This is a genomic window from Ramlibacter ginsenosidimutans, assembly GCF_016654015.1.
Lineage (GTDB): Bacteria > Pseudomonadota > Gammaproteobacteria > Burkholderiales > Burkholderiaceae_C > Ramlibacter > Ramlibacter ginsenosidimutans.
Genome location: NZ_JAEPWM010000006.1, coordinates 53924 through 279436, shown reverse-complemented (window position 1 = coordinate 279436; position 225513 = coordinate 53924). Strand labels below are relative to the sequence as shown.

Here is a 225513-nt window from a genome sequence, read left to right as displayed (position 1 = left end):
CGCCACCGATGCGATCCAGCAGGCGAACGAGCGAAATGCGCACGCGTTCGACTTCGTCGTCCGCATGCATCGGCAGCTCGGCGACCGAAAGGTAGCGGCGCGTCAGGCGCACGTGGCGCGCCTCGTCGGAACGGATGCGCGCCGCGATGTCCCGCAGCCGCGGCGCCTTCTCCAGCGCGGCCCCGGACTGCAGCAGCGCGCTCAGGATCAGGCAGACCGCGGAGTCCAGCTCGCGGATGCGCAGGAAGTGCAGGCGGGGATCGCTGCTGGCCAGCCGCAGGTAGAAGCCGCGTGCCTCCAGGCGCAGTTGCTCGCGCTCAGCGCACACGGGCAGCAAGGCACGAAGCGCGTCGATGATGTCGCTGTGCACCTCCTCGTCGCGCGCGATCGCAAGCATCGTCTTGCCCGCCGAGGGCGCACCTCTCGCAAACGAGGCCTGCGACGCGGTCGAAAAGACGTGGATCGCCGACTCCTCGCCGCATGCGAGCACGGGGAGAATGCGCGCGAGCGCGTCCGCGGCTGCGCTGCCGAGCCCGACCATGCAGCCCTCGTCGATGACCGGACGGACCGGTTCCCACGCCGCATTGCGCGGCCCCTGCGCGCGGGCGCTGCGAACCGGAAAGCAGACCGCGGACGTCATACCGTCTGCGCCGGCGAGTGGACGTCGACGAACCGCAGGACGGCGTCGCCGTAGAGGGCGGGACACTCGAACATCGGGGAGTGGCCGCAGCCGTCGATCGTGCACAGGCTGTTCCAGACCGCGGGCAAGGCGCGCAAGCGCTCCACCGGCGTGACCTGGTCCTGGCCGCCCCATACGAACAGCGTCGGGCACGCGAGACGCCGCACCGCATGTTCACTGTCGTAGGTTTCGAGCGCGAGCACGTAGCGCGCGATGTTGACGATCGTGCGCGTCTGCTGGAAAGGTGCGAGGCACCGGGTCACCACCTCATCCGTCACGAGATCGTGGTTCACGCACAGGCGCCGCGCGACCTCGAGCGCATCCTCGCGCGTGTAGCGGAGTTTCGGCCGGATGCCCAGTCGCGCCGGTCCGCCCAGGCCGGGCACGCCGCTGAGCAGGAGACCCGCAATCCGTTCCGGGTGGCGCCGCGCCGCTTCCAGCGCGACGACGCCTCCGACGGAGTTCCCGGCCAGGAACACCGATGAGAGGGCGTGCTGGTCCAGGGTCTCCAGGAGATCGTCGACGAGCGCGCCGAAGGGGTCGTCGATGTGGGCCTTGCGCTCCGCATAGGCATCACGCAGGACCAGGCAGTGCTGGCCTGCCTCGGCCAGCAGCGTGGCGGCGGCGGACCAGATCCAGTCGCCAGCGAACAGGCCCGGCAGCATCACCAGCGACGTGCTGGTCGACTCCGCAACTCCGAAAGCCTGGACGCTGGATTTCAACGCTACCTCCATCGCCGCAACGAGCACGGCAGGGCGCACGCGAACGCACATCTTATGGAGCGTCGAAGTGGCCTCCAGCGCATTGATCCATCACCTTGTGGAGGGAATCCACCTAAGCCCGCAGGTCCGAAACGGCCGCACGCGGCCCGGCCTTGACTTCGACCGCGAACGGCAGCAGCCTTGTGCCGCTGTTGCAGCCCTTGCCCCAAATGCGGCGTCCAATGCTCTCGTCCCACAGCGTGGGCCACCGGCTCGTGCGCCTGCTGCCGCGCGTGGTCCTCTTGCTGCTGGCCATCACCGGCGCGCGCATCCTCCTGCGGTTCGGACGCATGACGCCGGCCGAGTTCGACCACTATGTCGGTCGCGAGCTGCGCGACAACATGATGCGGGCCTCCGGGGTCTTCGTGAAATTCGGCCAGATCCTCTCGATGCGACCCGACGTGCTGCCTTATGCCGTTTGCCAGGAGCTCGCCCAACTACTCGACAGCGTGGCACCGGAACCTTACGAGGAAAGCGCAGCGACGCTGCGGGAGAGTTGGGGCGGAACGCTGCGCACCAATGAAATCGTCAGCATGGAAGTGCGGCCCCTCGCCGCGGCATCCTTCGCGACGGTGTATCGCGCCGTGCTCGCGAACGGGACGCGCGTGGCCGTCAAGGTGCAGCGGCGCCACATCGAAGGCGTGGTGCGTGCGGACCTTCGCATCCTGCACCTGATCGCGCTCGTGCTGGACTCGCTCACCACGTTCGGGCGGCTGTCCATCACGGCGCTGGTCGAGGACTTCGCCGCCTGGACCCAGGAGGAACTGGATTACACCCGGGAGGCGGCGCAGATGTCCCGCATGCGCGATGCGCTGGGCGATGACAGCGCCTGGATGGTGATCCCCCGCGTGCACTGGGAGTTCTGCTCCACGCGCGTGCTGGTGGTCGATCTCCTCGAAGGCACCTGGCTGAGCGAACTCGTCGCGCACCGGGACCGCGAGCGGGACGACCGCGACCGCATCGCGCGGGCCATCTTCAGCTTTCTCATGCGACAGGCGTTCGAACTCGGCTACTTCCACGCGGACCCGCACGCAGGCAACCTCTGCCTGCTGGACGACGGCCGCATCGGCCTGGTCGACTTCGGGATCATCGGCCACATCGGGAAGGCCTTCCAGGAGACCCAGGTCACGCTGCTCAGCTCGATCGAAACCAACGACATCGATTCGGCGTTTGCCGCACTGAGCCGGATCCTGGAGATCCCGCCGGATGCGGACATGGACCGCTTCCGCACGCTCGTCGAGCGCAACTTCAACTCGTGGGTCCTGCGGCAGCACCAGCCCAACCTGCCCACCGTCGACCGCAGTGCGTCGCAACTGCTGATCGCCAACTTCCGCGCCGCACGGGAATGCAACCTGGCGTTCAGCCAGCCGGCGGCCCGCTACTACCGCGCGTTCATCGTGCTGGACTCGGTGATCGTTTCGCTGTCGGATTCGTTCAATCACCGGGAAGAGATCAGCCGGTACTTCCGCGAGCGATCCACCCGTGTCACGCGGCAGATCCGCGACCGGCTCGGAACGGCGGAAGGACGCGACTTCGCGCGCGCGCTGCTGACACGCCTGACCGGGCTTGCGCCCCAGCTCGCGACCCGCATCGAGCAGGAGCTGCAGCAGAAGCAGCAACCGGACTGGAGCACCAGCCAGTCGCGACTCGGCTGGTCCAACTTCCTGCGGGTCGCGGGATGGAGCGTGGCGCTGTTCGGCGTGCTCGCTTTGGCCAGCGCGATCGTGGACCGGACGATGGGCGTGCCGCCGCCGCTCGCGCTGCTGCCCGCTCTTTTTCTCAGCCTGCCGATGGCGGCGCTCCTGGCCGGTGCCGGACTGTTGCTGCTCTGGGCCAGCCGGTACATGCGCGTGAATGCGTTCCGCCACGGCTAGCGCGAACGCCGGGAACCTGCATGGCTGCACCTCGCTTCCCGACCGGCTATCACGCCCTGCATCCGGACGTCGACTTCAACTTCCAGATGAATCGCTGGTACAACTGGATCGGGGAGGCGGCGGCGCTGGAGGACATGCAGCGCGTCGCCGGACGCATCCGCGATCTCTCCGACTGGATACGCGAGTTCGTCGCGCTCGCGGCGGCAGCAAGGCAACAGGGCCGCACCCTTGCCGCGGCCTTCTATGAACGGGCCGCCAACTTCTACATGCTGCCCGGCGACCCGGAGCGCAGCCGCGCCCGCAGCGCCTTCCTGCGCGACCTCACCGAGGTTTACGGCGATGCCCTGTCGGACCGGCACGCCGTCCCTTATGACGACGGACGCGAACGCGGCGTGCTTCCCGCCTACCGCTTGCGCCATCCCTCCCCGACTTCCACCGTGCTGGTCTTCGGCGGCTTCGATACCTACATCGAGGAGCTCGTGCAGGCCTTGCTCGCCGTGCGCGACGGCGGCTACGAGGTGATCGCCTTCGACGGGCCGGGACAAGGCGGCGCCCTGCTCGACTCCGGCCTGCACCTCACGCCCGACTGGCACCGGCCGGTCGGCGCCGTGCTCGACCACTTCGGTGTCGACGACGCGGTCCTCGTCGGCGTCTCCCTTGGAGGCGGGCTGGTCCTGCGCGCGGCGGCGCGGGAGCCGCGGATTTCCCGCGTCGTCGCCTACGACGTCCTCGACGACTTCTACGAGGTGGTCACCGCGCGGGCCGGACCGACGCAGCGGGGCATGCTGCGCCGCCTGCTCACGGCCCGGCTCGACCGCGCAGTGAACGGAATCGTCGGCAAGACGGCCCGCAGCGACCCATCCTCCCTGTGGGGGCTGCAGCAGGGAATGGAGGTGACGGGGACCGGATCGCCCGCCGCATTCCTGCGGGCAGCGCGCGCGCTGAACACGTTCGACGTCTCCGCGAGTGTCTCGCAGGACGTGCTGATCCTGGCCGGCGCGGAAGATCACTACGTGCCGGTCGCACAGTGCTGGAGGCAGTCGGCCGCCCTGACGCAAGCCCGTTCGGTCACCGCACGCGTGTTCACCGCGGCGGAAGACGCGGCCAGCCATTGCCAGGTCGGGAACTACGGCCTCGTGCTGGACACGATTCTCGCCTGGCTCGCCGTACTGCGAACGCGAGTGGAGGCTACGCCCGCCGCCTGATCGACTCTTCCCCGGGAGTGCTGGAGCATCGAACGTTTTGGTGACGCGCACTCGTCATCGAAAGTTCTCTGTGCTACAAGGGATACGCTCGACATCGGCAACAAGCCAGCGTGCCTCGCAGCTCAGCAATGCCTGGGCAGTGGGAAGGGGGGATGATGTGGACCAGCAAGACCTGAGCTCGATCGGCATTCACGTTGATGGACGCGGATCTCTTTCCAGGGATGGCTTCGCGCTGGCGCTGATCTTCAACGAGCTCGCCCACGGCGTGGTGCTCGCTGCCGGCGATGGTCGCGTGATCAGTGCCAATCCGGCGGCGATCGAGGAATTCCGAAAGCAGAAGGCACTGCTCCTGCGCGACGGCGTCGTGTGCGGCCCCGATTCGCGCCAGGGCGCGAAGTTGTCGCAGGCCCTGCGCAGCGCACGCGAGGGCAAGCGCACCCTGATCACCCTGGGCAACCGCGAACCGGAGCGCCTGATCGTGCTGGCCATCCCGGTGCCGCGGAGCTCGACCGCTCGCACCGTCGACTGCGTTGCCTTGTTCCTGTCGCGCGGCTCGGTGTGCGAGAACCTGATGCTCGCTTCCTTCGCCTGCGCGCATCGGCTCACGTACATGGAGGTGGAAGTCCTCACCATGCTGTGCCAGGACCTCACCGGACCCCAGATCGCGTCGCGGTTGAACATCCAGGTGTCCACCGTCCGCACGCACATCCGCAGCTTGTGCTGCAAGACCCGCAGCAGCAGCGTGCGGGCGCTGGTGTCGACGATTGCGATGCTGCCGCCACTGCGCGGACGCGCGGCGGTGGATAAGCTTCAGTGATCGGCTGGCGGCCAATCCCATGAAGCAGGGGGGCGGATATGGAACGGCGCCGGTTTGCTTCCGTTCTGGGTGGCACTGCGATTGCCGCGCTCACCGGGATCCCCGCGTACGCGGACCGACCGGAAAGCTGCGGTGTTCCGCAGGCGGGAGTGGACGGCTGGCCGGTCGTCTTCCCGGATGAGGACACATTCATTGACCGGGCTGCGTTGTGCAGGATGGCCGACGGCCTCGTGGCCTCGGGCGCGAACATTCACGCCGTGCTGGTTGCCCACCGAGGGAAGCTGGTGTTCGAGCGGTACTTCACCGGCCTCGACGAGGTCCCCGGCTACATCTTCGGCGAGCGCATCGCCAATGTCACGTTCGACGCCGCCACCTTGCACAACGTGAAGTCGGTCTCCAAGAGCGTCGCCTCGCTCGCGCTCGGAATCGCGATCGACCAAGGGCTGGTTCGCAGCATCGACGAACCGGTGTTCAGCTTCTTCCCCGAGTTCTCGGACCTGCGCACGCCGCAGAAGGATCGCATCCTGCTGCGGCACGCCCTCGACATGACCATGGGTCTCCAGTGGATCGAGGCCACTCCGGCCACCGGCGATGCCAACGACGAGGTCCGCATGCACCTGTCGCCGGACCCGTGCCGCTACGTCCTCGGCCTGCCGGTGGTCACGCCTCCGGGACAGGCATTCCATTACAACACCGGCGCGCTCGCGCTTGTGTCGGCGGTCGTTCGCAAGGCTGTGGGGCGGCCCCTCGACGAATTCGCGCGTGCCAACCTGTTCGAACCCCTCGGAATTTCTTCGGCGAAGTGGAACCGGGTTGGCGGCGATACGGACGCTGGCGGCGGATTGCGCTTGCGCCCCCGCGACATGGCCAGGATCGGACAACTCGTGCTCGCCGGGGGGCGCTGGAACGGCCGCCAGGTCGTTTCCAGGTCCTGGATCGACGCCTCCACGGCTGCGAACATCCAGGCGACGGACGATCAACTCTATGGCTACCTGTGGTGGCTGGGCCGGGCCCGGGCCAACCGGCGCGTGATCCAGTGGATAGGCGCGCTCGGTCGCGGCGGCCAGTCCATCCGCATCGTCCCGGAGCTCGATCTCGTCGTCGTGGTGACCGCGGGCTATTACCAGGACTACAGCCCCAAGGCTTTCCGCGTGCAGTTCGGTGTGTTCCGGGACGTTCTGCGGGCGGTTCGGGACCTGTGAAACCCGGCCGCGAATCGTCGCCTTTCACGCGGTCTCCAGCCCGGCGCCCTCGCGCCTGCTGCGGCCCTGGGCGACTTGCTCCTGCAGCAATTTCCCCAGGAGCTCGATCCCTTGTTCCTGTTCCGGACCGCACTCGCCGCTGTAGTTGAGCCGCATGCAGTTCCTGAACAGGCGGGTCGGTGAGAACATGGGTCCCGGAGCGAAGCAGACGCCGTGGGGCGCCGCTTGCCAGTACAGCTCCAGGGCATCGTAGCCTTCGGGTAGCTCCACCCACAGCTGGTAGCCGCCTTGGGGCTGCGTGGCAGTCGTGCCCTCGGGGAATTGCCGCGCCACCGCTTGCGCGAGCGTGGCCTGCCGGTTCTTGAGCTTGGTGCGCATTTGCCGCAGGTGCTTGTCGAAGCCCCCGTGCGCCAGGTACTCGGCCAGGGCCAGCTGCGCCGGCAGCGAGGTGCCCAGATTCAGGGACAGCTTTTTGCGCGTCACCTCGGAGACGAAACGGCCGGGCGCGACCCAGCCGACACGGAAGCCCGGCGCCAGCGATTTCGAGAACGACGAGCAATGCATGACGAGCCCCGACCGGTCGTAGGCCTTTGCAGGCGCGGGCCGCTGATCGGTGAAATACAGCTCCGCATAGACGTCGTCCTCGATCAGCGGCACCTGGTGCCTGTCCAGCAGGTCCACCAGCGCCTGCTTGCGTTCTGGATTCATCAAGGTACCGAGTGGATTCTGGAACGTCGTCATCATCCAGCAGGCCTTGGGCCGGTGCCTCAGGATGGCAGCCTCCATGGCGTCGAGCTCAACTCCATCGCGCGGATGCGTGGCGACCTGCACGGCGCGCAGGCCGCGCGCCTCGAGCGACTGCAGCGCGCCGTAGAAGCTCGGACACTCGATCACCACAGCGTCGCCCGGCCGGGTCACGGCGTCCAGGCAGAGGTTCAGTGCTTCCAGCGCCCCGTTGGTGACGATCACCTCGTCCGCATCGACCGCCAGGCCGTCGGCGCCATAACGGATCGCGATCTGCCTGCGCAGCTCGGCGCTGCCGGGAGTGATGTCATGCAGGATCTGCTCCGGTCGCAGCGAGCGGCTCGCCACCTGCAGGGCCTGTGCCAGGCGAGGTAGCGGGAACAGGTGCGGACTCGGAAAGGCGGATGCGAACCAGGCGTCGTCGTGCACGCGAGCGCCCTCCAGGATCTGGAGGATCAGGTCGCTGACGTCGAGGGACACCGCTTCCGATGTCGGCCGGGACGCACGCGCAGGTTCCCCCGGCAGCTTTTGTGCCGGTGCAACGAAGTAACCCGATCGCTCGCGGGCCCGGATCAATCCTCTCGCTTCAAGGAGGTAGTAGGCCTGGTACACCGTGGACAGGCTGACGCCCCGGCTGCGGCTCGTGTACCGCACGGAGGGCATCCTCTCGCCGGCGCGGAGTGTGCCGTTGCGAATCGAGAGTTCCAGGTCCGACGCAAGCGACTCGTAGAGGGTCATCGACCGCCTCCTTGCGCCCAGTATGCGGCCGCCACGGCACTCTGACCAGAGCGCAGGGACTCATGCGACGATCGTGCGTGTCACGGCGCCCTGCTGTACGAGCTGCTCGAGCACGCGCTGCGCTTGAGTCGGCGCCATGCGCGAGTGATGCAGGAAGCTGTCATGCGTCATGGGCCCGATGGACATTCGCGACAAGGTACGCAACAGGGGTGCCGTCCTCCAGGTCGATGGAAGATCCGGCCACGAGCGGAGCCTGTACACCGTGGTCATGCGTATGCCTGTCCCTGCGCGACGGCCAGAGGCTCGCTGTGCGAGGCAAACGTGAAGAAGAAGCTGGCGCCGTGGCCAGGGGACGAAGTGGCCCAGACGCTGCCGCCATGGCGTTCCACGACCCTGCGCACGATGGCGAGGCCCACGCCGCTGCCGTCGAAGTGGTGGCGTTCGTGCAGGCGCTCGAACGGCGTGAACAGGCGCGTCGCATCGCGCATGTCGAAACCGGCGCCGTTGTCCTGCACGCAGTACACCGCACCCTGCGCGCCGTGCAGGCAGCGCAGGGAAATCCTGGCATCCGGGCGGCTCTGCGTGAATTTCCAGGCGTTGCCCAACAGGTTGGAGAGCAGCAGCCGCAGCAGTTCGGGGTCGCCTGCAACCGTCAGGCCCTGCTCGATTTCGACGTGCACCTCGCGATCGGCATCGCGGGACCGCAGCAACGCGATGGCCTCGGATGCGAGTTGCGACACGTCCACCGTCTCGCGTTGCACGGGGCGCGTGGCAAGAGGCGAGAACTGCAGCAAGGCATCGAGCAGGTCGCCCAGCTGGCGCTGCGCATTGAGCACTCGCGAAAGGTACAAGCGCCCCGTGTCGCTCAGGGCGCCGCGCTCCCGATCGTGCAGGGCTTCGGCGAACCCGTTCGCGATGCCGAGCGGAGCCTTCAGTTCGTGCGGAATCGCCCGCCCGAAGATCTCCCACTCGAGCAGCGCGGACAGCAGGCGCTGCGCCGTGGCGTCGTAGTCGCCGGACCCCGGACTGATACCGGGGAGTTCCTGGATGGTCCCTTTCAGCGAAGGCGTGCCGTCCGGACCTTGAGAAGCCAGGAAGGCGGTGAGCCGCACGCGCTTGCGGCGTCCCGTACTGGCCGTGAGACCCACGACGATGTCGAGCGGCTCCCCCAGGCGGAAGCACTGGAGCGCGGCGTCGAACACGCGAGGCCGGTCCTGCAGGTCGATGAAGTCCAGGGCTTCCCAGATGCTCACCGCGCGATCGGCTGAGAATTCGTGGATCCGCCTGGCTTGAGGGGACCACATCACACGCCAGCCGTCCACATCGACGGCGAAGGCGCCGGCCAGTTCCGCCTTCGGTTCCTCGAGGTTCACTTACGCTCCCAACGATCCAATCCCGCAAGGTTAGGGCCGCTGCGCGTCGCGCAAAAGAAGCAGATGGCCGGCGAAGAACCGGTCCAGTTTCAGGCTGCGGAAGCCCTTCGGCGAGGCCGCGCGAGCGGAAGGAAAACGTGGCGCAGGGCGGCCAATGCGCCGCCCTGCCCTACGGCGTCGGATGGAAGGCGGCCGCGCGGAACATCACTCCTTCGAAACGGTCCGGGCGATCGCCTCGTACGCCTTGCGGTCCTGGTCGATCTGCCGCGTCCATTCCGCGCCGCCCAGGAAGGACAGGAAGGGCGCGTCATTCGGAGCTGCCTTGATGTACTCAGGATCCTTCATGGCTTCCTGGATGGCCTTCTCCAGCCTCGCCACGATGGGCGCGGGGACGCCGTTGGGCGCCGCCAGGCCGCGCTCGGCCGTCATTTCGACGGGCAGGCCCAGCTCGAACGTGGTGGGAACGTTCGCGATGCGCTGCACCTTGTTCTTGGAGAACTGCGCGAGCAGGCGGACCGGCGTCGCCTCGGTCTCCGGATCCTGGATCTCCGATGCCGCCAGGAAAGCGATGTCCAGGGTGTTGGATCCCAGCGCGACCTTCTGCTGAGCCGTGCCGTTGTAGGGGATCCCGTTGAATTTCACGCCCGCCACGCCTTCCAGCCGCGCCATGGCCAGGTGCCCGTTCGTGCCGACCCCGTTGTGCCCTGCGGAGATCGAGTTCGGCTTCGCCTTGAGGGCGGCGAGCACCTGCTTGAGATCGGTGATCTTGCTGTCCTTGCGCACGACCATGATGGTCGGATCGCTCACCACGCGCGCGAGCAGCGTGAGGTCCCGCATCGTGTAGGACGACTTGCGGTACATCGGCACGAAGAAATAACCGGGCAGGTTCACCACCACCAGCGAGTAGCCGTCGGGCTTGGCGCGCATGACGGTATTGATCGCGACCTCGCCCGAGGCACCGGGCCGGTTCTGGATGATCAGGTTGGCGTTGCCGCCGAGGTGCTTGGCGACGAAGGGTGCGAGGGTGCGAACCATCACGTCGGTGGCGCCGCCCGGGGCGAAACCGACCGTGATCGTGATCGGCGCGTCCGAGGGCCAGGCGGCATGGGCAACCGTTGCCGCCGCGAGGGCGCCGGCCGCGAGGCCCGCGCGCAGGAAGGAAGGGAAGGAAAAGTGCATCGTTGTCTCCGTTGTGTCGTGAAGGGTCAGGCCTCGTTGCGTTGCACGATGGCCAGGGCGAGGTTTGCGAGGGGCGCCGCCCGGGCGCCGACTTCCACCGCGTCGTGCGCGGCCGCGGTGCCGTCGGCGGCGCGCTGCGCGATGCCGTGCAGGATCGCCGCCATGCGGAACAGGTTGTACGCCATGTAGAAATCCCAGTGCGCGATGGCGAGGCCCGTCGCCTTCGCATAGGCGGCGACGTACTCACGTTCGCCCGGAATGCCCAGCGCAGCGAGGTCCGCGCCGGCCATGCCGCGCCACACCTGCGGCGCGACCCGCCACGCCATGCAATGGTAGGAGAAGTCGGCCAGCGGATCGCCGAGCGTGGACAGCTCCCAATCGAGGACGCCGATGACCCTCGGCTCGCTCGGATGGAACACCAGGTTGTCGATGCGGTAGTCGCCGTGCACGAGGCATGTCCGCGCATCGGCAGGGACGTGCGCCGGCAGCCATGCCATCAGCTCCCGCATTCCGGCGGGCAAGGGAACCGTGGCGCGTGCGCACTGGTCCACCCAGCGCGTCACCTGGCGCGCCACGTAGTTGCCCGGCTTGCCGAACGAAGACAGCCCCAGCGCCTCCGCGTCCAGGGAATGCAGGCAGGCGATCACGCGGTTCATGTCGCGGTAGATTCCGGAACGCTCCTCCCGCGGGCACTGCGGCAACGCGGGATCGGCGAGCACGCGGCCCTCCAGGAATTCCATCAGGAAGAATGGCGTGCCGGTCACGGCTTCGTCCGCGCACCAGGCCAGCATGCGCGGGACGGGCACGCCGCTGGCCGCCAGCGCGTGCATCACGCGGTATTCGCGGTCGATCGCATGCGCCGACGGCAGCAGCTTGCCCGGCGGCTTCTTGCGCAGTACGAAGTCGCCGCGGTCGGTGCGGATGCGGAAGGTCGGGTTCGACTGGCCGCCCGCGAGCGCGTCGATCCGCGGTTCGGCTGCGCCGGCGAAATCGTGCTCGCGCAACCAGGCGCGCAGCGCGGGAACGTCCAGGCCGCCGGTCACAGCGAACTCACCAGGTGCGCGCCGTCCACGGCGACGGTCGCGCCAGACATCGCGCTGCCGGCGTCCGACGCGAGCAGCAGCAGCGGTCCGTCGAGATCCTCCAGCTCGCCGAAGCGCCGGCTCGGGATGCGCGCGCGCAGCTTCTGCCCGGGCTCGCTTTCGAGGAATTCGCGGTTCAGGTCGGTGACGATGTATCCGGGCAAAAGCGCGTTCACGCGGATGCGGTGCCGCGCCAGCTCCAGCGCCATCGCCTTGGTGGCCTGCACCACCGCGGCCTTGGAGATGGCATACGGCGCCACGCCGCCGGCCACGCGCTCGCCGAGGATCGAGGCCACGTTGACGATGGCGCCGCCCTCGCCTGCCTGCACCATCCGGCGCGCCGCTTCCGTGGCCACCAGCCAGCATCCCTTCAGGTTGGTGTCCAGCACGAGGTCGAAGTCCTCCTCCGTCTGCTCCAGGAGCGAACGCGTGACCGTGACGCCGGCGTTGTTCACGACCACCTGCGGCGCTCCCCACGCGCAAACCTCGTCGAGGCACGCGCGCACGCTCGCCGACCGGGTCACGTCCAGCGCGACGGCGCGCGCCTGCCCGCCCTGTGTCCGGATGCCGTCGACCAGCGCCTGCAAGGGCTCCGTGCGCCGGGCCGCGACGACGACGCGTGCGCCGACGGACGCGAGCAGCTGCGCGAAATGCGCGCCCAGGCCACTGGACGCTCCGGTGACCAGCGCGACCTTGCCGTCGAGGCGGAAGCTGTCGATGCCCTTCACGCGCGCTCCCCGCCGCCGCGCACCAGCTTGCGCGCCATGCTCCAGCGGTGCACCTCGCTCGGGCCGTCGTAGATGCGGAAGGCGCGCATGTCCATGAAGATGCGCATCACAGGCTTTTCCGCCGTGACGCCCTGGCCGCCCAGGATCTGCACGCAGCGGTCCACCACGCGCCATTCCGCCTCGGAACACGCCACCTTGGCGCGGCTCGATTCGAAGCCGCCGCGCTCGCCGCGATCCAGCAGCCAGGCCGTATGCCAGATGTGCAGGCGCGCCGTCTGCAGGTCGATGTCGTTGTCGGCCAGCATGAAGCCGACGCCCTCGTGCTCCGCCAGCGGCTTGCCGAACGCTTCGCGCTGGCGCGCATAAGCGAGGGCCTCGTCGTGGGCGCGGCGCGCCTGCCCGAGCCAGCGCATGCAGTGGGTGAGGCGCGCGGGTGCCAGGCGCACCTGCGCGTAGCGGAAGCCCTGCCCCACCTCGCCCAGTACGTCGGCGGCGGGGACCCGCAGGTTCTCGAAGACGAGCACGCCGTGGCCGCCGGCGAAGCAGCTGTCCATCGCATCCATGTTCCGCTCCAGGCGGATGCCGGGACGGTCCATGTCGGTGAGGAACATGGTGGCGGAGCCGTCTTCCATCTTCGCCATGACGATCGCGTAGTCGGCGCCGTCGGCCCCGGTAATGAACCACTTGCGGCCGTTGATGACGTACTCGTCGCCATCGCGCACCGCGGTGGTTTGCAGCATCGATGGGTCGGCACCCGCGCCCTCCGGCTCCGTCATCGCGAAGCACGAGCGCGTGTGGCCGGCCACCTGCGGCTTCAGCCAGCGCTCCCTCTGGGCGGGCGTGGCGACTTCTTCCAGCAGGTGGATGTTGCCCTCGTCGGGCGCGTGGATGTTGAGCGCGGTCGGGCCCAGCCAGGAGTAGCCGGCCTCCTCGAAGACCAACGCCTTGCCGAAGTGGCTCAGGCCCAGGCCGCCCATCGCGCGCGAAGCGTGCGGCGTGAGCAGGCCGGCGGCGCGACCACGCGCCACCAGTTCCATGCGCAGCTCGGCCGAAGGTCCGTGCCCGCCTTGCGGCACTTCGCGCTCCAGCGGCAGGATCTGCTCGGCGACGAAGCGGCGCGTGCGTTCCTGCAGCTCGCGCAGGTCGTCGGGAATGGCGAAGTCCATCAGTCGGGGATCCGGTTCGGGTTCATGGAAAGCTTCTCTCGATCTGCGGGCGAATGTTGAAGGCGTTTCCGCAAGGACAAAAGCGATATTTATTCATCGGCGCATAGTCGTTTTTTCGAAGCCGCGCGGGCCGGCCGTCATTCCAAAAGCGACTGCGCGCCCATGCGGAAATGTCGCTTTCCATCGTCACGGGGGCTCCCTACACTGCCTGTCGATCCGACGACGAGGAGCTTGCATGAGTGGATATCTTCTGTACGACCAGACGGCAGAAGGCGTGGCGGTGGTGACCATGAACCGGCCGGAAGAGCGCAATGCGCTCACCGAGGAGCACCAGATGCTCGAGTTCGTGGAGCTGTGCGCGCGCATCCGCCGCGACCGCAGCGTCAAGGCCCTGGTGCTCACCGGCGCGGGCTCCGCCTTCTCCGCCGGCGGCAACCTGAAGAACATGCGGGACAAGAAGGGCTTCTCCGCCGGCCAGCCCGCGGACATCCGCGACGCCTACCGCAACGGAATCCAGCAGATCCCGCTCGCGCTGTACGAACTGGACGTGCCGACGATTGCCGCCGTCAACGGCCCGGCGATCGGCGCCGGCATGGACCTCACGTGCATGTGCGACATCCGCATCGCCTCCGAGCGCGCGAGCTTCGCCAGCAGCTTCGTCAAGCTGGGCATCGTGCCGGGAGACGGCGGCGCGTGGCTGCTCGCGCGCACCATCGGCCAGCCGAAGGCGATGGAGTTGATGCTGACCGGAGACACGTTCGACGCTGCCCGCGCGCTGGAACTCGGTCTGGTCTCGCGGGTGGTGCCGCACGACGAGCTCATGCCGCAGGCGCTGGCGCTGGCGGGCCGCATCGCCGCCAACCCGGCGCGCACCGTGCGCCTCACCAAGCGGCTGCTGCGCGAGAGCGACCACATGTCGCTGGCGACCTCGCTGGAGATGGCCGCCGCCTATCAGGCACTGGCCCACTACACCCCCGACCACGACGAGGCCGTGCTCGCCTTCCTCGAGAAGCGCAAGCCGGCATTCACCGGCCGGTAAGGAAAGCCATGATCGATTTCAATGGCCAACCGGCCGACCTCTCGGTCTACGAGCCCACGCGACGGCGCGTGCGCGAGTTCCTCGCGTCGGAACTGGCCCGCGGGTCCTTCAAGCCGTGGCAGGTCACCTGGACCACCTTCGACCGGGAGTTCAGCCGGCGCGCGGGCGCCGCCGGCTTCATCGGCATGACCTGGCCGCGCGAGTACGGCGGCCAGGAAGCCTCGGCGCTCGAACGCTATGTCGTCGTCGAGGAAATGCTTGCGGCCGGCGCGCCGTGCGGAGCGCACTGGATCGCGGACCGCCAGTCCGGCCCGCAGATCCTGAAGCACGGCTCGGAGCGCGCCCGGCGCGAGATCCTCCCGCGCATTGCCCGCGGGGAGTGCGCCTTCGGCATCGGCATGAGCGAGCCCGACTCCGGCTCCGACCTCGCCGCCGTGCGCACGCGCGCCGACAAGGTCGACGGCGGCTGGGTCATCAACGGCACCAAGGTGTGGACCACCAATGCGCACCAGGTCGACTACCTGATCACGCTGGTGCGCACCGCGCCCGCCGGCGAGCGCAAGCACGAAGGCCTGACGCAGATGATCACGCCGACGAACGTCCGCGGCATCACGGTGCGGCCCATCCTCGACCTGTCCGGCCACCACGAATTCAACGAGGTTCACTTCGAGGACTACTTCGTTCCCGACGACATGCTGGTGGGCGAACCCGGTTCGGGCTGGGCCATGGTCACGGCGGAACTCGCCTACGAACGCAGCGGCCCGGACCGCTACCTCAGCGCCTGGCAGCTCCTTGCCGCGCTGGTCGATCGCATCGGCCCGCAGCCGGACCGCCACCAGTCGGTGCAGGTCGGCCGGCTGGTGGCGCACGCGATGGCGCTGCGCCGGATGTCGACGGTGATCGCGGGCATGCTCGATCGCGGCGCCAATCCGCAGGTCGAGGCCGCGCTCGTGAAGCACGCCGGCACCGGCTTCGAGCGGGAGATCCCGGAGATCGCGCGGCTGCTGGTCGAGCGGGCTGGCGGCAGCGGCGACGCCGCGGCGACGCGTTTCGACGAGGCGCTGCGGCAGGTCACGCTGACCGCGCCGAGCTTCACCTTGCGAGGCGGCACCCGCGAGATCCTGCGCGGCGTGATCGCCCGCGGACTGGGACTGAGATGAACATGGACGACGGCTTTTCCTCCATCATTTCGGAACAGGCGGACCGCCAGTTCCGCGACCTCCTCACCGGAGAAGCAGTGCACGCCGCGAGCGCGGGCCGGTGGCAGCAGCCGCTCTGGGACTCCGTGGAGAGCTCGGCGCTGTCGCTCGCCCTGGTGCCCGAGGAGCAAGGCGGCGTGGGGCTGGCCGCGACCGATGCCTTCGGCATCGTGCGGCTCTCCGGTTATCGCGGGTTGCCGCTGCCGCTGGGTGACACGATGGTCGCCAAGGCGCTCTGGAGCGTCGCCGGCGGCGACCTCGAGCTCGCCGGCGACAGGCCCGTCCTGCTGGGATCGCAGGCAGCAGGCGAGCCATTGCCGCTGCAGGAAGGCCACGGTGGCCTGGCCGTCAGCGGCGTCGTGGATCCCGTCGTGTTCGGCGACGTCGACGGCAGCCTGCTGGTGCACGCGCGATCGGAAGTGGGCGAGGATTTCCTCGTGCTGCTGGACCTGAAGGCGCTCGCGGGCGAGCGCTGTGCCGGACCGGCGCTCGAAGCGCAACACGCCTTCCGCCTGGAGCGCGTCGCGGTGCCCGCGGAGCGCCGCCGCCGGTGGCGGGCTGGCCACCCGCTCGCCCTGCATGCGCACGGCGCGCTGCTGCGCAGCGTGCAGATGGTCGGCGCCATGCAGCGCTCGCTGGAGCTGGGCCTGCAGTACGCGGGCGAACGCGCGCAGTTCGGCAAGGCCATTGCCCGCTTCGCGCCGGTGCAGGACATGCTGGTCGAGGCGGCCGCGGAAACTGCGGCCGCCGTGACCGCCACGGGCCTGGCGCTCGCGCACTGGCAGCCGGAGTGCGACGAAGACATGCTCTTCTGCATTGCGGCAGCCAAGTCGCGCAGCGGCGAGGCCGCCGGCAAGGTGAGCGCGCTGGTGCACCAGGTGCACGGCGCGATCGGCTTCACGCAGGAACACTCACTGCACCAGTACACGCGCCGCCTCTGGGCCTGGCGCGACGATTTCGGTGCCGAGTCGTTCTGGAACCGATGGCTCGGCGACCAGGTGTGCGCTGCGCCGGGCAGCGATCTGTGGCAGCGCATCGCGAGCATCTGAAGGCAGACACATGAGCAAGAGCCGCTTCAAGAATGGCCCGCTGGAGGGAGTCCGGATCGTCGATCTCACGACCGTGGTGCTCGGGCCTTATGCGACCCGGATCCTGGCGGACCTCGGCGCCGACGTGATCAAGGTGGAGACGCTCGCCGGTGACCAGACGCGGCACTACAAGCCGCTGAAGCATGCCGGCATGGCTGGCTACTTCATCAACCTGAACCGCAACAAGCGCAGCATCTCGGTGGACCTGAAGACGCCGCAGGGCATGGCGATCCTCAAGCGCCTGATCGGCAGCGCCGACGCGTTCATCCACAACATGCGGCAGCAGGCCGCGGACCGGCTCGGCCTCGGCTACGAAGGCGTCCGCGCCCTGCGTCCCGACATCGTGTACTGCGGCGCCGTGGGCTTCGGCTCGGCCGGCCCGTATTCCGGCCGCGCGGCCTACGACGACGTGATCCAGGCGGCCTCGGGTCTCGCCGGCCTGCATGCGATGGTGCACGGCGAGCCGGCGTTCGCCCCCACCGTGCTGTGCGACAAGATCACGGGGCAGACCGTCGCCTACGCCGTCCTCGCGGCCCTGCTGCAGCAGGCCAAGGGCGGCGGCGGGCAGGCGGTGGAAGTGCCCATGCTGGAGACGGCCGCGGAATTCGCGCTCGTCGAACACCTGCACGGCGCGACCTTCGAGCCGCCGCTGGGAGAGATCGGCTTCAAGCGGGTGCTGAGCAAGTACCGCAAGCCGTTCCGCACGGCCGACGGCTACATGTGCATCCTGCCGTATTCGGACAGCAACTGGGCCGACTTCTTCCGCTTCACCGGGCGCACCGAGTTGCTGGGCGACGCGCGGTTCCGCGTGCTCGCGGATCGCGTGCAGCACATCGACTTCCTGTATGCGGCGGTGGAGCAGGAGGCGCCGCGCTTCGCGAATGCCGAATGGCAGGCCTTCTGCGATCGCGTGAGCATCCCTTGCATGCCGGTGAAGAGCCTGGACGAAGTGCTGGACGACGAGCATCTCGCGGCCGTCGGCATGTTCCCGCTGCACGAGCATCCGACGGAGGGCCCCTACCGCGTGGTGCGCAGCCCGGTGCAGTTTGCGCAGCCCTTCCAGGTGCGCCACCATGCGCCCCGGCTCGGGGAGGACTCCGTGGGCATCCTGGAAGAGGCGGGCTTCTCCAGCGCGGAGATCGAAGGCTTCGTGCGCCACGGCGTGGTCCAGGCCCCGCTGGAGATGGCGGCCGACTGATTCCTGCGCGGGGGGAGCGCGCAATGCGCTCGGGTAAACTGGTCGGTTCCCGAGGACTCCCCATGACCCTGAAGCAGCTCGAGGCGTTCTACTGGGCGGCGAAGCTGGGCACCTTCGCGATTGCAGCCAGGCGCCTGCACGTCACCCAGTCTTCGCTGTCCAAGCGGATCGCGGAACTCGAGACCGACCTGGGGCAACTGCTCTTCGACCGCCACAGCCGGCGCGCGACGCTCACCGCCGCGGGGGAGATCCTGCTGCAGAAGGCCGGCACGATGCTGGAGTTCGAGCGCGAGATCCGCTCCAGCCTGGCCAGCCAGGAGCTGCAGGTCCGCGGCGTCTGCCGCTTCGGCCTCACGGAGCTCGCCGCCACCACCTGGTTTCCCGCCTTCGCGGCGCGGCTCGAGCAGGGTTACCCGGATGTCGTGCTGGAACCGACGGTAGCGCTCTCCAGGCCGCTCGAAGTGGCGATCGCCCGCGGCGAGCTGGACGTCGCGAGCATCGCCGGCCCCTTCAGCGCCTCGGAAGTCCAGGGCCGGCCGGTCGCCGACATCGAGTTCGTCTGGACCAGTTCGCCGTCGCGCCTGCGGCGCCGCACGGTGCTGTCCCCCGGGGACTTCGAGAAGCATCCCGTCATCAACAACACCCAGGACTCGGGCCTGTCCGCGGCCTTCGAGAGCTGGTCGCGCGCCAACGGCATCCGCGTCGGCAAGACGATCCAGTGCAACAGCCGCGCGGCGATCATCGCCCTGACCATCGCGGGCGCCGGCATCAGCTTCCAGCCGCGCGACTACGTGCAGCCCCTCTTCGACCACGGCTCCCTGATTCCCCTGGAAAGCGATCCGCCGATGCCGCGGCTGACCTACAACCTGATCTGGCGGCGCGACGACGAGCGCCCGCTCATTCGAACCATCGTGAACCTGGTGCAGGACGAGGCGGATTTCGGCGCAGCCAACGTCATCTGGACGACCGGCGAGTCATAGAGGCCGGCTGACCCGGACGATGCGGCGAGTCGAGTTGGCCAGCTGCGCGCCCTTCTCAAAGCCCCCGCTTCAGAGATCGCGCCGAAGGCCCTTCCCTCTTGGCATTCGAGTGCCAGCCGACGTAAGCACATCGACATTGACTCGCGAAAGTACAGGATGATCACCATCGAATTCCTGATCACGTCGCTGATCGTCGTGCTGATTCCCGGCACGGGCGTGATCTACACCGTCTCCACCGGATTGATGCAAGGCCGCCGCGCCAGTGCTTTTGCGGCGCTGGGCTGCACCGCAGGGATCGTCCCGCACCTCCTTGCCACCATCTTCGGCCTGGCAGCAGTCATGCATACCAGCGCGTTGGCGTTCCAGGTGCTCAGGTATGCGGGGGTCGCCTATCTCCTGTACGTCGGATTCGCGACGCTTCGAAACAGGTCTCAGTTTGCCGTCGACGACAGCGGCGGCGCGCCTACGCCTGCGGGGGTCGTCGTGAAGGGATTCCTGCTCAACATCCTGAATCCGAAGCTCACCATCTTCTTCCTTGCATTCCTGCCGCAGTTCGTGGACGCGAGCTCGCCCGACACGATGTCGCAGCTGCTGCTCCTGAGCGCCGTATTTATGGCCATGACCTTCGCGGTGTTCGTCGTGTACGGCTCCATTGCCCACGGCTTTCGCCGGAAGATCATCGAGTCACGGCGAGCACAGGCCTGGTTGCGCTATGGGTTCGCAGCAGCATTCGTAGCCCTCGGAGCGAGACTGGCCCTCAGCGAGCGATGATCTGCATGACAGACTGGCTGGCGGAGAGATGGGGCCGGGGGGCGGTCACCGGGGTGTGAGGACGGCCGTTCGACGGGGCCCCTCGAGGCCCCGCGACGTCTGTTCTACACGCGCGCCTCGCTGACGCGCCCGTCCCGGATCAATCGAGCGAGATGTTGGCCGAACGGATCACTCCGCCCCAGCGCGCGACTTCCTTCTGGATGTACTCGTTGGCCATCGCCGGGCTACCGGTCATGGTCTCCGCGCCCAGATCGCCGAGGCGATTGACGAAGGCCGGATCGTTGACCACCGCGTTGAGTGCCGCGTTGTACTCGCGGACCAGCGAGGGCGCCGTGTTCGCCGGAGCCAGCAAGGCGAACCAGCCCTGGATCTCGTAGCCCGGAAGCGTTTCGGCGACCGCCGCCACCGACGGCAGCAACGGCGAGCGCTTCTCGCTGGTGACGCCCAAGGCCCGCAGCGCACCCGACCGGATGTGCGGAACCATGAGCGCGACGTTATCGAACATGATGGGCGTGCGACCGGCAATCAGGTCGGGCAGCGCCGCAGAACTGCCCTTGTACGGGATCTGCGTCATCTCGACGCCAGCCAACTTCTTGAACAGTTCGGCGGCCAGATGTTGCCCGGTTCCCGGGCTCGCGGTGGCGTACTGGAACTGCCCCGGTTGCGCCTTCAGCAGCGCGATGAATTCGGCCACCGACCTTGCGGGGATTCGCGGATGCACCACCAGGACATAGGGGGTTCGCGCGACCATCCCGATCGCCGTGAAATCCTTTTCCGTGTCGAAGGGCAGCTTCTTGTAGAGGCTCGCGTTGGTGGCGTGGCTGCTCGGGACGAACAGAAGGGTCGCGCCGTCGGGAGCGCTCCTGGCCACCATTTGCGCGGCGATGTTGCCGCTGGCGCCGGGCCGGTTCTCCACGATGACGGAGCGTCCGAGCTTCTGGCCCAGGTTGGCTGCGACGATGCGGGCGAGGACGTCCGTCGTGCCGCCCGGTGGAAAGCCGACCGAAATCCGGATCGGCTGGTCCGCCGCATACCCGGGAAAGGCTGCCGCGGCGGCGGCGGTGGCCAGCAGCGACCTGCGCGTGAGCTTCAGGGCCATGTCAGTCGTGGAGCGTCGAAACGCCCGCGGCGATCTCGTGGCTCGTGATGTTCGCCGCCTTGTGCGCTGCTTCCGCGGCTTCCGGATTCTCGTAGCGACCGTAGTAGTCGCCCATGGTGGACGTGCGGATCATGTGCCGGAACTCGTTGGGCGCATAGTCGCCGACGGCCAGGTGCGTGAGGCAGCGGTTGTCCCACAGCACGAGGTCGCGCACCTCCCAGCGATGGCGGTACACGAAGCGCGGCTGCACGGAGTGCTCGCACAAGAACTTGATGATCGGCTTGCTCTCGGCGTCGCTCATTCCGACGAAGGTCCGGACCCGGTCGTTGACATAGAGCGCCGGCTTGCCTGATTCCGGATGGATGCGGACGGCCGGATGCACGACCGGCGGATTCAAGCGCTTGAACGCTTCCATGATGGCCGGGTCGCGCCGGGCCGAGATGAGGCTGACGTCGTTCACGGCTTCCAGGTCGTCGAGGAAGGCGCGCATCTTCGGCGAAAGCGATTCGTAGGCCGCGTACATGCTGGCGAACATCGTGTCGCCGCCCACGGAGGGCTTCTCGATGCAGTACACCATCGTCGCCTTCGCGGGACGGATGGTGTACGAAAGGTCGGTGTGCCAGTTCTGCCCGTTGTTCGCCCCCGGGGGAATCTTGCCGTTGAGCGGCTTGTTCGACAGCAGCATCACCTGGTCGTACTCGGGATGCCGGTTGAAGGGCTGGCTGTCGTAGTTGTCCAGTTCGCCGAAGTGCTTCGTGAAGGCGATCAGCGACTCCGGATCGAGCTGCTGGCCGGGAAACACCAGCACGAGGTGCTTCGTCCAGGCATCCTTGATCTGCTGGATTTCGTCGGACTTGAGCGGCCTGGAAAGGTCGACGCCCGTGACCTTTGCACCGAGTGCATAGCCGACCGGTTGGACTTCAATCATGAACAATCTCGCAAGTGGGGGGAGTGAACTGACGACGCCTCAGGCGTCCATCTTGATGTGCGCTACGCGGACCACCTCGCGCCAGCGCTGGATCTCGGCCAGCTGGAACTCGCGCAACTGCGCGCCGGCCGGACCACCGGGCTTCGCACCGAGCTCCACGATGGCCTTGCTGATGCGCGGCTGCTTGAGGATGTCGACGACCTCGGTCTGCAGCGTTTGCAGCAGGGGACCCGGTGTCTTTGCCGGCGCGAAGAGCCCGTACCAGGCCGACGACGAATACCCGGGTACGCCCGATTCGCTGATCGTGGGCACGTCGGGCAGTGCCGGGCTGCGCTCCGGGTCGCACACACCGATCGCGCGCAGGGAGCCGCCCTGGATATGCTGCAGCACGAGCGGCAGGTCGGCGAACATGATGGGCACGCGGCCGCTCAGCAGATCCGCCAGCGCACCGGCGCTGCCCTTGTAGGGGACATGCTGCATGGAGGTGTGCGTGGTGTACTTGAACATCTCCGCCGCGAGATGCTGCGAGGCGCCCACCCCGCCCGAGGCGTAGCTGAACTCCTGGGGACGGCTCTTGAGCGCCTGGATCAGCTCACCGACCGTGCGGACCGGAAGCGACGGATGCACGACCAGCACCAGCGTCGCGACGCCCACCAGCGCGATCGGTGCGAAGTCGCGCACCGGGTCGTACGGCATGCTGGTGTAGATCAAGGCATTGGTCGCATGGGTGCCGATCGACCCCATCACCAGCGTGTGGCCGTCGGGCGCGGACTTGGCGACCACGTCGGCGCCGATGTTGCCGCCCGCGCCCGGGCGGTTCTCGACCACCACCGCCTGTTTCAGGCGCTCGGACAGCGGCGCGGCCACGATGCGCGCCAGCAGGTCGGTCGAGCCGCCGGGCGCGAACGGGACGACCAGCCGCAGCGGCCTGGCCGGAAACGCCTGCGCGTGCACGCTCGCGGCGGCCTGTGCGCCCACCGCGAGCGAAGCCAGGGTACGCAGGATCGCGGAACGACGGGAGAAACTGCTCATGCGACGCTCTCCATGTTGGCGACATGCCCGCTCGCCGTACCCAGCACGGTGGTGCGCTCCAGGTGCCGGCGCTGGCGCGGGTCGTAGTTGCCCAGTGCCAGGTGCGAGGTGCAACGGTTGTCCCAGACCAGCAGGTCGTCGGCTTGCCATTTGTGACGCAGCAAGAACTGCGGCCGGGTCGCATGCCGCACAAGGAACTCGACGAGGGGCAGGCTCTCCTCGGGCGTCATGCCCTCGAAGCACTTGACCTTCTCGCCGATGTACAGCGCCTTGCGGCCTGTCTCCGGATGCACGCGCACCACCGGCTGCGCCACCGGCGGATTGAGCCTGCGGTTCTCTGCCTCCCACCGGGTCGAAAGGCCGGAGTTCTTGCGCTCCGGCAGGTGGATCCCGTGCAGGTCCTCGATCAATGCCTTCATCCGCTGCGAAAGCGCCTCGTACGCCAGGTACATGTTGGCGAACAGCGTGTCGCCCCCCACCGGAGGCACGGCGACGGCGCGCAGCAGCGAGCCCAGCGCGGGCGCCAGCGTGAACGACATGTCGGAGTGCCACATCTGCCCGGTGAAGCGCGAGTTGGACGGGCTGCCATCCGGCTTCGCGTCGTTGCTCACCATCAGGAGTTCCGGATGCGTGCCATCGCGGTCCAGCGGCAGCGACTCGTGGCGATCCAGCTCGCCGAAGCGGCGGCTGAAGGCGATGTGCTGCTCGCGGGTGATCTTCTGCCCGCGGAACAGGAGAACGCCGTACTGCAGGAAAGCGGCATGGACGGCACGCCAGTCGGGGTCGGAACACGGGCTCGTCAGGTCCAGTCCACGGACCTCGGCGCCGAGGGCGTAGGAAAGGGGACGTACTTCTATCGTCATGCGGGTCTCCTGCCGCGATTCCAGCATAGATGACACGTTTCGATAATCGGTAAGATCGGAAGGACTTATCAGCTGGGCTGAAGAATGCAACTGCGGCGCATCGAGAGCTTCATGGCGGTGGCGGACCTTGGCAGCTTTTCGGGGGCCAGCGCCAGGCTGCATCGTTCGCCGGCGGCCGTGAGCACGCACGTGCAGCAGCTCGAGGCCGAACTCGGCGTGCGCCTGTTCGACCGGACCACCCGCCGGGTGGCGCTGACCCCGGAGGGCAGGCTGCTGCTGGGGCGCTGCCGCACCGTGATGGCGGAACTGGACGATGTGAGCCGGGAACTCGGCGACCGCTCGCAGCTGCGCCGCGGCCATGTGTCGCTTGGCACGGTCCCCTCCATCTCCGGCCTGCACCTGCCGGCTGCGCTGGCCGAGTTGAAGACGCGCCATCCGGGCATCACGCTGGAGTTGCATGAAGGCTCGATGAGCAGCATTCATCATGACCTGCGCGAGCGCACCACCGATTTCGCCATCGCTGCCGAATTCGGCGATGCCCGGGACCTGAGCCACCAACCCGTGCTGTCCGATCCGTTCGTTGCGGTGCTGCCGAAGAACGCCCGATTCGAGGGGCGCAGCATCTCGCTGCCGGAACTCGCGCGCTACGACCAGCTGGCCCAGCCCCGCGACACCGCTGTGCGCGCCAGCGTCGAACAGGCCTTCCGCGCGGCCGGCCTCGCGTTCTCGCCCACCATCGAAGTGGCGCACCACCAGACAGTGCTGAACATGGTGGCGGCCGGCCTCGGCGTCGCGGTGTTGCCTATGATCTGCGTCCCCACCGGCCCGCAGCGCGGCTACCGGGTGGTGGCGCTGCGTCCGCGCGGACTCGCCCGCGAGATCTGCATCATCACCGTGCGCGGCAAGATGCTGTCGCCGGCCGCCGCGGAATGTGCGCGTTTGATTGCGGGGACGCTGAAGACACACGGGACGCATCGAGCGGCCTGACCATTCGCGTCGCGTGAAGGCCCTGGACTCAAGGGCGACGGCTGCGGTGCGCTTCTGTGCGTAGTGGTGAGGGATTCGCCCTCCCGCCGCATCGCCTCTTCCATGCGTTTTTCATACCCCAAAGCAACTGGCCCGCAGCAGATCTTCGTTCATCGCATGCAAAGTCTTCTGCGCTGACGAGCGTTCGTCGAGCAGCTTCAGGGCTTCATCACGGAAGGTCGCTTCGACGCCACCCGAGCTTGTCCTCCCCCAAGCACCTGCAAGCCGCCAAGTTTTCCCTGAATGTCCAAGCGTACCGAACGCGCCCCGGGCCCCGCCCCGCACTCCGGGTGCCCCGGCGATCGGAGCATCGGCGATGCATCGGCCAAATGGCCTAGAACCGGCGTTTTAAGGTGAAACACCGTCGCGCTAGCCACTGCTGACGAGCAAGGTGGCTGCGCGATCTAACGTCTTGGGATCATCCTCGGGAGAAACCATGTCGAACCTCTACACGCGCCAAGCCGCCGCCTTTCGCAACGAAATGCGGCAGTCATGTGCCGCGCTAGTTGGCATTGTGCAAGGCATCCTCTCAGACGGCGAGCTGCAGGATCGCGAGATCCACTTTCTCCAATCGTGGTTGCGGGGGGCTGAGAACGTGTCGCTCACCTGGCCCGGGTCAGTCATCTACGCGCAGGTGAACGACGTGTTGGCCGACGGGGTGATCACCGCCGAGGAGCGTGATCATCTAACAGACACGCTCCTCAAGTTGGTAGGCGGCACATTGGAGGAACTGGCCGAGTCGCAGCACGTGACCGGGCTGGCGTTAGACAACGTCGCGGAGATCGAGGTGCAAGAGAGGCTCTTCTGCTTCACGGGCGACTTCGTTTTTGGGCCTCGCTCGACGTGTGAGCAGTTCGTCATCCGCCGCGGAGGTTTGACCTCTGCATCAGTCACCAAGAAGCTGCATTATCTGGTGGTCGGCGGCTTGGGGAGTGACGAATGGAAGCACGGGAGCTTCGGAACCAAGATCGAAAAGGCCATGGAACTGCGTCAAAGCGGTCTTCCGATCAAGATCGTGCATGAGGACACTTGGGCCTCATCCCTTAGGCCAGCTGGTTAGGCAAGCCGGCTCACCAGCGATACGCGTCTCTTCGCTTCGTCATCGAGAGCCCATACTCGCGCGGTGATCGCCGGGGGCACCGGTGAGGGCGTCGGCACCGCGGGTGCAGGTATGGGTGAGGTCGCGGCGGTGATGCTCACACGCGCCGGAGTCGGCGCTGCGCCTGGTGGTACGAGCGGGTTAGCGCGGCATCGGCGAGCGTTTTGGCGGTATCGTCATGTGACCGCCCAACCCACCCGTGAGGTGCGCACTCGTGGCCTACGACATCTTTCAAAGTTGCATGCTGGTTCCCGGCTTGTCCCGAAGCGAATGCGCAAGCTGGGTTCAAGCCTGGGGCTCGCTGATCGCAATAGGCGCTGCATTCATTGTGGGCAACAGCCAGATCCGAGTGGCCAGGAAGCATGCGAGCATTGCCGCGCGTCCGCACCTTGACTGGGGAACAGATCGCGTTCCCGGGCGGCCCGTTCGACTGTACATTGTGAACTCTGGCCTCGGTCCGGCGATCATCAATTCGATCGTCATGACCTACAAAGGTCAGGCCTACCCAGTGGAAAGCCTCGATCTGCCAGAGCGAATCGAACAGGAAGCGCGGGAGGTCGTCGGATGCGCCGAGTGGAACATGTTCAGCCCAGGCTCCGTGATTCCCGCCGGCGCTCGCATTGCCCTCTTCATCTTCGAACGTAAAGACATAGGCTTCACAACGCACGAGGATGCCCTGTCGTTCTTGGACCGCTTGGGCCTAGAGATCAGATATTCGTCCCTTTACGGCGACTCGTTCGCGATGACGCGCACCGCGCGCCCCGAATAAGATGGCGGGACGAATCGACAGCAGGCACCGGCAGCGCTCGATCGTTGTGAGGAGCTCTCGAAGGGCTTCCGGTACCCACATCACGACGGACTGCGCGAAGTGAAAACGATCATCTTCGCCCTGCGTACCAGCCCTCTCCAAGAACCTTTCTTCCAAGAGAAGCTCTCGCAGATCGAGCGCCGCTCCGAAGAGGGGTTCAGCTCTCGGAAGTTCGCCACGTATTCTGGCGGCGGTGATCAGGTTCGTGTTTGGCTTCTAGCCGCAGTTGACTCTGCTCGATCGTGCGTGAGCGAGGACTGGCCCGATTAGGACAATCCGACTCGGGGCGCGCGACAAGCGCGGCCCCGGGGCTAGCGTTAGAACGTTGTTGCTACCTGCTGCGACGGAAGATTGAAATGGAAGTTGAGACCATTCGACTCAAACTCCTCGTTATCCATCGTGACGTACATTCGCAGCACACCTGCCTCGCTCACAGCAAAGGGCTGCAATACAAGAGCGGCCTGCACATTCCAAACTTTCGCGTCCGGCGGTCCCTTCATCTTCTGAATCTCCGCAAGCCAATTGACCTCCGGTTCAACCCTCTGAAGAACTGCGCCGTTCCATCGGGCGTCTATAGCGAGACGTTTGAAGGGTGAAGTCAGCGGCGTGAAGATATGCGTGACGACACACATCCTCGGGAGAATGAGAGGCGGTGCTTGGTTTATCTCTACTTGTGCCCCTGAGTAGACACCGACAAGAGTTTGCTTGCCGCCCACCTCTTGGCGTAGATCGTCACAAAAAAGGCTAAAGGCAGTGCGGCCCGCGTCTTGCAAGGTTCTCACTCGTCGGCCCCTACCGCTACCAGAACATCGTGTACAGACACGCCCAATGCAGACGCAAGCTTCTTAAGCGTAGCAACCTCTAGATTGCCTGGATTCCGCTCCCATCTGGCCACATTTGGCTGCTGCGTACCCAGCGCAGATGCGAGCTGCGCCTGCGACATTCCGGCACGCAATCGGAGCGATGCAAGCGTAGGCCGCTGCCCTGGCGCACTTAGGGCTTGCGCGTTCCTCATTCTTGCTCGTTCGATTGCGCTCTTCTTCTTCGGATCCGCATCTCTCCGTGCAAGGTACTCGGAAGCTTCCAAGTCACCCAATCGCAGATCAGAAACGACGAGAGCAGATTGCAGCTGCTCGTACCGGTAGACGGTCGCTCGAAAGCCAACAATCCCCACTTGGCATACACCAGCCACTTCAACGGTAGGTTGGAATACCAGCGTCGTCATATCGACGGAGTAGCTCGGCGAAGTGGGGGTGTCGGGTGTCGTAAGCGTGATTTCGGTGTGCGATGCTGAGGACATGGTAGCGATCTCTCTGAGCGTCGAAGCCCACAAGCAGCCGGTATGGGATCACTGAGTTGTCGGCCGTGCTTCGTAGCTTGGCCGAATAAACGTTCTTGCCCAATCTCTGGGCAGCGCCGAACCGCTTGATCTCGAATGCTGGCTCGAAGTCAAAGTGGTCCCGTGGAAGGCACAATTCCTCCAACGTGCGATGGTCTTCGAACAACTGCTCGATAAGGAAGTCGATGTCTGCTGCCGCATCCTCATCGCTCTCGTACAGGGCATCGATCTCATCTGCGGCTTCCCTCGCAACGATCAGAACTGCCATCGTATATCACCAAAGATATTGTAAGGGCACTTTGCAGCGAGGATCTGAGTAGGCTGTTCCCTACTGCGCGAGGACGCGTGCGGCAGCCATTTGCCCGGTTCTGGACACATATTGGACAGCCCAAACGCAACAAGGACCTAGGTTTTGGCCTAAGTCCTTGTCCCATATCACAAATCTGGTGGGTGATACATGGATCGAACATGTGACCCCTGCCGTGTGAAGGCAGTGCTCTACCGCTGAGCTAATCACCCATTTCCCTGTTCGGGAAGCCCCCAATTATGCCACAGGCGAAATCGGCAGCTGACGCCAGACTGTCTTGCCGCCCGAGGCCTTGTCCAACTGCTTCAGCAGGTCCTCGTGCGCCGCGGCTTCCTGGTCGTTGGCCAGCAGCACCGGCAGGGTGAACTGGCGCAGGTCCACGCGGGTGACGATCGCGCCGACCGCATGCGCGTCGGACTCGTCGATCAGCAGCGCGTCCTGGCCGCGCGTGAGGTTGATGTAGACGTCGGCCAGCAGCTCCGCGTCCAGCAAGGCGCCGTGCAGCGTGCGGCTGGAGTTGTCCACGCCCAGCCGGTCGCACAGCGCGTCCAGGCTGTTGCGCTTGCCGGGGTACATCTCCTTGGCCATCGCCAGCGTGTCGGTCACCTTGTGCACGTGGCCGGTGAACGCGGCGCGCCCGAGCAGTTCCAGTTCCTTGTTCAGGAAGCCGATGTCGAACGCGGCGTTGTGGATGATGATCTCGGCGCCGGCGCAGTACTCGATCAGCTCGTCGACGATCGCGGCGAACTTCGGCTTGTCGCGCAGGAACTCGTTGCTGATGCCGTGGACCTTCAGCGCATCCTCGTGCGAGTCGCGCTCGGGATTGAGGTACCAGTGCTTGTTGTTGCCGGTCAGCTTGCGCGCCACCAGCTCCACGCAGCCGATCTCGATGATGCGGTCGCCGCCTTCTGCGGACAAACCCGTGGTTTCGGTGTCGAGGACGATCTGGCGCATCGCCGCGATTATGCTTGAGCGGACGGTCGATCTCACCGGCAGGATCGCCCCCGGCAACGTGGCACCTCGTCGACGGCGGCTACCCGGTCGCGTAGCGCACTTGTCCCATCGCATGTCCTATTGACAGGACATTGCGCCGGATGGACCATCCGCGCCCATGGCGGACGCCCTCCCGGTCCCGAAGTACCACCAGATCTACCTCGTGCTGCGCGAGCAGTTGCACGAGGGCCGCTTCGCGCAGGGCCTGCCCGGCGAGCTGGCGCTGATGCGGCAGTTCAGCGTGGCGCGGGTCACGGTGCGCCGCGCCTTGCAGGAGCTCGCCGGCGAGGGACTGATCACGCGCGAGCGCGGACGCGGCACGCGCCCGCTCGGTGCGACGACCGCTGCGACGGACGCACACGGCCAGACCAAGACGACGCAGCTCGCGGGCCTGCTCGAAAACATCGTCAGCATGACGCAGAACACCACCGTGCGCGTGCTCGAGGTGAGCAAGGTCGGCGCGAGCGGCGAGGTGGCGCAGGCCTTGAAGCTCACCGCCGGCGACGCCGTGCAGAAGGCCGTGCGCGTGCGCTCCACCCGCGAAGGCCCGCTGTCGCACATCACGACCTGGGTGCCGGGCGATCTCGCCAGCCACTTCGGCCGGCGCGAGCTGGCCCGCAAGCCCATCCTGGTGCTGCTGGGGGAAGCCGGCGTGCGCGTCGGCGGCGCGCGGCAGACTATCTCCGCGCGGCTGGCCGATGCGCAGGTGGCGCCGCACCTCGGCGTCGCGGTCGGCTCGGCGCTGCTCGCCGTGCGCCGGCTGATCCAGGACGAAGACGGGCGCCCCGTGCAGTGGCTGCACGGGCTGTACCGTCCCGACCGCTACGAGTACCAGATGCAGCTGTCCCGCGTCGGCGACATCGCCGCGCAAGTGTGGGTCAGCCGCGAGTTGTCCGCGCAGTTCCACTGAACCCCGAAGGAGAAACTCGATGAGTCGTGCCCCGTCCCTGAACCGCCGCAGTTTCGTCGCCCACGCGGGCGCTGCCGCGTCCGCGCTGGCGTTCCCGCTCGTGGCAGGCGCGCAGCCGAAGTCCGTGAAGGTGGGCGTGCTGCACCCGGTGACGGGGGCCCTGGCCTACTCGGGCCAGCAGTGCCGCGAGGGTGCGCTGATGGCGATCGAGGACATCAACAAGGCTGGCGGCATCAAGTCGCTGGGTGGCGCGAAGCTGGAGCCGCTGCTGGGCGACGCGCAGTCGACACCGGCCGCGGGCAGCGCCGAAGTCGAGCGGATGAACGAGGCCGGCGTGAGCTGCATCGTCGGCGCCTACGCCTCGGCCATCTGCCTGGCCACCACGCAGGCCGCGGCCAAGTACAACCTGCCGCACATCGTGGACGTCGGCGTGGCCGACCAGATCGTCGAGCGCGGCCTGAAGAACACCTTCCGCTTCGCGCCCGGCTACAAGAAGGTGGCCGAGATCGCGATGAACAACCTGTTCGTGCTGAACACGGCCGCCGGCAAGCCGGCGCGCACGGTCATGATCATCCACGAGGAGTCGCTGTTCGGCACCGGCACGGCCAACCTGCTCGCGCACGAGCTGCCCGGGTTCGGCTTCGAGGTGAAGGAGATCATCAAGCACGCCAACCCGACGCGCGACTTCAACAACATCGTGCTGCGGATGAAGGCGGTCAACCCCGACATCGTCATCCCGGCCAACTACTACAACGAATACGCGCTGCTGGTGCGCACGATGCAGCAGCAGAAGGTGATGCCCAAGGCGATCTTCTCCGTGCTGGGCGGCGCGGCCTCGAGCTACAAGTTCGTCAAGGAGTTCCCGGAGCCGGCGAAGGGCATCATCGACTGCAACCACTGGTTCAACCCCAAGGACAAGCGCGCGTTCGAGCTGAAGAAGCGCACCGAGGCGAAGAACCTGTTCTACAGCTACGAGGTGTTCCTCACCTACACGGCGATGCGGCTGCTGGCCGATTCGCTGGAGCGCGCGAAGTCCGCCGATCGTGCGGCCATCATCAACGCGCTGGAGACCAGCACGTTCAGCGACCACTTCCTGCCCTACGGCCCCACGAAGTTCGTCAACGGCCAGAACCAGGGCGCGCAACCGCTCATGACGCAGGTGCTGGACAACGACATCAAGGTGATCGTGCCGCGCGAGTACCGCCAGGCCGAGCCCGTCTTCCCGCTGAAGGCCTGAGCGCGCGCGGGACGGGAAAGCCATGTTCGAGTTCGGCATCCTGTTCCCCGCCGTGTTGAACGGCCTCACCACCGGCGCGGTGTACGCGCTGGTGGCACTGGGCCTCACCCTCATCTACGGCGTGCTGCACATCATCAACTTCGCGCACGGGGCGGCGCTGATGATGGCGCTGTACGGCGTGTACTTCCTCAAGGCGTCGTTCGGCCTCGATCCCTACCTGGCGCTTCCGATCATGGTGCCGGTGATGTTCGTGGCGGGTTACGGGCTGCAGCGCGGCATCATCAACCGCGCGAGCCACGGCAAGGACGAAAACATCCTGCTGGTCACGCTGGGACTGTCCATCGTGCTGGAGAACGTCGCGCTGCTCGCGTTCAAGTCCGACACGCGCACCATCGACACACCGTACTCGCTGGCGACGGTCGCCATCGGCCCGGCCATGATCGCCGTCACCAAGCTGGTCGCGTTCGCGGGCGCGCTGGTCGCCTCCGGGCTGCTGCTGTGGGTCGTGCGCGGCACCGACCTGGGCCGGGCGATCCGCGCCGTGGCCCGCGAGAAGCAGGGCGCGCGGCTGGTCGGCATCGACGTGGACCACGTGTACGCGATGAGCTTCGGCATCGGCCTGGCCTGCCTGGGCGCGGCGGCCTGCTTCCTGCTGCCTGCGTACTACGTGAACCCGCTGGTGGGCAACGGCTTCGTGCTGGTGGCGTTCACGATCGTCGTGCTGGGCGGCATGGGCAGCTTCGCCGGCGCCCTCGCGGGCGGACTGTTGATCGGCGTCGTCGAGTCGCTGGGCGGCCTGTGGTTCGGCGAGTCGCTGGGGCAGATCGGCGTCTTCCTGCTGTTCATCGCGGTGCTGCTGTTCCGGCCGCAAGGGCTGTTCGGGGCGAGGACATGAGCGCGCGCCGGGACCTGTTGCAGATCGCTGTGTTCACCGTCGCCGTCGCCGTGCTCGCCGTCACGGCGCGGTCCGGCGTGGTCCTCAACTTCACCATGATGGCCTTGTACGCCTGCCTCATGGCGCAGTCGTGGAACCTCCTGGGCGGCTACGGCGGCCAGTTCTCCTTTGGCAACGCCCTGTTCTTCGGCACCGGTGCCTATGCGCAGGCGATCGCCCAGTTGCAGGGGCACCTGAACCCCTGGCTCGCCCTGCCCCTCGCGATCGCGGCGGCGGCGCTGGTCGGCGTGATCGTGGGCGCCCTCTCCTTCCGCTACGGCCTGAAGGGCTCGTACTTCGCGCTCGTGACGCTGGCGTTCGCCGAGGTGTTCCGCATCCTCGCGCTCTCCGTGCCCTTCACGGGCGCCGGCGTGGGACTGATGGTGCCGCTGCACGAAGGCATCGGCAACATGCAGTTCGCCGATCGCCGCGGCTTCGTGCTGCTCGCGCTGGCGCTGGTGGTGATCGCGCTGCTGGTCACCAGCACGATGCGGCATGCGCGCTTCGGCGCCTGGCTGCAGGCCGTGCGCGACAACGAGGACGCCGCGCGCGCCATCGGCGTCGACCCGTTCCGCGTGAAGCTGGGCGCGATCGCCCTGTCCGGTGCCTTCATGGGCGCGGCCGGCGCGCTCTACGTGCAGGTCTTCCAGTACATCGACCCGGGACTGGCCTACGGCCCCACCACCTCGGTGGAAGCGCTGGTGGCGGCCATCGTCGGCGGCCTCGGTACGTTGTGGGGGCCGGTGCTCGGCGCGCTGGTGCTCAACCTGCTGGCCGAAGTGACGCGCGGCCTGTTCGGCTCGCTGCCCGGAATCAACATGGTGATCTATGGCGCGGTGCTGATCGTGATCGTGATGTTCGCGCCGCGCGGCATCCTGGGCCTCGGCCGGTCGGTGCGCGGCCTGTGGTCGCGCGGCACGGTGCCGCCGCCGCCGCAAGAGGTTGCCCGTGGCTAGCGCGCTGCTGCAGGTGCAGGACGTGTCCAAGTCCTTCGGCGGGCTGGCGGCCGTGCGTTCCGTCTCGCTGGAGTTGCAGGCCGGCGGCATCAGCGCCCTCATCGGGCCGAACGGCGCCGGCAAGACGACGCTGTTCGCGCTGTTGTCGGGCTTCCTGCGTCCGGACAGCGGCCGCATCGTCCTGGACGGTACCGATATCACGGGACAGGCGCCGCACCTGAACGCCCGCCGCGGCCTGACCCGCACCTTCCAGATCGTGCAGCCGTTTGCCGCGCAGACGGTGCGCGAGAACATCGCCGTCGGCGCGCACCTGCATTGCGCCTCCCGGCGCGAAGCGCTCGCGGCGGCGGACGCGGTCGCGCAGCGCCTCGGCCTTGCACCGCAACTCGACAAGCCCGCCGGCGACCTCACGGTGGCGGGCCGCAAGCGCCTGGAGCTTGCCCGCGCGCTGGCCACGCGGCCGCGCCTGCTGCTGCTCGACGAGGTGCTCGCCGGCCTCAATCCGCAGGAAGTCGGCGAGATGGTTCCGGTGGTGCGCGCCATCGCGGCCGAGGGCGTGACCGTGCTGATGATCGAGCACGTGATGCAGGCGGTGATGAACCTGGCCGCGCACGTCTGGGTGCTGGCCCAGGGCGAGCTGATCGCCACCGGCACGCCCGGCGAAGTCACGCGCGACGTGAAGGTGATCGAGGCCTACCTGGGCCACGGCACGGCGCGCCGGCTCGCGGAGGCCACATGACCGAAGCGCTGCTCTCCGTGCGCGGCTTGCGCAGCGGCTACGGCCCGGTCGAAGTGCTGCGCGGCATCGACCTCGACCTGCACGCCGGCGAGATCGTCGCCCTGCTCGGAAGCAATGGCGCCGGCAAGACCACCTTCAACCAGACGGTGAGCGCGCTGGTGATTGCACGCGCCGGGACCGTCCACTTCGACGGCGCGGACATCACGCGTGCGCACTACCGCGACGTGGTCGCACGCGGCCTGATCCACGTGCCGGAAGGCCGCAAGATCTTCCCCAACCTCAGCGTGCGCGAGAACCTGGAGCTCGGCTCCTTCACGCGCGCGCGCGCGAACCGCGCGGTCAACCTGGAGCGCGTGTTCGCGCTGTTCCCGCGCCTGCTGGAACGCACCGGCCAGCACGCGGGCACGCTGAGCGGCGGCGAACAGCAGATGCTCGCGATCGGCCGCGGCCTGATGGCCGAGCCGCGCCTCCTGATCCTCGACGAGCCCTCGCTCGGCCTGTCGCCGCTGCTGGTCGAGGAACTCTTCGGCCTCATCGCCGACCTGCACCGGCAGGGACTCGCCATCCTGCTGGTCGAACAGAACGTGGCGCAATCGCTCGCGATCGCGCAGCGCGCCTACGTGCTGGAGAACGGAGCCATCCAGTTCTCCGGCACCAGTGGCGAACTGCTCGCAACCGATCGATTGCGCCAGGCCTACCTTGGTGTCTGACCTTTCCATGAACTCTCCTCTCCTCCGACGACGCTCCCTCCTCCTCGCCGCCACCCTGCCCGCTGCCGCGCGCGTGTTCGCCCAAGGCGCGCCCGCCACGCTACGCATCCTGGTCGGCGCACCACCCGGCGGCACCACGGACACGATGGCGCGCGCGATCGCACCAGAACTCGGGCGCGCTCTCGGGCGCACCGTGGTGATCGACAATCGGCCGGGCGCCGGCGGCAATCTCGCCGCCGAGGCGGTGGCCCGGTCGGCTCCCGACGGCAGCACGCTCCTCATGAGCTTCACCAGCCACGCGATCAACGCCACGCTGTACCCGCACCTGCCTTTCGATCCGGAGAAGGACTTCACGCCACTGACGATGGTGTCGAGCACGCCCGCGGTGCTGGTGGCGAATCCCTCGCTGCCCGCGAACAACCTGCGCGAGCTGATCGCGCTTGCGAAGGCGAAGCCGGGCAAGCTGAACTTCGCGATCGGCGCGCTGGGCTCCTCGGTGCACCTTGCGGGCGAAGCCTTCAAGATGATGTCCGGCACGTATATCGTCAACATCCCGTACAAGGGCACCACGCCGGCCATCCAGGACGTGCTGGCCGGGCAGGTGGAGATGATGTTCGCCAACGTGGGCAACGCGCAGGGTTACATCAAGGCCGGCCGGCTGAAGGCACTCGGTGTCACCAGCCCGAAGCGGCTGCCGCAGTTCCCCGACGTGCCCGCGATCGCGGAAGTGCTGCCCGGCTACCAGTCGAACGCGTGGTTCGGCCTGTTCGGGCCGGCGAAGATGCCGCCCGAGCTCGCCCGGCGCATCAGCGACGCGGCGCGCCAGGCGATCGCATCGCCCGAGGTGAGGAAGCGCATCGAATCCGACGGCGCGACGCCGGTGGGCGACTCGCCCGAGGAATTCGCGCGCTTCGTGCACGAGGAGATCCTCCGCTGGGGCAAGGTGGTGAAGTACTCGGGAGCGAAGGCGGAATGACCGCGATCCAGTCCCTCGCGCAGAAGCTGATCGCGCGTGCAGCCGGGCGCGAGGAGGTGCGCGTGGGCGAGGTCGTCACGTGCCAGGTGGACCTGGCGATGTTCCACGACTCTTCGGGACCGCGCCGCCTCAAGCCCATGCTGGAGCAACTGGGCGCCGGGATCTGGGACAAGGACAAGGTCGTCCTGGTGATGGACCACTATGTTCCCGAGCGCAACGAGGACTCCAGGCGCATCGTGCGCATCGCGCGCGAGTGGGCGCGCGACCAGCAGCTGCCGCACGTCTACGACTCGGTGGGCATCTGCCACGTCGTGGTGCCGCAGCACGGGCACATCCGGCCGGGCCTGTTCTGCGTGGGCGGCGATTCGCATTCGCCCACGGGAGGCGCCTTCGGCGCCTACATGTTCGGGGTCGGCAGCACCGAGATGCTGGGCGTGGTCACCACCGGGGCGATCTGGGTGCAGGTGCCGCGCACGATGGGCATGCGCTGGGACGGCCGCCTTGGCGCCAGCGTGACTGCCAAGGACATGATGCTGGCCATGATCGGCCGCTTCGGCATGAACGGCGGCGCCTACCAGGCCGTGGAGTTCGCGGGCGAAGCGGTGCGCGCCCTGCCCATGCAGGAGCGCATGACGCTCGCCAACATGAGCGCCGAGCTCGGCGCTCAGGTCGGCCTGGTCGCTCCCGATGCGGTCACGCGGGACTGGCTGGCGGCGCACGGCGCGCCCGGCGTCGACGTCGCGCCCTGGCATTCCGACGCGGGCAGCTGGGCGGAAGAGCACGTGTTCGATGCCGCTGCGCTGGCGCCCCAGGTCGCCGCGCCCTTCAGTCCGGCGAATGCAGGCGACGCCTCGCAGTTCGCCGGCACGCAGATCCAGGCCGCCTACATCGGCGCCTGCACCGGCGCCAAGCTGGAAGACCTGCGCTTCGCAGCGCAGGTGCTGCGCGGCAAGCGCGTGGCCGCGGGAGTGCGGCTGCTGGTCGCGCCCGCGAGCCACGCCGACCGCGATGCCGCGATCAGCGAAGGCGTGCTGCAGGTGCTGCAGGACGCGGGCGCCCAGCTGCTGCCCAGCGCCTGCGGCATCTGCGCCGGCTACGGCGACAGCCTGGACGCCGACGAGACGGTCATCTCCAGCACGGCGCGCAATTTCAAGGGACGCATGGGGCCGCCCAGCACGCGCGTGTATCTCGCCTCGGCGTACACCGTGGCGGCGTCCGCGATCGCCGGCCGCATCGTCGATCCGCGCGAGGTGCTGGCATGAACCGCCGGGCCGCTCCCAAGGTGAATCCGGCAGCGCGTAGCGCGGAGGGTAGTCCTGTGACCCATCGCGTGTGGCGCCTCGGCGCGCAGGTCGACACCGACGCACTGGCACCCGGCAACTGGATGCAGCACGGCGTGGACGTGATCGCGCAGCACTGCCTCGAAGCCTTGCGGCCCGACTTCGCGCCCAACGTGAAGCCCGGCGACGTGGTGGTGGCCGGACGCGACTTCGGCATCGGATCCTCGCGCGAGCAGGCGGCCGCGGCCTTGCGCCACCTGGGCGTGGCCGCGGTGATCGCGCCGTCGTTCGCTGGCCTCTTCTTCCGCAATGCCTTCAACCTCGGACTGCTGCTGCTCACCTGTCCCGGCTGCGAGGCCATCGTGGAAGGCGAACGCATCGCCTTCGATGCGCGCGCGGGCACCGTGACGCGCGCCGACGGCCAGGTGCTGGCCACCGAACCCATCCCCGCCTTCCTGCTCGACATGGTCGAGGCCGGGGGGCTGCTGCCGCAATTGCAACGCCGATTCCAGGAAAGGACGACCCCGTGACCGCTCCGCTCTACGACCTCCTGATCAAGAACGTGCGCGTGGTGCGCCCGCACGGCAACGTGGTGCACGAGGGCGACATCGCCGTCAAGGACGGCAAGTTCGCCCGCGTCGCGCCCGGCATCACCGTGTCCCTCGCCAAGCAGGTGCAGGACGGCCGCGGCCTGCTCGCCTTCCCGGGCGTGGTCGATGCCCACATGCACAGCGGCATCTACTCGCCCCTGGCGGAAGACGCCGTCACCGAGTCCAAGGCTGCGGCCATGGGCGGCGTGACCTCGAGCCTCAACTACTTCCGCACGGGCCAGTACTACCTGAACAAGGGCGGCCCTTACGCCGACTTCTATCCCGAGGTGCTGGAGCTGTCCAAGGGCCGCTTCCACGTGGACTACGGCTACCACCTGGCGCCGATGGACAGCACGCACATCGAGGAGATCCCGATGCTGATCGCCAAGCACGGCGTCCCCAGCTTCAAGATCTTCATGTTCTACGGCTCGCACGGCCTGCACGGCGCCAGCGACGCGCAGCGGCAGTTCCTGATGATCGGGGACGACCAGCGCTACGACTTCGCCCACTTCGAGTTCATCATGCGCGGCATCCAGGCGGCGCGCGAGAACATGCCCGAAAAGGCGCACCAGATCTCGCTGTCGCTGCACTGCGAGACCGCGGAGATCATGACGGCCTACACGAAGCTGGTGGAGAAGGACAAGTCGCTGTCGGGCCTCGCCGCCTACAGCGCGTCGCGGCCGCAGCACTCCGAAGGGCTTGCGGTTTTCATCGCGAGCTATCTCGCCAACGAGACCGCGCTGCCCAACATCAACCTGCTGCACCTCAGCTCGCGCAAGGCGGTGCAGGCGGCGCTGATGATGGCCGACGTGTTCCCGCACATCGACTTCCGGCGCGAGGTCACCATCGGCCACCTGATGCTGGACATCAGCTCGCCGGCCGCGGAGCTGGCGAAGGTGAATCCGCCGATCCGCCCGCGCGCGGACGTGGAATACCTCTGGGAGGCGCTGCTCGCGGGCGAGCTGGACTGGGTGGTGTCGGACCACGCCTGCTGCCGCCACGAGACCAAGGTGCCCAAGCACTACTTCGGCAATATCTGGATGGCCAAGAGCGGCTTCGGCGGCACCGAGTACCTGCTGCCCTCGCTGGTGAGCGAAGGGACACGGCGCGGCATGGGCTACAACCACATGGCGCGCGTGACGAGCTGGACGCCGGCCCAGCGCTTCGGCCTGAACCGCAAGGGCGACATCGCCGAAGGCTTTGACGCCGACCTCGCGCTGGTGGACCCGGCGAAGACCTGGACCATCCACGCCAAGGACTCGCCCTCGACGCAGGGCTACACGCCGTTCGAAGGCCTCGAGTTGTCGGCGCGCGTCGAAGCGACCTACCTGCGGGGCGAGCAGGTGTACGCGAGCGACCGCGGCGTGATCGGGCAGCCGCGCGGCGAGTACCTGTTCCGCCCCACCGCGTGAGCGCATGACGCGCGTCGTCCGCACGGCTCGCTTCGACGCACCGGTGCACGTGCCCGTGGCCATCGTCGGCGCGGGCGCCTGCGGGCTGGTCGCGGCCATCGCGCTGCGCGACCTCGGCATCGACTGCGTCCTGCTGGAGCGCGACGCGACGCCCAGCGGTTCGACCGCCCTGTCCTCGGGCTTCATTCCCGCGGCCGGTACGCGCGTGCAGCGGGACCAGGGGATCGCCGACAGCGTCGCGCTGTTCGCGGAAGACATCGCGGCCAAGAGCAAGGGACAGGCCGCGCCGCATCTCGTGCAGGCGTACGCGCAAGCGTGTGGTCCGGCGATCGACCGGCTGGGCGAGCACGGGCTGCACTTCGAGGTGCTGGCGAACTTCCTCTATCCCGGCCATCGCGTGCACCGCATGCACAGCCTGCGCGAGCGCACCGGCGCCGCGCTGGTCGCAGCGCTGCACGCCGCGGCCATCGATGCAGGTGCGGACCTGCTCACATCCGCCCGCGTGGTCGATCTCTACGTGGACGACAGCGATCGCGTGCTCGGCGTCGCAGCCGAACGTCCCCGCGGCGTGGTGGAACGCATCGCCTGCGACGTGCTGCTGCTCGCGTGCAACGGCTTCGGCGGCAGCCCCGCGCTCGTGCGCGAGCTGCTGCCGGAGATGCGCGATGCAACCTTCGCCGGGCACCAGGGCAATGACGGCAGTGCCATCCTGTGGGGACGCGCGCTGGGCGCCGGTCTGGCCGACCTGGGCGGCTACCAGGGCCACGGCTCCTGGGTGGTTCCGCAAGGCGCGCTCATGACCTGGGCCGTGATGATGGAGGGCGGCGTGCAGCTGAACGCGAAGGGCCAGCGCTTCCACAATGAGACGCATGGCTACTCGGAGGCGGCGGTCGACGTGCTTGCGCAACCGGGCGGCACCGCGTGGAACGTCTTCGGTGACCGGCAGCTGGCGCTGGCGCGGGAGTTTCCCGACTTCCGCGAGGCCGAAGCCGCCGGGGCGCTGCGCACCGCGAGCGACCGCGAGGGACTGGCGGCCATCATCGGCTGCGATCCCGCGCAACTCGCTCCCGAGCTCGAGCGCTTCGGGCCGCCCTTCCACGCCGTGCGTGTGACCGGCGCCCTCTTCCACACGCAAGGCGGCCTCGCCATCGATGCATCCTGCCGGGTGCAACGTGTCGACGGCAGCCTCTTCCCCAACCTGCTCGCCGCCGGCGGCGCCGCGCGCGGTGTCAGCGGCAATGCGGTGTGGGGCTATCTCTCCGGCAACGGGCTGCTGAGCGCCGTGGCCGGAGGCTGGGTAGCGGCGCACACCGCCGCGAATCAATTGCAAGGCTGAACGATGTCTTTGAAGAATCTCCTCGCGCGAGCGCAGCCGCTGCTCGCACCCGGTATCTACGACGCGCTGAGCGCGCTGGTGGCCGAACAGGCCGGCTTCGAGGCGCTGTACCTCTCCGGCGCCTCGATCGCCTATACGCGGCTCGGGCGCTCCGACGTCGGCCTCACCACGGCCACCGAAGTCGCGCAGACGCTCGCGCACATCACCGATCGGGTGCGCCTGCCCGTGATCGTCGATGGCGACACCGGCTTCGGCAACGCGCTTAACGTACAGCGCACGGTGCGCGACTTCGAGCGCGCCGGTGCGGCGATGATCCAGCTGGAAGACCAGGGCTTTCCCAAGCGCTGCGGGCACCTCGATGGCAAGACGGTGGTCCCGGCGGCGGAGATGGCCGGCAAGCTGCGCGCGGCGCTCGATGCCCGGCGCAGCAGCGAGACGCTGATCCTCGCGCGCACGGACGCGCTCGCCATCGAAGGACTCGACGCGGCGCTGGAGCGGGCCGAGCGTTACCTGGAGACCGGCGTGGATGCGCTCTTCATCGAGGCCTTGCGCAGTCCGGAGCAGATGAAGGCCGCATGCGAGCGCTTCGCCTCGCGCATCCCGCTGCTGGCCAACATGGTCGAAGGCGGCAAGACGCCCATCCTGAGCGCGCAGGAACTGGGCCGGGTCGGCTTCCGCATCGTCATCTTCCCCGGCGGCACCGCGCGCGCGGTGGCACACACCCTGCAGCGCTACTACGGCACGCTGCACGAGGACGGCACCACCGCCGCATTGCGCGGCGAGATGCTGGACTTCGACGGGCTCAACGCCGTCATCGGCACGCCGCAGTTGCTGGCCGAGGGCCGCAAGTACGAATGAGCCGCCCGGGGTTCACGCCCCGCGCGTGAACCCGTCGTCGCTCCAGGCTTCGCTTCCCACGCCGTGGTGCACGGTGAACAGGCCGCCCGGGTCGTACTGCGTCTTCACCGCCAGCAGGCGCTCGTAGTGGCTGCCCCAGAACGCATGCTGCCAGTCCGGCTCGAAGAAGTCGCTCTCCGAGACGTAGGAGCCCGGCTTGGGCACGAGCTTGCGCAGTTCCCCCATGCAGGCGCGCACCCGCCCCGCCTGCTGCCGTGCCACTGCGATGTCGGGTTCGTGGCCGGCCACGCCAGGATAAGCCGCAGGACCATGGGCCGCGCTGATCGCCAGCGCGAACGCGTCCAGCGCCGCCGGGTTCATCGCCGTGTCGCGCGCGGCCGCGATCGCTTCCGGCGGCGCGCCGGCCAGTCCCTTGTTGAAGTGCAGCGAAACGCCCCATTGCGCGGCCGCGGCGACGAGCGCATCGGCGAGCGACGCGCGCTGTGCCGGCTGGAGCAGCGAAGCGGGCAGCCAGGTGGATGCGTAGCCGTGCAGGACCTGGCCCGCCTGGCCCTCGTCGCCGGGCCAGTACACGTTGCCCTCCGGCGCACCCGGCCGCGCGTCGCGCTTGATGAAGCCGAGCGCGCGCTTCACGAAGGTCGGTGACCAGAACTCGCGCGCGGAGGTCGACACGATCTTCAGCGGTGCGAAATCCACGCTGAGATCCGGCAGGCGGGCTATCGCGTCGAGGAAGGGCTGCCACACCGCCACCGCCTCGCCGCGCTCCATGCCCTGGAACACCATCTGCACGCGCATCACGTGTCCTGGCAGGAAGCGGATCTGCTCGCCCCAGTGCGGGTTCATCAGCGATGCAGCGTAGAAGTCCAGCGTCATCGCGGCGAGGCGGCGGAACGCAGCAGCCGAATCCGCGCGCACCGTGAAGTTGACGGCGCCGAAGGTCTCGGGCAGCTCGTGCGTGCGCACGGTGATGCGGGTGACGACGCCGAAGCTGCCGCCGCCGCCGCCCTTCAGGGCCCAGAACAGGTCCGGGTTCGTGCAGGCATTTGCGATCCGCGTGACGCCATCGGCCGTGACGACTTCTGCTTCGAGCAGGTTGCCCGACGCCGTACCGAAGCGCTTGGAGAAGCTGCCGAAGCCGCCGCTTTGCACCAGGCCCGCGACGCCCACCGTCATGCAGCCGCCCCCCTGGACATAGCGCCCGCCGCGGGTCGTGACCGCGTCGTAGGCATGCACCCAGAGCGCGCCCGCGCCTAGGCTCGCCGCCTGCGTCGGTGCGACCCGGCCGGCGCACCCTTGCGGAACGAAGCCGTCGTGCAGCCGGATGTCGCGCATCCCGTGCGTCCACACCAGCAGCGAGCCGGGCGCGCTGGAGGTGCCCTGGTAGCTGTGGCCGCCGCCCTTCACGACCAGGCGCAGGCGATGCTCGCGCGCGAAGTTCACCGCCGCCGCGACATCCGCGCTGTTGCGCGCTTCGACCGCGTAGGCGCTGGGCGCCGAGGTCCACGCGTCCACCCAGCCCAGCGCCTGCGTGAGCGCCGGATCGTCGCTGATGAAATACGGATTGCCGACCTGCCGGAACAGGCGCGCGCACTCTTCGCCCGCAGGCGCGGCGACGCAGGCCGCCCAGGGCGACTGCAACTGTACGAGCCGACCGCCCAGCTGCGCACGCAAGCCTTGCCACTGCGCCGGCGATGGCCAGCCAAGGGCGCCGGGACGCACGCGCGCGACGCCGGCCTGCGGCTGCGCAGCCGCCATGCCGGCGAACGGAAGGGCCGCAGCAGCCTGCAGCAAGCGCCTGCGCTGCTGCGAATGCGGCGCGGTGGAGGGGGTGTCATCGCTCATGGCCGCGCATCTTGCACGAAGCCGCCACGAGCAAGGAAGCGGTGCGACGAAGCGCACGCGGTGCGGCGCGAAACGACGGCTCGGCGCGCGAACGAAAGGGCGCAGTACAGGACCGCGAGCCAGCGTGCTCCACGGCCAGCGGCGATCCAGACGAGAAAGCGGCCCCCGGCCGCTTCATTGCACGAACTCCGCGCCGCCCGGGCGCCACGCCTCAGTGGTTTTCCTTGGCGTGGTTGATGGAGTACTTGGGAATCTCCACCACCAGGTCCTTCTGGTCCAGGATCGCCTGGCAGGACAGCCGCGAGTTGGGTTGCAGCCCCCACGCTCGGTCCAGCAGGTCTTCCTCGTTCTCGTCCATCTCGTTGAGGGAGTCGAAGCCCTCGCGCACGATCACGTGGCAGGTCGTGCAGGCGCAGCTCATGTCGCAGGCATGCTCGATCGCGATGCCGTTGTCCAGCAGCGCCTCGCAGATGGAGGTGCCCGCGGGCGCCTTCACCTCCGCGCCGTTGGGCGCGTACTCTGGATGGGGAAGGATCTTTATCGTGGGCATTTCATTCCAGTGCCACCGCGGAACCGGCTTTGCCGGGCCGCTGGTGGCGCCCCCTTGAGGGGGAGGCGCCGCAGGCGCTTCGGGGGTGGGTCATATCGCCTCGAGGTTTTTGCCGGCGAGGGCCTTGCGGATGCCCTCGTTCATGCGGCGGGCGGCAAAGGCTTCGGTGCCCTTGGCCAGCGCCTGCACCGCGGCTTCCACCACCGCGGCGTTTTCGCTGGCCTTGACGGTCTCGCGCAGGCTGGCCACCAGGGCGTCGATGTTCCTGCGTTCTTGCGGCTCCAGCAGGTCGCCATCCGCATCCAGCGCGCTCTGCGTGGCGATGATCATGCGTTCCGCATCCACACGGGCTTCCGTGAGGGCGCGGGCCTTCATGTCGGCCTCCGCCGTCGTGAAGCTCTCCTGCAGCATCTTCGCGATCTGCTCGTCGGAGAGACCGTAGGACGGCTTGACGTCGATGCGCGCCTCGACGCCCGAGCCCTGCTCGCGCGCGGACACGTTCAGCAGGCCGTCGGCGTCCACCGTGAAGGTCACGCGGATGCGCGCTGCGCCCGCCGCCATGGGCGGGATGCCGCGCAGCTCGAAGCGCGCGAGGCTGCGGCAGTCGGCGACCAGGTCGCGCTCGCCCTGCACCACGTGGATGGCCATCGCGGTCTGGCCGTCCTTGAAGGTGGTGAAGTCCTGGGCCTTGGCCGTGGGGATGGTCTCGTTGCGCGGCACGATGCGCTCGACCAGGCCGCCCATGGTCTCGATGCCCAGCGACAGCGGGATCACGTCCAGCAGCAGCAGCTCGCCTTGCGGGTTGTTGCCGGCGAGCTGGTTGGCCTGGATCGCCGCGCCCAGCGCGACGACCTCGTCGGGGTTCAGGTTCGTCAGCGGATCGCGGCCGAAGAACTCCGCGACGGCATGGCGCACCTGCGGCATGCGCGTCGACCCGCCCACCAGCACGACGCCCTGCACTTCGTCCTTCGTGAGCTTCGCATCGCGCAGCGCCTTGCGGACCGCGCCGATCGTGCGTGCGGTGAGGTCGCCCGTCTCGAGCTCGAAGTCCTTGCGCGCGACCCGCACGTCCACCGAGCGGCCGCCGAGCGTGACCGGCACGGTGAGCGCCTCCACGTCCGAGAGCTGCTCCTTGACCGAACGCGCGAGCATCTTGACCTGCGCCTTCTCGGAGGGCGACTCGGGCTCGATCTTCGCCTGCTTGAGCAGCCAGTCGGCGAGCGCGCGGTCGTAGTCGTCCCCGCCCAGCGCCGAGTCGCCACCCGTGGCGACCACCTCGAAGACGCCCTGCGACAAGCGCAGGATCGAGATGTCGAAGGTGCCGCCGCCGAGGTCGTACACCGCGTACAAGCCTTCGCTGCCGTTGTCGAGGCCGTAGGCGATCGCGGCTGCCGTCGGCTCGTTGATCAGGCGCAGCACGTTGATGCCGGCCAGCTGCGCGGCGTCCTTGGTCGCCTGCCGCTGCGCGTCGTCGAAGTACGCGGGCACGGTAATGACCGCGCCATAGAGATCGTCGTCGAACGTGTCCTCGGCGCGCTGGCGCAGCGTGGCCAGGATCTCGGCGCTCACCTCCACGGGCGACTTCTCGCCTTCGCGTGTGTGCAGGGTGACCATGCCAGGATGATCGGCAAATCGGTACGGCAGCTTGGTGCGGTTGGCGATGTCGGCCAGGCCGCGGCCCATGAAGCGCTTGACCGAGGCGATGGTGTTCTCGGGATCCTCGGCCTGCGCGGCCTGCGCCTCGAAGCCGATCTGCCGGCGACCTGCGCCCAGGTAGCGCACCACCGACGGCAGCAGCACGCGGCCCTCGGAATCGGGCAGGCACTCGGCGACCCCGCTGCGCACGGCGGCCACCAGCGAGTGGGTCGTGCCCAGGTCGATGCCGACCGCGATGCGGCGCTGGTGCGGGTCGGGCGAAGCGCCCGGTTCGGAAATCTGCAGGAGGGACATGGTGAGCCCTCTATTGTCCCAGTTGTGCGAGGCGCGCCTCGATGTCCTCGGCAAAGCGCTCGATGAACATGAGGGCTCTCACCTGCTGGGCCGCGGCCGGCGCGTCGCCTTCGAGGTCCAGCAGTTGCTGGATGTGCGCAAGCATGTCGCGGCGGCGCTTCATCACGCGATCGGAGAGCTCGCTCAAGGCGTCCTCACCTTCCGCCTCGTCCAGTGCCTCGCGCCATTCCATCTGCTCCACCAGGAACTCGGTGGGCATCGCCGTGTTGTTCTCGGCGTCGATGGGAGCGCCAAGCAGCTGGCAGAGATAGGCCGCCCGCTTGAGCGGGTCCTTCAGGCGCCGGTAGGCCTCGTTGATGCGCACGGACCATTGCAGCGCCGCCCGCTCGGCCGCGGCACCCTGGCCGGCGAAACGATCGGGATGCGCGTTGCGCTGGAGCTCCTTCCAGCGGGCATCGACCTCGGAGCGCTCCTGGGCGAAGCGCTGCGGCAGTCCGAACAGGGCGAAGTCGGTGGCGCTCAGGTTCACCGTCAAACCCTGAACGATTCTCCGCAGCCGCAGCGGTCGCGCTCGTTCGGGTTGTTGAACTTGAAGCCCTCGTTGAGGCCTTCGCGCACGAAATCCAGCTGCGTGCCTTCGATGTAGGCCAGGCTCTTCGGATCGACGAGCAGCTTCACTCCATGGTCCTCGAACACGATGTCCTCGGGCGCGACCTCGTCCACGTACTCGAGCTTGTACGCGAGCCCCGAGCAGCCGGTGGTTTTCACGCCGACGCGCACCCCCACGCCCTTCCCGCGCTTCGCGAGATACCGGGTGACGTGCCGCGCCGCGGCTTCGGTCAAAGTCACTGCCATCGCCTTCAGTTCGTGTGCTTCTTCTTGTAGTCGGCCACGGCCGCCTTGATGGCGTCCTCGGCCAGGATGGAGCAGTGGATCTTCACCGGCGGCAGCGCGAGTTCTTCCGCGATCTGCGCGTTCTTGATCGAAGCCGCCTCGTCCAGCGTCTTGCCCTTCACCCACTCGGTGACGAGCGAGCTGGAGGCGATGGCCGAGCCGCAGCCGTAGGTCTTGAAGCGCGCGTCCTCGATGACGCCCGTGGACGGGTTCACCTTGATCTGCAGCTTCATCACGTCGCCGCAGGCGGGCGCGCCCACCATGCCGGTGCCGACGCTCTCGTCTCCCTTTTCGAAGGATCCGACGTTGCGCGGGTTCTCGTAGTGTTCGACGACTTTCTGGGAATAGGCCATTTCGTACTCCTGATCTTTCTCTCGTTCCTTAATGAGCCGTCCACTGGATGGTGCTGATGTCGATGCCGTCCTGGTACATCTCCCACAGCGGGCTCAGCTCGCGCAGCTTCGCCACGTTCTGCTTGATCGTGGCCACGGCGTAATCGATTTCTTCTTCGGTCGTGAAGCGGCCGATGGTCATGCGCAGGCTGCTGTGCGCCAGCTCGTCGCTGCGGCCCAGGGCGCGCAGCACATAGCTGGGTTCCAGCGACGCCGAGGTGCAGGCCGAGCCCGACGACACGGCCAGGCCCTTGATACCCATGATCAGCGACTCGCCTTCGACGAAGTTGAAGCTGATGTTCAGGTTCTGCGGCACCCGGTGTTCCAGGTTGCCGTTGATGAACACCTGCTCCACGTCCTTGAGGCCGTCGAGCAGCCTCTGCTGCAGCTTGCGCGCATGCTCGTTGTCCTTGGCCATTTCTTCCCTGGCGATGCGGAACGCCTCGCCCATGCCGACGATCTGGTGCGTCGGCAAGGTACCCGAGCGCATGCCGCGCTCGTGGCCGCCGCCGTGCATCTGCGCTTCCAGGCGGATGCGGGGTTTGCGGCGGACGTACAGGGCGCCGATGCCCTTGGGACCGTAGGTCTTGTGCGATGCCAGGCTCATCAGGTCGACGGGCAGCTTCTTCAGGTCGATGTCCACCTTGCCGGTCGCTTGCGCGGCGTCGACGTGGAAGATCACGCCCTTTTCGCGGCAGATCGCTCCAAGCGCGGGGATGTCCTGGATCACGCCGATCTCGTTGTTCACGAACATGACCGACGCCAGGATCGTGTCCGGCCGGATCGCCGCCTTGAACTTCTCCAGGTCGAGCATCCCGTCTTCCTGCACGTCGAGGTAGGTCACCTCGAAGCCCTGCCGCTCGAGCTCGCGCATGGTGTCCAGCACGGCCTTGTGCTCGGTCTTCACCGTGATCAGGTGCTTGCCCTTGCTCTGGTAGAAGTGCGCCGCTCCCTTGAGGGCGAGGTTGTCGGACTCGGTGGCACCGGAGGTCCAGACGATCTCGCGCGGGTCGGCGCCGACCAGGTCGGCGACCTGCTGGCGCGCCTTCTCCACGGCCTCTTCCGCTTCCCAGCCCCACGCGTGGCTGCGCGAGGCCGGGTTGCCGAAGTGCTCGCGCAACCACGGGATCATGGCGTCGACCACGCGCGGGTCGACCGGCGTCGTCGCGCCGTAGTCCATGTAGATCGGGAAATGGGGCGTCATGTCCATTGCTGGCGTCTTCTGCTGGCTGGTTGGTTTATTGCTTCGCGAGCGTGTTGCCCAGGGCGAAGACCGAGTTCGGCGCGTTCACGCGGATGGGCTTCACGACGGGCGCACTCGAGATCGCGCGCTTGGGCGTGGGCTTGTCTTCGATCTGCACGCCCTTGGCGAGCTGGTCGTCGACGAGCTTCTGCAGCGTGACGGAATCGAGGAACTCCACCATGCGCTGGTTCAGCGCCGACCACAGCTCGTGGGTCATGCACTGGCCGCCCTCGCCCTGGCAGTTTTCCTTGCCGCCACACTGGGTGGCGTCGATCGGCTCGTCCACCGAGACGATGATGTCCGCGACCGTGATCTCACCGGCCTTGCGGCCCAGCGTGTAGCCGCCACCCGGCCCGCGGGTGGATTCGACGAGTTCATGGCGGCGCAGCTTGCCGAACAGCTGCTCCAGGTACGACAGCGAAATGTGCTGGCGCTGGCTGATCGCCGCCAGCGTGACGGGACCATTGTTCTGGCGCAGTGCCAGATCGATCATTGCAGTGACCGCAAAGCGGCCTTTGGTCGTGAGACGCATCGCTAGCTCCTTGTTGCTCGCTTGCTTGCCTTGCCTGCCGCGGCACCCGCCGCGCCAGGCCGTCTCCACCCATGTTCCGGCTTCGTGCCGGCCCTCTTCCGGCCAGGCAAGCGTCGCCCGGCGGTGTTCTGACTCTCTTCTTGGGTTTCCTGACTATTTCAGTCAAGTATACCAGAAAACCCGGCGTGGAGCTCGGGTACTCGGGTTTTTCTGCAGTGCAGCAGGCCGTTCAGGCGCGGTCGGACCGGATGTGCCGCACCAGCCCATCGCACGCGGCCTCGACATGGTCGAGCACTGTCTCGAAGCCCTTCATCCCACCGTAGTAGGGGTCGGCGACTTCGTCCGCAAGCCCTGCCGGAGCGAACTCCATCAGCCGCCTGAGCTTGTGCCGGTGCTGTGGCGGGCAGGCGTCCTGCAGTTCCTCGAGGTGCCCGCGGTCCATCGCCAGCAGCAGGTCGAAGCGCTCGAAGTCCGCGGCGTGGACCTGGCGCGCGCGATGGCGGGACAAATCATAGCCGCGCAGATGCGCGTGCCTTGCGCTGCGGTCGTCCGCCGGCGCCCCGACGTGGTAATCGGTCGTGCCGGCCGAAGCGACGTGCACGCGCTCCGCGAGGCCGGCGTGCTCGAGCTTGTGGCGCAGCACGACCTCGGCCGTCGGGCTGCGGCAGATGTTGCCCGTGCAGACCATCAACACGGAAAAGCGCTGCTTCATTTCTTCTTGGCGGCTTCGATGGGAACGACGTTGTCGTGCACGGAAGCACCGAAGGCCTGCTCCTTGAGCAGCGCCAGCTGGTCGCGCACGCGCGCCGCCTTCTCGAATTCGAGGTTGCGTGCGTGTTCGAGCATCTGCTTTTCGAGCTGCTTGATGCGCTTGGAGACGTCCTTCTCGGACATGTCCTCCACCATCGCGCGCTGCAGCTCCTGCTTCTCCTGCTCCTTGCTCGCCTTCTCGCTGTAGACCCCGTCGATGAGGTCGCGGATCTGCTTCTGGATGCTGCGCGGGGTGATGCCGTGCGCCTCGTTGTGCGCGATCTGCTTGGCACGCCGCCGTTCGGTCTCGCCGATGGCGCGCTTCATCGAGTCGGTCATGTTGTCGGCGTACAGGATGGCCTTGCCGTTGAGGTTGCGCGCCGCCCGCCCGATCGTCTGGATCAGCGAGCGCTCGGCCCGCAGGAAGCCTTCCTTGTCGGCGTCGAGGATGGCCACCAGCGACACCTCGGGAATGTCCAGGCCTTCGCGCAGCAGGTTGATGCCCACCAGCACGTCGAACTGGCCGAGGCGCAGGTCGCGGAGGATTTCCACGCGCTCGACCGTTTCGATGTCGCTGTGCAGGTACCGCACCTTCACCCCGTTGTCGCTGAGGTAGTCGGTCAGCTGCTCCGCCATCCGCTTGGTCAGCGTCGTGATGAGCACGCGCTCGTTCTGCTCCACGCGGATGCGGATCTCCTGCAGCACGTCGTCTACCTGGTGCGCGGCGGGGCGCACCTCGACGACCGGGTCGATCAGGCCGGTGGGACGCACCAGCTGCTCCACGACCTGCCCCGCGTGCGTCTTCTCGTAGTCGGCGGGGGTCGCCGAGACGAAGATCACCTGACGCATGCGCGCCTCGAACTCCTCGAACTTGAGCGGCCGGTTGTCCATTGCCGAAGGCAGCCGGAAGCCGTATTCCACCAGCGTTTCCTTGCGGGCCCGGTCGCCTGCGTACATGCCATTGAGCTGCCCGATCATCTGGTGGCTCTCGTCCAGGAACATCAGCGAGTCCTTGGGCAGGTAGTCCGTCAGCGTGGACGGCGGCGCTCCCGGCGGCGCCCCCGAGAGATGGCGCGTGTAGTTCTCGATGCCCTTGCAGTGGCCGAGCTCGCTGAGCATCTCCAGGTCGAAGCGCGTGCGCTGCTCCAGCCGTTGCGCCTCCACCAGCTTGCCCTGGGACACGAAGAAGTCCAGCCGCTCTTTCAGCTCCAGCTTGATGGACTCCACCGCCGACACGACCTTCTCGCGCGGAGTGACGTAGTGGCTGGACGGATAGACCGTGAAGCGCGGCACCTTCTGGCGGATGCGCCCGGTCAGCGGGTCGAACAGCTGCAGCGTCTCGATCTCGTCGTCGAACAGCTCGATGCGGATCGCCAGCTCGCTGTGTTCGGCCGGGAAGATGTCGATCGTGTCGCCCCGCACGCGGAAGGTCCCGCGGGCGAAGTCCTGCTCGTTGCGGTTGTACTGCATGCGAATGAGCTGGCCGATGATGTCGCGCTGCCCGATCTTGTCGCCCACACGCATGATGAAGCGCATCTGCGTGTAGTCCTCGGGTGCGCCGATGCCGTAGATCGCGGACACCGTCGCGACGATCACGGTGTCGCGCCGCTCCAGCACGCTCTTGGTCGCCGACAGCCGCATCTGCTCGATGTGCTCGTTGATCGAGGAATCCTTCTCGATGAACAGGTCGCGCTGGGGAACGTACGCTTCCGGCTGGTAGTAGTCGTAATAGCTCACGAAGTACTCCACGGCGTTCTTCGGGAAGAACTCGCGGAACTCGGAGTACAGCTGCGCGGCCAGCGTCTTGTTGGGCGCGAACACGATCGCAGGACGCCCCAGCCGCGCGATCACGTTGGCCATGGTGAAGGTCTTGCCCGAGCCGGTCACGCCCAGCAGGGTCTGGAACACCTCGCCGTCGTTGACGCCCTCGACCAGCTTCTCGATGGCCTGCGGCTGGTCACCCGCCGGCGGGTAAGGCATGAACAGCTCGAAGGGCGAGTCGGGGAAGGTGACGAACTCGCCCTTGGGCTGGTCCTGCTGGGCCTGTGCGGCCTCGGGTATTGCGCTCATTCGGGATGTCCCTGATACGACAGACTAAAATTGCGGGCAGCCGGCCAGCGTACAACAGGCCGGGCGTTCTTGCCACTGCATCCAAGGAACCCCATGTCGTCCCTCTTCCACGCCGTCGAAATGGCGCCCCGCGACCCGATCCTGGGCCTGACCGAGCAATACGTCGCCGACACCAACCCGAAGAAGGTGAACCTCGGGGTCGGCGTCTACTACGACGACAACGGCAAGCTGCCGCTGCTCGAGTGCGTGCAGAAGGCGGAAGAGAAGATGATGGCGGCCCACGCCGCCCGCGGCTACCTGCCCATCGACGGCATCGCGGCATACGACGCGGCGGTCAAGTCGCTCGTATTTGGGGCCGATTCCGAGCCGGTCAAGAGCGGCCGCGTCGCCACCGTGCAAGCCCTGGGCGGCACGGGCGGCCTGCGCGTCGGCGCCGACTTCCTCAGGAAGCTGAATCCTTCCGCCAAGGTGCTGATCAGCGACCCGAGCTGGGAAAACCACCGCGCCCTCTTCACGCAGGCCGGCTTCACCGTGGAGACCTACCCCTACTACGACGCGGCGAAGAAGGGCATCAACTTCGACGGCATGCTGACGGCGCTCAACACCGCACCCGCCGGCACGGTGATCGTGCTGCATGCCTGCTGCCACAACCCGACCGGCTACGACCTCACGGCCGCCCAGTGGGACCAGGTGGTCGCGGCGGTGAAGGCGCGCAAGCTGGTGGCGTTCCTGGACATGGCGTACCAGGGCTTCGGCCAAGGCATCGCCGAAGACGGGCTGGCGGTGCAGAAATTCGTGGCTTCCGGCGAGGACTTCTTCGTCTCCACCTCCTTCTCCAAGAGCCTGAGCCTCTACGGTGAGCGCGTCGGCGCCCTGTCCGTGCTGTGCGCGGACAAGGACGAAGCCGCGCGCGTGCTCTCGCAGCTGAAGATCGTGATCCGCACGAACTACAGCAACCCGCCCACGCACGGCGGCCAGATCGCCGCGACCATCCTCAACACGCCGGAACTGCGTGCGCTGTGGGAGCGCGAGCTCGCCGGCATGCGCACGCGCATCAAGGAGATGCGCACTGCCCTGGTGGAGAAGCTCAAGGCCAAGGGCGTGCAGCGTGACTTCAGCTTCATCACGCAGCAGGTCGGCATGTTCAGCTACTCCGGGCTGACGAAGGACCAGATGGTCCGCCTGCGCAACGAGTTCGGCGTCTACGGCATCGAGAGCGGCCGCATCTGCGTCGCCGCGCTCAACACGAAGAACATCGACTACGTGACGGAGAGCATCGCCAAGGTGGTGGCCTGAGGGCGATTCGGCTCGCGAGGCCGACACGTAGGCTGGCGGTGAGCGCAGCGAACCCCAGCGATCCGGCGGCGCTGGCAACATGACCGCCCGCCAGGCACAGCCGCCGGCCCGCGCCGCCGTCATCGGCGGTGGCCCCGCCGGGCTCATGGCCGCCGAGGTGCTCGCGGCCGGCGGCGTCGCCGTCGACCTGTTCGACGCCATGCCTTCGGTAGGGCGCAAGTTCCTGCTCGCGGGCCGCGGCGGCCTGAACCTCACGCACTCGGAATCCACCGAGCGCCTGCTGGGGCGCTACGGCGAGCGGCGCGGCGCCCTCGCCGCGGCCATAGCCGCGTTCGACGGCAGCGCCGTACGCGCGTGGGCCGACGCGCTGGGCATCGGGACCTTCGTCGGCACCTCGGGCCGCGTGTTTCCCAAGGACATGAAGGCGGCGCCGCTGCTGCGCGCGTGGCTGCACCGGCTGCGCGAAAGCGGCGTGAAGCTGCACGCGCGCCATCGCTGGACCGGCTGGGACGCGCACGGCGCCCTGCGCTTGCACACACCGGGCGGCGAAGTGCTCCACGCCGCCGACGCCACCGTGCTCGCCCTGGGCGGCGCCAGCTGGTCGCGCCTCGGCTCCGATGGCGCGTGGGTGCCGTGGCTGGAACAACGCGGCGTCGCCATCGCGCCGCTGCAGCCCTCGAACTGCGGCTTCGACGTGCAGCCGACCGGTCCCGGCCGCAGCGGCTGGAGCGAGCACCTGCGCCAGCGCTTCGCCGGCCAGCCGCTGAAGACCGTTGCAGCATTCACCGACGCGCAAGGGCGCACGGACCTGCAGGCCGGCGAGTTCGTCGTGACCGACACCGGCGTCGAAGGCAGCCTCGTGTACGCATTCAGTGCGCGCCTGCGCGATGCCATTGCCAGTGACGGCGGGGCGACGCTCTACGTCGACCTGCTGCCCCAGCACAGCGAAGCGCAGGTGCTGGCCGAATGCAGCCATCCGCGCGGCCCGCGCAGCCTGTCCACCCACCTGAAGAGCCGGCTCGGCCTGCACGGGCTGAAGATGGCGCTGCTGCACGAGCTGCTCACACCCGGGCAGCTGGCCGACGCGGCGCAGCTCGCGCGGGCGATCAAGGCTCTGCCCTTGCCGCTGGCGCGGCCGCGCCCGCTCGACGAGGCGATCAGCACCGCGGGCGGCGTGCGCTTCGACGCACTGGACGAGCACTTGATGCTGCGCGCGCTCCCCGGCGTGTTCTGTGCCGGCGAGATGCTGGACTGGGAAGCGCCCACCGGCGGCTACCTGCTCACCGCCTGCATGGCGACGGGGCGCGTGGCTGCGCAGGGGGCCTTGCACTGGCTCCGGGCACTGCGTCCGCCGCCTGAGGGATAATCGCGGGTTCAACCCTCCACCAGAACATTCGAACGGAACCGCCATGGGCAACAAGATCGTCACCGAAGCAGACCGCAAGGCCACTCCCAAGGAGAAGGCCGGCAAGGGCTTCACCAACACCGCCGGCCACGGCCAGAAGGTCAGCCTGGAGCGCGGCTCCCACACGCGCAGCAAGAAGAACCCGGGCAAGCGTCCGCGCAAGGGCGGCTGATCCACCCCGCCGCACGCAAGTCGCCGCCCGCGGGCGGCGTTTTGCATTCCGGCCCATGAACGCATCGCCATGCTGAGGATTACCGAACTGCGCTTGCCGCTGGACCACGCGGAGGACGCACTGCGTCCCGCGGTCGCGCGCCGCCTCGGCGTGGACGACGCGGACCTGCTGTCGTTCAACGTGTTCCGGCGCGCCTACGACGCGCGCAAGAAGAGCGCGATCCTGCTGATCTACACCGTCGACTGCGAAGTGCGCGACGAGGCCGCAGTGCTCGCGGCGCATCCCGGCGACCCGCACCTGAAGCCGGCGCCGGACACGCGCTACCGCTTCGTCGCCCACGCGCCGGCCGATTTCCAGGCACAGGAGCGGCCGCGGCCGATCGTCGTCGGCTTCGGCCCCTGCGGGATCTTCGCCGCGCTGCTGCTGGCGCAGATGGGGCTGCGCCCGATCGTGCTGGAGCGCGGCAAGGAAGTGCGGCAGCGGACGAAGGACACCTGGGGGCTGTGGCGCCGCAGCGTGCTGAACCCCGAGTCGAACGTCCAGTTCGGCGAAGGCGGCGCCGGCACCTTCAGCGACGGCAAGCTGTGGAGCCAGATCAGCGACCCGCGCCACCTCACGCGCAAGGTGCTCACCGAGTTCGTGAAGGCGGGCGCGCCCGAGGAGATCCTGTTCGTCAGCAAGCCGCACATCGGCACCTTCCGGCTGGTGAGCATGGTGGAGAAGATGCGCGCCGACATCGTCGCGCTCGGCGGCGAGATCCGTTTCGGCCAGCAGGTGATCGACGTGCTGCTCGAACGCGAAGGCAATGCGCTGCACCTGCGCGGCGTGACGCTCGCGTCCGGCGAGCAGCTGCGGGCCGACCACGTGGTGCTGGCGCTGGGGCACAGCGCCCGCGACACCTTCACGATGCTGCACGAGCGCGGCGTGTTCATGGAGGCCAAGCCCTTCTCCGTGGGTTTCCGCATCGAGCACCCGCAAGGCGTGATCGACCGCGCACGCTTCGGGCCGAACGCCGGCAACCCCATCCTGGGCGCGGCCGACTACAAGCTGGTCCACCACGCGAAGAACGGCCGCGGCGTCTACAGCTTCTGCATGTGCCCGGGCGGCACGGTGGTGGCGGCGACGTCGGAGCCGCAACGCGTGGTCACCAACGGCATGAGCCAGTATTCGCGCAACGAGCGCAACGCGAACGCGGGCATCGTCGTGGGGATCTCGCCGCAGGACTACCGGCAGGACGGCGCCGCCGCAGGACCGGTGAATCCCCTCGACGGCATGCGCTTCCAGCGCCTCTGGGAGTCGCGGGCCTACGAGCTGGGCGAAGGCGACTACTTCGCACCGGGGCAGCTGGTGGGCGACTTCGTCAAGCGGCAGCGCAGCAGCGCGGTGGGGAACGTCCTGCCCTCGTACAAGCCGGGAGTGCGCTGCACGGACCTGGCGCAGCCGGGACGCGAGAGCCTGCCCGTGTACGTGCTGGATGCGATCCGCGAGGCCATCCCGGCGTTCGATCGCCAGATCGCGGGCTTCGCCATGCGCGACGCAGTGCTGACCGGCGTCGAGACGCGCACCTCCTCCCCCTTGCGCATCACGCGCAACCGCCAGTACGAGAGCCTGAATGTGCGCGGCCTCTATCCGGCGGGCGAAGGCGCCGGCTACGCGGGCGGCATCATGTCCGCGGGCGTCGATGGCATCGAGGTGGCCGAGGCCGTGGCGCGGGCGATCCTGGGCATCGCGCCCGACGCGAACACCGTGCACGCAATCGGCCCCTCCGTCCTGCAGGCGATCTAGCAGCCTGCGCGGCAGGAAGCGGCACAGGCCGGCGGACCGGCAGCCGCTTGTCCGACGCCGCGCCCCCTGCGCGGAGGGGTATGCTCATGCGTAGTAATACCGCATGCAGCCTTGCTCAGGCGCTGGTATATTGCACTGCAACAACAGGTACCACCATGCTCTACCAGATCTACGAGGCGCAGCGCTCCTTGATGGAGCCGTTCGCGGACTTTGCGCAGGCGGCATCCAAGCTTTACAGCAATCCCCTCACGCCCTTCGGCCAGACGCCCGTCTCGCAACGCCTCTCGGCGGCATACGACCTGATGTACCGCCTCGGCAAGGACTACGAGAAGCCCGAGTTCGGCATCACGACCGTCGACGTCGACGGCGTGGAAGTCGCGATCCACGAGCGCGTGGAAATGGACAAGCCGTTCTGCGAACTGCGCCGGTTCAAGCGCTTCACCGACGACCCGCAGACGCTCACCAAGCTGAAGGGCCAGCCCGCGGTGCTGATCGTCGCGCCGCTCTCCGGTCACTACGCCACGCTGCTGCGCGACACCGTGCGCACCATGCTCAGCGACCACAAGGTCTACATCACCGACTGGCGCAACGCGCGCCTGGTGCCGCTGGAGCAAGGCTCCTTCGCGCTGGACGACTACGTGAACTACGTGCAGGACTTCATCCGCCACCTGCAGAAGGAATACGGCAACTGCCACGTGATCAGCGTGTGCCAGCCGACCGTGCCGGTGCTGGCCGCCGTGTCGTTGATGGCGAGCCGCGGCGAGCCGACGCCGCTCACGATGACGATGATGGGCGGCCCGATCGACGCCCGCAAGTCGCCCACCGCCGTCAACAACCTGGCGATGAACAAGAGCTACCAGTGGTTCGAGACGAACGTGATCTACCGCGTTCCCCCGAGCTTCCCCGGCGCCGGCCGCCGCGTGTACCCGGGCTTCCTGCAGCACTCCGGCTTCGTCGCGATGAACCCGGACCGGCACATGTCGAGCCACTACGACTACTTCAAGCACCTGATCGCCGGGGACGACGCCTCGGCCGAAGCGCACCGCCAGTTCTACGACGAGTACAACGCGGTGCTCGACATGGACGCGGACTACTACCTCGACACGATCCGCGTCGTCTTCCAGGAATTCCGGCTCGTCAACGGCACGTGGGACGTCACCAGCCCGGACGGCACGGTCGAACGCGTGCGGCCCGAGGACATCCGCACCAGCGCGCACCTCACCGTGGAAGGCGAGCTGGACGACATCTCCGGCTCCGGCCAGACCGAGGCAGCGCACGACCTCTGCATCAACGTGCCGAAGGCGCGGCAGAAGCACATCGAGGTGAAGGGCGCAGGCCACTACGGCATCTTCAGCGGCCGCCGCTGGCGCGAGATCGTGTACCCGCAGGTGCGCGACTTCATCAAGCAGTTCGACGAGCCCGCGGCCGCCGCGCGCAAGACCACGGCGCGCAAGTCCGTGGCCGCTGCCCGCCGCGCCCCCAAGTCGGCGCGAGCCACGGCTCCGGCGCGCGCCCGCCGCAAGTGAAGCCCGAGGCGGCGCGACTGCACGCCGCCCTGCCCCAGACCCAGTGCACGCGCTGCGGGTATCCCGATTGCGCGGGCTACGCCGAGGCCATGGCCGCGGGTGAGGCGGACATCGATCGCTGCCCGCCCGGCGGGGCCGAGGGTATCGCGCGGCTCGCCGCCCTCACGGGCAAGTCGCCGCGCCCGCTGGCGGCGGACGTGGGCACGGAAGGCCCGCGCAAGATGGCCGTGATCGACGAGGCCTGGTGCATCGGCTGCACGCTGTGCCTCGACGCCTGCCCCACCGACGCCATCCTCGGCGGCAACAAGCGCATGCACACGGTGATCGAGCCTTACTGCACCGGCTGCGAGCTGTGCGTACCGGTGTGTCCGGTGGATTGCATCGCCCTCGAGGACAGCACCGGCGAGCGCACCGGCTGGGCGGCCTGGTCGCAAGCGCAGGCCGACGATGCCCTCGCGCGCTACGAAGCACGCCAGCACCGCAAGCTGCGCGAGCAGGCCGAGCACGCCGAACGCATGGAGCAGAAGGCGCGCGCCAAGCTCGCCGACCTGCCGGCGCTGACGCACGGTGCCGAGGGCGAGGAGCTCGCGCGCAAGAAGGCGGTGATCGAGGCGGCGCTCGCGCGGGCGCGGGCGAAGCGCGGGGGCTGAAGCGCGGCGAGTGGGCCCTCAGCCCAGTGCGTCGTTCACCTGCTCGTTGAACTCTGCCTGGCTGAGCGCCGCGCCCAGCTCGCGCGGCAGCGCGTCGCGAATCGAGAACACGCCCAGGATCTTGCGGTCTGCGCCCACGATCGGCAGGTGCCGGAAGCCGCGCTCCAGCATGATGACGACGGCATCGGACACCTTGGTCTCCGGTGCCACGCACTGGGGATGCGCAGTCATGACCTGCGCCAGCGTGGTCTGCTTCGGCTCCAGCGCGCGGGCGAGCACGCGGGTCATCAGGTCGCGCTCGGTGACGATGCCCAGCAGGCGGTCCGGCGGCTCCATCACCAGGATGCTGCCGCAGTTGGCCCGCGTCATCGCGCAGGCGGCTTCCCAGACATTCGCCTGGGGACCCAGGCTCAACACGTGCTTCTTGGGCACGGACTGGAAGACGGTTCGCTCGGCCATGTGCAAGCCTCCTTGGGAACGGACTGCTGCGGCCCTGGTGCCGGGTCTGGCGGGACTAGCGCAATGATGCGTTGATCCTGGCCAGGACGCCAGTCCCCGGACACAGTTGGTCGGCGTCCAGCGCGTTGAGAGGCCGCGCGCTGGTGTTCAGCGCGGTGTGCAGGTCGGTCGCCAGCGGATCGACGTACAGCAGCCCGGTGAGGATCTCGCCGCGCGCCTGGTGCGTGTGCATGTAGGCCATGGCGGCATGGCGGTCGGTGGGGTCGTACTCGGGGTGCAGGCTGCGCAGGCGCAGCAGGCTGCCGTCGTGCTGGCGCACGTCCACCACCTCGCCCGGCGCGACCGCTGCGGTGATCTCCGTGCGCGGCGTGATGAAGTCGATCCGGCTCACCGACTCGTTGTGCTCGCGCACGTAGTCGTAGCTCTTGGTGCTGCCCGGGTGGTTGTTGAAGGCCACGCAGGGACTGATCACGTCGATGAAGGCCGCGCCGCCGTGGCTGATCGCGCCCTTGATGAGCGGCACCAGCTGCTCCTTGTTGCCCGAGAAGCTGCGGCCCACGTAGGTCGCCCCGAGCTGCAGCGCCATGGCGACCAGGTCTACCGGGCTGTCGCTGTTGACCACGCCCTTCTTGCTCTTGCTGCCGTTGTCCGCGGTGGCCGAGAACTGTCCCTTGGTGAGCCCGTACACGCCGTTGTTCTCGACGATGTAGGCCATGCGCACGCCGCGCCGCATCGCGTGCGCGAACTGGCCCAGCCCGATGGAGGCGGAGTCGCCGTCGCCCGAGACGCCCAGGTACAGCAGCTCGCGGTTGGCGAGGTTCGCGCCGGTGAGCACGGAGGGCATGCGTCCGTGCACGGTGTTGAAACCGTGCGATGCGCCGAGGAAGTAGTCCGGCGTCTTGGAGCTGCAGCCGATGCCGCTGAGCTTGGCGACGCGGTGCGGCTCGATGTCGAGCTCCCAGCAGGCCTGGATGATGGAGGCTGAGATCGAATCGTGGCCGCACCCCGCGCACAGCGTGGAGATCTTGCCCTCGTAGTCGCGCCGGGTGTAGCCGACCCCGTTCTTCTCGAGCGTGGGATGGTGCAGCGGCGGCTTCGCGATGTAGGTCATGCCACGGTCTCCGAAACGGCCTGGGCGTGCGCCGTGATGGCGTCAGTGATGAAGCGGGCGGTGATGGGCGTGCCGTCGTAGTGCAGGACCTTCACCAGGCGCGCCGGATCGATTTCCAGCTCGTTGAGCAGCAGGGTGCGCATCTGCGCGTCGCGGTTCTGTTCCACGACGAACACGTGATCGTGCCTGGCGATGAACTCCGCCACGCCGTCGCCGAAGGGGAATGCGCGCAGGCGCAAGGCATCCAGGAGAACACCCTGGGCATCGAGCACTTCCAGGGCTTCCTGCATCGCCGGGCTGGTGGAGCCGAAGTAGATGACGCCCAGGCGCGTCTCGGCGGCGGCGCGCCGCAACACCGGCTGCGGGACCAGGCCGGCCGCAGTGCGGAACTTTCGCAGCAGCCGTTCCATGTTGTAGACGTAGTCCGGGCCGCGCTCCGAGTAGCGCGCGTACGGATCGCGCGTGGTCCCGCGAGTGAAGTAGGCCCCGCGCGTGGGGTGCGTCCCGGGCAGCGTCCGCCAAGGGATGCCGTCGCCGTCCACGTCCTTGTAGCGCCCGAAGTCGCGGCCCGCTTCGAGTTCCTCGGCGCTCATGACCTTGCCGCGGTCGTAGGCGCCGTCCTTCCATTCGAAGGGCTCGCACAGGCGCTGGTTCATGCCGATGTCCAGGTCGGTCATCACGAACACGGGCGTCTGCAGCCGATCCGCCAGGTCCAGCGCGCGCGCGGCGTGCTCGAAGCATTCGTGCGGATCCTCGGGGAACAGCAGGATGTGCTTGGTGTCGCCGTGGGACGCGTAGGCGCAGGACAGGATGTCCGCCTGCTGCGTGCGCGTGGGCATGCCCGTGGACGGTCCGCCGCGCTGCACGTCGATGATGGTGACCGGGATCTCGGCGAAGTACGCGAGGCCGATGAATTCCGTCATCAGCGACACGCCCGGGCCGGAGGTCGCCGTGAAGGCCCGCGCGCCGTTCCAGCCCGCGCCCACCACCATGCCGATGGACGCGATCTCGTCCTCGGCCTGCACGATCGCGTAGTTGTTCTGGCCCGTGTCGGCGTCGACGCGCAGCTTGCCGCAATAGCGCTGGAAGGCTTCGGCGACCGAGGAGGACGGCGTGATCGGATACCAGGCCGCGACCGTCGCGCCGCCGTACACGCAACCCAGCGCCGCCGCGCTGTTGCCGTCCACGAAGATGCGCTGGCCCACGCGGTCGGCACGCCGCACGCGGATGCCCAGCGGCCACTGCAGGTGTTCCTGGGCGAAGTCGCGCCCGAGCTGCAGGGCCTGCACGTTGGAGGCGAGCAGCTTCTCCTTGCCGCGGTACTGCTCGCCGAACAGCTTCTCGATTTCCGCCGGGTCGATCTCCAGCAGCACCGAGAGCGCACCGACGTACACGATGTTCTTGAACAACTGGCGCTGGCGCGGGTCGGAGTAGACCGCGTTGCAGATCTCCGTGAGCGGGATGCCGATCACGTTGATGTCGTCACGGAAGGCGGCGGGGGGCAGCGGGCGCGTGTTGTCGTAGAAGAGGTAGCCGCCCGGCGTCAGCTCCGCGACGTCGGCGTCCCAGGTCTGCGGGTTCATGGCGACCATCATGTCGACGCCGCCGCGCCGGCCCAGCCAGCCCTGTTCGCTGACGCGCACCTCGTACCAGGTGGGCAGGCCCTGGATGTTGCTGGGGAAGATGTTGCGCGGGCTGACCGGGACGCCCATGCGCAGGATGGACTTGGCGAACAGCTCGTTGGCGGAGGCGGAGCCCGAGCCGTTGACGTTGGCGAACTTCACCACGAAGTCGTTGACGGACTCGATGCGCTTCATTCGACTGTGCTCCTCGCTCCGCGCTGCGGAATTCGCCTGGCGTCGGCCCGGCGGCTCATGCTTCTGCCTCCAGCGCGGTGCGTGGCTGCGCCTTGTCGCGGCAGCCGCTGCCTGCCATCGCGCTCTTGAACAGGAATTTCTGCATGTCCCAGGCACCGGTGGGGCAGCGCTCGGCGCACAGCCCGCAGTGCAGGCAGACGTCCTCGTCCTTGACCATCACGCGCCCGGTCTTGAGTTGCCCCGAAACGTACAGGTCCTGCGCCAGGTTCAGCGCGGGCGCCTTCAGGCGCGTGCGCAGGTCCGGCTCGTCCCCGTCCGCGGTGAAGCTGATGCAGTCCATCGGACAGATGTCCACGCAGGCGTCGCACTCGATGCAGGTGGACTGGTTGAAGACGGTCTGCACGTCGCAGTTCAGGCAGCGCTGCGCCTCCTTGAAGGCGGTCGCGGCATCGAAGCCCAGCTCCACCTCCACGCGGATGCTCGCCAGCGCCTTCTCCGCCTGCGTCCACGGAACGGCGAAGCGCTGGTCGAGCGAGGTGGCGTTGTGGTAGCTCCACTCGTGGATGCCCATCTTCTGCGACATCAGGTTCACCGTAGGCGCCGGCCGCGTGCGCGGGTCCTCCCCGTGCAGCAGGCGGTCGATCGAGATCGCCGCGTCGTGCCCGTGCGCCACGGCGGTGATGATGTTCTTCGGCCCCAGCGCGGCGTCGCCGCCGAAGAACACGTTGGGCACCGTGGACTGGAAGGTGGACTTGTCCAGCACCGGCAAGCCCCACTCGTCGAAGGCGATGCCGCTGTCCCGCTCGATCCAGGGAAAGGCGTTCTCCTGTCCGACGGCGATCAGCACCTCGTCGCAGGCGAAGAAGGGGTCGGGCTCGCCGGTGGGGACCAGCTTGCGGCGGCCCTTGGCATCGTATTCGGCGCGGACGACCTCGAAGGTCATGCCCGTCAGGCGCCCGTTCTCGTGCACGTAGGCCTTTGGCACGTGGTAGTTGATGATGGGGATGCCCTCGTGCATGGCATCCTCCTTCTCCCACGGCGAGGCCTTCATCTCCTCGAAGCCGCTGCGCACGATGACCTTCACGTCCTCGCCACCCAGGCGCCGGGCGGAGCGACAGCAGTCCATCGCGGTGTTGCCGCCGCCCAGGACGATGACGCGCTTGCCCACCTGCGTCACGTGGCCGAAGGAGACCGACGCCAGCCAGTCGATGCCGATGTGGATCTGCGCCGCGGCCTCGCTGCGCCCCGGCAGGTCCAGGTCGCGGCCGCGCGGCGCGCCGCAGCCGACGAAGATCGCGTCCCAGCCTTCGGCCATCAGCGCCTTCATCGAATCGATGCGGCGTCCGGCGACGAACTCGACGCCCAGGTCCAGCACGTAGCCGCACTCCTCGTCGATCACCTCCTCGGGCAGCCGGAAGCGCGGCACCTGCGTGCGCATGAAGCCGCCGGGGCGCGCCTCGCCGTCGAACACCGTCACTTCGTAGCCTAGCGGTGCCAGGTCCCGCGCCACCGTGAGCGACGACGGGCCGGCGCCCACGCAGGCGATGCGCTTGCCGTTGCGCGCAGCACGCTGCGGCATGCGCGCGCGCACGTCCTCCTTCATGTCGGCGGCCACGCGCTTCAGGCGGCAGATCGCGACCGGCTCGGGATCCCCCGCGTTGTTCTGCTCCACGCGGCCACGCCGGCAGGCGGGCTCGCAGGGGCGGTCGCAGGTGCGGCCGAGGATGCCGGGAAACACGTTGGACACCCAGTTCACCATGTACGCGTCGCCGTAACGGCGCTGCGCGATCAGGCGGATGTATTCGGGGACCGGCGTATGGGCGGGGCACGCCCACTGGCAATCCACGACCTTGTGGAAGTACGCCGGATTCGCGATGTTCGTCGGCTGCAAGAAGGCCTCCTCACGCGGGGTGGCCCTGGAAAGCCCAGTCGGCCGCAGCCAGTCTACGCTGGCCGCGCGCAGCGCGCCTCTCGGTGGATTCCATTAGGAGGCCCAATGGAGGAGGCCACGCGGTCCGTGGCCCCCGCTTCAGCGCACGCCGTCCGGGAAGGGCAGGCGCTGCGGCTTGCCGCTGCGCGTGAGCCATTTGGCCGCGAACGCGAGCCCCGGAAGCGGCTCGCCGAAGACGGCGCCCTGCCCCAGGTCCCAGGCGTTCCTGCGCAGGAACGCGAGCTGGGCCGGCGTGTCGACCGAGCATGCCACGCACGACAGGCGCAGCCTGCGCGCCACGTCGGCGATGCCCAGCAGCATGGCCTGGGCCGTGCCGTCCTGTTCCAGGTCCTTCACGAACGAGGGGTCGACCTTGATCTCGTCGCAGACGAGCTTGCGCAGGTGCGCGATGGACGCGACGCAGCCGAAGCGGTCCAGCGCGACGCGCACGCCCTTCTGGCGCAGCGCTTCCATGGCCGCCGTTTCCTTCGCCGGGAGGCTGTCCAGCGCGCTGACGTGCTGCAGTTCCAGCGAGATCGTGCGCGGATCCATGCCGGCGGAGATGGCGGCGTTCACGAGGTAACCCAGGTCGCTGGGCAGCATGTTGGCCATCGACACCTTGATCCCGGTGGGCACCGGGACCAATCCGGCGCCGCGCCAGTTCTTCGTGTGCGCGCGCATCTGGTCGAAGCTCCATTCGGCCAGCGCCACGTCCATCTCTGAGCTGCCTGCGAGGTCCATGAGCTCGTCGCCCTGGATCACGCGGCCGGAGCCATGCTTCCAGCGCACCAGCGACTGCGCGGCCACGACCAGCCCCGTCGTGAGGTCCACGCGCGGCTCGTACAACAGGTCGATCTCGTCACGACGGATCGCGTGCCGCAATTCGGCGCTGAGGTCCAGCCGGCTCTGCGCGACTTCGTTGAAGCGCGGCGAGAAGAACTCGTAGCGATGCCGGCCCGCCTGCTTCGCGTGGCGCAGCGCCATGCCCGCGTTGCGCATCAGCAGGTCCGCGTCCATGCCGTCCGCGGGGAAGACCGACACGCCGATGCTGCAGGTCACGAACACCTCGGGAGCGCCGTGGCGGTGGTAGCTGACCGCGCCGTCCTCGAGCAGCTTGCTGATGAAGGCGGCGGCGGTGTGCACGCCTTCCATGTACGGTACGACGATGGCGAACTCGTCGCCGTCGTAGCGGAACAGCGCCGGCTCGAACTTTTCCGAGCTGAGTTCGCCGCCCGACTCGGTCTGCACGCAGCTTGCCAGCCGCTTGGCGATGCGCTGCAGCATCTGGTCGCCCACCGTGCGCCCGAGCGCATCGTTGATGCGGCCGAGGGCATCGACACCGACGTGCAGCAACGCACCGGAATTGCCGGCCGCGTCGGCGGCCGCGAGGACGTCCACCACCTGCTGCCGGTAGCGCTGCTTGTTCGGCAGCCCGGTCAGCGCGTCGTGGTGGCCGAGGTACTCGCGGTAGGCGCTCGCCGCGAGCGTGTTGCGGATGCGCAGGCCCAGCTCGCTCGGATCCACCGGCTTGGACAGGAAGTCCATCGCGCCCATGGCGAGCGCCTTGAGCTTCACATGCGGATCCGTGCTGATGGTGAGGACGATGACGGGCACGTGGCGCAGCACCGGGTCGTCGCGCATGGTGGCCAGGATGTCCAGCCCGTTGACCTTCGGCATGCTCAGGTCGAGCAGCAGCACGGCCGGGACTTCCTTGCGCATCATCGCGACCGCGAATTCCGGCGCGTCGGTGTAGACGAAGTGCCGGTAGCCCGCCTCCTGCAGGAAGGCCTGCGTCATCTCGATGTTCAGCATCTCGTCGTCGACCATCATGATCAACGCATCCGAGAGCGCCGGACCCGAGCGATGGCGCCACAGCACGTCCTGCGGCGACAACGCCCGCAGTTCGCTCTCCGACAGCTTGTCTTCCCCCGGCGCGAAGACGGTCGGCTGCGTGACCGGTCCCTCGCGCTCCGCGTCGCGCGCCCTCGCGCGGGATGCGGCTCCTGCTGGATCGAGTTGTTCCATCATGGGACGATCGTGCCTCCGAGCTCTGCCGACGCGAGTTCCGGGATTTCGAGTTGGTCCGCCATCCGCGCGAGGCGTTGCAGGACTCCCTCGGCCAGTGCAGTGTCGCCGGCCAGCGCCGCTGCCTCCAGCTCCCTGGCGGGCGGCGTGAACGCGTCGTAGCCCACCGTCCCTGCCGCGCCCGCCAGCCAATGCGCCAGGCGCGCCACCTCCGCGAGGTCGCCGGCCGCGAATGCATTGCGCGTATGCGCAAGCTGCTGCGCCAGCCGCCCGGCGAACTTGCGCACGATCGGCACCAGCCGCGCACTGTTCGCGAAGCGCGAGCGGATCGCACCCTCCAGCGGCGCCGGGATGCTCAATTCGCCGAAGATGGACGCAGGCCGGGTGACCGGACGCTCTTCGCTCGCGGAGCCCCCGAGCAGCTGCGCGACCTGCTGCAGGAGCGCGTCGATATCCACCGGCTTGGTGAGGTAGGCCGTGCAGCCGGCTTTCATCACCTCCTCCTCGAAGCCCTTCATCGCGTGCGCCGTCAGCGCCACGACCGGCAGCTTCATGCCCCGCCTGCGCAGTTCGCGCGTGGCGGCATGGCCGTCGAGCACAGGCATCTGCATGTCCATCAGCACCAGGTCGAATGCGCCCTGGGCGAGCTTGTCGAGCGCCACCTGGCCATTCTCCGCTTCCTCGACCCAGAGGCCCTGCTCCGCGAGCACCAGCGAGATCAGCTCGCGGTTCTCGGGACCGTCGTCCACGACCAGCACGCGCGCCGCCGGAATATGCCAGCGCGTGCGCGTCGCTACTGCCTCGGCATGGGACGTCTGGACGGCGGTCGCGTCCAGCAGGCGCACGCCCTCCAGCGCGCCCGTGCCGAAGGTGAACAGCATGCTCGTGCCCACGCCCGGTTGGCTGCTGCCCACCAGGTCTCCTCCGAGCGCGCGCGCGAGCTTGCGGCTGATGGCCAGGCCCAGGCCCGTGCCACCGAAGCGGCGGGTGATGGACGCATCCGCTTGCGTGAACGGATCGAACATGGACTCCACCTTCGCCGGGTCCATGCCGATGCCGGAGTCGTTCACCTCGATGCTGTAGGCCGTGCCGTTGCAGGCCAGCACCACTTCCACGCTGCCCTGCTCGGTGAATTTCACCGCGTTGCTCAGCAGGTTCAGCACGACCTGCCGGATGCGCGCCGGATCCGATTGCACCCGTTCCGGCACGGGCGTCATCAGGCGCAGCGACAGGCGCAGGTCCTTCTCCCGCGCCTTCAGGGCCAGTTCCGCCAGCGCACCCTGCACCACTTCGTGCGGCGCGCAGGCGATCTTCTCCACCGTGAGCTGGCCCGCCTCCACCTTCGACAGGTCGAGGATGTCGTTGATGAGACCCAGGAGATGCCTGCCGCTGTGGTGGATGGTGTCCAGGTAGCGCGAGGACTCGCGCTCGCTCTTGCCGTAGCCGCGGCGCAGCAGCTCGGTGAAGCCCAGGATGGCGTTCATCGGGGTGCGGATTTCGTGGCTCATGTTGGCGAGGAACTCGCTCTTCGCGCGGTTCGCGGCCTCCGCTTCGTCCCGGGCCGCGCGCAGCTCGACGCGGCTGCGTTCGAGCTGCGTGACGTCTTCCAGGCTGATCAGCACACCGGAAGCACGGCCGCCGGTGGCCAGCACGGGCGAGCAGTTGACCACGAAACTGTGTTCCTGGCCGGCCGCGTCCAGCAGCTTGAAATGCTGCTCGCGCTGCACCACGCCCTGCGCCAGCGCAACCGACCAGGGCTGCGAACCGGCCTTCAGGGGCTGCCCCGCCGCATCGAGCCACGCGATGCTGCCCACGGGAACGCCGGTGAGCTCCTCGTTCGTCTTGCCCAGCAGCCGCACGATCGCCTCGTTGGCGAGCACCACGCGTTCGCCCTGGTCGATCACCAGCAGGCCCTCGGCCAGCGAGTCCAGCGCCGAACGCACGCGGCCGGGGATCGCGCGCGAGGGATCGAGATGGCGCAGCACGCGCGTGAGGTACACGTGGAATCCGAGCAGGCACAGCGCCGAGCAGAACGTCAGCAACGGGATCAGCGGCGTCTGCAGCAGCCCCACCAGGCCCGGCTCCGTGATGGGCGCGAACCGCAGTTCGAGCTGCCCCCACGGCTGTCCTGCGCGCTGCAGGCTGACCTGGATCTCGCCGTCGTGGGCGGCGCTGTTCTCGATCGGCACCCATCCGCGCAGGTGATCGCCCACGGCCAGCACCAGTTTTCCGTCCACGGTACGCAGCCCCACGGAGAGCAGGTCCGGGTTGCGCCTCTCGACGAAGCGCAGCACGTCCTCCAGCGGCCGCGCATCGCCGCTGTTCAGGAGCGCCGTGCTGGTGGCCGCCAGCGCCTCCGCCAGGCTCACGCGCGCGTCCCGGACCGCACCCTCGCGGTCCGGCACCAGTCCGAGGAAGGACGCCGCCAGCAGCACCGTGCTCACCAGCGACACGAGGCCGAGGGAGATGTAGGTCCGCGTGTTGAGCAACTTCATCCGAAGCTCCGCAAGGTGTGCTGGCCCTCGGGCTCTGCGCCTTCGAGCGGTTCCTCGTCATCGTCCTCGTCCTCGACGCGGGACAGCACCGGCAAGGGATCCAGCAGCCGCCACGCCGGCAGCGCCGAGAGGTAGCTGCCCACCAGCACCCCACCCCGGATCAGCCAGACGACGTACACCAGCGACAGGCCCAGCGAGACGCTCGCGGCGGAGAGGGTCACGGCGTCGTCGAGGTGCAACTCCTCCCGCACGGAGTCGCGCAGCCGGTCGAACTGGTGCGCGAACGCGGACGAGTGCAGCGAACGCTGCAGGTCGGCGAGCCGCAAGGCGTCCCCCTGGCTGTCGATGCCAAAGCGCGCCAGCACGAGTTGGGTGCTGGGGTCGCCGGAGATCAGCTCGAGCCCGGCGCGGTCCAGGACCACCGTGTGCAGCACGTGGCTGGTGTCCGCCGCCAGCGCGAGGCGCGCCGGCGCGTTCGCCAACGACGGCGGGCTGCTGTTGAACGAGGTGATCGGGGTCGGCATCGTCGGGCCCAGCGCGTCCTGCAGCGAGACGGCGCCGGTCGCGTCATGCACGGTGCTGGCCGTGGGAGCCGCCCGGGTCGCCGCAGCGGCGGGCGCGGCAGCGGGCGGCAGCAGCGCTGTCGCGGGCTGCGTCGACGGCGCCGTTGCAGGAGCGGATGCCGACGCCGGCGTTGGCGCAGGGGCGAGGTCCAGTACCGGCGCAGGCGCAGGCGCAGGCGCAGGAGCGGGTGCGGGTGCGGGTGCGGGTGCCTGCGTCACGGGCGCGGGCGGTGCCACGGTGTCAGCGACGTCCGTGACACGCACGGAGAGTGCCTGCTGCGCGGCGAGGCTGCCGTCGCCGACCTGCACCACCACGTCATACACGTTGTCCCGGTTGGCGTCGGCCGGCCGCTCGTAATCGGGCGGCTGCAGGAAGGAGAGCGCGCCGGTCGCGGGGTCGATCGCGAACAGCGCCGCGTCCGCACCGCCGCCGATGCCGAAGACCAGGTTGGCCGGCGCCGTATCGACGTCGGAAGCGGTCACGACGCCCACGAAGGTGGTGTTCTCCGGCATGGCAACGCTCGCGGCAGGCGCGCCGCCATTGCTGGTGATCACCGGGGCGTCGTTCACCGGCGTCACCGTGATCTGCAGGCTTTGCGCGAGCGTGTCCGTTCCACCGCCGTTGTCGGTGACGGCGAAGGCAAAGCTGCCGCTCCCGTTCGCATTCGCCGCGGTGGCGAACCGCATGCCCTGGATCTGGGCGAGCGTGTAGGTGCCGGTGGTCACGGCGGTGCCATCGGCCAGCGTCACGAGTCCGAGCGACGAAGGCGGCAAGGCCGTGACCGTGTACGTCAGTGACTGCGTGGCTTCATCGGTGCCGCCCCCAGGCCCATAGGAGAGCGCGCCGAGTCCGAGGCCCGTGGACCCGCTGTCCTCAGCGACAGTGAGGCCAGCCACCGATCCTGCCGTGCGCACCGGCGCGTCGTTCACCGGCGTCACCGTGATCTGCAGGCTTTGCGTGAGCGTGTCGGTTCCACCGCCGTTGTCTGTCACGGCAAAGGAGAAGCTGCCGGTGCCGTTCGCATCGGCAGCCGTGGCGAAGCGCATGCCCTGGATCTGAGCCAAGGTGTAGGTGCCGGTGGTCACGGCCGTCCCATCGGCCAGCGTCACGAGTCCGAGCGACGAAGGAGGCAAGGTCGTCACCGTGTACGTCAATGTCTGCGTCGCTTCGTCGGCGCCGCCGCCGGGCCCATAGGCGAGCGCGACCAGGCCGAGGCTCGTGGACCCGCTGTCCTCAGCGACAGCGAGGTTGGATACGCCGCCAGACGTACGCACCGGCACATCGTTCACCGGCGTGACGGTGATCTGCAGGCTTTGCGCAAGAGTGTCGGTTCCACCGCCGTTGTCCGTGACGGCAAACGAGAAGGTCCCGGTCCCGTTCGCGTTCGCGGCCGCGGCGAAGCGCATGCCCTGGATCTGGGCGAGCGTGTAGCTGCCAGCGCTGACCGCCGTGCCGTCGGCCAGCGTGACGGCGCCGAGCGAGGCCGGCGGCAAGCCAGTGACTGTATAGGTCAGGACCTGCGTCGCTTCGTCGCTGCCGCCGCCAGGCTTGTACGCAATTGCGCCCAGCCCCAGGCTCGCGGAAGCACTGTCCTCGGCGACGGTGAGGTTGGCCACCGTGCCCGCCGTGCGCACCGGCGGATCGTTGACGGCGAAGACCGTCACCATCGCCTCCGCAGTCTGCACGCTGTAGGGGCTGGCGCCGCCGGTGGTGCTCGTGTCGCCCGTGGTCGCGCCCGCCGTTGCGCCGCTTCCGTCCCAGGCGCGGAAGACCAGGCCGCCGGCCGTGCCGTTCCAGTCCGCGGCGGGAACGAAGCGGAGCCGGTCCTCGCCGTCCGCCGCCAGCAGGATGGCCGAGGTCGTGCCCACGCCGGTGAACGCCTGCCAGCTCGCGCCGTTGTCGCGGCTGTACTGCCAGCTGCCGTTCGGGTTGGTGGCGGCTATCACCGCGATTCCGTAAGACGCGCCGGGATCGCTGATCTTCCCGTTCACCACATCGGCGACCAGCGTACCGTTGTTGCTGGCGGCGTCCTCCGCCAGGGCGGTCAGCGGATTGCTGCCGGAGAGAACCGGCGCCACGTTGCGCACGGTGAGCAGCATCGATTGGGACAGGCTGTCGGCCCCGCCGTCGAGCGTGCCGCCGTTGTCCTGCACGGTCATGGCGAAGGTGGCGCTGCCGCTGGTCACGCCCGCGGCCACCACGAAACGCAGGCCCTCGATGTCCGACAGCGTGTAGCTCTGGCCCGCGGCGACGACCGTGCCGTCGGCGAGCTGGATGGTGCCGAACGCCGATGGCGGCACGGCCGTCACCCGGTACGCCAGGGCCTGGTTCGCCTCGTCCGCGCCGCCACCGGGCCCGTAGCTCACGCTGCCCAGGCCCAGGCTCGTGACGGATCCCTCGGTCACCGTGAGGTCCATGAGGCCGCCGAACACCAGCACGGGCGCATCGTTCACCGGAGTCACCGTCACGTCCGTCGTGTACGCCTGCGCGCTGAACGCGGTGGACCCTCCGTTCGCCGTGACGTCAGCGTAGCCTCCGGCGGTGCCGCTGCTCTGGTCCCACGCACGCACCTGCAGTCCACCGGCATTGCCCGCGAAATCCGGAGCGGGCACGAAGCGCACGCGCGTGTTGGCGTCGGCCCCGAGCAGCAGCGCATGCTGGTCGCTCACGCCGGCGATGGCGGTCCAGGTGGCCCCGGCGTCCAGGCTGTACTGCCAGCTGCCGTTCGGGTCGGCGGCCCCGGCGATCGCCACGCCCTGCACATGCAGCGGGTCGGCGATGTGGCCGTTCACGAGGTCGGCCACCAGCACGCCGTCGTTGCTGGAGGGGTCCTCGCGCAGGGTCATCGGATTGAGTCCGTCGAGGGTCGGCGCCTGGTTGACGATGGCGATCCTGAGCGACTCGGCCACCGTGTCGATGCCGCCGTTGGCCGTGCCGCCGTTGTCCTGGATCGTGAAGCTGAAGATCCCGCTGCCGCTCGCGACGCTCGCGCTCGCGAACTGCATGCCCTGAAGCTGGGCCAGCGTGTAGCTGCCCCCCGCGACGACGGTGGTGCCATCGGCCAGGACGATGCGGCCCACCGAGGGCGCCGGCACCGCGGTGACGCGATAGCCAAGCGACTGCCCCGCTTCGTCGGCGCCGCCGCCCGGCCCGTAAGCGAGGCCCGCCAGGCCCAGCGACGTCGCCGGTGCGCCTTCGACCACCGTCAGGTCGCCGACCGTGCCGGAGAGCCGCACCGGCGCATCGTTCACCGCGCTGACGACGATGTTCAGCGCCTCGGCCAGGGTGTCGCTGCCGCCGTTGGCCGTCCCGCCGCCGTCCTGCACGGTGAAGGCGAAGTTGCCGCTGCCGTTCGCGTTGGCAGCCGCCTGGAAGCGCATGCCCTGGATCTGCCCCAGCGTATAGCTGCCCACACCGACGGCGGTGCCGTCGGCCAGCGTGACCTGCCCCAAGGCGGCGGGCGGGAGCACCGTCACCGTGTAGGTGAGCGTTTGAGCCGCCTCGTCGGCGCCGCCGCCCGGCGCATAGGCCAGGCCCGACAGGCCCAGGCTGCTCGCTCCGCTGTCCTCGGCGACGGAGAGGTTGGCGACGCTGCCCGCCGTGCGCACCGGCGGATCGTTCACTGGCGTCACCGTGATCTGCAGGCTTTGCACGAGCGTGTCCACGCCGCCGTTCGCCGTGCCGCCGCCGTCGTTCACCTGGAAGCTGAAAGCGGCCGTGCCGTTGGCGTTGGCCGCTGCGAGGAAGCGCATGCCCTGCATCTGCGCCAGCGTATAGCTGCCCGGCGCGACCACGGTGCCGTCGGCCAGCGTCACCTGCCCCAGCGTGGCGGGCGGCACGGCGACGACGGCGTACGTGAGCACCTGGCCGGCTTCGTCCGCTCCACCACCCGGCCCGAACGCGAGTGTCCCCAGGACTAGCGACGTGCTGGCGCTGTCCTCCGCCACGGTGAGGTTCGCCACCGCGCCCGCACTGCGCACCGGCGCATCGTTCACCGCGAGGACGGTGACCGTCGCTTCCGCGGTGGCGTCGCTGTATGGGCTGCTGCCGCCGGTGACCGTCGTGTCGCCGCTCTCCTGCGCGGCCGTCCCGCCACTGCCGTCCCAGGCGCGGAACACCAGGCCCCCGGCCGTGCCGTTCCAGTTCGGGGCGGACACGAAGCGGATGCGGTCCTCGGTCGTGAGCAAGGTCGCGGTGGTCGTCGCCACGCCCGTGAACGCGTGCCACGTGCCGCCGTCGTCGCGGCTGTACTGCCACTCCCCGTTCGCGTTCGCCGCAGCGACGACCGCGATGCCGTGCGCGCCGGCGGGGTCGGTGATGCGGCCGCTCACCAGCTGTGCCACCGTCGCGCCGTTGTTGGCCGCCGCGTCTTCCGCCACGTCGGGCAGCGCGTTGGCGCCGGCCAGCACCGGAGCTTGGTTGGCGACCGTGATGGTGAGGCTCTGCGCCAGCGAGTCGCTGCCGCCGAATGCGGTGCCGCCGCTGTCCCGCACCGTGAACGCGAAGCTGCCGCTGCCACTGGTCACGCCGGTGGCCGGCGCGAACTGCATGCCCTGCAACTCCGCCAGGGTGTAGGCATTACCCGCCGCCACGGCCGTGAGGCCGTCCGCGAGCAGCAGCGTGCCCAGCGCCGCCGGCGGGACACCGGTCACGGTGAACGTCAGGCTCTGGCCGGCTTCGTCGCTGCCACCACCGGGTCCGTACGCGAGGCCGGTGAGGCCGAGGCTCGTGCTCGTGCCGGCGCGCGCCGTGACGTTGGCGACGCTGCCCGCCACGATCACGGGCGGGTCGTTCACCGGCGTGACCGTGACGCTCGCCGTCTGCAGCTGCGCGCTGAAGGGGCTGCTGCCGCCGTTGACCGTGGTGTCGGCGAGCTGGCCCGCCGTCCCGGCGCTGCGGTCCCAGGCGCGAACCGACAGGCCCGCCGCCGAGCCGTTCCAGTCCGCCTGCGGCACGAAGCGCACGCGGGTGTTGGCGTCGCTCGCCAGCAGCAAGGCCTGGCTGTCGCTCACGCCCGCGATGGCCGACCAGGTCGTGCCGCCATCGAGCGTGTATTGCCAGGTGCCGTGCGGATCACTGGCACCCGTGACGGCGATGCCCGACGCGCCCAGCGGGTCGGCGATGTGGCCGGCCACCAGGGTGGAGACCAGCATGCCCTGGTCGGTGGCGTCGTCCTCCAGCATGGACAGCGGGTTCAGCCCGTCCAGCGTCGGCGCCTGGTTGACCACAGCGATGGCGAGCGACTGCACCAGCGTGTCGACCCCGCCGCTGGCGGTGCCGCCGTTGTCCTTGACCGTGAAAGCGAAGGTCCCGCTGCCGCTCGCGACGCTGCCTGCCAGGAACTGCATGCCCTGGATCTGCGCCAGCGAATAGCTGGTCCCGGCGACGACCGTCGTCGTGCCGTCGGCCAGCACGATGCGTCCCACATTGGCTGCGGGCACGGCGATCACCTGGTAGCTCAGCGACTGCGCCGCCTCGTCGGCGCCGCCGCCAGGGCCGTAGCTCACACTGGCAAGCCCGAGCGATGCAGCCGGCGAGCCTTCCACGACGCTGAGGTTGGCGACCGATCCGCTCAGGCGCACCGGTGCGTCGTTGACGGCAGTCACGGTTACCTGGAGGGACTGCAGCAGCTTCTCGCTGCCGCCGTTGGCCGTACCGCCGTTGTCGGTGACCTTCCACGAGAACACTCCGGTGCCCGACACGTTGGCGGCCGGCACGAACTTCATGCCCTTCAGGTCGTTGACCGTGTAGGCCGTGTTGAGCGCGACCAACGTGGTCCCGTCGCTCAGGACCACGTTGCCGAGGCCGGTGGGCAGCCCGGTCACGGTCACGGTCAGCACCTGGCTGGCCTCGTCCGCGCCGCCGCCGGGGCCGTAGCTCAGTCCGCCCAGGCCGAGGTCGACGGTCTGGTCCTCCAGCGTCGTGACGTCCACCACCGTGCCGCCGGTGCGCACGGGCGGGTCGTTCACCGGCGTGACGGCCTGGTCGACACCGAAGCTGTTGCTGCTGAATGCGGTGATGCCGCCGGTCACGCTCGCATCCACGCGGCTGCCGGTGGTGCCGTTGGTGCGGTCCCAGGCGCGGATCGTCAGTCCCGCGCTGGCGGTGCCCGCATAGTCGGCAGCGGGCACGAAGCGCAACCGGGACTGGGTGTCCGCTGCCAGCACCAGCGCGCTGCTGGCCGACGTCGAACCGACGGCCGCCCAGGTGCTGCCGTTGTCCAGCGAGTATTGCCAGGTGCCGTTGGCACTGCCGGGGCTGCCCACGATGGCGATGCCCGCCAGCGCGCCGGCATCGGGATCGCTGACCTGCCCTGCGATCAGCGACGAGACCAGGAAGCCGCTGCCGCCCCCGCTGTCCTCCAGGATGGCGGAGGGCTGCACCACGCCATTCAGCGTCGGCGCCGTGTTGGAGAACAGGTCGAACGCGGCGACGACGCCGTCGGTGTTGTTCGAGATGGCAGGCTGGTACGAACCGGCCGTGCCATAACCGGTGACGGCCGTCGCGGCCACGACGTAGGCCCGCCCCCCGTAGATCGCCACGCCACCCGGCGTCATCTTCTCGCCGTAGTAGGTGCCGTACTGGAGATCGGCGCTGCCCCCACCGGCCGGGTTCAGGACGGCGACGTACATCGACGAGCCTGCGTTCGTGGCCTGCACCGCCCCACCCGTCACCGGGAAGTCACTGGAGCCGGCCAGGCCGGTGACGACCACGCGGCCGCCCGCGTACGCCACGCCGGAAGGCGTGTCCGACCCCGAGCCGCCGAGATACGACGAATAGAGAAGCGAGGCCGCGCCGGTCTTCGTGGTGTCGTAGACGCGCACGAAGCCCGTGTCCTTGTTGCTCGTGGGCGAGCTGGTCATGAAGGCGCCCGCCGTGGTGGTGAAGCTGATGCTGCTGCCCGCGTGCGTGGTCCCGACTACGTAGACCTTGCCGGCGTTGACGGCGACGGCGCTGGCCGAGTCCGTGCTGGAGCCACCCAGGTAAGTCGACCAGCCGACCGTGCCGTCCGTGCCGTCCAGGCGGGCCAGGAAGCCGTCGCTGGAACCGGAGAGTGCGCTCTGTTGGCCGAACAGCACGCTCATGTTGGACGACTGGGTCTGGCCGACCACGTAGACGGAGCCGCCGCCGCCCACCGCGATGCCGTTGGCCGCATCGGTGGAGTTGCCACCCAGCAGTTGCGACCAGAGCAAGTCGCCATTGCTGGCGTACTTGTTGACGAAGGCGTTGTCCGAGTTGCCGAACACAGCCTGCAGCGCACTGGACAGCAGGTTGCTGTTGCTTGCCTGGCCGGCCGCGTAGACGTTGCCGGAGCTGTCGAACGCGACCGCGTTGGCCGAGTCGCTCGCGTTGCTTTCGCCCACGTAGGTGCTGAACACCAGGGCACCACTGGCATTGAGCTTCAGGACGAAGCCATCGCCGCCACCGCTGATGCTGGCCTGCGTCGCGTTCTTCGTCGGGAAGTCGTTCGACTTCGTCCAGCCGGCCACGGCCACGTTGCCATTGGCATCCACCGCAATCGCGTTGCCCTGGTCCCCGTTGGCGCCGCCGATGCGTGTCGACCAAAGCAGGGTCGACAGGTCGGAGGAGAACTTGGCGACATAGACGTCGCCCGAGCCACCGCCCGGGCCGATCACGGGCAGGAGCGGTCCGCTGCTCGCGTTGACGGAGTTGGTGCGTCCCGTGACGTAGACGTTGCCCTGGGCATCGGTCGCGACGGCCACTGCGTTGTCGAAGTTGTTGTCCCCGAAGTAGGTCGCGTAGTCCAGCACCGGGTCGATCACCAGCTCGCGGCTGCTGTCGTACGCGCCCAGTGCGAAGCCGACGCTGCCGTCGGCCTGCAGCGCGTAGCGGCTCGCCACCGCTTCGAGCTGACCGTCCGCGCCGCGCTGGTAGGCCACCGGCGCCTTGAAGCGCACCGTGCCGTCGCTGCCTGCGACCTGCAGGACGAGGTTGCCGTCCGCATCCACCGTCGCGCCTGCGCTGCCCTGGAACTGCAGGCGGATGGCGCTGGCGTCAGCGCCGGCCGCGACGATGAAGTCGTATTCCAGCTGCCGCTGCGTTCCGTAGTAGCGCACGTCCACGCCGTCGTAGACGTTGGCGTAGCGCACTGCGCCGTAGTTCGCGATGCCGGTGCGCCACTTCGACGCGTCGCTGCCGACAATGGAGTTGCTGGTGGTCGCCTGCAGGTCCTCGGCCTGCGCGGTGGCGGTGTGCGCGCCTTGCAGCGTCATCGTCACGGACTGCACGCCCTGGTCCGTGACCAGCGTGAGCTGCGCATTGCCGCCGGCCAGCGCGACGCCGTAATCGCTGCCTTGCGCGACGTAGTCGACGCCCGGAGCGGCCTGGCCCTGGTTGGCCTCGAAGCCCATGCGCAGCGCCGCGTACGCGGTCTGGACGGCGCCGCCAGCCGCCGTCGTGCTCGCATTCGTCGCCGTCGACGCGGCGTACTCGCCCGCACTCGTGACCGTGCGCACCTCGGGCGCCGCCGCGTCGACGCTGGAGGCCAGCATCAGGCCCGCCGTGAGGTCCGCGGAATACAGCAGGCGCGGCTCCATCGGCTCCGCGATCGGAATCCTGCGACCATCGCGGTCCGTCAGGAGTCGGCGCAGCCAGTGCATGGGATGGGCCGCCGTTCAGGGGTTGGGCGCGGGTTGCCTGACCAACGCCGGCGCATTCTTCAACTGCAGCGCCGAGCCGTCGCGCCGCCCCGTAGCCGCCGGGGTGCCGCGCGAGGCCCCGGTCGGTGCGCCGAGATCGACCTTGCAGCGCAGCCCCGCCGGCAACGACAGGTCCGGGTTCGGCAGTTCCATGCGCACGCGGAACGTGTTGCTGGCGCCATCGATGACCCGATCCACCAGCGTCACCTTGGCCTGGCGCGGCGTGGCCCCGGGGAACTCGGGGAGCACGGTGACGCTCATGCCCTGCCGCGCGCTCGCGTACGCAGAGGCCGGCAGGACCACCTCGACCCGCAAGGGGTTGATCATGGCGACCCGGTAGATCGGCTTGTCGTCGATGTGTTCGCCAGCCGACATGTAGCGCTCCGCGATGACGCCCGAGAACGGGCTGCGGATCGTCCGCTGTCCCAGCTGCGCTGCGGCCAGACTATGCTCGCGAGCGTACACGTCACGCTGCTCGCGGGCCTGCTCGAGACGGTTCTCCGCCACCATCGCCTCGGCGCGCGCCTGTTCCAGCGCCTGGCTGGAGATGAACTTCTGGTCGGCGAGGTCCTTGGCACGCGCGAGCTTCTGCCGCGCGAGTTCGGCGTTGGCCTCGGCGGCGCGCAACTCGCCCACCGCATCGGCCTTGCTCTGCGCCACCGCCAGCGATTGGCGCTCGACATCCGCACGCAGCGTGGCCAGCACCTGGCCGGCGCGGACGAGGTCGCCGCGCTCCACCGCCGCCGACTCGATGACACCGACGATCGGGCTGCCCACTTCCGAGACGCGGTACGGCTCGATCAGGCAGCCGAGCGCCTGCGCGACTGCCGCCGCCGGCAGTAGCGCCCCCACCAGCGCCCCCCAACCCCTGACTCTATTCATGGTGTACCTGCCGACTGAACGTCAAGTCCCGTTCCATGGACTCGGCGATGTGGCTGAGTTTCACACGCTCGTAACGAGTCGTAAAGGATTGTCGAGCTTGCGCAACCTTTAGTGTGACATTTGCCAACACTTCGCCTTCACCTGCCCTCGCGGCGAAATCCAGCCAGCGCTCAGGCCACCACCGGCGCAGCAGGGGGAAATCGGCGGCGGCCATGCGGCGGATGCTCCCGGGCTGGCCCTGGCGGCCCGCGCGTCCGAGGAACTGGCGGTCGATCCGCGCGGAAGCATTGGCCTGGCAGAGGATCACGTGCAGTCCGCCGCGCTCCAGCACCGCTGGCTCGCACATGATGTCGGTGCCCCGACCCGCCATGCTGGTGGCCACGGTGATGCGGCCGGCCTGTCCCGCCGCGGCAATCAGCCGGCTCTCCTCCTGGTCCTGGCGCGCATGCAGCACCTGGTGCGGCACGCCAGCGGTGCGCAGCACGGCGGAAAGCGCCTCGGTGTGCCCCACGGTTTCGGTGCCGACCAGCACCGCCCGGCCCTGTGCCGCGACCGCGGCGGCTTCGGCCGCCACGGCTTGCCACAGCCCTGCGCTGTCCGGCCACAGGCGCAACGGCGCCGCCTGCACGCGCCAGGGCTCGCGCCGAGGAATGACCACCACGTCCAGCCCATAGACCTGACGCAGTTCCCTGCGGGCTTCGGACAGCGTGCCGCTCGCACCCGCCAGCCGCAGGTAGCGCGGGAAGAAGCGCTGGAACGTGGTCTGCGTCATGGTGCTGTTGCGGCGGGTGCCGGGCACGCCCTCCTTCCACTCCACCAGCTGGTGCAGGCCCGAGGACCAGGCGCGCCCCGCGGCGGCTCGTCCGGTGGTCTCGTCCACCAGCCGCACCTCGCCATCGCGCAGCACGTAGTCGCGATCGCGCTCCAGCACATGCAGGGCGACCAGCGCGAGTTCGACGGCCGCTTCGCGATGGGCACGGTGCCCGAGCAGCGGATGGTCCGCAGCCGGCCAGGCAGCCAGCCGTGCGCGGCCCTGGTCCGTGAGGACGAAGCGCCGCGCATCGACGGGCCGGTAGTCCACGTCTGCGGCCAGCCGGCGCGCCGCCTCGAGCGCGCCGCGGTAGAACCCGGACTCCTCATCGCCTCCGGCGGCCTGCGCCAGCACCAGCGGCACCCGCGCCTCGTCGATCAGCACCGTGTCCGCCTCGTCGAGGATCGCCATGCACAGTCCCCGCAACACGGGCGGTCGCGGCAAGGTGCCCGCGAGCCGGCGGGCCCGCTGCTCCAGGGCGGACAGGTCCGACGCCCGGGCGAGACCGTCGCGCAGCCAGTCGAAGGCGAGCTCCTTGGCGGTGCAGTAGGTGACGTTGGCGCGATAGGCGCTGCGCCGTTGCGCCGCGTCCATGGGTTGCGTCACGCAATCCACGCGCAGCCCGAGGCGCTCGTAGAACGGCCGCAGCGCGTCGGCGTCGCGCTGCGCGAGGTAGTCGTTGGCCGTGATCACGTGGACCGGCGTGCGGGCGAGCGCCGCCACGGCAGCGGCCAGCGCGATGGCGGCCGTCTTGCCTTCGCCGGTCGCCATCTCCGCCAGGCGCTCGTCGAGCAGCGCGCGCGCAGCCATGAGCTGCTGCCGGTGCGGCACGTAGCCCACCGTGTGCGTGAGTGCGCTGGTGGCCAGCACGGCGGCTTCATGCAGCCATGCATCCTCCTGTGGGACCAGGGCCGGCAGGCCCTGCAGCCGGCCGGCCACGGCCGCCGGCGCAATGGTGCCCTGCTGCAGGACCGATTCGGCAAAGGACTGCAACGCCGCCAGCGACAGCTGGCTGCCGCGCCGCTGCGCAGCCGACGCGGACGAATGCTCCGGGTACTCGCCCCAGACCACACCGGGAAAAGGCCAGGCATGCGCCACGGCGTTCACTCCTTGCGGCGGCCCACGGGACGCGCCCTCCGCGCCGTGCACGGCAGGCTTCGCCCGTGGCCGGCTCGCCGTGTCATGCCTGCCCCGTCGGACTGAACTGCCGCAGCAGCAGCTGGCGCAGGTTGCGCACCGCCTGCCAGCCCAGGGGCTCCGCCGGCAACTGCAGCTTCACCCAGGCGCGGCCGCCCACGTTTCCGGCGGGCAGGTCCGGCATCACCACGTCCAGCAGGAACACGGGCGCCTGCGTGCGCAGGCCGTCCTTGTCCGCCGGATCCACCGCGACCGGGCCGCCGTCGCGGTCGCCAAGCGCGGCGCTCGGAAGCTGGCGCGTGGCCGCGGGGGTCTCGTTGCGCAGTTGCGCCGCGCGCGCAGTCCAGGGCGAGTCGGCCAGCCGGACCTCGACGCCCCGCAGGCGGCCGCGCACGCGCAGCAGGTCTTCGTCGCGCAGCACCGCCCGCACCTGCGCTGGCTCCGGGCCCAGCACGTAGCCGACCATGGCCCCGCGCTGCACGTACGTGCCGTCCAGGTCCTGCTCGTGCGGCAACACGGCGCGGCCCGCGCTGCGGGCCCGCACTTCCAGTCCCGCGAGCTGGCCTTCGGCGTGCTGCAGTTCCGCGTCGTTGCGCGCGAGCTGCTCGTTGACGTCGCCGGCCCGCGCGGGATCCAGCAGCAAGGCGTGGTACTGCTCCGCCATCAGCCCGGTGCGCTCACTGGCCGCCTTGTCCCGCTGCGCGACGAGCTCGGCGTCCGCGAGCCGCAGCACGACCTGCCCCTGCAGCACGGCATCGCCGTCGCGCACCACCGGTTGCTCCACGAAGCCGGCCGCATCGGGCCGCAGCTGCGCATGGTCGGGAGGCCACACCACGCCTTGCGTCACGACGCTGGCCGGCAGCGGCACCACGAACAGCGCCAGCACCACGGCCAGGGCGGCGCCGGCCGCGACCGCCAGGACCTTGCGGCGCGCAGCGGGTTGCGGCGCCGCCGCGGCCGAACGCAGCACGCCGCGCACGGCCAGCGTGGCGAGCCACGCAAGCAGCCCCAGCGCCAGTCCCCATCCTGCCAGCCATGAATGATGTCCCACCCAGCCGACCAGCGTCGCCAGCAGCGCGAGTCGATACGCGAAGGACGCGGGTGCATAGGCCAGGAGCCACTTGCTCTCGCCGGCCGCCAGCGCGCTGGCCGGCAGCGGCGGCTCCGCACCGAGCGCCCGCCGCCAGGCGGAAGCCCACCACGCATGGCTGCGCAAGGCCAGGTTGGGCAGCTGCAGCACGTCGCACAGGAGGTAGTACCCGTCCATCCGCATCAGCGGATTGGCGTTGAACAGGAAGGTGGACACCGAGCAGATCAGGACGACCACGGTGGCTGCATCGCGCAGCAGCCCCGGCGCCAGCACCGTCCACGCGAAGACCGCGAGCGCCGCCAGCGCGAGCTCCACCAGGATGCCGGCGGCGCTCACCAGCGCACGCTCGCGCGCCGACGAAAAGGCGTTGGCCGCACTCGCGTCAACGTAGGGCGCCGGTGTCAGCAGCAGCATGGAGAGCCCGACTTCGCGCACGGCGCCGCCGAAGCGGCGCACGGCCAGCGCATGCGCCAGCTCGTGCAGCGACTTCACTAGCGGGTAGGCCAGCCATGCCATCGCATAGCTGGAAGGGGTGGCCATCACCCTCAACGCGTCGGCCTTCAGCTGCGGGAACGACACGGCCGCAGCCACGGCGGCGAGCAGCACGAGGAGAAGCCACGCAAGCGCGGCGAGCTTCATGGGGACCTGGGCGGCGAGCGGCAGCAGGCGATCGAGCAGGCGCGTGGGATCGAACAGGCGCAGCCGCAGCGCCAGCGGATTCACGAAGCTGCGGCGCCGCTTGCCGTCGTCCTCGCCGCGGCGCGCGAAGAGCAGCGACAGGTGCGGCGCCGCGTCGAAGTGCAGCATGCCGGCGCGAAAGAGCTGGGCGAGCAGGCGCAGGACGTCGTCCTGGGTCGGCGCGTCTTCCCCCTCGCGCCGCAGCGCCGCCTGCCAGAGGTCCTCGACGCTGGCGCGCCCGTCGCAGCGGCCGGCAAACGCGTACGCGGCGGGATTGAGCCGCAGCTGCCGCCCTGACCCCGGCTCCACGAGCACGTGCCACAGCTGGTCGCGCACGCGCTGGCGCACGATCTTCAGGCCAGCCACCAGGCTCGGTCGCAGCGGGGCGACGCGGTACCAGGAGCCGCTGACCAGGGGCTCGTTCACGGCCCCAGGGTCCACAACGCGAGCCGCGCCCACGCGACGGGACGGTGCAACAGCAGCCACGCGAGCGGCCGGTGCCCCGCCTCGATCTTCGCGACGCCGCTCAGGCCCGGGCGCAGGTCCGGCTGCGGCGAGTCCAGGCTCGCCTCCACCTCGAAGTAGTTGCGGCCATCGGCAGCGGTCGCCAGCGGCACGATGCGGCGCGTGGTGAACGGCAGCGGCTGCTCGGGCCGCGCGGCCAGCGCCAGCGCCCCGTGCTGGCCCAGTCGCACTGCGGCGATGTCGGTCTCGTCCACTTCGACGATCAGCCGGAAGTTGTCGCTGGGCGCCAGCACCATCAGCACTTCGCCCTTCTTCACCGGCGCCCCCAGGTTCTGCGCGAGGTCGCCCTTGATGACGACGCCGTCGAAGGGTGCGACCAGCTGGCTGCGCTGCAACTGCGTTTCCGCGAGCGCCAGCAACGCTTCGGCCTCGGCAGCGCGCGACTGGCTCACCACCATCTGGGTGCGCTCGTTGCGGGCCTCGGCGGCGCGGTACGCGTTCTCGTGCTGCCGCATCTCGCTTTCCCGGCGGCGGCGCTCCAGTTCCAGGTCCTGCGAGGAGAGCTGGCCGAGCAGCTGGCCGGCGGTGACGCGGTCGCCGGGGCGCACGTTCACCTGCTGCAAGAAGCCGTCGGAGGCCGCGACCACGGCGCGCTGCACGGCGCCTTCCAGCCGCGCCGGTGCGCTCACGCGCCAGGGCAGCGGGACGGCCAGCACTGCGATGGCGACGACAGCGCCGGTGATCCACGCCTTGCGGCGTTGACCGGGTGCTGCCAGGCGGGCCTGCAGCCAGCGGCGCGCGCGGACCGTCCAGGGCAGCGCCGCGTCGCGCTTCATGGCGAGCACCGGTGCGGCGAAGCTGGCCACGTCCTCGCAGGTGGCGAGATCGGCCGCCGTGAACGGCGGCTGGGCGCCGCGCTCCAGCGTGATCGCCCCGACGGTCTCACCCGCCGCGACCAGCGGAATGGCGCAGGCCTGGCCCGTGCCGGCCAGCTGCGCCAGCGCCAGGGTGACTGCATCGATGCCGGGCAGCGGAGGCCAGGCGAGCGACAGGTGCTGGTCCAGCGACTCGTGCATGGCTGCGGCGAGCTGCGCGGCGGCGTCCTGGCGGGGGTCGAGGTCGGCGGCCTGCGAGCTGCCCACGACGCGAATGCGCCCGGCTTCCAGCAGGCCCACGCTCACCCGGCGGCACTGCAGCACCTCGGCCAGTTCGGCGGCCAGGGCCGTCGCCGCTTCGGGCAGGAGGCTGCGGGCCAGCAGCGCGGCCTGGCAGCGCAGCACCGCGTCCTGCGGCGCGGGTCCGCGACCGGCAGCGACCAGGAGTTGGGGAGAAGCCTTATCCATGCTTGAGCAGCCGGATTCTCCGCCAGCAGGCTCGCCGCGTAACCCCAGTCTGCGCAAACGGTGCGCGCGCCTGTCCCAACGGCGCGACAAACGCGCGCCGCGCCGTGCCGCCGCAACAGCTCAGGACGGCGCGGCGGCCAGCGCTGCGAAGGCGGTCACCACGGCGGGCGGCGCCTGCACCAGCTCGATCAGCACCCCTTCCCCGCCCACCGGGAACTCGTCGTTCCCCCGCGGATGCACGAAGCAGATGTCGAAGCCGGCGCCGCCGCGGCGGATGCCGCCCGGGGCGAAGCGCACGCCGCGGCCGCTGAGCCAGTCCACCGCCCGGGGCAGGTCATCGACCCACAGCCCCACGTGGTTCAGCGGCGTGGCATGCACCGCGGGCTTCTTCTCGGCGTCCAGCGGCTGCATCAGGTCCACTTCGACCTTCAGCGGGCCCTCGCCCAGCGCGCAGATGTCCTCGTCGACGTTCTCGCGCTCGCTGCGGAAGGTGCCGGTCACCTCCAGCCCGAACAGGTCCACCCACAGCCTGTGCAGCTTGAGCTTGTCGATGCCGCCGATGGCGATCTGCTGGATGCCCAGCACCTTGAAGGGACGACTGTCTTGCATTGGGATGCGCTCGCGATGGGTTACTCGAATTCCAGGATCGCCTGGTCCACGGCCAGCGACTCGCCCTTGCCGGCCAGCACCTTGCCCACGACGCAGTCGGCCGATGCGAACAGCACATTCTCCATCTTCATCGCCTCGATCACGGCCAGGCGCTCGCCCGCCTGCACCTTCTGCCCGGGTTGCACGGCCACGTCCACCAGCAGCCCCGGCATGGGTGACAACAGGAACTTGCTCATGTCCGGCGGCGCCTTGTACGGCATCAGCCGGTACAGCTCCGCCGCGCGCGGCGTCAGGACCAGCGCGTCGAGCCGGGTGCCGTTGTGGCCGATGCGGAAGGCCAGCGGGTTGCGGGCCGCGCCGCGCTCCACCTGCGCGGTGAACGCCTGGCCGTTGACGGTGCCACGGATGCGGGCGCCACCGAGGTGCCACTTGCTGGAGAGCTCGTAGCGCTTGCCGTTCACTTCCACGGTGGCCGTGCCGGCCGGCCCGTCGAACGCGCTGACCTTCACCGGCAGGTGGGCGTGACGGCCCTGGTCATCGAGCTTCACCACGACGAAGTCGCCATTGACCTTGAACTCGTGGCCGCTCATCTGGCCGCTGATGCCGCAGGCGCGCTCCAGCGCCCGGCGGTTCGCGAACGCCGCGATGGCCGCGAGGAAATCCTCGTCGTCGTGCGGCACGTCCTCGGCGCGGAAACCCTTGCCGTACTGTTCGGCGATGAAGCCCGTATTGAAGTCGCCGGTCATGAATTTCGGATGGGCGAGCAACGCAGCCTGGAAGGGAATGTTGCTGGAGATGCCGCGGATCACGAAGCCGTTCAGCGCCTCGCGCATCTTCGCGATCGCGTCCCGGCGATCGGTCCCGTGCACGATCAGCTTCGCGATCATCGAGTCGTAGTACATCGGGATCTCGCCGCCCTCGGTGACGCCCGTGTCCACGCGGACGCCGAACAGGTGCTCCGTGTCCGACGCCCACATGCTGGTGCGCGGCGGCTGGAAGCGCACGAGGCGGCCGGTCGAGGGCAGGAAGTTGCGGAACGGGTCTTCCGCATTGATGCGGCACTCGATCGCCCAGCCGTTGCGCTTGACGTCGGCCTGCGCGAGCGGCAGCTTCTCGCCGGCGGCGACGCGGATCATCAGTTCCACCAGGTCCAGGCCCGTGATGCACTCGGTGACCGGGTGCTCCACCTGCAGCCGCGTGTTCATCTCCAGGAAGTAGAAGCTCTGGTCCTTGCCGACCACGAACTCCACGGTGCCCGCGCTCTGGTACTTCACCGCCTTCGCGAGCGCCACGGCCTGCTCGCCCATCGCCTTGCGCGTCGCATCGCTGATGAAGGGCGACGGCGCTTCCTCGATCACCTTCTGGTGCCGGCGCTGGATGGAGCACTCGCGCTCGTTCAGGTAGACCACGTTGCCGTGGCTGTCGCCCAGCACCTGGATCTCGATGTGGCGCGGCTCCTCGACGAACTTCTCGATGAAGACGCGGTCATCGCCGAAGCTGTTGCGCGCCTCGTTGCGGCACGACGTGAAGCCCTCGAACGCTTCCTTGTCGTTGAAGGCGACGCGCAGGCCCTTGCCGCCGCCGCCGGCGCTGGCCTTGATCATCACCGGATAGCCGATGTCCCTGGCGATGGACACGGCCTGCTCGGGCGTGTCGATGGCCTCGTTGTAGCCGGGAATGGTGCTGACCTTCGCTTCCTTGGCCAGCTTCTTGGAGGCGATCTTGTCGCCCATGGCCGCGATGGAGTAGTGCTTGGGCCCGATGAAGGTGATGCCCTCTTCCTCCACCCGCTTGGCGAAGTCCTCGTTCTCGGACAGGAAGCCGTAGCCCGGATGGATCGCCTGCGCGCCGGTCTGCTTGGCAGCCGCGATGATCTTGTCGGCCTTCAGGTAGCTCTCGCGACTGGGCGCGGGGCCGATGTGCACGGCCTCGTCAGCCAGCGCCACGTGGCGGGCATCGCGATCGGCGTCGGAATAAACGGCAACGGTGCGGATGCCCATCTTCTTGGCGGTGGCGATGACACGGCAGGCAATTTCGCCGCGGTTGGCGATCAGGATCTTGGTGAACATGGGGGTCCTTTAAAACCCAACAACCGGACGCAGAGGACGCAAAGGTTACGCAGAAGGCGCAAAAGAATTCAATGAACAATTCTTTGATGTCTTCTTTTGCGTCCTCTGCGAAATCTCTGCGTCCTCTGCGTCCGGATGTTGGGTGTTTGCCTTCAGAGCGGGATGTTCCCGTGCTTGCGCCACGGGTTTTCGAGTTTCTTGTCGCGCAGCATCACCAGGGAGCGGCAGATGCGCTTGCGGGTTTCGTGCGGCAGGATCACGTCGTCGATGAAGCCGCGGGCGCCGGCGACGAAGGGGTTGGCGAAGCGGGCCTTGTATTCCGCTTCGCGCGCGGCCAGCTTGGCCGGGTCGCCCTTGTCCTCGCGGAAGATGATCTCCACCGCGCCCTTCGCCCCCATCACCGCAATCTCCGCGTTGGGCCATGCGAAGTTGACGTCCCCCCGCAGGTGCTTGGAACTCATCACGTCATAGGCGCCGCCATAGGCCTTGCGGGTGATGACCGTGACCTTGGGCACCGTGCACTCGGCATAGGCGTAGAGCAGCTTGGCGCCGTGCTTGATGATCCCGCCGTACTCCTGCGAGGTGCCGGGCATGAAGCCGGGCACGTCCACGAAGGTGATGACCGGAATGTTGAAGGCATCGCAGAAGCGCACGAAGCGCGCCGCCTTGATGGAGCTCTTGATGTCCAGGCAGCCGGCCAGCACCAGCGGGTTGTTCGCGACGATGCCCACCGTCTGGCCTTCCATGCGGGCGAAGCCGATCACGATGTTCTTCGCGTAATCCGCCTGCAGCTCGAAGAAGTCGCCGTCGTCCACCGTCTTGGTGATCAGCTCCTTCATGTCGTAGGGCTTGTTCGCGTTGTCCGGCACCAGCGTGTCGAGCGAGAAGTCCATGCGGTCGGCCGGATCGTTGCTCGGGCGGATCGGCGGCTTCTCGCGGTTGTTCAGGGGCAGGTAGTTGTACAGGCGCCGCAGCATCATCAGCGCCTCGACGTCGTTCTCGAACGCGAGGTCGGCCACGCCGCTCTTGGTCGTGTGCGTGGAGGCGCCGCCCAGCTCCTCCGCGGTCACTTCCTCGTGCGTCACCGTCTTCACGACCTCCGGGCCGGTCACGAACATGTAGGAGCTGTCCTTGACCATGAAGATGAAGTCGGTCATCGCGGGCGAGTACACCGCGCCTCCCGCGCAGGGGCCCATGATCATGGAGATCTGCGGCACCACGCCCGAGGCCATGACGTTGCGCTGGAACACGTCGGCGTAGCCGCCCAGCGACGCCACGCCTTCCTGGATGCGCGCGCCGCCCGAGTCGTTCAGGCCGATCACCGGCGCGCCCACCTTCATGGCCTGGTCCATCACCTTGCAGATCTTCTCCGCATGCGCTTCGGAGAGTGCGCCGCCGAAGACGGTGAAGTCCTGGCTGAACACGAATACGAGGCGGCCGTTGATCATCCCGTAGCCGGTCACGACGCCGTCACCCGGGATCTTGTTGTCGGCCATGCCGAAGTCCGTGCAGCGGTGCTCCACGAACATGTCCCATTCCTCGAAGGTGCCTTCGTCGAGCAGCAGTTCGAGGCGCTCGCGGGCGGTGAGCTTGCCCTTGTTGTGCTGCGCAGCGATGCGCTTGTCGCCGCCGCCCAGCCGCGCGGCGTCGCGCTTCTCCTCGAGCTGCGCCAGGATGTCTTGCATGTCGTTCTCCGTTGGATCAGTTGGCGGAAGGGCCGCCGCGCGTCCCTTCGTGCATGGCGTCGAGCAGGCGCCGCGCCGCCGTGGAGGCGGCGAGCAGCCCATGCTCGACTTCGTTGGTCAGTTGCGGCAGCAGCGCCTTCACGGCCGGGGCCTGCCGGAAAGCCCGCTTCAGGCCGCTGTCGATGCGCTCCCACATCCAGGCCAGGGCCTGGTGCTTGCGGCGCGACTGCAGGCGGCCGCCGGCTTCCTGCAGCCGGCGGAACTCGCCCACCGCCTGCCAGAAGGCTTCGACGCCCTGGACCTTCAGGGCGCTGAGCTGCAGCACCTGCGGATGCCACAGCGTCGCATCGTGGTGCGCGTGATCGGGGTTGCCGTGCTGGCCCAGGATGCGCAGTGCGCTGGTGATCTGCGCCCGCGCACGGGTAGCGGCGTCGGGATCGAGATCGGCCTTGTTGATCACCACCAGGTCGGCGAGCTCCATCACGCCCTTCTTGATCGCCTGCAGGTCGTCGCCGGCATTGGGCAGCTGCATCAGCACGAACATGTCCGTCATGCCGGCCACGGCCGTCTCGCTCTGGCCGACGCCGACCGTCTCGACGATCACCACGTCGTAGCCGGCCGCCTCGCACACCAGCATGGACTCGCGCGTCTTCGCGGCGACGCCTCCCAGCGTGCCGCTGGAGGGACTGGGCCGGATGTACGCCTGCGCGTGCACGGACAGATGCTCCATGCGCGTCTTGTCGCCCAGGATCGATCCGCCGGACACGGTCGACGAAGGATCGATGGCGAGCACGGCCACGCGATGCCCTTGCGCGATCAGGTAGAGGCCGAGCGCCTCGATGAAGGTGCTCTTGCCCACGCCCGGCACGCCGCTGATCCCCAGCCGGAAGGCCTTGCCGGTGTGGGGCAGGAGTTCGGTCAGCAGTTCGTCCGCCTGCGCCCGGTGGTCGCCGCGGGTGGACTCCAGCAGCGTGATCGCCTTGGCGATGGCACGGCGCTGGCGCGCACCAGGGGCCCCCACGATGGCCTGCGCGAGATTCACCGCGCCCCACCTTCCGTAGGCTGGTGGTGAGCGCAGCGAACCCCAGCGAAGTGCGCGGGATCCTGCTGGGGTTCGCTGCGCTCACCTGCCGCGGCCGCGGGCCGCGCCAGCCTACGAACGCTCCAATATCCAATTGGGGTCAGAACCCAATTTCCCGGCGGCATCACGCTTTTCCCGTTGCCTTCTTGATCTGCTCCAGCACGTCCTTCGCGCTGGCCGGGATCGGCGTCCCGGGGCCATAGATGCCCTTGACGCCGGCGTTGTACAGGTACTCGTAATCCTGCTGCGGGATCACGCCGCCCACGAACACGATGATGTCGTCGCCGCCCTGCTTCTCCAGCTCCGCGATGATCGCGGGCACCAGCGTCTTGTGGCCCGCGGCGAGCGTGCTGATGCCCACGGCATGCACGTCGTTCTCGATCGCCTGGCGGGCGCACTCCTCGGGCGTCTGGAACAGCGGCCCCATGTCGACGTCGAACCCGAGGTCCGCATAGGCGGTCGCGACGACCTTCGCCCCGCGGTCGTGTCCGTCCTGGCCCAGCTTGGCGACCATCACGCGGGGCCGCCGGCCCTCCTGCTCCGCGAACTCCGCGATTTCCTTCTTCAACGCTTCCCAGCCTTCGGCCGAGTCATAGGCAGCTGCATACACGCCGGTCACCTTTTGCGTATCGGCGCGATGGCGCCCGAATACCTTCTCCAGGGCGTCGCTCACCTCGCCCACCGTGGCCCGCAGGCGGATCGCACGGATGGCGAGGTCCAGCAGGTTGCCCTGCCCCGTGCGTGCGGCCGTGGTCAGTGCCTCCAGCGCAGCATGCACCTTCCCGCCGTCGCGCGACGCGCGGATCTTCGCCAGCCGCGCGATCTGCTGCTCGCGCACGCGGACGTTGTCGACTTCCAGGATGTCCAGCGAATCTTCCTTCGCCAGCTTGTACTTGTTGACGCCGACGATCACGTCGCGGCCCGAGTCGATGCGCGCCTGCTTTTCCGCGGCGGCCGCCTCGATCTTCAGCTTCGCCCAGCCTGAATCGACCGCCTTGGTCATGCCGCCCAGGGCCTCGACTTCTTCGATGATCTTCCAGGCTGCATCGGCCATGTCCTGGGTCAGCTTCTCCATCATGTAGCTGCCGGCCCACGGGTCGATCACGTTGGGAATGTGGGTCTCTTCCTGGATGATCAGCTGCGTGTTGCGCGCGATCCGGGCAGAGAATTCCGTCGGCAGCGCGATCGCCTCGTCGAAGCTGTTGGTGTGCAGGGACTGCGTGCCGCCGAACACGGCCGCCATCGCTTCGATGGTCGTGCGCACGACGTTGTTGTACGGGTCCTGCTCGGTGAGCGACCAGCCCGAGGTCTGGCAGTGCGTGCGCAGCATCAGGCTCTTGGGCTTCTTCGCGCCGAAGCCCTGCATGATCCGGCACCACAGCAGGCGCGCCGCGCGCATCTTGGCGATCTCGAGATAGAAATTCATCCCGATCGCCCAGAAGAAGGACAGGCGCCCGGCGAAGTCGTCGACGTCCAGGCCCTTGGCCATGGCCGTCTTCACGTACTCCTTGCCGTCGGCCAGCGTGAAAGCGAGTTCCAGCGCCTGGTTCGCACCCGCCTCCTGCATGTGGTAGCCGGAGATCGAGATCGAGTTGAACTTCGGCATGTTCTTCGCCGTGTACTCGATGATGTCCCCCACGATCCGCATGGAAGGCTCCGGCGGATAGATGTAGGTGTTGCGGACCATGAACTCCTTGAGGATGTCGTTCTGGATGGTCCCGGACAGCTGGTCCTGCTGCACGCCCTGCTCTTCGGCCGCGACGACATAGCCGGCCAGCACCGGCAGCACGGCGCCGTTCATGGTCATCGAGACCGAGACCTTGTCCAGCGGAATGCCGTCGAACAGGATCTTCATGTCCTCTACCGAGTCCACGGCCACGCCGGCCTTGCCGACGTCGCCCACCACGCGCGGATGGTCGCTGTCGTAGCCGCGGTGCGTCGCGAGGTCGAAGGCCACGCTCACGCCCTGGCCGCCGCCCGCGAGGCCCTTGCGATAGAAGGCGTTGGACTCCTCGGCGGTCGAAAAGCCGGCGTACTGGCGGATGGTCCAGGGCCGCGCCGCGTACATCGTCGCCTGCGGGCCGCGCACGAACGGCGCGAATCCCGGCAGCGTGTCCGCATGCTGCAGGCCTGCGAGGTCCGCCGACGTGTACAGCGGCTTGACCGTGATGCCGTCCGGCGTCACCCAGTTCAGGGCATCGACGTTGCCCCCGGGCGCGGACTTGGCCGCGGCCTTCTTCCAGGGGTCCAGGTCCGGCGCGCTGCGCGTGTCTTGGGTCGGTGTACTCATAACCTCGCAATCTTCGCAAAAGCAGGCCGCCAAGACAACGGCTAAACTGGAAGTCGGAGCCATTTCGGCGCTGTGAATTTGCGAAGCTTGCGAAGATGACCAAGGCTTTCATGGGGGTCCGGCTCAAGACGCTGCGCGAGCAGCAGGGACTGACGCAGGCCGCGCTGGCGGCGTCGCTCAAGATCTCGCCGAGCTACCTCAACCAGATCGAGAACGACCAGCGCCCCTTGACCGTGCCCGTGCTGCTGCGGCTGCAGGCCGCGCACGGCATCGACCTGCAACTGTTCTCCGAGGACGAAGGCGCGCGGCGGCTGAGCGAGCTGCAGACCGTGTTCTCGGACGCGCGCGAGGCCGAGGCGGTGCCGCAGACCGAAGCGCGCATGGTGGCGTCGCAGTTGCCGTCGGTGTCCCGCGTGCTGCTGCACCTGCACAAGCGCGCCCGCACGGCCGAGGATCGGCTCTCGTCCATCGCCGCCGGCAGCGACGGCGACCGCATGGCGGGCGAGCTCGGACCGCCCTTGCAGCCTTACGAGGAAGTGCGCGAGTTCTTCTACGCGCGGCACCACCACATGGCGATGCTGGACGAGCGCGCCGAAGAGCTGTACGAAGCCGTCACGGAAGGCGCGACGGTCGGGGGCGCGGAACTGCTGGCCCGCCTGCGCGACCGCCTGCACAGCCAGCACGGCATCGCGGTGCGCGAGACGGCCGCCAACCGCACCTCCGACCACGCGCTGCGCAGCTACGACGCGGCGACGCGCACGATCTCGCTGGCGACCGACATGGACCCGGGCCAGCAGGCCTTCCAGCTCGGCGTGCAACTCGCCTTCCTGGAAACCGGCCCGCTGATCGACTCCTTCACCACGGCCGACGCCTTCAAGACCTCGCAGGCGCGCAGCCTGGCGCGCCTGGGTTTCGCCAACCACTTCGCCGGCGCGCTGGTGCTGCCGAACCGGCGCTTCCAGGAAGCAGCCGAGGCGCTGCGCTACGACATCGAGCTGCTCAGCGACCGCTTCGGCGTGAGCTTCGAGACCATAGGCCATCGCCTGTCGACGATGCACCATGCGCCCGGCCGCGGCATCCCCTTCTTCTTCGTGCGCGTCGACCGGGCGGGCAACGTCTCCAAGCGGCAGTCCACGGCGGACTTCCACTTCTCGCGCCACGGCGGCACCTGCCCGCTGTGGAACGTGTACGAGGCTTTCTCGCATCCGGGCAGCATCCTCACGCAGCTCTCGCGCATGCCGGACGGCCGGACCTACCTGTGGATCGCGCGGACGGTGGAGCACCGCCGCGGCGGCTATGGCGCGCCCCGGCGCATCTTCGCGGTGGCGCTGGGCTGCGACGCACGCTATGCCGACCGCCTCGTGTACGCGAAGGGCCTGAACCTCGTGGATCCGGACGCGGCCACGCCGATTGGGGCGGGCTGCAAGGTGTGCGACCGCGCGGACTGCGCGCAGCGCGCCTTCCCGCCGCTGGGCCGCACCTTGCAGATCGACGAGAACCAGCGCGGCTTCGCGCCCTATGCTTCCGGCATCTGAAGGCTCCGCGTGCGCGATATCGACCCCGTTTCCATTCGCCTCTTCCTCGCGACGCTGGAGGAAGGCAGCATCGCCCGCGCCGCTGCGCGCGAGAACATCGTGCCGTCGGCGGTGAGCAAACGCATCTCCGAGATGGAGGCACACCTGAAGGTGCCGCTGCTCGAGCGCGGCGCCAAGGGCGCGCAGGCCACGGCCGCCGGCCAGGCGCTCGCCCACCATGCGCGCCAGCTGCTGCAGTCGATGGACCGCATGCAGCGCGAGATGGCCGGCTACGTCGAGGGCGTGCGCGGCGTGATCAAGGTGTTCGCGAGCGTGACCTCGCTCTCCGGTGAACTGCCGGCCGACATCCTGCGCTTTCGCGCCGACCGGCCGCAGATCGAGGTGGACCTGGAGGAGCGCGTCACGCCGGCGATCTACCGTGGCGTGCGCGAAGGGCTTGCCGACGTCGGCGTGGCCTCCGAGTTCGCCAGCCACGAAGGGCTGCAGGTCTTCCCCTATCGCCGCTACGTGCTGGCGGCCGTGCTGCCCGAAGGCCACACGCTCGCACGTGCCAAGCGCCTGGCCTATGCCGAACTGCTGGACAACGACCTCGTGGAACTCGGGCGCGACAGCGGCCTGGCGCAGGTGTTCGACGAGGCGGCGCGCGAGGCCCGCACTTCGCGGACCGTGCGCGCGCGGGTGAGCTCCTTCGAGACCATCTGCATGCTGGTGGCGCGCGGCATGGGCGCGGGCGTGGCGCCGCTGTACCTCAAGGAGAGCAAGGAACGCACGCTGGGCGTGCGCTTCGTGCCGCTGTCGGACGACTGGGCGCAACCGCGGAGCTTCGTCGCCGTGCGCGACTTCGACGCCCTGCCGGTCGCGGCGCAGGCCTTGGTCAGCCACCTGCGCGCCAGCGCGGACGCCGCCGATTGAAGCCGGCAATTTCCCGGGGGCTCTCCAAACGAGAAAGCTGCGGTTCCCAAGCATCGCTTGGCTCGCCGCGGCGACCGCGCCATCATGCGCGCGACCGCGCCCAGACGAATCCCTGAATGACCGACACCTCCGCCTACCTCCCCGACGACAACCTGCCCCTGCGCGGCATCAAGGTCCTCGAGCTGTCCCACATGATCATGGGCCCGGCCGGCGGCCTGGTGCTCGCCGACCTCGGCGCCGAAGTGATCAAGGTGGAGCCGCTCGATGGCGACCGGACGCGCCGCCTCAAGGGTTCCGGCATCGGCTACTTCCCCGTGTTCAGCCGCAACAAGAAGAGCCTCGCCGTCGACCTCAAGTCGCCCGATGGCCAGGCGCTGGTGCGGGAACTGGCGCAAGGCTGCGACATGCTGCTGGAGAACTTTCGCGACGACAGCCTCGCGCAGTACGGGCTGGACTACGCCACGCTGAGCGCCGCGAACCCGCGCCTCATCTACGTCTCGCTCAAGGGCTTCCTGTCCGGACCGTACAAGCAGCGCACCGCGCTCGACGAAGTCGTGCAGATGATGGGCGGCATGGCCTACATCAACGGCGGCACGGGCACGCCGCAGCGCGTGGCGCCTTCGGTGAATGACATCCTGGGCGGCACCTTCGGCGTCGTTGGCGCGCTCGCCGCGCTCAACGAGCGGCATCGCACCGGCCGCGGCTGCCACGTGCGCGCCGGCCTCTTCGAGAACAACCTGCTGCTGGTGGCGCAGTTCATCGCGCAATACCAGCTGACCGGCACGCCGCCGATTCCCATGGGTGCGAAGCGCACGCCGCCCTGGGGCGTGTACGACATCTTCGACACGCAGGACGGCCGCGTGTTCGTCGCGGTGGTGAGCGATGCGAACTGGCAGGCCTTCTGCCGCGATTTCCTGCCGCCGTCCTTCGCCGAGGACGAGCGCCTGCGCACCGCGGTCCAGCGCGAGGCGGCGCGCCCGTGGCTCGTGCCCGCCGTGGCCGAGGTCCTCAAGGAGTGGAAGACCGCCGACCTGTGCGCGGCGCTCGAAGCATCGGGGCTCTCCTACGGGCCGATCCGCCAGCCGCATGACCTGCTGGACGATCCGCACCTGCAGGCGGGCGGCGCCCTCGTGCCCGCTACCATGCCCGACGGCACGCAGGTGGCCACCGCCGCCCTGCCGATCGAATTCGACGGCCGCAAGGCCGGCAAGCGCCTGGACCCGCAGCCCGTGGGCGCGCAGACGCGCGAGATCCTGCGCGGCATGGGCCTGGACGAACAACGCATAGACGCCCTGGTCCGCCAGGGCGTGGTCGCTGCCTGAATCCCACAAACCGGAGACACACCATGAACCGTCGCGATTTCAACCTTCTCGCCCTTGCCGCCGGCACCCTCCCGGGCCTGTCGGCTTTCGCGCAGGACTACCCCACGCGCGCCATCCGCATGATCATCCCGTCCACGCCGGGCGGCGGTACCGACTTCACCGGCCGCACCTTGAGCTCCAAGCTCAGCGAGATGAACGGCTGGAACGTGGTGCCGGAGAACCGCCCGGGCGCGGGCACGGCGCTGGGCCTGGCCGAAGCGGCGCGCGGCAAGCCGGATGGCTACGAGCTGGTGATCGCGCAGACCGACAACGTCTCGCTGATCCCGCTGCTGATGAAGGTTTCCTACGACCCGCTGAAGGACCTCACTCCCATCGCGCTGGCTGCCACCACGCCGCTGGTGATCCTGGTCAACGAGAAGTCGCCGTACAAGACGCTGCAGGAGCTGATCAAGGCCGCGAAGGCGCAGCCCGGCAAGCTCACCTTCGGCACCTCGGGCACCGGCGGCAGCGTGCACGTCGTGATGGAGCAGCTGCAGATGATCGCGGGCGTGAAGATGCAGCACGTGCCGTACAAGGGTTCGTCGCCGGCGCTGGCCGACCTCATGGGTGGCCACCTGGATTTCGCCGGGTCGTCGATCTCGTCGGCCGCCGGCATGATCCACTCCGGCAAGGTGCGTGCACTGGCCGTGACTTCGGCCAAGCGCAATGCCAGCCTGCCCGACGTGCCCACGGTGGCCGAGGCCGGCTACAAGGACTTCAACGCGGTCAGCTTCTATGGCGTGATGGGTCCCGCGGGCATCCCGGCGCCGATCGTCGCGCGCCTCAACGCCGACATCAACAAGATCCTCGAGCGTCCGGACGTCAAGGCTGCCTTCCAGCAGCAGGGCTTCGACGCGGGCGGCACGACGCCGGAGGAGTTCGCGAAGCTGATCCGCGCCGACATCCACAACGCGCGCGAAATCATCACCAAGGCCGGGATCAAGGTCGAATGAGCACGAAGCGCGACAGCGTCGTCATCTGCGAGGTCGGCCCGCGCGACGGGCTGCAGATGGCGCAGGGCCGCATGGCCACCGACGTCAAGCTGCGCTGGCTCCGCCAGCTCGCCGATGCGGGCCTGCGCGAGATCGAGGTCGGCAGCTTCGTGTCGCCGCGCGCCGTGCCGCAGATGGCGGACACCGGCGACGTGGTGCGCGGTGCGCTCGCCATCGACGGGCTGACGGTGTGCGCTCTGGCCTGCAACCTCAAGGGCGTGATCGCCGCGCACGAAGCCGGCGCGCATGTCGTGGCGATCCCGATCTCGGTGAGCGACACCCACAGCCGCGCCAACGTGAACAAGGGCACGGACGACCAGGTCGAGGCGGTGCGCGCCATCGTCGACTGGGTGCGCGCGCAGTCGCGGCCCATGCGCATCGACGTCGCCGCCGCCACCGCTTTCGGCTGCTCCATGGAAGGCCAGGTGTCGCGCAAGCGCGTGGCGCAAGTCGCCGCAGCGCTGGCCGCCGCCGGCGCGGACCGCGTGGCGCTGGCCGACACCGTCGGCTATGCGGATCCGGCCCTCGTGCGCGACACGGTGCGCGAAGTGCAGGATGCGATCGGGGCACGCCTGACCAAGCTGCACCTGCACGACACCATGGGCCTGGGCCTGGCGAACGCGCTTGCGGGCCTCGAGCAAGGCATCCGTGAATTCGATGCGTGTCTCGCCGGACTCGGCGGCTGCCCGTTCGCACCCGGTGCGTCCGGCAACATCGTGACCGAGGACCTGGTGTTCATGCTGGAGAGCATGGGCCACGCCACGGGCGTGGACCTGCCGCGGCTGCTTGCGGCTCGCGCTCTGCTGCACGAGGCCTTGCCCGGGGAAACGATGCGCAGCGGCGTCGCCGCCGCCGGCATCCCGCGCACCTTCCGCGCGTCCGCAGCGCTGGCCTGATCAGCGCACGAGGCCATCGAGTTCCGCCTGCGGCAGGCGGAACTCCTCGTAGTGCTCGCGGGCGCGCTGCAGCTTCGTGAACACGTCCTCGTGCGACGTGAGCTGTCCGTTCTCGTAGTAGTTGTAGCCCGCCGTCACGTGGAACCACGTGATCATCTCGGGCACGTCGTCGGGCACCACCAGCGTGTGCGTCTCGCCGGGCGCTTCCATCACGAAGGAGCCCTCGGTCGCGACCCAGTCGTGTTCGAGATAGAACCAGCGGCCCTTGATCACGTGCGCATGCACCGCGCCGAAGTGGCGATGGCACGAGAGCACGCCGGACTTGCGCACGCGCAGCAGGTTCACGTAGTAGCCCTGCGTCACGCCGAAGCACAGCGGCAGGAAGGAGACGTTCTCCGCCTGCCGCACCCAGCGCTCCTCGGGCACGGCGCTCACGTCCTGCACGAAGATCTCGGGCCGCGCGCCGGCGGGCACCGGGTTGGCGGCGGGCCGGATGCCCTGCGGGTTGGAAAAGTTGCGGCGGAGGTCGGGAGCGGTTTTCATGCGCGCCAGCCTACCGCAACTAGCGGAACGCGAACACCAGGCCGACGTTGAGGCCCAGCACGTCGATGCCCGGGTTGGGATCGGTCATGCCCAGGTTGGAGTGATGCGTGAAGTACAGCGCACCGGTGATCGCCATGTCCTGCGTGAGCTGGCGCCGCAGCCCGCCCTGCGTGTACCAGTTGAAGGCGAAGTCCTGCCCCTGCCCGCCCGGCACGCCGCGCGAGTCGAGGAAGCCGAAGCCGCCGCCGATCTCGAAGAACCCGGCAGTCCGGCGGTCGGGCGCCCACAGTTCGAACACCGGCGCGCCCTGGATGGCCACGTAATGCGTCTCCGGGCCTTGCGCGATGGCTTCGGCGACCAGCGAGATGCGGTGGCGCACCGTGAGCCGCGCACCCTCGGCCGAGGTCCACAGGTCCGCGAAGGCGGGACTGCGGAAAGCCAGGTGGAAGGGCGCGATGCGGTAGTCGAAGGGCGAGTTGTCGCGCACCTTCGCCGTGTAGCCCGCCTCGAGCGCATATTCCCAGCGGTCGGCCGGGTGCACGGCTTGCGCCCACGCGCTGCTGCCGGCCGGCAGCGCCAGCGCGCAGGCAACTGAGGCGAGCCAGCGGCTGGCCCTCGTGGTCATCCTCGTCGTTCCTTGCCGCGGCTCAGGCGACCCGCGCGGTGTACTCGGAAAAGATGCCCAGTTCGACGTGCCGCTCGACCTGCGCGAGGCCGGCCTCGCGCAGGGTGTGGATCACCTGCGCCGGCGGCACGCAGGCCTCGATCGTGTCCCAGTAGTAGCGCCACAGCATCGGCGTGCTGGGCGAGCGCGACACCAGCCGCGCGATCGTAGGCACCATGCCCCGCATGTAGGTCTTCAGCAGGAATTCGGAGAAGCGTCCCTGGGGGCGCGTGATCTCCAGCAGGAGCAGGCGGCCGCCGGGCTTGAGCACGCGCCGGAATTCCGCCGCGGCCGCCGCGAAGTCCGCGATATGGCGCAGCGCATAGCCCATCACCAGGAAATCGGCGCTGCCGGTCGCCACCGGGATCTCCTCGGCGCGTCCGAGCCGGCATTCGACCGGCTGGTCGAAATGGGCCTGCTTCATCATTCCGGGGCTCGGGTCGACGCCGATCAGCCGCTGCGGCTCGCCCGTGATCTTCAGGATCTGCCGCGTGACCAGGCCCGTCCCCATGCCGACGTCCACCACCTGCATCCCCGGCTTCAGCCCGGCGCGCAGCAGCGCCTGGCCGCGGTACCAGGACCCGGTGCCGAGACCCAGGATCTTCTCCAGACGGTCGTAATCCACGGCGGTGTCGTCGAACGTGGTCCGGATGAAGGTCTCGCGCGCCGCCGCGTCGCCGCTGCGGTAGTACGAGGGAAGGGGTGCGTGCGGCAGGTGGACCGGGGGCTGCAATTCGTTCGGATCGGGCATGCGGAAACTGCTCTTTGTTGTGCGCGCGCGGCAACCGGCGGGCGCCGTCGTGATTGTCTCCGCTTCGTTGGCCTCGAAACCGTGGCTGCACCGCACGGTCGCATAAAATCCACACCGAACAGAGGACCCATGGGTGTGGGCGCAACAATGACTGCCGACAAAGAACTGCTTCACGAAGTGGCCAGCCTGCTGGTCGAAGCTCTGAACCTCGAGACCGCGCCCGAGGACATCGACCCGCAGGCGCCGCTCTATGGCGACGGACTGGGTCTCGATTCCATCGACATGCTGGAGGTCTCGCTCGTCGTATCCAAGCGTTACGGCGTGCAACTGCGCTCCGACGACGAGAACAACGACAAGATCTTCGCCTCGCTCGCCGCCCTGACCGAGCACATCGCTGCGCACCGGACGACCTGACATGGCCGGCGGCACCCCGACCACGCGCGCGCGCTGGCTGGCCGCTGCGGTCGCGGCGATCGCCTACGCCGCCATCTCGTACACCCTCATGACCCGCGCCCAGGATTCCGCCTGGGCGCTGCTGGTGGTGCTCGGGCCGCTCGTGCTGCTGGCAACGACGGCGGCCTGGGGCAACGGGCAGCGGCTGCTCGCCGCCATGGGCCTGCTCGCCGCCGTGCTGCTCGCGGTGTTTGCGGCCAGCGGACGCGGCCTGCCCGCGCGCTGGCTGTACCTCGCGCAGCATGCCGGCGCGCACCTCGCGCTCGCAGCGTGGTTCGGGTCCACCCTGCGCAAGGGCGCCGAGCCGCTGGTCAGCGCACTCGCAAAGCGGGTGCACGGCAGCCTCACGAAGGCGATGGCGCGCTACACGCGGCAGGTGACGCTCGCCTGGACGCTCTACTTCCTCGCCATGGTCGCGGCTTCGCTGGCGCTGTTCGCTGCCGGCGACTTCGCGCACTGGTCGCTGCTCGCGGACGTGCTCACGCCGGTGCTGACCGGCGCGTTCTTCGTCGGCGAATACCTGGTGCGCTACCGCCTGCATCCCGAATTCGAACGCGTCAGCCTGCAGCAGGCCATCGTGGCGTGGCGCGCCCACGGCGTCGGCGGCACGCGCACCGACACCCGCTTCTGATGAACGCAGCACTGCCGCAGCCTCCTGGCCTCCCCTTGCTCGCCGGGCACGCGTCGCTGGACGAGCCGATCGCCTGGCGCGCCGGCGAAGCCCTGACGCGACGCCGCTACCTGCACGAGGTGCGTCAGCTGGCGGCGACGCTGCCCGATGGCGGGCCGGTGCTCGCGATGACCGCGGACCGCTACCGGTTCGCGCTGGCGCTGGGCGCGGCGGCGCTGCGCGGCAGCTCCAGTCTCATGCCGCCGAACCACACGCCGGACATGGTGCGGCGCCTGCACGCGCTGTTCCCGTCGGCGTACGTGCTGGCCGACCCGGACCAGCCGGCGCTGGAGCTGCCGACGCTGCCGTTCCCGGCGGCGCAGGCGCAGGGCGACGATCCCGCCATGCCCCTGATCCCGGCCCAGCACGAGGTCGCGCAGGTGCTGACCTCCGGATCCACCGGCCAGCCCATGCCGCACGGCAAGCGCTGGGGTGCGCTCGTGGCCAACATCGCGGGCGAAGCGCAGCGCATGGCAGCGACCCTGGGCCGCGCCGACCTGCGCGGCGTCGCGATCGTGGGCACCGTGCCGGCGCACCACATGTACGGTTTCGAATCCACCGTGCTGCTCGCGATGCTGGGGGGCGCTGCCTTCGCTGCCGAGCGTCCGTTCTACGCGCAGGACATCGCGCGCGTGCTCGCGTCGGTGCCGCGTCCGCGCATCCTCGTGACGACGCCGCTGCATCTGAAGACCTTGCTCGACGACAGCGTCGAACTGCCTGCGGTGGACCTCACCGTCAGCGCCACCGCGCCGCTGTCGCCGCAGCTCGCCGCGCGCGCCGAGGCCGCGCTGCGGGGGCCGCTGATGGAGATCTACGGCTGCACCGAGGCCGGACAGGTCGCGACGCGCCGCACGACCGACGGCCCCGAGTGGCGCACCTTTCCCGACGTCGTCATGCGCGGGGACGGCGAGCAGTGCTGGGTCAGCGGCGGCCACGTGCCCGAGCCGACGCGGCTCGCCGACGTGCTCGAGGTGCTGGAGCCCACGCGCTTCCGGCTGCTTGGACGCAGCAACGACCTGATCAACGTGGCCGGCAAGCGCAGCTCGCTCGCGCACCTGAACCACCACCTGAACAGCATCGAAGGCGTGCGCGACGGCGCGTTCTGGTTGCCGCCCGATACCGGCGACGCCGCCGTCGTGCGCCTCGTGGCACTGGTCGCCGCGCCGGGCCTGAGCCGCGAGGCGCTGCTCGCCGCACTGCGCAAACGCGTCGATGCGGCCTTCCTGCCGCGACGCATCCTCCGGGTCGATGCGCTGCCCCGGGACGGCACCGGCAAGCTGCCCGCCGGCCGGCTGGCCGAACTCGCGACGCGGCTGCTGGCGGAGTCCGGGCATGGCTGAACTGCCGCTGCGCCGGCGGGTCGCCATCGCGCCCGAGCATCCTGCTTTCGCCGGCCACTTCCCCGGCCAGCCATTGCTGCCCGGCGTCGTGCTGCTGGGCGAAGCGCTGGAGGTGCTCCTGCGCGACGCACCCGGGGCGCTGGGCGGCGCGCCCCGCGTCAGCGCGGTGAAGTTCCTCGCGCCCGTGCGGCCAGGTGCCGATCTCGATGTGCGATGGATGACGCCGGCGCAGGGACGCGCGCGCTTCGAAGTGTGGCGCCATGCGCCGGAGGATCCGGCCGACGGCGTGCTCGCGGCGACAGGCCAGGTCGAAACCGGCGGGAGTGCGGCATGAGCGCGGCCCCCGAAGCGGCGGTGAGCGCGGACGCCGCGTGGGCGACGCAGGCGGAGCGCAGCAACGCGGCGATGCTGCGCGTGATGCGCTGGATCGCCGTGACGCTGGGCCGGCGCGTGTCGCGCCTGGTGCTGCATCCGATCACCTTGTACTTCATGGTGTTCGGCGGCGCCGCGGCGCGCGCGTCCACCGGCTATCTCACGCGCGTGCTCGGGCGCCCTGCCCGCTGGAGCGAGCGCTACCGCCACATCCACCACTTCGCGGCGACGGTCCTGGACCGCGTGTACCTGCTGCGCGGCAACCTGCACCTGTTCGAGGTGGAGGTGGTCGGCGCCGAACACCTGGACGCCGTGCTCGCGGGCGGCCGGGGTGCGTTCCTCGTCGGCGGCCACCTGGGCAGCTTCGAGGCGCTGCGGGCGCTCGGGCAACAGCGGCGCGGCCTGCGCGTCGCCATGCTGATGTACGAGCACAATGCGCGCCTGCTCACCACGACGTTGCGCGCGATCGCGCCCGACGCTGTGCAGAAGGTGATCGGGCTGGGCCGCATGGAATCCATGCTGGAACTGCGCGACTGGCTGGATGACGGCGGCGTCGCCGGCCTGCTGGCCGATCGCACGCTGCAAGGCCCGGGCACCGCGGACAGCGCATCGGGCCGGTCGCGCACGCACTGGATCCCTTTCCTCGGCCAGCCCGCCGCCTTCTCGGATGGAGCGTTCCGCCTTGCTGCGCTCCTGCGGCGGCCGGTGGTGTTCATGGCCGGCCTGTACCTGGGTGGCGGCCGCTACCAGCTGCGGTTCGCGCCGCTCGCCGACTTCAGCAGCGTGGCCGCGAACGGCCGCGATGCCGCCGTGGGCGAAGCGGTGCGCCGTTACGCGCGCGTGCTGGAGCAGCATTGCCGCGAGACGCCGCGCAACTGGTTCAACTTCTTCGACTTCTGGGCCGGCAGCCCCGGCCCGCAGGACCCCGACGATGCGCGCAGCGAAACTCCTTGATCCCGCCACCTTCCTGAGCCCGGTGCTGCTCGCGCTGGCCCTGGTGGCGTGCGGCGCAGCGCACGCCGCGGGCTTCGACCTGCAGGCGCTCACGCAGCAGCTGGCCCAGGTTCATTCGGGGCAGGCGCAGTTCGTCGAGGACCGGCGCATCGAGCAGCTCGATCGCACGATCCGCTCCAGCGGGCTGCTTTCCTTCAGCGCGCCCGACACCTTCGTGCGCGAAACGCTCAAGCCGCGCCATGAGCGCATGGCGGTGGTCGGCAACCAGCTGACGCTCACGCGCGGTGACCGCACGCAGACCGCGCTGCTGGACTCCGTGCCCGAGGCCGCGGTGATCGTCGAGGCGATCCGGGGCACGCTCACCGGCAACCGCGAAACCCTGGAGCGCTACTTCGACACCAACGTGCAAGGCAGCGCCGAGCAATGGGAACTCGACCTCGTGCCGCGCGAGCCGCGGCTGCGCGGCCAGGTGGCAAGCCTGCACCTCACCGGGCGGCGCGCGCAGGTGCGTGAAGTCCGCATGACGCTCGCCGGTGGCGACAGCTCCGTGATGCGCATCGAGCCGCTCCCGGTCGACGCGCCGGGCCGCCCTTGAGCGCCATCTCCCCGCCGCGCCGCTGGCGGCACCCCGCGCCCTGGATCTGGCTCGCCGCGATGGCGATCGGCCTCTGGTGGTGCACGCGGGCCGTCTACGTCGCGGACCTCTCCGCCTTCCTGCCTTCCTCGCCCACCCCGGAACAGCGCGTGCTGATGGCGCAGCTGAAGAACGGGGCGACCGGGCGGGTGCTGATGATCGGGCTGCGGGGCGGCACCGCGGCCGAGCGGACGGATGCGTCGCGGCGGCTCGCTGTCGCCCTGCGCCAGAGCAACGCCTTCGAGGCGGTCCACAACGGCGAGGAGTCCGAGGACGAAGCGGTGGGCCGGCTGCTGTTCGAGCACCGCTACCTGCTGAGCCCCGGGGTCGACGCGCAACGCTTCACGGTAGAGGGATTGCGCGACGCCATCGACGAGACGGTCAGCCTGCTGGGCACGCCCGCCGGCACGCGCCTGGGGCCGCTGCTGTGGCGCGACCCGACCGGCGAGACGGCGCGCATGGCCGAGGCGATGATGCCGGCGGCGGCGCCGCGCGTCGAAGAGGGCGTGTGGGTCTCGCGCACGCAGCCGCGCGCCCTGCTGCTGGCCACCACACGCGCGGACGGGGCCGACCTCGACGCGCAGCAGGCCGCGCAGCAACTGGTGCGCAGCCGCTTCGCCGGGCTGCACGCCGCGGGCCTGCAGCTGGAACTGAGCGGCCCCGGCGTGTTCGCGGTGCAGTCGCGCGCCACGATCGAATCGGAGGTGAAGCGCCTCGCGATCGCCGGCAGCATCGCCATGCTGGCCGTGCTGCTGGTCGCCTTCGGCTCCCTGCGGCCGCTGGTCATCGCCGTGCTGCCGGTCGCAAGCGGCGTGGTCGCAGGCATCGTCACCGTGAGCCTTGCCACCGGCCACGTGCACGGATTGACGCTGGGCTTCGGTACGACCCTGATCGGCGAGGCCGTGGACTACGGCATCTACTACCTCGTGCAAGCGCACGCGCTCGGACGCGCCGGCTGGCTGCGCGCGCAGTGGCCCACGGTGCGCCTGGGGCTCGCGACCTCGGTCGCCGGCTTCGCCGCGCTGGTCGTCTCGGGCTGGGAGGGCCTCGCGCAACTGGGCATCTTCGCGGTGAGCGGATTGCTCGCCGCCGGGCTCACGACCCGCTACCTGCTGCCGGTGCTGGCCCCCGAAGGCGCCGCGGGCGCGGGACTGCGTGCCCGGCTCGCGCGCGCCACGGCCGCATGCGCCGCGGCGCTGCCCCGCTGGCGCGTGCCGCTGCTCGCCCTCAGCATCGCGGCCGTCCTGGCGCTCGTCTGGCTGCCGTCCCCCTGGCGCGGCTCGCTCTCCTCGCTCAGTCCCGTGCCGCAGGCGGCGCTGGACCTCGATGCCTCGCTGCGCGCCGATCTCGGCGCGCCGGACGCCGGCGTGATCGTGGCTGCGGAGGCGCGCGACGAAGCCGGTGCGCTCGCGGCGGCGGAGCGCATCGGCCAGCGACTCGATGCGCTGGTGCGCGCGGGCCAGCTCGCGTCCTACCAGTCGCCCGCGCGCATCCTGCCGAGCCCGGCGACGCAACTCGCACGCCGCGCGGCGCTGCCGGACGGCAGTGTCCTGCAGCAACGGCTGGCGGAGGCCACGCTCGACGGCCCGCTGCCAGCCGGGAAGCTCCTGCCCTTCGTGGGCGACGTGCAGGCGCAGCGCGATGTCCCGGTGCTGCATCGCGCCGACTTCGAGGGCACGCCGCTGGCCGCCGCCCTCGACGCCTTGCTGCTCCCGGGCCGTCCCGGCACCCCGTGGACGGCGGTGCTGATGCTGCAGCCGCCCGCCGGCGGCACGCTGCCCGTCGCGACGCTGCGCCAGTCGCTCGCCGGCCTGCCCACGGCGCGCGTGCTGCAGGTGCAGCCCGAACTCGATGGCATCTACGCCGGCTACCTGCGCCAGGCCCGCTGGCAGGCTGCGGCGGGCGCGCTGGCGGTGGTCCTGCTGCTCGCGTGGCACCTGCGCTCGGCGCGCCGGCTGGCGCGCGTGCTGCTGCCGCTGGCGGCCAGCGTCGTGCTCGTGCTCGCCGGGCTGTCGCTGTCCGGCGCGGCGCTGGGCGTGCTGCACCTGGTGGGCCTGTTGCTGGTCGTTGCCATCGGATCCAACTACGCGTTGTTCTTCGACCACCTCGCATTGCGCGGCGAGGCCGACGCCGATACGCTGGCCTCGCTGCTCATGGCGAACCTGACCACCGTCGTCTCCTTCGGCCTGCTCGCGACCGCGAGGGTTCCCGCGCTCGCCGACGTCGGCATGACCGTGGCGCCGGGCGCCTTGTTGTCGCTGCTGCTGGCCGCGGCCTTTTCCGGGCGCGCGCGGCAGCGCGCCGCAGGTGCTGTGTGAGAATCCGTGCTCACGCAGAGCCGGCCGGCCGCACGCCCCGGCCTTCCGAGTCGCCCTTGAACGCAGCCCTTTCCCCCTCGAGCAACCCGCCCTGGCCCGTGCCCCCGCTGCTGCGGGCGAGCGCCGCGGTGCATGCGGCCGCCGGCGTGGCGCTGCTCGCCGCGCCGGCGCAGTGGCCGTGGGCCATCGCCGCGCTCGTGGCCAACCACGCCTTGCTGACCGGCGCGGGGCTCTGGCCCCGCTCCACCGCGCTGGGCGAAAACCTCGTGCGGCTGCCGGCTGCCGCGGCGGCGCGGGGTGAAGTGGCGATCACGATCGACGACGGACCGGACCCGGAGGTGACGCCCGCCGTGCTGGACCTGCTCGCTGCGCACAGTGCGCGCGCCACCTTCTTCTGCATCGGCGAGCGCGCGGAGCGCCATCCCGCGCTGGTGCGCGAGATCGTGCGGCGCGGCCACAGCGTGCAGAACCACAGCCACGTGCACAGGCACCACTTCTCGCTGCTCGGGCCGAGCGGATTCGCGCGCGAGATCCGCACCGCGCAGGACACGCTGGCGCGGCTGGCCGGCGAGGCGCCGCGCTTCTTCCGCGCCCCGGCCGGTCTGCGCAATCCCTTCCTCGGGCCGGTGCTGCACCGCGCCGGCCTGACCCTGGCGAGCTGGACGCGGCGCGGCTTCGACACGCGCGAGCGCGACCCGCAGCGCGTGCTGCAAAGGCTCACGCGCGGGCTGTCGGCCGGCGACGTGCTGCTGCTGCACGACGGCCACTGCGCCTGCGATGCGCAAGGCCGTCCCGTGATCCTCGCCGTGTTGCCGCTGCTGCTGGCGCACCTGCAGCGCCACGGTCTTACGCCCGTCACGCTGCCGCAAGCCATGGCCCTCGACCCGGGCACGAAGGCATGAGCGCCGCCCTCGCCACCGAAGCCGCGGCCTGGCGCCGCCTGCTGGATGGCGCGAGCGCGCCCTACCGCAGCGCCGGTCGCTTCGCCTGGCACTTCGCACGCGGCAAGCTCGGCTACGACCCGGTGTTTCGCCATCTGCTCGCCACCGGGCTCGTTGCGCCGCAGGCGCGCGTGCTCGACATTGGGTGCGGCCAGGGCCTGCTCGCGAGCCTGCTGCGCGCTTGTGCTGCGCTGCGCGCCGCCGGCGACTGGCCCGCCGGCTGGCCGGCAGCGCCGGCGGGCGCCCGCATCACCGGCATCGAGCGGATGCCGCGCGACGTGCAACGGGCGCGCGCCGCACTGGCCGAAGACGGCGGCATGCGCTTCGTCTGCGGCGACATGCGTACCGAAGCGTTTCCCGAGTCGGACACGGTCGTGATCCTCGACGTGCTGCACTACGTCACGCACGCGGAGCAGGAGGCCGTGCTGGCGCGCGTGCGCGACGCGCTCGTTCCCGGCGGGCACCTGCTGCTGCGCGTCGGCGATGCGGGCAGCCGTCGCGGCTTCGCCATCAGCCAGTGGGTGGACCGCGCCGTGACGCGGCTGCGCGGCCACACGGTGCCGCCGGTGTACGGGCGAACGCTCGCGGAATGGATCGCCCAGCTGCGCCAGCTCGGGCTCCAGGTGGAATCGCGACCCATGAGCGCGGGGACCCCCTTCGCCAACGTGCTGCTCGTGGCGCAACGGACGTGAGCAAGGACTCCATGCATCCCCTGCCGATGACCGATGCGACGCTCACCACCGCGCTGGGCGCCGGCCTGCAGGAGCACCTCGCGGCGCTCCAGGCCGGGCGCTGCGGACTCACGCAGGAGCCCTTCGAGGACGTGGACCTGCCCGGGTGGATCGGCCGCGTGGGCGGGCTCGACCAGGTGGCGCTGCCCGCGGCGCTGCGCGAGTACGACTGCCGCAACAACCGCCTCGCCTGGTCGGCGCTGCAGCGCGACGGCTTTGCCGAAGCGGTGCAGGATGCGCGCTCCCGCTGGGGCGCGCACCGGGTGGCCGTGCTCCTGGGCACCAGCACCTCCGGCATCCTGGAGACCGAACGCGCGTTCGCGCAGCGCGGCGCCGATGGCGCCCTGCCCGCGCACTTCCACTACGCGCAGACGCACAGCACGGCGTCGCTGGCGCGCTTCGTGAGCGAGGCGCTCGGCGTGACCGGTCCGGCCTGGGTGGTGTCCACCGCGTGTTCGTCGAGCGCCAAGGTGTTCGCCGATGCCGCGCGCATGATCGAAGCCGGCTGGATCGACGCCGCGGTGGTCGGCGGGGTCGACTCCCTGTGCCTCACCACCCTCTACGGCTTCCACTCGCTGCAACTGTTCCAGGCCGACATCTGCCGTCCCTGGGATGCGCAGCGCGCCGGTGTGTCGCTGGGCGAAGGCGCGGCCTTCGCGCTGCTGCAACGCGAGCCGGCCGCCGGCCGTGCGCCCGTCGCGGCCCTGCTGGGGACGGGCGAGAGCAGCGATGCCCATCACATGAGCTCGCCGCATCCGGAAGGCGCGCTCGCCGCGGCCGCCATGCGCCAGGCCCTGGCGACCGCGGACCTCGCGCCGGGCGACATCGACTACGTCAACCTGCACGGCACCGGAACGCCCAGCAACGATGCCGCCGAGGACCGCGCGGTGCAGGCCGTGTTCGGCACCGGCGTGCCCTGCAGCTCCACCAAGGGCGCCACCGGCCACACGCTCGGCGCCGCTGGCGGCGTCGAGGCCGTGATCAGCCTGATCGCGCTGCGGCACGGACTCGCGCCCGGTGGCCTCAACGTGCGCGAACGCGATCCCGCGCTGGGCGTGAACTATCTGCTGGCCAATCGGTCGGCGAGCTTGCGCCACGTGCTCACCAATTCCTTCGGCTTCGGCGGCTCCAACGCCAGCCTGGTGCTGGGGCGCGCATGAGCCGCAGGCCCGTCCCCAGGCGAATCTCGCAACGCGCAGCGCGGAGGGTGGTCCAGTGAGCGGCGGCATGCAAGCCACCTTGCTGGGCGTCGGCCTCATCGGCCCGGGCCTGCCGTCGTGGAGCGAAGCCATCGCCGTCCTGCGCGGCGAAGCGCCCTGGGTGTCCGCCGCCTCGGTGGTGCCGCCGCCGCAGCGGCTGCCGGCCGCGGAACGGCGGCGCGCCGGCGCGGCCGTGAAGATCGCATTGAGCGTGGCCGATGCGGCCTGCAGCGACGCGGCGCGCGATCCGGGCACGATGGCGACGGTGTTCACCTCGTCCAGCGGCGACGGCGCGAACTGCAGCGCGCTGTGCGAGACGCTCGCCCACCCGCCCGGGCCCGACCGGCTGGTGTCGCCCACGCGCTTCACCAACTCCGTCCACAACGCGGCGGCCGGCTACTGGCACATCGCCGTGGGCAGCCGGCACACGTCCAGCAGCATTTGCGCGCACGACGACAGCTTCGGCGCCGGGCTGATGGCGGCGCTGGCCCAGGTGCCTGCGCTGCCTGCGCCGGTCCTGCTGGTCGCGAGCGACACGCCTTACCCCGAGCCGCTGAACGCGACGCGCCCGCTGCCGGACACCATGGGCGTCGCCCTCGTGCTGGGCGCGTCCGGGACGCCGGGCGCCGCGGCGCAGCTGCGCACCCGCTTGCTGCCGATGGCGCAAGCCGGCGCCGCGACACGCTGCGGCGACGCCGGTCTCGAACGGCTGCGCGAGCGCATTCCGGCCGCGCGCGCCTTGCCGCTGCTGGAAGCGATCGCGCGGCGCCAGCCGGCCCGCGTCGTGCTGCCGGTGTCGGCGCAGCTCGCGCTGGAGATCGAACTGGATTTCGCGCCGTGAACGCACCCGCCACGCTGGACCACGCCGGCATCGCCGCGCTGATCCCCCATGCCGGCACGATGTGCCTGCTCGATCGCGTGGAGGCTTGGGATGCGCGGCGGATCCGCTGCATCGCCGGCAACCAGCGCGACCCCGCGCATCCGTTGCGCAGCGCGAGCGGGCTGCTGGCGAGCACTGCCATCGAGTATGCGGCGCAGGCTGCCGCGGTGCACGGCGGCCTGAACGCGAGGGCGGCGGGCGGCATGGCAGCCCCCGGCTTCCTCGCGAGCGCCCGCGGCGTGACGCTGCACCGGCTGCGCCTGGACGACCTGCCCGGCGAGCTCTCGGTGGAGACGGAGCACCTGGCCGGCGACGGCCGCCAGCTGCTCTACGCCTTCACGCTCAGCCACGGGGGAGCGACGGTCGCCGAAGGCCGCCTCGCCGTGGTGCTCGACACGGCCCTGCCCGCATGAAACGTGCGCTCGTCACCGGCGGCAGCGGCGACCTCGGCGGCGCCATCGCGCGGCGGCTCGCGCGCGACGGCCTGCACGTGATCGTGCACGCGAACGCGCGGCTGCCGGCGGCCGAAGAGGTCGCGGCCGCGATCCGCGCCGAAGGCGGTTCCGCCGAAGCGGTCGCCTTCGACGTCACCGATGCGCAGGCCAGCGCCGCGGCCATCGACGCCTTGCTGGCCGCCGGCGCCATCCAGGTGCTCGTGAACAACGCCGGCATCCACGACGACGCCGTGTTCCCCGGCATGCGGGCCGAGCAGTGGCACCGCGTCATCGACGTGTCGCTGCACGGCTTCTTCCACGTCACGCAGCCGCTCACGCTGCCGATGGCGCGCACCCGCTGGGGCCGCATCATCAGCATCAGCTCGGTGGCGGCCGTGATGGGCAACCGCGGCCAGGCGAATTACGCGGCAGCGAAAGCGGCGCTGCACGGGGCCAGCAAGTCGCTCTCACTGGAACTCGCCAGCCGTGGCATCACCGTGAACGTGGTGGCGCCGGGCATCATCGCGTCGGCGATGGCGGACCAGGTGTTCGACGCCGACATGATCAAGAGCATGGTGCCGGCCCGGCGCGCGGGCAAGGCGGAGGAGGTCGCGGCGCTGGTGGCGTTCCTGGCGGGCGAGGACGCGGGCTACATCAGCGGGCAGGTGATCTCGATCAATGGCGGGATGGCCTGAGAGGGTTGCTGGGGTTCGCTGCGCTCACCGCCAGCCTACGCGTCGGGCCGGCTTCCGTAGGCTGGTGGTGAGCGAAGCGAACCCCAGCAGCACTGCCGCCTACCGATACTGGAACGGCGGCAAGCCCCGCACCCGCCGCAGCACCAGCAGCGGCAGCCGCAGGAGGAATTCCAGCACGAGCCGCGTGTGCATCCACGTGAGCAGCGCGTTGTCGCGCAGGTAGTTGAAGTGCGAGACCCCGCCCTCTTCCGCACTGAGGTACTTCACCGGCGCGTCGACATTCACGGGCGCCACGCCGCGCCAGGCGAGCCGCACCACGGCCTCGGTGTCGAAGTCGAACCGGCGCATCCAGGGTTGCCGGCGCATCACCGCGACCAGGTCCGCCACGGGATACACGCGGAAGCCGAACAGCGAATCGCCGATTCCCGCGCCCAGCGTCTCCAACTGCGTCCACCCATTGGAGATGCGGCGGCCGCGCACGCGCAGCAGCGGCGCCGAGGCATCGAACACGGGCCGGCCCAGGATCATGGCGTCGGGCCGTTGCTGCGACGCGCGCATGAAGGCGGGGATGAGGTCCGCGGGATGCTGGCCGTCCGAGTCCATCGCGAGCGCATGCGTGAAGCCGGCTTCGGCCGCGGCCTGCAAGCCGGCGAGCACGGCGCTTCCCTTGCCCCGGTTGACCGGCAGCACGATCACTTTCAGCTGGGGATCCTCCGCCGCCATGGATTGCAGGCCTTCGGCCGTGCCGTCGTCGCTGCCGTCCACCACGACCCACACGGGCGCCCACTGGCGGCGCGCGTCGCGCACCGTCTCGTAGACCTTGGCGCCCGTGTTGTAGCTCGGGATGAGCACGACGTGGGTTGCCGACGGCGCGTTCACCGGGCGAGTTCCTTGCGGAAGTACGCCTCCATCTCGGCGCACACCTGCTCCGCATCCGCGGCGGGCTCGAAGCGCTGGCCCAGGCGCGCGCGGAACACGATCGGCACCGGCGGCAGTTTCCACAGGGGCCAGCCCTTGCCCAGGTAGGGCGAGTCGGTTTCGATCACCACAGTCTGGATGGGGACCTGCGCCCGCTGCGCGATCAGCGCGATGCTGCGGCTGAAGGGGTGGATCCGGCCGGGTGCCGGACTGCGCGTGCCTTCCGGGAACACGACCAGTTGCCCGCCTTCGTGCAGGCGCTCCACCGCCATGCGCACCATCGTCCGCGTGGAGTCGTTCGACACGTAGCCGGCGAGGCTCGCGCCGGCGCCCAGGAAGGGATTGCGCACCAGCGCGCCCTTCATCAAGCAAGTGCCGCGCGGAAGGCGCGCGACGATCATCAGCGCATCCAGCAGGCTCGGATGGTTGGCGGCGATCACCAGGCCGCCTGGCACATCGCGCAGCACGTCGAGCGAATGCGCGTCGATGCGCAGCAGCCCGCTGGCACGCGCGCAGGCCCAGTACCAGCGATAGCCGTAGGAGATGCCGGCGCAGCCCACGCGGCGCGCCGTCGCCCCGCGCAGGAACAGGCGCAGCACGGCGGCAATCAGGTTCCATCCCAGCGACAGCACGCCCAGCCAGAACAGCAGGACGAACAGCCACGCCCGCAGCAGCACGCTGGCCAGCCAGGACGACCGCTCCTGCGCCTCCAGGGTCCGCTGCACGTCGACGGACAGGGGCTTCACGATGCGGCCGCGTCCACTGCGCGGAGGTTGCGGCGTCGGGCGCGCCAGGACTTCCACGTGCGCACCGGATGCGCGGCCGACACCAGGTAGTACAGGCCCTTGAAGCAGTTGAGCGGCAGGCGGAACGGCGTGCGGCCGTGCACGTCACCGGCCAGCACCGTGAGCACCGCCTCCTGCATCCGCAGCGGATTGCGCGGATCCATGAAGAAGCCGCGCATCGTGGGGTTCGTCATGCGGAAGATGAACCAGCTGAATTCCTTCGGCCCCTGGCGCGTGAAGCGGTCGAAGGCCGTGCGCTCCTGCACGGCGCCTGCGGGACCGCGCTGCAACGTCGCCTCCACCAGCGGCAGCGCGGCGAAGGCGCTGCTCATGGCCAGGTACACGCCCGACGAAAACACCGGATCGACGAAGGCGAACGCATCGCCCAGCATCGCATAGCGTTCGCCGACGCAATGCGTCCCCAGGTAAGAATAATTGCCGGTGGCATGGACGTGGCCGTCCACCAGTTCCGCATCGCGCAGGCGCTGCGCCAGCGGCGGGCAGAGCGCGATCGTGTCGCGGAAGAAGTCGGGCAGCGGCTTGTCGCGCGACTTCAGGTACTGCGGCCACACGACGGCGCCGACGCTGGTCGTCCCGTCGGCGAGGGGGATGAACCAGAACCAGCCGTGGTCGAACCAGAAGATGCTGATGTTGCCTTCCAGCCTGCCTTCGAGCCGCTGCGCGTTGCGGAAATGGCCGAACAGTGCCGAGCTGTTGTGGTCCGGGTGTTTCTCCTTGCTGCGCAAGCGGTTCGCGAGCAGCGTGTCGCGCCCGCTCGCGTCGACGAAATAGCGGCAGCGCCAGGTCGCGCGGCTGCCGTCCTCGCGCTCGACCTCCACCAGCGCACCGTCGGCGTCGAACTGCACCTCGCGGGCGCGGTGGCCTTCCAGCGTGCGGGCGCCGGCCTCGGCCGCGGTCCGGAACAGCAAGGCGTCGAGATCGGAGCGGCGCACCTGCCAGGCATAGGGCTGCGACTTGTCGAGCGCGTCCGCGAATTCCAGCATGCTGCAGTGCTCGTGGCGGGGCGAGACGAACTCGACGCCCCACTTGGGCATGCCGATGCGTTCCACCTCCTCGCGCACGCCGAGTTCCTCGAACAGGCGCACGTTGGCCGGCAGGAGCGACTCGCCGATGTGGAAGCGTGGATGGTGTTCCTTCTCCAGCACGTGCACGTCGCAGCCGCGGCGGGCCAGCAGCGTGGCGAGCGTGGATCCGGCCGGGCCGCCGCCGACCACCAGGACATCGCAGGAGAAATCGGCCTTGCGGGCGTTGGGGGTCGCGGCAGGGGGGAGGTGCATCCGGACTTCTCGATTCACTGCGCACCATTCTAGTGGCGGGCCCGTGGGGGCCAACCCGCGCGCCGGCAGGATGGCACGCAAAAGCGCCGCTTCGCGGCGCCCGCGTTGCGTGCGCGCGAAGCGGGGATCAGGCGAGGCCGGCTTCGCGCTCGATCGCCTTCTGCACCTGCAGCACGCGCGGGGCGATCTTCTCCAGCATCAGCTCGCGCGGCAACAGGTAGGCTGGGCCGCCCACGCTCACGCCATAGAGCTCGCCGCGCGGCCCGCGCAGGCTGAAGCCGAGCGCGTTGATGTCCTGGTGCCATTCGCCGAAGGACGTGCAGTAGCCCACGCGCGCATGTTCGGCGAGCGCGGCATCGAGCCGCTCCTGCACCTGCGCCCACTGCGCGCCGCTCGCGGCACGCAACTCCTGGAGCAACTGCGCGCGCTGGTCGGGGGCGAGCGCCGCGAGCCACGCGCGGCCCACCGCCGACGTGGCGATCGCCATGCGCGAGCCGACGTCCATGCGCGACAGGATCAGTGCAGTGCGTGGCCGCAACGTGTCGATGAGGACGATGTCCAGGCCGTCGCGCACGCCGAGGTGCACATTGGCGCCCGCGGCTTCGGCCAGTTCGGCGAGGTGCAGCCGGGCCTGCTGGCGGAAATCGAAGCTGCGCAGGTACGCGTTGCCCAGGTGCAGCGCCGCCGCACCGAGCGCGTAGCGGTCGTCGCTCGCCTGGCGCAGGAAGCCGGCCGACTGCAGCGTGGCCGCGAGCCGCGAGACGGTGGCCTTGGGGATGCCGGTCCGCTCGGCGAGCTCCCGGTTGGACAGCGGGCCGGCCGCGTCGGCAAGGGTGCGCAGCACCGCCAGCCCGCGGGCGAGCGCACTGACCTCCTCGCGGGCAGCGACTTCGGTGTGGGCCAAGGAAATCCCCTTCTCGTGGAACTGTGTTCCATCTTATTCGATTAGATCGCGTATATTTCGGGACATCGTTTCATTTTCCTACCCCATCAGGAGACACTCCTTGCGCTGGATCAAACTCGGCACCGGCCTGCTCGCCGCTGCCCTCGCTGTGGCGCCGCTCGCGCCCGCGTTCGCCCAGGACTTCCCCAAGGGCCCGGTGAAGCTCATCGTGCCCTTCCCGCCGGGCGGGCCGACCGACACCGTTGCGCGCCTGGTCAGCGCCAAGCTGCAGGAGATGTGGGGCCAGCCCGTGCTGGTGGACTACAAGCCGGGTGCCGGCACCATCATCGGCGTCGACTACGTCGCCAAGTCCTCGCCCGACGGGTTGACCATCGGGATGGTGAACTCCTCGTTCGCGGTCAATCCTTCGCTGCACAAGAAGCTGCCCTACGACACGCTGAAGGACCTCACCGGCGTCACGCAGCTGTTCAACATGCAGCTCGCGATCGTCGCGCGGCCCGATGCGCCCTTCAACAACGTGCGGGAACTGATCGCTTACGCCAAGGCGCATCCCGGCAAGCTGAACTACGGCACGCCCGGCACAGGCAGCACGACGCACCTCGGCGCCGAGCTGCTGAAGCGCGAGGCTGGCTTCGACATGCAGCACGTGCCCATGAAGGGCAGCGCGCCCGCGCACACCGAACTCCTCGGCGGCCGCCTCGACCTGGTGGTCGATCCGCTGCTCTCCGTGCTGCCCTATGTGCAGGCCGGCAAGATGAAGCTGATCGCCACGATGGGCGACAAGCGCGTGCCCGGCGTGAACGCGCCGACCGTGTCCGAAGTGATCCCCGGATTCAACGTCGGCGCCCTGCTCGGATTCGTCGCGCCGGCCGGCACGCCGAAGGCCGTGGTGCAGAAGATCCAGGCCGACACGGCGAAGGTGCTCGCCACGCCGGAAGTGAAGAAGCGCGCCGAGGAATTCGGCATGGAGATCGTCGGCTCCACCCCCGTGCAGTTCAACGCCTTCCTGGGGGGCGAGATGAAGAAGTGGGGCCGCGTGGTCACCGAATCCAACATCCAGGCCGACTGAGGAACGCCATGACGCTGCAACTGAAATCCCTCCATCCCGTGTTCGGCGCCGAAGCGAGCGGCATCGACCTCACCCGGCCGCTGGCGCCGGCGGACGTGCGCGCGATCAACAAGGCCATGAACGAGCACGCCGTGCTGGTATTCCGCGGCCAGCCGCTGACCGCGCAGCAGCAGATCGACTTCGCCCAGTCCTTCGGCCCGCTGGACATCGGCCTGAAGCGCGTCTTCAAGCGCCCCGAGCGCCTGGCAGACGAACGCCTGATCGACATCTCCAACGTCGACGCGCAGGGCAACGTCGCGAAGCGCGACTCGCCGAAGAACCTGTCCAACTTCGCCAACCAGCTGTGGCACTCTGACAGCTCGTTCATGAACCCGCGCGCCGCCTACTCCATGCTCCATTGCGTGATCAAGCCCAGCTGGGGCGGCAACACCGAGTTCGCCGACCTGCGCCACGCGTACGACACGCTGGACGCGCGCACGAAGGCCGAGATCCAGGACCTGAAGGCGGAGCACTTCGCGCTGCACACGCGCATCCTGCTGGGCGACGACGCCTACACCGACGAGCAGAAGAAGGAGATCCCGCCGGCCGTGTGGCCGCTGGCCGACACGCATCCGGGGTCGGGGCGCAAGGTGCTGTTCGTCGGGGTGCACGCACGCCAGATCCTGGGCTGGCCGACGGCGGAGTCGCGCATGTACCTGCAGGACCTGCTGGAGCACGCCACCCGGCGCGAGAACGTCTACGTGCACGAGTGGCAGGTCGGCGACCTGGTGATCTGGGACAACCGCAGCACCCTGCACCGCGGCCGGCGCTACGACGTCGCCGAGCGCCGGGAGCTGCGCCGCACCACGATCAACGACACGCCGGAGGCCATGCTGCTGGCCGCGTAAGGCGAGGAAAACCCAACAACCGGACGCAGAAGACGCAGAGATTACGCAGAAGGCGCAAAAGAATTCAGAAGAAAACTTTCAAAGGTTTTTTCTGCGTCCTCTGCGCTACCTTTGCGTCCTCTGCGTCCGGATGTTGGTCTTTGTTCCATGCAAAAAAGGACGCGCGGGCGCAGCGCGCCAGCGCCTCAATCAGCCGGCCGTGCGACCGGCCGCGCGCGCGCGAGCAGCTCGCCGAGCGCCGCGCAGCGCGACTGCAGTTCGGCGAGCTCGCCGGTGCGTGCCGCCTCCTCGAGCTCGCGGCTGGCGCTGCTCGCAGCCCGGAATCCGTACATCGCGAGGCTGCCCGCCAGCTTGTGCGCGGTGGTGCGGATCGCCTCGCGCTCGCCGCCGGCGACGGCGAGCGCCAGTTGCTCGGCGAGCTGGCGCCGCGACGCGAGGAATTCCGGCATCAGCGGCATGAGGCCCGGCTCCACCCAGATCTCCTCCCGGGGAGCGAGGCCGCCGGGCCGCGTGGCCCCCGCGGGATCGTGGCCGCACAGCACGGCGAACACCTCCTCGCGCGAGGAAGGCTTCGCCAGGTACAGATCGAAGCCGGCTTCCAGGCACTTCGCGCGGGTCGCCTCGTCGTCGTGCGCGGAGAAGGCCGCGATCACGCTCGGCTGCTGGCCGGCGTCACGCTGCAGGTCGCGGATGCTGCGCACCGACTCCAGCCCGCCCATCACCGGCATTTCCACGTCCATGAAGATCACGTCCGGCCGGCTCTCGCGCACCATCGCCAGCGCGGCGCGGCCGTTGACGGCCGTGCGCACGGCCAGTGGCGGGCTGGGCAGCATGCTTTTCAGCACCACGATGTTGTATTCGTCGTCGTCCACCACCAGCACGTCGAGCGGCGGCAGCGCATCTGCCACGACGGCCGCCTGCGACACGGACGCCAGCTTGCGCGGCGGCGCCGCATGCCACAGTGGCAGGCGCAGCGACAAGGTGGTCCCCTCCTCCGGCCCGGAATTCATCCGCAGCGAGCCGCGCTGCACCCGGGCCATCAGCCGCGCCGAATAGGCCCCCAGGCCCGTGCCGCCGACCTTGCCGTGGGTCGCGTACTTGTCGAAGAAGCGGTCGCGGATCTCCGCCGGCACCTCGCCTTCGTTGTGGATGTCCAGCGCCACCGCGTCGCCGTTGCCGTCGCTGACACGCCGCAGCCGCACGCGGACCTCGGCGCCGTCGGGCGACGCCTCCAGCGCGTTCTTCAGGAGGTTGGCCACGGTGGAATAGCAAAGCAGTTCCTCGCCTTGCGCGTACACCGGTTCGCCGGGCAGGTCGAGGTTCATGCGCAGCTGCTTGGAGCGCGCATGGGCCTGCAGCTCGCGCGCGACCGTCTGCACCAGCGCGGCCAGGTCCACCGCCTGCGCGCGCAGCCGGTACGTGCCCTCTTCCATGCGGAACAGGTCGAGCGAGAGGTTGACCATGCTCAGGACGCGCAGCGCCGCGCGTTCCACCGTGCCCAGCAACTCGTCGTCCTGCGGCGAGAGCGCCTGCCGCTGCCGCAGCAGGCGCGGGACCGTGGCGATGCTGGCGAGCGGCGTCTTCAGGTCGTGGCGGGCGATCCGCTCCACCTCCTCGCGCAGGCGGAACGCCTCGCGCAGGGACTTGTTCTGTTCCTCCAGCTGGTGCACCAGCGCGTCCAGCCGCTCGCGCTGCTCCGCCTCCTTCGCGTGCTGCGTGTTGGCGATGTACGAGAAGATGTTCGTGAAGACGACCAGCAGCGCCAGCGTCACCGCCACGCGGGCCGTGACCTGCGGGCCCAGGTGCATCCACGCCAGCGGCACCGTCACCAGGATCAGCGTCACGTTGAGCAGGTTCGCCTGGCGGCGCGGCAGCATGAAGTGGAACAGCAGGATGCCGGGGTAGACCCACAGCACCCCGATCAGCCCGTTCTGGTACATGGCCGTCGCGAGCCCGAACAGGGAGCCCACGAAGATGGCCATGGGTGGCACCACCATAGGGCGACCGCGCGCAATGGTGTAGGCGTTCAGCAGCAGGCAGGCCACGAACGCGCAGGTGATCACCCCCAGGACCGCGCGGTCCTGGAAGAAGTTGTTGATGGCGAACGGGCCCAGCAGCAGCGTGCCGGCGACGGACAGGCCGAGGAAGATGCGGTGGCGGTGCGCCTCCACGAAGCCTTCGGCGAATTCTTTTGTGGGCCTGGCGTGGGCGCGCAGCAATTCCAACACTAATCCTTTCCTCCTCACCTGCCCGCATCATAAGCCGGCCGTGTTCGGAATTGGAACGGAATGCATCGGGCGCCAGGCCCGGCGCGGACCGGGCAGGCGCTTCAGCCGGCCAAGCTCTGGACCGCGGCGCGCAGATCGGCCGGCACGTCGACGGCCTGGTGCGTCTCCAGCGAGGTCGTGACCACCACCTGCCGCATCGCCATGCGCAGTTCGCCGGCGCCGGATTCGCAGCGCAGCGCCAGCGTGAGGGAGCGGCCCCCGAGGCGCTCGACCTCGAGCGACATGACGACGTCGTCGCCGAAGCGGCTGATGGCGCGGAAGTCCGCCTCGAGCCTGACGGTGGGCAGCCCGATCCGGCGGCGGCTCACCAGGTCGGCGAAGCCGATGCCCAGCGGACCGTCGACCCAGTCCTCCAGCACGCCGTTGAACATGACGAAGTACTGCGGGTAGAAGACGATGCCCGCCGGATCGCAGTCGGAAAAGCGGATGCGCCGCGGCACGCGGAACGCGCTCACCGGAGGGCCTCCCGCGCGGCGCTCACATCACCTCTCCGCCCGACACCGAGATCGCCTGCCCGGTGATCGACGATGCGCCCTCGCCGCACAACCAGCGCACCGCGTCCGCCACTTCCTCCGGCTGCACGATGCGCTGCTGCGGATTGCCGGCGGCGAACTCCGCGCGGGCCTGCGCCTCGGTGCGGCCGGTTTTCGCGACCACGTTGGCGATGCTCTCGCGCAGGATGTCCGTCTCGGTGTAGCCGGGGCACACGGCATTGACCGTGATGCCCTTGCGCGCCAGTTCCAGCGCCAGCGAACGCGTGAGTCCCAGCACGCCATGCTTGGCCGCGACATAGGCGCTGACGTAGGCATAGCCCTTTTGCGCCGCCGTGCTGGCGATGTTCACGATGCGACCGCCGCCGGCGCCCAGCATGTCGGGCAGCGCCGCCTGCGTGCACACGAAGGTGCCGGTGAGGTTAACGTCCAGCATCTGCTGCCACAGCGCCAGCGAAGTCTTCACGAAGGGCGCGCTGTGCGCCTGCCCCGCGTTGTTCACCAGGATGGTGACCGGCCCGCGTGCCGCACGCGCTTGCGCGAAGGCCTCTTGCACCTGCGCCTCCACGGCGACATCGGCGACCACGAAGCCGTGCTCGCCCGGCAGTTCCGCGGCCAGCGCCGCCAGCGTCTCGCGCCGCCGCCCCAGCAGGGTGACGCGCGCGCCCTGCTGCACCAGCATGCGGGCGATCGCCGCGCCGATGCCGCGGGCGGCGCCGGTCACGAGGGCATGGCGGCCCTGCAGGTCCTGGGTCACTTGACGACCCTCCGTCCTGCGGACTGCGGGATTCGCCTTGGGGCGGCCCGTCGGCTCATGGCGCTCTCCTCTCCGTTCCGCCGGCGCTGCGGTCCCAGCAGCCGGCCGGGACGCCGCGTTCGCGCAGCTTGTATTTCTGCACCTTGCCGTTCTCGGTGCGGGGCAGTTCGGGCAGCAGGGCTATGAAGCGCGGCACGGCGAAGCGAGGCAGGCGCGCCGTGCAGAAGGTGGCGAGCTCCGCGGGCGTGACGCGCTCGCCCTCCCGCAGCACCACGGCCGCCAACACCTCGTCCTCGGCCAGTTCCGAGCGGACCGGGACGACGGCCACCGACGCGACCGCCGGGTGCGCCATCAGCACCTGCTCCACTTCCCACGAGGAAATGTTCTCGCCGCGCCGGCGGATCGCGTCCTTGATGCGATCGACGAAGCGGAACGCGCCATCGGCATCGCGCACGACGCGATCCCCGGTGTGGAACCAGAGATTGCGCCAGGCCTCCACCGTCTTTTCGGGCTGGCCGAAGTAGCCGCTGGCGAAAGCGAAGGCTTCGCTCGCGCGCAGCACCAGTTCGCCGGCCTCGCCGGCCGGCAGCGGGTTGTCCGCATCGTCCACCACCCGGGCCTCGAAGCCGGGCCGCAGCCAACCCATGACGCCGCGGCGCGGCGAGTCCGGCGCGGTGGCGATCACGAAGTTGGTCTCGGTCGAGCCGTAGCCTTCCAGCAGCAGCACGCCCGTGCGTTCGCGGAACGCCGCCCCCGCCGCTTCGGGCACGCCGGGGCCCAGTCCGATGCGGACATGGTGGTCGCGCTCGCCGGGACCGGCGGGCTGCGCGAGCAGGATCGGCACCATCGCACCCAGCAGGTACACCACCGTCGCACCAGTGCGGCCCATCGCGGGCCAGAAGCCCGATGCGGAGAAGCGCTCCAGGAAGTGCACGCGGCAACCGGCAATGGCCGCCTGCGCGAACGTATTCAGGGCGTTGATGTGGAACAGCGGCAGCGTCGTGCACAGCACGTCGTCTTCACGGACACCCAGCACGTCGGCCGAGTTCACGCCCCACCAGTAGTACTGCGCATGCGGACACAGCACGCCCTTGGACGGACCCGTCGTGCCCGAGGTGTAGAGGATCGCGAAGGTATCGGAAGGCTGCACGGCCGCGGGCGGCAGCGCGGCGCCGGCCGCAGGCCATGCGTGGACGCGCGCGGGCCCGATGGTCGCAGGCCACGCGGACGCATCGCCGCCGACCACCCAGATCGACTCCAGCGCGCTCGCAGCGAGGTCGGCCGTCTGCAGGCGTTCGAGGAACGCGGCCTCGATCACCAGCAGGCGCGCACCGCTGTCGGCCAGCAGGTACTGGATCTGCGGTCCCATGCAAGCGCTGTTCACGGGCACCGAGGCCGCGCCCATCCAGCCGCAAGCGAGCACCGTTTCCAGGAACTCGGCGCGGTTGGAGCACATGACGGCCACCCGGTCGCCCTGCGTAACGCCGGCGGCACTGAGCGCGCCGGCGCGCCGCGCCGCAACGTCTGCGGCGTCGCTGTGCGTCCACTCGGCGCCAGGCACGGCGAGGAAGGGCCGCGCACCGAACAGGCGGGCCTGCCGCTGCAGCAGCGCGGGCAAGGTGCGCTGCGCCGGCGCCAGCAGCCACTCAGTCTTCATCGGTGGCACCGCCCAGGTAGGTCGCCTGCACGCGCGGGTCCACCGCGAGCTCCGCCGAGGCGCCGCTCAGCGCGATCTCGCCGGTCTCCAGCACGTAGCCGTGGTCGGAGCTGTCCAGGGCGGCGCGCGCGTTCTGCTCCACCAGCAGGATCGAGACGCCTTCGTCCCGCAAGCCGCGCACGAAGGCCAGGATCTCCTGCACGATCAGCGGCGCGAGTCCGAGGCTGGGCTCGTCGAGCATCAGCAGGCGCGGCGAGGACATCAGGGCGCGGCCCAGCGCCAGCATCTGGCGCTCGCCGCCGGAGAGCGTGTCGGCGCGTTGCGAACGCCGCTCACCCAGGCGCGGGAAGCGGTCGCACACGAAATCCATCTGGCGCTTCAGTGCGGCGCCCCGCAGCTTGCGGGGAAAGCCGCCCAGCATCAGGTTGTCCTGCACCGTGAGTTCACCGAACAGCTCGCGCTTCTCCGGCACCAGGCACAGGCCGCGTTCGACGCGCGCTTCCACGTCGAGTCCGTGCAGGTCCTGGCCTTCGAAGCGCAGGCCGCCCTTGGACGGCAGCAGGCCCATGGCCGCGGCCAGCAGCGTCGTCTTGCCCGCGCCGTTGGGGCCGATGACCGACACGATCTGTCCCGGCTCGAGCGTCAGGGTGACGCCGCGCACCGCATCGACCTGGCCGTAGGAAACGTGCAGGTCCTGCACTTCCAGCATGGGGGTGCTCACGACACGCTCCTCCGCGCAACGCGCAGCGCCATCGGGTTCGGGGCGGCGCGGCGGCTCATGCTGCGGCTCCCGCCACCTTGCGCGGCTCCCCGGAGGGCGGCACGGGCGCAGCCACCGCGCCACCCAGGTAGGCCGCCTGCACATCGGGGTTCGCACGCACGGCGGCGGGCGCACCTTCGGTGAGCTTGGAGCCGAAGTTCATCACCACCAGCCGGTCCACCAGTTTCATCACGAAGTCCATGTCGTGTTCGACGATCAGGATGGTCACGCCTTCGGCGCGCAGCTTGCGCAGCAGCTCGCCGAGCTCCTGCTTCTCCTTGCGGCGCAGGCCCGCGGCTGGTTCGTCCAGCACCAGCAGCACCGGGTCGGCGGCGAGCGCGCGGGCGATCTCCAGGATGCGCTGCGTGCCCAGGGGCAGGCTGCCGGCCAGCTCGTTGGCGCGATCGGCCAGGCCGATGCGTTCCAGCTGGTGCCAGGCTTCGGCGAGGATCTGCGCTTCCTCGCGCCGGTCCAGGCGCAGCCCGGCGGCCAGCAGGCCGGCGTGCGTGCGGCCATGGGCGCCCAGCGCGACGTTGTCCAGCAGGGTCATGTGCGGGCGCAGCTTCACGTGCTGGAATGTGCGCGCCATGCCGCGGTTGGCGATCACGCGCTGCTGCAGGCCCGACACGTTCTCGCCGAGGAACTCCACGCTGCCGCTGGTCATGGGCGCGGTGCCCGTGAGCAGGTTGAACATCGTGGACTTGCCCGCCCCGTTCGGCCCGATCAGGCCGACGATCTCGCCGGCCGCGACCTCGAAGCTCACGTCGTTCACCGCGACCAGGCCGCCGAAGCGCTTCACCGCATTGCGCACGGCCAGCAGGCGGGTGCCGCGTGCGGGCAAGGGCCGGCGCGGCAGCGGCGCGCCCGCCGGCGGCGCACTCGCCTTGGCCGGCGCGAAGCGGCCACGCGTCCAGCGCGTGACGAAACCCATGAGCCCGCCGCGCGCGTAGTGCAGCAGCAGGATGAACAGCAGCGCGAAACCGACCGCTTCCAGCTCGCCACCGCGTTGCGTCACCAGCGGCAGCACGTCCTGCAGCGAGTTCTTCATCACCAGCACCACGGCCGCACCGACGACCGCGCCGCTCAACTGCCCGAGCCCGCCCGCGACCGCCATCAGCAGGTACTCGATGCTCGCGCGCACGTCGAAGGGCGACGGGCTCACGAAGCGGTTGGTGTGCGCGTACAGCCAGCCGGCCACGCCCGCCAGGAACGCCGCCACGATGAACAGCGTGAGCCGCACGCGGAAGGCATCGGCACCGACGCTCGCCAGCAGGATGCCGCCACCGCGCAGGCTGCGGATGGCGCGGCCCGGCCGCGACTCGAGGACGTTGTAGGCGAACACGACCCCGAGGCCCACCACGACCCAGATCAGGTAGTACATCGCGCGCGGATCCTCCAGCGAGATCCCCGCGATGCTCACCGGCGGGATCTTGGAGATCCCGGTGTGGCTTCCCAGCGCTTCCACGTTGCCGAACAGCATGGCGATGGACAGGCCCCACGCGATGGTGGACAGCGGCAGGAAGTGGCCGCCCAGGCGCAGCGTGAGCAGGCCGATCGCGAGCGCCGCGACGACCGTGAGCAGCAGCGCGAACAGCAGGCCCACCCAGGGCGAATAGTGTTGCGTGGTCGTGAGCCACGCCGTGGCATACGCGGCGATGCCGACGAAGGCGGCCTGCCCGAAGGAGGTGGCGCCGCCGACGCCGGTCAGCAGCACCAACCCCAGGACGACGAGCGCGGCGATGCCGATGTCGTTCAGCAGGCTCACACCGAAATTGCCCAGTACCGCGGGTGCGAGCGCCACGACGGCGACGACCGCGGCGAGCAGGAGGGCGCGGGGACCTTTCATTGGTCGATCTCCTCCACCTCTTCCTCCGGATGGCGGGTCATCGCGGAGCGCAGCATCAGCACGGGAATCAGCAGGCTGAACACGATCACGTCCTTGAGGGCGCCGCTCCAGAAGGAGCCGAAGCTCTCGACGATGCCCACGGCGATCGCACCCAGCGCGGTCAGCGGATAGCTCACCAGGCCGCCGATGATGGCCGCGACGAAGGCCTTGAGGCCGATCAGGAAGCCCGAGTCGTAATACATGGTCGTCACGGGCGCGACCAGCACGCCGATCAGGCCGGCGAGCAGCGACGAGAAGGTGTACGCGAGCAGCGCCGTGCGCGCCGGCCGGATGCCGACCAGGCGCGCACCGACGCGGTTCACGGCCGTGGCGCGCAAGGCCTTGCCGATCGCGGTGCGCTCGAACGCCAGGAAGAACAGGCCGCTCAGCACGACGGCCGCCGCCAGCATCAGCAGCACCTGCCCGCTGACGTTGAAGCCGCCGGGCAGCGTGAGCCCGCCCTCGGCGAGCGGCGCGGTGCGCGAACCTTCGGGCCCGAAGAACAGCAGCCCGAGGCCCGAGAGCAGGAAGTGCAAGGCCAGCGAGGCGATCAGCAGCACCAGGACCGATGCGTCCGCGATCGGTTGCAGCGCGAGCCGCGCCACCAGCGGCGTGATCGGCACCACCAGCAGGATCGCCGTGACGATGAACAGCGCGTGCGGCACCTCATGGCCGGCCACGGCCCACGCGAGCGCGCAGGGCAAGGCCGGCAGCAAGCCCCAGCCCAGGATGGCCCGCGGGATGCGCGCAGCCTCGCCGCGCCGCACGAGCGAGACGACTTCGGCAATCACCGCGAGCGCTGCGAGCGTGAGGACCAGCGAGATGGTGGCGGGACGGCGGCCCTGCTCGAAGGCCGCGAGGCTCAGCGCCGAGAAGGCCGCGACGTCGCCGAACGGGACGAACACCACCCGCGTCACCGAGAAGATGAGCACCAGGCCCAGCCCCGCCAACAGGTACACCGCCCCGTTGGCCAGGCCGTCGATGCCGAGGATGAGAGCTACGTCCCAGGTCATATCAGAAGATCCCAGAGGTCAGTGCAGGCCAGAGCGCCCGGTCGCACTTGGGCGAGCTCAGTGCCACCGCGGAGCCGGCTTTGCCGGGCCGCTGGTGGCGCCCCCTTGAGGGGGAGGCGCCGAAGGCGCTTCGGGGGTGGGTCAATTCACCAGTTTCCAGTGCCCGTTCTCGAGCTTCACGATCACGCGAGCCCGTTGGTCCACGCCATACAGGTCGCCCTTCTTGAAGTTGTAGACGCCATGCACGCCCACCACTTCCTTGGTCGACATGATCGCGTCGCGCAGCGCCGTCCGGAACGCCGGCGTGCCGGGTTCCGCCTTGCCGCCGGCGAGTGCGCGCGCGGCCGCATCGGCGAACACCAGGTAGCCGTCGAAGGAGTACGCGGAGAACGCGTCGGTGGTCGGCGCGCCGTTCACCTTCTGGAAGACGTTGCGGAACTCCATGCTGACCTTCTTGGTGGGATAGCTGTCCGGCAGCTGCTCCGCCACGATGATCGGGCCGGTCGGCACCTCCGTGCCGTTCGCGGCGGTGCCGCCGACGCGCACGAAGGCCTCGTTGATCAGCCCGTGCTGGCCGTAGACCGGACCCTTGTAGCCGCGCTCGGACAGCGCGATGTAGGGCAGCGCGCCCGGCGTGCCGGCGCCTCCGGTCATCACCGCATCCGGATGCGTTGCGATGATCTTGAGCACCTGCCCGGTCACCGACTGGTCGGCCCGTGCGTAACGCTCATTGGTCACGACCTTGATGCCGGCCTTCGCGGTCGCCTCCATCAGCGCGTTGTAGACCAGGTCGCCCCAGGCGTCGGAGAAACCGATGTAGGCCACCGTCTTCACGTTGGCCTTCTTCATGCGCTCCACGACGGCGTCGACCATCAGCTGCGTGGGCTGGGCCACGGTGACGGTCCAGTCCAGCTCCTTGCCCTTCAGCGCGATCGGCGTCAGGCCGATGAAGGGCGTGCCCGTGTCGGCCGCCACCTGCGCCATGGCGATCGCCGCCGGCACGCCGGAGGTGCCCATGATCACGTCTACCTTGTCTTCCTCGATCAGCTTGCGCGCGTTGCGGCCGGCGGTGGTCGGGTCGGAGTTGTCGTCCAGCACGATCAGCTGCACCTTGTGGCCGGCGATCTCCGGCTTGTAGGCGACGGCCGCCTTCATTCCGTTGGCATAAGGCACGCCCAGCGAGGAGTTGGGGCCGGACAGCGACACGCTGAGGCCGACCTTCAGGTCGGCGGCCGTGGCGGCGCCTGCGAGGCCCAGCGCGAGCGAGGCGGCCAGCAGTACGCGGCGGGAGAGAGCGTTCATCTTGGAGGTCTCCTGGAGTGGATCGGCTGCTCAGGGAAAGAGCTGGATCGCGGGCAAGGGCTCGCCCGCGTCCAGCAGGTCGACCCGCTTCATGCGGATGCGCCATGCGTCGCCCGCCCGCACGAGGCGGTGCGTGGCCGAACCCGCGAGCTGCACGCTGTGCGCGCCGCGGGATTCGATGTAGAGGAAGGGCGTGCGCAATTCGCAGCCCGCATCGTCGGAGTGCAGCACCTGGGGCGGCTGCAGCACGTGCTGGCAGCGGCTCTTCGGGTGCTGCGAATGCGCACGCGGATTCTTCAGGCGCTGCACGCGCAACGACAGCAGCAGGCGGTCCTCGTCGGCGAGCGAGTTGTACGCGGCGCCCTCCTGCTGCGCGGCGCCGGCCAGCGGCACCCAGTAGCGGCCGTCCTCGGCAAAGAGCTCCAGCCACTCGTCGAAGCGCTGCTCGTCGACGAGGCGCGCCTCGTGCAGCACGAATTCCTGCGGAGTCATGGCGCGCCCTCCTCCATGTCCGCCACCATGAACTGCGCCCAGGCGCGGAACTGGTTGCGCATCAGCAGTTCGTTGGTGCCGTTGACGTCCTGGGTGCCGCGCTCGCGCTCGGTCGCCTCGTAGTCGCGGTGCAGGCTCACCCATTCGTTGCGGCCGGCCTTCAGGCCGTGCTGGATGCTCTCGAACAGGTGCACGTCGTCGTGGGCGACGATGGACATGGGCGAGAACACGAGCCGGTTGTACATCAGCGAACGTTCGAACAGCAGGTCCGGCGCGCCCTCGGCGCGCAGGCTCCAGGCCTCCACCAGCGTGCGGTCGGCGGCCAGCGGGCGGATCACGCGGATCGCCTGCGGCGAACTCTTGACCGCCAGGCTCGGGAAGCACACCGAGTTCTGCGGCGAGCGCTGCAGGATCTCCGCCGTGCGCTCGGCGCCGTGCGCGGCCTGCAACGCCTGCTCGTACTCGGGCACGTGCGCATAACCGGAGTGGATGCTGAATTGCGTGCCCAGCATGCTGTGGCCGTTCGGGTAGACGCGGCCACCCATCTTGTCGAAGAAGTCGTAGCCGGCGCCGAAGGGCAGGATCTGCTCCATCGCCATCGGCTTGGGCGCATCGGCGGGCTGGCCTTGCCACAGGCGGTGGGCAGCGGCGGTCGCTGACTCGTGCGCCGACTGCGGATGCACCGTGTCGTTGATGTTCTCCAGGTACATCTTCCAGTTGCAGTGGACGATGTTGCGCAGGATCCCGCCTTCGACCTTCAGCTTGCCCGTTGGCGAGCGGTCGGCGAGGTTGTCGATGGCCGCGAGCACGTCGCCGAAATAGGCGTGGAAGTCGGGGCCGCCGTCATTCAGCTTCGCGAACACGAAGTCGCGGTACACGGCGACGTGCCGCAGCGCGCCCATGCCGCTGCCCGATTCGCAGGCGTGCATGCGGCCGTTGGCATAGCCCTCCTTCAGGGGAAGGGAGAGCGGCGTGCCGTCGAGGTGATACGTCCACGCGTGGTAAGGGCAGCGGAAGAAGCGCTTGACGCTGCCCGACGCATCGGTGGCGAGCGGCATGCCCTTGTGGGCGCAGCGGTTGTTCAGCACGCGGATGCTGCCGTCGGCCTGCCGCACCATCAGCAGCGGCTGGCCGGCGATCTCCACCGTGATGAAGTCCCCCGCCTCGGGCACCTGGCTCGCATGCCCGACGAAGTTCCAGGTGTTGGCGAAGAAATGGCGTTGCTCCAGCGCGAACAGCTCCTCGCTCAGGTACAGGTCGCGATGCACGCGGTCCTCCTGCACCAGCGCGAGAATGTCCTTGCGGGTCAGCGCCATCGCCATGCTCCTTACTGCGCCAGCTTCCAGTGGCCGTTGTCCAGCCGGATCATCACGGCGGCGCGGCGGTCCAGGCCATCGGGCGAGCCGGGCTTGAAGTTGAAGACGCCGTGCGCACCCACGAGTTCGTGCGTCTGGCCGATGGCGTCGTGCAGCGCCTGGCGATAGGCCGGCGTGCCGGGTTCCGCCTTGGTGCCGACGCGGCTCGCCGCATCCGCGAACACCAGCCAGGCGTCGAACGGGTAGGCCGCGAACGGGTCCGGCTGCTCCCCGAACTTCTTCTGGTACGCCTCCCGGAACTGCAGGCCCACCTTGCGGTTCGGGTTGCTGGCGGGCAGCTGGTCGGCGACGGTCACCGGGCCGCTCGGCACGAGCAGTCCGTCGGCGGCCTTGCCCGCGATGCGCACGAACTCGGAGTTCACCAGGCCGTGGGTCGCATACAGCCCGCCCTTGTAGCCGCGCTCCGCGAGTGCAAGGATCGGCAGTGCGCCCGGCGTTCCGGACGTTCCGAAGAACACCGCGTCGGGACGCGTCGCCACGATCTTCAGCACCTGGCCGGTGACCGACGAATCGGCGCGCCCGTAGCGCTCGTTGGCGACGATCTTGATGCCGGCCGGAGCGGCCGATTGCTCGAGCGCGTGCAGGGTCTGGTCGCCCAGCGCGTCCGAGAAGCCGATGAAGGCGACCGTCTTCACGCCATTGGCCTTCATCTTGTCGACCACGGCGGAGATCATCAGCGGGAAGGACTGCGACACCGTCACCGTCCAGCCGCCGTCGTCGGCCGGCACGGTCACCGGCGTGGGCGAGATCAGCGGCGTGTGCGTCTCGCGGGCGACGGCGGCGATCGCCATGGCGCCCGGCACACCGGAGGTGCCGATCAGCACGTCCACCTTGTCCTCGTTCACCAGCTTGCGCGCATTGCGGGCAGCGGTCGCGGGATCGGAGGCGTCGTCCAGCACGATCACCTGCACCTTGTGGCCGGCAATGGAGTCCTTCAGCGAGTCGGCGACCTGCATGCCCTTGTTGTAGGGAATGCCCAGCGCGGAGATCGGCCCGGAAAGCGAGGTGATGAAGCCGATCTTGAGGTCGGCGGCGAGCACCGACCCGCTCAGCGCGGCGCCTGCCGCGAGGGCCGTGAGGCGAAGAGCGATTGTCTTGGGTTTCTTCATGGTGTTCTGCATCATGCTGTAGTGGCGACCGCACCCTGAAAGCGCATTGACTAGCCCAGTGCCACCGCGGAACCGGCTTTGCCGGGCCGCTGGTGGCGCCCCCTTGAGGGGGAGGCGCCGCAGGCGCTTCGGGGGTGGGTCAATTAATCAGCTTCCATTGGCCCTTTTCGAGCTTCACCATGACCCGCGAACGTTCGTCGGAGCCGTAGCGGTTGTCGGGCTTGAAGTTGTAGACACCGTGGGTGCCCACCAGCTCCTTCGTGTTCACGATGGCGTCGCGCAGTGCGAGGCGGAAGGCCGGCGTGCCGGGCTCCGCCTTGGTCGCCAGTGCGCGTTGGGCGGCATCGGTGAACAGCAGCCAGGCGTCGAACGAGTAGGCGGAGAAGGCATCGGTCGGCATCGCGCCATTCGCCTTCTGGTAGGCCGCGCGATAGTCCATGGACACCTTGCGGATCGGGTTGGACTCGGGCAGCTGCTCCGCCACGATCACCGGCCCGGTCGGGGCCAGCAAGCCTTCCACGGCGGGGCCGCCGACGCGCACGAAGTCGGGATTGATCAGTGCGTGCGTGCCGTAGATCTGGCCCTTCCAGCCGCGCTCCATCAGGGCGCGGTAGGGCAGCGCGCCGGGCGTGCCGGACGTGCCGGTGAGCACGGCGTCGGGATGCGCCGCCACGATCTTGAGCACCTGGCCCGTCACCGACGTGTCGGCGCGGGCGAAGCGCTCGTTCGTCACCACCTGGATGCCGGCGGCCTTCGCGGCCGGCAGGAGCGAGTCGTACACCAGGTCGCCCCAGGCATCGGAGAAGCCGATGTAGCCCACCGTCTTCACGCCGCTCTTCTTCATGCGGTCGACGACGGCGTTGATCATCAGCGGCGCAGGCTGCGGCAGCGTCACCATCCAGGCGCCGTCCTCGCCGGGCAGGTTGGCGTTCGCGATGGAAATCAGCGGCGTCTTCGTCTCGCGCGCGACGGCGGCGATGGCCAGCGCGCCCGGAGAGCCGGCGGTGCCGATCACCACGTCCACCTTGTCCTCCTCGATCAGCTTGCGCGCGTTGCGCGCGGCGGTCGCCGGATCGGAGCCGTCGTCCAGCTGCAGCAGCTGCACCTTGTGGCCGTTCACCGTGGCCTTGTAGGCGACGCCCGCCTGGATGCCCTTGGCGTAGGGAATCCCCAGCGAGGACACCGGCCCCGACAGCGAGGTGATGAAGCCGACCTTCAGGTCGGCGGCCATCGCGTTGAGCGCGAGGGCGGCGCCCAGCGCGGTGGCGGCGATGCTTCGGATGACAGGCATGCAGTTTCTCCGTTTCAAAGGGACAGGCTGCCGAGGCTCGCGCCCCCGCAGACGTAGAGCATCTGGCCGGTGACGAAGCCGGCGTCGGGATGGATGAAGAAGGACACCGCGCGGGCGACGTCCGCCGCTTCCCCGATGCGGCCCACCGGAATCGACGCAGCGAGCTTCTGCTCGCGTTCGCTGCCGGCGGGAATCACGTCGTAGAACATCTCGGTGTGCACCGGACCGGGCGCGACCAGGTTGACCGTGATGCCATGCGGCGCCAGTTCCAGCGCCCAGGTGCGGGCCATGCCCAGCATGCCCGCCTTGGTGGCGGAGTAGCTGGTGCGCGTCTGCGCTCCGAGCGCGGCGCGCGAGGACATGAGCACGATGCGGCCGAAGCGCTGCGCGCGCATGGCAGGCAGCGTGGCCTGCACCAGTTGCACGGCGGCGCCGAGGTGCAGGTTCACCAGCGCATCGAGGTCGGTGAGATCCACCTCGGGCAGCAGCGCCGGCCGGATCACGCCGGCGTTGTGGATCAGCGTGCTCACCTCGAAGCGCCGCGCGAGTTCCCGCGCGGCCTCGCCGGTGGCGGCGCGGTCCATCAGGTCCACCTCGATGTCGTGCATCTTCGGATGCGCGATGTCGCTCTTGCGGCGCGCGAGCGAGATCACCTCGTAGCCATCGGCCAGCAGCGATTCGCAGATCGCCTTGCCGATGCCCGCGCTGCCGCCGGTGACGGCCGCCACTTTCGCTGCGCTCATGGCTTGTCCTCCACCAGCGCCAGCACGCGCAAGGGGCTGCCGCTGCCCTTCTGGATCTTCAGCGGCGGGCAGATCAGGATGGCGCCGGTGGGCGGCAGCAGGTCGAGGTTGGCCAGGCATTGCAGGCCGTACTTGCCGGCGCCGTGCATGTAGTAGTGGCAGGGATAAGGCGGCCGCAGGTGGTAGCCCTGCCCGGCGTCCGTGCCGATCGCCTCGGAGCCGAAGCCCAGCACCTGGCGCTGTTCGACGAGGAACTGCACGGCCTCGGAGCTCGGGCCGGGCGTGTGCTGGCCGGTCTCATCGAAGTTCTGGTAGGCCTCGGGGTCCAGGCGCTTGGACCAGTCGGTGCGCATCAGCACCCACGCTCCGGCCGCGATGCGGCCATGCGCCTGCTCGAAGCGCTCGATGTCCTGCACCGTGAGCAGGTAGTCGGGATCCTTCTTCACCTGCTCCGAGCAGTCGATCACGAAGGCCGGCGCGACGAAGTCCTGCACCGGGATCGTGTCGACCGAATTGTTCGGCAGGTCCTTGCCGGAAATCCAGTGGATGGGCGCGTCGAAGTGCGTGCCCGTGTGTTCGCCGCAGGAGAAGTTGTTCCAGTACCAGCCGGGGCCGCGCTCGTCGTAGTGCGAGACCTCCTCGATGCGGAATGGCCAGCACTGCCCCATCTCCGGCGGCAGCGCGATCTGCGGGAATTCGGGCGTGAGCGTCTGCGTGAGGTCCACCACGCGGATGCGGCCGGTGGCGAGCGCCATCGCGACGCCGGCCAGCACGCTGTTCGTTGCCTGCGCCATCAATTCCCTCCTGCCGCGAGTTCGCGTTCGAGCACCTTCGGGTTCTCGCGCCAGCGCTCCAGCCATTCCTGCGCCACGTCGCCCGGGTACACGTCCTCGACGCCTTCCTTCAGCGCCCTCACGACCGCGCTGGCCAGCGCGGCGGGCGCCAGCTTGGGCGGCGGCAGGTTCTGGTTCCATTCGTCGTCGATAGGACCGGGGAACACGTTGATCACGCGGATGCCCGCTGGCCGCATCTCCGCGCGCTGGCACTGCGCAAGCGACAAGGCCGCCGCCTTCGAGGCGGAGAAGGTCCCGTGCGGCGGGAAGTTGGACAGCGCGTAGATCGAGAGCAGGTTGACCCATGCCGCCGCATGCGTGACGCCGTCGGCCGAGCGCGCCCGCAGCGCGGGGCCGAACTCCTGGGCCAGGCGCAGGTAGCCGAAGTAGTTGATCTCCATCTCCGACTTCGCGACGTCGGTGCCGCGGCGGGCGCCAATGCCGTAGGTGCGATGCACTTCGGCGGTGTTGATCACGATATCCACCTTGCCGCCGATCTCGCCCGCGAGCTCGCTCACCGAGCGCCCGTTGGTGAGGTCCAGCGGCACCAGCGTGACTTCCTTCAGCGCGCTGATGTCGTCGAAACCGGGCAGCTTCTTCCACGGCTCGGCGTGCCCCACCCACACGATCTCGGCGCCTGCCTTGACCAGCGCCTGCACCATGGCCTGGCCGACCGCCGTCTTGCCATCGGTGACCAGCACCTTGCGGAATTTCGGGTCGCTCGTCATCTCTCGCAACATCCTGTCGTCTGCCATGTGTTCACTCCCCTGTTCCGGGAAACCGATCAGCACTGCCTGCCCCGCCCGATCGAGCCGCGCACCGACGTGCACCCGGCTCGGCGCCTCGCCCACTTCGCCGTGCAGGTGCACGATCACGGAGGGGCCCGCATCGAGGTGCACCAGCCCCATGCGCCAGGGCAGGCGCTCGCGGAAGAAGAGGTCGTTGCTGTGGTGCAGCGTCGTGGTGGCCAGCAAGGTGCCCTGCCCCGACTGCGGCTTCCACTGCAGCCGCGGCGACAGGCACTTGTGGCAGGCCTCGCGGGGCGGGTATTGCACGGTGCTGCAGTCCTTGCAGACCTGCAGCTCGAAGCGGCCCTCGGCCGCCGCGGCCGTCATGCCCAGCGCCACGCGCCCGCGTGCCCACGGCGGCAGGTTCATCTGCCGGGTGCGCAGGACCGGGTTCTTGCGCTTCGGCTTCATCAGCGGCATCGTCATGAGGCTCTCCCGAGCAGCACGGCGCCCGTGCACAGGCAGCGGTCGTACGTGACCATGCCGAAGCCGGTGACGAGACCCAGTTGCGCGTCCTTCACGGCGCGGTCGCCGGCCTGCCCCGTGAGTTGCCGGATCGCTTCCGTCATGCCGAGGAAACCTCCCGCCGCACCGGCCTGTCCCACGGACAACTGGCCGCCACTGGTGTTGTTGGGAAAGCTGCCGTCGAAGGTGGTGCTGCGCTCGCGCACGAAGGCCGGGCCTTCGCCCTTGTCGCAGAAGCCCAGGTCCTCGAACTGCAGCATCACGATCACCGGATAGTCGTCGTAGGTCTGGATGAAGTCGACGTCGTCCGGCCGCGCGCCGGCCTGCGCGTACAGGTCGTCGCGGTCCATGCGCCAGCCGCCGCGCACCATGATCGGGTCGTCCGAGAAGGCGTTGTGCCGCTCGATGGCGCCGCGCACCAGCACGTGCGGCAAGCCCAGTTCACGGGCCTTCTCCTCGCGCATGACGAGGAAGGCCTCGGCGCCGGCGCAAGGCATGACGCAGTCGAACAGGTGGATCGGGTCGGAGATCGGCCGGGCCGCCATGTACTCGTCGAGTGTCAGCGGCTTCTTGAACAGCGCGTTCGGGTTGCGCAGTGCGTTGGTGCGCTGGGCCACCGCGATGCGGCCGAAGTCCTCGCGCTGCGCCCCGTAGGTGCGCATGTAGTTCGCGGTGATCATCGCGAAGATCGAGTTCGGGCCGCCGGAGCCGTAGGGATAGCTGGCGTCGCGCGCGAAGTTGCTGAAGGAGCCCAGCGTCAGGCGGAAGGAGTCGACGTGGTTCGTGTCCGCCGCGACGCAGGCGACGATGTCCGCGTCGCCGGCCTGCACGGCACGGGCCGCCCGCCGCAGCGACATCACGCCGGAAGCGCCGCCGGTGGGAATGTGGTCCAGCCAGCGCGGCGACATGCCCATGTGCTGCGTCACGCCGACCGCCGTGTCGGGCGACAGCGAGAAGCTGCTGATCGTGAGGCCGTCGATCTGCTCTTTCGCGATCCCGGATTCCTGCACCAGCGCCTGCAGCGCCTGGCCGATGAACCAGTGCGCGTTGTGCGTGGAGTAGCGCACGTACGGCACCGTCACGGGGACGGCGACCGCGACGCCTTCATACGACATGCGCTGTCTGGTCATTGGCGTTTCTTCATGGTGCGCGTGTCGATGCAACACGCAGCCCCAGGCAAGGAGCGCGCCAGCTCGCGCAACTGCCCGCGCTGGATCTTCTGCGAGGGCGTGAGCGGCACCTCATCGACGAAGGCGACATAGCCGGGGGCCTTGTAGTAGGCGAGCTGCGCCAGCGCGTGCTGCACGATGCTCGCCGCCAGCGCCTCGCGCTGCTCCGGGGGCACGGGGTCGCGCGGGATGATGCAGGCCAGCACCTCGTCGCCACGCACTGGGTCCGGCGTGGCGGCGACCGCGGAGCTCTTCACCGCGGGGTGCTGGTTGAGCACGCTCTCCACTTCGACCGCGGAGATGTTCTCGCCGCTGCGGCGGATCACGTTCTTCTTGCGGTCGATGAAGTACAGGTGGCCGGCGGCGTCGCGCTTCACCATGTCGCCGGTGTGGAACCAGCCATCCGCCCAGGCTTGGGCGGTGGCGTCCGGGTCCTTCAGGTACTCGCTGAAGAAGTAGCGCCGCGGATCCGGGCCGCTGGAGCGCACCAGCAGCTCGCCCGGAACGTCGTCCGGCACGTCCTGGCCCTGCTCGTCGACCAGCCGCACCTCGACGAAGGCCTCGGGCTTGCCGAAGCAGCTCGCGCCGACGTGGCGCGGCTCGTGGTTGGCCATGATGCAGGCGGAGGCGCCGGTCTCCGTCATCGCCCACGCCTCCACGAGCGGGAAGCCGAAGCGCTCCTCGAACACCGCGTGGTTCTTCCTGTCCACGCCGGCGCCGAAGCCCCAACGGACCTGGTGCGCACTGTCCTGCGGCGAAGCCGGCGCGGTCAGCAGCATCGCGGGCATGACGCCCAGGTAGTGCACGATGGTCGCGCGGCTGTCGCGCACGCTTTGCCACCAGCTCCTGGGATGGAAGCGATCGAGCTGCACGAGGCAGCCGCCCGCCGTGACGACCACCATGGTGGAGAACGCCATGGCATTCACGTGGTTCAGCGGCAGCGGCGTGATGATCCGTTCCGCGTCGCGGCGGACCGAACAGACGCCGTCCAGCCCTGCATACCACTCGCCGGCCCGCAGGAAGTATTCGTTCGAGAGACGGCAGCCCTTCGGGCGTCCGGTGGTGCCCGACGTGTAGAGCAGCGCGCACTCGCTCGCCAGTCCTGGTGCCGTGCCCTCGAGCGGCGCGGGTGCAGGAGCGCGCGGCAGGACGGCATCGCCGTCGGGATCCCACGCGGCCATGCGCACACCGGCAATGCGCGCGGCGTTGCGCAGGTCGGCCAAGCGCTGCGGCAGCGTGACCGCCAGCGCGATCTCGCTGTGGCCGATCAGGTATTCCAGTTCCGCCGAGCGCATCTCCGCGTTCATCGGCACCACGCTCACGCCCAGCGCATTCAGCGCGAACCAGTGGAACAGGAAGGCCGGCCGGTTCTCCAGCAGCAGGCCGACGCGATGGCCGTGTCCGTAGCCGGCCGCCGCGTACAGCGCGCGCAGGCGTTCGATCTCCTGCGCCGCCGCGCCCCAGGACACCGGCTGCGCGGGAATGCCGTAGGCCTGCGCCGTCACGGCGTCGAGGAACAGGAACTCCGCGGCCGACGCGCGGGCGGCGGTCGTGGCGAAGCGCTGGTGGACCGTGTGCATGGGCCTCAGATGAACAACTGCACGGCGGGCAGCGCGGCGTCGGGATTGAGCAGGTTCACGCGCTTGAGCGTCATGCGCAGGACACCGTCGCGCACGGTAAGGTGGTGCAGGAAGTGGCCCACGTAGAACTGCAGTTCATCGCCCTGCGACTCGGTGTAGTGGAATTCCGTGCGCACGAGGTAGCGATTGGATGGCGGATCGAAAGTTTCGACCGTAGGGGTTTGCAGCAGGTGATGGCTGCGACTGGGAGGCTGCTGCGAGAAGGCGCGCGGGCTCTTCAGGCGCTCGATGCGCAGCTCGCGCAGCAGCTTGTCCTCGTACAGGTGCGAGGTGTGGTTCACGCCATCCTCCTGGTCTGGGACCAGGGGCACCCAGTACATGCCGTCGTCGGTGAACAGGCGGTTCCACTCCTCGTACTGTTTCGCATCGAGCAGGCGCGCTTCGCGCACCACGAAGTCGATCAGGTCCTGGCGGGTCGGGCCCGCGCCTTCGGTGGGCCGTGCGGCGTTCATGCCTCGCCCCCCATCGTCAGCGTCATGTACTTCGCCCAGGCGCGGTACTGGTTGCGCATCGAGATCTCGTTGGTGCCGTTGGCCGTCAGCTCGCGCTTGCCGATCTCGTTTTCCTGGAAGTTGCGGTGCAGGCTGACCCAGTCGTTGCCGCTGGCGTGCAGGCCGGCCTGGATGCCGCGGTAGGCCTGCAGGTCGTCGTGGCCGACCACCGAGAACGGCGAGTTGATCAGGCGGCTGTACATCGTCGTGCGCTGCAGCAGCTCCGGCGGCGCGCCCTTCAGGCGGAAGGTCCAGCTCTCCACGAGGCACTTGTCCGCGGCGATCGGCTTCACCACGCGGATCGCCTGGATGGCGCCCTTGATCGTGAGGTTCGGGTAGTACACGGTGTTGTGGCGCGTGAGGCCGAGGATCGCGTGCGCCTTCTCCTCGCCGTAGGCCTCGATCATCGCCTCCTCGTACGCCGGGATGCCCGAGTACTTGCTGTGGATGCTGAAGTTCACTCCCGAGAAGCTGTGCCCGTTGTCGTAGACGCGCACGCCCATGTCCTCGAAGAACTTGTAGTCAGACATGAAGGGCACGAACTGCTCGATGGCCATGGGCTTGGGCGCGTCGGCCGGCTTGTCCGCCCACATCTTCTTCGCGGTGCCGGCGGAAGACTCGTGCGCCACCATGGGGTGCATGGTGTCGTTGAGGTTCTCGATGAACATCTTCCAGTTGCACTGGTGCACGAAGCGCAGGCACCCGCCGGCAATCTCCAGCTCGCCTTCGGGCGAGCGGTCGGCCATGTTGTCGATCGAGCTGAGCGACTCGCCGAAGTACTCCTCGAAATCCGGCCCCGCGTCGTTGATCTTCACGAAGATGAAGCCGCGGTACACGCGCACGTTCTGCACGCGCACGAGGCCCTGGCCGCTCTCGCAGTCGTTCAGGCTGGTGCCGATGTAGCCGTTCTTCAGCGGGATCGCGCGCAGCGCGCCGTCGGTGTCGAAGGCCCACGCGTGGTAGGGGCAGCGGAAGAACTTGCCGGTGTTGCCTGCCGGCGCGCTCACCAGCCGCGAGCCCTTGTGCGCACAGCGATTCATCAGCACGCGCACCGAGTTATCGGTGTGGCGCACGATGATGAGGGGCCGGCCGCCGATCTCGTTGGTGATGTAGTCGCCGGGCTTCTGGACCTGGCTGTCGTGGCCGACGTAGTTCCAGGTGTTCGCGAAGAAGTGCTCCTGCTCCAGTTCGAACACTTCCTGGCTGATGTACAGGTCGCGATGCACGCGTTCCGGCTGCACGAGGGCCCTCAGGGCCTCGGGGTTGCCGCGGTAGCGCGATGTCGTCATGGCCGCATGCTCCTCGTTGAACCGGTCAGGCCGCCTGCTTGAGCGGCGCGTGCAGGGAAAGGCGCTCCAGCGCGGCGCGCAGTTGCTGGCCGCCCTCGTCGGCGAGGGCCGCATCGCGCAGTTCGCGCAGGCTCGCGGGCGCGAGCCGGGCGCCGGCCCGCTGCACCGCGTCCATCAGCGTTTCGTAGTTGCGCAGGCCGCGTTCGTGCGTGTCGCCGTAGCCTTTCACCAGGCGCTGGCACTGCGCGACTTCGGTGGCGAGCTGCGGGTTGAGCGCAGCGGCGGCGGCGATGCGATCCAGCCAGGTCTCGATGCGCTGGTTCTCCGCCTGGAAGCGCAGGCTGCCGCGGCGCCAGCGCTTGAGGCCCGCCAGCGTGTACAGCAGCAGGAAGCCGCCGAGCGAACTGGTGGTGACCACGCGGCCCTTGCGCGTGGCGCGTTCCACCAGCCGGCGCGGCCAGCCCGAGGACGCGAGCCAGCGACCCAGGCCCGCGGGCAGCGTGTCGCAGATCTCCTGCAGGCGCGGATGCATGTACTCGTTGATGTCCAGCAGCTGGTCCTGCTGCACGTGCACCTCGCTGCTCACCCGCTCGAAGCGGCTGGCCCGCGTCTTGAGTTCGGCCACGCGCACGGTGTCCTCGTACGACATCCAGAGCGCGAGGTGGCGGGCCGTCTCCGTCAGCAGCTGCACTTCGCCGCCGGACAGCTGCTGGATACGCGCGAGCCGGTCCAGGTAGAGGCCGGCGTAGTCCGGGTCCTGGTAGTCGACCAGGCGGCGCGCGCCTTCGACCAGCACGGGCTGGGCGGCAGGCGGGAAGTCCTTCGCTATGCGGGCCAGCAGCGAGCGCACTTCGGGGTCGCGCGGCGTGCCCGCGGGCCGCAGCGCCGCAGCCACCGGGGTGGCATCCGCCGCCGCCGGGGCATTGGCCTGGGTGAAGCCGGCCTCGAATGCGCGCAGGCTCGCCTTCACGCCGACGCCACCGCGCTCGATCGTGGACTCGAACTGCGCGCGGCTGAAGGGCAGCACGCCCGTGCCGGCCAGCGCGCCGAACAGCACGGCGCTGATGACGCTGCCGTTGTCTTCGGCCACCTGCGCCATGTCGAAGCGCACGAAGCGGCGCGCTGCCGATTGCGCGTGGGCCAGAAGGTTCTTGCTGTCCGCGCGGCCGTCGCCCAGCGCGATCTTCTCGGCGATGGAATAGACCCGGTGCGTGGAGGCGACCAGGGTCGTGCGGTCCGGCGTCACCAGCCCGCGCTGGACGGCGCGACCGGCTTCCATCAGCTCGGACGCCAGCACCACGTCGACGTCGCCGGGCAAGGGCATCAGCGCTAGCACGGGATGGCCGCCATCGCGTTCGGCCTGCTCGCGCGGGTACATCTCCACGTAGTAGATCGTGGCGCCGGTGCGCTGGGCGACGCCGGGCACCGAGGTGGTCTGGGCGATGTAGCCGTTGGACTCGCCCAGGTCCACGATCCAGTCGGCCAGGACACCGCCGCCCTCCCCGCCCATGGCGAGGATCGCGATCTTGATCGGCTGCACGCTGTTCATCGCGGGCTCAGAAGGCGTAGCGTTCGCGGCGCGCAGCCGCGCGGCGCTGCAGGCGCCCGATGACGGCACGGCTCACGCGCTGGCGCAGGCGGTCCCAGCGGGTCGGGTTGGTCGTGATCTGCGCCTTGTAGAAGGAGGGACACAGCACGGCCGCATGCGACACCTCGCCGCACAGGCCGCAACCGACGCAGGAGTCCAGCACGGTCGCGACCGGGTCGCTGCGCAGCGGATCCGGATTGGGCTTGACCGACAGCGAAGGGCAGCCCGAGAGCCGGATGCAGGAGTGGTCGCCGGTGCAGGTGTCGGAGTCCACGCCGAAGCGCTCGCGCACCACGCGCTTGCCCTCGGCGACGGCCTTGCGGGCGAGCGGCTTTTCGCGGCGCTGCTTGTTCAGCATGCACTCGGACTGCGCGATCAGCACCTTGGGGCCCTGCTCCTTGGTGGTGAGCGCCTCGCGCAGCGCGTCGCGCATGCCGGCGACATCGTAGGTGCGCTTCATCGTGCGCACCCAGTTCACGCCGACGCCGCGCACGGCGCGCTCGATCGCGTGCCCGGTGCTGCGCGAGCGGTTCTCCGCGGTGGACGACAGGATGTCCTGCCCGCCGGTGGCGGAGGTGTAGCTGTTGTCGACGACGATGGTGAGGTTGTCGCTGCGGTTGAACACCGCGTTGGCGACGCCGCTGGTGAGGCCGTTGTGCCAGAAGCCGCCGTCGCCCATGACGCTGATCGCGCGCTTGTGGCCTGCGCCGGGCGTGTTCAGCGCTGCCGCGCCCGCGGCGCCGAGGCCGTAGCCCATCGTGGTGTTGCCGAGGTTGAAGGGCGGCAGGATGGAGAACAGGTGGCAGCCGATGTCGGCGCTGACGTGGTGCTCGCCCAGCTCGCGCTCGACCAGCTTCATCGCGGTGAAGATCGGGCGCTCGGGGCAGCCCGTGCAGAAGCCCGGCGGCCGCGCCGACACGCTCTCGGCCAGCGGCTTGAGCGGGATCACCTTGGGCGGCTTGGCGACCACGGGTTCGGGCTGCATCCGCCCGTAGCGCTCCAGGAAGGCGCGCACGCCCTTGAGCGTCTCGGCCGTCGTGTATTCGCCGGCGACGGGCAGCAGGTCCTTCCCGTGCAGGGCGGTGTCGACGTGCGCATTGCGCAGGATGGCCGCGATGTTCTGCTCGATGAAGTTGGGCTGGCCCTCTTCCACCATCAGCACCGCGCGCTTGCCGCGGCAGAAGCGCAGCACCTCGGAATCGATCACCGGGTACGCCACGTTCATGCAGTACAGCGGGATGCGGCTGTTGCCGTACACGTCCGCGAAGCCCAGGCGCTCCAGCACGCGCAGCGTGGTGTTGTAGTTGCCGCCCTGCACGACGATGCCGATGTCGTCGGCCCCCTCCGCGAAGAACTCGTTGAGTGCATGCTCCTCGATGAACTTCACCGCGGCGGGCCAGCGCTCGCGCACCTTCTCCTGCTCGTGCACGAAGCTCGCCGGCGGCAGCACGATGCGGCTCACGTCGCGCTGCGGCGCATCGAGCGCCTCGCCGATGGTGAAGGACGGGCGCTTGTTGTCGGAAGCGGTGAATTCGCCGTGCACGTGGCAGGCGCGGATGCGCAGCTGCAGCATCACCGGCGTGTGGCTGGCCTCGGACAGCTCGAAGCCCTGCTTCACCGCCTGGACGATGCACGAGAGCGTTGGCCGCGGATCGAGCAGCCAGATCTGCGACTTCATCGCGAAGGCGTGGCTGCGCTCCTGCATGATCGAGGAGCCCTCGCCGTAGTCTTCGCCGACCACCACCAGCGCGCCGCCGGTGACGCCGCCGGAGGCCAGGTTGGCCAGCGCGTCGGAAGCGACGTTGGTGCCGACGGTGGCCTTGAAGGTGACCGCGCCGCGCAGCGGGTAGTTCACCGAAGCGGCGAGCGTGGCGGCGGCGGTCGCTTCGCTGGCGCTGTTCTCGAAGCGGATGCCCTGCTCCGCGAGAATGTCCTGCGCGTCGGCCAGCACGTCCATCAGGTGCGAGATGGGCGCGCCCTGGTAACCTGCGACGTAGGCCACGCCCGATTCGAGCAGCGCCTTGGTGACTGCGAGGATGCCTTCGCCACGGAAGGTCTCCCCGGCGCCGAGGCGCAGCTTCTTCACTTCCTCGACAAACGATCGCTCGGCCATCTAGATCCCCGCTGGTGTCGCCCGTCCCGGGCTGCGCGTCGCAGGCGGGATGGCGGATTAGTTTAAGCTGGAACATATGAAAAGTCATGCAGTTTCCATGCCTAGGGAATACCCCGATCCGGTGCGCGGAACCGTGGCGAAAGAAGCGCTGCATGCCCGAGCCGGCGTACCCATCCACGCAGTGAGCCTCACCCGCCGACCGCGCTAGCCGGGACGGTGAGCACGGCGCGGCCGGCGTGGCCGCGCGTCGCGATCCACTGCAGGGCTTCGGCCGCTTGCGCCAGCGGAAATTCGCGCACGGCGAGCTGCAGTCGTCCCTGCGCGATCTGCTGCAGCAGCCTGGGCGCCGCCGCGCGCGCCGAGGCCTCGCGGCGCAGGATGTTGAGCGGCAGCAGGGCGACGTCGCGCTGCAGCAGCTCGGGCAGGTCCAGCCGCGCCTCGGGGCCGCCCGCATAGCCGACGAGCACCGCACGGCCGCCGGGCTTCACGCCGCGCAAGGCTTGCGGCAAGGCCGATCCGCCCACCATGTCGAGCAGCAGATCCGCTTCGGCTTGCAGGTCCGCCGCTTCGACAGCCTCGATGCCGGGCGCAAGCCGTCGTGCCTGCGCCGCGTCGTACACCACGGCCCGGGCTTCGGCGCCCGCTTCGCGTGCGAGTTGCACCGCGATGGAGCCGACGGCGCCGGAAGCGCCACTCACCAGCACGCGCTCGCCGGGACGCAACTGCCCGACCTCGTGCAAGGCGATCCACGCCGACGTGCAGGGCGAGAAGAAGGCGGAGCCGAGGGCGAAGGACACGCCGTCGGGCAACTCGCCGAGCGCCTCGTCGGGTGCGTCCACGCACTCGCGCCAGGTGCCGTCACGCGCGATGCCGAGGCCGCCGCCGCGCATCCACACGCGCTGGCCGGGCGCGAACCGTTCGCTGGAGAGCACGACACCGGCCGCCTCCACCCCGGGCACGTAGGGCAGCGGCGGATGGCGCAGGAAGGCGCCGCTCCACACGGTGCGGTCGATATGGCCCACGGTCGCCGCCTGCATGCGCACCAGCGTGCGGCCCGGGGCGGCGAGCGGCTCGGGCAGCTCCTCGATGCGGGGCGGCTCGCCCCAGGCGTGCACGCGAACGGCCTTCATGGCTGCGCCTCCAGGAAGCGCAGCACGGCCTGCGCAAACGCGTCGGGCAACTGGTCCGGCAGCGGCACCATGCCTTCGGGAAGGTCGGCCAGCTGCGCCTGCGGCAGCAACTGCAGCCAGTGCGCCGCATGCGGGGCGGCAAACGGATCGGCACCGGCGCGGATCACCAGCACGGGCTGCGTGACCGCGGCGATGCGCTCCTCCATGCGGTAGGAGGCGACGGCACGGTGGCCGCCCTCCACGTCACCACTGACCTGCAGCGCATCGCGCACGAACGCCTGCAGAAGCTCGGGGCGACCCGGCGGGTAGAAGCCCTGGCGCTTGCGCCACAGCGCGGCGAGATGGCTGCCGTCCTCGCTCGCTTCCACGGCGTCGATCGGCGGCCGCTCGGCGCGCAGGCGCCGGAATTCGGGGTCGGTGTACGGCGTGGACGACAGCACGAGGGAGCGCACGAGCGCACCATGGCGCGCGGCGAGCTCGATGGCGATCACGCCGCCCGTGTGGTGGCCGACGACATCCGCCTGCGCGATGCCCAGCCGACCGAGGAACTGGGCGGCGACTCCGGCCCACGCTTCGATGGAGGCCGGCCCGGCCGGCGGGTCGGAAGCGCCGAAGCCGGCGGTGTCCATCGCGATGGCACGGTACCTCTGCCCCAGCAGCGGCAGGACTTCGCGGTACTCCGCCCAGCTGCGCGGCGTCTGGTGCAGCAGCAGCACCACCTGCGCATCGCGGGCGCCGCACTCGGCGTAGTGCACCTGCCCGTGCGGCAGGTCCGCATACGCGCGACGGATCACGGCAGGCTGGCCCCGCGGCGTCATGGCAGCGTCTGTTCGGCCGGCGGCTTCCACAGCCCGGCGTGGCGCAACATGCCCAGCGTGCGCGAGAGCACGTCCAGGCGGTACGCGGCCACGTCGCGGCCGGCGTAGTCGTAGAAGCCGCTGCCGGTCTTCAGGCCGAGCCGACCTTCCTCCATCATGCGGTGCACGATCGCGGGTGCCCGGTAGCGCTGCGCATCGATGCTCCCGGCCATCTCGCGGCTGGCGTGGTGCAGGATGTCGCAGCCGCCGAAGTCGATGAACTCCACCACGCCCAGGGCCGCGAAGCGCAGGCCCATTCCGTAGCGCGTCGCCTTGTCGATCTCTTCGGCCGTGGCGACGCCCTCTTCCACCATGCGCGCGGCCTCGTTCATCACCAGCGCCTGCAGGCGCGGCACGATGTAGCCCGGCGCCGGGCCGCAGACGACGGGCAGCTTGCCGATGCCTTCCATCAGCGCGCGCGTGCGCGCCACCACGGCGGGATCCGTGCCCGGGTGCGTGCTCAGCTCCACGACGGGGATGACATAGGCGGGGTTCAGCCAGTGCATGTTGAGGAAGCGCTCGGGCCGCTCCACCAGCTCCGCGAGTTGCGTGACCAGGATGCTGCTGGTCGTCGAGGTGAGGATCGCGTCCGCGCTGCAGTGGCGGTTGATGTGCGCGAAGGCCTCGCGCTTGGCCTGCATCGTCTCGGGCACGCCCTCGAAGACCAGTTCGGCCGCGGCGAGCGCGGCAGGGGCGCCGGCGGCGTCCACCATCTCCACGCGCGCGGCGATCTCGGGGATGCGCGCCTCGTCCAGCGCACCGAGCCGCGCGAGCCCTTGCAGCGCTCCGCGCACTTCCGCCAGTGCCTCGTCGCGCAGCTTCTGCCAGGCTTCGGGCGTGCGCTGGCGCAGGTCGACCAGCGCGATGCGGTGGCCGGCATACGCGAAGCTGATCGCAATGCCGCGGCCCATGCGGCCCGCGCCCACCGCGACGAACCTGGGCGAACTCATTCGCCCTCCTGCAGGACTTCCTGCAGGGCCGAACGATCGAGCTGTGCGAGGCCCAGTCCCTCCAGCGTGCGCGGGCCCTGCCGCAGGTCGCGGCCCTGGAAGCCGCCGACGACGGCCAGCAGGCCGTGCGCGATCGGCGCATCGGCGCGGGCCCAGCGCGCGACCGAGGCGAGGAAGGCGAGGCCCAGCTCGGTGTCCTCGGTCACGTAGCGGTGCGTGTGCAGGTCGATGTGCTCGCGCCAGTCGCCGGACTTCACCAGCTTCTTGTGCGCGTCGCCGTACATCCACTGGTCGTTGTTGTAGTGGTCGGCCAGCGGATAGTGCGGCGCACCGTAGCCCAGCGCCTCGCGCACGGCGATGCGCTCCAGGTCCAGGCGGTCGGTCACGGCGCGCACCGCGGGCTGGGTGCCCTCGTTGTGGATGTCCCAGCGCTCGAAGTGCTGCAGCGGCGCCGCGTTCATCACGATCAGCGGCGGATGGATGATCGGGCCGGCGTTCATGAGCGCGCCCGACAGCGCGTCGCCGCAGCCGTGCACGCTGGGGTAGGCCTCGCGGATCACCGCCAGCGCGTGACCCGCCTTGCGCGTCGGGTAGACGCCGGTGGGCAGGCGCACGGCGCGGATGGTGACGTTGACCTCGCGGTCCCCGTGCTTGCGCGCGAGGTAGGGCAGCGTGCCCGTCTCGGCCCAGGCGACGTCGGCGCTGTTGCCGCACTGGCGCACGATGCGCGCCATGACGAAGCTGCCGAAGGTGCCGGGCGGCAGGAACACCACCTGCCCGTCGCGCAGGTGCGGCGCCATGGCACGCGCGATGTCTTCCTGCGCGACGGCAGGCGAAGGGATCACGACCAGCTGCGCGCCTTCCAGGGCCTGCGCGATGTCCGCCGTGGCGCGCGCGATCTTCACCGCGCGGGCGCCGTCGGCGTCCTTCAGGAGGATGGAGCCGGTCTCGATCACCGGCTGCAGTGCGCCAGCGTCGCGGCGCCACAGGCGCACCTCGTGGCCGGCCTCGGAGAGGTCGGCGGCGGCGGCATAGCAGCCGTGTCCGCCGCCCAGGATGGCGATCTTCATGCGTGCGTTCTTTCCGGGTCAGGGCGGCGGCAGGGTGCGTCCGCTTGCGCATGTACATTACTTTTCATATATTGAGCTGTCAAGCACTCACCGCCTCGGTAGAAACGACAATGCACCATGCGCAAGGCCGGCAAGACCCCAGCGATCTTCGTGGACGACTACCTGCCGGCGCTGCTCGCGCAGGCGAGCCACCTGATCTCCGGTGAGTTCCACCGCATCGTCACGGCCAAGGGCTTCACCGTGTCCGACTGGCGCGTGCTGGCCAGCCTGGATGGCGCCGACCCGATGAGCATCGGCGCGCTCGCCCGGCTCACCACCATGAAGCAGCCGACGCTCACGCGCGTGCTCGACCGGCTCGAGGCGCGCGGCCAGGTGCGGCGCATCTCGCACGAGACCGATAGACGCATCACGCTGATCGCGATCACCCCGGCCGGCGACAAGCTGGTGTCCGGCCTGATCGATCTCGCCAAGGAGCACGAGCACCGCGTGCTGCAGCCCTTCGGCCTCGCGCGTTCCAACGAACTGAAGAAGACCTTGCGGCAGATGATCGAGATGCACGCCAGCCTCGTGCAGGAGAGCGCGGGCGGCGACGAGGAGGAGTGAGCGGCGCGGGAGCTGGGGTTCGCTGCGCTCACCGCCAGCCTACGATGCGCGCGTCCCGCCAGCGTGCGAGCGAAATCGTAGGCTGGCGCGGCCGCCGGCCGCGGAAGGTGAGCGCAGCGAACCCCAGCAAGCGGAAAGGACTACTCGGCGTCCTCCATGTCGCGCACGAGACCGCTCGCGGGGTTTTCCCGTAAGAGAGTCCGCTGCGCCGCCGCATAAAGTGCAGGCGCTGAAGAAGAACCCCGCTGGAGTCATTCCCCCGATGTCGTCGTCGCCCCGACAGGCCCGTGCCGGCCTGCCGCACGCGCGCACGTCCTGAAGCCTGAGGCTCACCCATGGACGTGCTGCTGCAACAAACCCTCAACGCCCTCACCCTGGGCGGCATCTACAGCCTGGTGGCCCTCGGCCTCACGCTGGTGTACGGCATCCTGCACGTGCCGAACTTCGCCCATGGCGCCTTCTACATGGTCGGCGCGTTCATCGCGCTGAAGCTCATGGGCGGCTGGGGCGTCAACTACTGGCTCGCCATGGTGGGCGCGGCGATCGTCGTCGCGCTGATCGCCGCCGTGTCGGAGCGCCTGGTGTTCCATCCGCTGCGCAAGGCCAGCGGCCTGCACCCGATGATCGCGGCGATCGGCCTGCTGCTGTTCCTCGAATCCGGCGCGCAGGCGCTGTGGGGCGCGGACTTCCTGCGCATGCAGACGCCCTACACCGGCATGGTGGAGTTTGCGAGCCTCGCGCTGCCGCAGCAGCGCCTGCTGATCATCGTCGCCGCCTTCGCCCTGATGCTGGCACTGCACCTGTTCCTCACCCGGACGGTCACGGGCTCCACCATCATCGCGATGGCCCAGAACCGCGAAGGCGCGGCGCTGGTGGGCATCGACCCGGACCGCGTGGCGATCATGACCTTCGCGATCTCGGGCGTGCTCGCCGCTGTCGCCGCGACGCTCTATGCGCCGATCAACCTGGTCTATCCCGCGATGGGCGACCTGGTGATCACGAAGGCCTTCGTCATCATCATCCTCGGCGGCATGGGCAGCGTGCCCGGCGCGATCGTGGGCGGACTGATCATCGGCTTCGCCGAGTCCTTCGGCGCCTTCTACATCTCGACCGACTACAAGGACATCATCGCCTTCGTGCTGCTGGTGGTGATCCTGTCGCTGCGCCCGCAAGGCATCTTCGTGCAGGGAGCCCGCTGATGCCCAAGTGGTTCGAAGGCTGGCTGGGGTGGGCGCTGCTCGCCGCCGCGGGCGTCCTGTTCCCCTTCGTCGCCGGCAACGACTACCGGCTCACCGTGATGACCACGGCCTGCATCTTCGCGATCGCGACGCTGGGCCTGAACCTCATCACGGGCTATACGGGCCAGTTCAACATGGCGCACGCCGGCTTCATGGCCGTGGGCGCGTACACCCTGGGCATCCTCACCGTGGACCACCAGGTGCCGTTCTGGATCGCCTTCGTCGCGGCCGGCGCGGTGACGGCGCTGCTCGGATGGCCGCTCGGCTGGCTGTCGCTGCGCCTCAAGGGCCACTACTTCTCCATCTTCACGATGTGCGTGGGCGTGATCCTGTTCCTCGTGCTGGAGAAGTGGGAGTCGGTCACCCACGGCACGGTCGGCCTCATGGGCATCCCCGGCCCCGCGCCCATCGGGCCCTTGCGCTTCGAGACGCCGGTGCAGCTCTATTACCTGGTGCTGGCCTTCCTCGCGCTGGGCGTGTGGGTCATGAAGCGCATCACCGGCTCGCTGCTCGGTCGCACCTTCATCGCCATCCGCAACGGCGACGACCTCGCCGAGGCGCTCGGCATCCCGCTGATGCGCAACAAGCTGGTCGCCTTCCTCGTGTCCGTGCTCTACGCGGGCTGGGCCGGCGCGCTGTACGCCGCGTTCGTCCGCTTCGTCGGTCCCGACGTCGCCGGATCGCAGAACACCTTCGACATGACCATGTACATGCTGGTCGGCGGACTCGGCACGGTGTTCGGCCCGCTGCTCGGCGCGATCGCCGTGCCCTGGCTCACGCAGTCGCTGCAGTTCCTGCAGGAGTACCGTTTCGTGATCTTCGGGCCGCTGCTGGTCGCGCTGGTCATCTTCCTGCCGCACGGCGTGGTCGGCACCTGGCTGGCGTGGCGCGCACGGCGCGCGGCGCATGCGAGCGCGGCATCCGATCCGATCGCGGGTCCGCAGGCGACGGAGGTGCGTGGTGCTTGAAGTCCGCCACCTCACCAAGCGCTTCGGCGGTAACGTCGCGGTCAACGACGTCAGCACCGTCATCGAAGGCGGCAAGGTCAACGCCATCATCGGCCCCAACGGCGCCGGCAAGACGACCTTCTTCAACCTCATCGCCGGCGTGCATCCCGCCAGCGAAGGCAGCATCGTCTTCGAAGGCCGCGACATCACGCGCCTGCGCACCGACCAGGTCGCGCGGCTCGGCATCGCGCGCACCTTCCAGGCGACGACGCTGTTCGACACGGCGACGGTGCTGGACAACCTGATCGTCGGCCACCGGCTGCGCACGCGCTCGGGCCTGCTCGACGTCCTGCTCGGGACCCGGCGGCTGAAGGCGGAGGAGCGCCTGTGCCGCGAGAAGGCGCGCGACGCGCTGGACTTCGTGGGCCTGGGCCACATCGAGAACCGGCTGGCCGGCGACATCTCGCAGGAGGAGCGCAAGCGCGTCGCGTTCGCGCTGGCGCTGGCGACCGAGCCCAAGCTGCTGTTGCTGGACGAGCCCGCGGGCGGCGTGAACCCGGAGGAGACCGAGGGGCTCGCGGACCTGATCCGCAAGATGGTGGCGCACGGCCTGACCGTGTGCCTGATCGAGCACAAGATGGACATGATCATGCGCCTGGCCGACCGCATCCTGGTCCTGAGCTATGGCGAGAAGATCGCCGAAGGCACGCCCGCCGAAGTGCGCGCGAATCCCGCCGTGATCGATGCCTACCTGGGGAGCGAACATGCTGTCGCTTGAGGGCGTCTCGCTCGCCTACGGCAGCTTCCGCGCGCTCGATGGCATCGGCCTGCATGCAGCGGCCGGCGAACTGGTGGTCCTGCTGGGTGCCAACGGCGCCGGCAAGAGCTCGATCTTCCTGACCGCCAGCGGCCTGCACAAGCCGGCGAGCGGCAGCATCCGGCTCGACGGCGAAGAGATCGCAGGCACGCGGCCGGCGCAGATCGTCGCGCGGGGCCTGGTGCAGTGCCCGGAAGGCCGCAAGCTCTTCCCGCAGATGACGGTGCTGAAGAACCTGATGCTGGGGGCCTACGTGCACCGCCGCGACGGTGCAGGCAACCGCTCGCGGCTCGAGGAAGTGCTGGCGCTGTTCCCCATCCTCGCGCAGAAGAAGAACGATCCCGCCGGCTCGCTCTCGGGCGGCCAGCAGCAGATGGTGGCGATCGGCCGTGCGCTCATGGGACGCCCGCGCGTACTGCTGCTCGACGAACCGTCCCTGGGCCTGGCGCCGCTGGTGGTCAAGCAGGTCTTCGACGTGATCCACCGCATCAACGCCGCGGGCACGACCGTGCTGCTGGCCGAGCAGAACGCGCATGCGGCGCTGAAGATCGCGCACCGCGCCTACGTGATCGAGCGCGGGCGCATCGTGCTCGAAGGCACGCCCGAGACCCTGATGAACAACGACGCCGTCCGCAAGGCCTACATCGGCGCCTGACCCCGCAATCCCGCAGTCCATTCCAACCAAGGAGAGATCCCGCATGACGATGAACCGACGCATCGCGACCGCCGCCGTGGCACTGAGCGCCCTCGCGGCCTGCCTGCCCGCCGCGGCACAGGAAGTCGTGAAGATCGGCTTTTCCGGCCCGCTCTCGGGCGGCGCCGCGCAGTACGGCAAGAACACGCTCGACGGACTGAAGTTCGCGGTCGACGAACTGAACGCCGAGAACTTCCAGGTCGGCGGCAAGAAGGTCACCTTCGACGTGGTCGCCCTCGACGACAAGTACAACCCGAGCGAAACTGCGATCAACTTCCAGCGCCTGGTGCAGGAATCGAAGACGCCGGTGGTGATGTGCCCGCACTCCGGCGGCGGCTTCGCCATCCAGACCAGCAACGATCGCCTCAACGCGCTGCTGCTGTCGTACACCAGCGTGCCCAAGATCACCGCGATGGGCAACAAGCACACGATGCGCATCCCGCCGGACTTCTCGGCGTACGTGAAGCCCTTCGTGGCGTACACCATGAAGCGCTTCGGCAAGAACCTCGCGATCGCGGGCGCCGACCACGAATACGCCAAGGAGTGGACCGCGCTGGTGAAGCCGGCGTGGGAGGCGGCGGGCGGCAAGATCGTGGCCGACAATCCCATGAGCTACAACCGCTCCACCGACTTCTACAGCGGCGTGAGCAAGGCGCTCGCGGCCAAGCCCGACGTGATGTTCATCGGCGGCGCTTCCGAGCCCACGGGCCTCGTGGCCAAGCAGGCACGTGACCTGGGCTTCAAGGGCGGCTTCATCGTCATGGACCAGGCCAAGCTCAACGAGATGAAACCCATCGTCGGCAGCTACGCGGCCCTCGAAGGCGCGGTGGGCGTGCTGCCGGTGATGGAGGACAACTCCGCCAACGTGAAGGCCTGGGTGGCGCGCTGGATGCAGAAGTATCCCGGCCGCGAGCCCGGCTCCGAAGCCAGCCTGAACTACACGGCGATGCGCGTCACGGCGCTCGCGATGCAACTGGCCGGCACGACCAGCGACGCCACCGCGATCCGCGCGAAGCTGGGTGAAGCGATCAAGAAGCTGCCTGCCGCGCAGAACCTGGCCAACTACGACGCGATCGACGCGAACGGCGGCACCAGCGGCGACATCCGCGTGGCCGTGGTCGAGGGCGGCAAGCTCAAGGAAGTGAAGCTGACCGAACTCGGGAAGTAGGCTGGGGCGGCGTAGGCTGGGGCGGCCGCAGGCCGCCGCCGGTGAGCGCGTGGCGCGAACCCCAGCGGTTTGCGCGGCGCGCGCTGCTGGGGTTCGCGCCGCTCACCTCCCGCGGCCTCCGGCCGCGCCAGCCTACGAGGCCTGGCGGTCCTTCGCGTCCTGCTGCTCCTGCAGTTCCCGCCACATCACCTTGCCGCTGCCGCTGCGCGGCAGCGAATCCACGAACTCCACGATCCGCGGCGCCTTGTAGGCGGCCATGTGCTCGTGGCACCACTGCGTGATCTCCTGCGGCGTCGGTTCCTGCGCGAGTCCGCGCCGCAGCACCACCAGCGCCTTCACCGTCTCGCCGCGGCGGGGGTCGCGCGCGGCGATGACGCAGGCCTCCTGGATCGCCGGATGGTGGTGCATCAGCGCTTCCACTTCCGCCGGCCAGACCTTGAAGCCGCTCGCGTTGACCATGCGCTTCAGGCGATCGGTCATGAAGAAGTAGCCGTCCTCGTCCACGCGCCCGAGGTCGCCGGTGCGCAGGAACCGCTTGCCGTCGATCTCGAGGAAGGCTTCGGCCGTGGCCTGCGGATTGCGCCAGTAGCCCTGCATCACCTGCGGCGCGTGCACGATGATCTCGCCCGTCTCTCCGGGCGGCACCGCACCCAGGGTAGCCGGATCCACCAGCCGCGAGTCGACGTCGTACATGGGGATGCCCAGGCACTGCGGCTTGGGACGCTGCGGCGGATTGAGGTGGGTCGCGGCGAGCGTCTCCGACATGCCGTAGCCCTCGACGAAGTCCAGGCCGGTGAGCGACTTCAGGCGCGCCGCGACGGCTTCGGGCATCGCCGCGCCGCCGCCGCGGATGCCGATGAGGCTGCTCAAGTCGTAGTCACCGATGCGCGGGTTCGAGACCATGTCGATCACCATCGTCGTGATCGCCTGCCAGGTCTGCACGCGATAGCGCTGTATGCATTGCGCCGCGGCGTCGCGGTCCCACCGTGGCAGCAGCACGATCGTGCCGCCGGCATACAGCGGCCCGTTCATCCCGCCGGCCATGCCCGTCACGTGGAAGAAAGGCAGCACCGAGAGCGCCACCCAGTCCTGCGTGCGCCCGAACCACTGCACGCCCTGCACTGCCGTCGTCATCACGCTGCGGTGCGTGTGCATGCAGCCTTTCGGCTGGCCCGTCGTGCCCGACGTGTACGGCATCACGGCGAGATCGTCGGGGCCGGCGCGCATCGCTGCCGGCGTGCGCGCGGCGGCGAGCATCTCATGCCAAGCGACGAGACCCTCGCCTTCCAGCGGCACGCGAGGAGCCGCCACGAACTCCGGCACCTGCAGGTCGGTCTGCGCCGTCAGGTGGTCGCTGTAGGTCGCGACGATCGCGCGCTGCAGGCCGTCGGGCCCGCCCACCAGCGGCCGCATCAGCGGCAGCAGGTCCTGCGCGACGAAGGCGACCTTCGCGCCCGCGTCCTGCACGTAGTGGCGCAGTTCCTCCGTCTTGTTCATCGGATTCACCGGGACCACGACCGCGTCGGCGCGCAGGATGCCGTAATAGGCCAGCACCCATTGGGGGCTGTTCTGCATGTCCAGCAGCACGCGGTCGCCGGGCTGCACCCCGCAGTCCTGCTGCAGGAAGCCGGCGATGCGCTCGGCCTGCGCGCGGAACTGCGCGAACGTGAGCACGCTGTCGTAGAAGACGATGAAAGGCTTGTCCGGAAAGCGCGTCGCCGCGACCTCGGCGTTGTAGAAGAGGTGCGTCTGCGGCAGCGTGAGGTGGGTGGACTGGCCCGTGGGCCAGAAAGGCAGGTGCCGCGTCTCCGGGCGCGGCGTGGAAGCGGGACACTGCATGACGGAAGCGTACCGCGAGACCAAAGTCCCGGACCGCTGTGGCGTCTCACCAGCGACAGCCGAATCGGACATCTGCGCGCGCAAGCTGTCCACGCGCTCGCGGCGGCGATCAACCCGCCGGGGGCGTATCGTTGAATAGAGCGATGTAGGGGGCGTAGCGGAACCGCCGGTTGCGCGTGTAGCCGGTCATCTCCTGCAGGACTTCGAGCTGCACGAGCCGGCCGACGAGCTGGTTCGCGGCCGCATACGTGGTGCCGGTGATGCCCTGCACATCCGCTACTGTGACGATGGGACGGTCGAAGAGCGACTCCAGCACGCGGTGGCCGCTGCCGGCGGCGCGACCGAGGTGCTCGGTGATCGCGCTTCGGTGCTGCTCTCGCAAGTGCAGGATGCGGCGCGCGGTTTCGGTCGCTTCGTGCGCCACCTCCACCACGCCGCGAAGGAAGAAGGCGAGCCACGATTCCCATTCGCCCCGGTCGCGCACTGCTTGCAGGTGCTCGTAGTACTCTTGCCGATGACGCTTGAAGTAGTGCGACAGGTACAGCACGGGCTTGTGCAAAACCTGTCGTTCCGTGAGCAGGAAGGTGATCAGCAGGCGTCCCACGCGGCCGTTGCCGTCCAGGAAGGGGTGGATGGTCTCGAACTGGACATGGGCCAGCCCAATCTTCACCAACGGCGGAAGATCGTCATCCCGGTGCAGGAAGTTCTCGAGGGCGCCGAGTGCCTGCGGAACCTCGTGCTGCGGGGGAGGCACGAAGGTGGCGGTCGCCAGCGTGCAGCCGGCGGGGCCGATCCAGTTCTGGCTGGTACGCAGCTCACCCGGGGTCAGGCGGCCTCCGCGCACGCCTTGCATCAACTCGGAATGAATCTCGCGAATGAGCCGCACGGAGACCGGCAGTTCGGCGAGGCGTGCCAGACCATGCTTCATCGCCCGGACGTAGTTGACGACCTCGTCCACGTCGCGCGGCATGTTCTCGTCGAAGATCTGCGCCTCGGCGGAAAGCAGGTCCTGCAAGGAGCTCTGTGTCCCCTCGATCTGGCTGGAAAGCACGGCCTCCTTGCGCACGTACATGAGCACGAAGAGGTCCGGGTTCGGCAACGTCAGGACGGACCCGTCCAACCGCCCCAAGGCACGGTCGGCTGCCGACAGCAGGCGCTGCAAGTCACCCGTCAGCTCCACCGGCGGGTCCGGCGGCAGCGCCGCGGGATGGAAAGCTCGATAGCCCGTAGGCTGGGCAATGTAGCGACCGGCGCGGTGCGCGTGGGCGGGGCCTGCGGCATGCGCCATGTGAAAGGCTGGCTCCTGTATGGGCAGAGTTTGGAGCCGTATGATAGCCAGCCTATAACAAGACGCAAGGCTGGGCTGCCTGTTATAGGCAGCGCGCCTCGCACCTCAGCCGCGCACGCGCGCCTTCAGCACCTTCTTGTCGGTCTTGTTCACGCCGGTCTTCGGCAGCGCCTCCAGCGGCTCGATCCGCGCGGGCACCTTGTAGCGCGCGAGTTGCCCGGCGCAGAACGCCTTGAGCGCTTCCTCGTCGAAAGCGCGTCCCGGCCGCAGCACCACGAAGGCGCGCAGGACCTCGCCGCGGTAGGCGTCGGGTTGGCCGACGACCGCGGCCTCGGCGACATCGGGGTGCGTGAACAGCACCTCCTCCACTTCGCGCGGGTACACGTTGTAGCCCCCGACGATCACCAGGTCCTTCTTGCGGTCGCGGATGTAGAGGTAGCCGTCCGCATCGAATTCGCCGATGTCGCCGGTGTAGAGCCAGCCATCGCGCAGCGCCTCCTTGGTTTCGGCCGGCAGGTTCAAGTAGCCGCTCATGAGCTGCGGGCCGCGTGCGCGGATCTCGCCGCGCTCTCCGGTCGGCAGCACCCGCTTGCCCTGCTCCAGGTCGACGACCTGCAGTTCGGTGCCGGCGACCGCGATGCCCACCGAGCCGACCTTCACCGGGCCGCGGACAGGATTGAAACTCAGCACCGGACCCGCCTCCGTCTGGCCGTAGCCCTCGTAGATGGGCGCGCCCGTCGCGGCCTGCCAGCGCTCCAGCGTCTCGCGCGACAGCGCGGCGGAGCCGGAATAGCAGGTGTGCACGCGCGACCAGTCCGTGCGCGCAAAGGCTTCGTGCTGCATCAGGCCGGTGAAGATCGTCGGGCTGCCCGGGAAGATGGTGATGCGCTCCCGCGCGATGGCGTCCAGCAGGCGCTCGGGGTGGTAGCCCGCCTGCACGACCAGCGTGCTGCCCGAGTTGCCGCAAAGAAACAGGCCCATGGCCATCGCATAGGAATGGAACAGGGGCATCACGCACAGCACGCGCTCGCGCCCGCGCGCGACCGGCAGCAGGCTGTCGCGCTGGGCGACGTTGGTGGCGAGCGCGCGGTGCGTGAGGATCACGCCCTTGGGAAAGCCGGAGGAGCCGCCGGTGTACTGCAGCAGGCCGGGCACGTCCGCGTCGGGCAGCCACTCGGGCGGAATCGCCAGCGATGGGTCGGCCCGCCACGCCTCGAATTTCGCGGAGAGCCCGGAGGCGCGCAGCAGCGTGCAGCCGGGACGCTGCGCCAGCAGCGGCTGCACGCGCCCGGCGAGTGCGTCGTCTACGAGCAGCAGCCGCGGCGCCGCATCGCGCAACATGTAGTCGAGCTCGCGCGGCGTGTAGAGCGGATTGAGGGGCACCAGCTGTGCACCGGCCGCGGCGACGGCGTAAGGCGCCGCGCACGCGAGCAGCGAATTCGGCAGCAAGGTGGCCACGCGCGTACCTGCTGCGCCCTGTGCGCGCAGCAGCGCGGCCAGGCCGGCCACGACGCGCCGCAACTCCGCATAAGTCCAGGTGGTGCCTTCGAACACCACCGCTTCGTGATCCGGAAAGGCCGCAGCCGTGTCCTGGAGCATCGCGAGGATGCTCGCATGCACCCGTCCCGCGCTGCCGGCCAGCGCGCTCATCGCGCGCCGTCCACCTTCAGGAGCACGCTCATCGCCGTGTCGCCCGCGGCGCAGCCGGTGAACAGGCCGATGCCGCCGCCGTCCTGCACCATCTCCTCGATCAGCTCGATCACGCTGCGCAGGCCGGTGGGACCTTGCGGATGGCCCCACACCAGCGAGCAGCCGTAGCGGTTGATGCGATCGAGCGCAAAGCCCATCTCGCGCGACAGCACGATGTCGTTCACCGCGAAGGGGTTGTGCGTCTTCACGTGGGTGACCTGCGCGGCTTCCATGCCGGCCTGGAGCAGCGCCGCGCGCGCGGCCGGCACCGGGGCGAGCGGCATGTGCGCCTTCTCCACGCGCGCCTGGCCGAAGGCAAGCAGTTCGATCATGATTTCGGGTCGCGTGGACAAGGCCCTCGCCTGCTCGCGCGAGCCCACGAACATCGCCGCATGGCCATCCGCGGGGTGCGTCTGCCCGCCATAGCTGATCGTGCCGCCGGGCAGCACCGGCTCCAGTTTCGCCAGGCCTTCGCGCGTGGTCGCGTGCACGCCTTCGTCACCCGCGAGCCTGGCCACGGTCTTGCGCAGGCGCGCGTCCGGCACCTCGAACGGCAGCCGCATGTAGCGGCGCTGGAACGCGTGGTCGTCGGCCAGCGCGTCCTGGTATTGCGCATAGCGCAGCAGCGTGACCTCGTCCTGTTCCGCCTTCGAGATTCCGTGCTTGCGCGCGGCGTTCTCGCCGGTCTGCACCATCGCCACCTTGGCGAACGGGTCCTCGCGGAAGTTGTCCAGCACCCAGTTCTCGCTGCGCCCGCTGCCGCCGGGGCCTTGGGGGTCAGGGTAGTAGAGCTGCGGTCCGTTGCTCACGCGGTCGGCCGTGAGCACGAAGGCGCACGACGCGCGCCCTGCGTTCACTTCATCGGCGGCCATGGCGAGGCAGCGTGCCGACGTCGCGCAGGCCTGCGCGACCGAGGGTCCGCCGACGCCTTCGAAACCCATCAGGCCCATGGCCCAGGGCAGTCCGTAGAACGAGCCCTGCTGCGGCACCGTGAGGCCCAGCACGCCATAGTCGATCGGCGCGTCCTGCAAGCCACGCGCCTGCAGTTCGCGCCGGCTGTTCCACGCGGCGAACTCCAGGCTGTGCAGGTGCGCGAGCGCGCCTTGCCAGCGCGCGAAGGGCGTGGACCAGTACTGGCCGTAGGGGATGAAGGCAGAGGACATGGGTTGAGGTCCTTGCGGAGGGTGGAGCGCCCCCACCCCGGCCCTCCCCCAGGGGGGAGGGAGAGGAGAACGTCAGAAGGCGGCGATGCCGGTCTGGGCGCGGCCCAGGATCAGCGCGTGGATGTCGTGCGTGCCCTCGTAGGTGTTCACGACTTCCAGGTTCACCAGGTGGCGCGCCACGCCGAATTCGTCGCTGATGCCGTTCCCGCCCATCATGTCGCGCGCCAGCCGCGCGATGTCCAGCGCCTTGCCGCAGGAGTTGCGCTTCATGATCGAGGTGATCTCCACGCTCGCCGTGCCCTCGTCCTTCATGCGGCCCAGGCGCAGGCAGCCTTGCAGCCCCAGCGTGATTTCGGTCTGCATGTCGGCCAGCTTCTTCTGCACCAGCTGGTTGGCCGCGAGCGGCTTGCCGAACTGCTTGCGGTCGATCACGTACTGGCGCGCGCGGTGCCAGCAGTCCTCCGCCGCACCCAGCGCGCCCCAGGCGATGCCGTAGCGCGCGGAGTTCAGGCAGGTGAACGGGCCCTTCAGGCCGCGTACCTCGGGGAAGGCGTTCTCCTCGGGGCAGAACACTTCGTCCATCACGACCTCGCCGGTGATGGAGGCGCGCAGGCCCACCTTGCCGTGGATGGCAGGCGCCGTCAGGCCCTTCCAGCCCTTCTCCAGCACGAAGCCGCGGATCGAACCTTCGTCGTCCTTGGCCCAGATGACGAACACATCGGCGATCGGGCTGTTGGAGATCCACATCTTGGAGCCGGTGAGCTTGTAGCCGCCGTCGACCTTGCGGGCGCGCGTGATCATGCTCGCCGGGTCGGAGCCGTGGTTCGGCTCGGTCAGGCCGAAGCAGCCGATCCACTCGCCGGTCGCGAGCTTCGGCAGGTACTTCTGCTTGGTCTGCTCGTTGGCGAATTCGTTGATCGGCACCATCACCAGCGAAGACTGCACCGACATCATCGAGCGGTAGCCGGAGTCCACGCGCTCGACTTCGCGGGCGATGAGGCCGTAGCACACGTAGTTCAGGCCGGCGCCGCCGTACTGCTCGGGGATTGTGGGACCCAGCAGGCCCAACTCGCCCATCTCGCGGAAGATGGCCGGGTCGGTTTTCTCGTGGCGGAAGGCTTCCAGCACCCGAGGCGCCAGCTTGTCCTGGCAGTACGCGCGGGCGGCGTCGCGCACGGCGCGCTCGTCGTCGGTGATCTGCTGCTCGAGCAGCAGGGGGTCGTCCCAGTGGAACGAAGCTTTGGCGGCCATGAAACTCTCCGGTTCAGTGGGTCAGTCTGGCAGGACTGCAGTGCATTCGATCTCGACCTTGGCGCGGTCCTCGATCAGGGCGCGCACCTCCACGGCCGTCATGGCGATGGTGTAGCTGCCGATGATCTCGCGGAACGCCTGGCCCACCGCGCGGGCGGCGGCCAGGTATTCGCGCTTGTCGGTCACGTACCAGGTCATCCGGACGATATTCTCGCCTGTCCCGCCGGCGGCCTTCAGCACGTCGGCGACATTCTGCAGAGCCAGCCGGGCCTGCTCGCCGAAGTCGTCGCTGTGGAAGCGCTGGTCGCCGTCCCAGCCGATCATCCCGGCGATGAACAGCATGCGCCCCTTCGCGATGACGCCGTTGGAGTAGCCCTTGGGGCGAGCCCATCCCTCGGGGAGGACGGCTTGGGGTCTGGATTCCTGGGTCATGACTTCACTTCCTTGAGCAATTCGCGCGCGATGATCAGCTGCTGCACCTCGGTGGCGCCTTCGTAGATGCGCAGGCTGCGGATTTCCCGGTACAGCTGTTCGACCGGCTCGCCGCTCTTCACGCCCAGGCCGCCGAACATCTGCACGGCCGCGTCGATGACCTGCTGCGCGCCTTCGGTGGCAGCCATCTTGGCCATGGCGGCTTCCTTCGTGACGGTCCGGCCCTGGTCGCGCAGCCACGCGGCGCGGTAGACCAGCAGCGCGGCGCTGTCGATCGTGGTCGCCATCTGCGCGAGCTTCGCCTGCGTGAGCTGGAAATCGGCCAGCGTGCCGTTGAACATCCTGCGCGTGGTCGCCCGGTGCAGCGCCTCGTCGAGCGCGCGGCGCGCGAATCCCAGCGCCGCGGCCGCGACCGAAGTGCGGAACACGTCCAGCGTGCGCATCGCCACCTTGAAGCCTTCGCCGGCTGCGCCGACGCGGTTGCCCAGCGGTACGCGGCAGTTCGTGAACTTCAGGCGTGCGAGCGGATGCGGCGCGATCACCTCGATGCGCTCGGCGATCTCGAAGCCCGGCGTGCCGGCTTCGACGATGAACGCGGAGATGCCACGCGCACCCGGCGCCTCGCCGGTGCGGCAGAACACCACGTAGAAGTCCGCGATGCCGCCGTTGGAGATCCAGGTCTTCTCGCCATCGAGGATCGCGTGATCGCCTTCCACGCGTGCGGCGCACTGCATGCTCGCGACGTCCGAGCCGGCGTCCGGCTCGGACAAGGCGAAGGCGGCGATGGCCTCGCCGCGCGCCACGCGCGGCAGCCAGCGCTCCTTCTGCGCGGGCGTGCCTTGCAGGCTGATTGCGCCGGAGCCGAGTCCCTGCATCGCAAACGCAAAGTCGGCGAGGCCGTTGTGGCGGCCCAGCGTTTCGCGCAGCAGGCAGATGGCGCGCGTGTCGATGCGGTCGCCGACGGCGTGCTGGAGCCAGCCGGCCCCGCCGAGCTTGCGAACGAGTTCCTTGCACGATGCATCCACATCCGGACCGTGGATGTGCGCGACGTGTTCGGCGGCCCAAGGGTCGAGCTCGCGCTGCAGCTTGCGGTGCCGGTCTTCGAAGAAGGGCCAGTCGAGGTAGGTGGTGTCGCTCACTTCAATTGCCCTCACCCCGGCCCTCTCCCAGAGGGAGAGGGTGAGGAATGTGCTTCGCATTCATTTCAATTGCCCTCGAACTTCGGCTTCTGCTTCGCCACGAAGGCTTCGTAAGCGCGGGTGAAGTCCTGCGTCAGCATGCACAAGGCCTGCGCCTGCGCTTCCGACTCGATCGCCTGCTCGATCGTCATGGCCCATTCCTGGTGCAGCATGGTCTTGGTGATGCCGTTGGCGAAGGTCGGGCCTTCGACCAGCTGGCGGGCCAATGCCTGCGCCTCTTGCACCAGCGCCTCGGGCGTGCAGAGGCGGTTGAAGAAGCCCCAGCGCTCGCCCTCTTCTCCGCCGAGCGAGCGGCCGGTGTACAGCAGCTCGCTTGCCCGGCCCTGGCCGATGATTCGCGGCAGCATCGCGCAGGCGCCCATGTCGCAGCCGGCGAGGCCCACGCGGTTGAACAGGAAGGCGGTCTTGCTGCGCGCGGTGCCGTAGCGGATGTCCGAGGCCATCGCGACGATCGCACCGGCGCCGGCGCACACGCCGTCGATGGCGGCCACGACGGGCTGCGGACAGGCCCGCATTGCCTTCACCAGGTCACCGGTCATGCGCGTGAACATCAGCAGTTCCGGCGCCTTCAGCCGCACCAGCGGACCGATGATCTCGTGCACGTCGCCGCCGGAGCAGAAATTGCCGCCGGCGCCGGTGACCACCACCGCGTGCACATCGGTCGCGTACTTCAGTTGCCCGAACAGGTCGCGCAGTTCCGCGTACGAATCGAAGGTGAGCGGGTTCTTGCGCTCGGGCCGGTTCAGCGTGACCGTGGCCACGCCCTGGTCCACGGCCCAGAGGAAATGTTCGGCGCGGTAGCCCGCGAGCTGCTTGCGGTTGCCCGCGGCCAGCGCCGGGTCGACGCGCTCAGTTGAATCGTTCAAGGGGGGTCTCCTGTGCTGCGGCCAGCATGCGTTCACGTTCGAGGTTGCGTTCGAGCTGCTGCTTGCCCGAAAGGTACTGCTTCGGCCAGGCCACGTCGTGGTAGCCGATCTTCGCCGCTTCCAGCAGCGCCCAGGCGGGATTCGCCAGGTGCGGCCGGGCGACGGCGCAGAGGTCCGCGCGTCCCGCGGCGATGATGCTGTTGACGTGGTCGGCTTCCGAGATGGCGCCCACGGCCATGGTCGCGATGCCGGCCTCGTTGCGGATGCGATCGGCGAACGGCGTCTGGTACATGCGGCCGTACACCGGCTTCTGCTTCTTGCTCACCTGGCCCGAGGAGCAGTCGATCAGGTCGGCGCCGGCCGCCTTGAAGGCGCGGGCGATCTCCACGGCGTCGTCGGGCGTGATGCCGCCTTCGACCCAGTCGTGCGCGGAGATCCGCACCGACATCGGCTTGTCCTGCGGCCACACGGCGCGCATCGCCCGGAACACTTCCAGCGGGTAGCGCAGGCGGTTCTCCAGCGAGCCGCCGTAGTCGTCGGTGCGCTGGTTGGTCAGCGGCGAGATGAAGGCGGAGAGCAGGTAGCCGTGCGCGCAGTGCAGCTCCAGCCAGTCGAAGCCGGCTTCCACCGCGTAGCGGGTGGCGCGCACGAAGTCGTCCCGCACGCGGTCCATGTCGGCGCGGGTCATGGGCTTGGCCCAGTCGCTCACGCCGTCGATGTACTGCTCGGGCGAGGCCGACAGCAGCGGCCAGTTGCCGGACGCGAGCGGCTGGTCCTCGCCTTCCCATGGCACGCGCGTGGAGCCCTTGGGACCCGCGTGGCCCAGCTGCATCGCGATCTTCGCGTCGCTGTTCGCATGCACGAAGTCCACGATGCGCTTCCAGCCGTCGCGCTGCTGCGGGCTCCACAGCCCGGGACAGCCGGGGGTGATGCGGGCGTCGGGACTAGTGCAGGTCATCTCCGCGACGACCATCCCCGCGCCCCCCATGGCGCGCGCGCCGAGGTGCACCAGGTGGTAGTCCCCCGGCAGCCCGTCGACGCAGGAGTACTGCGCCATCGGCGAAACGACGACGCGGTTCTTGAGCGTGACGCCGCGCAGCGTGAACGGCGTGAACATCGGCGGCACGGACTGCTGCACGGCGGTGCGATGCAGGCCGGAGCGCTCGGCGATCCAGTCCTCGTAGTGCTCCACGTAGTCCTTGTCGCGCAGGCGCAGGTTCTCGTGGCTGATGCGCTGGCTGCGCGTGAGCAGCGAGTACGCGAACTGCTCGGGCGGCAGGTTCACATAGCGCTTCACGTTCTCGAACCATTCGGTGGAGTTGCGCGCGGCGTTCTGGATCTTCAGCACCTCCACGCTGCGCACGTCCTCGTACTCCTGCAGCGCCTGCTTCAGGTCGCCCGGGTGGCGGCCGATGCAGCGGGCCAGCTCGATGGAATCCTCCAGCGCCAGCTTGGTGCCGGAGCCGATCGAGAAATGCGCGGTGTGCGCCGCGTCGCCCATCAGCACCACTGGGGCGCGGCCGTTGTCGTGCACCCAGGTCTTGCACACCACGCGCGGGAACTTGATCCACTGCGCCGAGCCGCGCAGGTGCGACGCGTTCGACATCAACCGATTGCCATCGAGGTACTTCGCGAACAGCTTCTCGCAGAAGGCGATGGACTCTTCCTTCTCCATCTTGTCCATACCGGCCTTGAGCCACACGTCCTCCGGCGCCTCCACGATGAACGTGGAGGTGTCGCCGTCGAACTGGTAGGCGTGCGCCTGGAACCAGCCGAAGGGCGTCTCCTCGAAGGCGAAGGTGAAGGCGTCGAACTTCTTGTGCGTGCCCAGCCAGACGAAGCGGCACTTGCGCAGGTCGATGTCGGGCTGGTAGCTCGCCGCGTACTTTGCGCGGATGCGGCTGTTCAGGCCGTCGCTGGCGATGACGAGGTCGGCGTCCGGATAGTCCTGGTCGCCTTGCGCGTCGGTCTCGAACACCAGCTCCACGCCCAGATCCTCGCAGCGGCGCTGCAGGATGTTCAGCAGCCGCTTGCGGCCGATGCCGCAGAAGCCGTGGCCGCCCGACACGACCTTGTGCCCGCGGATGTTGACCTCGATGTCATCCCAGTGGTTGAAGGCGCCCAGGATCTCGCCCGCAGTCTCGGGGTCCGCCGCCTGCAGGTTGCCCAGCGTCTGGTCGGAGAACACCACGCCCCAGCCGAAGGTGTCGTAGGGCTTGTTCCGCTCGACGACGCGGATGCGGTGCGTGGGGTCCTGCTTCTTCATGAGAAGCGCGAAGTACAGACCCGCCGGGCCGCCGCCGATGCAGACGATGTTCATGGAATTGCTCCAGGCCTAGATATTTTAAGTTTAAAGCAATTGGGCGGGCCGACGCAAGCGGTGCACGGCAAGCTGGGGTTCGCTGCGCTCACCACCAGCCTACACCGTGGCCAGTTCGTGGGCTGGGGTGTCGCAGCAACCGCGGCAATCCAGCACGTAGGCTGGGGTGACGCAGGAACCCCAGCGATCCAGCGGCGCGCAGCAAGCTGGGGTTCGCTGCGCTCACCGCCAGCCTACACCGCGGCCAGCGTCTGACCTTCGTGCGCAAGGCGCATCACTTCCCGCGGCGGCTCGCCTTTCAGGCGGTGGTCGCTCCAGACCTGGCGCCAGCGCCGCGCACCCGGCAAGCCGTTGTACAGGCCCATCATGTGCCGCGCGATGGAATGCCAGGGCGTGCCGCGCTCACGGTGCTCCCGCTCCATGTACGCGACCATCGCCTCCTCCACCTCCTGGCGTGACAGCGAGGAAGGCCCGGCGCCGTAGTACAGCGCGTCCCAGTGCGCCAGCCACCATGGGTGGTGGTAGGCCTCGCGCCCGATCATCACGCCGTCGAGCAGCTCGAGCTGCTCGCGCACTTCCTCGTCGCTGGTGATGCCGCCGTTCGTGCAGATCACCAGTTGCGGGAATTCGCGCTTCAGCCGCTCGACGAGCGCGTGCCGCAGGGGCGGCACCTCGCGGTTTTCCTTGGGCGACAGGCCCTTCAGCCAGGCATTGCGCGCATGAACGATGAAGACGCCGCAGCCGGCCGCTGCCACCGTGCCCACGAAGTCGCGCACGAACTCGTAGCTCTCCACCTTGTCGATCCCGATGCGGTGCTTCACGGTCACCGGCACGCTCACGGCGTCCACCATCGCCTTGACGCAGTCGGCCACCAGGGCCGGCTCCGCCATCAGGCAGGCGCCGAAGGCGCCGCGCTGGACGCGCTCGCTGGGACAGCCGCAGTTGAGGTTGATTTCGTCATAGCCCCACTCGACGCCCAGCTTGGCGCAGTGCGCCAGGTCCGCCGGCTCGCTGCCGCCGAGCTGCAGCGCCACCGGGTGTTCGCTCGAATCGAAGTCGAGGTGGCGCGGCACGTCGCCGTGCAGCAGCGCCCCGGTCGTGACCATCTCCGTATAGAGCCGCGCACGCCGGCTGAGCAGCCGGTGGAAGAAGCGGCAGTGCCGGTCCGTCCAGTCCATCATGGGCGCCACGCTGAGGCGCCAGCCATCCTTGTCTTTCGTCACCCCGCGACTGTACGCGCTGCCCTCCCCACCCGCCCGGGTCGGCTCCAGGGGCGGCCCACCGCGGGACGTTGCAACGGGCGGAAACGCGGGCGCGGCGAGCTCATCATCGAGAACATCGACGCCTGAGCGCACTCCCCTGAATGGCCCAGGGTCTTGGCCCAAGCGCCCAGCGCGCGCCTATGCTGGACTCCGTTCGGCCAAGGAGTGCGGCGATGAAGACATTTTCGATCGGCGCCGGCATGACCAACATGCGCGGTGTGTTCTATCCCACGGGCCACATGGTGCTGATGTTCCCCACCGAGCGGGACGCGCGACGCGCCTGCGAGTTGCTGCGGGCGGACGGCGTATCGGACGACGACCTGTGCGTCGCGCACCCGCAGGAGTTCGAGCGCCAGATCAGCGACGCCATCGACGAGTCCGAGGACCTGCTGCCCTCGGTGGCCACCGAAGTGGACACCGCGCGGCGGTTCCGCCACCTCGCGCACCAGGGACACCACGCGCTGATCGTGCACGCGTCGGCGGCGACGACGTCGGAGCACGTGCTGCAGGTGCTGCGCGATCTCCCGATCAGCTACGGCCAGCGTTACCGCAGGCTGGTCATTGAAGACCTCGTGGCCAGCCGCTGAAACGGCGAGGCCCCGCAAGCGGGGCCTCCTGGCAGCGGTGTGGCGGCGCGGGCCGCCGCGCCTCAACCCATGTGCAAGCCGCCGTTGACGGAGAAGTCCGCACCGGTGGTGTAGCCGCTTTCCTCACCGGCCAGCCACGCGATGATGGACGCGATCTCGCTCGGCTCGCCCAGGCGCTTGACCGGGATGGTGGCGACGATCTTGTCCAGGACGTCCTGGCGGATCGCCTTGACCATGTCGGTGCCGATGTAGCCCGGGCTCACCGTGTTGACGGTCACGCCCTTGTTGGCGAGTTCCTGCGCCAGCGCCATCGAGAAGCCGTGCATGCCGGCCTTGGCCGCGGAGTAGTTGGTCTGCCCGGCCTGGCCCTTCTCGCCGTTGACCGAGGAGATGTTGATGATGCGGCCCCAGCCCTTTTCCACCATGTCGCCCACGACCTGCTTGGTCACGTTGAACATGGAGTTGAGGTTGGTCTCGATCACCGCGTCCCAGTCCTCGCGCGTCATCTTGAGGAACATGCGGTCGCGGGTGATGCCGGCGTTGTTCACCAGCACGTCTATGCCGCCGTGCTCCGCCTTGGCCTTGCCGAACGCTTCGACCGTCGAGTCCCAGTCACCGACGTTGCCGACAGACGCGTAGAACGTGTAGCCCAGCGCCTTCTGCTCGTTCAGCCATTTGCCGAAGTCGCGCGTGGGGCCGCAGCCGGCGATCACCTTGAAGCCCTCCTTGTGCAGGCGCTGGCAGATGGCGGTGCCGATGCCGCCCATGCCGCCGGTCACGTAGGCAACTTTCTGGGTCATGTTCCTCTCCTGTCGGTTCGCTGGAAAATCATTCTGCGCGTTCACGCGCGCTCGACGGCGAGGGAAACCCCCATGCCGCCGCCGATGCACAGCGCGGCCACGCCCTTCTTCGAGCCGCGACGCTGCATCTCATACAGCAGCGTCACCAGGATGCGGGCGCCGGACGCGCCGATCGGGTGGCCGATCGCGATCGCGCCGCCGTTGACGTTGACCTTGGCCGGATCGATGTCCAGCGCCTTGTTGACGGCGCAGGCCTGGGCCGCGAAGGCTTCGTTCAGCTCGAACAGGTCCACTTCCGAGGCCTTCCAGCCGGCGCGCTGCAGCGCCTTCTTCGTGGCGGGCACCGGGCCCATGCCCATCGTCTTGGGATCGAGGCCGGTGGTGGCGAAGGCCTTGATCGTCGCCAGCGGCGTCAGGCCCAGTTCCTTGGCCTTCTTGGCGCTCATCACCACCACGGCGGCGGCGCCGTCGTTCAGGCCGGACGCGTTGCCCGCGGTGACCGTGCCGGCCTTGTCGAAGGCAGGACGCAGCCCCGCCAGCGCTTCGGCGCTGGTCTTCTTGTTGATGAACTCGTCGCTGGCGAACTGGACGGGGTCGCCCTTCTTCTGCGGGATCGGGACCGTGACGATCTCGTCCTTGAACTTGCCCGCGTCCTGCGCGGCGGCGGCCTTCTGCTGGCTGCCCAGCGCCAGCGCATCCTGCGCGGCGCGGTCGATGTTCTGTTCCTTCGCGACGTTCTCGGCCGTGACGCCCATGTGGTACTGGTTGTAGACGTCCCAGAGGCCGTCGACGATCATGGTGTCCTGCAGCTTCCAGTCGCCCATGCGCTGGCCGTCACGGGAGTTGGGCAGCACGTGCGGCGCGGCGCTCATGTTCTCCTGGCCGCCGGCCACCACGATCTCGCTGTCGCCCCAGGCGATCGCCTGGGCGGCCAGCATCACGGCCTTCAGGCCGGAACCACACACCGCGTTGATCGTCAGCGCAGGCACTTCCTTGGGCAGGCCGGCCTTCAGCGAAGCCTGGCGCGCCGGGTTCTGTCCGGCGCCGGCGGCCAGCACCTGGCCCATGATCACTTCGCCCACTTGCGCGGGATCGACCTTGGCGCGCGCGAGCGCTTCCTTGATCACGATCGCGCCGAGCTCAGTCGCGGGAATCTTGGCGAGCGAGCCGCCGAACTTGCCGACGGCGGTGCGCACGGCGGAAACGATGACGATGTCTTCCATGGGGGACTCCTGAGGGGCTGGAGGCTAGGGGCTAGGGACTAGGGGACTAGGGGGCTTGGGGTTTGGGGCTAGGGGCTGGGTGGTTGAGGAGCGTTTCCCCGGAACCTGGCCTCCAGCCCCTGCGAAAGCTACGCTTTCGCCTTCACATAGCGGCCGGGTGCCGGTTCAATGGCCTTGTACTTGCCGGCTCGGCCATAGGTCTTCGGAGCGGGAATCTGCTTGCCCGCCTGCGGCTTGAGCCAGCTCGCCCAGTCGGGCCACCAGCTGCCGGCGTGCTCCTTCGCACCGGCGACCCAGGCGTCGAAGTTTTCCGGCAGCTTGTCGTTGGTCCAGTACGAGCGCTTGTTCTTCGCCGGCGGATTGATCACGCCGGCGATGTGGCCGGAGGCGCCCATCACGAAGCGCTTCTTGCCCGGCAGGTGCTTCACCGACAGGTACGCGGCCTGGACCGGCACGATGTGGTCCTCGCGGGACCCGTAGAAGAAGACCGGGATGTCGACGTTGCTCAGGTCCACCTTCTCGCCGCAGACCGTGAGCTTGCCCGGCTTCACCAGGTTGTTCTCGAGGTAGGTGTTGCGCAGGTACCAGGTGTACATGGGCCCCGGCAGGTTGGTCGCGTCGCTGTTCCAGTAGAGCAGGTCGAAGGGCGGCGGGCTCTCGCCCTTGAGGTAGTTGCCGACGACGTAGTTCCAGACCAGGTCGTTGGGCCGCAGGAAGCTGAAGGTGGACGCGAGTTCCTGGCCCTTGAGCAGGCCCTTCGTGCCCATCATCATCTCGCGCATCTTCACCGAGGCCTCGTCCACGAACACGTCGAGAACGCCGGTGTCACTGAAGTCGAGCATGGCGGTGAGGAAGGTCGCGGACGCGACCGGCTTTTCCTTGCGCGCGGCGAGCACCGCCAGCGCGGTGCCGAGGATGGTGCCGCCGACGCAGAAGCCCAGCGCATTGATCTGCTTCGCGCCCGAGATGTCCTGCACCACCGAGATCGCCCTGATCGCGGCGTCCTCGACGTAGTCGTCCCAGGTCTTGTCTTCCATCGAGGCGTCCGGGTTGCGCCAGCTCACGACGAAGGTGCGATGCCCCTGCTCCACCAGGTAGCGGATCAGCGAGTTCTCCGGCTGCAGGTCGAGGATGTAGAACTTGTTGATGCAGGGCGGCACGACCAGGAACGGACGCTCGTACACCTGCCTGGTGAGCGGCTTGTATTCGATCAGCTGGAACAGGTCGTTCTCGAACACCACCGCGCCTTCGGTGCTGGCCACGTTCTGGCCCACCTCGAACGCGCTCTCGTCGGTCATCGACACGCGCCCGACCTGCAGGTCCGCCAGCAGGTTTTGCACGCCGCGGGCGATGCTCTCGCCCTTGGTCTCCAGCGCCTTCTGCTGCGCTTCGGCGTTCAGGGCCATGAAGTTGCTGGGCGCCGAAGCGGCCATCCATTGCTCCACGGCGAAGCGCAGGCGCGCCTTCGTCTTCGCGTCCGTGTCGGCGGCCTCGGCCAGGCCCAGCAGCGTGCGCGCGTTCAGCAGGTACACCGCGGCGGAGAATGCCGCCACCGGATTGCGCGACCAGGCGTCGCTGGCGAATCGCTTGTCGCCCGACTTGCGTTCGCCGAGTCCCTCGTTCCAGAGATCGGAGGCCTCCCGCACGTAGGCTTGCTGCAGTTCCATCAGCTTGGCCGGCTCGAAGCGCAGGGCAGGAAAGCCCGTGGCGCCTTGCTGGAAAGCCTGCAGCGCCTGCGACCATTGCTGGCCGACGCCCTGCTGGAACTGGCGGGCCTGAGCAGCCCAGTCCACGTGAGAATCCATACCTGTCTCCTGACTTTTTTGCCGGCCCGAAGTATCCCATCATCCATGTTGCACTGCAACATTCTTTCGGCGGAAGCATGTACCTCATCGTCGTCGGCTGGATCTACGTCGCCCTCATGATGGCGGTGGCGGAAGCGAACCATCCGGACGGCACCGTCCTCGGCGCCGTCGTCACCTTTGTACTCTATGGAGTCGGTCCTGTCGCCCTTTTGATGTACCTCATGGGCAGGCCGGCGCGGCGCGCTGCCCGGCTGCGGCGCGAAGCCCAGGCGTCAGTCGCGCCAGATGCCGGCGGCGAACCGCCCGCTGACCCGGTCCCGCCGGTGCGAGAAGAACCGTGAGACCTGGGCGACGGTCGACCACGGCAGGCTGCCGTCATTGCCTTGCACCGCGCCGATGCCGAGCCTGGCCAGGCGCCTGCGCGCGAGGACCTGCAGGTCGGCGAGGAACTTGCCCTCACCATAGGGAGTGAAGGCGAAAGCGGCGCCGGGGTCGGAGTCCACGAAGGCACTGCGTACCTCCGGGCCCACCTCGAAGGCCTCCGGCCCGATGCACGGGCCCAGCCAGGCGGTCGCCGTGCCGGGGTGCGCGCCGCCCTGCTCCATCGCCTGCCACAGCGCCTCGATCACGCCGCCGGCCAGTCCGCGCCAGCCGCAGTGCGCCGCCCCGACCACGCGGCCATCGGCGGCCGCCAGCAGCACGGGCAGGCAATCCGCGACCATCATCGTGCAGGCCACGCCGCTCTCGGTGGTCCAGCAGGCATCGGCCTCGGTGCCATCGGCGGTCTCGCGCGTGAGCCGCACGACGCCGCGCCCATGCACCTGCTGCAGGAACACCGGTCGCGTACCGATCTGCGTGGCCAGCCGGCGGCGGTTCTCCGCCACCGCCGCCGGCTCGTCGCCGACGTGATCACCCAGGTTCAGGGATGCATAGGCTCCGGACGAGACACCGCCCGCGCGCTCGCTGCAGAACGCGTGCACGCCCGCCGGCAGGTCCCACTGCGGCGTCACGGCCTCAACCTTCGTTGTCCGGGCAGTTCGAGGGTTGGGCTCGCTGGAACGCCGGCAGCTTCATGCACGCGTCGAAAGCCGCCATGGTGCGCGGCAGCCCGCTGAAGTCCACGTCGAAGCGCTTGCCGTTGAAGATCTGCGGCACCAGGCAGCAGTCCGCCAGCGAAGGCGTATCGCCGAAGGAGAAGGTGGAGGCGGGCAGTCGCTGCAACTCGGCCTCGTACGCCTCCAGGCCGCTGCGCACCCAGTGCCGGTACCAGGTGTTCTTCGCCTCCTCGGTCACCTTCATGTCGCGCACGAGGTACTTCAGCACGCGCAGGTTGTTCAGCGGATGGATCTCGCAGGCGATCAGCTGCGCCAGCGCCCGCACCCGGGCGCGGCCCAGCGGGTCCTTCGGCAGCAGCGGCGGCTCGGGGTGCGTCTCGTCCAGGTATTCGATGATGGCCATCGACTGGCCGATCACCTCGCCGGAGTCCGTCTCCAGCGCCGGGACGAGCCCCGAAGGAGAGACGGCGGCGTAGCGCTCGGACTTGTGCTCGCCCTTGACGAGGTGCACCGGCAGGTAGTCGTACGCCAGGCCCTTGAGCTCCAGCGCGATGCGCACCCGGAAGGAGGCGGAGGAGCGGAAATAGTTGTGGAGCTTCATGGACTCGAAGCATAAACAACTCTCCTCTACACTGCGGCGAAACCACCGGAGACGAGCATGCTGCATCCTCAGGCCCGGGCGCTGCTGCGCCTGATCGAAGAGAAGGGCGTGCCGGCGACGCACACCCTCAGCGTCGAGCAAGCGCGCGCGCTGTACCGCGATCGGCGCACGTACACGCAGCCCGAGCCGCCCCCGGTGGCCTTGGTGCGCGACCTGGAGGCGCGCGGCCCGGCGGGGCCGATCCCGCTGCGCAGCTACCGGCCCGCCGGCTCGCCTGCCGACGCCGCCCTGCCGGTGCTCGTCTACTACCACGGCGGCGGCTGGGTGATCGGCGACCTGGACACGCACGACACGTTGTGCCGGCAGCTCGCCAACCTGTCCGGCTGCGCGGTGATCGCGGTCGATTACCGCATGGGCCCCGAGCATCGCTTCCCGGCCGCGGTGGACGACTGCATCGCAGCGACGCGCTGGGTCCGCGCGAACGCCGCGGCATTGAAGGTCGACCCCGGGCGACTGGCCGTCGGCGGCGACAGCGCCGGCGGCAACCTCGCGGCGGTGGTCGCGCTCGCGGCGCGTGACAACGGCGACCTGCCGATCGCGTTCCAGCTGCTGATCTATCCGGCGACGGACCAGCGCCGCGGCGCGCCCTCGCACACCAGCAATGGCGAGGGCTACCTGCTCACGCGCGACACGATGAACTACTTTCACGACCACTACATCGCCGACCCGGCGCAGGACCTCGACTGGCGCGCCTCGCCGCTGCTGCACGCCGACCATGCACGCCTGCCGCCGGCGTTCGTGCTCACCGCGGGCTACGACCCGCTGCGCGACGAAGGGCTGCAGTACGCGCAGAAGCTGTCCGAGGCCGGCAACCGGGCGGCGCTGGTGAACTTCGAGCGGCAGATCCACGGCTTCATCCTGATGGGCCGCGTGATCGACGAAGCGAACGTCGCGGTGCAACTGTGCGCCGCGCAGTTGCGGCAGGCGCTGGCCTGAAGCGAGGAGGGAACGCCATGCGCCACCTCATCGCCTGCGCCACTGCCTTGCTGCTGGCGGCCTGCTCCCACATGAACGGCCCGACGGGCGCCACTGCACGCGCGGTCCTCTCGCCAACCGTCGGAAACAGTGCATCGGGCACCCTGTACTTCACGCAGCAAGGCGACCGGGTGCTGGTCTCCGGCGAAATCAGCGGGCTCAAGCCGGACGCGGAACACGGTTTCCACATCCACGAGAAGGGCGACTGCTCCAGCCCCGACGCCATGAGCGCCGGCGGCCACTACAACCCCGGCAAGCATGCGCACGGACGCTACGACCAGCGCGAGCACCATGAAGGCGACCTCCCGAGCTTGCGCGCCGATGCGGCGGGGGTCGCCCACGTCAACTTAGTATCCGCCGACTTCGGTGTCGGCACCGGCGAGCACAACGTGATCGGCCGCAGCGTGGTGGTGCATCGCGACCCGGACGACTTCACGTCGCAGCCCGCCGGCAACTCGGGCCCGCGCCTCGCATGCGGCGTCATCCAGCACTCCTGAAGCCATGAAAGCAGAACAGAACGAACTGGTCACGCGCATCGGCCCCGGGACGCCCTGCGGGGCGGTGCTGCGCAGCTACTGGCAACCCGTTGCCCTGGTCGACGAATTCGATGCGCGGCTCGATCCGCGCATGGCGAACCGGCCGGTGAAGGCGCTGCGGGTGATGGGGCAAGACCTCGTGCTGTTCCGCGAGGCCTCGGGCCGCTGGGGCCTGCTCGATCGCGACTGCCCGCACCGGGGCGCCGATCTCTCCTTCGGGCGCCACGAAGGCGACGGGCTGCGCTGTCCCTTCCATGGCTGGAAGTTCGACGCCACCGGCCGCTGCCTGGAAACGCCCGCCGAGCCCGCGGGCAGCAAGCTGTGCGAGCGCGTGCGGCAGCGCAATTATCCGGTGCTCGAGAAGAGTGGCGTGCTGTTCGCGTGGCTGGGAGAAGAAGGCAAGGCGCCGCCCTTCCCCGCCTTCGACTGCTTTGCGGCGCCCGCGACGCACACCTTCGCGTTCAAGGGCCTGTGGCACTGCAACTGGCTGCAGGCGTTCGAAGTCGGCATCGACCCGGCGCATCCCTCGTTCCTGCACCGCTTCCTCAATGACGCGCCGCTCGACGCCGTCGGCGAGAACGCGGCGGGCAAGCAGTTCCGCAGCGCCAGCGCAGGCGAGTTTGCCGGCGAGAAGTGGCCGATGAGCCGGATCATGCGCGAGTTCCACCAGCCGGAGATCGCCGCGGAAGCCAGGCCCTGGGGCCTGCAGCTCACGACGCTGAGGCCGATGACCGAGGAGCTCACGCACGTGCGCGTCACCCAGGCGATCTTCCCGCACACCTTCGTGATCCCGCTGTCGGAGACGCTCACCATCACGCAGATGCACCTGCCCGTCGACGACGAGCACACCTACTGGTACTCGATCTTCACCAGCTTCGGCGCCCCGGTGGACAAGGACGCGATGCGCAACCAGCGCCTGCAGTTCATCTCGCTGCCCGACTACCTGCCGAAGTCCGGCCGCCACAACCGCTGGGGCTTCAATCCCGAGGAGCAGCGCACGCAGACCTACCTGGGCATGGGCGAGGAAGACATCAACGTCCACGACCAGTGGGCCGTCGAGAGCATGGGGCCCATCCAGGACCGCACGCGCGAGCACCTGGGCACCAGCGACAAGGTGATCATGGCCAACCGGCGCATGCTGCTCAAGGCGATCGAGGCCGTGCAGGCCGGCGGCACCGCGCCCGGCGCGGCCGATGCGAGCCTGGCGGCGCAGATGCAAGGGCCGGATACGGTGGACGGCATCGCGCCCGCGGGCACCTGGAGCACCTGGTGGCAGGAGCGCGTGCGCGCCAAGCGCGCGGGCGCGCCCTGGCTGCAGGGCACCGCGTCCCAGGTCGAGGCGCAGGCCACGTGAGTTCGTTCGCGCAACGCTGCGGCATCCACGACGCCGCGCGCGAGCAGGCCGTGCAGCGCCTGGGCCGGCTCATTTCCGGGCAAGGCCTGGAACTCGTGCGCTTCGCCTGGTGCGACCAGCACGGCGTGTTGCGCGGCAAGACGCTGGTGGCCGCGGCGGCCGAACGCGCACTGCGCGAAGGCGTGGGCCTGGTCAGCACGCTGCTGCTCAAGGACACCTCGGACCGGACTGCGTTCAAGGTGTTCGAGCCGGGTGGCACCGCCAGCCTGCCTGGCTTCGGCTTCGCCAACAACCTGCTGCTGCTCGCCGACCCGGACAGTTTCCGCCAGCTGCCCTGGACGCCCGCCACCGGCTGGTTGCGCGCGCAGCCCTGGTTCGAGGACGGCACGCCGGTGGAGCTGGACACGCGGCGCGTGCTGCAGCGCGCGCTCGCGCGGCTGGCCGAGGCGGGCTTCACCCTGAAGTGCGGGCTGGAGGTGGAGTTCCACATCTACAAGCTGCAGGACACGCAGCCCGCGCTGGATCCAATGCAGTCCGCGTGGCCGCCGCCGGCGCCGGCGGTGAGCCTCGTGCATCCCGGCTACAACCTGCTGGCCGAAGGCTGGTACGACCAGGCGGAGGAGCCTATGCGCATCGTGCAGCACACGGCGCAGGCGCTCGGCCTGCCGCTGCTGTCGCTGGAGATCGAACTGGGGCCCAGCCAGGTGGAAGCGGTGTTCGAGGCGACGGACGCCCTCGCCGCCGCGGACAACATGGTGCTGTTCCGCAATGCCGTGAAGATGGCGCTGCGGCGTGCGGGCTACCACGCGAGCTTCATGTGCCGCCCGCCCTTCCCCAACATCATGTCGAGCGGCTGGCACCTGCACCAGTCGCTGTGCGACGCTGGCACCGGGCGCAACGCCTTCCAGCGCGACGTGCCGAAAGCCGGCACCGATTCCTCGGATGCGGCGCACACGCTGTCGGACCTCGGCGAGCACTATCTCGCCGGCCTGCTCGCGCACGCGCGCGGCACGACCGTGTTCTGCACGCCGACCGCCAATGGCTTCGGCCGCTTCCGCCCGAATGCGCTGGCGCCGCAGTCCGTGCTGTGGGGCCGCGACAACCGCGGCGCGCTGCTGCGCGTGATCGGCGGCTGCGGCGACGCGGCGACGCGCATCGAGAACCGCATCGGCGAGCCGGCCGCCAATCCGTACCTCTACTTCGCATCGCAGGTGCACGCCGGCCTGGACGGCATCGCCCGCGCACTGCGGGCGCCGCGCGCCACCGATGCACCCTACGCCGGCCAGGGCGAATCCCTGCCCACCAGCCTGGGCGATGCGCTGTCGGCGCTCGAGCAGGACACGGTGCTCTGCGATGCCTTCGGCCGCGGCTTCGTCGACTACTACACCCGCATCAAGCGGTCCGAGCAGCAGCGCTTCGCCGCCGCCGAGGACCCGGACGAATTCCAGCGGCGCGAGTACTTCGCCCGCCTCTGAGCATGATCAGGATCCACCTCGTGGCCCCGGACGGCGCCGAAACCACCCTGGAAGCGAAACCCGGCGAAAGCCTCATGCAGGCCGCGGTCGCTGCGAACGTGCGCCGCATCGAGGCGGACTGCGGCGGCCTGCTCACCTGCGCGACCTGCCACGTGTATGTCCGCGAACCCTTCGCCGCGCAACTGCCGCCCCCGCAGGACGACGAGCTGGGCATGCTGGAATTCACCGCGGCGCCGCGCCAGGCGAACAGCCGACTGAGTTGCCAGATCGAACTCGCGCCGGCGCTCGACGGACTGACCGTCGACCTGCCGGCGACGCAGCACTAGCAGTCTGCGCTTCAACGCGACGACACGTTCGCCCGCTCGCCCAGGAAGATCTCCACCCGCCGGTTCCTTGCGCGGCCGGCTTCCGTGCTGTTGTCGGCCACCGGTTCGCGTTCGCCGCGGCCCGCCACCTGGATGCTGTCGGCGCGCACGCCCCGGTCCACCAGGTAGTTCTTGACCGACTCGGCGCGCTCAAGCGAAAGCCTGTCATTGAGGGCGTCGCCGCCGGTGTTGTCGGTGTGGCCGACGATGCGCACTTCGGTGTTGGCCTGCCCGCCGAGGCCGCTGGCGAACTGGTCGAGGATGGGACGCAGCCGCGGGTTGATGTCCGCGCGGCCGACTGCGAACGAGATGTCGCTGGGCACTTCGAGCTTCAGCTGGTTGTCGGGCGTCTGCACGACGTTCACGCCGCTGCCTGCGGTCGCCTGCTGCATCTGCGCCTTCTTGTTCTCCATGTACTTGGACCAGCCGTAGCCCCCGGCCGCGCCCACAGCGCCGCCGATCACGGCGCCTTTCGCATTGCCGCCGATGGCCGCTCCGGCGAGCGCGCCGATGCCGGTGCCGATCAAGGTGCTCTTCGTGGTGTCGCTCATGGGCGCGCCCGTGTCCGCGCACGACGCGAGCAAGGCGGCTGCGGCCAAGGCAAGTGCGATCTGTCTCATGGCATCTCCTGAAGCTGCTGGCGAATCGCCCCGGAACGCGCGCGGAGCGTGACGAGCTTACGGCTAGACTGCGCGACTGCCAAGGAGAACCGCATGATCCTCGAAGTCGCCGACATCCGCATCCGACCCGGCCAGCAGGCCGCCTTTGACGAAGCCATCGAACGCGGACTGCGCACGGTCGCTGCCCACGCGGAGGGCATGCGCGGCTGGAAGGTGAACAAGGGCATCGAATCCCCCGAGCGCTACATCCTGCAGATCTTCTGGGACACGCTGGAGGCGCATACCGTGGGCTTCCGCCAAAGCCCGCTGTTCGCGCAATGGCGCAGCATCGTGGGGCCGTTCTTCGCGCAGCCGCCGGTGGTGGAGCACTTCACGCTGCTGGCCAAGTCGTCCTAGGCCGCGGCACGGCCCGCGTGTTCAGGTACACCGAGTACAGCGAGCTCGTCGCGCAGATGAACAGGCGATTCAGCTTGGGCCCGCCGAAGCACACGTTGGCGACGGCCTCGGGCACGCGCACCTTGCCGAGAAGCACACCGTCCGGCGCGTAGCAATGCACGCCGTCGCCGGCGCTGGTCCAGACGTGGCCATGCACGTCGACGCGGAAGCCGTCGAAGAGACCGGCACCGCATTGCGCCCACACCTCGCCGCCCGCAAGCGCGCGGCCGCCCTCCTTCACCTGGAAGCGGCGGATGTGCCGTGGTCCCCCCGCGACGTGCGTCGCCCCCGTGTCCGCCACATAGAGCCAGCGCTCGTCGGGCGAGAAGGCCAGCCCGTTCGGCTGCACGAAGCCGGTCGCCACCCGGCTCACCGCACCGGAGTCGCCGTCGATGCGATAGAGGCAGCATTCGCCCAGTTCGCCGGGAGCGGCATCGCCTTCGTAGTCGCTGTCGATCCCGTAGCTCGGATCGGAGAACCAGATGCTGCCGTCCGACTTCACGACCAGGTCGTTGGGCGAGTTGAAGCGCTTGCCTTCGAAGCGCTCGGCCAGCACCGTGCGCGTGCCGTCGTGCTCCGTGCGCGAGACGCAGCGGCCCCGGTGCTCGCAGGACACCAGCCGGCCTTGCAGGTCCACCGTGTGCCCGTTCGTGTTCATCGCCGGCTGGCGGAACACGGACACCGAGCCGTCGGTCTCGTCCCAGCGCAGCATGCGGTCGTTCGGGATGTCGGACCAGACCAGGTAGCGGCCGGCGGCGAACCACGCCGGTCCCTCGGCCCAGCGGCAACCCGTGTACAGGCGTTCCAGGTGCACGTTGCCGAACGCCAGCGCGCGGAAGCGCTCGTCGATGACTTCGAAACTGGACGTGAGTTCGATCGCCATGAAGGCCTCCTCAAGCCGCGTGCCGGCGCCCTCGGCCGTACACCAGCAGCATCGCGATGATCACCAGGCCGTAGGCCACCTGGCGGCCCATCTCCGGGATCTGCATCACGGAGAGGATGGATTGCAGCAGCGTGACCAGCACGACACCCACGACGGTCCCCAGGTAGGAACCGCGTCCCCCGAGGATGTGGGTGCCGCCCAGCACCACCGCGGCGATGGCGGGCAGCTGGTACGCATCGCCCATGGCCTGGTAGGCCTTCGTGGAATAGCCGGTGAGCAGCACGCCGGCGGCCGCCGAACACGCGCCGGCGATCACGAAGCAGAGCAAGGTGACGCGGCGCGTGGCAATGCCTGAAAGATAGGCCGCGCGCTCACGGTTGCCGACGGCGTACACCGCGCGCCCGAACGCGGTCCGGTGCAGGAGGAACAAGGCGCCCGCGCCCACCACCGCCCAGACCAGCAAGGCGTTGGGAATGCCGAGGAAGGAGCGCCCCGTCGCGACCAGGTGCATCGCGGGTGTGGCGCGGTCCTGCGGCGCGAAGCCGCCCGTGTGCACGACGATGAGTCCCTGGGCGACGGCGTTCATGCCGAGGGTGAAGATCATCGAGGGCACGCGCAGGTAGGCGACGCCGATCCCGTTCAGCAGGCCCAGCAGCGCGCCGCAGAGGATGCCAAAGGGAATCGCGATCGCTGCGCCCTGCCCGTGCCACCAGCCTGCGGCCGCGGCCGACATCATGCCGCCTACCGTCACGAGCCAGGGCACCGACAGGTCGATGCCGCCCAGCAGGATGACGAGCATCGCGCCGGTCGCGATGATGCCGAGGAAGGACGCGATCTGCAGCTGCAGCAGCAGGTACTCGGGCGAGAGGAAGTTGCGCGAGTAGAGGCTGCCCACCAGCAGCAGCACCAGCGTGCATGCGGCCCCTGCCAGCACCGGCAGGTGGCGGGAGCTGCGCATGCGCAAGGCGATCGTCGTCATCGGTTTCAGCGGAAGAGCGCGAGCCGGTTGCCCACGCGCAGCAGGCGGATGGAGCCGACGCTCACGGCGACCAGCAGGATCACGCCCTGGAACAGCGGCTGCCACAAGGGCTCGAAGTCGAACACGAACAGCAGGTCGCCAATGGTGCGCAATGCGAAGGCGCCGAAGATCGCGCCGACGGCGCTGCCACTGCCCCCTGCGAGCGAGACACCGCCGATCACCACCGCCGCGATGGAGTTGAGCGTGTAGACGCCGCCGATGGCCGACGAAGCCTCGCCCGAGAACGTGACGAAGGTGAGCAGGAGGCCGCCGATCGCGGCGAGCAGGCCGGCCAGGGTGTACGTGAGCAGGATGGTCCGGCCCATCGCCACGCCGGACATGTAGCTGGCCGTCTCCGAGGAGCCGATGGCGAGGGCCGCGCGCCCGAGCACCGAGCGGCGGTAAGGCAGCCAGACGAGCAGCACCACCGCGAGCAACACCAGCAGCATGCTGGGCACGGCGCCCGGCAGCGAGCCGGTCAGCGCCTCCGCCACGCCGGCGTGGACGTCGCCGCCGGGCACGGGCCGCAGTCCCAGCGCCAGGCCGAAGTACACGATCCCGGTGGCAAGCGTCGTGATGATCGGCTGCAGCCGTCCGTAGACGATGATGAATCCGTTCACCAGTCCGCAGGCGGCACCCGTCGCCAGCACCGCGGCGACGCCAAGCGCAGCATGCCAGCCCGAGCCCACGACCAGGTGCGAGGCCAGGCAGTTCGCCAGCACGAACACCATGCCCACCGACAGGTCGATGCCGCCCGTGAGCACCGGCAGCGTCTGCGCCATCGCGGCCACCGCCAGCAGCACGCCCTTGTTCGCGGCCGTCGTGAGCACGGCGGCGTCCCAGCCGACCGGGTGCTTGCCGATGTAGAGCGCAAACAGGACCACGAACAGTGCCACGGCCGCCATCGTGGCGCGCTGTTCGCGCAGCCGGTACTGCCACTCCAACCGTGTCATGCCGCCTCCTGCAGGTCCAGCGCGCTGGCGACCAGCGCGCGTTCCGTAAGCGCATCGCCTTGCAGCCAGCGCACGATGCGGCCGCCGTAGAACACGGCGACGCGGTCGCAGCAGCCGATCAGCTCCGCGTAGTCGGTGGAATACAGCAGCACCGCCGCGCCTTCGGCGGCGAGCTCGCGGATCAAGGCGTAGATCTCCTGCTTGGTGCCCACGTCGATGCCGCGGGTGGGATCGTTCAGCAGCAGGATGCGCGGCGCCGTCAGCAGCCATTTGCCGATCACCACCTTCTGCTGGTTGCCGCCGGACAGCGTGGCGACCGGATCGCCCGGGTCGCCGACCTTGATCGCGAGGCGCCGCACCATGCCGCCCACGGCTTCGCGTTCGGCCGCGGCGACCAGCACGCCTGCGCGGCTGAAGCGGTCCAGGGCGGCGAGGCTGAGGTTGTCGTTGACGGACATGGGCAGCAGCAGGCCGTCCATCTTGCGGTCCTCGGGCACCAGCGCGATGCCCTGCGCGCGCGCCTTCGCTGCACGCGGGTCGCGCGTGCGCGCGGGGAGGCCATCGATGCGCACTTCGCCGGTGACGCCGCGCAGCACGCCGAACAAGGCCAGGAACAGCTCGCGCTGCCCCTGGCCGTCGAGGCCGCCGAGCCCCACGATCTCGCCGGGGCGCACCGCCAGGTCGATGTCGTGCAGCCGCCCGGCCCAGCCGAGGCGCCGCGTCTGCAGCACGGGCGCCGGCTGGTTCGCCGGCGGCGGCGGCTTGGGCGGGAAGGCGTGCGCGATGTCGCGGCCAATCATCATCTCCAGCACCTGCGCGTCGCTGCGCGTGCCGGCCTCGAAGCTGGCCACGCGCGTGCCGTTGCGGAACACCGAGCAGTCGTCCGCCAGTTCCGCGATTTCCGGCATGCGGTGCGAGATGTAGACGATTGCCAGTCCTTCCGAGCGCAGCCGCCGCAGCAGCGCGAAGACGCGCTGCACGTCGGCCGCCGTCAGCGCCGAGGTCGCCTCGTCCAGGATCAGGATCTTCGGGTCGCGGGCCAGCGCCTTCGCGATCTCCACGAGCTGCCGCCGCGACAGCGGCAGGCCAGCCACGGGCGCCAGCGGGTGGATGTCCTGCGCGCCCGCACGCGCGAGCGCCGCCTCGGCGCGCCGTCGCTGCTCCTTGCGATCGATCAGCCCGAAGCGCCGCGGCGGGTTGGTGATGCAGATGTTGTCGGCGACGCTCAGGTCCGGCAGCAGCGAGAGCTCCTGGAAGATGCAGGCGATGCCGGCGGAGACCGCTTCCTGCGGATGCGCGAAACGGCGCTCGCGTCCCTGCAGCACGATGCGTCCCTCGTCGGGCTGCACCACGCCCGCCATCACCTTGATCAGCGTGGACTTGCCAGCGCCGTTCTCGCCCAGCAGCGCGTGGATGCGCCCGGCGGTGCAGGCGAAGTCCGCGTGCGCAAGCGCGCGGACCCCGCCATAGCGCTTGGACACCTCGACGAGCTGCAGGACGGGGTCCAAGGCCGCGTGCCTCAGTTGTTCTTCTCGTCCTTCGACATGATGTCGGTGGCCTTGAGGTTCACGCCGCAGGGCGGGAAGTCGTTGGTGGTGAAGAAGTTGTCCGTCAGCTCGGGGAAGTAGTTGACGTTGGCCTTGAAGTTCGGGTGCGTGGCCGTGGGGATGGGCACCGAGATCATCTGCGGCATCACCTTGCCTTGCAGCGCCGTGACCGCCGCCTTCATCGAGATCGCCACCAGGCCCGGCGACTGCCCGAGCGAGGCGCACAGGAGGCCGTCCTTCGCGCGCTCGGCGCACAGCTTGCGGAAGCCGTTCTCGGCTTCGCCGGCGACCGGGATCATCTTGTGCTTGGCGTCGATGAGCGCGCGTACGGCGCCGGTGGAGCCGCCCTGCACGAACATGCCGTCGAAGTTCTTGTGCACGGCCACCGCATCGGCGACGGCCTTCTGGGCGGTGCCGTCGTCCCAGTTGCCCACGACCTCGACGACCTCGAACTTGTTGCCCGGCGCCTCGACGACCTTGCGGAAGCCCAGGTGCCGGTCGCGGTCCACCGAATTGCCGGGAACGCCGCGCACTTCCAGCAGCTTGCCGGACTTCGACGGGATGTTGTTCACCACCCATTCGCCCGACTGCTCGCCCATGGCCAGCTGGTCCTCGTTGACCATCATCACGTCGCTCGTGTCCAGCACGTTGTCGAAGGGCACGAGCACCACGCCCTTGGCATTGGCCCGCTTGATCACCGGACCGAAGGCGGTGGGGTTCACGGCGATCGTGATGATCGCGTCGTAGCCGGAGTTGATGAAGTTGTCGATCGCGGCCACCTGCGCGGCGACGTCCGTGCCCGTGGAGACGATCTTGAACTCCTTGATCTGGGACTTCATCTCCGGCGTCGCCGCGTAGGCCTTGGCCATCTTGATCATCTGGATGCGCCAGGTGTTGCCGACGAAGCCGTTGGCCAGCGCGATCCGGTACGGGCCGGGCTTGGCCGGCCACTGGAAGTACTTGGTGCTGGCGTCCCAGGGCTTGAAGCAGCCGGGATTCTCGCCGGGTCCCTTCACCACGGTCGGGCCGGCCGACAGGGCCGCGGAGGACGCAAGAAACGCCGCGACGGCGGCAACGATGGCATTGCGTGAGCTCATGCTGTCTCCTTGGTGGATATGCTCCCACGCACGTCCTGCCTCGGCCGCGCGCCCCTTGTCGCGGGGCGGCGCAATCGTCATCCGAAGCATCATTCAGGCTGGCGTGCAGGGGCCGCATGGGACTTACCCTTGCCGCTGCGGCCGAGCTGGCGCTCAGGCGGTGTCTTCGCCGCCGACTTCCTCGTGGCCCTCGACCAGCCGATCGAGCAGGTGCACGAGCTGCTCGCCCTCCGCGGCCGAGAGCGGCTCCAGGATGCGCTGCTGCACGCGATGCACGGCGCGTTTCATCTTCTGCGCCATCTCGGCGCCTTCGGCGGTCACCCACAGCAGCTTGCGCCGGCGGTCTTCGGCGTCGGCTTCACGCCGCACCCAGCCGCGCCCTTCCAGCCGCGCGATGACGGAGCCGAAGGTCGCAGGATCGAACGCGACCTTGCGGGCGAGCGTCACCTGGTCCTCGCCGGGATCTTCCATCAACGCGTTGAGGATGGAGAACTGCACCGGCGTCACGTCGAAGGCCGCGGTCTCCTGCATGAACAGTGCCCAGGAGACCTGGTGCGCACGCCGGATCAGGTGCCCGGGCGCGTGCCGGAAATCGAAGCTCTTCGCCATGCGACCCAGTGTAGCGGTGCACCCGCGGCTTGCGTCACGCCGCATCGCTATGTATGCTTATCATCTTTTCCCTTCGCGCCCAACGGATGACCCGCAACCTCACTGAACCCGCACGCCAGACACCGGTGCGGGGCGAATACGACGTGGTCGTGCTGGGCGGTGGCCCGGCCGGCATCGCTGCCGCGGTCGCGGCCGCGCGCGCCGGCCGCAAGACCTTGCTGGTGGAACGCTACGGCTTCCTCGGCGGCATGGGCACCGCGGCGGGCGTGACCAACTTCTGCGGCCTGCACGCCAACGTGCATGGCGAGATTCGCCAGGTGGTCCACGGCGTCGCCGACGACCTGCTGCAACGCATAGACGCGCTAGGGGGCCTCAACACGCCGCACGCGCTGTTCGGCAAGACCGTGGCGCAGGCCTACGACACGGCGGCGTACAAGATCGCGGCGGACGACCTGATGCTCTCCGCCGCCGTGGAAGTCCTGTTCCACGCACTTGCGGCCGGTGTGGTCATGGACGGGGAGCGGCGCGTGCAGGCGCTGCTGCTGGAGACGAAGTCGGGCCGCTGCGCCGTGCTGGCCCGCGCGTTCATCGACGCGTCCGGCGACGGCGATCTCGCTGCCTGGGCCGGCGCGCCCTACGCGCTGGGCGACGGGCACGGCAACATGCTGTACCCGTCCACGATGTTCCGCGTCAACGGCGTCGATCCGCAGCGCGCCGGCAAGGCCTGGGAGGCGATCCCGAAGCTGATGGCGCAGGCCGAATCCGAGGGCCGCTACCGCTTTCCACGCAAGGGCGCGATCGTGCGGCCGCAAAAGAGCGGCATCGAATGGCGCGTCAACCTCACGCAGCTGGCGAACGCGCAGGGCAACGCCATGAACGGGGTCGACGCGACCGAGCTCTCCGAGGCGGAGGTGCTGGGGCGCCGCCAGATCGCCAGCGTCGCCGGCTTCCTGCGGGAGGTGCCCGGCTTCGAGCAGAGCTACATCTCGGACATCGCGCCGCAGGTGGGCATCCGCGAAACGCGCCGCGTCCACGGCCTGTACGAGCTGACCGAATCCGACGTGCTGGACTGCGCCAGCTTCGACGACACCGTCGGCGTCAACGGGTGGCCGCTGGAGCTGCACCTGAAGGGCGACGTCGAATTCCGCTGGCCTAAGATCCCCGAGAGCCGCGGCTTCAACCAGCTGCCTTATCGCATGACCGTGCCGCAGGGGCTGGACAACGTCTGGGTCGCGGGCCGCTGCGCGTCGATGAGCCACGAAGCGCAGTCCGCCGCGCGGGTGACGGGGGCCTGCTTCGTGATGGGGCAGGCCGTCGGCGCGGCTGCCGATCTCGCCCTGAAGTCCGGCCTGGTCAATGCAGAAGTCGACGTACCCACGCTGCAGCGCGCCCTGGAAGACAATGGCGCTTACCTGGGCCGCCGCTGGTAAAGGAGCTCGCATGAACGCCCCCATCCCCACCGCTCAGGTGCGCGAACAGCTGTACCGCGACATGGACGCGTACAACCTCACGCCGCTGTGGGAGGTGCTGCACGCACTCGTCCCGCCGCGCCCGGCGAGCCCGTGCGCGCCGGCGCTCTGGAAGTACGACGAGGTGCGTCCGTTCCTGATGCGCGCGGGCGACGCGATCACTGCGGAAGAAGCGGTGCGCCGCGTGCTGATTCTCGAGAACCCGAACCTGCGCGGGCAGTCGTGCATCACGCAGTCCCTCTACGCCGGCCTGCAGCTGATCCTGCCCGGCGAGGTCGCGCCCAGCCACCGCCACACGCAGAGCGCGCTGCGGTTCATCGTCGAAGGATCGGGCGCGTACACCGCGGTGGACGGCGAGCGCACCACCATGCGCCCGGGCGACTTCATCATCACGCCCAGCTGGACCTGGCATGACCACGGGCACGAGGCGGACGAGCCGGTCGTGTGGCTCGACGGCCTGGACATCCCGATGCTGCGCTTCTTCGATGCCGGCTTCGCCCAGAACGACACCAGCAAGTCGCAGCAGGTCACGCGTCCCGAGGGCACGAGCTTCGCGCGCTACGGGCACAACATGGTGCCGGTGCGGCACGCGCCGCCCTTCGGCAAGACTTCGCCCATCTTCAGCTATCCCTACGAACGCAGCCGCGAGGCGCTCCACGAACTGGAGCAGCACGCGCCCGTCGACGCCTGGGACGGCTTCAAGCTGCGCTACGTGAACCCGCTCACCGGCGGCTGGACCATGCCCACCATCGGCACGTTCATGCAGCGCCTGCCCGCCGGTTTCCAGGGCCAGGGCTGGCGCCAGACCGATGGTGCGGTGTACAGCGTGGTCGAGGGCGAAGGCGAGGTGCAGATCCAGCAGGACGAGCGCAGCTGGTCGTTCCGCTTCGGCCCGCGCGATCATTTCGTGGTGCCGTCGTGGCACACTGCCCGCCTCTCGAGCAGCAAGGGCTGTGTGCTGTTCAGTTTCTCGGATCGCCCGGTGCACGAAGCGCTGGGCATCCACAACGAAGAAAGGTTGTCATGAGCTACGTCTTCAACCCCGCGCCCCTGGTGAGCGTCCCCGTCGTGGGCCGGTCCGAGCGTTTCCCGGTGCGCCGCATCTACTGCGTGGGCCGCAACTACGTCGAGCACGCGAAGGAAATGGGCTTCACCGGCCGCGAGCCGCCGTTCTTCTTCTTCAAGCCCGCCGACGCGGCGGTCGTGGTGCCGCAGGGCGAGACGGGCACGATCCACTATCCCAGCCTGACCAAGGACCTGCACCACGAGATCGAGCTGGTGGCCTGCATCGGCACGGGCGGCAAGAACATCAAGGCTGCGGACGCGAAGAAGCACATCTTCGGCTACGCCGTGGGCCTGGACATGACGCGCCGCGACCTGCAGGGCGAGCAGAAGAAGCTGGGGCGGCCCTGGGAAATCGGCAAGTCGTTCGAGGAATCGGCGCCCATCGGCCCGATCGTGCCCGCGGCCCAGGCAGGCGACGTCGAGCGTGCGGAGATCTGGCTGCAGGTGAACGGCAAGGACCGCCAGCGCAGCAACGTCTCCAAGCTGATCTGGAACATCGGCGAGATCATCGAGCACCTCTCGACGGCCTGGGACCTGGCGCCCGGCGACCTGATCTACACGGGCACGCCCGAGGGCGTGGCGGCGGTCGTGCAAGGCGACACGCTGGTGGGCGGCGTCACGGGCCTGCCCGAGTTGCGCGTGCGCGTGGCCTGAGCCCCACGCCGCGCTGCCGGCAGCGGGCGGGAATGCAATACCATTCCCGCTCCTGACTCATCCGTGGCCGCCGTACCGGGCCACCCCGGAGAAGCGACACGATGCTGGAACGACTCGCGCGCTGGTGCGCCCTGCTCGCAGGGGCGCTCATTGCCTTCATGGTGGTCCTGACGGTGCTGAGCATCGTCGGGCGTGAGACGGTGGGCCGCACCATCACCGGCGACTTCGAACTGGTCGGCCTCGCGACCGGCGCAGCCGTCGGGCTGTTCATGCCCTTGTGCCAGCTGCATCGCGGCAATATCGTCGTCGACTTCTTCACCGCGCGGGCGCCCAAACGGGTGAACCGGGCCCTGGACCGCGTGGGCGCGTTCCTGCTGGCGCTGTGCTGCGCCCTGCTCGCCTGGCGCGCCGCGCTGGGCGGCCTGTCCTCCTGGAACAGCCACTCCAGCACCATGCTGCTCGGCGTGCCCGAGTGGTACGCGTATGCACCCATGGTCCCGGGCTTCGCGCTGACCGCGGTGATCGGCCTGAAGCAGGCGTTCTTCGGCTTCGGCTCGCAGCCGGACCACCACGAGGTGACGGCATGAGCGCCGCACGGCGGACCAGCCTGGGGGAGGCTCCCGAATGACCGGTATTTCGCTCGCGGTCACGATGATCCTCGTGATGTTCGCGTTCATGGCGATCCGCACGCCGATCGCGATCGCGATGTTCCTCTCGGGGTCGATCGGCTACGTGCTGCAGACCGGCTGGCTGCCCTACGCGAACTTCATGAACAGCATGGCGTTCGCGCGCTTCGCCAGCTACGACCTGTCGGTGATCCCGCTGTTCATCCTCATGGGGCAGTTCGCCACGCAGGGCGGCATCAGCAAGGCGCTGTTCGAGTTCACGGCGGCGGTGGTGGGCCGCTTCCGCGGCGGCCTCGCGATGGCGGCAGTGATGGCCAGCGCCGCCTTCGGCGCGATCTGCGGCTCCTCGGTCGCCACGGCCGCCACCATCACCGGCGTCGCGCTGCCGGAGATGAAGCGGCACGGCTACTCGGGCCGGCTCGCCACCGGCGCACTCGCCACCGCGGGCACGCTCGGCATCCTGATCCCGCCCTCGGTGCCGCTGGTGATCTACGCGATCCTCACCGAGCAGAACATCGCGAAGCTGTTCCTCGCGGCCACGGTGCCCGGCGTGCTCGCGATGGTGGGCTACATGATCGTGATCGCGATCTATGTGCGCCTCGTCCCTGGCCACGCGCCGGAGCTGGAGGAGAACCCGCCGCCGTTCCAGTGGCGCACGGTGCTCGGCCTGATGCCGATCGCCTTCGTGTTCCTGCTGGTCTTCGGCGGCATCTATGGCGGCTTCTTCTCGCCCACCGAAGGCGCCGCCGTGGGCGCGGCGTCGGCCTTCGTGGCGGCGCTCCTGAAGCGCGAGATGAGCTGGCGCAAGTTCCTGGACTGCTTCCTGGCGACCGCGGAAAGCTCCGCGATGATCTTCCTGATCTTCATCGGCGCCGACGTGCTGAATTCGGCGCTTGCGCTGACGCAGATCCAGTCCCAGCTCGTGAGCCTGATCAACGGCTGGCACGTCGCGCCGATCTGGGTGATGGTGGGCATCGTCATCCTGCACATCCTGCTGGGCACGGTGACGGAGGAACTGTCGATCGTGCTGCTCACCATCCCGATCTTCTTCCCCGTGGTCATGAGCCTGGACTTCGGCATGGCCAAGGAGCCGCTGGCGCTCTGGTTCGGCATCCTGATCCTGATGGTGATTTCCTTCGGCATGCTGGTGCCGCCCATGGGCCTGAACGTCTATGTGGTGAACGGCATGGCCAAGGGGGTGCCGCTGGCGGAAAGCTTCCGCGGCGTGCTGCCCTTCCTGGTGAGCGACTTCGTGCGCATCGCGCTGATGCTCGCCTTCCCCGGCATCGCGCTGTGGCTCGTGCGCTTCATGAGCTAGGGATAGCCACAGGAGCCAGGGCGCGGCGTTCCCGCTAAGGTCGGCGCTTTGCAACCAGGGGCTCCGAGATGATCCAACGCAGAACCCTCCTGAAGACCGGCGCGGCCGCCGCGCTCGGCGGCTCCGCCCTGTCCGGCCTCGCGCAGCAGGCGGTCACGCTGAAGTTCCACACCTTCATGGCGCCGCTGTCGAACGTGTGGCTGAACATGCACAAGGCGTGGATGTCCAAGGTGGAGAAGGACTCCAACGGCCGCATCAAGTTCGAGGCCTATCCGGCGATGCAGCTGGGCGGCACGCCCGTGCAGCTGTACGACCAGGCGCGCGACGGCGTCGTGGACGTGGTCTGGACGCTGCCTGGCAACACCGCCGGCCGCTTCCCGCGCGTGGAGGTGTTCGAGCTTCCCTTCATCATGACCAACGCCGAAGCGACGTCCAAGGCGTACTGGGAGTACGTGCAGACCGTGGCTCCGGACGAATTCAAGGAAACGCACCTGCTCGCACTGCAGGTGCACGGGCCGGGCTGCATCCACACCACCGAAAAGCCGGTGCACACGGTGAACGACATGCGCGGCCTGAAGCTGCGCGCGCCGACGCGGCAGGTGACGAAGCTGCTGGGAGCCCTGGGTGCCACGCCGGTGGGCATGCCGCTGCCGCAGATCCCCGACGCGCTCTCCAAGGGCACGATCCAGGGCTGCGTGATCCCCTGGGAGGTGGTCCCCTCGGTCAAGGTGAACGAGCTCACGAAGTACAGCGCCGAGTTCGATCCCGCCGGCGGCGCCCTCTACACGACCACCTTCGTCATGTGCATGAACAAGGCGAAGTACGAGTCGCTCTCGCCGGACCTGAAGAAGGTGATCGACGCCAACTCGGGCCTCGCCACTTCGGGCTGGCTCGGCAAGACGCAGCAGGCCGGCGACGCCGCGGGCCGCAAGTCCGCCGTCGACCATGGCAACACCATCTTCACGGTCAGCCCGACCGATGCCCAGGAGTTCCGCCGCCGCTCGCGCCAGCTCGATGTGGAGTGGGTGGAAGACATGAACAAGCGCGGCTTCGACGGCCGCAAGCTGCTGGACACCGCGCACGCGCTCATCGAGAAGTACACGAAGACCACCAAGGCGTAAACTAGGCGCCTCCAAACCCAAGGGCTCCTGCGGGAGCCCTTGTCATGTCGTGGCCACCCTGCGCAGCCCCATCAAGCATTGCCGCAACTGCGGCGCTGGCGTCGTCTATCGCGTCCCGGACGACGGCGACACGCACCAGCGCGCGGTCTGCCCCGCCTGCGACACCATCCACTACGAGAACCCGCTGAACGTTGTCGGCACCGTGCCTTACCTGGGCGACCGCGTGCTGCTGTGCAAGCGCAACATCGAGCCGCGCTGGGGCAAGTGGACCCTCCCCGCGGGCTTCATGGAACTGGGCGAGACCACCGCGCAGGGCGCCGCGCGCGAAACCCACGAGGAAGCCGGCGCGCAGATCGAGATGGAGGGCCTGTTCACGGTGCTGAGCGTGCCGCGCGTGGGCCAGGTGCACCTGTTCTATCGGGCGCGGCTGCTGAGCGACGCCTTCGACCCGGGCTTCGAGACCATCGAGGCGCGCCTGTTCCGGCAGGACGAGATCCCCTGGGAGGAGATCGCGTTCCGCACGGTGAAGGAAACGCTGGAGCACTTCTTCGCCGATCGCGCGCGCGGCGCCTTCGGGGTGCACACGCTCGACATCCTGTAGCGCGGGCCGGCCGCGGCTGCGCCGCCGTGCGGCCTTCAGGGGAGCTGCTGCGGGCCTTGGCGGACCTTGCTTTCCTCGCGCAGGTGGACTTCCTCGCGATGGCGCACGCAGGCCGGGTGGCCGCGCGCGCCGGGCTTGGCGCAGGCCTCGCTGAGGCAGAGTTCCTTGACGATGAACAGCTTGTCGCGGCAGGCATCCACCGCAGCGAAGCTGGCGCCGGCCGAGCTCGCCACCGGCGGCGTCGCGGGCCTGGAGGGCGCGGGTTCGGGCTCCGCGCGCGGCGCCGTGGCGGAGCTGGCGCGCACGGGTTCGGGCGCGGGCGCGGGCACCGCAAGCTTCGCCGTGCGCGTGGTCCGCTCGCGCTCGCGCTCGCGCTCGTGCTCGCGGTCCCGCTCGTTCCTGGTCACCGCCGCCTTGGCTTGCGCGGGCGCCGCGGGCACGGGTGGATTGGGAGGCATGGCGGCGGCGCCTGCGGCGGCCGTCGCGGAGACCGTCGGCGCGGCCGCTGTCGTGGGCACGTCCTTGGCTGCGGCCGGCGCTGCGGTGCCGGCAACGGGCGCGGCCGGCACCACCGCGGCCGTGGACGCACCCCCATCGACCGTCTTGCCGCGCAAGACCACGGTCGCCACGACGGCAGCGATCGCGATCGCGACTATGCCCGCCAGCGCGGCGACCGGCACCTTCCTGCGCGCGCGCACCGGAACGCTCATGCCATCGTCGATGGCGGCGCCACCCGACCGCGTCTCGAGGCCGGCCGCAAAGGGCGTCGGTGCTTCGGGCTGCTGCAGGATCTGGGTGGTGGGAAAGGTGGAGTCGGGGGGCTGCGTGCCGGGCACGGTCGCGGAGTACGCGGCGGGCCCGGGACCGGCGGCAGCCGCGCCCGCCGCAGGCAGGGGCGCCGTCGCCGCAGCGGCCGCTGCACTCGCGGGCGAGACCGCCTGCACCACGGTGGCCGAATACTCCTCCTGCACCCACTTGGAGGGCTGCATCTGCGAGCGGTCGGCGGACACGGCGGGGCGCGAGACATCGGTGCGCACGCGCGTGGCTTCCGTGTCGGCGAACTGCGTTGACGCGAACGTGCTGCCGGTGCCCGGATAAGGACTGCTGCCGGTCGAAGGCAGCAAGACTCCGGGCACGCTCAGGTTGGTGGGTTCGCCGCTCGTGAGCTTGCGCAGGCGCCGGCGCGCGAGGTCCGCGTAGATGCCGGCCGGGAACTTGTCGAGGAAGCCCTGGAGTTCCTCCGGCTCCGTCGAGTCCTTCACGTCCTTCCAGTAGACCAGCTCCAGCTCCTGCGTCACGGAGCTTGCGCCGGCCATGGACGGGGTCGTGCCGGAGCCCGCCGGTGCCGTGCCCGGCACCGTCAGCGGCCGCGAGGCAGCGCCTTCGACCCGCTTGTGGGGGTTCAGCGGCGGCACGACCGTCTGGTCCTCGGCGCGCCGGATCGCGGCCTGCAGGGCCACCGCGAAGTCGCGCGCCGTGGCGAAGCGCTCCTCGCGTGTCTTGGCCAGCGCCCGCGCCACCACGGCGTCGAGCGCGGCGGGCAGCTTCGGGTTGATCGAACTCGGCGGCGGCGGGTGGTGGCCGATGATCTGGTGGATGATCGAGAAGTCGTTGTCGCCGTCGAAGGGACGCTTGTCCGTCAGCAACTGGTACAGGACCACGCCGGCGGAAAAGAGGTCGGCGCGCGAGTCGATCTTCTGGCCCTGCACCTGCTCGGGCGCCATGTACTTCAGCGTGCCCACCATGCTGCCCTGCGTGCGCGTGGCCTCGCCCGAGTCCTGGATGCGCGCGACGCCGAAGTCCGTGAGCTTCACGCGGCCGCCCGGCTCGATCAGCAGGTTGGCGGGCTTGATGTCGCGATGCACGATTCCCTGCTTGTGCGCGTAGTCGAGGGCGCTGAGCAGGTCGCGGATGATCTTCAGCGACTGCTCCAGCGAGTAGCGCACGCCGCGATCGAGATGGTGCTTGAGGTCGTCGCCCTGGATGTACTCCATCACCAGGAAGGCGACGTCGCCGTCGCGGTCGGAGTCGTAGACGCTGACGATGTTGGGATGCTGCAGGCGCGCAGCGGACCGCGCTTCCGTGCGGAAGCGATGCTCGTATTCGGCCGCCGCTTCCTCGGAGAGGTTCTCGACCTTGACGGTCTTGATGGCGACGCGTCGGTCCAGGTTGGGATCGCGTCCTTCGTACACCACGCCCATGGCACCCTTGCCGAGGACACGGAGCACTTCGTACCGTCCCAGCTTCTTCAGAGTCACATCAGGCCATGGGATACAGGTGGAAACGCATTCTAGCCGGGCCCCCTGTGCCGGACGGGCTTCCTCACACCCCGTTGCGCCCCGGTGTGTTGCGTTTCGCCCGCAGCATTGCACGTGCATAGGCGCGAGCGAAGTGGCGGTCCATCAGCTGCGCCGTCCACTCGTCCGCCTCGGCGCGCCGTTCAGCGTAGTCACGCACGAAAGCGTCCCATGCGCGGGCCGACTCGAAGATGCGCGCGCCGCCTCCGAGCAGGCGTTGCTTGAGGACCTCCGGATCGAACTCCTGCACGACGGCCTGCACCGCATGCCGCGCGGCTTCCGCCATCGCATGCTGGTGCGCCGTGAGCTCGCCCGCCAGTTGTGCGACCGCCCGGTCCGGCGGCAGGAAGCCCGCGCCCGCGAGCTGCCCGCCGAACAGGAACCCGAGCTTGTCTTCGGGCGTGCCCTCCAGGCGCAGCGGATTGAGCTCGCGGACTTCCGCCGTGCTGCGGTCCTCCGAACGCGCCTCCTGCCGCGCGACGGCCGCTGCCTGCGCCGCCTGCAGCAGTCCCAGCAGCGCGATCCGCGTCACGCGCCCGAGGTTTTCCAGTGCGCCCTGCGTGAAGCTCGCTTGCGCTTCCACGCCCAGCCCGCGCAGGAACGGCTGCAGGTCGTGCGCGGGCTGCAGCGCCTCCGCGTCCAGGTCGCCGCGCCCGGAGTCGGGGCCGAAGGTGCTGTGGAAGCCCCATTCGAAAGGATCGTCCGCATCGGGCCCAGCGGGCACCGTCGCGCCGTCGCCTTCCCGCACGAGTTGCGCGGCCTGCCGCTCGAACTCCGCCCATGCATCGGCCGGCCTTGCCGCGTTCGCCGCTGCCGCCGCGGCTGCGACCTCGATGCGGTACGCCGACAAGGCGATGACCTCGCCGCGCGCGAGCACGCCGCGTGCGCCGGGTGGCAGTTCGCCCTGCGCGGTCTCGATGCCGTTGACCACCGAGAGCACGTGGAAGTGCAACTGGCCGCCTTCGTTCCACACGCTCAGGTGGCGGCGCGATATGTTGCGCTCGGGGTCGGGCAGGCAGACGGCGCAGTCCGTGTCGCGGCCCAGCACCAGCGCAGGGTCGCCTTCCTCGAGGCGTCGATGCACGTCCAGCCCGGGACCGCGGACATGCAGGTGGAGGGCCATGGGCTCAGATGACTACGGCGAAGGAGGCGATCGGCGCGGCTTCGGCGTTGCGGTCGCAGCCCAGCGCGATGAGCCCTTGCCCCACCAGGTAGCACTCGGTGCGGCGCAACACCACGGGCTCCGGCTGGCTGCCGAAATACACCCACGTGCCGAAGCTGGAAGCATCGAGCAGCACGTAGTGCCCGCCGCGCCATTCGATGGTGGCGTGCACGCGCGAGACGCGCGTGTCGTTCACGTTGACGTCCGCCGTGGCGGAGCGGCCCAGCGTGATCGGCTCGCCGCGCGGTTCCAGCTGGCGCACGAGGGAGCCGAAATGCAGCTCGAGGTGCGACTCGGGCGGCTGGCCGAACATGGACACGCCCATCACCGTCGCTTCGGCATCGCGCTCGGGCTGCCACTCCACGCGGTACACCTCCGTCACTTCGGCCTTGCCGCGCAGGTACATGGGCCCGAGTTTGCGCAGCTTGTCGTGCATGTCGGCCGGCAGCGCGTCGCGCACGCGTTGGGTCGTGAGGATCGTGTCCGCGCCCGCGAGGTCCGCCAGCCGGGCGGCGCTGTTCACCGCATCGCCGTAGACGTCGCCCTCGATTTCGACCACCTCGCCGGACTCGATGCCCATCTGCATCTGCACGGGCCGGCCGACGCCGCCGGGGCGGACGGGCTTCTGCGCGAGGCGTTCCTGGATGGCCATGCAGGCGACGATGGCCTGGCTCTCCTCGGGAAACACGACGAACAGGCCGTCGCCCAGCAGCTTGACGACGTGGCCGTTGTGCTGCTCGAAGATCTTGGCGAGCGCGGTCGTCAGCTGGGTGACGAACCGCCCGGCGGTCTGGTCGCCGAGCCGCTCGAAGATCCCGGTGCTACCTACGAGGTCAGCGAATACGACGGAGGCCATGCCCGACGATTATGCCCCGAGGGGCTTGCCTGCGCCCCCGGGGCCCTGTCGGTGCCGGCGCAGCCTGCCAGGGAGGCACGACAGCAATGGACCCGCGAGTGTGGATGTGACCGTGGGCGACCTGCCCGCCGCCCTCCGCGTCGCCAACCTCGGCGTGCCGGGGGCGAGCTGCCGGGTGGCAACCGCGCGGGCGAGCTGGTCGTCGCGCGGCACCAACGAAAAAGCCCGGCCTCCTTGCGGAAACCGGGCTTTCGTGTCGTTGGTCGGCGTGGCGGGATTCGAACTCGCGACCCCTTGCACCCCATGCAAGTGCGCTACCAGGCTGCGCTACACGCCGAAGCCCGCGATTATAGCCCGACGCGCGGGCCACTTTCGCGGATCAGTGAAACGAACCGAGCAGGTCGCGGATCTCGAAGAGCTCGCGCTTGAGCAGTTGCAGCTTGTACGTGATCGCGTCGCGCTCGTCCGGCGGAATATCCTCGAACTGGCTCTCGCCGAAGGAGGACTCCTCGACCTCGATGACCTCGACGCCTTCGAGCATCACCTCGCCCGCGCGGCGCTTGTCGCGCTCGCCCTGCACGATTTCCTGCAGCTTGTTGCGGGCGCCGCTGATGGTGAAGCCCTGGTCGTACAGCAGGTCGCGGATGCGCCGGATCATCAGCACCTCGTGGTGCTGGTAGTAGCGCCGGTTGCCCCGCCGCTTCATCGGGCGCAGCTGCGTGAACTCCTGCTCCCAATACCGTAGCACGTGCGGCTTGACGCCGCACAGCTCGCTGACTTCACCGATGGTGAAGTAGCGCTTGGCCGGGATGGCCGGGAGGCCTTTCTCCATTGAAATCAATCTACTAGGAGAGAAAGCTTCGAGGTTACTCTAACTGGCCGCGGATGCAAAGCGGGGCCGCAGCAGGCCGCTGCGGATGTTGCTTTGGCGTAGCGCAAAACGCTTACACAGCAAGGCCAACAACCGGACGCAGAGGTTTCGCAGAAGACGCAAAAGGGGAACGAAATCCTTTAAAGGGTTTTTTCTGCGGCCTCTGCGCAACCTCTGCGTCTTCTGCGTCCGGATGTTGGGTGTTGCGTTGCCCGCCCTAGCCCTCGGACGACCCGTTGCCCTGGATCTGTTCCTTGAGCTTGTGGCTGGCGTGGAAGGTGACGACGCGGCGCGCGTCGATCGGGATGGCTTCGCCGGTGCGCGGGTTGCGGCCCGGCCGCGGCGCCTTGGTGCGGATCTGGAAGTTGCCGAAGCCCGAGATCTTCACGTCCTTGCCTTCCACCAGGCTGCCTGAGATCAGGTCGAAGAACGCATCGATCATGTCCTTGGACTCGCGCTTGTTGAGCCCGATCTGCTCGAACAGCAGTTCCGCCAGTTGCGCCTTGGTCAGCGCCGGCGTCTCCAGGCTCTCGACGGCAAACTCCATGATGTCCCCTGGCTTGATTGCCGTGCTTGTTGTTGCGAGATCCGCCATGCGTCGTTATCCCCTCAGGCGGCCGCCCAACTGCGCGGAGATCCGCTCCACCACCGCGCGCACGGCCGCATCGATCTGCTCGTCGGTCAGTGTCGCGTCGCTGCGTGCGAGCGTCAAGCGGACGGCGAGGCTCTTCTCGTCCAGCGCCAGGCCGGCCGTCGCCTGCTGCGGCTTGTACACGTCGAAGAGGAAAGCATCACGCAGGAGGCCACCCGTCTCGGCGGAGCGGATCGCGGCCAGCAGCTGGTCGTGTGTGACCTGCTCGCCGACGATCACTGCGATGTCGCGTTCGGCCGGCTGGAAGCGCGGGACCGGCTCGAAGGCCGGCACCTGGCGCGCCGTCACGACGTCGAGGTCCAGCTCGAACAGCAAGGGCGTGTGCGGCAACTCCCATTGCTGGCGCCAGCGCGGGTGCAGTTCGCCGACGAAGCCGACCTCGCGTCCATCCACGCGGATGGCAGCGCAGCGGCCCGGATGCATGGCGGGATGCGACCCCGGGACGAACTCGGCCTGCAAGGGGGACAGCAGCGCCTGCACGTCGCCCTTCATGTCGTAGAAGTCCACGGCCTGCGCCTTGCGGCCCCATTGCAGGCCGTCGGGCGAGCCATAGGCCAGGGCCGCGACCTTCATCGGCTGGCGCACGCCGCGCACGGTGCTGTCGGTCGTCTGCACCCCGGGGTCGCGCAGGAACACGCGACCGAGTTCGAACACGCGCACGCGCTCCGCCTTGCGATCGAGGTTGAACTTGAGCACCTGCAGCAGCGAGCCGAGCAGCGTGGAGCGCATCACGCTCATCTGGCTGGCGATCGGGTTCAGCAGCTTGATCGGGTCGGCGTTGCCCGCGAGCTCCTGCTCCCAGTGGGCCTCCACGAAGCTGAAGTTGATCGTCTCCTGGTAGCCGAGCGCCGCCAGCAGCCGGCGCACGGCAAAGCGGCTGCGGCGAGCTTCGGGCGGCAGCTTCGCGCTGATGGGCGCGAGCGGCGGCGTGGTCGGCAGGTTCTGGTACCCGATCACCCGCACGACCTCCTCGATGAGGTCCTCCTCGATCGCAAGGTCGAATCGGTAAGGCGGGGGCGTGACGGTAATCACGTCCTGGTCCGCCGTGGCGGGCAGCCGCAGCCGGCGGAACGCGTCCAGACATTCCGCGCCGGAGATTTCCATCCCGATCACCTTGGAGGCACGGGAGACGCGCAGTTGCACCGGCTTGCGCTGCGGCAGCTTCAGCACCTGGTCGTCCATCGGTCCGGGCTCGCCGCCGCAGATCTCGAGGATCAGCCGCGTGATGTACTCGATGTGTTCGACCGTGTGGCTCGGGTCCACGCCGCGCTCGAAGCGGTGGCCGGCGTCGGTCGAGAAGTTGTAGCGGCGCGAGCGTCCCTGCACTGCTTCGGGCCACCAGAAGGCGGCCTCGACGTAGACGTTCTTCGTCTCGTCCGACACCGCGGTGGCGTCGCCGCCCATGATGCCGGCGAGCGACTCGACCTGCCGGTCGTCCGCGATCACGCCGACCTTCTCGTCCACCGTGATCGTGCTGCCGTTCAGGAGCTTGAGCGTCTCGCCGGGGCGGCCCCAGCGCACCTCGAGCCCGCCGTGGATCCTGTCGTAGTCGAAGATGTGCGAGGGCCGGCCGAACTCGAACATGACGTAGTTCGAGATGTCCACGAGCGCCGTCACGCTGCGCTGGCCGCAGCCGGCCAGGCGCTCCACCATCCACTGCGGCGTCTTCGCCGTGGTGTCGACGTTGCGGATCACGCGGCCGGAGAAACGCCCGCACAGGTCGGGCGCGCTCACCTTGACCTTCAGCTTCGCGTCGGTCTTCGGCGGCACGGGCTCGAACTTCGGCTCGATCAGGGGCGCGCCGGTGAGTGCGGACAGCTCGCGGGCCACGCCGTACACGGAGAGCGCGTGCGCGAGGTTCGGGGTGAGCTTGAGCGTGAACACGTGGTCGTCGAGGTTCAGCACCTCGCGCACGTTCTTGCCGATCGGCGCGGAGGCATCCAGCTCCAGCAGGCCGCCGTGGTCGTCGGAGAGCTGCAGCTCGCGCGCCGAGCACAGCATGCCCTGGCTCTCGACGCCGCGCAGCTTGCCGAGCTTGATCGCGAAAGGCTTGCCGTCCTCGCCGGGGGGCAGCTCGGCGCCCACGAGGGCGGTCGGAACGCGGATGCCCACGCGCGCGTTCGGCGCACCGCAGACGATGTTCAGCAAGGCGCCCTGCCCCACGTCCACCTGGCACACGCGCAGGCGGTCGGCGTTGGGGTGCTGCACCGCTTCCCTGATCTCGCCGACGACCACCTTGCTGAAAGGCGGCGCGACCGGGCGCAGGTCCTCGACCTCGAGCCCGCCCATGGTGAGCGTGTCGGCGATCTGTTGGGTGGTCAGCGGCGGATTGCAGAACGCGCGCAGCCAGGACTCGGGGAATTGCATGGTTATCGGAATTGCTTCAGGAAGCGGATGTCGCCGTCGAAGAACAGGCGCAGGTCGTTGACGCCGTAGCGCAGCATGGTCAGGCGATCCGGACCCATGCCGAAGGCGAAGCCGATGTGCTTCTCGGGATCCAGGCCCATGTTGCGCACCACCGTCGGGTGCACCTGGCCGGAGCCGGCGACTTCCAGCCAGCGGCCGGCCAGCGGGCCGCTCTGGAACTGGATGTCGATCTCGGCGGAGGGCTCCGTGAACGGGAAGAAGCTGGGCCGGAAGCGCAGCGCCAGGTCGTCGCTCTCGAAGAAGGTGCGGCAGAAGTCGGTGAAGACGACCTTCAGGTCCTTGAAGCTCACGTTCTCGCCGAGCCACAGGCCTTCGCACTGGTGGAACATCGGCGAGTGCGTCGCGTCGCTGTCCACGCGGTAGGTGCGGCCCGGGGCGATCACCCGGATCTCCGGCATCGGGTCGCCCCGCTGCACCGCCTCCTGGTAGCGCTTGATGTGCTGGTGGGCGTAACGCACCTGCATCGGGCTGGTGTGCGGCCGCAGGTTGTACGGGATGCCGTCGTCGCCGTCGATGTCCACGTAGAACGTGTCCTGCATCGAGCGGGCGGGATGGTTAGGCGGGTTGTTCAGCGAGGTGAAGCTGTGCCAGTCGCTTTCGATCTCGGGACCGTCGGCGACATCGAAGCCCATGCTCGCGAAGATCTGCTCGATGCGTTCCATCGTGAGCGACACCGGGTGCAAGCCACCGGGCTCGCGGATGCGCCCGGGCAGCGAGACGTCCAGCGCCTCGGCCTTCAACTGCGCCTCGAGCTCCGCGTCGGCAAGCGAGCGGCGCCGCTGCGTGAGCGCCGCCTCGATCGCCTGCTTGGCCTGGTTGATCGCGGCGCCGCGCGTCTTCTTCTCCTCCACGGAGAGCGCGGCCAGGCCCTTCATCAGCTCGGTGATGCGGCCGGACTTGCCGACGTACTGCGCCTTGGCGTTCTCCAGCTCCGCGGGCGTGCCCGCCCTGGCGAAGGCGTCACGCGCGCCGGCGACGATGGAGTCGAATTCTTGGGTCATGGGAGAGAAAAAAACAGGGCTAGCGCCTCGCAGCCCTAGCCCTGTCCTAGTGGGTTTGCACCAGCCGCCGCCGCCCGGAGGCAGCGGCAGCCACCGCGAAACTCAGGCAGCCAGCTTGGCCTTCACCTGGTTCACGATGCCGGTGAACGCTGCGGGGTCGTGGTAGGCGATATCGGCCAGGACCTTGCGGTCGATGTCGATGCCGGCCTTGCGGATCCCGTTGGCGAACTGGCTGTAGGTCAGGCCGTTCGCACGCGCGGCGGCGTTGATACGGGCGATCCACAGCTGGCGGAAGACGCGCTTCTTGGTACGGCGGTCGCGGTACGCGTACTGCCCCGCCTTCATCACCGCTTCCTTGGCGATGCGGAAGACGTTGCCGCGGCGGCCGCGGAAGCCCTTGGCGAGGGCGAGGACCTTCTTGTGACGGGCGCGGGCCGTTACACCACGTTTGACTCGAGGCATGTGTGTTCTCCTTGGGTCAATGGGTTACAGGCCGGCGAACGGCAACATCTGCGCCATGTGACCCATGTTGGTCTCATGCACAGCGGTCGGTCCACGCAGGTGGCGCTTGTTCTTGGTGGTCTTCTTGGTCAGGATGTGACGCTTGAAGGCCTGGCCGCGCTTGACGGTCCCGCCGGGACGCACGCGGAAGCGCTTCTTCGCTCCGCTCTTGGTCTTCATCTTGGGCATGGAAATGCTCCTTCTCTTCTTGTGCTCGTGAGGCGTCGCGGAAATGATTCCGCGCCTTGATGGCCCCGAGCCACTTGTCTGGAACCCTGGGGTTCCGGGCACGAAGGGTGCATTTGCGCCTGTGGGGAGCAACGCTTCCCTGCGCCACGCACGCTTCGTTCCCTCTCGCCACCACCCCGGCGACCAACCGCGATGGCGTTGAAACTCTCCTACGACGACGAAGTCGCCGTTGCGGGCGCCGCGGCGCCTTCGCTCTTGACCGGCGCCGGCTTCTTCTTGCCCGGCGCGATCATCATGATCATCTGGCGGCCTTCCAGCTTCGGGAACTGCTCGACGAGGATGGTGTCCCCGAGGTCGTCCCGGATGCGCTGGAGCAGCGCCATGCCGATTTCCTGGTGCGTGATCTCGCGGCCCCGGAAGCGCAGCGTGATCTTGCACTTGTCGCCTTCGGCCAGGAAGCGGCGGATATTGCGCAGCTTGATGTTGTAGTCACCGTCGTCGGTGCCCGGCCGGAACTTGACTTCCTTGATCTCGATGACCGTCTGCTTCGACTTCGCTTCCGCGGCCTTCTTCTGCTCCTGGTACTTGAACTTGCCGTAGTCCATCAGCCGGCAGACCGGCGGATTGGCAGTAGCGGCGATTTCAACCAGGTCCACGTCCAGCTCGCCTGCCATGCGCAAGGCTTCCTGCAGACTCACGATGCCCAGGGGCTCGTTGTTGGGTCCGCTCAGGCGGACTTCCGGGGCCATGATTTCCCGGTTCAGGCGGTGCTTGCGTTCCTCGCGCTGGCGGCGGTCGCGAAAGTCAGTAGCGATGGTCTTCGATCCTCAATCCAAAAGTAACTACAGAAACTGTAGCAACACCGTCAACGTGCGGGCGACTTGCGGAACCTTGTGGCAAGATTCAGCGCTTGCTGGCGATGTCCTCGGCGATCCTCTGGGAGAACGCGTCCAGGCTCATCACCCCGAGGTCCTTGTTACCCCGGGCGCGCACGGCGACGGCACCAGCCGCCTTCTCCTTGTCGCCGACGACCAGGAGATAAGGCGGCTTTTGCAGCGAATGCTCCCGTATTTTATACGTGATCTTCTCGTTGCGCAGATCCGTCTCCACCCTAAGCCCTTGATTCCTCAGCGCTTTGGCGATTTCCCCAGCGTAACCGGCCTGGTCGCCCGTGATGTTGAGCACCACGGCCTGCACCGGCGCCAGCCAGGCGGGCAGCGCGCCGGCATGGTGTTCGATCAGCATGCCGATGAAACGCTCGAGGCTGCCGACGATCGCCCGGTGCAGCATCACCGGGTGGGCGCGGCCGCTCGTTTCCGTCACGTACTCGGCGCCCAGGCGCTCCGCCGTGTTGAAGTCCACCTGCATCGTGCCGCACTGCCACTGCCGGCCCAGCGCGTCCTTCAGCGTGTACTCGATCTTCGGCCCGTAGAACGCGCCGTCCCCGGGTGAGACCACGAAGTCGACGCCGGACCGGCGCAAGGCCTCCATGCAGGCGTGCTCCGCCTTGTCCCACAGTTCGTCGGAACCGACGCGGTTCTCCGGCCGCGTGGCGACCTTGTAGAGGATGTCCGTGAAGCCGAAGTCCCGGTAGACCTGCTGCAGCTTGGCCGTGTAGTCCACGCATTCCTGCAGGATCTGGTCCTCGGTCACGAAGGCGTGGCCGTCGTCCTGCGTGAAGCCGCGCACGCGCATGATCCCGTGCAGCGCGCCGGTGGGCTCGTTGCGGTGGCACTGGCCGAACTCGCCGAAGCGCAGCGGCAGGTCGCGGTAGCTGCGCAGCTGCGACTTGAAGATCAGCACGTGGCCCGGGCAATTCATCGGCTTGAGCGCGTACTCGCGCTTCTCCGACTCCGTCGTGAACATGTTCTCGCGGTAGTTCTGCCAGTGGCCCGTCTTCTCCCACAGGCTCTTGTCCAGGATCTGCGGCCCCTTCACCTCCTGGTAGCCGGTGTCCTTGTAGACCTGGCGCATGTACTGCTCTACCGCCTGCCAGATGGCCCAGCCCTTGGGGTGCCAGAACACCACGCCGGGCGCGACGTCGTCGATGTGGAACAGGTCCAGTTCGCGGCCGAGCCGGCGGTGGTCGCGCTTCTCGGCCTCCTCCAGCATCGTGAGGTACTGCTGCAGTTCCTCCTTGCTGGCCCAGGCCGTGCCGTAGACCCGCTGCAGCATCTCGTTGCGGTGGTCGCCACGCCAGTACGCGCCGGCCACCTTCATGAGCTTGAAGAACTTCAGCTTGCCCGTGCTCGGCACGTGCGGGCCGCGGCACAGGTCCTCGAAGCCGCCTTCCGCGTACAGCGAGACGTCCTCGCCGGCCGGAATGCTGCCGATGATCTCCGCCTTGTACTTCTCGCCCATCTCGAGGAAGTGCTTCACCGCCTCGTCGCGCGGCAGCACGCGGCGCGTGACCGGCTCGTCCTTCGCGGCGAGCTCGGACATGCGCTTCTCGATGGCGGCCAGGTCCTCCGGCGTGAAGGGCCGCTTGTACGCGAAGTCGTAGTAGAAGCCGTTCTCGATCACGGGACCGATGGTGACCTGCGCGTCGGGATAGAGCTCCTTCACGGCATAGGCCAGCAGGTGCGCCGTCGAGTGGCGGATCACGTCCAGGCCTTCCGGGTCCTTGGGCGTGAGGATGGCCACCTTCGCGTCGTGTTCGAGCTTGTAGGCGGTGTCGACCACCTTGCCGTCGACCTTGCCGGCGATCGCCGCCTTGGCAAGGCCGGCGCCGATGGAGGAAGCGACCTCCGCCACCGTGAGCGGGGCGGGATACTGGCGTTGCGAGCCGTCGGGGAGCGTGATGTTGATCATGGTGCTGCTGTCCGGAAACGAGAAAAGCGCGGCGGCAGCCGCGCTTTTCGTCTGGGGAGGCAAGGACGCGCGACTACCCGGCCGCTAGCGGGCCGTGGAACCTTCCGGGGTAGTTCGCGGTGTCATAACCATGATGCCTTTCTCGCCCTTGTTGCTTCGTGTTGCGACGATTCTACCGCGGGGGCGGCAGCCCGTCCCCGAGGTTGGCTCGCACCGCCACAGGCCGAGCGGGTCAGGCGGCCTTCTGGTGGCCGTCGAAGAACTGCTCGTCTTCCGTCGACCCCTTCAGTGCGGCCGTCGAGGCGTTCGCCTCGATGGTGGTCGTCACGGCGTCGAAGTAGCCCGTGCCGACCTCCCGCTGGTGCTTCACGGCCGTGAAGCCCTTGTCGGCCGCGGCGAACTCCTTCTGCTGCAGCTCCACGAAGGCGCTCATGTTGTTGCGCGCGTAGCCGTAGGCCAGCTCGAACATCGAGTAGTTCAGGCTGTGGAAGCCGGCCAGCGTGATGAACTGGAACTTGTAGCCCATGGCGCCGAGCTCCTTCTGGAACTTCGCGATGGTGGCGTCGTCGAGGTTCTTCTTCCAGTTGAAGGACGGCGAGCAGTTGTAGGCCAGCAGCTTGCCGGGGAACTTCGCGTGGATCGCGTCGGCGAAGTCCTTGGCGAACTTCAGGTCCGGCGTGCCGGTCTCGCACCAGATCAGGTCCGCGACCTCGGCGTAGGCGAGTCCGCGGCTCACGGCCTGGTCGAAGCCCTTCCTCGTGCGGTAGAAGCCTTCCACGGTGCGCTCGCCGGTGCAGAACGGCTGGTCGATCGGGTCGACGTCGCTGGTCACCAGGTCCGCGGCTTCCGCGTCGGTGCGCGCCAGCAGGATCGTCGGCACGCCCATCACGTCCGCAGCCAGCCGCGCGGCCACGAGCTTCGCCACGGCTTCGCGGGTCGGCACGAGCACCTTCCCGCCCATGTGGCCGCACTTCTTGACGGAGGCCAGCTGGTCCTCGAAGTGCACGCCGGCGGCGCCGGCCTCGATCATCGCCTTCATCAGCTCGAAGGCGTTCAGCACCCCGCCGAAGCCGGCTTCCGCATCGGCCACGATGGGCGCGAAGTAGTCGACATAGCCCTCGTCGCCGGGGCCCTTGCCTTCGCTCCACTGGATCTGGTCGGCGCGTGCGAAGGTGTTATTGATCTTCTTCACCACCTTCGGCACGGAGTCCACGGAGTACAGCGACTGGTCCGGGTACATCTCGCCGTTGCTGTTCGCGTCGCCGGCGACCTGCCAGCCGGAGAGGTAGATGCCCTTCAGGCCGGCCTTGACCTGCTGCATCGCCTGGTTCCCGGTCAGCGCGCCCAGCGTGTTCACGAACGGCTCGGTGTTGATCAGGTTCCACAGCTTCTCGGCCCCGCGCGTGGCCAGCGTGTGCTCGATGGCGAGCGAACCGCGCAGCTTCACCACGTCGGCGGCGCCGTAGCCGCGGCGGATGCCCTTCCAGCGCGGGTTCTCGGCCCAGTCCTTCTCGAGCTGGGCGATCTGCTGTTCGCGGGTGAGGTGGGTCCAGTTGCTCATGATCTCTCCGTGGTTGATGTGGAAACCGGGGCGGCAACGAGGGCGCCGCGTTGGAGAGACTTTAAGTCTTGTACAAGACTTCGTGGGGCTCTTGTGTCTTATAGAAGACTAAATATTTTCGGCAGACAGATCAAGGACTTGCGAAAGCCGTTTTGCAATGCGGGATTCTCTTTCTTGTATTGAGAAATTTTGCGGCGACGCACAATCTCCATTTTTCAGGATGCGGAACGCCTTTCACGATGTGTGAAACAGGATCCAGTCGCCGTGCCCCATCGCCTGGCGGCCGCGGATGCGGGCGGCGTTGATCTCGTACAGCAGGCACGAAATGACGCGCGCCTCCACGTTCACGTCGACCTCGCGCTTGAAGTACTCGCTGTCGGCACCGGGCACGATCTGTTCGATGCGATCGAGCACTGCCTCGAGTTCCGGCGTGATGCGGTAGACCTCGCCGACGACGGTGACCGCCTCCTCGCCTCCGAGGGTGAGGCCCGGATACCAGTCGAAGTGGTACAGCACGCCCTGCACTTCCCCCATGCCCACGTACTCCGGCGCGGGCCGCAGGCGGTTGATGTCGTTGCGGCCGCCGCGGCGCAGCGTGCCGTAGACGAAGACGTGGCGCGAGAAAGCTTCAGGCATGATGCGGCGGTTTTCGCCATTGTCGATGAGCTTCGTTCCCAGCCGGCCGCTCGCCTACGCCTGCCTCGCGCTCAGCATGTCGCTGGTGGGCAGCTACGTCGCGCTATCCAAGCCGCTGGTGGCAGCGATCCCCGTCTTCCTTCTCGCCTGGCTGCGCTTCGGCATCGGCGGCCTGGCGATGCTGCACTGGCTGCGCAAGCCGGCCAGCGAGCCGCCCCTCGCGCGCCGCACGCAGGGGCTGCTGTTCCTCGAATCCTTCCTTGGCAACTTCCTGTTCTCGCTCTGCATGCTGTTCGGCGTGAGCCTCACGAGCGCCGTCTCGGCCGGCGTGATCATGGCGGCCATCCCCGCGACGGTGGCGCTCCTGAGCTGGGCCTTCCTGCGCGAACGCATCACGGGCCGCACGTGGACGGCGATCGGGTGCGCCGCGCTCGGCATCGGGTTGCTGGCGCTGGCCAAGGCGCCCGCAAACGGGGCTGCCGCGGTCCATGCGAATGCGTGGCTCGGCAACCTGCTGGTGCTCGGCGCCGTGCTCTGCGAAGCCTCGTACGCGGTGATCGGCAAGGCGCTCACCGGCACGCTCGGTCCGAAGCGGATCACCGCGCTCATCAACCTCTGGGGTTTCGCGCTCGTGACGCCGTTCGGCATCTACACCGCCTTGCGCTTCGACTTCGGCAGCGTCGGCGCGGGCGCCTGGATGTTGCTGGTGTTCTACGCGCTCGCGGCCAGCGTGTGGACGGTGTGGCTGTGGATGACGGGGCTGAAGGTCGTCCCGGCGGCACAGGCCGGCGTGTTCACCGCGATGCTGCCCGTGTCCGCCGCAGCCGTCGGCGTGCTGGTGCTCGGCGAGCCGCTGGGCCTCGTGCAGGTGCTCGCGTTCGCCTCGTCGCTCGCCGGCGTGCTGCTCGCCACGCTGCCGCGCAGGGGCTGAAGCGCACGCGTTCGCTCCACTCGCGAGAGCGAAATTCCGAGTGGCGACGCGATGTTGATGACGCTTCCTGCCGCACTGCGTGAGCAGCGCGCGCACTGCGTTTTCCCTCTGGAAAACCGCTGCGCGCATGTCGCGCGGCACGCGCGGGGGCGCTCTCCAGAGGGCGCGCTGCTGATCTTCAGAGGGAAAACAGGCTCGCTCTCGGGGAGAAAAAGCAACATTTCCCAATGAAAAAGCGTCGCTTTCCCTTTGACGCGCCTCATTTCTCCCTTAGCATCCGCAGTGCCAGCGAGAGTGCTGTTTTCCGCTGGTAGGTTCCAACCAAACTTCTACAAGGAAATCAGACCATGGCAACTGCGAAGAAAGCGGCGAAGAAGGCCCCGGCGAAGAAGGCGCCGGCCAAGAAGGCAGCAGCGAAGAAGGCTCCGGCCAAGAAGGCCGTAGCGAAGAAGGCCGCTCCGGCCAAGAAGGCCGCGGCGAAGAAGGCCGCTCCGGCCAAGAAGGCAACTGCGAAGAAGGCCGCTCCGGCCAAGAAGGCCGCGAAGGCGCCGGCGAAGAAGCGCACCCCGAACGCGGCGTTCATGAAGCCCCTGACGCCCGACGCGTCCCTGGCCGCGGTGGTGGGCAACGCCCCGCTGCCCCGCACCGAGATCGTCAGCAAGCTGTGGGCCTACATCAAGAAGAACAAGCTGCAGGACCAGGCGAACAAGCGCATGGTCAATGCGGACGACAAGCTGCGCACGCTGTTCGGCAAGGGCCAGGTGTCCATGTTCGAAATGGCCGGCCTGATCGGCAAGCACGTGAAGTAATCGATCTTCGCGATCGCTGAAAACGCCGGCCCATGCCGGCGTTTTTCTTTGGCGGGCAACCCCAGGGGCCGGCGTCATGAAAAAAGGGCGCCACGGCGCCCCTGGATGCCTTGCCGGCCGGCCCGCGCGGCCAGCCCCGAACTCAGCCGCCCTTCTTGAGCGCGGCGTCGCGGATCGCGCTCAGCGTGCCCCGCGTCGTGATCACTTCCGGATCCAGCATGACCTCGATCACCGTGCCCTGCGGGCGCTCCAGCGCCGCCAGCAGCGCCGGCTCGAACTCCTCGGTGCGCGTGATGCGGGTCCCCTCGTAGCCGTACGCCCGGGCGAGCGCCACGAAATCCGGGTTGGCCAGCGCGGTCCCTGCGGCCTCGACGTGCGTCGGGTACTCGCGCTCCTGGTGCATGCGGATCGTCCCGTACATGCCGTTGTTCAGCAGCACGACGATGGACTTCGCGCCGAACTGGCTGGCCGTCGCCAGTTCCTGGCCCGTCATGAGGAAGTCGCCGTCGCCGGCCATCGTGAGCGCGACGCGGCCCGTGACGATGCTCGCCGCGATCCCCGCGGGCACGCCGTAGCCCATGGCGCCGGAGGTCGGCGCGAGCTGCGTCCTGCTGCCCTTCGCCAGCCCGTGGTGCCGGAAGAAGCGATGCGTCCAGGAAGCGAAGTTGCCCGCGCCGTTGGTGATCAGTGCGTCCGGCGGCAGGTGCTTCTGCAGGCTGGCAACGATGGCCGGCATGTCGATGGAGCCGGGCAGCTTCTGCGGCTGCAGGTTGCCCTCGTAATCCGCGTGCGCGGCCTCGGTCCAGGCAGCCCAGGGCAGCTCGGTCGGCGCGGCGAGCACCTCCAGGGAACGCGCGGCGGCATTCATCGTGGCATTGATCGCCAGGTCCGCCTGGTAGACGCGGTTCAGTTCCTCGGCACTGCCATGGATGTGCACCAGCTTCTGCGCCGGCTTCGGCGGCGTGAGCAGGGTGTAGCCGCCCGTGGTCATCTCGCCCAGGCGCGGGCCGATCGCCAGGATCAGGTCGCTCTCGCGGACGCGCGCGGCCAGCTTCGGATTGATGCCGATGCCGACGTCGCCCGCGTACTGCGGGTGGTGGTTGTCGAAGGTGTCCTGGAAGCGGAAGGCGTTGCCCACCGGCAGCTTCCAGTTCTCCGCGAAGCGCTGCAGCGCCTGCGCGGACTGCACGGTCCAGCCGCCGCCGCCCGCGATGACGAAGGGCTTGCGCGCGGCGAGCAGCATCTCGCGCAGCGTGCGCAGCGCGCCGGGGTCGCTCCAGGCCTCCACCGCTTCCACGCGCGCCGTCGGGCGCGCGGCGGTGAACTGCGTCAGCATGTCCTCGGGCAGGACCAGCACCACGGGGCCGGGCCGGCCGTTCATGGCCGTGGCGAAGGCGCGCGCGATGTACTCGGGGATGCGGTCGGCGTCGTCGATGCGCTCCACGCGCTTGGCCATGCCCTTGGTGCTGGGGCCGAAGAAGCTCCCGTAATCCACCTCCTGGAAGGCCTCGCGGTCGCGCTGGTCGCTGGCGACGTCGCCCACGAACAGCACCATGGGCGTGGAGTCCTGGAACGCCGTGTGCACGCCGATGGACGCGTTGGTCGCACCGGGGCCGCGCGTGACGAAGCAGACGCCCGGCCGGCCCGTGATCTTGCCTGCGGCCTCGGCCATGAAGGCGGCGCCGCCCTCCTGCCGGTTGGTCACGAAGCGGATGCGATCGCGATACGCGTGGAAACCATCGAGTACCGCGAGGTAGCTTTCGCCGGGAACCCCGAAGACGTGGGACACGCCCTGGGCCACCAGGCATTCGACGATGAGGTGGCCGGCGAGCTGCTTCTCTTGCGACATGTGCTTGACTGGATTAACTGTTTGGTGAATTATCGAACGATGGCCCGAGACACCAGCCCTCCCGGCGAGGAACGCTTGCGCGATGCCGACCGCTCGCAGAGCACCATCCTAGCAGCGGCACGCGACGAATTCGCCGAGCACGGCCTCGGCGGCGCCCGCGTCGATCGCATCGCCGAACGCGCGGGGCTGAACAAGCGCCTGATCTACTACTACTTCGAGGACAAGGAAAAGCTGTTCCAGGCCGTGCTGGAACTGGCTTACCGCGACATCCGCACCGAGGAGATGAAGCTGCGGCTGCTGGAGCTCGACCCGCCGATCGCCGTGCGGCGGCTGATCGAGTTCACCTGGCAGTACTACCTGGACCACCCCGAGTTCCTCACACTGCTGAACAGCGCCAACCTGCACCGCGCCCGCCACCTCGCGGAGTCGAAGCGCGCGCGCGAGCTGAACTCGCCGGTGATCGAGACGCTCGGCGCCGTGCTCGAACGCGGGCGCAAGGAAGGCCAGTTCCGCGGCGGTGTCGATCCCGTGCAGCTGTACGTGTCGATCGCCGGGCTGTCGTACTTCTACCTGTCCAACAGCCACACGCTGTCGGCGATCTTCGGCCGCGACCTGCTCTCGCCCAAGGCGCGCACCGAGCGGCTGTCGCACATGGCGGACCTCGTCCTCGGCTATCTCGCCGCCAGCTGAGCGGCCAATCCGCTAGTCCGCGCAGGCTTGCGCAGCGCGAGTTCCTCGCCCATAATTCACCAACCAGTTAATTAAACCCCCACACACAGAGGCAGACCCATGGCCATCCAGCGTCTCGGAATCATCATGCACGGCGTCACCGGGCGCATGGGCATGAACCAGCACCTCATCCGCTCCATCGTGGCGATCCGCAACCAGGGCGGCGTGACGCTCGCGAACGGCGACAAGGTGATGCCCGACCCGATCCTGATCGGGCGCAACGCGGAGAAGATCGAGGCGCTCGCCCGCTCGCAGAAGATCGAGCGCTGGGGCACGGACCTGGACAAGGCCCTCGCGAACAAGGACGACACGGTCTTCTTCGACGCCGGCACCACGCAGATGCGCCCCACCCTGCTGGCCAAGGCGCTGCGCGCAGGCAAGCACGTGTACTGCGAGAAGCCGATCGCCACGACGCTGGCCGAGGCCATGCAGATCGCCGAGACCGCGCAGAAGTCTGGCCTCAAGCACGGCGCCGTGCAGGACAAGCTGTTCCTGCCCGGGCTGCGCAAGCTGGACATGCTGCGCCGCTCCGGCTTCTTCGGCCGCATGCTGTCTCTGCGCCTGGAGTTCGGCTACTGGGTGTTCGAGGGCGACCTGCAGCCGATCCAGCGCCCGTCCTGGAACTACCGCGCCGAGGAAGGCGGCGGAATGATCCTGGACATGATGTGCCACTGGCGCTACGTGCTGGACAACCTGTTCGGCCAGGTGAAGTCCATCTCCTGCCTGGGCGCCACGCACATCCCGCAGCGCTGGGACGAGAACGGCAAGCCCTACGCGGCCACCGCCGACGATGCGGCGTACGCGATCGCCGAACTGGTCGGCCACAACGGCGAGCCGGTCGTGGCGCAGCTGAACATGTCGTGGGCGACGCGCGTGCGGCGCGACGACCTGGTGACCTTCCACGTGGACGGCACGCACGGCTCCGCCGTCGCCGGCCTGCAGGAGTGCCGTGCGCAAAGCCGCGTCACCACGCCGCGGCCGGTGTGGAACCCGGACGTGAAGCAGAGCATGAACTTCTTCGACCAGTGGCAGGAGGTGCCGGACACGGAGTTCTACGACAACGGCTTCAAGATCCAGTGGGAGCACTTCATCCGCCACGTGGTCGAGGACGCGCCCTACAAGTGGACGCTGCCCGAGGGCGCGAAGGGCGTGCAGCTGGTCGAAGCCGCGCTGCAAAGCTGGAAGGAACGCCGCTTCGTCGACGTGCCCGCGCTGCAATTCTGAGGAGGCACGCCATGGCCCTGACCCTGAAGCTGCCCACGTCCGCCGGCAAGATCGAGAGCTACACGCTGCGCGGCACCGCGCCCGTGAAGCCCGCGAAGGGCGTGAAGTTCAACCGCATCGCCTATTCCGCCGCGCACGTGGTGGCGGATCCCCTGGCCGCCATCGATCCCTGGCTGCAAAGCGCGGTCGACTGGGACGCCACCATCGGCTATCGCCAGCACCTGTGGTCGCTGGGCCTCGGCGTCGCGGAAGCCATGGACACCGCGCAGCGCGGCATGGGCATGGACTGGCCCACCTCGCTGGAACTCATTCGCCGCTCGGTCGACGCGGCACGCGACGTGCCGGGTGCGCTGGTCGCCTCCGGCTGCGGCACCGACCAGCTCGCGGTCGAAGACGCGAAAAGCACAGCCGACGTGATCCGCGCCTACGAGGAGCAGATGGCCGCGATCGAGAAGCTCGGTGGCCGCCTGATCGTGATGGCGTCGCGGGCCCTGGCGCGCGTGGCGAAGTCGCCCGCCGATTACGAGAAGGTGTACGGCCGCATCCTCTCGCAGGCGAAGCAGCCCGTGATCCTGCACTGGCTGGGCGACATGTTCGACCCGGCGCTGGCGGGCTACTGGGGCACCCCGGACGTCGACGCCGCGATGGACACGGCGCTGGGCATCATCGGCGCGCATGCCTCCAAGGTCGACGGCATCAAGATCTCGCTGCTGGACAAGGACAAGGAGATCGCGATGCGCCGCCGCCTGCCCGCGGGCGTGCGCATGTACACGGGCGACGACTTCAACTACGCGGAACTGATCGCGGGCGACGGTTACGGCACGTCCCCCAACCAGGGTCGCAGCGATGCGCTGCTGGGCATCTTCGACGCCATCGCACCGGCCGCGAGCGCCGCTCTCGGCGAACTGGCGCAAGGGAACCTCGAGCGCTTCCACGCGATCCTCGGTCCCACCGTGCCGCTGTCGCGCCACATCTTCGCGGCGCCCACGCGCTTCTACAAGACCGGCGTGGTGTTCATGGCCTGGCTCAATGGCCACCAGAAGCACTTCACCATGGTCGGCGGCCAGCAGAGCACGCGCAGCTTCCCGCACCTGGCGGAGCTGTTCCGCCTGGCCGACGCGGCCAACCTGCTGGAACAGCCCGAGCTCGCCGTGCAGCGCATGAAGACCCTCGCGGCCGTGCACGGCATCGCCTGATCCCGCACCGAGGAGAACCGCAGATGCTCAAGTCCATGATGAAGTTCGCGCTGGCCGCGTGCCTCGCCGCCGCCAGCATCGCCGCCCTCGCCGATGCGTGGCCCACGCGGCCGGTCAAGGTGATCATCCCCTTCCCGCCGGGCGGCACGCTCGACGCGGTCGGCCGCCAGCTGGCGCAGAAGCTCAGCGAGCAGCTCGGGCAGGCGTTCGTGGTGGAGAACCGGGCCGGCGGCAACGGCACCATCGGAGCCGATGTCGTCGCGCGTTCCCAGCCCGATGGCTACACCCTGCTGTTCAACGCCTCCACGTTCGTGAGCGCGCCCATGACGATGAAGTCGGTCGCCTATTCCGTGACCAGGGACTTCCAGCCGATCGCCCTCGTCGCCAAGGCGCCGCTGTCGGTCGCGATCAACAAGCGCCTGCCCATCACCGACATCAAGTCGCTGCTCGCCTACGCCAAGGCGCATCCCGGCACCATGACCTTCGCCGTCGGCTCGATCGGCTCGGCGGGCCACCTGTCCACCGAACTGCTCAAGCGCGCCGGGAACATCGAGTACACGGTGGTGCCGTACAAGGGCACGGCGCCGGCCTTCCAGGACCTGATCGGCGGCCAGATCGACGGCTTCATCGACCCCATCCTCGGTTCGGTCCAGTACCACAAGAGCGGCATGGTGCGCGTGGTCGCGGTCACCTCCAGCACGCGCTCGCCCAGCCTTCCCGACGTGCCGACCGTGGCCGAGACCCTTCCCGGCTTCGAGTTCTACAGCTGGTACGGCCTGTGGGGGCCGGCGAAGCTGCCCGCCGACATCACGACCAAGCTCAATGCCGAAGTGAACAAGGCGCTCGCCGGGGACATGAAGGAGAAGCTGGTGCAGCAAGGCCTGCTGCTCACGCCCGGCTCGGTCGACGACTTCGTGAAGTTCCAGGCCGCCGACATGGCGCGGGCGCAGAAGATCATCACCGAGGGCCACATCCGTGTCGAATGAGGACCGCCGCGCCCTGGTGACCGGCAGCAGTTCCGGCATCGGGCAGGCCGTCGCGCGCCGCCTGCTGGACGAAGGCTGGCAGGTGCTGGGCCTGGACATCGCGCGGCCCGCGATCGAGCACCCCCACTTCCAGTCGGTGGCGGTGGACCTCGGCGACGCAGGCGCACTGGGCGCGGCGCTTGCCCGCACCGGGCCGCTGCAAGCGGTCGTGCAGGCGGCCGGGATCCTGCGCCCTGGCTCGCTGGGCCAGCTAGCTCCCGCCGACGGCGCGGCCATGTGGCGGCTGCATGTGCAGGCGGCCACGCAGGTGGCCAACGTGCTGCTGCCACGCATGGCGCGCGCCGGCCAGGGCCGCATGGTGCTGATCGGCAGCCGGGTCGCGCGCGGCATCGCCGGGCGCAGCCAGTACGCTGCCACCAAGGCCGCGATCGCCTCGCTCGCACGCAGCTGGGCCGCGGAAGTCGTCACGCAGGGCGTGACCGTGAACGTGGTCGCGCCCGCGGCGACGCAGACCGGCATGCTCACCGATCCCGCCCGCCAGGGCACGCCCTCGCGCCTGCCTCCGATCGGCCGGCTGATCCAGCCCGACGAAGTCGCGTCGCTGGTCGCCTACCTGCTCTCGCCTGCCGCCGCGGCCATCACGGGGCAGGAGATCCAGATCTGCGGCGGGACCTCGCTGGTCCCCTGAACATGGACACGCAGCATCGCCCCGTCGGACTGGTCGGCCTCGGCCTCGTGGGCCATGCGCTGGCGCAGCGCCTGCTCGCGGCTGGCTTCCCCGTGCATGGCTTCGACCTGCGCCAGGAAGCGCGTGAGCGCCTGACGGCGCTGCGCGGCACGGCGCACACTTCGGCCGCCGCCGTCGGCGCGCAGTGCGACTGCGTGCTGCTCGCCGTGTTCGACACGAAGGACGTGCTGGCCGTGCTGGAAGGCGAAGGCGGGCTGCTGTCCGCAGGCCATCGGGTGCGCAGCGTCGTCGATTGCTCCACCGGCACGCCCGAGGAGCTGCAGGCGCTGGCGGCCCGGCTGCGCGCGCGCGGCATCGCTCTCATCGAAGCGCCGCTGTCCGGATCGAGCCAGCAGATCGCCGCCGGCGAGGCAACGCAGTTGCTGGGTGGCGAGGCCGAGGACATTGCCCGCTGCGCGGATGTGCTCGAGGCGATAGCGCTTCGCCGCCTGCACGTGGGCCCCGCAGGCATGGCGGCGAAGGCGAAGCTCGCGACCAACCTCGTGCTCGGATTGAACCGCGCGGTGCTGGCCGAAGGCATGGCCTTTGCGGAGAGCCTGGGCATCCCACCCGAGACCTTCCTTGCCCTCGTGCTGGCGACGCCGGCACGCTCCGTCGCCGCGGAAGTGAAAGGGCCGCTGATGGTCAGCGAACGCTTCGAGCCGCAATCCCGCATCCGCCAGCACCTCAAGGACGTGGGTCTGATGCTCGAGGCGGCGCAGGCCGCCGGCCAGCCACTGCCGCTCTCGCAAACGCATGCACGCCTGATGCGCGATGCCATCGCCGCGGGCGATGGCGACCTGGACAACGCGGCCCTGCTGCTGCAGTGGCGGCGCGAACGCACACCACCTTCCTGAATCCATGCGCGACTTTTCACGAGACACCCGCTGGCTGTCGATCAACACCGCCACGATCCGCAAGAGCCGCGGCGTCGACCTGCCGCTGCCCGACATCATCGAAGCCTGCGTGCGCCGCGGCATCCGAGCGATCTCGCCCTGGCGCGACCAGGTCCATGCCGCGGGCCTCGCCACGATTTCGCAATTGGTGCGCACGCATGGCATGGAGCTCTCCGGCTATTGCCGCGGCGGCATGTTCCCGGCCACGGACGCCGCCGGCCTGAAGGCCGCACGCGACGACAACCGCCGCGCGATCGACGAGGCCGCGGAACTGCGCGCCCCCTGCGTCGTGCTCGTGGTGGGCGGCCTGCCCGGCGCGCTGCAAGGCCGGGCGGCGCACAAGGACATCGCCCTGGCGCGCTCGCAGGTGCGCGACGGCATCGCGGAGATGCTGGAGTATGCGAAGCAGGCGAAGATGCCGCTCGCGATCGAGCCGCTGCATCCGATGTATGCAGCCGACCGGGCCTGCGTGAACACGCTGGAGCAGGCGCTGGACCTGTGCGACGCGCTGGATCCGGGGCGTACGGGTGCTCTCGGCGTCGCCGTCGATGTCTACCACACGTGGTGGGACCCCAAGCTCGAAGCGCAGATCGCCCGCGCCGGCCGCGAGCGCCTCCTCGCCTTCCACGTCTGCGACTGGCTCACGCCCACCACCGACCTGCTGAACGACCGCGGGATGATGGGGGACGGCGTGATCGACATTCCGCGCATCCGCGGCTGGGTCGAGGCGCAGGGCTTCGCCGGCTACAGCGAGGTGGAAATCTTCTCGACGGGCAACTGGTGGCAGCGCCCGCACGAGGAGACGCTGGACACCTGCATTGCGCGCCACCAGTCCGTCGTCTGAGGCACGAGAGGCCGCACGGCCGCAGCCGGTGCGGCCACGTCGACGCGCTTACTGCACCGGCTGCAGGCCGGTGCGCGGTGCGGCCGGCGTCTTCGGGCCGGTGCCGGACTCGATCTCGCCGGAGAGCTGCCCGCCCTCCTCGATCACGACCTTGCCGTAGCGCACCTTGCCCGTGACCTTGCCCGTGGAATAGATCACCAGCTTCTGGCGCACGGTGAGGTTGCCCTCGAACACGCCGCGGATCTCGGCGACGTCGATCTCGGCGGAGCCCTTGAAGGCGCCGCGCTCGGAGATCTGGATCACGCGCGAGTCCATCGTGGCCTCGACGGAGCCCTCGACCACCAGCGTGTCGCAGTCCGTGATCTCGACGCCCTTGAGCTTGATGTTCGGTCCGACGGTGAGCTTGCTTTCGCCCTCCTTCACCGCAGCGGCGGGAGCGGCAGCCTGCTGCGTCGCGGCGGAAGCGGCCTGGCCGGAAAGGGCAGCGGCGTTCGGGTTCGACCCGGGACGCGGATAGCCGTCCTCGCGCTTGTTGGTGTTGTTGAAGAAGGGGGACTGCAGTGCCATGAAGCGTTTTCCTCTGAGTGACAACGAAGAGCTGCGATCGTAGGCAGCGCAGCTCTTACATGTTCAGTGCTCGGCGCAAGAACGGTAACGAATGGCGTTGCTGCGCGCCGACGCTGCCCCGAGGTTCTGCCGCGAATGCCCTTTGTACGGGTTGCGCACGGGCCGGCCACGCATCACGATGACAGCAGAGCCACGAGGAGGACGCCATGCACCGAGCCCTGCGAGCCATCGCCGCGATCACCGCGCTGTGCACTGCGTCCGCATCGAGCCTGGCCGCGGACCGCGGCGAGGACGAGAGCATCGCTACCGGCCCCGCCAACCTCATCGTCGTCCTGCGCGAGACGCCGGGAGCGAACAAGACGGACGAGGCGCTGGTGCCGTTCGGCACGATCAGCGCTCGCGGGGAGGACGGTCGCGAATTCAGCTTCGAGGCGAGCTGGTTCCAGTACCTCGGCGACATGCACCTGCGGCTCGTGTTCGACGGCGACCGGCAGGTGCAGAGCGCGACGCCCGAGGACCTGGAGCGGCTGCACCTGAGCCCCGAGCAGGCGCTCGCGCGCGCCGTGGCCAACTTGCGCGACCGCTATGGTGCCCCGGTGGCCGAGCCGTGGACCGGCGGGCTGATGCAGGTGCACGGCGACGCGCCGGCGCTGGACAGCAGCTACTTCCTCGATCGCGCGTTCTGGCTGGAGCAGCAGCGCCGCTCGCCGGCGGGGCTGGTCGTCGCCGTGCCGGAGCGCGGCGGCCTGGTGTTCGCCCGCGCCGATGACGAGTCTGCGATCGCGACGCTGCGATTCAGCGCGGCGGCCTTGTACGCAGGTGGAGAGGCCACGCGGATCTCCTCCGGCCTCTACCTGTTCCGCGACGGACACTGGTCCGTGTTCCAGGCGCCGCAGAAGCTCGAGGCGGATGAATCCGCGCGGGCGCCTCAGTAGCTGACGGCGTAGCGGTAGCCGCGGAAGCGCAGCACCGCGCTGCGCGAGCGGATCTGGTCCAGCACCACGCCCGGTGCGAGTTCCGCGCCTTCATTGACCACTTGGCCGCCCACGACCAGCATGCGCTGCGCGGCGTTCTCCGAGTACACGCCGCCGGTGATCGCCAGCTTGGGCAGTGCGCCTTGCACGTCGGCAGGCAGTTCCGCGGGATTGAAGACGCGATTGGCCGACGCGGTCGCGACGGGCGCGGCGCTCGCAGGCGCGAGCTTGGCGGTCGCGAGCGCTTCCGGTCGGGATCCGTTGCCGGCACTCGCCGGCGCCCCAGCGGCGTGTGCAGTCCCTGGCGCGGCAGCGGCGACAGGTGCGGCAGGCGCAGGGGTCGCAGCCGTGGTTGCAGACGAGGCCACAGGCACGGTTGCAGGCGGTGCGCTTGCGCCTGCCGCCGGCGCAGCAGCGGCATGCGGCCGCGCGGCCGCCACGACGGTGGGCTTGGCGCGCTCCACGGGCGGCTTCAACGGCATCGGAGGCGCCGGCGGGCTCACCACGTCCGCCACTGCCACCACGGTGGGTGCGGCTGGGGCTGGGGTCACTGCGGGTGCGGCTGGCTGTGGCGGGACCACGGCGACCGCGACCTGCGGCGCCGCGCTCTCGGCATTCGGACGCTGCCACGCGAACACGAGGGCCGCGCCGACCACGGCCAGCGCTCCCAGGGGCCAGGCCCAGCCCGGGATGGGCGCCCGCGCAGTCGCCGGCGCGCCCGCGCCGGGCTGCGCGTGAATGCCGCGGGCGGGATCGCGTTCGCGCTCCGCGTCGGCGCGGCGCAAGGCATCGAGGATGTACGACATGCGCTGGTTCTTCAGGGTTGGGTGCGCAGGCGCGGTTCGTCCACGCCGGCGGCACGATTCAGTTGCATGTAGGTCAGCGGGCCCGGGCGTCCGTCCGCCGGCAGGCCTTGCGCCACCTGGAACGCGCGGACCTCGTTGCGCAGTGCCGGATCCAGCTTCGCGGGCTGCGGGGCTGCCTCGCCCCTTGCGCTCGCCAGCTGCAGTGCGACCCAGTCCACCGCCGGGCCGCCCTGGCCATCGCGCGGATCGCCGCGGTAGCCTTCGGGGGCGCGCCAGAGCGTGGCGAAGTCGCCGGCCCAGCGCTGCGCGAGCGCGGTGAGCGTCACCGTCTGCTCGGTGCCGGCGGCCGCCAGCGTGGCGGTCTGGTCCGTGAGCGCGACGAGCACCGCATACGACGGCTGGCCCGTCGCGCTGTCCAGCGTGACGATGCCGGGCCGCCCCAGTTGCCGGATGACGGGCAGGCTCAGGTTCTTGCTGAAGCAGTGCACCTGCTCGCGCGCGAGCGCGGCACAGGCGCCACCCTGGCCTTGAGGCAAGGGCAGTTTCCAGAGCGCGGCCAGTTCGCGCCAGGCGGCGTTCTCGTCGCGGAGCAGCGCCGGCGGGCGCGGTGCGTCGGCGGCCTTCACCGGCACGGCCACCGCCGGCGGCATCGCCGTCCTCGTGGATGCGGTTGCAGGCACGGCGACCGTCGCGGACAGGGGCCCCGGCCGCGGAGCCGCCGCGGACGCAGGCCCGGCCTTCTTCTCGCCCAGCGCGACACGCGCCGGCTGCAACGGTTCGACCACGCGCGTGGCGGCAGCGAGCAAGCCTGCCCCGGCCACGAGGGCCACCGCCGCCGTCAGCGCAGTGCGGCTCCACGCCGGCCGGGGCTGGCTGCCGCGCGGGAACACTTCGGCGGCGGCCTGCCGCACGACGCGGCGGGTGACTTCGCCCTGCCCGTTCGCATACGCGCCGAGCAGCGCGCGGTCGCACAGCAGGTTGATCCGGCGCGGCACCCCGCCGGTGGCCGCGTGGATGCTGCGCAGGGCCGCGCGGTTGAACGGCAGCGGCCGCTGCAGTCCGCACGCTTCCAGGCGGTGCCGCACATACAGCTCGCTTTCCTGCGGCGCCATCGCCCGCAGGTGGTAGCGCGCGATCACGCGCTGCGCGAGCTGTTCCAGCTCGGGGCGCGCGAGCATGTCGCGCAACTCGGGCTGGCCGATCAGGATGATCTGCAGCAGCTTGCGCTCGCTGGTCTCCAGGTTCGTGAGCAGGCGCAGCTGCTCCAGCACTTCAGGCGCGAGGTTCTGGGCCTCGTCGATCACGAGCACGCTGTTGCGGCCGGCCGCATGCGACTGCAGCAGGAACTCGTTGAGCGGATCGAGGTAGTCCTTGACCGTCCCCGCGCGGTGCGTGGGCAGGTTCACGGGCACCCCGAACTCGTGGCACACGGTCTCGAGCAGTTCGAGCACCGTCAGCTTGGGGTTGAAGATGTAGGCGAGCTGCACCTGCTTGGGCACCTGCTCCAGGAACGAGCGGCAGACCGTCGTCTTGCCCGTGCCGATCTCGCCGGTCAGCAGCACGAAGCCACCCCCGCCCTGCACCCCGTACAGCAGGTGCGCCAGAGCCTCGCGGTGCTGTTCGCTCATGAACAGCAGGCGCGGGTCCGGCGCGATGGAGAACGGCTCCTGCTTCAGCCCGAAATACTCGGCGTACATGGCGCAAGGATAGCGCGCGCATGTAACGGCGGTCTCGGGGCCGGCCCTCAGGCGGGGGCTAGCGCGGCAGTACGGCGCACCCGGCGGACGTTGAACGCGCTGGCGATGAGCAGCAACTGCAGCGCCACCAACACCATCCAGACGCCGCGGAACTGGCCGTGGTCCATCAGCCCGCCGAACACCAGCGGCGCGATCGCCTGGCCGACGTCGAGGCCGGAATACACGACGCCGTACACGCGTCCGGTGGCGTTCTCGGGCGAGGAGCGCTTGACGAGCATGTCGCGCGCCGGCCCGGCGGTGCCGCTGACGAAGCCCATCGCACCGAACAGCGCGGGCACCGCCGCGGCCGGCACGGAGGCGAAGGCGATGCTGAGCGCGACCAGCGCCGCCAGCCCGAAGCCCGCGCCGACAACGCGCTCGCAGCGCGCCGGGTCGGACGCCAGGAAGCCTCCGACCAAGGTGCCGCCGGCGGCGCAGACCATGTAGCTCGTGATGCACACGGCCACGAGGGCCTTGGGCATGCCGAGCAGGTTCATGGCCGCGAGCGGCGCAAAGGTCTGCACGCCGGTGAGCACGCCGGCGTACACGAGGAAGAAGGCGAAGCACATCCAGACGGCCGGGATGCGCAGGAAGGCCAGGCTGTCGTCCGCCTGGCCCTTGCCCGGGGCCGGGTTGCGCTGCAGGCCCGGCAGGGCCAGCGTCGCGCGGTTGAGCCAGAGCACCACCAGCACCGCGAGCGCCACGCACCCCGCGGCGGCGAGCGCCGCGCGCCAGTGGAACGCGAGCGCGAGCGGCACTACCACGACGGGACCCAGGGCCCAGCCCAGGCTGCCGGTGATGCCGTGCACGCTGTAGCCGTGGCCGAGGCGCGTGGGGCTCACCTTGCGATTGAGCAGCGTGTAGTCGGCCGGATGGAAGACCCCGTTGCCCGTGCCCGCGACGACCGCAACCAGCGCCATCGTCCAGTAGTTGGGTGCGAGCGCGAAGCCGAACGCGGCCGCTGCCACGAGCGACAGCCCGCCGAACAGGATGGGGCGCGGGCCGAAGCGATCCACGAGGAAGCCCGACGTGGTCTGCACGCCGCAGGACACGACGAAGAAGATCGTCATGAGGAAGCCCAGCTGCGTGTAGCTCACGCCGAGCGCGTCTTTCAGCCACGGGAACAAGGGCGGCAGGATCAGCTGGCTGAAGTGGCTCACCATGTGGGCGAGGCCCACCAGGCCGATGACGTGCGCGTCCTGCCTGAGTGGGATGCCGGGGGCGGCGGAAGCGGCGGAGGCGGTGGCGGTCGACATGCGTCGATGCTAAGTTCTGCGCCCGCTTTCCGGAATGCGACGGAACGCCACAAATCGGCGAAACTCCGCCAATGCCGCGCGCCCGCCGCTCCGTCGTCGTGAATGCCGACGTCGACCTGTTCCGCCCGACGCGGCCGCGCCCGGTGAGGGTGCGCTCGCGGACCATGCCGGCCGATGCGCACTTCGAACCGCACCGGCATCCCTGGGCGCAGGTGGCGTACTGCGCCACCGGCATCCTGCAGGTGAGTGCCGCCGACCCGGGCAGCGCAAGCGGCGAGGTGACCTGCATCGTGCCGCCCTCGCGCGCGGTGTGGATCGCACCGGATGCGCTGCACTCGGTGCACGTGCTGCAGGCCGCGCACTTCCGCACGCTGTACATCGACGCCGCGATGGTCCCCCGCGAATGGACCGGCTGCCGCGTGCTGGTCGTGTCGCCGCTGCTGCGCGAGCTGGTCCCGGCGCTGGACCAGCCGCGCCTGCCGCGCGAGCGCGAAGCCCTGCTCACGTCGCTGGTGCTCGACGAACTGCACCACGCCGACACGCAAACCCTGGGCGTGCCGCTCCCGCCGGCGGACACCGGGGACAAGCGCCTGCGGGCGCTCTGCGAAGCCGTGCTGCGCTCGCCGGGCGAACGCGCGACGCTCGCCCAGTGGGCGGCCGATGTCGGCGCGAGCGAACGCACGATGGCGCGCCTGTTCCGCGAGCAGCTGGGTACCAGCTACCAGCCCTGGCGGCAGCAGGCCGTGCTCGCGCATGCCCTGCCCTTGCTGGCCGGCGGCATGCCGGTCGGGCAGGTCGCATTCGCCTGCGGCTATGCGAGCGAGAGCGCATTCACGGCGATGTTCAAGGCGGCCATGGGCCAGGCGCCCAGCCGGTTCCAGCCACGCGCCGGCCGCTGATCCGCGCCCGGCCTGATGTGCGGCCGGGCGGCGCCTGCCGTTCCGTGACGGCATGCATTGCGGCGACCCGCTGTCTGGAAAATTTCCTACGTGCCTTGCCTCGTCTCTCCGACCGATGAGATTGCCTGCGCGAACAAGAATTTCCCCCAAGGCAAGCCCATGAACCGTTCCCCCTCCGAGTCCCCCGACGACGACGCACCCGCAGCGGGTGCGCGCGGCGATGCGCCCGAGCACGGGAGACGCTCCGGAGAGGGAGCGGCGAGCGCCCTCGCCCACCTGAAGCGGCAGGCGCGCCAGCAGCGTCGGGAATCCCCCGACACCGAAGACGGACAGCACGGAGCCGAGCGATGAACGACGAGAACGGGCCGCCACCTGCGAACCCGCCGCACGAACCCCCACCGAACGAACAGGGCAGCGGCGAAGGCGCCGACACCGCGATGCGCGCCCTCATCCGCAAGCGCAGGCAGCTCGAGGGACCGGACGAAACACCGCCCGGCAGCGGCAATGCCGGCGCCTGAGCGCCGTCCTACACTGGCAGCGTGACCATCATCCGCAGCGCCGGCTTGCTGATGTTCCGGCGCGTGGGCGCTGGCGCGGAGGTGCTCCTTGCGCACCCCGGTGGCCCGTTCTGGTCGCGCCGCGACGATGCCGCGTGGACGCTGCCGAAGGGGGAGATCGACCCCGGCGAGGATCCGCTTGCCGCTGCCTGCCGGGAATTCCGCGAAGAAACGGGCTTCACCAGCGCGCCCCCGTTCTTCCCCCTGGGCGAGTTGCGCCAGAAAAGCGGCAAGCGCATCAGCGCGTGGGCGTTCGAGGGCGATGCCGATCCCGCTGCGCTGGTGAGCAACCGGTTCGAGCTGGAGTGGCCCCCGCGTTCGGGACGCATGCAGTCGTTCCCGGAGGTGGACCGGGTCGCCTGGTTCGGCCCGGAGGAAGCGCGCCGCAAGCTGATCGCCGGCCAGGCGCCCTTCGTCGATGCCCTGGAGCGCTGGCTTCGCGGCGAGGTGACAGCGGCGGGCGCCGAAGCTGCCCCGAGCGCCGGCCCGCCAGCTTCCGACGGCGGCCGCCGCCCTGCCGGCGCCTGACGCTCAGGCGACCGCGTAAGCGCGCTGCTGCTCGGGGCGTGCGCCCGCTGCGAAGAGCGCGTCGCTGAGCTCCTGCTCGTATTCGTCGTCGGCGCGCTCCGCCGGGGTGAGCGCGGCGTGGTCCCAGGCAGCACGGATCGCCTGCATCGCGACATCGATCTCCAGGCGCGAGTCGCCCTTGATGCGAACCCAGTTCGCGCACAGGGACTTCTCGGCATCCTCGAAGCAACCGCCGTACTGCGCGTAGCCGATGTAGCCGACGCAGTAGGCCGGAGCGTAGTCGTCGTACCCGTACTCGGCGCGATGGTAGGGCTGGGCCCAGTAGGCACCCTGCCAGTAGGCGTCCTCCTGGGCTGGGCGCACGCGCCCGTCGATGCGGACTTGCGGGTCATCCGCTTGTTCCTGCCAGAAATCCTGTCCTGCGATGGCGGTCATGGCCGTCTCTCCGTGTTCTGTTGCTGGCTGCCATCTTCTTTGAGCCTGCAGCCCGACCGCGTAGGACGCACGGGTCGCGCTGCTGTCGGAGCGCGTACCCGGGGGGTGCAGGCGGCTTCGCCGGCGCCGTGCGCGCCGGGCGCCTCCCGATGCGTCCGCGCGAACCCCCAGCCGCACGGCCGGCCCTGCGCGGATCAGCTGGCGCTTGTCGCGTCCGCGGCTTGCGCGCGCCAGCGCAGCGCGGATACTCGGCGGCCATCGGAGGTCGCATGGAAATCAAGGACAAGGTGGTGGTGGTCACGGGCGCGGCGAGCGGCATCGGCGCCGGCCTGGCACAGCGCTTCGCCCGCGACGGTGCCCGCGCCGTCGTTGTTGCGGACGTCAACCTGCCGCGGGCCCAGGCCGTGGCCGAGGGCATCGGTGCGCAGGCGATCGCGCTGCGCTGCGATGTGAGCCAGGAGGCCGACATCCAGGCGCTGGTGCGGCAGGCGACGGAGCGCTTCGGCGGCGTCGATGCCTACATCTCCAACGCAGGCATCCTCGGCCGCATGGGCGGCATCGAGCTCGAGGACGCCTTGTGGGACAGCATGTGGAAGATCCACGGCATGGCCCACGTGTGGGCCGCGCGTGCCGTCGTGCCGCAGATGCTGGAGCGCGGCGGCGGCTACTTCCTCGTCACCGCTTCGGCCGCGGGCCTGCTGAACATCGTCGAGTCCGCGCCCTATGGCGTGACCAAGCATGCTGCCGTCGCCATCGCCGAGTGGCTGCGCATCGCCTATGGCCGCAAGGGCCTGCGGGTGTCCTGCCTCTGCCCGCAATCGGTCCAGACGGACATGACCCGGGACGGCACCGGCTCGGCCGGCATCAACGGCGTGCTCACGCCGGAACAGGTGGCCGAGGTGGTCGTGCAGACGATGCGCGAGGAGCGCTTCCTCGCGCTGCCGCACCCGGAGGTCGCGCAGTACTTCCTGGCCAAGGGACAGGACTACGACCGCTGGCTGGGCGGCATGCAGAAGCTGTACGCGCGCCACATGGAGGAGCCCCGCTGAGCCTCAGCGGCCGAACAGGCCGATGAGGCCGGTCACGATCAGGTACAGCGCGATGATGTAGTTCAGCAGCCTGGGCATGATGAGGATCAGGATGCCTGCGATCAGCGCAGTGATGGGGCCGATGTGCTGGAGATAGGGCATGGTCGCTCCGGTGGTGGGCAGGCGGCGAGTATGCGTTCGGGCGCGTGCGCCGGGGGGCGCCGGCTCAGTCATCCGTCGTTCCTGGTGCCATGCCGGTCACCACGCGCGCGTAGCGCTGCTTGCTCCAGTAGGCCGAGGCCCAATCGATCAGCACGACCAGGCGGTTGCGGAAGCCGATGAGGAAGTAGATGTGCGCGAACAGCCAGAACACCCAGGCAAACCAGCCGCTGAAGCCGACGCGGCGCCAGGGTGTCCACAGGTCCACGACGGCGGAGTTGCGGCCGATGGTCGCGAGATTGCCCCAGTCGCGGTAGCGGAACGCGATCGTCGGCTCGCCGGCGAGGCGGCGCATCAGGTTCGCCGCGGCGCTGCGCCCCATCTGCTTTGCAGCGGGTGACACGCCCGGCACCGGCCGCGGCGCGTGGCCGGGCAAATGGCTCTGCGCCGCGGCGAGATCGCCGATCACGGTGATTTCCGGATGCCCCGGCAGGCTCAGGTCCGGTTCGACCACCAGGCGGCCCGCGCGATCGACTTCGGCCCCTGCGGCGTGCGCGAGCTGGCGTCCCAGCGGCGATCCCTGCACGCCGGCCGCCCACAGGACGCACCGGCTCGCGATGCGCTGCGGGGGAGCGCCGGCCGCGGGCTGCACCTCGACCCTGTGCGCGTCGATCGCCGTCACCCGCGTTCCTGTCCGCACCTGGACGCCGAGCTGCTCCAGTTGCCGCCGTGCGCTGGCGCTCAACCGCGGCGGCATCGCGGGCAGCACCCGCTCCCCGCCCTCCAGCAGCAGGATCTGCGCGGCTGCCGGGTCGATGTGGCGGAACTCGCCGCGCAGGGTGTGGCGCGCGATCTCCGCCATCGTGCCGGCCATCTCCACGCCCGTCGGGCCGCCGCCGATCACGACGAAGGTGAGCCAGGCAGCGCGCGCCGCCGCGTCGGTCTCCTGCTCTGCGGCTTCGAACGCATAGAGCAGGCGGCGCCGGATCTCGAACGCATCGGCGAGCGTCTTGAGTCCCGGCGCGAAGGGCGCCCACGCGTCGTGCCCGAAGTAGCTGTGCGTGGCGCCCGCGGCGACGATCAGGTGGTCGTACACCAGGGTTGCGCCGCCGGCGAGCCGCACTGTGCGCGCGACGGGATCGACAGCGACGACTTCGGCGAGCAGCGTGGTCACGTTGGGCTGGGTGCGGAACAGGTGGCGCACGGGCGCAGCGATCGCGGGTGCGGAGAGCCCCGCCGTGGCTACCTGGTACAGCAGCGGCTGGAACAGGTGGTGGTTGGTGCGATCGACGAGCGTGATCGCCACGTCGGCGCTGCGAAGGGCGCGGGCGGCCTCGAGGCCGCCGAACCCGCACCCGATGATGACCACGCGCGGCTGGCGGGAGCCCGACATGCCTTCAGTCCAGCAGCCGGTGCTTCAGCGCGTAGTACGTGAGGTCGCTGTTCGAGTGCGCGTCGAGCTTGCGCATCAGCCGGGCCCGGTAGGTGCTGACGGTCTTGGCGCTGAGCGACAGTTCGGCCGCCACCTCGCCCGCCGTGCAGCCTTGCGCGAGCTTGAGGAACACCTGCAGTTCGCGTGCGGAGAGCTG

The 225513-nt window shown here is 69.2% G+C and carries 205 protein-coding genes and 2 tRNA genes (2 of these 207 only partly in view); 86 read left to right on the top strand and 121 right to left on the bottom strand.

Annotated elements, in window-relative coordinates; translation table 11 throughout:
* Positions 1–640: the 5' portion of a hypothetical protein gene (locus tag JJB11_RS16240; protein ID WP_201173541.1), read on the bottom strand. The gene continues 110 nt to the left of window position 1, outside the view; 640 of the gene's 750 nt are visible here — the first part of the coding sequence; it begins with the start codon at positions 638–640; its stop codon lies off the left edge, out of view.
* Positions 637–1401 (bottom strand): alpha/beta fold hydrolase, encoded by a 765-nt coding sequence (locus JJB11_RS16235; RefSeq protein WP_207190028.1) that lies wholly within the window; start codon positions 1399–1401, stop codon positions 637–639. Before JJB11_RS16235 ends, JJB11_RS16240 begins: the two co-directional genes overlap by 4 nt.
* Before the next feature lie 221 nt (positions 1402–1622).
* Here JJB11_RS16235 and JJB11_RS16230 point away from each other — a divergent pair, with 221 nt between their 5' ends.
* From JJB11_RS16230 to JJB11_RS16215, 4 genes are read left to right on the top strand one after another with little or no spacing between them, the layout of a single operon-like run.
* Entirely contained in the window at positions 1623–3314 is a 1692-nt protein-coding gene (locus JJB11_RS16230) for an ABC1 kinase family protein (RefSeq protein WP_201173535.1), read from the top strand.
* A gap of 20 nt (positions 3315–3334) precedes the next feature.
* Positions 3335–4519, top strand: coding sequence for an alpha/beta fold hydrolase (locus JJB11_RS16225; protein ID WP_201173532.1), 1185 nt, complete (start codon positions 3335–3337; stop codon positions 4517–4519).
* 40 nt (positions 4520–4559) lie between these two features.
* A complete protein-coding gene (locus JJB11_RS26580; RefSeq protein ID WP_201173530.1) occupies positions 4560–5336 on the top strand; it encodes a LuxR C-terminal-related transcriptional regulator in 777 nt (258 codons plus the stop codon).
* 38 nt (positions 5337–5374) lie between these two features.
* Positions 5375–6538 carry a serine hydrolase domain-containing protein gene (locus JJB11_RS16215; RefSeq protein WP_201173529.1) on the top strand — a complete coding sequence of 388 codons (1164 nt, stop codon included), beginning with the start codon at positions 5375–5377 and terminating at the stop codon, positions 6536–6538.
* Between the two features lie 24 nt (positions 6539–6562).
* On the opposite strand, the gene JJB11_RS16210 is transcribed toward JJB11_RS16215, so the two are convergent.
* From JJB11_RS16210 to JJB11_RS16185, 7 genes are all read right to left on the bottom strand, one after another.
* Entirely contained in the window at positions 6563–8020 is a 1458-nt protein-coding gene (locus JJB11_RS16210; RefSeq protein ID WP_201173527.1) for an aminotransferase-like domain-containing protein, read from the bottom strand.
* Between the two features lie 60 nt (positions 8021–8080).
* A complete protein-coding gene (locus JJB11_RS26385) occupies positions 8081–8206 on the bottom strand; it encodes a hypothetical protein (RefSeq protein ID WP_277988835.1) in 126 nt (41 codons plus the stop codon).
* A gap of 80 nt (positions 8207–8286) precedes the next feature.
* Positions 8287–9393 (bottom strand): ATP-binding protein, encoded by a 1107-nt coding sequence (locus JJB11_RS16205; protein ID WP_201173524.1) that lies wholly within the window; start codon positions 9391–9393, stop codon positions 8287–8289.
* A 204-nt stretch (positions 9394–9597) separates the two neighbouring features.
* Positions 9598–10572: a tripartite tricarboxylate transporter substrate binding protein gene (locus tag JJB11_RS16200; protein WP_201173521.1), complete on the bottom strand. Its 975-nt coding sequence runs from the start codon at positions 10570–10572 to the stop codon at positions 9598–9600.
* Positions 10573–10598: 26 nt separating this feature from the next.
* On the bottom strand, positions 10599–11615 hold the full coding sequence (locus tag JJB11_RS16195) for a phosphotransferase family protein (RefSeq protein ID WP_201173518.1): 1017 nt from the start codon (positions 11613–11615) through the stop codon (positions 10599–10601).
* A complete protein-coding gene (locus JJB11_RS16190; protein WP_201173515.1) occupies positions 11612–12382 on the bottom strand; it encodes a glucose 1-dehydrogenase in 771 nt (256 codons plus the stop codon). The genes JJB11_RS16195 and JJB11_RS16190 overlap by 4 nt, the downstream gene beginning before the upstream one ends.
* Positions 12379–13548, bottom strand: a complete 1170-nt coding sequence (locus JJB11_RS16185; protein WP_201173512.1) for an acyl-CoA dehydrogenase family protein — start codon at positions 13546–13548, stop codon at positions 12379–12381. The genes JJB11_RS16190 and JJB11_RS16185 overlap by 4 nt, the downstream gene beginning before the upstream one ends.
* A 235-nt stretch (positions 13549–13783) precedes the next feature.
* Here JJB11_RS16185 and JJB11_RS16180 point away from each other — a divergent pair, with 235 nt between their 5' ends.
* From JJB11_RS16180 to JJB11_RS16155, 6 genes are all read left to right on the top strand, one after another.
* Positions 13784–14587, top strand: coding sequence for a crotonase/enoyl-CoA hydratase family protein (locus JJB11_RS16180; protein ID WP_201173501.1), 804 nt, complete (start codon positions 13784–13786; stop codon positions 14585–14587).
* A gap of 8 nt (positions 14588–14595) precedes the next feature.
* Positions 14596–15747, top strand: coding sequence for an acyl-CoA dehydrogenase family protein (locus JJB11_RS16175; RefSeq protein ID WP_201173499.1), 1152 nt, complete (start codon positions 14596–14598; stop codon positions 15745–15747).
* Positions 15748–15749: 2 nt separating this feature from the next.
* Complete coding sequence (locus JJB11_RS16170) at positions 15750–16835, top strand: acyl-CoA dehydrogenase family protein (protein WP_201964878.1); 1086 nt, start codon at positions 15750–15752, stop codon at positions 16833–16835.
* Positions 16836–16845: 10 nt separating this feature from the next.
* Positions 16846–18072: a CaiB/BaiF CoA transferase family protein gene (locus tag JJB11_RS16165; protein ID WP_201173486.1), complete on the top strand. Its 1227-nt coding sequence runs from the start codon at positions 16846–16848 to the stop codon at positions 18070–18072.
* Between the two features lie 62 nt (positions 18073–18134).
* Positions 18135–19052 carry a LysR family transcriptional regulator gene (locus JJB11_RS16160; protein WP_201173484.1) on the top strand — a complete coding sequence of 306 codons (918 nt, stop codon included), beginning with the start codon at positions 18135–18137 and terminating at the stop codon, positions 19050–19052.
* A 156-nt stretch (positions 19053–19208) separates the two neighbouring features.
* A complete protein-coding gene (locus JJB11_RS16155; protein ID WP_201173482.1) occupies positions 19209–19823 on the top strand; it encodes a LysE family translocator in 615 nt (204 codons plus the stop codon).
* Between the two features lie 139 nt (positions 19824–19962).
* Here JJB11_RS16155 and JJB11_RS16150 read toward each other — a convergent pair whose 3' ends face one another.
* The 4 genes from JJB11_RS16150 to JJB11_RS16135 are packed head-to-tail and all read right to left on the bottom strand — an operon-like array spanning position 19963 to position 23745.
* The gene (locus tag JJB11_RS16150; RefSeq protein ID WP_201173480.1) at positions 19963–20922 is read right to left on the bottom strand and encodes a tripartite tricarboxylate transporter substrate binding protein; all 960 of its coding nucleotides are present in this window, start codon (positions 20920–20922) and stop codon (positions 19963–19965) included.
* Position 20923: 1 nt separating this feature from the next.
* Positions 20924–21850, bottom strand: coding sequence for a TauD/TfdA dioxygenase family protein (locus JJB11_RS16145; RefSeq protein WP_201173478.1), 927 nt, complete (start codon positions 21848–21850; stop codon positions 20924–20926).
* Positions 21851–21889: 39 nt separating this feature from the next.
* Positions 21890–22882 carry a Bug family tripartite tricarboxylate transporter substrate binding protein gene (locus JJB11_RS16140; RefSeq protein WP_201173476.1) on the bottom strand — a complete coding sequence of 331 codons (993 nt, stop codon included), beginning with the start codon at positions 22880–22882 and terminating at the stop codon, positions 21890–21892.
* A complete protein-coding gene (locus tag JJB11_RS16135) occupies positions 22879–23745 on the bottom strand; it encodes a TauD/TfdA dioxygenase family protein (protein WP_201173473.1) in 867 nt (288 codons plus the stop codon). The genes JJB11_RS16140 and JJB11_RS16135 overlap by 4 nt, the downstream gene beginning before the upstream one ends.
* Positions 23746–23829: 84 nt before the next feature.
* Between JJB11_RS16135 and JJB11_RS16130 the strand changes: the two genes are divergently transcribed.
* From JJB11_RS16130 to JJB11_RS16120, 3 genes are all read left to right on the top strand, one after another.
* On the top strand, positions 23830–24732 hold the full coding sequence (locus tag JJB11_RS16130) for a LysR family transcriptional regulator (RefSeq protein WP_277988834.1): 903 nt from the start codon (positions 23830–23832) through the stop codon (positions 24730–24732).
* Positions 24733–25207: 475 nt separating this feature from the next.
* Positions 25208–25831, top strand: coding sequence for a BRCT domain-containing protein (locus JJB11_RS16125; RefSeq protein WP_201173467.1), 624 nt, complete (start codon positions 25208–25210; stop codon positions 25829–25831).
* A 253-nt stretch (positions 25832–26084) separates the two neighbouring features.
* Entirely contained in the window at positions 26085–26639 is a 555-nt protein-coding gene (locus tag JJB11_RS16120; protein ID WP_201173465.1) for a hypothetical protein, read from the top strand.
* A 356-nt stretch (positions 26640–26995) separates the two neighbouring features.
* On the opposite strand, the gene JJB11_RS16115 is transcribed toward JJB11_RS16120, so the two are convergent.
* The 5 genes from JJB11_RS16115 to dnaQ form a co-directional block, all read right to left on the bottom strand.
* A complete protein-coding gene (locus JJB11_RS16115) occupies positions 26996–27460 on the bottom strand; it encodes a DUF6941 family protein (protein ID WP_201173462.1) in 465 nt (154 codons plus the stop codon).
* The gene (locus tag JJB11_RS26665) at positions 27457–27693 is read right to left on the bottom strand and encodes a helix-turn-helix transcriptional regulator (RefSeq protein WP_377371323.1); all 237 of its coding nucleotides are present in this window, start codon (positions 27691–27693) and stop codon (positions 27457–27459) included. Before JJB11_RS26665 ends, JJB11_RS16115 begins: the two co-directional genes overlap by 4 nt.
* 178 nt (positions 27694–27871) lie before the next feature.
* A complete protein-coding gene (locus JJB11_RS16105; protein ID WP_201173458.1) occupies positions 27872–28285 on the bottom strand; it encodes a hypothetical protein in 414 nt (137 codons plus the stop codon).
* A gap of 176 nt (positions 28286–28461) precedes the next feature.
* Positions 28462–28536 (bottom strand) — tRNA-Val (locus JJB11_RS16100).
* 25 nt (positions 28537–28561) lie between these two features.
* Positions 28562–29278 carry a DNA polymerase III subunit epsilon gene (dnaQ, locus tag JJB11_RS16095; protein ID WP_201173455.1) on the bottom strand — a complete coding sequence of 239 codons (717 nt, stop codon included), beginning with the start codon at positions 29276–29278 and terminating at the stop codon, positions 28562–28564.
* A gap of 157 nt (positions 29279–29435) precedes the next feature.
* On the opposite strand from dnaQ, the gene JJB11_RS16090 reads away from it, so the two are divergent.
* Genes JJB11_RS16090 through JJB11_RS16035 form a run of 12 tightly spaced genes read left to right on the top strand, consistent with a single transcriptional unit; the run spans position 29436 to position 41255 of the window.
* Positions 29436–30227 carry a GntR family transcriptional regulator gene (locus JJB11_RS16090; protein ID WP_201173452.1) on the top strand — a complete coding sequence of 264 codons (792 nt, stop codon included), beginning with the start codon at positions 29436–29438 and terminating at the stop codon, positions 30225–30227.
* A gap of 19 nt (positions 30228–30246) precedes the next feature.
* On the top strand, positions 30247–31464 hold the full coding sequence (locus tag JJB11_RS16085) for an ABC transporter substrate-binding protein (protein WP_201173449.1): 1218 nt from the start codon (positions 30247–30249) through the stop codon (positions 31462–31464).
* 22 nt (positions 31465–31486) lie between these two features.
* Positions 31487–32359, top strand: coding sequence for a branched-chain amino acid ABC transporter permease (locus JJB11_RS16080; RefSeq protein ID WP_201173447.1), 873 nt, complete (start codon positions 31487–31489; stop codon positions 32357–32359).
* Positions 32356–33354 (top strand): branched-chain amino acid ABC transporter permease, encoded by a 999-nt coding sequence (locus tag JJB11_RS16075; RefSeq protein ID WP_201173444.1) that lies wholly within the window; start codon positions 32356–32358, stop codon positions 33352–33354. The genes JJB11_RS16080 and JJB11_RS16075 overlap by 4 nt, the downstream gene beginning before the upstream one ends.
* Positions 33347–34093 (top strand): ATP-binding cassette domain-containing protein, encoded by a 747-nt coding sequence (locus JJB11_RS16070; RefSeq protein WP_201173442.1) that lies wholly within the window; start codon positions 33347–33349, stop codon positions 34091–34093. Before JJB11_RS16075 ends, JJB11_RS16070 begins: the two co-directional genes overlap by 8 nt.
* Positions 34090–34803, top strand: coding sequence for an ABC transporter ATP-binding protein (locus tag JJB11_RS16065; RefSeq protein ID WP_201173440.1), 714 nt, complete (start codon positions 34090–34092; stop codon positions 34801–34803). Before JJB11_RS16070 ends, JJB11_RS16065 begins: the two co-directional genes overlap by 4 nt.
* Before the next feature lie 7 nt (positions 34804–34810).
* The gene (locus tag JJB11_RS16060; protein WP_201173438.1) at positions 34811–35779 is read left to right on the top strand and encodes a tripartite tricarboxylate transporter substrate binding protein; all 969 of its coding nucleotides are present in this window, start codon (positions 34811–34813) and stop codon (positions 35777–35779) included.
* A complete protein-coding gene (locus tag JJB11_RS16055; RefSeq protein WP_201173436.1) occupies positions 35776–37041 on the top strand; it encodes an aconitase/3-isopropylmalate dehydratase large subunit family protein in 1266 nt (421 codons plus the stop codon). Before JJB11_RS16060 ends, JJB11_RS16055 begins: the two co-directional genes overlap by 4 nt.
* 56 nt (positions 37042–37097) lie before the next feature.
* Complete coding sequence (locus tag JJB11_RS16050) at positions 37098–37589, top strand: LeuD/DmdB family oxidoreductase small subunit (RefSeq protein ID WP_201964877.1); 492 nt, start codon at positions 37098–37100, stop codon at positions 37587–37589.
* A complete protein-coding gene (locus JJB11_RS16045; protein ID WP_201173421.1) occupies positions 37586–39061 on the top strand; it encodes an amidohydrolase family protein in 1476 nt (491 codons plus the stop codon). The genes JJB11_RS16050 and JJB11_RS16045 overlap by 4 nt, the downstream gene beginning before the upstream one ends.
* Positions 39062–39065: 4 nt before the next feature.
* Positions 39066–40397, top strand: coding sequence for an FAD-dependent oxidoreductase (locus JJB11_RS16040; RefSeq protein WP_201173416.1), 1332 nt, complete (start codon positions 39066–39068; stop codon positions 40395–40397).
* 3 nt (positions 40398–40400) lie between these two features.
* Positions 40401–41255 carry an isocitrate lyase/PEP mutase family protein gene (locus tag JJB11_RS16035; protein WP_201173415.1) on the top strand — a complete coding sequence of 285 codons (855 nt, stop codon included), beginning with the start codon at positions 40401–40403 and terminating at the stop codon, positions 41253–41255.
* Between the two features lie 12 nt (positions 41256–41267).
* Here JJB11_RS16035 and JJB11_RS16030 read toward each other — a convergent pair whose 3' ends face one another.
* The 10 genes from JJB11_RS16030 to uvrB form a co-directional block, all read right to left on the bottom strand.
* On the bottom strand, positions 41268–43097 hold the full coding sequence (locus JJB11_RS16030; protein ID WP_201964876.1) for an FAD-binding oxidoreductase: 1830 nt from the start codon (positions 43095–43097) through the stop codon (positions 41268–41270).
* Between the two features lie 211 nt (positions 43098–43308).
* A complete protein-coding gene (gene fdx / locus JJB11_RS16025) occupies positions 43309–43647 on the bottom strand; it encodes an ISC system 2Fe-2S type ferredoxin (protein WP_201173414.1) in 339 nt (112 codons plus the stop codon).
* A 90-nt stretch (positions 43648–43737) separates the two neighbouring features.
* Positions 43738–45597 (bottom strand): Fe-S protein assembly chaperone HscA, encoded by a 1860-nt coding sequence (gene hscA / locus JJB11_RS16020; RefSeq protein WP_201173413.1) that lies wholly within the window; start codon positions 45595–45597, stop codon positions 43738–43740.
* A gap of 10 nt (positions 45598–45607) precedes the next feature.
* Positions 45608–46126, bottom strand: coding sequence for a Fe-S protein assembly co-chaperone HscB (hscB, locus tag JJB11_RS16015; RefSeq protein WP_201173610.1), 519 nt, complete (start codon positions 46124–46126; stop codon positions 45608–45610).
* Between the two features lie 2 nt (positions 46127–46128).
* Entirely contained in the window at positions 46129–46452 is a 324-nt protein-coding gene (iscA, locus tag JJB11_RS16010; RefSeq protein ID WP_201173412.1) for an iron-sulfur cluster assembly protein IscA, read from the bottom strand.
* Between the two features lie 5 nt (positions 46453–46457).
* Positions 46458–46844: a Fe-S cluster assembly scaffold IscU gene (gene iscU, locus JJB11_RS16005; RefSeq protein ID WP_201173407.1), complete on the bottom strand. Its 387-nt coding sequence runs from the start codon at positions 46842–46844 to the stop codon at positions 46458–46460.
* A 28-nt stretch (positions 46845–46872) separates the two neighbouring features.
* Positions 46873–48093, bottom strand: a complete 1221-nt coding sequence (locus JJB11_RS16000) for an IscS subfamily cysteine desulfurase (protein WP_201173406.1) — start codon at positions 48091–48093, stop codon at positions 46873–46875.
* Positions 48094–48121: 28 nt separating this feature from the next.
* Positions 48122–48658: a Fe-S cluster assembly transcriptional regulator IscR gene (gene iscR / locus JJB11_RS15995; protein WP_201173405.1), complete on the bottom strand. Its 537-nt coding sequence runs from the start codon at positions 48656–48658 to the stop codon at positions 48122–48124.
* Between the two features lie 229 nt (positions 48659–48887).
* Entirely contained in the window at positions 48888–49370 is a 483-nt protein-coding gene (locus tag JJB11_RS15990; protein ID WP_201173404.1) for a low molecular weight protein-tyrosine-phosphatase, read from the bottom strand.
* The gene (uvrB, locus tag JJB11_RS15985) at positions 49367–51478 is read right to left on the bottom strand and encodes an excinuclease ABC subunit UvrB (protein WP_201173402.1); all 2112 of its coding nucleotides are present in this window, start codon (positions 51476–51478) and stop codon (positions 49367–49369) included. Before uvrB ends, JJB11_RS15990 begins: the two co-directional genes overlap by 4 nt.
* A gap of 93 nt (positions 51479–51571) precedes the next feature.
* On the opposite strand from uvrB, the gene JJB11_RS15980 reads away from it, so the two are divergent.
* The 6 genes from JJB11_RS15980 to rsxB all read left to right on the top strand — a co-directional run bounded on the left by JJB11_RS15980 (position 51572) and on the right by rsxB (position 58312).
* Positions 51572–52774 (top strand): amino acid aminotransferase, encoded by a 1203-nt coding sequence (locus JJB11_RS15980; protein WP_201173401.1) that lies wholly within the window; start codon positions 51572–51574, stop codon positions 52772–52774.
* A 79-nt stretch (positions 52775–52853) separates the two neighbouring features.
* A complete protein-coding gene (locus JJB11_RS15975; protein WP_201173399.1) occupies positions 52854–54140 on the top strand; it encodes a TIGR03862 family flavoprotein in 1287 nt (428 codons plus the stop codon).
* 43 nt (positions 54141–54183) lie between these two features.
* Complete coding sequence (locus tag JJB11_RS15970) at positions 54184–54351, top strand: hypothetical protein (RefSeq protein ID WP_201173398.1); 168 nt, start codon at positions 54184–54186, stop codon at positions 54349–54351.
* 69 nt (positions 54352–54420) lie between these two features.
* On the top strand, positions 54421–56136 hold the full coding sequence (locus JJB11_RS15965; RefSeq protein ID WP_201173397.1) for an NAD(P)/FAD-dependent oxidoreductase: 1716 nt from the start codon (positions 54421–54423) through the stop codon (positions 56134–56136).
* Between the two features lie 155 nt (positions 56137–56291).
* The gene (locus tag JJB11_RS26060) at positions 56292–57662 is read left to right on the top strand and encodes a polyhydroxyalkanoate depolymerase (protein ID WP_201964874.1); all 1371 of its coding nucleotides are present in this window, start codon (positions 56292–56294) and stop codon (positions 57660–57662) included.
* Positions 57659–58312 (top strand): electron transport complex subunit RsxB, encoded by a 654-nt coding sequence (gene rsxB / locus JJB11_RS26055; protein ID WP_201964873.1) that lies wholly within the window; start codon positions 57659–57661, stop codon positions 58310–58312. Before JJB11_RS26060 ends, rsxB begins: the two co-directional genes overlap by 4 nt.
* Positions 58313–58330: 18 nt before the next feature.
* On the opposite strand, the gene JJB11_RS15955 is transcribed toward rsxB, so the two are convergent.
* The 16 genes from JJB11_RS15955 to scpA all read right to left on the bottom strand — a co-directional run bounded on the left by JJB11_RS15955 (position 58331) and on the right by scpA (position 91513).
* Positions 58331–58771 (bottom strand): CBS domain-containing protein, encoded by a 441-nt coding sequence (locus JJB11_RS15955; protein WP_201173395.1) that lies wholly within the window; start codon positions 58769–58771, stop codon positions 58331–58333.
* A 55-nt stretch (positions 58772–58826) separates the two neighbouring features.
* Positions 58827–59882: a 2-oxoacid:ferredoxin oxidoreductase subunit beta gene (locus tag JJB11_RS15950; protein ID WP_201173383.1), complete on the bottom strand. Its 1056-nt coding sequence runs from the start codon at positions 59880–59882 to the stop codon at positions 58827–58829.
* Positions 59879–61699 (bottom strand): 2-oxoacid:acceptor oxidoreductase subunit alpha, encoded by a 1821-nt coding sequence (locus tag JJB11_RS15945; RefSeq protein ID WP_201173380.1) that lies wholly within the window; start codon positions 61697–61699, stop codon positions 59879–59881. The genes JJB11_RS15950 and JJB11_RS15945 overlap by 4 nt, the downstream gene beginning before the upstream one ends.
* 55 nt (positions 61700–61754) lie before the next feature.
* Positions 61755–63590: an FAD-dependent oxidoreductase gene (locus JJB11_RS15940; protein WP_201173377.1), complete on the bottom strand. Its 1836-nt coding sequence runs from the start codon at positions 63588–63590 to the stop codon at positions 61755–61757.
* 138 nt (positions 63591–63728) lie between these two features.
* The gene (locus JJB11_RS15935; protein WP_201173368.1) at positions 63729–65657 is read right to left on the bottom strand and encodes a putative bifunctional diguanylate cyclase/phosphodiesterase; all 1929 of its coding nucleotides are present in this window, start codon (positions 65655–65657) and stop codon (positions 63729–63731) included.
* Entirely contained in the window at positions 65654–68149 is a 2496-nt protein-coding gene (locus JJB11_RS15930) for a hybrid sensor histidine kinase/response regulator (protein WP_201173366.1), read from the bottom strand. Before JJB11_RS15930 ends, JJB11_RS15935 begins: the two co-directional genes overlap by 4 nt.
* On the bottom strand, positions 68146–77334 hold the full coding sequence (locus JJB11_RS15925) for a DUF7948 domain-containing protein (protein ID WP_201173364.1): 9189 nt from the start codon (positions 77332–77334) through the stop codon (positions 68146–68148). Before JJB11_RS15925 ends, JJB11_RS15930 begins: the two co-directional genes overlap by 4 nt.
* Positions 77335–77349: 15 nt before the next feature.
* Positions 77350–78255, bottom strand: a complete 906-nt coding sequence (locus tag JJB11_RS15920) for an efflux RND transporter periplasmic adaptor subunit (RefSeq protein ID WP_201173362.1) — start codon at positions 78253–78255, stop codon at positions 77350–77352.
* Positions 78248–80164, bottom strand: coding sequence for a preprotein translocase subunit SecA (locus JJB11_RS15915; RefSeq protein WP_201173360.1), 1917 nt, complete (start codon positions 80162–80164; stop codon positions 78248–78250). The genes JJB11_RS15920 and JJB11_RS15915 overlap by 8 nt, the downstream gene beginning before the upstream one ends.
* Positions 80165–80246: 82 nt before the next feature.
* A complete protein-coding gene (locus tag JJB11_RS15910) occupies positions 80247–82397 on the bottom strand; it encodes a PqqD family peptide modification chaperone (protein WP_201173357.1) in 2151 nt (716 codons plus the stop codon).
* Positions 82394–83779 carry a GAF domain-containing protein gene (locus JJB11_RS15905; RefSeq protein ID WP_201173350.1) on the bottom strand — a complete coding sequence of 462 codons (1386 nt, stop codon included), beginning with the start codon at positions 83777–83779 and terminating at the stop codon, positions 82394–82396. Before JJB11_RS15905 ends, JJB11_RS15910 begins: the two co-directional genes overlap by 4 nt.
* Positions 83780–83899: 120 nt before the next feature.
* A complete protein-coding gene (locus JJB11_RS15900) occupies positions 83900–84388 on the bottom strand; it encodes a VOC family protein (protein ID WP_201173348.1) in 489 nt (162 codons plus the stop codon).
* A 20-nt stretch (positions 84389–84408) separates the two neighbouring features.
* Complete coding sequence (locus tag JJB11_RS15895) at positions 84409–86457, bottom strand: acetyl-CoA carboxylase biotin carboxylase subunit (protein WP_201173345.1); 2049 nt, start codon at positions 86455–86457, stop codon at positions 84409–84411.
* A gap of 152 nt (positions 86458–86609) precedes the next feature.
* Positions 86610–88142 carry an acyl-CoA carboxylase subunit beta gene (locus JJB11_RS15890; RefSeq protein WP_201173343.1) on the bottom strand — a complete coding sequence of 511 codons (1533 nt, stop codon included), beginning with the start codon at positions 88140–88142 and terminating at the stop codon, positions 86610–86612.
* A 16-nt stretch (positions 88143–88158) separates the two neighbouring features.
* Positions 88159–89184 carry a methylmalonyl Co-A mutase-associated GTPase MeaB gene (gene meaB, locus JJB11_RS15885; RefSeq protein ID WP_201173340.1) on the bottom strand — a complete coding sequence of 342 codons (1026 nt, stop codon included), beginning with the start codon at positions 89182–89184 and terminating at the stop codon, positions 88159–88161.
* A gap of 163 nt (positions 89185–89347) precedes the next feature.
* Positions 89348–91513: a methylmalonyl-CoA mutase gene (scpA, locus tag JJB11_RS15880; protein ID WP_201173337.1), complete on the bottom strand. Its 2166-nt coding sequence runs from the start codon at positions 91511–91513 to the stop codon at positions 89348–89350.
* A gap of 95 nt (positions 91514–91608) precedes the next feature.
* On the opposite strand from scpA, the gene JJB11_RS15875 reads away from it, so the two are divergent.
* The 5 genes from JJB11_RS15875 (at position 91609) to JJB11_RS15855 (ending at position 97209) form a co-directional block, all read left to right on the top strand.
* Entirely contained in the window at positions 91609–93048 is a 1440-nt protein-coding gene (locus JJB11_RS15875; RefSeq protein WP_201173324.1) for a short-chain fatty acyl-CoA regulator family protein, read from the top strand.
* Positions 93049–93057: 9 nt separating this feature from the next.
* Positions 93058–93960, top strand: a complete 903-nt coding sequence (locus tag JJB11_RS15870) for a LysR substrate-binding domain-containing protein (RefSeq protein WP_201173321.1) — start codon at positions 93058–93060, stop codon at positions 93958–93960.
* A gap of 116 nt (positions 93961–94076) precedes the next feature.
* Positions 94077–95282, top strand: a complete 1206-nt coding sequence (locus JJB11_RS15865) for a CaiB/BaiF CoA transferase family protein (protein ID WP_201173319.1) — start codon at positions 94077–94079, stop codon at positions 95280–95282.
* Between the two features lie 23 nt (positions 95283–95305).
* Positions 95306–96274 carry a Bug family tripartite tricarboxylate transporter substrate binding protein gene (locus tag JJB11_RS15860; RefSeq protein ID WP_201173318.1) on the top strand — a complete coding sequence of 323 codons (969 nt, stop codon included), beginning with the start codon at positions 95306–95308 and terminating at the stop codon, positions 96272–96274.
* Positions 96271–97209, top strand: coding sequence for a hydroxymethylglutaryl-CoA lyase (locus JJB11_RS15855; RefSeq protein WP_201173316.1), 939 nt, complete (start codon positions 96271–96273; stop codon positions 97207–97209). Before JJB11_RS15860 ends, JJB11_RS15855 begins: the two co-directional genes overlap by 4 nt.
* Here the strand turns inward: JJB11_RS15855 and JJB11_RS15850 are convergent, their stop codons facing one another.
* From JJB11_RS15850 to JJB11_RS15840, 3 genes are read right to left on the bottom strand one after another with little or no spacing between them, the layout of a single operon-like run.
* Positions 97210–97752, bottom strand: a complete 543-nt coding sequence (locus JJB11_RS15850; RefSeq protein ID WP_201173314.1) for a 2,4'-dihydroxyacetophenone dioxygenase family protein — start codon at positions 97750–97752, stop codon at positions 97210–97212.
* 19 nt (positions 97753–97771) lie between these two features.
* Positions 97772–98377 (bottom strand): acyloxyacyl hydrolase, encoded by a 606-nt coding sequence (locus JJB11_RS15845; RefSeq protein ID WP_201173312.1) that lies wholly within the window; start codon positions 98375–98377, stop codon positions 97772–97774.
* A gap of 22 nt (positions 98378–98399) precedes the next feature.
* Positions 98400–99167, bottom strand: a complete 768-nt coding sequence (locus JJB11_RS15840; protein WP_201173310.1) for a class I SAM-dependent methyltransferase — start codon at positions 99165–99167, stop codon at positions 98400–98402.
* Positions 99168–99314: 147 nt separating this feature from the next.
* Between JJB11_RS15840 and JJB11_RS15835 the strand changes: the two genes are divergently transcribed.
* The 13 genes from JJB11_RS15835 (at position 99315) to fabG (ending at position 110788) form a co-directional block, all read left to right on the top strand.
* The gene (locus tag JJB11_RS15835; RefSeq protein ID WP_201964872.1) at positions 99315–99581 is read left to right on the top strand and encodes a phosphopantetheine-binding protein; all 267 of its coding nucleotides are present in this window, start codon (positions 99315–99317) and stop codon (positions 99579–99581) included.
* 1 nt (position 99582) lies between these two features.
* Positions 99583–100251 carry a COG4648 family protein gene (locus JJB11_RS15830; protein WP_201173304.1) on the top strand — a complete coding sequence of 223 codons (669 nt, stop codon included), beginning with the start codon at positions 99583–99585 and terminating at the stop codon, positions 100249–100251.
* Positions 100251–101630: an AMP-binding protein gene (locus JJB11_RS15825; protein WP_201173301.1), complete on the top strand. Its 1380-nt coding sequence runs from the start codon at positions 100251–100253 to the stop codon at positions 101628–101630. The genes JJB11_RS15830 and JJB11_RS15825 overlap by 1 nt, the downstream gene beginning before the upstream one ends.
* The gene (locus JJB11_RS15820; protein WP_201173291.1) at positions 101623–101964 is read left to right on the top strand and encodes an ApeI family dehydratase; all 342 of its coding nucleotides are present in this window, start codon (positions 101623–101625) and stop codon (positions 101962–101964) included. Before JJB11_RS15825 ends, JJB11_RS15820 begins: the two co-directional genes overlap by 8 nt.
* Positions 101961–102956 (top strand): LpxL/LpxP family acyltransferase, encoded by a 996-nt coding sequence (locus JJB11_RS15815; RefSeq protein ID WP_201173289.1) that lies wholly within the window; start codon positions 101961–101963, stop codon positions 102954–102956. Before JJB11_RS15820 ends, JJB11_RS15815 begins: the two co-directional genes overlap by 4 nt.
* A complete protein-coding gene (locus JJB11_RS15810; protein WP_201173286.1) occupies positions 102934–103551 on the top strand; it encodes a LolA-related protein in 618 nt (205 codons plus the stop codon). The genes JJB11_RS15815 and JJB11_RS15810 overlap by 23 nt, the downstream gene beginning before the upstream one ends.
* Positions 103548–105908, top strand: a complete 2361-nt coding sequence (locus tag JJB11_RS15805) for an MMPL family transporter (protein ID WP_201964871.1) — start codon at positions 103548–103550, stop codon at positions 105906–105908. The genes JJB11_RS15810 and JJB11_RS15805 overlap by 4 nt, the downstream gene beginning before the upstream one ends.
* A gap of 56 nt (positions 105909–105964) precedes the next feature.
* Complete coding sequence (locus JJB11_RS15800; protein WP_201173283.1) at positions 105965–106810, top strand: polysaccharide deacetylase family protein; 846 nt, start codon at positions 105965–105967, stop codon at positions 106808–106810.
* Positions 106807–107541, top strand: coding sequence for a class I SAM-dependent methyltransferase (locus JJB11_RS15795; RefSeq protein ID WP_201173281.1), 735 nt, complete (start codon positions 106807–106809; stop codon positions 107539–107541). The genes JJB11_RS15800 and JJB11_RS15795 overlap by 4 nt, the downstream gene beginning before the upstream one ends.
* Before the next feature lie 11 nt (positions 107542–107552).
* The gene (locus JJB11_RS15790; protein ID WP_201173279.1) at positions 107553–108740 is read left to right on the top strand and encodes a beta-ketoacyl-[acyl-carrier-protein] synthase family protein; all 1188 of its coding nucleotides are present in this window, start codon (positions 107553–107555) and stop codon (positions 108738–108740) included.
* 67 nt (positions 108741–108807) lie between these two features.
* Positions 108808–109620, top strand: a complete 813-nt coding sequence (locus tag JJB11_RS15785; protein ID WP_201173277.1) for a beta-ketoacyl synthase chain length factor — start codon at positions 108808–108810, stop codon at positions 109618–109620.
* Complete coding sequence (locus JJB11_RS15780; RefSeq protein WP_201173276.1) at positions 109617–110072, top strand: ApeP family dehydratase; 456 nt, start codon at positions 109617–109619, stop codon at positions 110070–110072. The genes JJB11_RS15785 and JJB11_RS15780 overlap by 4 nt, the downstream gene beginning before the upstream one ends.
* A complete protein-coding gene (gene fabG / locus JJB11_RS15775) occupies positions 110069–110788 on the top strand; it encodes a 3-oxoacyl-ACP reductase FabG (protein ID WP_201173274.1) in 720 nt (239 codons plus the stop codon). Before JJB11_RS15780 ends, fabG begins: the two co-directional genes overlap by 4 nt.
* A gap of 99 nt (positions 110789–110887) precedes the next feature.
* Here the strand turns inward: fabG and JJB11_RS15770 are convergent, their stop codons facing one another.
* From JJB11_RS15770 to JJB11_RS15755, 4 genes are all read right to left on the bottom strand, one after another.
* The gene (locus JJB11_RS15770) at positions 110888–111667 is read right to left on the bottom strand and encodes a glycosyltransferase (protein WP_201173272.1); all 780 of its coding nucleotides are present in this window, start codon (positions 111665–111667) and stop codon (positions 110888–110890) included.
* The gene (locus tag JJB11_RS15765) at positions 111664–112452 is read right to left on the bottom strand and encodes a 1-acyl-sn-glycerol-3-phosphate acyltransferase (RefSeq protein WP_201964870.1); all 789 of its coding nucleotides are present in this window, start codon (positions 112450–112452) and stop codon (positions 111664–111666) included. Before JJB11_RS15765 ends, JJB11_RS15770 begins: the two co-directional genes overlap by 4 nt.
* Positions 112449–113789, bottom strand: coding sequence for an NAD(P)/FAD-dependent oxidoreductase (locus JJB11_RS15760; protein WP_201173269.1), 1341 nt, complete (start codon positions 113787–113789; stop codon positions 112449–112451). Before JJB11_RS15760 ends, JJB11_RS15765 begins: the two co-directional genes overlap by 4 nt.
* A 127-nt stretch (positions 113790–113916) precedes the next feature.
* Positions 113917–114693 carry an IclR family transcriptional regulator gene (locus JJB11_RS15755; protein ID WP_201173267.1) on the bottom strand — a complete coding sequence of 259 codons (777 nt, stop codon included), beginning with the start codon at positions 114691–114693 and terminating at the stop codon, positions 113917–113919.
* A gap of 100 nt (positions 114694–114793) precedes the next feature.
* Between JJB11_RS15755 and JJB11_RS15750 the strand changes: the two genes are divergently transcribed.
* Both JJB11_RS15750 and JJB11_RS15745 read left to right on the top strand, forming a co-directional pair.
* On the top strand, positions 114794–115762 hold the full coding sequence (locus JJB11_RS15750; RefSeq protein WP_201173614.1) for a tripartite tricarboxylate transporter substrate binding protein: 969 nt from the start codon (positions 114794–114796) through the stop codon (positions 115760–115762).
* 8 nt (positions 115763–115770) lie between these two features.
* Positions 115771–116649: a TauD/TfdA dioxygenase family protein gene (locus JJB11_RS15745; RefSeq protein WP_201173265.1), complete on the top strand. Its 879-nt coding sequence runs from the start codon at positions 115771–115773 to the stop codon at positions 116647–116649.
* A 185-nt stretch (positions 116650–116834) separates the two neighbouring features.
* Here the strand turns inward: JJB11_RS15745 and JJB11_RS15740 are convergent, their stop codons facing one another.
* The 25 genes from JJB11_RS15740 to JJB11_RS15620 form a co-directional block, all read right to left on the bottom strand.
* Complete coding sequence (locus JJB11_RS15740) at positions 116835–118877, bottom strand: response regulator (RefSeq protein WP_201173263.1); 2043 nt, start codon at positions 118875–118877, stop codon at positions 116835–116837.
* A gap of 101 nt (positions 118878–118978) precedes the next feature.
* A complete protein-coding gene (locus tag JJB11_RS15735; protein WP_201173261.1) occupies positions 118979–119392 on the bottom strand; it encodes a thioesterase family protein in 414 nt (137 codons plus the stop codon).
* A 22-nt stretch (positions 119393–119414) separates the two neighbouring features.
* Positions 119415–120185, bottom strand: coding sequence for an SDR family NAD(P)-dependent oxidoreductase (locus JJB11_RS15730; RefSeq protein ID WP_201173259.1), 771 nt, complete (start codon positions 120183–120185; stop codon positions 119415–119417).
* A gap of 55 nt (positions 120186–120240) precedes the next feature.
* Positions 120241–121842, bottom strand: coding sequence for an ATP-dependent acyl-CoA ligase (locus tag JJB11_RS15725; protein ID WP_201173257.1), 1602 nt, complete (start codon positions 121840–121842; stop codon positions 120241–120243).
* Positions 121832–122551: an ABC transporter ATP-binding protein gene (locus JJB11_RS15720; protein WP_201173597.1), complete on the bottom strand. Its 720-nt coding sequence runs from the start codon at positions 122549–122551 to the stop codon at positions 121832–121834. Before JJB11_RS15720 ends, JJB11_RS15725 begins: the two co-directional genes overlap by 11 nt.
* 67 nt (positions 122552–122618) lie before the next feature.
* Positions 122619–124448, bottom strand: coding sequence for a branched-chain amino acid ABC transporter ATP-binding protein/permease (locus JJB11_RS15715; RefSeq protein WP_201173230.1), 1830 nt, complete (start codon positions 124446–124448; stop codon positions 122619–122621).
* Positions 124445–125500 (bottom strand): branched-chain amino acid ABC transporter permease, encoded by a 1056-nt coding sequence (locus JJB11_RS15710; protein WP_201173227.1) that lies wholly within the window; start codon positions 125498–125500, stop codon positions 124445–124447. Before JJB11_RS15710 ends, JJB11_RS15715 begins: the two co-directional genes overlap by 4 nt.
* Positions 125501–125641: 141 nt before the next feature.
* Positions 125642–126802 (bottom strand): ABC transporter substrate-binding protein, encoded by a 1161-nt coding sequence (locus JJB11_RS15705; protein ID WP_201173224.1) that lies wholly within the window; start codon positions 126800–126802, stop codon positions 125642–125644.
* A 30-nt stretch (positions 126803–126832) separates the two neighbouring features.
* Complete coding sequence (locus JJB11_RS15700; protein WP_201173220.1) at positions 126833–127294, bottom strand: aromatic-ring-hydroxylating dioxygenase subunit beta; 462 nt, start codon at positions 127292–127294, stop codon at positions 126833–126835.
* The gene (locus JJB11_RS15695) at positions 127291–128616 is read right to left on the bottom strand and encodes an aromatic ring-hydroxylating dioxygenase subunit alpha (RefSeq protein ID WP_201173217.1); all 1326 of its coding nucleotides are present in this window, start codon (positions 128614–128616) and stop codon (positions 127291–127293) included. The genes JJB11_RS15700 and JJB11_RS15695 overlap by 4 nt, the downstream gene beginning before the upstream one ends.
* A 5-nt stretch (positions 128617–128621) precedes the next feature.
* A complete protein-coding gene (locus JJB11_RS15690) occupies positions 128622–129779 on the bottom strand; it encodes an ABC transporter substrate-binding protein (protein ID WP_201173203.1) in 1158 nt (385 codons plus the stop codon).
* 139 nt (positions 129780–129918) lie between these two features.
* The gene (locus JJB11_RS15685) at positions 129919–131070 is read right to left on the bottom strand and encodes an ABC transporter substrate-binding protein (RefSeq protein WP_201173201.1); all 1152 of its coding nucleotides are present in this window, start codon (positions 131068–131070) and stop codon (positions 129919–129921) included.
* Positions 131071–131084: 14 nt separating this feature from the next.
* On the bottom strand, positions 131085–131813 hold the full coding sequence (locus JJB11_RS15680; RefSeq protein ID WP_201173199.1) for an SDR family oxidoreductase: 729 nt from the start codon (positions 131811–131813) through the stop codon (positions 131085–131087).
* The gene (locus JJB11_RS15675) at positions 131810–132607 is read right to left on the bottom strand and encodes a cyclase family protein (RefSeq protein ID WP_201173198.1); all 798 of its coding nucleotides are present in this window, start codon (positions 132605–132607) and stop codon (positions 131810–131812) included. Before JJB11_RS15675 ends, JJB11_RS15680 begins: the two co-directional genes overlap by 4 nt.
* Positions 132607–133860: an SDR family NAD(P)-dependent oxidoreductase gene (locus JJB11_RS15670; protein ID WP_201173197.1), complete on the bottom strand. Its 1254-nt coding sequence runs from the start codon at positions 133858–133860 to the stop codon at positions 132607–132609. Before JJB11_RS15670 ends, JJB11_RS15675 begins: the two co-directional genes overlap by 1 nt.
* Positions 133857–135029 (bottom strand): thiolase family protein, encoded by a 1173-nt coding sequence (locus JJB11_RS15665; protein ID WP_201173188.1) that lies wholly within the window; start codon positions 135027–135029, stop codon positions 133857–133859. The genes JJB11_RS15670 and JJB11_RS15665 overlap by 4 nt, the downstream gene beginning before the upstream one ends.
* Positions 135026–136648: an AMP-binding protein gene (locus JJB11_RS15660; protein ID WP_201173185.1), complete on the bottom strand. Its 1623-nt coding sequence runs from the start codon at positions 136646–136648 to the stop codon at positions 135026–135028. The genes JJB11_RS15665 and JJB11_RS15660 overlap by 4 nt, the downstream gene beginning before the upstream one ends.
* Positions 136649–136653: 5 nt before the next feature.
* Entirely contained in the window at positions 136654–137160 is a 507-nt protein-coding gene (locus JJB11_RS15655) for an aromatic-ring-hydroxylating dioxygenase subunit beta (protein ID WP_201173182.1), read from the bottom strand.
* On the bottom strand, positions 137157–138488 hold the full coding sequence (locus tag JJB11_RS15650; RefSeq protein ID WP_201173180.1) for an aromatic ring-hydroxylating dioxygenase subunit alpha: 1332 nt from the start codon (positions 138486–138488) through the stop codon (positions 137157–137159). The genes JJB11_RS15655 and JJB11_RS15650 overlap by 4 nt, the downstream gene beginning before the upstream one ends.
* A 25-nt stretch (positions 138489–138513) precedes the next feature.
* Complete coding sequence (locus JJB11_RS15645) at positions 138514–140037, bottom strand: indolepyruvate oxidoreductase subunit beta family protein (RefSeq protein ID WP_201173173.1); 1524 nt, start codon at positions 140035–140037, stop codon at positions 138514–138516.
* Between the two features lie 7 nt (positions 140038–140044).
* Positions 140045–142189, bottom strand: a complete 2145-nt coding sequence (locus tag JJB11_RS15640) for a thiamine pyrophosphate-dependent enzyme (RefSeq protein WP_201173171.1) — start codon at positions 142187–142189, stop codon at positions 140045–140047.
* A 188-nt stretch (positions 142190–142377) separates the two neighbouring features.
* On the bottom strand, positions 142378–143319 hold the full coding sequence (locus tag JJB11_RS15635; RefSeq protein WP_201173169.1) for a quinone oxidoreductase family protein: 942 nt from the start codon (positions 143317–143319) through the stop codon (positions 142378–142380).
* Positions 143316–144137: an alpha/beta fold hydrolase gene (locus tag JJB11_RS15630; RefSeq protein ID WP_201173166.1), complete on the bottom strand. Its 822-nt coding sequence runs from the start codon at positions 144135–144137 to the stop codon at positions 143316–143318. Before JJB11_RS15630 ends, JJB11_RS15635 begins: the two co-directional genes overlap by 4 nt.
* Complete coding sequence (locus JJB11_RS15625; RefSeq protein WP_201173164.1) at positions 144134–145126, bottom strand: 3-hydroxybutyryl-CoA dehydrogenase; 993 nt, start codon at positions 145124–145126, stop codon at positions 144134–144136. Before JJB11_RS15625 ends, JJB11_RS15630 begins: the two co-directional genes overlap by 4 nt.
* Positions 145123–146196 (bottom strand): NAD/NADP-dependent octopine/nopaline dehydrogenase family protein, encoded by a 1074-nt coding sequence (locus tag JJB11_RS15620; RefSeq protein WP_201173162.1) that lies wholly within the window; start codon positions 146194–146196, stop codon positions 145123–145125. The genes JJB11_RS15625 and JJB11_RS15620 overlap by 4 nt, the downstream gene beginning before the upstream one ends.
* A gap of 117 nt (positions 146197–146313) precedes the next feature.
* Between JJB11_RS15620 and JJB11_RS15615 the strand changes: the two genes are divergently transcribed.
* The 6 genes from JJB11_RS15615 (at position 146314) to JJB11_RS15590 (ending at position 151663) form a co-directional block, all read left to right on the top strand.
* Positions 146314–146799 (top strand): MarR family winged helix-turn-helix transcriptional regulator, encoded by a 486-nt coding sequence (locus JJB11_RS15615; RefSeq protein WP_201173141.1) that lies wholly within the window; start codon positions 146314–146316, stop codon positions 146797–146799.
* 335 nt (positions 146800–147134) lie between these two features.
* Complete coding sequence (locus tag JJB11_RS15610) at positions 147135–147998, top strand: branched-chain amino acid ABC transporter permease (protein ID WP_201173139.1); 864 nt, start codon at positions 147135–147137, stop codon at positions 147996–147998.
* Entirely contained in the window at positions 147998–149005 is a 1008-nt protein-coding gene (locus JJB11_RS15605) for a branched-chain amino acid ABC transporter permease (protein WP_201173136.1), read from the top strand. The genes JJB11_RS15610 and JJB11_RS15605 overlap by 1 nt, the downstream gene beginning before the upstream one ends.
* Positions 148998–149762, top strand: a complete 765-nt coding sequence (locus JJB11_RS15600; RefSeq protein ID WP_201173134.1) for an ATP-binding cassette domain-containing protein — start codon at positions 148998–149000, stop codon at positions 149760–149762. The genes JJB11_RS15605 and JJB11_RS15600 overlap by 8 nt, the downstream gene beginning before the upstream one ends.
* Entirely contained in the window at positions 149749–150456 is a 708-nt protein-coding gene (locus JJB11_RS15595) for an ABC transporter ATP-binding protein (RefSeq protein ID WP_201173127.1), read from the top strand. The genes JJB11_RS15600 and JJB11_RS15595 overlap by 14 nt, the downstream gene beginning before the upstream one ends.
* A 43-nt stretch (positions 150457–150499) precedes the next feature.
* Positions 150500–151663 carry an ABC transporter substrate-binding protein gene (locus tag JJB11_RS15590; protein ID WP_201173124.1) on the top strand — a complete coding sequence of 388 codons (1164 nt, stop codon included), beginning with the start codon at positions 150500–150502 and terminating at the stop codon, positions 151661–151663.
* Positions 151664–151795: 132 nt separating this feature from the next.
* On the opposite strand, the gene JJB11_RS15585 is transcribed toward JJB11_RS15590, so the two are convergent.
* The 10 genes from JJB11_RS15585 to dusA form a co-directional block, all read right to left on the bottom strand.
* Entirely contained in the window at positions 151796–153502 is a 1707-nt protein-coding gene (locus tag JJB11_RS15585) for a long-chain fatty acid--CoA ligase (protein ID WP_201173122.1), read from the bottom strand.
* A gap of 109 nt (positions 153503–153611) precedes the next feature.
* Positions 153612–154790: a Fic family protein gene (locus JJB11_RS15580; protein WP_201173120.1), complete on the bottom strand. Its 1179-nt coding sequence runs from the start codon at positions 154788–154790 to the stop codon at positions 153612–153614.
* Positions 154791–154895: 105 nt separating this feature from the next.
* Entirely contained in the window at positions 154896–156440 is a 1545-nt protein-coding gene (locus JJB11_RS15575; protein ID WP_201173118.1) for an AMP-binding protein, read from the bottom strand.
* Entirely contained in the window at positions 156437–157642 is a 1206-nt protein-coding gene (locus JJB11_RS15570) for a thiolase family protein (RefSeq protein ID WP_201173116.1), read from the bottom strand. Before JJB11_RS15570 ends, JJB11_RS15575 begins: the two co-directional genes overlap by 4 nt.
* A 72-nt stretch (positions 157643–157714) precedes the next feature.
* The gene (locus JJB11_RS15565; protein WP_201173114.1) at positions 157715–158893 is read right to left on the bottom strand and encodes an acyl-CoA dehydrogenase; all 1179 of its coding nucleotides are present in this window, start codon (positions 158891–158893) and stop codon (positions 157715–157717) included.
* A gap of 21 nt (positions 158894–158914) precedes the next feature.
* Positions 158915–159325 (bottom strand): RidA family protein, encoded by a 411-nt coding sequence (locus JJB11_RS15560; protein WP_201173111.1) that lies wholly within the window; start codon positions 159323–159325, stop codon positions 158915–158917.
* The gene (locus JJB11_RS15555; protein WP_201173108.1) at positions 159322–160464 is read right to left on the bottom strand and encodes an acyl-CoA dehydrogenase family protein; all 1143 of its coding nucleotides are present in this window, start codon (positions 160462–160464) and stop codon (positions 159322–159324) included. The genes JJB11_RS15560 and JJB11_RS15555 overlap by 4 nt, the downstream gene beginning before the upstream one ends.
* A 65-nt stretch (positions 160465–160529) precedes the next feature.
* Positions 160530–161390 (bottom strand): enoyl-CoA hydratase family protein, encoded by an 861-nt coding sequence (locus tag JJB11_RS15550; RefSeq protein ID WP_201173104.1) that lies wholly within the window; start codon positions 161388–161390, stop codon positions 160530–160532.
* On the bottom strand, positions 161374–163710 hold the full coding sequence (locus tag JJB11_RS15545; protein WP_201173101.1) for a bifunctional salicylyl-CoA 5-hydroxylase/oxidoreductase: 2337 nt from the start codon (positions 163708–163710) through the stop codon (positions 161374–161376). The genes JJB11_RS15550 and JJB11_RS15545 overlap by 17 nt, the downstream gene beginning before the upstream one ends.
* Positions 163711–163943: 233 nt before the next feature.
* Positions 163944–164933, bottom strand: coding sequence for a tRNA dihydrouridine(20/20a) synthase DusA (gene dusA / locus JJB11_RS15540; RefSeq protein ID WP_340643157.1), 990 nt, complete (start codon positions 164931–164933; stop codon positions 163944–163946).
* A gap of 212 nt (positions 164934–165145) precedes the next feature.
* On the opposite strand from dusA, the gene JJB11_RS15535 reads away from it, so the two are divergent.
* Entirely contained in the window at positions 165146–165559 is a 414-nt protein-coding gene (locus tag JJB11_RS15535) for an RNA-binding protein (protein WP_201173098.1), read from the top strand.
* Between the two features lie 62 nt (positions 165560–165621).
* Here the strand turns inward: JJB11_RS15535 and phbB are convergent, their stop codons facing one another.
* From phbB to JJB11_RS15520, 3 genes are all read right to left on the bottom strand, one after another.
* On the bottom strand, positions 165622–166359 hold the full coding sequence (phbB, locus tag JJB11_RS15530; protein WP_201173095.1) for an acetoacetyl-CoA reductase: 738 nt from the start codon (positions 166357–166359) through the stop codon (positions 165622–165624).
* Between the two features lie 41 nt (positions 166360–166400).
* Positions 166401–167582: an acetyl-CoA C-acetyltransferase gene (locus JJB11_RS15525; RefSeq protein ID WP_201173092.1), complete on the bottom strand. Its 1182-nt coding sequence runs from the start codon at positions 167580–167582 to the stop codon at positions 166401–166403.
* A gap of 128 nt (positions 167583–167710) precedes the next feature.
* Positions 167711–169387 (bottom strand): PHA/PHB synthase family protein, encoded by a 1677-nt coding sequence (locus JJB11_RS15520; RefSeq protein ID WP_201173090.1) that lies wholly within the window; start codon positions 169385–169387, stop codon positions 167711–167713.
* A gap of 77 nt (positions 169388–169464) precedes the next feature.
* On the opposite strand from JJB11_RS15520, the gene JJB11_RS15515 reads away from it, so the two are divergent.
* The gene (locus JJB11_RS15515; protein WP_201173087.1) at positions 169465–169728 is read left to right on the top strand and encodes a hypothetical protein; all 264 of its coding nucleotides are present in this window, start codon (positions 169465–169467) and stop codon (positions 169726–169728) included.
* On the opposite strand, the gene pgeF is transcribed toward JJB11_RS15515, so the two are convergent.
* Both pgeF and maiA read right to left on the bottom strand, forming a co-directional pair.
* Positions 169660–170397 carry a peptidoglycan editing factor PgeF gene (gene pgeF, locus JJB11_RS15510; protein WP_201173084.1) on the bottom strand — a complete coding sequence of 246 codons (738 nt, stop codon included), beginning with the start codon at positions 170395–170397 and terminating at the stop codon, positions 169660–169662. The two genes, JJB11_RS15515 and pgeF, sit on opposite strands and share 69 nt — an antisense overlap.
* Before the next feature lie 4 nt (positions 170398–170401).
* On the bottom strand, positions 170402–171043 hold the full coding sequence (maiA, locus tag JJB11_RS15505; RefSeq protein ID WP_201173082.1) for a maleylacetoacetate isomerase: 642 nt from the start codon (positions 171041–171043) through the stop codon (positions 170402–170404).
* 57 nt (positions 171044–171100) lie between these two features.
* On the opposite strand from maiA, the gene JJB11_RS15500 reads away from it, so the two are divergent.
* From JJB11_RS15500 to JJB11_RS15480, 5 genes are read left to right on the top strand one after another with little or no spacing between them, the layout of a single operon-like run.
* Positions 171101–172039, top strand: a complete 939-nt coding sequence (locus JJB11_RS15500) for an alpha/beta hydrolase (RefSeq protein ID WP_201173079.1) — start codon at positions 171101–171103, stop codon at positions 172037–172039.
* A 17-nt stretch (positions 172040–172056) separates the two neighbouring features.
* Positions 172057–172575: a superoxide dismutase family protein gene (locus tag JJB11_RS15495; protein WP_201173077.1), complete on the top strand. Its 519-nt coding sequence runs from the start codon at positions 172057–172059 to the stop codon at positions 172573–172575.
* A 4-nt stretch (positions 172576–172579) separates the two neighbouring features.
* The gene (locus tag JJB11_RS15490; RefSeq protein WP_201173075.1) at positions 172580–173968 is read left to right on the top strand and encodes a Rieske 2Fe-2S domain-containing protein; all 1389 of its coding nucleotides are present in this window, start codon (positions 172580–172582) and stop codon (positions 173966–173968) included.
* Entirely contained in the window at positions 173965–175443 is a 1479-nt protein-coding gene (locus tag JJB11_RS15485) for a type I glutamate--ammonia ligase (protein WP_201173065.1), read from the top strand. The genes JJB11_RS15490 and JJB11_RS15485 overlap by 4 nt, the downstream gene beginning before the upstream one ends.
* Positions 175444–175445: 2 nt before the next feature.
* Positions 175446–175769 (top strand): 2Fe-2S iron-sulfur cluster-binding protein, encoded by a 324-nt coding sequence (locus tag JJB11_RS15480; protein WP_201173062.1) that lies wholly within the window; start codon positions 175446–175448, stop codon positions 175767–175769.
* A gap of 11 nt (positions 175770–175780) precedes the next feature.
* Here the strand turns inward: JJB11_RS15480 and JJB11_RS15475 are convergent, their stop codons facing one another.
* Positions 175781–176428 (bottom strand): YiaD family glycine zipper/OmpA-like lipoprotein, encoded by a 648-nt coding sequence (locus JJB11_RS15475; RefSeq protein ID WP_201173059.1) that lies wholly within the window; start codon positions 176426–176428, stop codon positions 175781–175783.
* 93 nt (positions 176429–176521) lie between these two features.
* On the opposite strand from JJB11_RS15475, the gene JJB11_RS15470 reads away from it, so the two are divergent.
* Positions 176522–176824: an antibiotic biosynthesis monooxygenase family protein gene (locus JJB11_RS15470; protein ID WP_201173057.1), complete on the top strand. Its 303-nt coding sequence runs from the start codon at positions 176522–176524 to the stop codon at positions 176822–176824.
* Here the strand turns inward: JJB11_RS15470 and JJB11_RS15465 are convergent.
* From JJB11_RS15465 to JJB11_RS15440, 6 genes are all read right to left on the bottom strand, one after another.
* Positions 176799–177746, bottom strand: a complete 948-nt coding sequence (locus JJB11_RS15465) for an SMP-30/gluconolactonase/LRE family protein (RefSeq protein WP_201173055.1) — start codon at positions 177744–177746, stop codon at positions 176799–176801. The two genes, JJB11_RS15470 and JJB11_RS15465, sit on opposite strands and share 26 nt — an antisense overlap.
* Before the next feature lie 10 nt (positions 177747–177756).
* Positions 177757–178725, bottom strand: coding sequence for an ABC transporter permease (locus tag JJB11_RS15460; protein ID WP_201173052.1), 969 nt, complete (start codon positions 178723–178725; stop codon positions 177757–177759).
* A gap of 5 nt (positions 178726–178730) precedes the next feature.
* On the bottom strand, positions 178731–179717 hold the full coding sequence (locus JJB11_RS15455) for an ABC transporter permease (RefSeq protein ID WP_201173050.1): 987 nt from the start codon (positions 179715–179717) through the stop codon (positions 178731–178733).
* Complete coding sequence (locus JJB11_RS15450; RefSeq protein ID WP_201173591.1) at positions 179714–181240, bottom strand: sugar ABC transporter ATP-binding protein; 1527 nt, start codon at positions 181238–181240, stop codon at positions 179714–179716. Before JJB11_RS15450 ends, JJB11_RS15455 begins: the two co-directional genes overlap by 4 nt.
* Positions 181237–182361: a sugar ABC transporter substrate-binding protein gene (locus JJB11_RS15445; protein ID WP_201173048.1), complete on the bottom strand. Its 1125-nt coding sequence runs from the start codon at positions 182359–182361 to the stop codon at positions 181237–181239. Before JJB11_RS15445 ends, JJB11_RS15450 begins: the two co-directional genes overlap by 4 nt.
* A 153-nt stretch (positions 182362–182514) precedes the next feature.
* Positions 182515–182970 carry a MarR family winged helix-turn-helix transcriptional regulator gene (locus JJB11_RS15440; protein WP_201173046.1) on the bottom strand — a complete coding sequence of 152 codons (456 nt, stop codon included), beginning with the start codon at positions 182968–182970 and terminating at the stop codon, positions 182515–182517.
* Between the two features lie 86 nt (positions 182971–183056).
* Between JJB11_RS15440 and JJB11_RS15435 the strand changes: the two genes are divergently transcribed.
* The 7 genes from JJB11_RS15435 to JJB11_RS15405 all read left to right on the top strand — a co-directional run bounded on the left by JJB11_RS15435 (position 183057) and on the right by JJB11_RS15405 (position 189824).
* The gene (locus tag JJB11_RS15435) at positions 183057–184400 is read left to right on the top strand and encodes an FAD-dependent oxidoreductase (protein WP_201173044.1); all 1344 of its coding nucleotides are present in this window, start codon (positions 183057–183059) and stop codon (positions 184398–184400) included.
* Positions 184401–184410: 10 nt separating this feature from the next.
* Entirely contained in the window at positions 184411–185466 is a 1056-nt protein-coding gene (gene gtdA / locus JJB11_RS15430; RefSeq protein WP_201173043.1) for a gentisate 1,2-dioxygenase, read from the top strand.
* Entirely contained in the window at positions 185463–186158 is a 696-nt protein-coding gene (locus JJB11_RS15425) for a fumarylacetoacetate hydrolase family protein (protein WP_201173042.1), read from the top strand. The genes gtdA and JJB11_RS15425 overlap by 4 nt, the downstream gene beginning before the upstream one ends.
* Positions 186159–186259: 101 nt before the next feature.
* Entirely contained in the window at positions 186260–186745 is a 486-nt protein-coding gene (locus tag JJB11_RS15420) for a TRAP transporter small permease (RefSeq protein WP_201173041.1), read from the top strand.
* A gap of 37 nt (positions 186746–186782) precedes the next feature.
* Entirely contained in the window at positions 186783–188102 is a 1320-nt protein-coding gene (locus JJB11_RS15415) for a TRAP transporter large permease (protein WP_201173039.1), read from the top strand.
* A gap of 68 nt (positions 188103–188170) precedes the next feature.
* Positions 188171–189223, top strand: a complete 1053-nt coding sequence (locus tag JJB11_RS15410; protein WP_201173037.1) for a TRAP transporter substrate-binding protein — start codon at positions 188171–188173, stop codon at positions 189221–189223.
* Positions 189224–189272: 49 nt separating this feature from the next.
* Positions 189273–189824 carry an NUDIX domain-containing protein gene (locus JJB11_RS15405; RefSeq protein ID WP_201173035.1) on the top strand — a complete coding sequence of 184 codons (552 nt, stop codon included), beginning with the start codon at positions 189273–189275 and terminating at the stop codon, positions 189822–189824.
* Between the two features lie 35 nt (positions 189825–189859).
* Here the strand turns inward: JJB11_RS15405 and JJB11_RS26050 are convergent, their stop codons facing one another.
* The 14 genes from JJB11_RS26050 to JJB11_RS15335 form a co-directional block, all read right to left on the bottom strand.
* The gene (locus JJB11_RS26050; RefSeq protein ID WP_201964867.1) at positions 189860–192082 is read right to left on the bottom strand and encodes a protein kinase domain-containing protein; all 2223 of its coding nucleotides are present in this window, start codon (positions 192080–192082) and stop codon (positions 189860–189862) included.
* A gap of 64 nt (positions 192083–192146) precedes the next feature.
* Positions 192147–193244, bottom strand: a complete 1098-nt coding sequence (locus JJB11_RS15395) for a type VI secretion system-associated FHA domain protein (RefSeq protein ID WP_201173034.1) — start codon at positions 193242–193244, stop codon at positions 192147–192149.
* Between the two features lie 4 nt (positions 193245–193248).
* Positions 193249–194139, bottom strand: coding sequence for an adenylate/guanylate cyclase domain-containing protein (locus tag JJB11_RS15390; RefSeq protein WP_201173031.1), 891 nt, complete (start codon positions 194137–194139; stop codon positions 193249–193251).
* Positions 194140–194399: 260 nt separating this feature from the next.
* A tRNA-Pro gene (locus tag JJB11_RS15385) sits at positions 194400–194476 on the bottom strand.
* 42 nt (positions 194477–194518) lie between these two features.
* On the bottom strand, positions 194519–194971 hold the full coding sequence (locus JJB11_RS15380) for a MerR family transcriptional regulator (RefSeq protein ID WP_201173030.1): 453 nt from the start codon (positions 194969–194971) through the stop codon (positions 194519–194521).
* A 256-nt stretch (positions 194972–195227) separates the two neighbouring features.
* Entirely contained in the window at positions 195228–195557 is a 330-nt protein-coding gene (locus JJB11_RS15375; RefSeq protein ID WP_201173028.1) for an integration host factor subunit alpha, read from the bottom strand.
* A gap of 54 nt (positions 195558–195611) precedes the next feature.
* Positions 195612–198029 (bottom strand): phenylalanine--tRNA ligase subunit beta, encoded by a 2418-nt coding sequence (pheT, locus tag JJB11_RS15370; RefSeq protein WP_201173026.1) that lies wholly within the window; start codon positions 198027–198029, stop codon positions 195612–195614.
* 2 nt (positions 198030–198031) lie between these two features.
* On the bottom strand, positions 198032–199090 hold the full coding sequence (gene pheS, locus JJB11_RS15365; protein ID WP_201173022.1) for a phenylalanine--tRNA ligase subunit alpha: 1059 nt from the start codon (positions 199088–199090) through the stop codon (positions 198032–198034).
* 102 nt (positions 199091–199192) lie between these two features.
* Positions 199193–199552 (bottom strand): 50S ribosomal protein L20, encoded by a 360-nt coding sequence (gene rplT, locus JJB11_RS15360; protein WP_201173019.1) that lies wholly within the window; start codon positions 199550–199552, stop codon positions 199193–199195.
* A 24-nt stretch (positions 199553–199576) separates the two neighbouring features.
* Positions 199577–199780 (bottom strand): 50S ribosomal protein L35, encoded by a 204-nt coding sequence (gene rpmI, locus JJB11_RS15355; protein ID WP_201173016.1) that lies wholly within the window; start codon positions 199778–199780, stop codon positions 199577–199579.
* 209 nt (positions 199781–199989) lie between these two features.
* Positions 199990–200595: a translation initiation factor IF-3 gene (gene infC, locus JJB11_RS15350; RefSeq protein WP_201173586.1), complete on the bottom strand. Its 606-nt coding sequence runs from the start codon at positions 200593–200595 to the stop codon at positions 199990–199992.
* A gap of 88 nt (positions 200596–200683) precedes the next feature.
* Positions 200684–202591, bottom strand: a complete 1908-nt coding sequence (thrS, locus tag JJB11_RS15345) for a threonine--tRNA ligase (protein ID WP_201173013.1) — start codon at positions 202589–202591, stop codon at positions 200684–200686.
* Positions 202592–202823: 232 nt separating this feature from the next.
* The gene (gene aceA, locus JJB11_RS15340; RefSeq protein ID WP_201173004.1) at positions 202824–204152 is read right to left on the bottom strand and encodes an isocitrate lyase; all 1329 of its coding nucleotides are present in this window, start codon (positions 204150–204152) and stop codon (positions 202824–202826) included.
* A gap of 234 nt (positions 204153–204386) precedes the next feature.
* Positions 204387–204788 (bottom strand): gamma-glutamylcyclotransferase family protein, encoded by a 402-nt coding sequence (locus tag JJB11_RS15335; protein WP_201172995.1) that lies wholly within the window; start codon positions 204786–204788, stop codon positions 204387–204389.
* A gap of 25 nt (positions 204789–204813) precedes the next feature.
* On the opposite strand from JJB11_RS15335, the gene JJB11_RS15330 reads away from it, so the two are divergent.
* On the top strand, positions 204814–205719 hold the full coding sequence (locus tag JJB11_RS15330) for a DMT family transporter (RefSeq protein ID WP_201172992.1): 906 nt from the start codon (positions 204814–204816) through the stop codon (positions 205717–205719).
* Positions 205720–206066: 347 nt separating this feature from the next.
* Entirely contained in the window at positions 206067–206528 is a 462-nt protein-coding gene (locus JJB11_RS15325) for an SWIB/MDM2 domain-containing protein (RefSeq protein ID WP_201172984.1), read from the top strand.
* A gap of 142 nt (positions 206529–206670) precedes the next feature.
* Here the strand turns inward: JJB11_RS15325 and JJB11_RS15320 are convergent, their stop codons facing one another.
* A complete protein-coding gene (locus JJB11_RS15320; protein ID WP_201172981.1) occupies positions 206671–208377 on the bottom strand; it encodes a thiamine pyrophosphate-binding protein in 1707 nt (568 codons plus the stop codon).
* 39 nt (positions 208378–208416) lie between these two features.
* On the opposite strand from JJB11_RS15320, the gene JJB11_RS15315 reads away from it, so the two are divergent.
* From JJB11_RS15315 to JJB11_RS15285, 7 genes are all read left to right on the top strand, one after another.
* Entirely contained in the window at positions 208417–209067 is a 651-nt protein-coding gene (locus JJB11_RS15315; RefSeq protein WP_201172978.1) for a TetR/AcrR family transcriptional regulator, read from the top strand.
* 99 nt (positions 209068–209166) lie between these two features.
* Complete coding sequence (locus tag JJB11_RS15310) at positions 209167–210330, top strand: Gfo/Idh/MocA family protein (protein ID WP_201172975.1); 1164 nt, start codon at positions 209167–209169, stop codon at positions 210328–210330.
* An 11-nt stretch (positions 210331–210341) separates the two neighbouring features.
* A complete protein-coding gene (locus tag JJB11_RS15305; RefSeq protein WP_201172972.1) occupies positions 210342–211526 on the top strand; it encodes a dihydrodipicolinate synthase family protein in 1185 nt (394 codons plus the stop codon).
* Between the two features lie 23 nt (positions 211527–211549).
* Positions 211550–212512, top strand: a complete 963-nt coding sequence (locus tag JJB11_RS15300) for a Bug family tripartite tricarboxylate transporter substrate binding protein (protein WP_201172970.1) — start codon at positions 211550–211552, stop codon at positions 212510–212512.
* Positions 212502–213200 carry an SDR family oxidoreductase gene (locus JJB11_RS15295; RefSeq protein ID WP_201172967.1) on the top strand — a complete coding sequence of 233 codons (699 nt, stop codon included), beginning with the start codon at positions 212502–212504 and terminating at the stop codon, positions 213198–213200. Before JJB11_RS15300 ends, JJB11_RS15295 begins: the two co-directional genes overlap by 11 nt.
* Positions 213201–213202: 2 nt before the next feature.
* Positions 213203–214096: an NAD(P)-dependent oxidoreductase gene (locus JJB11_RS15290; RefSeq protein ID WP_201172964.1), complete on the top strand. Its 894-nt coding sequence runs from the start codon at positions 213203–213205 to the stop codon at positions 214094–214096.
* A gap of 4 nt (positions 214097–214100) precedes the next feature.
* Positions 214101–214979, top strand: a complete 879-nt coding sequence (locus JJB11_RS15285; protein WP_201172962.1) for a sugar phosphate isomerase/epimerase family protein — start codon at positions 214101–214103, stop codon at positions 214977–214979.
* Positions 214980–215027: 48 nt separating this feature from the next.
* Here JJB11_RS15285 and JJB11_RS15280 read toward each other — a convergent pair whose 3' ends face one another.
* On the bottom strand, positions 215028–215546 hold the full coding sequence (locus JJB11_RS15280; protein ID WP_201172960.1) for a bactofilin family protein: 519 nt from the start codon (positions 215544–215546) through the stop codon (positions 215028–215030).
* Between the two features lie 206 nt (positions 215547–215752).
* Here JJB11_RS15280 and JJB11_RS15275 point away from each other — a divergent pair, with 206 nt between their 5' ends.
* The gene (locus JJB11_RS15275) at positions 215753–216481 is read left to right on the top strand and encodes a DUF1444 domain-containing protein (RefSeq protein WP_201172958.1); all 729 of its coding nucleotides are present in this window, start codon (positions 215753–215755) and stop codon (positions 216479–216481) included.
* Here the strand turns inward: JJB11_RS15275 and JJB11_RS15270 are convergent.
* Genes JJB11_RS15270 through JJB11_RS15260 form a run of 3 tightly spaced genes read right to left on the bottom strand, consistent with a single transcriptional unit; the run spans position 216475 to position 220318 of the window.
* Positions 216475–217326: a general secretion pathway protein GspB gene (locus JJB11_RS15270; protein WP_201172956.1), complete on the bottom strand. Its 852-nt coding sequence runs from the start codon at positions 217324–217326 to the stop codon at positions 216475–216477. The genes JJB11_RS15275 and JJB11_RS15270 overlap by 7 nt on opposite strands.
* A gap of 11 nt (positions 217327–217337) precedes the next feature.
* Positions 217338–219023 carry an ExeA family protein gene (locus JJB11_RS15265; protein WP_201172954.1) on the bottom strand — a complete coding sequence of 562 codons (1686 nt, stop codon included), beginning with the start codon at positions 219021–219023 and terminating at the stop codon, positions 217338–217340.
* A 47-nt stretch (positions 219024–219070) separates the two neighbouring features.
* Complete coding sequence (locus JJB11_RS15260; RefSeq protein ID WP_201172944.1) at positions 219071–220318, bottom strand: MFS transporter; 1248 nt, start codon at positions 220316–220318, stop codon at positions 219071–219073.
* 71 nt (positions 220319–220389) lie between these two features.
* Here JJB11_RS15260 and JJB11_RS15255 point away from each other — a divergent pair, with 71 nt between their 5' ends.
* The 3 genes from JJB11_RS15255 to JJB11_RS15240 all read left to right on the top strand — a co-directional run bounded on the left by JJB11_RS15255 (position 220390) and on the right by JJB11_RS15240 (position 222302).
* On the top strand, positions 220390–221217 hold the full coding sequence (locus tag JJB11_RS15255; RefSeq protein WP_201172942.1) for an AraC family transcriptional regulator: 828 nt from the start codon (positions 220390–220392) through the stop codon (positions 221215–221217).
* Between the two features lie 347 nt (positions 221218–221564).
* Entirely contained in the window at positions 221565–221735 is a 171-nt protein-coding gene (locus JJB11_RS15245; protein WP_201172937.1) for a hypothetical protein, read from the top strand.
* Between the two features lie 21 nt (positions 221736–221756).
* Positions 221757–222302, top strand: coding sequence for an NUDIX hydrolase (locus JJB11_RS15240; protein ID WP_340643156.1), 546 nt, complete (start codon positions 221757–221759; stop codon positions 222300–222302).
* 3 nt (positions 222303–222305) lie between these two features.
* On the opposite strand, the gene JJB11_RS15235 is transcribed toward JJB11_RS15240, so the two are convergent.
* Positions 222306–222737, bottom strand: a complete 432-nt coding sequence (locus JJB11_RS15235) for a hypothetical protein (RefSeq protein WP_201172934.1) — start codon at positions 222735–222737, stop codon at positions 222306–222308.
* A gap of 269 nt (positions 222738–223006) precedes the next feature.
* Here JJB11_RS15235 and JJB11_RS15230 point away from each other — a divergent pair, with 269 nt between their 5' ends.
* Positions 223007–223786, top strand: coding sequence for an SDR family oxidoreductase (locus JJB11_RS15230; protein ID WP_201172932.1), 780 nt, complete (start codon positions 223007–223009; stop codon positions 223784–223786).
* Between the two features lie 3 nt (positions 223787–223789).
* Here JJB11_RS15230 and JJB11_RS15225 read toward each other — a convergent pair whose 3' ends face one another.
* The 3 genes from JJB11_RS15225 to JJB11_RS15215 form a co-directional block, all read right to left on the bottom strand.
* Complete coding sequence (locus JJB11_RS15225; RefSeq protein WP_201172929.1) at positions 223790–223927, bottom strand: DUF3096 domain-containing protein; 138 nt, start codon at positions 223925–223927, stop codon at positions 223790–223792.
* A 64-nt stretch (positions 223928–223991) separates the two neighbouring features.
* Entirely contained in the window at positions 223992–225317 is a 1326-nt protein-coding gene (locus JJB11_RS15220; RefSeq protein WP_201172926.1) for an NAD(P)/FAD-dependent oxidoreductase, read from the bottom strand.
* Between the two features lie 4 nt (positions 225318–225321).
* Positions 225322–225513, bottom strand: the end of a protein-coding gene (locus JJB11_RS15215; protein ID WP_201173581.1) for a response regulator. It continues 438 nt past the right edge of the window; the window shows 192 of its 630 coding nt (coding positions 439–630); its start codon lies off the right edge, out of view; it ends in the stop codon at positions 225322–225324.

What these genes read in the sequence shown, in the direction of transcription:
- JJB11_RS15845 (WP_201173312.1), bottom strand. Translation starts at nt 98,377, where the DNA reads ATGACCACGAGGGCCAGCCGCTGGCTCGCCTCAGTTGCCTGCGCGCTG.
- JJB11_RS15820 (WP_201173291.1), top strand. Translation starts at nt 101,623, where the DNA reads ATGGCTGAACTGCCGCTGCGCCGGCGGGTCGCCATCGCGCCCGAGCAT.
- JJB11_RS15275 (WP_201172958.1), top strand. Translation starts at nt 215,753, where the DNA reads ATGCACCGAGCCCTGCGAGCCATCGCCGCGATCACCGCGCTGTGCACT.
- JJB11_RS16080 (WP_201173447.1), top strand. Translation starts at nt 31,487, where the DNA reads ATGTTCGAGTTCGGCATCCTGTTCCCCGCCGTGTTGAACGGCCTCACC.
- JJB11_RS15235 (WP_201172934.1), bottom strand. Translation starts at nt 222,737, where the DNA reads ATGACCGCCATCGCAGGACAGGATTTCTGGCAGGAACAAGCGGATGAC.
- JJB11_RS15315 (WP_201172978.1), top strand. Translation starts at nt 208,417, where the DNA reads ATGGCCCGAGACACCAGCCCTCCCGGCGAGGAACGCTTGCGCGATGCC.
- hscA (WP_201173413.1), bottom strand. Translation starts at nt 45,597, where the DNA reads ATGTCCCTCCTGCAGATTTCCGAACCGGGCGCTTCGCCCGACCCGCAC.
- JJB11_RS15695 (WP_201173217.1), bottom strand. Translation starts at nt 128,616, where the DNA reads ATGGCGATGGCGCTGACCCGCAAGGACATTCTCGCGCTGGTGCAGGAG.
- JJB11_RS16210 (WP_201173527.1), bottom strand. Translation starts at nt 8,020, where the DNA reads ATGACCCTCTACGAGTCGCTTGCGTCGGACCTGGAACTCTCGATTCGC.
- JJB11_RS16170 (WP_201964878.1), top strand. Translation starts at nt 15,750, where the DNA reads ATGGACGACGGCTTTTCCTCCATCATTTCGGAACAGGCGGACCGCCAG.
- thrS (WP_201173013.1), bottom strand. Translation starts at nt 202,591, where the DNA reads ATGATCAACATCACGCTCCCCGACGGCTCGCAACGCCAGTATCCCGCC.
- JJB11_RS15980 (WP_201173401.1), top strand. Translation starts at nt 51,572, where the DNA reads ATGTCGTCCCTCTTCCACGCCGTCGAAATGGCGCCCCGCGACCCGATC.
- JJB11_RS15610 (WP_201173139.1), top strand. Translation starts at nt 147,135, where the DNA reads ATGGACGTGCTGCTGCAACAAACCCTCAACGCCCTCACCCTGGGCGGC.
- JJB11_RS15260 (WP_201172944.1), bottom strand. Translation starts at nt 220,318, where the DNA reads ATGTCGACCGCCACCGCCTCCGCCGCTTCCGCCGCCCCCGGCATCCCA.
- JJB11_RS15810 (WP_201173286.1), top strand. Translation starts at nt 102,934, where the DNA reads ATGCGCGCAGCGAAACTCCTTGATCCCGCCACCTTCCTGAGCCCGGTG.
- JJB11_RS15320 (WP_201172981.1), bottom strand. Translation starts at nt 208,377, where the DNA reads ATGTCGCAAGAGAAGCAGCTCGCCGGCCACCTCATCGTCGAATGCCTG.
- JJB11_RS15605 (WP_201173136.1), top strand. Translation starts at nt 147,998, where the DNA reads ATGCCCAAGTGGTTCGAAGGCTGGCTGGGGTGGGCGCTGCTCGCCGCC.
- JJB11_RS15700 (WP_201173220.1), bottom strand. Translation starts at nt 127,294, where the DNA reads ATGACTCCGCAGGAATTCGTGCTGCACGAGGCGCGCCTCGTCGACGAG.
- JJB11_RS15220 (WP_201172926.1), bottom strand. Translation starts at nt 225,317, where the DNA reads ATGTCGGGCTCCCGCCAGCCGCGCGTGGTCATCATCGGGTGCGGGTTC.
- JJB11_RS15435 (WP_201173044.1), top strand. Translation starts at nt 183,057, where the DNA reads ATGACCCGCAACCTCACTGAACCCGCACGCCAGACACCGGTGCGGGGC.
- JJB11_RS15655 (WP_201173182.1), bottom strand. Translation starts at nt 137,160, where the DNA reads ATGAACGCCGCACGGCCCACCGAAGGCGCGGGCCCGACCCGCCAGGAC.
- JJB11_RS15585 (WP_201173122.1), bottom strand. Translation starts at nt 153,502, where the DNA reads ATGCAGTGTCCCGCTTCCACGCCGCGCCCGGAGACGCGGCACCTGCCT.
- JJB11_RS15895 (WP_201173345.1), bottom strand. Translation starts at nt 86,457, where the DNA reads ATGTTCACCAAGATCCTGATCGCCAACCGCGGCGAAATTGCCTGCCGT.
- JJB11_RS15280 (WP_201172960.1), bottom strand. Translation starts at nt 215,546, where the DNA reads ATGGCACTGCAGTCCCCCTTCTTCAACAACACCAACAAGCGCGAGGAC.
- gtdA (WP_201173043.1), top strand. Translation starts at nt 184,411, where the DNA reads ATGAACGCCCCCATCCCCACCGCTCAGGTGCGCGAACAGCTGTACCGC.
- JJB11_RS15670 (WP_201173197.1), bottom strand. Translation starts at nt 133,860, where the DNA reads ATGACGATGCCGCTGATGAAGCCGAAGCGCAAGAACCCGGTCCTGCGC.
- JJB11_RS15790 (WP_201173279.1), top strand. Translation starts at nt 107,553, where the DNA reads ATGCATCCCCTGCCGATGACCGATGCGACGCTCACCACCGCGCTGGGC.
- JJB11_RS15480 (WP_201173062.1), top strand. Translation starts at nt 175,446, where the DNA reads ATGATCAGGATCCACCTCGTGGCCCCGGACGGCGCCGAAACCACCCTG.
- JJB11_RS15665 (WP_201173188.1), bottom strand. Translation starts at nt 135,029, where the DNA reads ATGACCAGACAGCGCATGTCGTATGAAGGCGTCGCGGTCGCCGTCCCC.
- maiA (WP_201173082.1), bottom strand. Translation starts at nt 171,043, where the DNA reads ATGAAGCTCCACAACTATTTCCGCTCCTCCGCCTCCTTCCGGGTGCGC.
- JJB11_RS15990 (WP_201173404.1), bottom strand. Translation starts at nt 49,370, where the DNA reads ATGAAGCAGCGCTTTTCCGTGTTGATGGTCTGCACGGGCAACATCTGC.
- JJB11_RS15410 (WP_201173037.1), top strand. Translation starts at nt 188,171, where the DNA reads ATGATCCAACGCAGAACCCTCCTGAAGACCGGCGCGGCCGCCGCGCTC.
- rplT (WP_201173019.1), bottom strand. Translation starts at nt 199,552, where the DNA reads ATGCCTCGAGTCAAACGTGGTGTAACGGCCCGCGCCCGTCACAAGAAG.
- JJB11_RS16065 (WP_201173440.1), top strand. Translation starts at nt 34,090, where the DNA reads ATGACCGAAGCGCTGCTCTCCGTGCGCGGCTTGCGCAGCGGCTACGGC.
- JJB11_RS15305 (WP_201172972.1), top strand. Translation starts at nt 210,342, where the DNA reads ATGGCCCTGACCCTGAAGCTGCCCACGTCCGCCGGCAAGATCGAGAGC.
- JJB11_RS15840 (WP_201173310.1), bottom strand. Translation starts at nt 99,167, where the DNA reads ATGCCCGATCCGAACGAATTGCAGCCCCCGGTCCACCTGCCGCACGCA.
- JJB11_RS15835 (WP_201964872.1), top strand. Translation starts at nt 99,315, where the DNA reads ATGACTGCCGACAAAGAACTGCTTCACGAAGTGGCCAGCCTGCTGGTC.
- JJB11_RS15565 (WP_201173114.1), bottom strand. Translation starts at nt 158,893, where the DNA reads ATGGCCGCCAAAGCTTCGTTCCACTGGGACGACCCCCTGCTGCTCGAG.
- JJB11_RS26060 (WP_201964874.1), top strand. Translation starts at nt 56,292, where the DNA reads ATGCTCTACCAGATCTACGAGGCGCAGCGCTCCTTGATGGAGCCGTTC.
- JJB11_RS15440 (WP_201173046.1), bottom strand. Translation starts at nt 182,970, where the DNA reads ATGGCGAAGAGCTTCGATTTCCGGCACGCGCCCGGGCACCTGATCCGG.
- JJB11_RS15580 (WP_201173120.1), bottom strand. Translation starts at nt 154,790, where the DNA reads ATGGCGCATGCCGCAGGCCCCGCCCACGCGCACCGCGCCGGTCGCTAC.
- dnaQ (WP_201173455.1), bottom strand. Translation starts at nt 29,278, where the DNA reads ATGCGCCAGATCGTCCTCGACACCGAAACCACGGGTTTGTCCGCAGAA.
- JJB11_RS15830 (WP_201173304.1), top strand. Translation starts at nt 99,583, where the DNA reads ATGGCCGGCGGCACCCCGACCACGCGCGCGCGCTGGCTGGCCGCTGCG.
- JJB11_RS15875 (WP_201173324.1), top strand. Translation starts at nt 91,609, where the DNA reads ATGACCAAGGCTTTCATGGGGGTCCGGCTCAAGACGCTGCGCGAGCAG.
- JJB11_RS15415 (WP_201173039.1), top strand. Translation starts at nt 186,783, where the DNA reads ATGACCGGTATTTCGCTCGCGGTCACGATGATCCTCGTGATGTTCGCG.
- JJB11_RS15860 (WP_201173318.1), top strand. Translation starts at nt 95,306, where the DNA reads ATGAACCGTCGCGATTTCAACCTTCTCGCCCTTGCCGCCGGCACCCTC.
- JJB11_RS15475 (WP_201173059.1), bottom strand. Translation starts at nt 176,428, where the DNA reads ATGAGACAGATCGCACTTGCCTTGGCCGCAGCCGCCTTGCTCGCGTCG.
- JJB11_RS15815 (WP_201173289.1), top strand. Translation starts at nt 101,961, where the DNA reads ATGAGCGCGGCCCCCGAAGCGGCGGTGAGCGCGGACGCCGCGTGGGCG.
- JJB11_RS16180 (WP_201173501.1), top strand. Translation starts at nt 13,784, where the DNA reads ATGAGTGGATATCTTCTGTACGACCAGACGGCAGAAGGCGTGGCGGTG.
- JJB11_RS26385 (WP_277988835.1), bottom strand. Translation starts at nt 8,206, where the DNA reads ATGTCCATCGGGCCCATGACGCATGACAGCTTCCTGCATCACTCGCGC.
- JJB11_RS15645 (WP_201173173.1), bottom strand. Translation starts at nt 140,037, where the DNA reads ATGAACAGCGTGCAGCCGATCAAGATCGCGATCCTCGCCATGGGCGGG.
- JJB11_RS15715 (WP_201173230.1), bottom strand. Translation starts at nt 124,448, where the DNA reads ATGAAAGGTCCCCGCGCCCTCCTGCTCGCCGCGGTCGTCGCCGTCGTG.
- JJB11_RS15925 (WP_201173364.1), bottom strand. Translation starts at nt 77,334, where the DNA reads ATGCACTGGCTGCGCCGACTCCTGACGGACCGCGATGGTCGCAGGATT.
- JJB11_RS16125 (WP_201173467.1), top strand. Translation starts at nt 25,208, where the DNA reads ATGTCGAACCTCTACACGCGCCAAGCCGCCGCCTTTCGCAACGAAATG.
- JJB11_RS15335 (WP_201172995.1), bottom strand. Translation starts at nt 204,788, where the DNA reads ATGCCTGAAGCTTTCTCGCGCCACGTCTTCGTCTACGGCACGCTGCGC.
- JJB11_RS15270 (WP_201172956.1), bottom strand. Translation starts at nt 217,326, where the DNA reads ATGTCGTACATCCTCGATGCCTTGCGCCGCGCCGACGCGGAGCGCGAA.
- JJB11_RS15495 (WP_201173077.1), top strand. Translation starts at nt 172,057, where the DNA reads ATGCGCCACCTCATCGCCTGCGCCACTGCCTTGCTGCTGGCGGCCTGC.
- JJB11_RS15265 (WP_201172954.1), bottom strand. Translation starts at nt 219,023, where the DNA reads ATGTACGCCGAGTATTTCGGGCTGAAGCAGGAGCCGTTCTCCATCGCG.
- JJB11_RS15455 (WP_201173050.1), bottom strand. Translation starts at nt 179,717, where the DNA reads ATGACACGGTTGGAGTGGCAGTACCGGCTGCGCGAACAGCGCGCCACG.
- JJB11_RS15255 (WP_201172942.1), top strand. Translation starts at nt 220,390, where the DNA reads ATGCCGCGCGCCCGCCGCTCCGTCGTCGTGAATGCCGACGTCGACCTG.
- JJB11_RS15685 (WP_201173201.1), bottom strand. Translation starts at nt 131,070, where the DNA reads ATGCCTGTCATCCGAAGCATCGCCGCCACCGCGCTGGGCGCCGCCCTC.
- JJB11_RS15935 (WP_201173368.1), bottom strand. Translation starts at nt 65,657, where the DNA reads ATGATGGAACAACTCGATCCAGCAGGAGCCGCATCCCGCGCGAGGGCG.
- JJB11_RS15760 (WP_201173269.1), bottom strand. Translation starts at nt 113,789, where the DNA reads ATGCACCTCCCCCCTGCCGCGACCCCCAACGCCCGCAAGGCCGATTTC.
- JJB11_RS15955 (WP_201173395.1), bottom strand. Translation starts at nt 58,771, where the DNA reads ATGGCCGAGCGAACCGTCTTCCAGTCCGTGCCCAAGAAGCACGTGTTG.
- JJB11_RS15905 (WP_201173350.1), bottom strand. Translation starts at nt 83,779, where the DNA reads ATGGATAAGGCTTCTCCCCAACTCCTGGTCGCTGCCGGTCGCGGACCC.
- JJB11_RS15290 (WP_201172964.1), top strand. Translation starts at nt 213,203, where the DNA reads ATGGACACGCAGCATCGCCCCGTCGGACTGGTCGGCCTCGGCCTCGTG.
- JJB11_RS15850 (WP_201173314.1), bottom strand. Translation starts at nt 97,752, where the DNA reads ATGAAAACCGCTCCCGACCTCCGCCGCAACTTTTCCAACCCGCAGGGC.
- JJB11_RS15545 (WP_201173101.1), bottom strand. Translation starts at nt 163,710, where the DNA reads ATGAACATCGTCTGCATCGGCGGCGGCCCGGCGGGTCTGTACTTCGCG.
- JJB11_RS15470 (WP_201173057.1), top strand. Translation starts at nt 176,522, where the DNA reads ATGATCCTCGAAGTCGCCGACATCCGCATCCGACCCGGCCAGCAGGCC.
- JJB11_RS15970 (WP_201173398.1), top strand. Translation starts at nt 54,184, where the DNA reads ATGGGCAACAAGATCGTCACCGAAGCAGACCGCAAGGCCACTCCCAAG.
- JJB11_RS16085 (WP_201173449.1), top strand. Translation starts at nt 30,247, where the DNA reads ATGAGTCGTGCCCCGTCCCTGAACCGCCGCAGTTTCGTCGCCCACGCG.
- JJB11_RS15395 (WP_201173034.1), bottom strand. Translation starts at nt 193,244, where the DNA reads ATGGCCCTCCACCTGCATGTCCGCGGTCCCGGGCTGGACGTGCATCGA.
- JJB11_RS15520 (WP_201173090.1), bottom strand. Translation starts at nt 169,387, where the DNA reads ATGGATTCTCACGTGGACTGGGCTGCTCAGGCCCGCCAGTTCCAGCAG.
- JJB11_RS15795 (WP_201173281.1), top strand. Translation starts at nt 106,807, where the DNA reads ATGAGCGCCGCCCTCGCCACCGAAGCCGCGGCCTGGCGCCGCCTGCTG.
- JJB11_RS15630 (WP_201173166.1), bottom strand. Translation starts at nt 144,137, where the DNA reads ATGACGCCGCGGGGCCAGCCTGCCGTGATCCGTCGCGCGTATGCGGAC.
- JJB11_RS16055 (WP_201173436.1), top strand. Translation starts at nt 35,776, where the DNA reads ATGACCGCGATCCAGTCCCTCGCGCAGAAGCTGATCGCGCGTGCAGCC.
- JJB11_RS15785 (WP_201173277.1), top strand. Translation starts at nt 108,808, where the DNA reads ATGCAAGCCACCTTGCTGGGCGTCGGCCTCATCGGCCCGGGCCTGCCG.
- JJB11_RS16175 (WP_201173499.1), top strand. Translation starts at nt 14,596, where the DNA reads ATGATCGATTTCAATGGCCAACCGGCCGACCTCTCGGTCTACGAGCCC.
- JJB11_RS15965 (WP_201173397.1), top strand. Translation starts at nt 54,421, where the DNA reads ATGCTGAGGATTACCGAACTGCGCTTGCCGCTGGACCACGCGGAGGAC.
- uvrB (WP_201173402.1), bottom strand. Translation starts at nt 51,478, where the DNA reads ATGAGCGCAATACCCGAGGCCGCACAGGCCCAGCAGGACCAGCCCAAG.
- aceA (WP_201173004.1), bottom strand. Translation starts at nt 204,152, where the DNA reads ATGAGCAACTGGACCCACCTCACCCGCGAACAGCAGATCGCCCAGCTC.
- JJB11_RS15620 (WP_201173162.1), bottom strand. Translation starts at nt 146,196, where the DNA reads ATGAAGATCGCCATCCTGGGCGGCGGACACGGCTGCTATGCCGCCGCC.
- JJB11_RS15745 (WP_201173265.1), top strand. Translation starts at nt 115,771, where the DNA reads ATGACGCTGCAACTGAAATCCCTCCATCCCGTGTTCGGCGCCGAAGCG.
- JJB11_RS15225 (WP_201172929.1), bottom strand. Translation starts at nt 223,927, where the DNA reads ATGCCCTATCTCCAGCACATCGGCCCCATCACTGCGCTGATCGCAGGC.
- JJB11_RS15575 (WP_201173118.1), bottom strand. Translation starts at nt 156,440, where the DNA reads ATGAGCGCGCTGGCCGGCAGCGCGGGACGGGTGCATGCGAGCATCCTC.
- JJB11_RS16040 (WP_201173416.1), top strand. Translation starts at nt 39,066, where the DNA reads ATGACGCGCGTCGTCCGCACGGCTCGCTTCGACGCACCGGTGCACGTG.
- JJB11_RS15680 (WP_201173199.1), bottom strand. Translation starts at nt 131,813, where the DNA reads ATGAGCGCAGCGAAAGTGGCGGCCGTCACCGGCGGCAGCGCGGGCATC.
- JJB11_RS16230 (WP_201173535.1), top strand. Translation starts at nt 1,623, where the DNA reads ATGCTCTCGTCCCACAGCGTGGGCCACCGGCTCGTGCGCCTGCTGCCG.
- fdx (WP_201173414.1), bottom strand. Translation starts at nt 43,647, where the DNA reads ATGCCCACGATAAAGATCCTTCCCCATCCAGAGTACGCGCCCAACGGC.
- JJB11_RS15930 (WP_201173366.1), bottom strand. Translation starts at nt 68,149, where the DNA reads ATGAAGTTGCTCAACACGCGGACCTACATCTCCCTCGGCCTCGTGTCG.
- JJB11_RS16000 (WP_201173406.1), bottom strand. Translation starts at nt 48,093, where the DNA reads ATGGACATGACGCCCCATTTCCCGATCTACATGGACTACGGCGCGACG.
- JJB11_RS15690 (WP_201173203.1), bottom strand. Translation starts at nt 129,779, where the DNA reads ATGAAGAAACCCAAGACAATCGCTCTTCGCCTCACGGCCCTCGCGGCA.
- JJB11_RS15710 (WP_201173227.1), bottom strand. Translation starts at nt 125,500, where the DNA reads ATGACCTGGGACGTAGCTCTCATCCTCGGCATCGACGGCCTGGCCAAC.
- JJB11_RS15525 (WP_201173092.1), bottom strand. Translation starts at nt 167,582, where the DNA reads ATGGAAGACATCGTCATCGTTTCCGCCGTGCGCACCGCCGTCGGCAAG.
- JJB11_RS15285 (WP_201172962.1), top strand. Translation starts at nt 214,101, where the DNA reads ATGCGCGACTTTTCACGAGACACCCGCTGGCTGTCGATCAACACCGCC.
- JJB11_RS16150 (WP_201173480.1), bottom strand. Translation starts at nt 20,922, where the DNA reads ATGGCCCTGAAGCTCACGCGCAGGTCGCTGCTGGCCACCGCCGCCGCC.
- pheS (WP_201173022.1), bottom strand. Translation starts at nt 199,090, where the DNA reads ATGACCCAAGAATTCGACTCCATCGTCGCCGGCGCGCGTGACGCCTTC.
- JJB11_RS26665 (WP_377371323.1), bottom strand. Translation starts at nt 27,693, where the DNA reads ATGAGGAACGCGCAAGCCCTAAGTGCGCCAGGGCAGCGGCCTACGCTT.
- JJB11_RS15650 (WP_201173180.1), bottom strand. Translation starts at nt 138,488, where the DNA reads ATGACGACATCGCGCTACCGCGGCAACCCCGAGGCCCTGAGGGCCCTC.
- JJB11_RS16160 (WP_201173484.1), top strand. Translation starts at nt 18,135, where the DNA reads ATGACCCTGAAGCAGCTCGAGGCGTTCTACTGGGCGGCGAAGCTGGGC.
- JJB11_RS15460 (WP_201173052.1), bottom strand. Translation starts at nt 178,725, where the DNA reads ATGACGACGATCGCCTTGCGCATGCGCAGCTCCCGCCACCTGCCGGTG.
- JJB11_RS16215 (WP_201173529.1), top strand. Translation starts at nt 5,375, where the DNA reads ATGGAACGGCGCCGGTTTGCTTCCGTTCTGGGTGGCACTGCGATTGCC.
- scpA (WP_201173337.1), bottom strand. Translation starts at nt 91,513, where the DNA reads ATGAGTACACCGACCCAAGACACGCGCAGCGCGCCGGACCTGGACCCC.
- JJB11_RS16090 (WP_201173452.1), top strand. Translation starts at nt 29,436, where the DNA reads ATGGCGGACGCCCTCCCGGTCCCGAAGTACCACCAGATCTACCTCGTG.
- JJB11_RS16145 (WP_201173478.1), bottom strand. Translation starts at nt 21,850, where the DNA reads ATGATTGAAGTCCAACCGGTCGGCTATGCACTCGGTGCAAAGGTCACG.
- JJB11_RS15535 (WP_201173098.1), top strand. Translation starts at nt 165,146, where the DNA reads ATGAAGACATTTTCGATCGGCGCCGGCATGACCAACATGCGCGGTGTG.
- JJB11_RS16155 (WP_201173482.1), top strand. Translation starts at nt 19,209, where the DNA reads ATGATCACCATCGAATTCCTGATCACGTCGCTGATCGTCGTGCTGATT.
- JJB11_RS15975 (WP_201173399.1), top strand. Translation starts at nt 52,854, where the DNA reads ATGACCGCCCGCCAGGCACAGCCGCCGGCCCGCGCCGCCGTCATCGGC.
- JJB11_RS16135 (WP_201173473.1), bottom strand. Translation starts at nt 23,745, where the DNA reads ATGACGATAGAAGTACGTCCCCTTTCCTACGCCCTCGGCGCCGAGGTC.
- JJB11_RS15375 (WP_201173028.1), bottom strand. Translation starts at nt 195,557, where the DNA reads ATGGAGTTTGCCGTCGAGAGCCTGGAGACGCCGGCGCTGACCAAGGCG.
- fabG (WP_201173274.1), top strand. Translation starts at nt 110,069, where the DNA reads ATGAAACGTGCGCTCGTCACCGGCGGCAGCGGCGACCTCGGCGGCGCC.
- JJB11_RS15425 (WP_201173042.1), top strand. Translation starts at nt 185,463, where the DNA reads ATGAGCTACGTCTTCAACCCCGCGCCCCTGGTGAGCGTCCCCGTCGTG.
- JJB11_RS15500 (WP_201173079.1), top strand. Translation starts at nt 171,101, where the DNA reads ATGCTGCATCCTCAGGCCCGGGCGCTGCTGCGCCTGATCGAAGAGAAG.
- JJB11_RS15865 (WP_201173319.1), top strand. Translation starts at nt 94,077, where the DNA reads ATGACCGACACCTCCGCCTACCTCCCCGACGACAACCTGCCCCTGCGC.
- JJB11_RS15615 (WP_201173141.1), top strand. Translation starts at nt 146,314, where the DNA reads ATGCGCAAGGCCGGCAAGACCCCAGCGATCTTCGTGGACGACTACCTG.
- pheT (WP_201173026.1), bottom strand. Translation starts at nt 198,029, where the DNA reads ATGCAATTCCCCGAGTCCTGGCTGCGCGCGTTCTGCAATCCGCCGCTG.
- JJB11_RS16130 (WP_277988834.1), top strand. Translation starts at nt 23,830, where the DNA reads ATGCAACTGCGGCGCATCGAGAGCTTCATGGCGGTGGCGGACCTTGGC.
- JJB11_RS16140 (WP_201173476.1), bottom strand. Translation starts at nt 22,882, where the DNA reads ATGAGCAGTTTCTCCCGTCGTTCCGCGATCCTGCGTACCCTGGCTTCG.
- JJB11_RS16165 (WP_201173486.1), top strand. Translation starts at nt 16,846, where the DNA reads ATGAGCAAGAGCCGCTTCAAGAATGGCCCGCTGGAGGGAGTCCGGATC.
- JJB11_RS15560 (WP_201173111.1), bottom strand. Translation starts at nt 159,325, where the DNA reads ATGACCCAGGAATCCAGACCCCAAGCCGTCCTCCCCGAGGGATGGGCT.
- JJB11_RS16030 (WP_201964876.1), bottom strand. Translation starts at nt 43,097, where the DNA reads ATGAGCGATGACACCCCCTCCACCGCGCCGCATTCGCAGCAGCGCAGG.
- JJB11_RS15950 (WP_201173383.1), bottom strand. Translation starts at nt 59,882, where the DNA reads ATGACCTACATCGCGAAGCCGCCGCTGCACCATCCCACGCTCGAGAAG.
- JJB11_RS16075 (WP_201173444.1), top strand. Translation starts at nt 32,356, where the DNA reads ATGAGCGCGCGCCGGGACCTGTTGCAGATCGCTGTGTTCACCGTCGCC.
- JJB11_RS15515 (WP_201173087.1), top strand. Translation starts at nt 169,465, where the DNA reads ATGTACCTCATCGTCGTCGGCTGGATCTACGTCGCCCTCATGATGGCG.
- JJB11_RS15245 (WP_201172937.1), top strand. Translation starts at nt 221,565, where the DNA reads ATGAACGACGAGAACGGGCCGCCACCTGCGAACCCGCCGCACGAACCC.
- JJB11_RS15380 (WP_201173030.1), bottom strand. Translation starts at nt 194,971, where the DNA reads ATGGAGAAAGGCCTCCCGGCCATCCCGGCCAAGCGCTACTTCACCATC.
- JJB11_RS15570 (WP_201173116.1), bottom strand. Translation starts at nt 157,642, where the DNA reads ATGTCCTCTGCCTTCATCCCCTACGGCCAGTACTGGTCCACGCCCTTC.
- JJB11_RS15855 (WP_201173316.1), top strand. Translation starts at nt 96,271, where the DNA reads ATGAGCACGAAGCGCGACAGCGTCGTCATCTGCGAGGTCGGCCCGCGC.
- phbB (WP_201173095.1), bottom strand. Translation starts at nt 166,359, where the DNA reads ATGACCCAGAAAGTTGCCTACGTGACCGGCGGCATGGGCGGCATCGGC.
- JJB11_RS16225 (WP_201173532.1), top strand. Translation starts at nt 3,335, where the DNA reads ATGGCTGCACCTCGCTTCCCGACCGGCTATCACGCCCTGCATCCGGAC.
- JJB11_RS15720 (WP_201173597.1), bottom strand. Translation starts at nt 122,551, where the DNA reads ATGCTGGAAGTGCAGGACCTGCACGTTTCCTACGGCCAGGTCGATGCG.
- JJB11_RS15660 (WP_201173185.1), bottom strand. Translation starts at nt 136,648, where the DNA reads ATGCACACGGTCCACCAGCGCTTCGCCACGACCGCCGCCCGCGCGTCG.
- iscU (WP_201173407.1), bottom strand. Translation starts at nt 46,844, where the DNA reads ATGGCCTATTCCCAGAAAGTCGTCGAACACTACGAGAACCCGCGCAAC.
- JJB11_RS16035 (WP_201173415.1), top strand. Translation starts at nt 40,401, where the DNA reads ATGTCTTTGAAGAATCTCCTCGCGCGAGCGCAGCCGCTGCTCGCACCC.
- JJB11_RS15310 (WP_201172975.1), top strand. Translation starts at nt 209,167, where the DNA reads ATGGCCATCCAGCGTCTCGGAATCATCATGCACGGCGTCACCGGGCGC.
- JJB11_RS15590 (WP_201173124.1), top strand. Translation starts at nt 150,500, where the DNA reads ATGACGATGAACCGACGCATCGCGACCGCCGCCGTGGCACTGAGCGCC.
- JJB11_RS15230 (WP_201172932.1), top strand. Translation starts at nt 223,007, where the DNA reads ATGGAAATCAAGGACAAGGTGGTGGTGGTCACGGGCGCGGCGAGCGGC.
- JJB11_RS15300 (WP_201172970.1), top strand. Translation starts at nt 211,550, where the DNA reads ATGCTCAAGTCCATGATGAAGTTCGCGCTGGCCGCGTGCCTCGCCGCC.
- JJB11_RS15945 (WP_201173380.1), bottom strand. Translation starts at nt 61,699, where the DNA reads ATGAAGCGCATCGAGTCCGTCAACGACTTCGTGGTGAAGTTCGCCAAC.
- JJB11_RS15675 (WP_201173198.1), bottom strand. Translation starts at nt 132,607, where the DNA reads ATGGCGCAGGCAACGAACAGCGTGCTGGCCGGCGTCGCGATGGCGCTC.
- JJB11_RS16060 (WP_201173438.1), top strand. Translation starts at nt 34,811, where the DNA reads ATGAACTCTCCTCTCCTCCGACGACGCTCCCTCCTCCTCGCCGCCACC.
- JJB11_RS16105 (WP_201173458.1), bottom strand. Translation starts at nt 28,285, where the DNA reads ATGGCAGTTCTGATCGTTGCGAGGGAAGCCGCAGATGAGATCGATGCC.
- iscA (WP_201173412.1), bottom strand. Translation starts at nt 46,452, where the DNA reads ATGGCAGTGACTTTGACCGAAGCCGCGGCGCGGCACGTCACCCGGTAT.
- JJB11_RS15900 (WP_201173348.1), bottom strand. Translation starts at nt 84,388, where the DNA reads ATGCAAGACAGTCGTCCCTTCAAGGTGCTGGGCATCCAGCAGATCGCC.
- JJB11_RS15635 (WP_201173169.1), bottom strand. Translation starts at nt 143,319, where the DNA reads ATGAAGGCCGTTCGCGTGCACGCCTGGGGCGAGCCGCCCCGCATCGAG.
- JJB11_RS15595 (WP_201173127.1), top strand. Translation starts at nt 149,749, where the DNA reads ATGCTGTCGCTTGAGGGCGTCTCGCTCGCCTACGGCAGCTTCCGCGCG.
- JJB11_RS15625 (WP_201173164.1), bottom strand. Translation starts at nt 145,126, where the DNA reads ATGAGTTCGCCCAGGTTCGTCGCGGTGGGCGCGGGCCGCATGGGCCGC.
- JJB11_RS15465 (WP_201173055.1), bottom strand. Translation starts at nt 177,746, where the DNA reads ATGGCGATCGAACTCACGTCCAGTTTCGAAGTCATCGACGAGCGCTTC.
- JJB11_RS15325 (WP_201172984.1), top strand. Translation starts at nt 206,067, where the DNA reads ATGGCAACTGCGAAGAAAGCGGCGAAGAAGGCCCCGGCGAAGAAGGCG.
- JJB11_RS15330 (WP_201172992.1), top strand. Translation starts at nt 204,814, where the DNA reads ATGAGCTTCGTTCCCAGCCGGCCGCTCGCCTACGCCTGCCTCGCGCTC.
- JJB11_RS15420 (WP_201173041.1), top strand. Translation starts at nt 186,260, where the DNA reads ATGCTGGAACGACTCGCGCGCTGGTGCGCCCTGCTCGCAGGGGCGCTC.
- JJB11_RS15890 (WP_201173343.1), bottom strand. Translation starts at nt 88,142, where the DNA reads ATGCAAGACATCCTGGCGCAGCTCGAGGAGAAGCGCGACGCCGCGCGG.
- JJB11_RS15725 (WP_201173257.1), bottom strand. Translation starts at nt 121,842, where the DNA reads ATGAAGACTGAGTGGCTGCTGGCGCCGGCGCAGCGCACCTTGCCCGCG.
- JJB11_RS15640 (WP_201173171.1), bottom strand. Translation starts at nt 142,189, where the DNA reads ATGGCCGAGCGATCGTTTGTCGAGGAAGTGAAGAAGCTGCGCCTCGGC.
- iscR (WP_201173405.1), bottom strand. Translation starts at nt 48,658, where the DNA reads ATGCGTCTCACGACCAAAGGCCGCTTTGCGGTCACTGCAATGATCGAT.
- JJB11_RS15920 (WP_201173362.1), bottom strand. Translation starts at nt 78,255, where the DNA reads ATGAATAGAGTCAGGGGTTGGGGGGCGCTGGTGGGGGCGCTACTGCCG.
- JJB11_RS15445 (WP_201173048.1), bottom strand. Translation starts at nt 182,361, where the DNA reads ATGAGCTCACGCAATGCCATCGTTGCCGCCGTCGCGGCGTTTCTTGCG.
- JJB11_RS15490 (WP_201173075.1), top strand. Translation starts at nt 172,580, where the DNA reads ATGAAAGCAGAACAGAACGAACTGGTCACGCGCATCGGCCCCGGGACG.
- JJB11_RS15390 (WP_201173031.1), bottom strand. Translation starts at nt 194,139, where the DNA reads ATGGCCTCCGTCGTATTCGCTGACCTCGTAGGTAGCACCGGGATCTTC.
- JJB11_RS15705 (WP_201173224.1), bottom strand. Translation starts at nt 126,802, where the DNA reads ATGAACGCTCTCTCCCGCCGCGTACTGCTGGCCGCCTCGCTCGCGCTG.
- JJB11_RS16200 (WP_201173521.1), bottom strand. Translation starts at nt 10,572, where the DNA reads ATGCACTTTTCCTTCCCTTCCTTCCTGCGCGCGGGCCTCGCGGCCGGC.
- rpmI (WP_201173016.1), bottom strand. Translation starts at nt 199,780, where the DNA reads ATGCCCAAGATGAAGACCAAGAGCGGAGCGAAGAAGCGCTTCCGCGTG.
- JJB11_RS15825 (WP_201173301.1), top strand. Translation starts at nt 100,251, where the DNA reads ATGAACGCAGCACTGCCGCAGCCTCCTGGCCTCCCCTTGCTCGCCGGG.
- JJB11_RS16185 (WP_201173512.1), bottom strand. Translation starts at nt 13,548, where the DNA reads ATGGACTTCGCCATTCCCGACGACCTGCGCGAGCTGCAGGAACGCACG.